This is a genomic window from Bacillus cereus group sp. MYBK15-3, from assembly GCF_051916765.1.
In the GTDB taxonomy this organism is placed as follows: Bacteria; Bacillota; Bacilli; order Bacillales; family Bacillaceae_G; genus Bacillus_A; species Bacillus_A cereus.
The window spans coordinates 115,344-346,029 of sequence record NZ_JBQAHG010000001.1 but is presented as its reverse complement, the minus strand read 5'-3'; the positions used below and the strand labels follow the sequence as shown (position 1 = coordinate 346,029).

The window sequence follows — 230,686 nt, the reverse complement described above, 5'->3', positions numbered from 1 at the left end:
AAGAAATCATCTTATTTAATAAAGTCGAAAGAGTTTTTTCCAATTGTAGTACATTACTAATATCAATCGTATTTACACGTTGCATTATATATCCCTCACTTTTTATTTATTCATAGAGATATTCTATTTATTAATTGTAATTCCCTTGTTAAGTGGGGAAAATGTGAAATAATGTTAAATTTAATAATTATAGAAGGTATTTATATGTCAAAGTAAAAAGTTTATCGTAAATGAAAATGTGTGGAGGGGTGCTACATGAGAAAGGGAACAAAGGTACTTGTATTTTTAATTCCATTTGCTTTATTATGTGCCTGTGAGAATGAGATTGAAGATGCTAAAAGTGAAGATTCTATAGTGATGGATATTGCTACAGTAGCGGTAAAGGAGGAATCTTTTTTTAGTGCTGCTATAAGAGATGAAAAAGCAAGAATAGTAGATTTAGAGATTGCTGATAGCGAAAATCCTAACGAAATAAAAAAAGAAATTAATAAAAGATTGCAAATTCAAGGTATTATGTCCTATAAAGTAAATATATCTCAAAGAAACAAGGAGATTGTAAATGCAGAACATAGATGGGGGTTAGTTTTTGGACAGATATTTGATGACGTATTCAGGAAGAATGGATATGAAGGGTTTGGGATTCAGCAAATAAATTATAAAAAGAATCAACCTGTTACCATTGATATAAAAACTAAGATTAGCGATGATGAAGTAGGGGCGAGAGAACTTGGACAGAAAATAGAAAAAGAAGTTGAAGGGGTACTTAAAACAGAAGCAGTAAAGAAATGGATTGAAAATGATTCATACGCTATTGGGATTTACGATATAGATGATCGGAAAATTAACTAATTGAGGAATGAATGCTATATGAATATAAAATCGATATAATTAAATAGAAAATTGCTGAAGGAGGTGTAATATGTATAAGTATTTACATATTTTAAACGACATAGAAAATATGATTCAAAATGGAGAAATAAATGAAGGAAAGAAATTACCGTCTATACGGTCACTCGTTACGCAATATGAATGTAATAAGGCGACAGTTATACGTGCGCTTCATGAATTAGAAAAGCGTCATATTATATATTCTGTCCCTCAAAGTGGATATTACGTTGTTAAGAAATCTGGGAGTACCATAGAAAATAACGAGATAATTGATTTCGCTTCTTCAGCACCAGATCCAGATGTTTTCCCATATTTAGATTTTCAGCATTGCATTAATAAGGCTATTGATACTTATAAAAATGATTTGTTCGTATACGGAACACCGAAAGGGTTACCATCTTTAATTCCAGTCATTCAAAAACAGTTGGCAAATTATCAAGTGTTCACGAAAGAAGACAATATTTTTATAACGTCAGGTGTTCAGCAGGCACTTGCTATATTAACTTCCATACCATTTCCGAATGGAAATGAAACTGTATTAATTGAACAGCCAACATATCATCTATATATTGATTATCTAGAAATAAATAAAGTTCCTGTAATCGGTATTAGACGTACGAATAAAGGTATTGATTTGAATGAATTGGAACAAATATTTCAAACTGAAAAAATAAAATTCTTTTATACGATACCGAGATATCATCATCCGCTTGGAACGTCTTATTCTAAAGATGAGAAAGAAAAAATCGTACTATTGGCTAAGAAATACAATGTATTTATAGTGGAAGATGATTACTTAGCAGATTTAGAAACGGATTCGAAAGCTGATCCGTTATATAGCTTGAATCATGATAATCATGTCATATATTTGAAAAGTTATTCGAAGATTATTTTTCCAGGTTTACGAGTTGGTGTAGCAGTTATTCCACCGATTATTGCGAATGCTTTTTATACATATAAAAAAATTTTAGATATTGATAGTCCAATGATATCTCAAGCTGCTTTAGAAATTTATATAAAGAGTGGCATGTTTGAACGTCATAAAAATAAAATTAAATCTTCCTATCACAATAGATCTAAAAAATTAGCAGAAACACTAGAAAGAACTCATAGTGAAAACCCACTTTTATTCACATATAAAAAGCATAATACAATTGGAATTCATACTTGTTTAAAATTACATAAAACGAGTATTTCAGAAATGTTTTTCAAAAGACTAAGTGAAAAACAAATAAGTATTGATACAATTGATAAAAATTATGTGAGAGGTTTTCCGAAAGAAAGACTATTAAAGTTAAACGTATCGAATGTAAAGGAAGATAGGATTGAAGAAGGAATTCGTAAAATAATAGAGGAAATCAAACAATTGGAACATATATCCTTCCAATTTAAAAAAGAAAAAAATGAATAAGTAGCTTTGTTGTGAGACGCAAAATAATTCTTTTGTTTGTGTGTATCGCTATAATAATTGAAGCTATTGTTGTAACTAAATATTATAATAAGGATGATAATTATAATCCTTCAAAGATACATGGCTCGATTTATTGGAAGATAATTCCTAAAACCAATGCTTAATTAAGGTTATGGCGGGTATAAACCAATTAGAACGTGATCTGATTCGTAGGTGGAAACATAAAGGTATTGAACTGAATAAGAAAGAAGGAAAATTTAAAGGTTGGTTAAAGAAATACTATAAAAATCATGCAGGAATGAATTATGCAGTAAAGCTTTATGAAGAGGTAGATATGAATGTAAATCAAATTTGTGAAATTACAAATGTGTCTAGGGCCTCATTATTTAGAAAGCTATCGGAAAGGAACAGTTGATGAGTTATACTAAAAATCAGAAATATATAATAAGGGATAAATTCCATAGAGAGGTGGAATTACATGCCTAAAATTGATAATATGTTAGCGATTCTATGGATGCTTCGCTCAGGTAAAAAAATTACTGCAAAACAAATTTCAGAAAAGTTAGAGATGAATATAAGGACTGTGTATCGTTATATTGATACAATTTCAACAAGTGGTGTACCTATAATTTCAGAACCAGGACATAACGGTGGATACACGTTATTAAACAATTTTATTGAGGCTCCTCTTTTTTTTGATTTTGAAGAGCAAACTTCACTATTTCACGCTGCTGTTTTTGCAGAAGAAGCCGGATATTATGGAGGTGAAGCATTAAATAGGGCCATTTCAAAACTAAGTAAATACTCAAATCAAGAGCAAGAAGCAAAGATAAACCGACATTTAAGTAGTCTAGAAGTAATAAGTCGATTTAGTTCATCCTCTATGGAACATTTTTTGAAGGAGTTGGAGGAGGCCGTAACTGATGGGTATTCAGTAAAAATTCTTTATTATAAAAGTGGGAAAAAGCAATTAAATTATAGATTGGTCGATCCGTACAGAATTATCTATTGGAATAATAGGTGGTATGTGATTGGATTTTGTCATCTTAGGAATGATATCCGTAGTTTTAGGGTAGATCGAATTGAAAATTTAATGCTAACCGAAAATAAGTTTAACCGGCCAGAAAATTTTTCAGCACGTGACTTTTTTATAAAAAATCTTCTTCCAACTATAGAAGATAAGGAAGGGATTATTTCTTTGGTTATTAGTGGGGATAAAAGTGTATTGGATGATATTTGCCAACATTGGTTTTTAGGACATTATTTACAAGTGCGAACTTCAAATCAAGCAGTTTTTCTTCTTGAAAAAGATATGATACATACATATGTACCTTATTTACTTTTACCGTACAATAAATCTATTAAAGTTATTGAGCCAATAAGTCTTAAGAAAAGACTTATTGAAGTTCTGTCGGAATTAATAAAATTTCATGAAGTATGATAACTTCCCTGACGTTAACTGTCAGGGAAGTTATATTATAATATCCATATCAATTGTGATTGGAGTGATATGGGATGCAAACAAAAAAAGTTTTTCTATATGTATTTAATACAATGTCGGACTGGGAATATGGATATTTAATTACCGAACTAAATTCAGGAAGATATTTTAAAAAAGATTTAGTACCTTTAAAAGTAATTACAGTAGGAGCTAATAAAGAAATGATTACTACTATGGGGGGACTGAGCATAAAACCAGATATTTCCCTTGATGAATGTACTTTTGAGAGTAAAGATCTTTTAATTTTACCAGGAGGGACTACTTGGAGTGAAGAGATTCATCAACCTATCTTGGAAAGAGTTGGCCAAGCTTTAAAGTTTGGTACTATTGTTGGTGCAATTTGTGGTGCAACTGAGGCCCTTGCAAATAGGGGATACTTAGATACTAGAAAGCATACAACTAATAATTTAGAATACACTAAAATGGTATGTCCTAACTATAAAGGAGAAAAATTCTATGAGTTGAGATCTGCGGTATCTGATGCGAACTTAGTTACTGCATCAGGAATAGCTCCTCTGGAATTTGCGATGGAAGTACTGAAAAAATTAGATGTATTTGCACCAGATACATTACATTCATGGTTTAACCTAAATAAAACTCACAAACCTGAATACTTCTTTCAGTTAATGAATTCAATAAATTGATGAACTAAAAAATCAACTAAGCAGATTTATATTTGTTTAAATAATAACCATGCTCTAGACAATGTCAAAGCATGGTTATTGAATATAACTTAAAAATGGTTATAAAGTAATGAAAATTCCTTAACTTTGTATATTCGTATTTTCCTGACGTTACCTCTATAAAAGGAAATATGATAACAATCATATACCCAAAGTGATAGAACTGAGTTATAAAAAGTAGAAGAAAAGTGTTATGTTAATAATTTTTAGAGCACCCAATTGTTGAGTGCTCTTTTTGTTTAGGACATAATTGTTTTAAATGGAAATAAACTACCAATAGATGATATCTTTAAAGTATAGCATTTATTTTGAATGGGAGGGTGATGGAGTCTATGGGGGTACGTATAGTCGATGATTTACAGCAATTATCATTATTACTTATGTTTTTAAGTACATTTATATTTTACAGATACTTAAAGAAAGTGAAACGAGAGAGAAAATTGACTGGTTTTGAATGGACAATGTATTTTGTCACTCAATTTGCGACATTAATTTGGGCATTCACTTATTTTATTAAACACTTAGCTGAATCGTAATTTCTACTCATTTAAATCTAGTGTATTGTTATCTATTAGGGATATAAATATAGTCTGTATCTAAATCAATGACAGCATCGCTTAGGACTTCTTCTTGTAGTAATTTTGAGGATTTTTCAAAGTGATACCGTACACAAAATAAGCTTAGAAGATCTTCGTTAGATAACTCTTCACTTTTAACATGTAAATACATTGTTCTTATTTCGTGTATAGAGCAGGTAAGGCCAATAACATACTCATTTATTTCATATCCATCAAATTCAATTATCATATTATCACTGTTGGTTGCTAGCCAACTTTATAGCTTAATTTTAGATGAATCTATTATACATTGTTTGAAATTTAGTGAGAATATATTTTATAAAATGTGAGGGGTATAAATGGAACAAAATAAATTAGTTTTAGAAGGACCAAAACGTCTTAAGTGGAAAACATGTAAAATTAAGTCTATACAGGATAATGAAATTATCGTTAAAACAATTGCAGGTGCAATAAGTATTGGAGCAGAGTTACCACAGTATAAAGAATCGGATGTTACAGATACAAATCCTATCTATCCAAAAAAAACTGGATATGAAAGTTATGGTGAAGTAATTCAAGTTGGTAATAAAGTAACAAATTTAAACGTAGGTGATAAAGTAGTTTCTTTTTATGGACATGAAACGATAGGAATAGTTAAGGGAGATAAAGTAATTCGAGTACCTAGTTATATAAAACCTAAAGTTGCTTTATTATCTATTCTTTCGTGTGATGCTGCTAAAGGGGTATTGAAGCAAGACCCGCGACAGGATGAAAAAGTACTTATTACTGGGAGTTATCGGTTTACTCGCTTGTTATTTCTTAAAATACTATGTAGGTGTTAAGCATGTGGATGTTGTTGAGCCTAATAAAAATAGAAGAGAATTTGCAAAGAAGTTTGGTGCGAAAAACCTCTTTGATTCAGAAAAACAAATAATAGAAACATATAATTACGGTTTGGAATGTTCTGCTACAAATAGAGGGTTTCACACATTACAAAAGGCCATTAATAGTAATAGAGCGATATGTATTCTTTCTGATGGTAATATAGAAGACTTAACATTAACCGCCGACTTTTATCGAAAAGAATTGAAAATCATTGGTTCAAGTGATGGATATGGTTACCAAAAACATGCAGATTGGTTTTTTAGTCAAATAGAACAGACGCCATGGATAGAAGAGATTTTTCAACATGAAATTCATTATACTGCACTTGAAAAATGTTTTGAGGAATTAAGTCAAGGAATAATTACTCCTTTAAAAGTATTTGTCTCATATGAATAAAATGACAACGTACTTGTCACTTAGCTCACATATATTTTGTCATTAATATGATAATAAAACGAGGAGTAGCATGTACGTGTTAATTTTTAATAGGCACAACGGGTTGTTGCTCATTCATTATGTACAAATCGTATATTATCTTTCTCAATGTACATATTAAGTAAAGTATTTAATATCACGTACATAAAAGGCGGGGTAATATGGATGGAAATAAGAAAAATGAAGAATTGAGTAAATTTAAGAAACAATGGTTTAATGAAGATAATCAACCAGTAGCTGGTATAGAGCTAGCCTTACCGCCTGATATAGGCAGCATGTTAGACTCGAAATCAGTTGATGATCAAAGTGGAGAAAGTAATAATGAATAAGTTTAATCTATACGCATCCATTTGGGTGCTTTTGTTTTTTTGACAATAGAAAATAGATCATCAAATTCTTATTGAAAAAAGATGGATCTAAATAGATCCATTTTCTATATATGTAAGTTTTAATTTTCACCAAAAAGTTTAAAGTGCATCTAGAATGCTAATAACATTTACCATTAAAGGATTGGGCTATTATGCATATTATTGTTGAAAGCATTATTTTAATTCTCACTGGGATTCTTGCATTAAAAATGACAGGTAGTAAATCTGTTAGCCAAATGACAAGAGCTGAAATCATCATAGTAGTATCAATTGCGCGTATTATTGTAGAGCCTGTATTAAGTAGGAATGTAGTCCCATCTATATTTGCAGCTGTAATATTTGCAAGCGTACTTCTTATCATTCATTTCTTTGAACTGAAATCAAGGGAGGCGGAACAATTCCTAAATGGCAGTAGCTTTGTAATTGTTGAAAATGGAGAGATTATTAAAGCGAACTTGATGAAGGCAAAAATGTCTGAACAACAACTTTATATGCAATTAAGAGAAAAAGGAATACATGATTTAAAGATTTTGCAGCAAGTTACAGCTGAGCCGAATGGACGTATTGGTTATCAATTAATAGAGAAAGCTCAACCGATAACTTTAGAAATGTTAGAAAAAACATTAGATCAGCACAAAATAAAAAGATAATTTCTTATGTGAAATGCCAATATACAATTGAATTATTGGCATTTTTTATTTTTTCTAAATGTAAAAGTTAATATTTAGAATAGATATTCAGCCAATCTTTAAATTAGATATAGGCTTATTAATATGCTATATTCAATGGAGCTATAGTGACTGTGGTGAAAAAAGCAGCGTTAAAATGAATAGGTCTTTCATGTGATATTAAACATGAGATAAGAATAAGGAGATAAAAATAAAATGGAATTTTGGGAATCAAGTTTTATTGAGAAACAAACAATGTGGGGATTTGAACCTACAGAATCTGCAATTTTGACAAAAGATTTTTTTCTAGAAAAGAACATTAAGGACATATTAGTTCCCGGTATTGGATATGGTAGAAACGCAAAGGTATTTATCGAAAATAGTATAAATGTAACGGGTATTGAAATTTCGAAAACAGCGATCGATTTAGCAAGAGAAAACGGACTAGAAGATGTTAGTATGTATCACGGTTCAGTAAACGAAATGCCTTTTGATAATAAACTGTATGATGGGATATTTAGTCATGCACTTCTTCATTTGTTGAATGGACAGGAAAGAGAGAAATTTATTGAAGATTGTTATAATCAGTTAAAACCAGGCGGATATATGGTTTTTACAACTGTTTCTAAAAAAGCTCCCATGTACGGAAAAGGAAAACAGTTGGATAAAGATTATTATGAGATAATGGAAGGTGTAAAAATGTTCTTCTATGATTCTCAATCTATAAAAAAAGATTTTAATCAATATGGATTAGTACAAGTTTCAGAAATTGATGAACCAAATAAGAACATAGTAAATAAACCTTCAATCAATTTCTTAATGATAAAATGTAAGAAAGAACGATAACTAAAAGTTATTAAGAATGATTAAAGATGTTTATATATTGATTATGCACAAATAAAAAGGACAAGCATATAATATAAATACCTTTTAACTTTAAGTAACCTTAACTTTCGTTAATAGGGTATCTCAAAATCCCCAAAAGAGTACTTGCGGAAACAAGTGCTCTTTTATTTTTTTGTTTCATAAATATTTATACTTGCAAATTTCGTGCAATAAAAATAAATCTGAGAGAAATAACCATATCTTTATTATACGATTATTTCTGAACTACAAACGTTATAGCATTTGTTTTTAATTGAATGTGTCTTTCATTACGAACTATATTATAAGCTAATTCTTTTATTTCAACTTTTACTTCTTTCCATCCTTTATAAATACTTTTTAATAGATGTATCATTTCATCAGTTGGGAGATTAATTTCAATTAAAGCTTCTAATTCTTCATTCGTTTTTAAATCAATTTCTTGTATGTTAGAGTTAATAATCAAACAATTAATACCGCCGTTTTTTGTCCCTTGTTTCATAGAATGGAGCACTTTTTTAAAATCTTCTTTTGATTTAACATGCTCTAAACTTGATACTGCAACGATATAATCATAAGCGTTAGAGTCAATATGATAGTTTTCAATTGCTGCTTGTTCTGTTTTTATAACCTCGAATACATCATGTTCTTTACTATAAGTTTGTAGCTTTGTTAAAGCGGAATTAAGTAAATCAACACATGTAACAGTGCCGCTAGTATTTCTTAATTTTTGTGCAATTGGAATGCTATTTCTACCGACGCCAGAGCCAAGATCAAGTACTTGCAAGTTGTTTTGTCCTTCAAAGTGATCCATCAAGTCCATAACTGTTTTAACCGGTTTGTACAGCCAAGAGCCAATTTCAAATAGTTTATATTGTTCATAGCAAAGGTCGTGATATTTCTTTTCTTCTTGTCTTATGTAATCGATACGGTTCATATTGTTTCAGCCCCAATATTTTTATTGCAAAATTCATATGTAGGACAACCTTTTATATTTGTTTGAATTCGAAAAATACCACCAGCATGTGGATACTCTTTTAATTCGTCATCTGTCATTCTTGTTCTGGCTGTTGTAACATATAAATCTTTTAAATTAGGCCCACCAAATGTACATGATGTAACATATAACGCAGGAATTGGAATGCTTAATATTTGTTCTCCAGTAGAGGGATGCCATCTAGTTATTTTTGAACCTCCCCAATGTGCAATCCATAAACAACCTTCTTCGTCAATTGTCATACCATCAGGTAGACCATCATTTTCAGAGAAAATGATTACATCAATTGGATTATGAATGTCTCCAGTACGTATATTATATTGATAGCGAACCACTTTTTTAGTAGGTGTATCTATAAAGTAAAAGTATGTATGATCAGGTGACCAAGCAATTCCATTTGATGTATTTACATGTGAAACTTTTTTCTCTACACTTAAATTATGATGTAAACAATACAAGGAACCTGCAGCATTCATACCGTATGTATCTGTAGAACCTGCCCAGAAACGACCAGCTGGATCACATTTTCCATCATTGAAACGATTTTCTATTAAATGTGGTTCAGGGTCAAAAATATGTGTCAGTTTTTCGGTATTTACATTAATAGAATAAAAGCCTTTTTCCATAGCTAAGAGTAGTACATCCTCTAAATATGGAACAACACAGCCAATTTGTTGATTGAGTGCAATTACTCGGTTCGTATTAGCGGTAGGATTGTAGATGCATAATTTTCTCTCCATAATATCAACCCAATATAAAAGTTGCTTTTTTTCATTCCAACATGGTCCTTCAGCTAAACTTGCTTTAGCATCTAAAACTAATTCTATATTACTGAACAAGATGTTCACCTCGCGTTATAAGATATTAATATAATTCGATAAGAATAGAGGTAAACCTTTTAGTCAAAGGATATTAAAATTTATTCTGTAGAAAAATGACCTTCTCACAAGTGATTAAAAAAGTGTATAAACAAGGAGAGGAAAATGCATATGATGTTTTATGAGATTGTTTGCTTTTCTTGTAAGAATATATTTCGTGTTTACGAAGGCAGTGAAAAATATAAGCGATTTAAAGAAAAACCAAACGGGGCATATTGTTGTGATGAGTGTAGTCATAAAATTCAATTAGAAGCGATAAAGAATTTTTTTAGGTAATTATATGTTTTTGATTCAGAAAAGTTTGACAATAAAATTGTTATAAATTATCATATTAAAAAACTAATATTTAAAATGGCATGGAAGAGAAGAGTAGTTAAGAAAGAATACGTACAGAGAGCTCTGGTAGCTGAGAAAGAGCGGTATACATCTTAACGAAAAAAGACTTGGAGCTGCGCAAGGAACTAATTTATTTAGGGATGGTGCGACGGGTTCTCCCGTTATAGAGATAGGGTATAAGCATATTTTGCCGTACCTGAAGAGGTTAATATGGTGACATATTAACAAACTGAGGTGGTACCGCGAAGCTAACAACTCTCGTCCTCAAGATGAATAATCTTGGGGGTGGGAGTTTTTTTATTGCATAAAACTGAGAATACGAAAACAAAAAATAATTGAGGTGAGCAATAAATGCATTGGGCGTATGAAGTAGCACATGAATTAATTAGGAAACATCCAAATAAAGAAACGTTTGTTTGTGCATCTGGAATTAGTCCTTCAGGTTCTGTTCATATTGGGAACTTTCGTGAAATCGTAACGACTTATTTCGTAGTAAGAGCACTTCAAGGTTTAGGGAAAAAGACTCGTTTTATATTTTCGTGGGATGATTATGATCGATTTAGAAAAGTTCCAAAAAATATTGATCCATCTTTTGCAAAGTATATTGGTATGCCATACTGTGATATTCCAGATCCGTCTGGATGTCATAACTCGTATGCGGAGCATTTTGAAAAAGAGTTTGAAACATCGCTTCAAGCATTTGGAATTGAAGTAGAATTTATTTATCAACATGATGAATATAGAAGTGGAAGGTATAACAAAAATATTTTAGAGGCTTTGTATAAACGAAAAGAAATATATGATATTTTAATGGATTTTAAAACTGGAGAGTGTAGTGAAGAAGAGCGAAACAATTTTTATCCAGCTACATTATATTGTGAGAGGTGTGGAAAAGATACAACAACTATTACACATTTTGATGAAGTATTAAAAACAGTCCGGTATGAATGTGAATGCGGAAATGAAAAAGAATTATCCGTATTAAATACAAATAAAATGAAACTAAACTGGAAAATCGATTGGCCGATGAGATGGATGATAGAGGATGTTATTTTTGAACCGGGTGGAAGAGATCATTCATCAGAAACGGGTAGTTATAATGTATCAAAAGAAATTGCAAGGAAAATATTCAATCGTGAAGCGCCTCATTACGTTGCTTACGATTTCATTGGTATTAAAGGGAATCATGAAAAAATGTCTAGTTCTTCAGGGAATAGCATTACACCAAGCGATTTATTGAAAGTGTATATACCAGAAGTAATTCTCTTTATGTTTGCCAAATACAAACCAGGCGCTGCTTTTCATATTGGGTTGGATGAAGATGTGATTCGTAATTATACAGAGTATGAACGATTGAAAGATAGCTATGAAAATAAAACGCTCAAAAATGAAGATTTATTTGATGCAATTAAACTCTCTAAAGTTGATAGGCAGTTTAAAGAATATCCGAGATTTAATCAAGTAGCAGGAACGTTACCGCTATTAAATTTTGATTCATCTATTTTACAAGATACATTAGAAAAAATAGATAGAAGTTATACATTAGATGCTATGATAGCGATATGTAACCGCGCAGAGTATTGGATAAAAAACTTTCAATCTGAAAAATTAATTGCGGTAAATCGAGAGAGAAATACAGAGTTTTACAACACATTAGATGAAAGACAGAAAGAATGGTTAGTAAAAGTTTGCAATATACTTCGTTCTAACAAAGATTACTCTAACTTAATGGAGCAATTGTATTCGATTTGCCATCATGACAATAAAAAAATAATGAAAGAAAATCAAAAACAATTATTTATTATTATTTATAAGCTCATTATGAATCAGTCTAGTGGCCCACGTATATCGTTATTAATACATGTGGTGGGCATCGAAAAATTCATCTCATTACTAGATTTCTAAAATAAAGCTAAAAGAAACGCAAGTACTTAGACATCTAAGTACTTGCGTTTCAAATTTTGCTAGCGTGAATACATTTTCGGACATTCATCACCACTTGGTTCATAAAAACAATGGCTTTTAAACTGTCCTACAAATGGCTGATTATACCATTCAGGTGGACAAGCTCCAACTGGACGGAAATACCAAAGAGCCCATCGTGCAGGCCAGTGCCATTCACCTTGTAAAACTTTTCGTGCGATTTCTTTTTCTGATTCACGAGCACGTTGATAAAAATATCCATATTGTACTGCTTCAAATCCGCCGGGGCTTTGATATACAGCGTCTCGTACGGTACGGAGTTGTTTAAAATCTAAGCAATCACAAAATACACGGTTTACTACAACGCATCCAACTAACTCCTCACCTTGGCGGCCTTCGCCTTCAGCTTCAGCACGAATTAAACGAGCTAGTAAATCAACATCACTTTCGTTGTATGGAATAAGGGGCATAGTGATACCACCTTTCTGTTATAGTAAAGAGTGTATGTTATAAAACAATCTGCGTGCTTTTTTACATAAAAATAACATTTAATTTTAAGAGGAGCTTGTATAAAAAGAGCTAATTAGTAATAGTAGATAAATATAAAAGGGAGAGGTATTATGTATCGAATTCATAAAGACCATATCATTTACTCAATGTCACCAGAAAATAAGCCTTGTATGGAAGTGGAAATTGGGAGCAGTCTTGTATTTGAAACATATGATTGCTTTGAAAATCAAATCGATTCTGAAGATGTTGTGTTTCAAGAATTAGATTGGAATCGAATTAATCCAGCGACTGGACCTGTATATGTTAAAGGAGCAGAACCTGGCGATATATTAGCCGTAACGATTGAAAAGATTAAAATTGCAGAGCAGGGCGTTTTAACTACAGGTGCAAACCTTGGTGTAATAGGGGATGAGTTAAATGAAAATACAGTGAAAATTGTCCCAATACATAATGAACATGTTTTGTTTTCAAGTGAACTACAAATCCCGATTAATCCAATGATTGGGGTAATTGGTACTGCACCGAAAGAAGAGAGCATTTCATGTGGCACACCGCATGATCACGGCGGGAATATGGACTGTAAAGAAATTAAAGAAGGAACAAAATTACTACTACCAGTTAATGTCCCAGGAGCACTATTAGCGTTAGGTGATTTACACGCAGCAATGGGTGATGGTGAAATTGGTGTTAGTGGTGTAGAGGTTGCTGGTGAGGTAACGGTAACAGTTCAAATTATAAAAGAAAAGAAATGGCCGTTACCAATGGCTATTCAAAAAGAAAAAATGATGACGATTGCTTCAGAGAAATTGTTAGATGATGCAGCAAGTCGTGCTGTACATAATATGGTGACATTTTTACATGAAGAATTAGCAATGTCTAAAGCTGATGCAACTCTTTTATTATCGGCAGCAGGTAATTTAAAAGTTTGCCAAGTTGTGGATCCGTTGAAAACGGCGCGTATGGAATTAGGGATGGATTATGTGGAGAAACTAGGATTTACTTTTAGTAAATTTCATATTAAATAGATAAGGGACGAAAAAGGATGCTTTTGTATAAAAGCATCCTTTTTTAATTTACGGATTTTGTGAAAAGAGGTAGTATTTATTTTATATAAGTATATTTGAGATTGTGGATTAAAAAGGAGTTCAATAATGGTCAAAATTATGATTGTAGAAGACGATATGAAAATTGCAGAACTATTATCAACACATGTTGCGAAATATGGTTATCAAGGAGTTATTGTATCGGACTTTCAAAATGTATTAGACATTTTTTTAGATGAACAACCAGAGTTAGTTTTATTAGATATTAATTTACCGAGTTTTGATGGGTACTTTTGGTGTCGTCAAATTCGCGGTGTTTCTACATGTCCGATATTATTCATTTCGGCTCGTGAAGGTACGATGGATCAAGTTATGGCGTTAGAAAATGGTGGCGATGATTTTATTCCGAAGCCTTTTCATTATGAAGTTGTAGTGGCGAAAATTCGTAGTCATTTAAGACGTGCATATGGAGATTATGCACCGAAACTAGAAGAGCGAATGATTGAGCAACAAGGCCTTTGTTTATATCCTGAAAGACTTGTATTGAAACTTAGAAACGAAGAGATTGATATAACGAGAAACGAAGCTATTTTATTAGAGACATTAATGAAAAATTATCCGCGTGTTGTGAGTAGAGAAGTGTTACTTAATAAATTATGGGATAGTGAATCTTATGTTGATGATAATACATTAAGTGTAAATACAACACGTGTGCGTAAAAAGTTACAAACGTTACATATAGAAGGTGCGATTGAAACGATTCGTAGTGTTGGATATAGATTGCATATTACTTGGGATACTGGTATAGAAAAATGATAAGATTGTTTATACGTGATCATATACCACTTATTTGCTTTACTATAATTCAACTACTAGCTATATTTCTCGTATATTGGTTTGATGGGCATAATCATATTACAACGGCGTTATATGCAATGTTTCTAGGTATTTTCTTTATGGGAAGTTATTTAGTGTTTCGTTATTTTACACATCGTTCTTTTTATGAGCGCTTAGCAAACCCGATGCAATCTTTGGATGAATCTGTTCAAAAATCTGATTTTGCAGCTGTATCGGCTGCTCTTCAAGAACTACTTGAGGTGCAATATCGACATTATCAAAATCAGCTGCAAATGCAAGAGAGAAAAAATAATGACCATTTAACCTTTATGAATCAGTGGATTCATCAAATGAAAACACCTTTATCTGTAATAGAATTAATTACACAGGATGAAGTAGATTCACGTTTTGAAAGTATAAATGAGGAAACTGATCGATTAAAAAAGGGATTAGAAATGGCTCTGTATGTCGCACGTTTAGAAGCATTTACACAAGATTTTTATGTAGAAAGAGTACAACTACATAAAATAGTGAATGATTCGGTACATGAGCATAAACGGTTCTTTATCCGGAATTTTGTATATCCAGAGCTTGAAATTGATAAGGACATTACTGTAGAAAGTGATGCGAAATGGTTACAATTTTTAATTGGGCAAATACTATCGAATGCGATTAAATATTCATCAGGTAGTAGAGAAAAGATTAAAGTGAAAGCTTGTAAGGAAGGTAATACCGTTATACTTGAAATTGCTGATAATGGCGTAGGTATACCGAAGCAAGATTTACCAAGAGTCTTCAAACCTTTCTTTACAGGAGAAAACGGTAGAGATTTTAAAGAATCAACAGGAATGGGGCTATATCTCGTATATGAAATTACGAAGCAATTAGGACATAGTGTAGAAATCCATTCAGAAGTTGATAAAGGTACGGTAGTACGAGTAATATTTTTTAATGTGTAAAAAGTGATCAAGGCTAAAGAACGTTGGAGATAAGTTTTTTAGCCTTGTTTTGTATTTTTTAAAAAGTTTTCATATGAATAAATGATACAAATTAGTAAAAATTAAAGATATGAGCACATGAAATTGTAAAAATAAACTTGAAGAAAAATAATTGCTTTTGAAGTACAAATAATAATATTTACGCATACAGTATTATCATGGTACAATATGGTTATTAATGACAGAAAGGAATGATGGGTGGACGATGATTAACTAATCTTATTTTTAAATGTTGAAATTCAATAAATTTCAATTTCTAAAAAATAGGATTAGTCTGCCCAATTTCCATAGAACGGTATTGCTATTTATGTTACGTAATAGCTTATTTGGGTGTAAATATTTTAACGACTAATCCTGCCAAATTTATTTGGGAGGATTTTTTAATTCTCCCTTAATGAAAGGGATCGGTATTATGAAAGAACTATTAAAATTAAATGATGTTTATGTTGAAATAAAAGAAAATATGTTGTTAGAGAAAATTAATGTGACAGTAAAACAAGGGGATGTTATCGGATTAATTGGTAAAAACGGTGCTGGTAAATCAACGTTACTTCAATTAATAAATGGAAAGATTGAGCCTTCAAAAGGGATTGTTGAATGGCAGCAAATGAATATGACAACCGCATATGTTGAGCAAGAAATAGAATCTTTTATTAATAATGATGTAATTGCAAAAGAAGCAGAACTTCTTGCGAAATGGGGCGTGCCAACGAACGATTTTCATACTTTAAGTGGTGGTGAAAAGCTGAAAATTCGATTAGCAAAAGGATTTGCTGAAAATCCTAATGTCTTAATATTAGACGAACCGACAAATCATTTAGATGAGATCAGTACGGGATTTCTCATTAAACAAATAAAAAACATGAAAGGTACAGTTATCGTTGTATCACATGATCGATATTTTTTAGATGTTGTCGCAACAAAAATATGGTCAATTGAGGACAAAAAATTAATTGAGCATAGTGGTAATTATACGAGCTACATGAAAGCACGTGAGCATAAAAGAAAGACGCAGCAGCGTGAATATGAAAAGCAGCAAAAAAAGATAGAACAAGTAGAAACACATATAAAAGAATTGAGTTCATGGTCACAAAAGGCACACGCGCAGTCTACAAAACAAGAAGGTGTGAAAGAATTCTATCGTGTAAAAGCGAAGCGAATGGATGCACAAGTGAAGTCAAAACGAAAACGACTCGAAAAAGAGCTGGAGAAAACGAAAGTAGAACGTGTGAAAGAAGAGTATTCAGTTGAGTTTTCTATTCAAGCGAACAAAAAAGTAGGAAAACGCTTTTTAGAAGTGAAGCAATTAAAAAAAGACTTTCATGGGAAAGTATTATTTGAAAACGTTAATTTTACAATTCAGCACGGTGAGAAAGTTGCGATTGTTGGACCAAACGGTAGTGGGAAAACAACATTACTGAAGATGATTATGGGAACGGAAACTGCTGAAGGAGAAATATGGATTTCACCATCTGCAAACATCGGCTATTTAACACAAGAAGTTTTTGATTTACCGCTTGATAAAACACCAGAAAATTTATTTTTTAAAGAGACGTTTGAAGAAAGAGGAAAAGTCCAAAATTTAATGAAACATTTAGGATTCCAAGCGTCTCAATGGAAAGAGCCGATTGAGCATATGAGTATGGGAGAAAGAGTAAAGTGTAAGCTAATGGCTTATATTTTAGATGAAAAAGATGTACTCATTTTAGACGAACCGACGAATCACTTGGATCTACCTTCACGTGAACAACTTGAAAATACATTAGCTGAGTATAACGGAACATTAGTAATTGTATCTCACGATCGATATTTTCTGGAGAAAACAACTAACACAAAACTCGTGTTTTCAAACAATACGATACAAAAGCAGCTAGAAGAACCTACTAAAACAAGAGATGATATTGAAGAGCTACGTTTAACGTTAGAAACAGAGAGACAAGAAGTATTAGGGAAATTAAGCTTTTTAACTTCTAAAGACAAAGAATATAAAGCACTGGATGAACGGTTTATGGAACTTACGAAGCAGATTAAAGAGCTATAACGTAAGTAAGGGGGATTAACATGGGAGAAGAGAGATTCACTAAGTTATTTAAAATAGATTGTGGAGATATATACTTGCAAGAATTTACGGTCAAAGATGCAGAGAGTATTTATAAAATAGCAAATCAACCGGAAATAGCAAAATTTTTACCAGACTGGAAATCAACGAAAGAACAAAGGGTGGATTGGATTGCAGATTATGAAATACCAGCAAACAAAGTATTTCTTGATGCAGTGAAAACTACGAATAACATAGATAATCATATGTTAAAGCTAGGAATATTTAAGAAAGCTACAAATGAACTCATTGGATGGTGCTGCACAGGTATGAAAGAAGAACTCCCTTCACCAAACAGAGAGATAATGTATGCTATCTCAAATGAACATCAAAATCATGGCTATGCTACAAAAGCGACTAAAGGTTTAATTGACTTTTTTTTAAAGAAACAAATTTAAATGTCCTTAACGCAATTGCTTTAATTAAAAATGTAGCATCAAATAAAGTTATTGAAAAATGCGGGTTTATTTATAAGAGCCAACAGAGGATAGAAAATCAAATATATAATCATTATATATTGAGAAAATCTGAGTGGATAAAAATATAACGTTTGGTAGTAAAAGACCGATAGCAATCGGTCTTTTCTCATTTATATAATAAAGATTTATTATACATTATATTTCCTACTACTATACAATTATTATAAGATAGTTATGCGTTAATTTTAGTTTGAAATAATTATGTTGTCAGTTTTTTCAGAAATCTTACAAGCGTGTAAGGTAAATGAAAGATGAATCAATATGAGCTGTAAGACAATTCATTTACACTTTATAGTGAGCAGTGGAAATGAAGGGAGAATATACATGGAAATTTTACATGCAAAAAGTATTAGTAAAGTATATAAAGGGAAAGTACCTTATAAAGCATTAGTAGATATTGATTTATCAATTCAAGAAGGTGAATTTGTAGGAATTATGGGTCCATCAGGTAGCGGAAAAACAACGTTATTGAATATGGTATCTACTATTGATTCTCCATCATCGGGAGAAATATTTATTAATGGCACAAATCCTTTTCAATTATCATCAGAAGAATTAGCGTTATTCCGCAGAAAACAATTAGGATTTGTTTTTCAATCATTTAATCTTCTTAGCACACTTACTGTAAAAGAAAACATCGTATTGCCGATGACTTTAGATGGTGTTTCCGTGCAAGAAATGAACAAGCGATTGGAAGAGATTGCAGAGAAGTTAAATATTACAGATATATTGAATAAAAGAACGTTTGAAATATCAGGGGGACAAGCTCAAAGAACAGCAATCGCTCGTGCGATCGTTCATAAGCCGCAATTATTACTTGCAGATGAACCAACAGGGAACTTGGACTCTAAATCTTCAAATGATGTAATGGAGATGCTTGATACTCTTAATAAAGAAGAAAAAGCAACGATGATGTTAGTTACACATGATCCGTATGCTGCGAGTTTTTGCAGTAGAGTAGTATTTATTAAAGATGGTCAACTATATAACGAAATTTATTGTGGTGAAAGCAGACAAGCCTTTTATCAAAAGATTATGGATGTTCTTTCTTTGTTAGGAGGGAAAAGGCATGACTTTTCGTCAGTTCGCATTTAATAATATTTTTCGTAATAAGCGTACATATGCTGCCCATTTTTTAAGTAGTACATTTTCTATTATGGTTTTCTTTACGTATGCTCTTTTATTATTTCATCCTGATTTACAAGGGGAATTAAAATCAACAAGTGCAACAATGAGTGCATATGGTACGATGGGATTTACAATTTCGCAAGGTTTGATTTTTGTATTTTCATTTTTCTTTATTCTATATTCAGTTAGTTCATTTTTAAAAACTCGTAAGAAAGAATTTGGCATATTAATGATGCAAGGTATGTCAATGAGACAGTTTAAGAAATTATTATTAATTGAAAATATGTTGATTGGACTTGGTTCAATTTGTATAGGGATTTTCATTGGACTCATATTTTCTAAACTAGTCTTATTGATAAGCGCAAGTGTATTAATGATTAATAATGGTTTGCCTTTTTATACACCAGTGAAGGCTGTATTATTAACAGTTATCACTTTTCTTTTCTTATTTTTCATTGTTTCACTATTTACATTTAAAATGGTAAAAATAACGGAACTTGTGGAACTTATTCGAGCAGAGGAAAAACCAAAACCTGAACCGAAATCTTCGATTTTATTATCACTGCTTTCTTTAATTAGTATAGGATATGGATATTTCTCAGTATTTCGCTTTATTTCAAGTTCCAGTTTTACTACGCTCGGAATGGGTGTCCTACTAGTAATTGTAGGAACGTACTTTTTATATACACAGTGTAGCGTTTATATATTACATCTTGCTAAAAGGAGAGAATCTTTCTTTTTAAAAAGAACAAATATATTAACGTTTTCTGAATTAATTTACCGTATGAAAGATAATGCAACGATGTTTTTTATTGTATCTATTATTTCAGCAGTTGCATTTACAGCTATTGGTACAACAGCTGCTATTGGTAATAGAAATTTAGTGTGGATGACAAACCCATATACATTTCTGTATGAAAGCTCTGAAAACAACAAATTGGTAGATAAACATCTCTCTATTATAAAAAAACACCTCTTGGATGCAAATATTCCGTATCGAATGGCTTCATCTTCAAGTAAATTTACAGAAAGTAACGTAAATGTATTGAAATTAAGTGAATATAACGAACTTACGAGAGCACTCGGGTACCAACATGAAACGATTGAAAAAGAAGATGAAATTTTACTAATCCCTGGGAGGGTGTCACAAAAGCAAGAATTTAAAAATGGTGACTATAAAAAAAATATTGAAGTCATTCAAGGAGATTGGACAAAGACATTTCGTGTGAAGAAAACTGTAGAGAATTTAGTTTTACCACATGATTCTAGTAGTATTTATATTGCTGTTCAAGATCATGTGTATGATGAAATTCCTCTGACGAGTAATCCAGAGGATAAAGATATTCAACATCGTACTTACGGATTTGTTGTAGATGATTGGATAAGAACGAAAGAGATTTCAAATCAATTAAAGAGTATATTCGATAAAGATCTTAGGGACAGTGATTTCTACTTTGGAGCTTTAACATTAAACTTGTTGGAGGCAAAGCAAAAAAATGGTTTATTACTTATGGCAAGTGTTTTAGTCGGAATCGTTTTCTTTACATTTGCTGCTAGTTTTATTTATTTCCGATTATACACTGATTTGGACCGTGATCAACAACAATATAAAATGATTTCGAAAATGGGATTAAGTAAACAAGAGTTAAAAAAAGTTGTAACGAGACAGTTATTATTAATGTTCTTCTTACCAATTGCTGTTGCGGTGATTCATACTGTAGTAGCGTATACGGCACTGCAACAATTAGTTAGTTTTTCTATTTTAAATAGCTCGATTTTTATTTTAATTTCATTTATATGTATACAAGTTTTATATTTCTTTATTACTCGTTGGCGTTACCTACAAAAGCTTTATAAGACTATGGAGCAATAAAGGATATCAACTAATAAAATTACAGAAAAGCATGTAAAAAATGATATGAATTATGAAAGGAACCGTGATGAAAAGAACTTTAACTATTTTTATGTTAACTATAATACTTTTAATAAGCTTTAGTTCATGCTCTAAAAAGGATAACTCATTTCCTGCAAACGGTGTATTAATTATTGGAGATGAAAATAATATTTCACCAATTATTAATCGTTATCAGGAAATTACGAAAGAAAATGAAGTGTTTTCTGTGAAAAAAGGTGAAGTCGGAAATGGACATGTATTAATTTTAAATGAATCTACAGCACTAGCACTGATTAAAGAAAAAATTTTTCATAAACGAGGTAATGGCTCCAATTATATTTTAGATACGTTACCAAAATTCCCAAAAGAAGGATCACTATTGTTTACAAATGAAGACGAAAAGACTATGAAAAGTATTAAAATAGAAGGAAATGAGATTCCTGTTACATACGATAGTGACACTTGGATAGGAAACACTCGTAAATATCCAACGCAATCGTATGTGATTGTAGCAAAAAATAGCGTATATAAGGAAATAAAAGCAAATGAAACGAAAATGCACCTTCTTCAATTAAAGAGATCTTTAGGCGATGAAAGACCTAAAATGTCGACAGATAATACAATGGTTAATGAAAATGTCAAAGTAAAAAAGCTAATTAAAGGTTTGGAAGGAGAAGTATCTTTTCAATTTGTAACGATTGGCGAAAAACCTTAAAAAAGAGTTCGGAGTTGATAAAAATTTCATCAGCTTCGAACTCTTTTTAGTCTATAGACAAATCAATTACTATGCTTTACATTACTTCATTTAATCGAGTCTCGTTTGTTTCCTCAATCCCATTTGAATTTTGAACTGAATTATTTTGGGCTTCTTTTTCTTTACGAGCCTTTTGTAGCATTTCAAGGATGATCCATAAGGGAACACCTTTATCCTTTAACATCTTCCATAAATCTAATTCATTAAATTTATGCTCAGGCTGTTTCATTTCTTTTTCAGATGAACGAATATCAAACTTGATAGGATCATTTATTTTCTTACTTTCAAGTTTAGTAGAAGAGATAGTATTATGCTCAAGAGTAGATGGAGTTATTTTAGTAGGTTGAGATAATGTATGAATATTTGATCCGATTTGCATGCTTTTTCCTCCTTTTCAAGCAATGAGATTAGTTTTCTTATGGTTTTTAAATCTTTTTAACATGAGGCAACTATATCTAATTATAAATTCAAATAAACAGATTTACAAGTTGTATTGTAAAAAGTAAATATTTACTTGAATTAATATTTATCAACATTTGTATATGTTTTCTATATATACAACGTATATAAAATACTTTACATTATGTTTAAGTTGTTAAAGTATTCTGTTATTTTTTAAAAAAGAAACATGTAAACGTTTTATTAGGGGGAGGAAGTATGGGGAAGTTATTTTTAAAAATATGTTTTTTCGCATTAGTGACCGTATGTTCATTCGCAGCAAAAATATCATACGCTGAAGAGAGGCAACAAAATAATTATCCTATCATATTGGTGAATGGATTTGCTGGATGGGGTAGAGAAGAAATGCTTGGCGTAAAATATTGGGGTGGTGTTCATGATATACAGGAAGATTTGAAACGCAATGGTTATACGGTACATACCGCAGCTGTTGGACCTGTTTCTAGTAACTGGGATCGTGCATGTGAATTGTATGCACAAATTAGCGGTGGGACAGTAGACTATGGTGCAGTACATGCCGAGAAACATGGACATAATCGTTTTGGCAGAACTTATAGTGGTTTTGCGCCGAATTGGAGTGAAACAAATAAAGTTCATTTAGTTGGACATAGCATGGGTGGACAAACGATTAGAACATTAGTACAGCTATTAAAAGAAGGTAGTTTTGAAGAAAAGAATTATGTGAAAAATCACCCAGACACCAAAATATCACCACTATTTGAAGGCGGAAAATCATATGTTCATAGTGTTACAACATTAGCAACCCCTCACAACGGTACAACACTTGCGGATGGTAGTCTTCTACTGCCGTTCGTTAAAGATTTACTCATTACAGCTGCAAGCTTTGGAGGAAACAATAATTTATCATTATATGATTTTAAATTGGATCAATGGGGTATAAAGAAAAATGCTGGAGAGTCCTTTTTCCAATATAGTAATCGTATTCTAAATAGTTCACTTTGGAAAAATACAAAAGATATAAGTCAATGGGATTTAAGTACAGATGGTGCAAAGGAGTTAAATAATTGGGTAAAGACGCAACCAGATGTGTATTATTTATCCTATAGTGGACATGCATCACAAGCAGCACCTATAACAGGTTTACATTTACCGCATATTACGATGAATAAAGTGTTGATGGGGAATGCATTTTTCTTAGGTTCTTATGCGAGATATGAAGAAAACCGTCCGTTAGTTGATACTTCTTGGTGGCAAAATGATGGTGTAGTAAATACGAATTCTATGATTGCACCATCTTCTAATGTTGCTGTAAATAATAATGAGTCATTACAGGTTGGAAAATGGAATCATATCGAAACGAAAGCGAATTGGGACCATCTCGACATGGTAGGGTTAAGTGTTTCAGACTCGTTAGGTTTTTCTAGCATTCAAGAGTTTTATAGAACAATTGCTGAAAAGCTATCACGTTTACCGAAATAGGTAATAATAAAGCGCTCTCGATGGAATTCGAGAGCGCTTTATATTATATTGAAAGAGGGATTTGGTAGAAAAATATGGGGGGATATTATGAAAATTCAAGTTGTATTATCAGGATACGGAACAGTAGGCAGAGAGTTTATAAAATTATTAAATGAAAAATATTCATATATATATGAAACATATGGGATTCAATTAGTTGTAAGTGGCGTATTAGGGAGAAATATTGCAATACATAATGAAGAAGGCTTATCTCTTCATCATTTATTGATGTATGGTGGCGGTACCGCTGCAATTGAAAAATATTTAGAGTATCATCCGAAGGAACGTGCAATAACTAGCATAAGTGGTACTGTATTGGTAGAATCAACGGTTACAAATCTTAAAGATGGAAATCCAGGGAAACAATATATGAAACAAGCGATTGAGAAACAGATGGATATAGTAGCAATTTCTAAAGGGGCGCTCGTTACAAACTGGAGAGAAATAAATGAAGCAGCAAGAGGCGCAAATGTACGAATTCGATATAGCGGTGCAACAGCCGCTGCACTACCGACACTAGATATTGGACAATTTAGTTTAGCCGGTTGCAGTATTGAAAAAATAGAAGGAATATTAAATGGAACAACTAATTATATTCTTACGAAAATGTATGAGGAAGATATGACATTTGAAGAAGCATTGAAAGAAGGACAAGATAAAGGAATTGCTGAGACAAACCCTATATTAGATATAAGTGGTTCAGATAGTGCGTGTAAATTGTTACTTTTGACAAACAGCTTAATGGAAACAGAGAAAACACTTACTGATATACATATAAAAGGAATCGAGCACGTTACAAAACAGCAAATTAGAAATGCTAAGGAACAACATAAAATTATTAAATTAATAGCATCAACATATAAGGATGAGGGTGGCAATGTCAATTTAAATGTTGAACCGTGCGAAATAGAAAAAGATCATCCGTTAGCAAAAGTAAATGGGACCGAAAAAGGAATTACGTTCTTTACAGATACGATGGGACAAGTTACTACAATTGGCGGGGCTTCTAATCCACGAGGCGCTGCAGCTGCAGCTTTAAAAGATGTAATTAACTTATATCGAAAAGATTTGTAAGACCGTACCGCCCTTTATAAAAAATACATATGTCGTGGACCTTTTGAGAATGAAATAAATATGCAAAAATGATTGCAGGGGGTAAGGAATTGTTTAAGGATTTTAAAGTTGTTAAAGATCGTCCCGTTTATATTCAATTAAAAGACTATTTGAAAAAGATGATTATGAAAGGGCATTTGCTCGGGGATCAAAAAATCCCATCAACAAGGGAACTAAGTGAATTACTAAGTGTGAGTAGAAACACTGTACTCGCTGCTTATGCAGATTTAGAGCAAGAAGGACTCATTTATGCAGTTAAAGGAAAAGGGAACTTTGTTGCGAAGGTGGATATATCTAACACTTCGTCTGTTGAAATAGATTGGAAAAATAAACTTAATACAGTGACCGCATTAGCGGACGAATTAGATTTAATGAAACATGGTGTTCGTTGGGAAAAGGGAATGATTGTTTTTAATAGTATAGCCCCAGATGAGAAGCTATTTGATGTTGAAAATTTCAAAAGAGCTTTTCTTACTCGTATGTCCATTGAAGGGGACATCGTATTGAACTACGGATATGCAAAGGGATATAGACCGTTAATGAATTATTTACTTCATTACATGGAAATGAAAGGTGTAGACATTTCGAATAAAGATATTCTAATTACAAATGGATTTACAGAAGGATTGGATATTGTACTCTCTTCTTTATCAAAAAAATCCGGTCGTGTCATTTGTGAGAATCCAACTCACCATGCTGCACTTAAGCTTTTCCGTTTACATGGACTTGAAGTTCATGGGATTGATATGCATGAGGATGGTATTGATACGAATGAAGTTGAAAAAAGTTTGCGTGAAAAAGATTTTGATTTTGCTTATTTAATTCCTTCTTATCATAATCCAACCGGTATTGTTACGAGTTCAGAGAAAAGAACGGAATTGATGAGGTTATTCTCAAAATACAACGTTCCTATTATAGAGGACGGATTTAATGAAGAATTACGTTATTCAGGTTCACATTTAGCTCCATTATTAACTTTTGCGGGAGCTGGCAATAATGTGATTTATATTAGTAGCTTTTCAAAGGTGCTTTTCCCTGGTTTACGTGTAGGCTGGATTATTGCAGATAAAGAGCTGATTCATTATTTAGAAAGCGTAAAAAGAGCAAGAACGATTCACACATCTACGCTAGATCAAGCTGTTCTGTTTCAATATTTACATGAGGGATATTTTGAAAAATATTTAAAAAAGGCAAGATCTGTTTATAAGAAAAAATATGAGTTAGCTGTCGGGGCATGTAACCAGTACATTCCTTTTAAAAGAATGACTGGAGATGGTGGACTTCATTTATTTATAGAGCTAGAAGAGCATATGAATGCCCGCACACTTTTACAAAAGTGTTATGAGAAAGGCGTTACGTTTTCACCTGGAGATGTTTTTTACTCTGATGGAGAAGGAGCAAACACTTTCCGATTAGGGTTTTCGCGCTTGAAAGAAGAAGAAATAGTTCGGGGAATTAAAATAATTGGTGATACATTAAAAAATGAAATTTGGAGTTGAGAAAATGAAAATCGGTGTTATTATGGGCGGGGTATCGTCTGAAAAACAAGTTTCAATTATGACGGGGAATGAAATGATTGCTCATTTAGATAAAAATAAATATGAAATTGTTCCAATTACATTAAATGAAAAAATGGATTTAATTGAAAAAGCGAAAGACATTGACTTTGCATTGCTCGCATTACACGGAAAATACGGAGAAGATGGGACAGTTCAAGGAACACTGGAGAGTTTAGGGATTCCTTATAGTGGAAGTAATATGTTATCTAGCAGTATATGTATGGATAAAAATATTTCGAAAAAGATTTTACGTTATGAAGGTGTAGAAACACCAGATTGGATTGAACTTACAAAAATGGAGGATCTAAATCTTGATGAGTTAGATAAGTTAGGATTTCCATTAGTGGTAAAACCAAACTCTGGCGGATCGAGTGTCGGGGTGAAAATCGTTTACAATAAAAATGAATTGATCTCAATGCTAGAAACTGTATTCGAATGGGATTCTGAAGTAGTAATTGAGAAGTATATAAAAGGTGATGAAATTACATGTTCCATTCTGGATGGAAAACAGTTACCTATAGTTTCAATTCGACATGCAGCCGAGTTCTTTGACTACAATGCAAAATATGATGATACTAGTACAGTTGAGGAAGTTATTGAACTTCCAGCAGAAATTAATGAACGTGTAAATAAAGCGTCACTCGCTTGTTATAAAGCATTAAAATGTAGTGTTTATGCAAGAGTTGATATGATGGTGAAGGACGGAGTTCCATATGTAATGGAAATTAATACATTACCAGGGATGACACAATCAAGTTTATTGCCAAAAAGTGCAGAAGCAGCGGGAATTAGTTATAGCAAACTATTAGATATGATTATTGAAACATCATTAAAAGTTAGAAAAGAAGAGGGGTTTTAAGGGAATTATATAACTAATTTTTTTGACAGTTTCACGAAGTATGCTATGATGAATACATTATAAAAACAAAATATTTATCCACTAGGGGGGCCTTTTATAGGCTGAGATCAAATGTGATTTTGAGACTCTTAGTACCTGATCTGGTTAATGCCAGCGTAGGGAAGTGGGAAAGACGTTGCTATTTAATGAGTAAATAAATACTGTCAATTTCACTTTCTTTACGCCTGTAAAGAAAGTTTTTTTATTTTAAAGCGTTAATAGCTGTGGATAAATATCTATATTTTATATATTATTGGAGGGATTTAAATGACTTTTTCACAATCGTTACGTAAAGAAGTAGATTCAATTTGGAAAGCGAGTTTTAACCATCCTTTTGTAAAAAAACTTGGTGAAGGAACGTTAGATTTAGCTAGTTTTCGCTATTATGTTCTTCAAGATTCATATTATTTGAGTCATTTTGCTAGAGTACAAACATTAGGAGCTGCAAAAGCTCTTGAATTAGAAACGACAGCTCGTATGGCACACCATGCCCAAAATACATATGAGGCGGAATTATCATTACATGAGAATTTTGCTAAAAAGCTAGGGATAACGAAAGAAGAAAAAGATAATTTTATTCCTGCGCCAACTGCATATGCGTATACTTCACATATGTATCGTGCTGCGTATGAAGGACATTTAGGAGATATTATTGCAGCAATCTTACCTTGCTATTGGTTGTATTATGAAATTGGCGAACGCTTAAAAGAGTGCCAGCCGGAAGAGCAAATTTATAACGAATGGATTTCTGCTTATGGATCTGATTGGTTCCGTACGCTAGTTGAAGAGCAAATTACACGTTTAGATACTATCGCTGAAAAAGTAACAGAGGCAGACCGCAAACGTATGAAACAGCATTTTATTATTAGCAGTCAATATGAATATTCATTTTGGGAAATGGCTTATACATTAGAAAAGTGGCCAGTGGATACAGACGTAAAAGACGTAATTGGATAAAGAATAGAAGTAATGTTATAGATAGGTATGGATCATACCTATCTATATATTTTTTCTTGTCAAATTTGCGTAAAGTCATTAGTGCTACGGATATGGCGAAATAGAATATCGATAATTTAGCTCATTTACTTGTCTACGCATTAACTGGATAAACTTCTGTCACATTTATTTTACAATCAAAGAACGTAAATGTTGGTGGTATGAAGTTAAATAAGAAAAGAAACCCGAGCTGTTAGCTGTAACGGAGTTGTTTTTTCTTTGCAGGAGTTTCTAAATTATCATGGAGTGTTGTTAATACGATATGCAAATATGCATATCGTATTTTTTTGAGTTCTTTATGTGTTAAAATTAGATATAGGGATATGGGAATATAAAGAAGCAAAAGCAGGAATATCCAATGAATTTTGAGAGGTGTTATATGTTTACAAATAAGAAATTAATTCGATTTGGTTTATCGTTGTTTGTATTTTTAGGGATAATTAATTTTACAATCAGCTATTTCCAAACATATCTTGAAACAGCAGCAGATATTAAATGGGTAATTCCAGAAATTTGGAAAACTATTTTGCTAGATGTTCCTCAAGGTATACTTGTTCTTTTAGGCGCAATTGCTTTATATGATTTCACAAAAGAGGCATCACAAAAAGACGCATCAATCTAAGTGTGTCTTTTTTAATTAACAATTTCATAGAGAGCTTTGCTGGAGAAATAGAATGAAAAGCCCTAATTAGGGCTTTTTTTGTTGGAATTTCTTAACCGTCATAGAAACTGGTCACTTGGAGGTGTTATAGCGAAAGCCATTTACAGTACAGAAAAATCTAAGCAGCAGACGGAAATATATAGGATATGGATCATAATTATTGAGAAATTAATTGAACTTAGTAAGTATGAAGATATGACGCTAGAATTCATATTTTTTAATTTTTATTTATCCCGCTATTTGCCGGGCAGTAAGCCCCCCACCTCAAAATTCAGCGGAAGCAAAGAAGTTAGGTAGGGGATGAACAAAACCCCACTGATTAAAGTTTCACTTTATAAAAATGAGCCCATAGTAAAAATAGGTATATGAACAAGGTGCATCATCTAGTGATAAGTCATACTTTGTTGGTGTACGTATTGAACTTAGTTTATAGTATCGTGTGCTACTTCTACTTAGATTTAACGAACAGAAATATAGGAAAGCGTCGAAAGGTTTAAAGTTAATAAACGGAGGTCATGAAAATGAATCAGTTTCAACAAGAACTACAAGCGTTAAGCCTTAATGATTACCAGTCTGGAAATGTTGTGTATTGGGACCAGCAAAACCAATATCCATATTACTATATTGAAGATGCTGCTCGCCGCTGTGGTGGTTGTGGTCGCTGTGGCGGTTGTGGTCGTTGTGGCGGTTGTGCAGGTCGCTGTGGTGGATTTCGTTGTTTTGGTTGCTTCGGTTGTTTTGGTTGTTTTAGTTGTGGCGGTTGTGGAAGCTGTGGTAGTTGCTCTAATTGTTTTAATGGTACTTCTGATGCTATTGTAATATATGAATATTGACTACGAATATTCATATAAAATATTAGCTTTATATATGTACATGTCGACAAAGAATATAGCACCATCGCTAGTGGATATATTCAATCATTCAAGTAAAAGAGTAACTCGTACCTTACTCTTTGTTCATATAGTATAGGATTGTTAGCGGAAATCCAAGGCTCTTTATATTGAGAAATCAAGAAGAATCATCTTAAAGAGTCTTATCTTTTTTTCATACATTAAAGAGAAGCTAGCAAAAGCTAACTACTCGACCCTGGGTATGAAGGGAATAAGAAACTGTACTTTTTTTATAGACAGAATATTTCGTTTTGTTGAAGAGGTGGATATTCGTATTTTTCAATAAACGAAACTGTCTATGTAATATACGTAATATTTAAAGTTTATAAGAGTGAAACGAGGTATAGGTGGTATGGATAAAAAGAATACTAGGGTTGTTAGGGTTTTTATAGCAAGTCCATTTTTTAATGATGAACAACTTAACAGGGTAAAAAGACTAGAAAATGCGCTTAGTAACAATCCTTTTGTTGCAGATATTTTTTCAGCCAGGTTTTATCAACATGAACATTTAACTTTTGGATCTATGGAGTGGAGAACTGCAGTTTTTCATAATGATTTAAAATATTTAAGAAGAGCGGATGTAGTAGTTGTAATTCATGACTTTGTGAATGGATGTGTAGATAGTGGTACGGCTTTTGAAATTGGTTATGCATATGTATTTCAAAAGCCTATTATTTTGATAAAAGAAAAAGAAAGCATACCTAATCTTATGTTAGTCGAAAGCTTACATGCCTATCTGACAAATGTAGAAGATATTGCCACGTATGATTTCATTAATATGCCACGTATTCCATATAAAGGGCCACTGGAGTAAATTGAAGCAGCATAACATTCCTTTTTGTATAGCGCTTTACCTCAACGAATTTCATTTCATTCCCTTTGTAAAGGATAATATCTTTTCCACCATCATTAGAACCAGAAGTAACCTGAACTTTATAACCAAGAGAGCAAAAGAAGTCGGCTACAAAGTATTGAAATTCTCTTGGATCCATTACTTCTAAATGACTTCGCAAAATATTCCTACCTCTTTATAAAAAAGTACTAGATTTTTCTGTTATTTTTTCGCTTGTATAGGCAAACTCCTTCTTTCTAGATTATATACCTTTATCAAGACCACGAGGAATACCGAGTGGAATCAAGGTCATCAAGAGGGAAGAGCGCGCGTATGCGTTGGCAATATTCACATTTGAATGAAACACCTTACCTGTATCCATCAAAAGAATTAAGAATTAAGTATAAGGGTTCTAGTGGAAAAAAGAAACAAATGCAATTGTGGATCACATGGAAAGACATGAGGTTTTCAATAATCGTGAGTATAAAGGTTATTACCGTTTATCAAACGATATAATGGATGATTTATATGAGGATGAAGTGTTTGATTGGGGAGATGTCATCAATGAGTATCAGCCGGTTATGACTTCTAAGGGGTTACAACTTATTCGAAAAGAGGGATTCAAATGACAATCGTAGGTGAAGCGGTAGTGGTATGGACGGCAACTAGCTTGTCAGTAATTACGATGAAGGTCGCAGAAAAAATAGAGAAGAGTGTTCCACGTTAGCTTCCACGTATGACTATGTACACAACGCTAACAGGCTCGTTCTTGTATATTCTACGTTATGTGCTTTTCGTGTTTCTATAAGGGAATACCGATATGGAATTGTAGGACATTTACTGGTATTTGATATAGAACATGTATGGGAGTCTTCCGAAAATAAGGGATATATACCCTTATAAAGGGTATATGGGGAGTTGAGAAAATGCTTGAATTACTACTCGTTCCAGCTGCAGGTTTAACAGTTGCCAGTGAAAACAGAAGCGAAAAAAATAATAGGATAGTGAAAAGAGGTATTGACCATACATATTATGTATGGTCAATACCTCTTTTATAATCTTTTGTAAAATTATTGTAAATCACAAATACAATACGTAACTAATATTGTATAATCTGAATGTAATACATTTATGATTTATAAGGGGGATATGTATGAAAATTTCTTTTAACTTTTATCAGAGTCATGTCATTAATATATAAGTCGGATAAGCGGTATTTGCTTCTCTTTTAAATAATTAAATTATGTGATGATACTTTAGTTTTTTGAGATCAAGAAAAATGAAGAAAGGAAGTAATCATTTTATGGAAAAATTAAAGTTGTTAACATTTGAAAATATAGTAGAGCCCCTTTTAAATGAAAAGGTATCATTTATATACTTTCCTATTGAATGGCTGGACATCGTAGAGATACATTATAAGACGTTTTTATTAACGAGTAAGTTGAAACGTTTGAATGAAAGATTATATGATATGTTTTCGGATATATTGTTTATTCAGCATAATCCGTACGTATTAAATGAAAATATACCATGGATTGTATCAAAAGAACCTATTAAACAAGAGCAACTCGATTATATTTTTCAAAGTTGGTATGAGATTATTCATGATTGGAAGCCAAATAGATTAGTAGAACCACCAAAATATGAATGGCAATCCGATTTGATTTCTAATTTGCCAGTACTACATGATAATGAAACGTATTCTAAGTGGGTACCCGCTTTAATCTCACATATTTTTTGTGAGCGTCCTATATATTTAGAAAATACAAATGAAGAAGAAATCTATTTTTCTCCTCTTAGATCACAAAATATTTGTGAGGCGATGTCAGAGCCGATAAAAGATGAAAAAACACAAGATTTTTTCTCCTATGTATATCGATTCCAATGCATAACCCGCGGTGGTGAGAACGCTCCATTATTAAATATTTCAATAGGGATTCGGAGATTTTATCAAGAATATAATCATCCAGATATTCCTTTACTTTTAAGACGGAAACGAGGCATGATATTGATTTCTACCTCAGAGTTTGCGTCAAATAATAAAAAAATACGGTTTGTAAAACTAAAAATACAACAAGCTACAACCGGTATGAAATGGATTAAAATATTTAGAAATTTAAAAGATGATTTTCAAATAGGGGGAGAGGTGGATTTAGACCATATTCTCCAATATTCGAAAGATTATATTGTAGGGGAAAATAAAAGGGTGTTATTTCCATACAATGAGAGAATTTATAAAGTTCAAGGTACTAAAATAGAACCGGGTATAAAAGTAAAGGAAAGAGAGTATTTATTTAAAGAATTTCAGCGTAAATTCTCTTATTTCACAATACTTCCAGAATGTAAAAAGGTAGCAACAAATAACAAAAATGAATTATTCCCTTTATTTGCACCAAAAGGATTAGAGACATTAACATTAGAGGTTTGGTCTGAAAATATAGTGCTGGAAATAGAACAAGCATTACTTGATAGTGAAATTATTTTGACTAAAGTTGGTGAAAATACTTACGTATTGAATACAGATTTTCCAGTGTTATTAAAGGTTGTGAGATACAATATTGAAAAGGTGTTACAAAATCCATATAAAATGCAATATTGCCAAAAATATAAAACAAATCTTGTAGATGATGTTACGAAAGCTGTCTATGCTACCGCGGGCGAGCGCAGTGATGCGACATTAGCATTAATCGCATTGAAAAATTGTGATGGACGAGAAAAAATTGATCCAAAACAAATCATTAGAGAGGGATTTGCACGAGCAAACCGTATTTCAACATTTATTAATTTATTTATAGGCCAAAGTGTATCGCGTAAAACAATTGTAAATAGTGTTTTTAGTTTATTAGAGCAAAAAGGATTTTTGAAGCGTAGTTGGAATAAGATAAATTTACCTTGTATATATGTTAATTTATCAATTGAACGAATATCGAAATTTGATTTCTTACCTATTCTTTCAAAAATAAAAGGAAAAGAAATTTTATATAAATTATATGGGAATACAGAATGGCAAACGATTGATTACGTATTATTAAATATAAATAAACATAATGCATTTTTACCACAACCATCAAAGAGAAATGATATGGGAGCTCTTTTTAAACAATATGTTTCCGAAACATTAATGGAAATTGTACAATATGCAAAAGAACAAAATGAACAAGTTTATTTCATTGTAGATGCAAATTTGAGAAGGTATTGGATAAAAGAGTTACAAAATAAAGAAATTAATACAGATATTTTACCTGATATTGTTCCAGAGGTGTTAAAGGTTCCAAATTTAAATATTATTAGAATAAATACAGGTTTTGATGTACCAAGTTACGGTTTAATAGAATGTGATGATGCTTTAGATAGCATTGGCTTATATGCAGATCAAAAAGGGATGTATTATAGCACTGGTGAATATTCCCTTAATTGTAGTGGGATTTTTCAGCGATATATACTTGAAATTCTACCATTAGGTGTAAAACCTGTAGAAAGGGATTATATCGCTAAAATGATACATTACATGTGCTGTAATTCTAGTATGCTTTCGAAAAAGAATGTACACATGACATATTCCATGCATATGGAAAAGGTAATAAAGAGTTATATTACTGACATAGATGCAAGAGAGTTTAAAGAATTTGATGATGAATTGGATGTAGATGTAGTAAAAGTAGAAAAGAAAGATTCAATTATTCTACTTTAAATACTAGTAAACAAATCCTGCTCGTTATATCGGTCAGGATTTGTCATTTTTTTATGTAAATAAGGATATCCTTTGTCAAGTATCTTTTCGTTTACATATTTACTTTATGTGCAGACAGGATTAATATGTTTTTTAGAAATACAAAAACTATTTCATATGGAAAAACAATTTTTATTAATTGAAAAAATTTGAAAGGAATGGGGAATTGTGAAGAAATTAGATGTGCTCTTAATGCTACTGAGCGGCCTCTTTCCAATTGCAGGACTTACAAAGCAAATCCCTCTAGAACAATCTATATATATTGGAGGGCTTTTATTTTTTACTAGTTTCGGTAGTTATTTTGCTAAAAAGATGTATTCACGTATATGCAGTTGGATAGCGTATGCGCCATTTATAACATTACTGTTAGTTATTTGGCATCAAGATATTTCAACAAGCTCAATCATAGCAAATGCGAAAATTGCTGCATGTGTCGCGTTAATTCCATGTTTATTCCGTTTTCGTACATATGGACTTACTTTGGGCTTATTCTCATTATGGGCCGCTTTACTATGGGATATAAAAGAAGTACAGTCGTTATTCATACTTGAACGCATAACGAGTTTAATGACAAGCCATTATGTATATATATTACTATTAATTGGAGGACTTGTAATAGGAGGATTACTTGCGATGTTCATTCACCGCAAAGAGAAAGATAATAATAAAGAAAATATAAATCTACTTGGACCAAAAAAGAAACGCAAAAGATTATCATTTAAGATTCGTCTTCCAAGATTACCGAAATTAAGGATGAAACTATTTAAGTTTGGTGGGAAAGAATCTAAAAGTAAAATGCCAGAAAAAATCCATGAATATAAGTACGAAGAACCAGTTGCAACATATGAAATGACAGAGAAAATAGATCCATACAAAGAAAATGCAGTTCAAGGTCAAACAAGGATGGAACGCCGAAGAAATAGGTATAATGCATAATGAAGTTTAATAACCCCGTAATGACTTATCTTAATATTGATAAATCATTACGGTTTTTTTATGTAATGAAATGAAGGTTGCTATTGCGGAGGGGAATAGCATATTTTATAGATAGGAACTAAAATAAGGGGAGGATAAAATGCTTATCATTACATATATATCTGCTTGCATATTATTCTTAGTTAGCTTTTTACATGTATATTGGGCTTTCGGAGGTAATTGGGGGACAAATAGTGTTATTCCAACTAAATCAGGGGAAAAGGCGTTTACACCTCGCGCCGGAATGACATTGTTCATTGCATTATTATTAAGTATGGCAGCAATAATTTTGTTGCAACAAGCAAATATTGTTCATTTTGCAGTTCCTAATGTTATTATTCAAGTCGGTTCCTGGATTTGTATGATTGTCTTTTCTATTAGAGTGATTGGTGAGTTTAACTATTTTGGTATCTTTAAACGACAAAAAGATACGCACTTTGCAAGAATGGATACTGGTTTATATATTCCACTTTGTGCATTTTTATCTTTATCTTTCTTATTAGCAATAATTTTGTGAGTGAATAATAGTAGTTTCTTTTCTCAACATATATGTAAACGTGAGAAATCTAAGAGTAAATAAAAAGGATGTAAGCGCCTTCTTGTCGAAATGTAAATTATTATGAAAGGCGGTGACACTATGAAGTATGTAAAAGTTAGTATGAATGGTGGAAGTGAACATAAATTCTCAATGAATTTAGATCGGTTTAAAGAACTTATTACTACAGAGAATGGGATATTAGAAAATAAATTAGTATGTATTGAAAATGTAATGATTAATCCTACTAATATATCTTCTGTAGTTGAAAAAATTGGTGTACCGGCTAAGTTTATGGAAGCTTAAAATGTTAGATAAAAAACATCCATTAGGGATGTTTTTTAATTTATAAATATGATAATCGTACAGTAAATATTTGAGTAGATTTTATAGCAATGACTATGCATATATTAAGTACCTGAACATGGTTCTTAATACATGCACGAAATAATAAGTACAAGCATATATTATATAGTAGGACAAGATCTTCGTGTCCTACTTAATACTCAGAAAAAACCTCTAATCACATAAGAGCATCCAATTGCAGGGTGCTCTTATTTTTTATGAAAATCTACTACGAGTCTTATTTTATAGTAGGATGCAATAATAAAGGGCTATTTTGAAATAGTGTTCTTTAGCCTTTAATGTTAAATTTATCTTTAACGTTAATAAATATTAAAAATAATATGATAGCAGAAATTAAGTTAGATAAGTAGAAATTTTGATGAAACAGTAGTTCGAAGATGACATAGAAAGTAACGAATAAGGCAATAGCAGGTAGTATGCAAATAAATATAAATCTCCAATTTTTTAAGTAATGTTTATAATTAGTAAGTACTTTCTCCATAAATATAGCTCCTATATTTTTGTTTTTATATAATTATACATTTAGATACAAAGATTTTCAAAGTAAAATATTTAGCAATTCAAAAATATAAGGAGAGCTTTTGTTGAAAATCCAGATTGCTGTAGCAATCTGAATTTGACTTTAAAGAACTATACTAAAATGATACACTATAATCTACGTTATTTTTGAAATGAATAGAGGGGTTTGTGTGATAGATAAAATTAAAAATGCTGTAGAGGATATGTACGAAGATGAGGCTAAAGATTTACTTCAAAGTATTCTCATACAGTTAAACTTATTAGAAGAAAACTACAGTGAAGATACAATTAAAAATTTGATGGATATTCCGAAACAATTAACGAGTAATCCTACTTATAAAAGGAATGTAAAAGAAAGTACGCACGTACATATTGCTTTTGATGATTCAACGGCTGGTTGCTTAAAATATATGTTAAGTCAAGAAGAATTATTTGAAGAGAGTGTTGTTGCTTTTTCGGAATTCTTTTCAATTGGACCGATATATAGGTTGCATACGAATGAGGGGCAACTAGCAAGACAGAAGTGGTTAATAAATAACTTAACTGCTTATGATAGTTATTTTGAAGAAGAATATTTATCAAGATTTATAGCAACTATAGAAGAACTACATACTATTCCTGTTGAAACGCCTATTACAATTTGGAAGGCTGATAATGCACATGAACATGTAGGCCTAAGTTTTGTAATGGTACAATTAAAGGATAAGAAAAATATTCGAGTTATTAATACGTCTGAAGCAAGTAGAGAAATATTAAAACAAGAGTATGATATTCGTGGAACGGGAGAATTACCACCTGAAAGTTTAGCTCTATTCCAAAAAAGTTTTATAAAGCTACCTTATTTAACTGAAGAGAAGCGCATGAAGTTTGAAAATGAGTGGGATAGATTATCGGAAAGCATAGAATGTTTAAGAGTTTGGAAAGAAAATGAAGTGCATTCTGTACAGGAAGATTATTTTGATCAATTTATAATTGAATGCGCGAAAAGTGTGGGTGCTGATCGAGAGTTCCTTAAAGCTCCTAGAGTAATTGGTGAAGCACTTGGTCTTGTTGAACAATTAGTTGGAGATACTTTCTTAGAATATCGCTTGAAACAATTAATTAAACAAGAAGTATTTGAATTTGAAGGTTCGTTAGATGAAATGCGTTTTTATAGTGTGAAGTTAAGGAAATAATAAACACGTTCTATTTTGAAAGGCTCGTATTTTTAATAATACGAGCTTTTTAAGTTGAATTTGGGCTATACATAAGCTTCCCAGAGAGGGCATATCACATATGAATGGTAAAGGTAATGAATGAAAAGAAGGTGATTTGTTAATATGTATAACCAACAAAATTATCCATATGATCAAGCGATGTATTATAATCCACAAAACTACGGGTATGAACCTACAAATGAAGTGAGAGATATTGAACAAGAAGATTACAGACCAGATGATGCAGAAGATGCTCCAACGTCACCACCTCCGTCACAAGCGCCGTCGTTACCGTCTACATTTGCTTCTCCAGCACAACCAGGTAATATGAAATCATGGATGTGTAACTGTCTAGGAAGATGGGGCTATTTACGCTTACATCGTCCTGGTCCTTTCGGAAGAGATTTATGGTTCTTCCCGACTGAAGTGAGAAGAAATGGAGTGTCAGGTTACACGTGGCAAGGTGGTCGTCGTCGTAAAGTAAGTTATCGCTATCAACAAATTAGTAATTTTATGTGCTTCGCATAAAGAGAAGTGGGAGAGTGAAACGATTTTACTCTCTCACTTTTTTATTTTTCAATATACGAAGTAAGATTTTGATTAAAAATTTACAATTTTCACGTTTTTATTAGAGTATAATGCATATGTTGGGTTGATTTTCAAAAACAAATGAGAGTGAGGGAATACAATGTCAATGAAAAACAAAGTTGGGTTAAGCATAGAGGATGGCATTAATTTAGCTTCAGCTCAGTTTAAAGAAGATGCGTATGAAATTTATAAAGAATCGCGAAAAAAACAACCTATATTATTTGTAAACCAAGTTGAAATCGGTAAAGAATGGCTCATTACTAGATATGAAGATGCTCTGCCACTTTTAAAAGATAATCGTTTAAAAAAAGATTGGACAAATGTGTTTTCTCAAGATATAAAGAACATGTATCTTTCCGTTGATAATAGTGACCACTTAACAACACATATGCTAAATTCAGATCCACCTAACCACAGTCGTTTACGATCTTTAGTTCAAAAAGCTTTTACACCGAAGATGATTGCACAATTAGACAAAAGAATTGAGAGAATAGCAGATGAGTTGATAAGTGATATAGAGCGAAAAGGTACATTAAATCTTGTGGATGATTATTCATTTCCATTACCGATTATTGTAATAAGTGAGATGCTCGGTATTCCAAAAGAAGATCAAGCGAAATTTAGAATTTGGTCTCATGCTGTTATTGCATCACCAGAAACACCTGAAGAAATAAAAGAGACCGAAAAACAACTATCTGAGTTTATTACATATCTTCAATATTTAGTTGATATTAAACGAAAAGAGCCAAAAGAAGACTTAGTGAGTGCTTTAATACTTGCAGAGAGTGAAGGGCATAAACTTAGCGCTCGGGAACTATATTCAATGATAATGCTATTAATTGTAGCAGGACACGAGACGACAGTGAATTTAATTACAAATACGGTATTAGCACTTCTTGAAAATCCAAATCAATTACAGTTATTAAAAGATAATCCAAAACTAATTGATTCGGCTATTGAGGAAGGATTGCGTTATTATTCTCCAGTTGAGGTTACAACTGCAAGATGGGCAGCGGAACCTTTTCAAATTCACGACAGAACAATCGAAAAAGGAGATATGGTTGTCATTGCCTTAGCTTCTGCAAATCGTGATGAAACTGTATTTGAAAACCCAGAAGTATTCGATATTACTCGGGAAAATAATCGTCATATTGCCTTTGGTCATGGTAGCCATTTCTGTTTAGGCGCTCCACTTGCGAGGTTAGAAGCAAAGATTGCTATTACTACTTTGTTTAATCGAATGCCTGAACTACAAATAAAAGGGAATCGTGAAGAAATTAAATGGCAAGGTAACTATTTAATGCGTTCTTTAGAGGAATTGCCTTTAACTTTCTAGAATAGTTAAAAGGAGACATGCATACATCGAAAATGATTTACATAGAGTATGTATGTGTTATTTAAATTCGAAACGGAAGGGTGAAAACATCCCAATGATCAACTAATTCTATTTGTAAGAGATCTTCGTTAAAAAACGAAATATTCTTCTGAATAGGGTTAGTCTGTACATTTATAGAAAAGGGATGTATTTCGCTCTGCGAATATATAGTCTTTTTATATGATTTGTGCTGCCTCCTGTTCAGAACATGAAATAGGAGGCTTTTTTATGTCGACAAATGTAGTAACGAAACAAAACAATGGGGTATCACAAGTATTAAAAAATCGGTTTGTTCAAGGGATTTTAGCATCAGCATTATTTTTACAAATAGGAATATGGGTTCGAAACTTTGCGGTATTACTATATGTAATGGAAATGACAAAAGGTGATGCTTTTGCTATTTCGATGATTTCAGTTGCTGAATTCGCTCCAATTTTTATTTTTTCATTTATTGGCGGTACTTTTGCTGATAGGTGGAAGCCAAAGAAGACAATGATATGGTGTGAAACGTTAAGTTCCATTTCAGTATTCGCTGTATTAATTACGCTTATGTTTGGAACGTGGAAAATTGTGTTTTTTGTGACACTCATCTCTGCAATCCTTTCACAGTTTTCACAACCATCTGGAATGAAGTTGTTTAAACAACATTTATCAACGGAACAAATTCAATTAGCAATGTCTATATATCAAACGATATTTGCAATATTTATGGTATTAGGACCAATACTAGGGACATTTATCTTTCATAGTTTTGGAATTTATATTTCAATCATCATAACAGGTATTTCGTTTTTACTTGCGGCAGTTGTATTGTTATTCCTTCCGAAAGATCTTGAAAACGCCGTAGAAAAGAAGGATATCACTCTGTTGCAGGAGATGAAGGATGGTATTAAGTATGTCAAAAAGAAAAAAGCATTAACTTTGCTAGGGCTTTGTTTTATGGCTGCAGGACTAGGTATAGGATTAATTCAGCCATTAGGTATATTTATTGTGACTGAGCAGTTAGGATTATCAAAAGAGAGTTTACAGTGGCTACTAACAGTAAATGGTGCGGGAATGATTGTTGGCGGAGCATTAGCAATGGTATTTGCGAAAAACGTTGCTCCGCAAAAGATGTTAATTATCGGTATGCTTGGTCAAGCAATTGGTATTGGCATTATAGGATATTCTACAAATTTATGGGTGACACTTACAGCGCAGCTTTTTAGTGGTTTAGCTCTTCCTTGTATCCAAATTGGTATTAATACGCTTATTATTCAAAATAGCGATACCGATTTTATAGGTCGTGTAAATGGTATTTTAAGTCCGCTTTTTACCGGTTCAATGGTAGTAACGATGAGTATAGCTGGCCCATTAAAAGAGATGTTTTCATTAAGTATGATGTATGAAGGGACGGCTTTACTTTTTATAATTGGATTATTGTTTATTTTACCTATATACAATTTAAAGCCAGTAATAGCGGTAGAAAGTGAAATAAGTGGTAAAGGAAGTGCTATACAAAATGAATCCTAATCCAAATGTTAAATACCCTATTGAAGGAAATCAAAACGTTCAATTTATAAAAAATATAATAACAAAACCTAATATACTTGTTGGTGACTATTCTTATTATGATGCGAAAGATGGAGAAACATTTGAAGATCGAGTATTACATCATTATGAATTTCTTGGAGATCGCCTTACTATTGGAAAGTTTTGTTGTATTGCATCTGGAGTTAACTTTATTATGAACGGAGCCAATCATCGGATGGATGGATTTTCGGCATATCCATTTAATATATTTAGAAATGGGTGGGAGAAGTATACACCTAGTTTGTCTGATTTACCTTATAAAGGTGATACAGTTATAGGAAATGACGTTTGGATTGGTATGGATACAACAATTATGCCCGGAATAAAAATAGGGGATGGTGCAATCATTGCAGCTAAATCTGTTGTGACTAGAGACGTCGCACCATATACAATTGTTGGTGGAAACCCTGCAAATAAAATAAAAGAGAGATTTTCAAATGAAATAATTCAAGAATTATTGCAAATTCAATGGTGGCATTTTGATATTGAAAAAATAACTGGAAATATTGATGCTATTGTACGCGGAGATATTGAACCATTAAGAAAGCTAAAAAGGGAATGAAAAATGGATGACAAATAGTATCATACCTCCGAATTTTGTTAATGATAATAGAACAAGGAGGTGTGATACTATGGCACAAGACGTTTTATGTGAAGTAAACAACTGTAAATTTTGGGCGAACGGTAATAAATGTAGTGCAGAGGCAATTTACGTAGTAAGTCATAAAGGTAAACATGCATCTACAACGGAAGAAACAGATTGCAAAACATTTGATCCAGAAGTGTAAATTCTTTAAGGGTAGCCAAATCGTGGTTGCCCTTTTATTAATGATAGTATTGATAATAAATATCATTTTCATTCATTAATTTTAGCTTTTTTTGTTATTTTTTCATATTTTCTTCATAAGTGATGTAATCCAACTCAATTCATGTTCAATTCGTGATTTACTAAATTCAATGACTTCAGTAATAAAGGCTGAGGTAACCTCTAGAGACTGAATAGCGGTAAGTTGACTATGTAGTACGTTTTGACGTACAGTCAAAATCTCTTTTCTAGCTTCATATTCAAGTTTTTCAAATAGCGCGATACGAACAAGAAATTCTGCATTATTTGTCGCAAGTTTTTCGGGAAACTCTCGTAACATTTCAGAAAAAATTTCTTCTCCTGTTTCTGTTATATCGTACATATTTCGGTTTGGTTTTCCAACTTGTTTATGTATTTTTTTCGTTATAGCACCCATATTTTCAAAGCGCCGAAGGGCAGGGTAAAGCATGTTGTGATTTAATTCAAAATTCTCACCTAAACGATTTTGAACATTTTTTTTGATTTCATATCCATGTTTTGGTCCGGTCGTTAATTCTGCTAGTAGTAAAATATCAACGTACATAAAAATCCCCCTTATATATTTCTCAAGTTCTTTAATGAAAAATCCCCTTTAGTATATGTTAAAATAACATATGATAGTTTATACAACTTTGAACTGCCGACCTATCACTTTTATTGTAAAAGAAAAGGGAGGAAAGAACTATGGCTTCACCTGAAAATGTTATTTTAGTTCATGAAATTTCAAAGCTGAAAACAAAAGAAGAATTATGGAATCCATATGAATGGTATCGTTTGATGAGGGATAATCACCCAGTTCATTATGATGAAGAGCAGGATGTATGGAATGTTTTTTTATATGATGATGTAAATCGTGTTTTATCAGATTATCGCTTATTTTCAAGTAGAAGGGAGCGCAGACAATTCTCAATCCCTCCTTTAGAAACTAGAATAAATATAAACTCTACAGATCCACCAGAACATCGCAATGTACGTTCCATTGTTTCTAAGGCATTTACTCCAAGAAGTTTAGAACAGTGGAAACCTCGAATACAGGCTATCGCAGATGAACTTGTACAACATATCGAAAAATGTAGTGAAGTTAATATCGTTGAACAGTTTGCTGCACCTTTACCTGTTACCGTTATTTCTGATTTATTAGGAGTCCCAACAACAGATCGTAAAAAAATTAAAGAATGGTCTGATATTTTATTTATGCCGTATAGTAAAGAAAAGTTTAATGATCTGGATGCTGAGAAAGGGATAGCATTAAATGAATTCAAAGCATACCTTCTACCGATTGTTCAGGAAAAGAGATATCATTTAACCGATGATATCATTTCTGATTTAATTCGAGCTGAATATGAAGGCGAAAGATTAACCGATGAAGAAATTGTAACCTTTTCATTAGGTTTACTAGCAGCTGGGAATGAAACCACTACAAATTTAATTATTAATAGCTTTTATTGCTTTTTAGTAGATTCACCTGGAATTTATGAAGAGTTAAGAAAAGAACCTAACTTAATTTCAAAAGCGATTGAGGAAGTATTACGCTATCGCTTTCCTGTTACATTAGCCCGGAGGATTACAGAGGATACAAATATATTTGGTTCTTTAATGAAAAAGGATCAGATGATTGTTGCGTGGGTTAGTGCAGCGAATTTAGACGAGAAAAAATTTTCACAAGCCTCTCAATTTAATGTACATCGAACAGGAAATGAAAAGCATTTAACCTTTGGGAAAGGTCCTCACTTTTGCTTAGGAGCACCACTTGCACGTTTAGAGGCTGAGATTGCATTAACTACCTTTATAAATGCTTTTGAAAAAATAGAGCTATCTCCATCTTTCTGTTTAGAAAAATGTATATTGGAAAATGAACAAACATTAAAATACTTACCTATTCGATTGAAAGCTAAATAAAAATCTTAACAAGGTGCATACATTTGCATCTTGTTTTTTGTTTCTCAATTGTGAGTTTTCGGTAATCACCTTAATATGGAATTGTATAAAACGTAGAGGAGGATTCTTATGTTGACTTGTAATGGAAGTAAATCATTTCAAAAGTTTATTAAAGGTGTTACAGATCTTATGGAAAACGGTTTATTTGAAGAAGAAATAGTGTGTGGCATTGAAAAGTTACTAGAAGAACTTTTAGAAAAGAAAACATGGCTTCCGTTAGATAAACAGAAGGCCAATTTGACTCAATATGCACGACATTTATTGTATGAAGATCCGCTCAAACGTTTTGAAGTACTAGCTCTCGTATGGAAAGATGGACAATCTACACCTTTACATGATCATGACGGCACATGGGGAGTAGAAGGCGTTTTTTCAGGAAGGATTATGGTGCAGAACTTTATACAAACGAAACAACTTGGAAATTCACTTGTTTATTTAACACATACAGGAAATCTTTATTTGGGAGAAGGAGAAACAGATAAAGTAATTCCACCAGCGGATTGTCATATTCTTGAAATTAGCAAAAATGAAAGCGTTATTACGATTCATGTCTATGGAAAACGGTTAGAAAAGTTTAAAGTATATATACCAACTGAAGAAAAAAATGTGTACATGTGTGAGACAAAATACATTAGTTATAATTCATAGTTTAAAATCCAAAGCTTTTTTAAAAAGAAAAGCTTTGGATTTTATTTTTAATTATTTCTTGACCTGAAACGCTTTTCATAAATTATAAATAAGAAGTACCTCACGAGGATTGTATGAAAACGATACCTAATAATTAATTAGAACTCGTGTATTTATAGAAAGTGGTGAAGAAATAATGAAATTAATCGCAATTGATTTAGATGGAACTCTTCTTTCGGGGAATAAAATGATAAGTAAAGAAAATGCAGAAGCAATTCGAACATGTCAAGAAGCTGGCCATGTTGTAGCAATTTGTACAGGACGTTCAATTGTTGACATTGAGCGATTATTGTTAGAAGTTGATTTAGAGTGTCCAATCATTGCGGAAAATGGTGCTCTTATATATAAAGATAAAAAAATGATGAAGAGATATCCAATTCAAAATATGCAGGCACTTGAAATTGTAGAATATCTTGAAGAGAATGGTTTATATTATCAGCTCTATACTGATAAAGGTGTGTATGTGCCGGATTATGGAGTAGAGAGTGTACGTAATGAAATTGAGCATGTGAAGAATTCAAAAGAAAATTTCGACTTGAAAGAGTTAGAAACAATCGCAGCATTATATCTTGAGCATACAGCGTTTCATAGTGCGGAAAGTTGTAAACCAATTGTAGAAACAGATATACATGTGCATAAACTATTACCATTTTCTTATGAAATTGAGAAATTAAAAAAACTCAAAGAAACATTTCTTCATAATACAGATTTAGCAATTACATCTTCATATTGGCACAATTTAGAGATTAATCATCGAGATGCTCAAAAAGGGAATGGATTATATACTTTAGCAGAACATCTTAATATTCCAGTTGAAAACACTGTAGCGATAGGTGATGGGCTAAACGATGTTTCTATGATGGAAAAAGCGAACATATCAATTGCAATGGGGAATGCAGTAGAAGAAATAAAAGCAATGTGTAAATACGAAACGTTATCAAATGAAGAACATGGTGTGGCACATGCTTTATATAAATATGTAATGTAATTAAAAAAGAAAAAAGAATCCAAATGGATTCTTTTTTCTTTTTTATTAGGGGTAAGGTATTCTATGAGATTCATAGAAGCCTTATTACATTTTATTATATAGAATATATTGGAATAAATGTTTATATTTTTCATAAAAATTGTGAATATTTTATGAACTTTATACTTATTGCATGTTTATACCGCTATTAGTGACGCGTATGACTCTCAAGTGAAAATTCAGTGAATGTAAGAAGGAATTCAAGTTACCTAGACAATAAGTGAGGAATCAACGAAATATATACTAATTAAAGGTATATTCAGTATATATATTCTTTTCTTATTTTAATTGAAAAATAAAATTTGTTCGAATAATTATTCTACAGCTATATACCTACACTAGCTTTCTTCGTATAATGGAGAAGTATGAATTTTAGATTTGTATTAATTTTACATATTGAGGTGAAAAAGGAATGAATTCGCGGCTAATGGAACTTATTGATGTGAGTACAATAGAAACCATGGCAGAACAATTTTATAAATTAACTAACATATCACATCAACTTCTTGATGCTGAAAAACAGTGTGTTTTTTCATTCGGAATGAATGAGATAAAAAAGAGTAAACTTCCAAAGATTGAAATCCCCATTTTCTTATACAATCAACATTTAGGATCTTTTGTTGTATGGTCCAAAAAAAGCGAAATTTTCAGTTGTCAAAAATACTTTGAAATGCTCTCAAGTTTAATTTTAGATGGCGCAATAAAAGTATTTCAAAGCAAAAATACAACATTGCTTTCTCGGAAAGAGGAGGAACTACATACGATTTTACAAAACATGCCTGTTATGGTCGATGCGCTTGATTATAATGGAGATTTTGTTTTGTGGAATCGAGAATGTGAAATTGTAACAGGTTATACCGCTGAAGAAATAATTGGAAATCCCAATGCACTGCAATTACTGTATCCTGATTATAATTATCGCCATCAAATACAAAAGAAATTTTTAACTTGTGGAAAAAATTTCAGAGATTGGGAAATGCACTTAACATGTAAAAATGGTGAAGTCAAAACAATAATGTGGTCGAATATATCAGAACAGTTTCCTGTAACAGGATATAGTTATTGGGCTGTTGGTGTAGATATTACACATTTAAAAGCGATAGAAGAGCAGTTAAAACAACAAACATCTGAACTGGAATTAATTTTTAAAGCTTTACCAGATTTATGTTTCTTAACAGAAGATGATGGCACAATTATAGATTACAAGGCAGGATCTCCTACAAAGTTTTACGTACCTGCAGAAGCTTTTATGGGAAAAAAGTTTTACGAAGTATTACCATCTTCAGTAGCACAGCAGTTTCAGGAAGCCATTAATCAAGTGAAGGAAAAAGGAACGAATGTAATTGTAGAATATCCACTCACACTTAATGGAAGTATTAATTTCTTTGAGGCTAGGTGCTTACCATTATTACATGATAAAATTATGATTATTGTACGCGACATTACAGAGAGAAAAAAGACAGAAGAATTGCTAAATAAATCAGATACGCTTGCAGCAATTGGTCAATTAGCAGCTGGCGTGGCTCATGAAGTAAGAAATCCTTTAACTGTAATTAAAGGATTTATACAGTTATTTCAAATTAATAAAGAAGATCAAGAAAAATATTTTGATCTTATGCTCTCTGAAATTGAAAGGATAGAAGCGATCCTGCAAGAATTTCTGGCAATTGCTAAAACAGATGAGATAAATACAGAAAAGAAAAATATTTATCAAATTTTTAAAAATGTCGTATCGTTAATGAATACAAAAGCAATTATGACAAATATTCAAGTTGAACTATTTACGGATGACAAAGATATAATTATTGAATGCTCAGAAAATCAATTGAAACAAGTATTTATTAATATTTTGCAAAATTCAATCGAAGCTATGCCAAATGGTGGGGAAATTTCAATTCACATAAAAGAAATAAATGATGATGGTGTCATCATTCATGTAATAGATGAAGGAATAGGAATACCTGAAGAAAGAATTAAGAGATTAGGTGAACCTTTTTATAGTACGAAAGAAAAAGGGACTGGTATTGGATTAATGTTAAGTTATAAAATTATTGAAAGTCATCAAGGGACAATTAGTATCATGAGCGAGGTTGGTATCGGGACAACAGTAACTATTTACTTACCGAAAGTACTAAGTAAACAATCTCTTTCTAATTGTGACGATAAATGTATAGCAATACGCACTAGTAGTAATTCTTAAATCAATTAATACCCAATAACAAAGCGATTAGTGAAAACTAAGCTTTTTGTTATTGGGTATTTTTTATATTTAATTTAGTAAACTTTACCTTTTCTTTACCTTTGTTTTAATTTCTATTAAGTTTTAAACATTATATTAATATTTGTACAAAGCAATGTATAGAAATTGTACATTACTTTTAATATAGAAATGTGATTATTATTTGAAATATTGTAAGGAGGAGATTATGACAAAGTGAAAAAGCAAGAGAAGAAAAGTGGTAGAGTAGTACCTCTCCGGTTAAATATTTTATTCCTTTGTGTATTTTTATTATTTTCTGGCATTATTATTCAATTAGGGAAAGTGCAAATTTTTGATGGAGAAACATATAAAAATGAATTAGAGAAGAGAGAAAATGCAACCGTGGGCCTTTCTGTACCACGTGGGAAAATATTTGATCGTGAAGGAAATCCAGTAGTTGATAATAAGTCTTTACGTACGATTACATATACAAAGGTGAAAGGTGTAAAACAAGAAGAAATATTAAAATCAGCAAGACAACTTGCAGATATTATTGAAATGCCACAAGAAGATATAGATAAGTTAACTGAGACTGATAAGAAAGACTTTTGGATGCAATTAAATCCAGAACTTGCTCAAGACTTAGTATCAAAAAAAGAAATAGATAAGTTCCGAGATAAGGATATTACCGGAAAAGAGCTAGACAAAAAAATAGAAGATTTAAAAAGGAAACGCGTTACAGATAAAAATCTTCAAGAACTAACGGCTAAAGATATAGAAGTGTTAGCTATTAAAAGTAAAATGACCTCAGGTTTTCAAATGGCACCTCAAATTATTAAAAAGGACGTTAGTGAACAGGAATATGCGGTGATTAGTGAAAATTTAGCGAACCTTCCAGGAGTAGACGCATCAGTTGATTGGGAGAGAATCTATGTAAATGATGGTCTATTCCGTTCTGTTCTTGGTAACGTTTCAAACGCTGATGAAGGATTGCCACGTGAACGATTAGATTATTATTTAGTGCGTGATTATAGCCGAAATGATAGGGTCGGTAAAAGTTATATCGAACAGCAATACGAAGATGTACTTCATGGTACAAAAAAAGAAGTAAGAAGCATTGCTGATAAACAAGGAAATACTATTAGAACGGAAACGGTTTCGGAAGGAAAAAGCGGTAAAAATTTAACTTTAACAATAGATATGGAATTGCAAAAAAAAGTAGAGGAGAGCATAGAAAAAATATTAAAACAATATAAAGGATCAGAATCAATGTTAGACCGTGCTTTCGTAGTGATGATGAATCCTAAAAATGGCCAAGTATTATCAATGGCTGGGAAAAGGCTTGTAGAAAAAGACGGGAAAATGGAAGTAGAAGATTATGCTTTAGGCACGCTGACAAGTTCATATGAGCTTGGATCAACGGTTAAAGGTGCGACAGTGTTAACAGGGTTTGAAACAAATGCAATAACTCCTGGAACACATTTTTATGATGCACCTATGAAGTTTAAAGGAACTAAGGAAAAGAAGTCTTGGAAAAATTTTGGTGATATAGACGATCTAAGAGCGTTACAAGTTTCTTCAAACGTTTATATGTTTAATATAGCATTAAAAATTGCTGGTGTGGATTATGTGAAAAATAGTTCACTAGATATTAAACAAGAATATTTTGATAAAATGAGATATTATTTCAGGCAATTTGGACTAGGTGTACAAACTGGTATTGATTTACCAAATGAAACTGCAGGGCAAATTGGAAAAAAAGATAATCAGCCTGGTTTCTTATTAGATTATTCTATTGGGCAATATGATACGTATACACCACTTCAGCTTGCACAATATATTTCGACTATCGCAAATGGAGGATATCGAATGAAACCACAAATTGTTCAAGAGATTAGAGAACAAACCGTTCAAAAAAATGAGGTTGGTAAAGTAGTACAATCAATAGAACCCGTTGTTTTAAATAGAATCGATATGAAACAAGAATATATTAATCAAGTAAAAGAAGGATTTAGAAAAGTATTTCAAGAAGGAGATGGAACAGGAGTAAGAGCGTTCCAAAAAGCACCATATAAACCAGCTGGTAAAACAGGGACCGCACAAACTGTATATGGTGGAGAAAATGCAATTGGGCGAAATGCGAAAGGCGATCGTAGAGAATGTTATAACTTAACATTAGCTGGATATGCGCCATATGATGATCCAGAAGTAGCATTTTCTGTTGTAGTACCGTGGGTTGAAAATGATAAATCGGGCATTAACTCCGATATTGGAAAAGAAGTTTTAGATGCTTATTTTGATTTGAAAAATAAGCGGTTAACTGGTGAAGCGCCAAAAACGGATGCCTCTAAAGAGAATTAAAATGTACGAAACGTCTCTAGCATTCCTGTAAACTAGAGGCGTTTTTATCTGGGGATAGATTAGAAATGAGGTATATATGAAGCTGTTTATTCTAAAATATTGGAGGAACATATGTAGCTACATATTAATTATAATAGGGGTTATTTTTATTAATAAGTTCTTTTTATTTTGTATGGTAGAAGGAATTTCGATGCAACCTACTTTGAATGAAAAAGATTATATACTTGTTAATAAGGTAAACGTCTGTTTATCGTCTTTTCATCATGGAGATGTTGTCATTATAAAAAAAGAAGACGAGCCTACTTACTATGTGAAACGAATTATTGGATTATCGGGGGATAACATACAACTAAAAAAGGATGAGGTATTTATTAACGGTAAAAAGCGTGATGAGTCGTATATACATTTAGATATGTCACAAGTATCCAATCGTTTTTCCAATTTTAGAGAAATAAAAGTTCCTATGCATAAATTATTTGTGTTAGGTGATAATCGTAATCATAGTAAAGATAGTAGGAATACACTTGGACTTATTGATGAATCAAATATAATAGGTAAAGTAGAAATGGTATTTTATCCATTTGACCATATAAAATGGATAAAATAATTCTATTAACGATTCACATTTTATAAAATAAATCATATATTGATAGCATAGGACAAGCAGAAACGCTTGTTTTAACCTCACAGAACACTCCTTATCACGGTTAGGCATCTACATAGGTAGATGCTTTTTTTATGTTGATGACTGAAAATTATTTATCAATATAATGTAGCAAGCATATTAGGACTATTAGGGGAAGATTACTTGTACAAATAACAGTATGCTTAATTAAAACAATGAAATGTAAGGAGTGAGGAATAAGTGCTAAATATTTTAGTGGTTAATTTTCCAGCAGAGGGACATGTAAACCCTACATTAAATTTAGTAAAAGCTTTTACTGAACGAGGGGATAACGTACATTATATTACAACGGCAAACTTTAAGGATAGAATTGAAGATTTAGGAGCTACTGTACATATTCATCCGGATTTATTAAAAGAGATTTCTATTGATGCTGAAACCTCATCTGGGTTAAATGCTTTCTTTCATGTGCATGTTCAAACTTCTTTATATATATTAGAAATTACGAAACAATTATGTGAAAGTATAAATTTTGATTTCGTAATTTATGATATATTTGGCGCAGGAGAGTTAGTAAAGGAGTATTTACAAGTTCCAGGTGTAGTGTCCTCACCTATATTTTTAATTCCGCCAGAATTTTTGAAGACATTACCTTTTCATCCAAATGCAGATATGCCATTCCAACCAGAGGAAATCTCTGAAAAATTACTAAATCAGATGGAACATAAATTTGGAGTAAAACCAAAGAATAATCTTCAATTTATGAATAATAAGGGTGATGTTTGTCTCGTATACACAAGTCGCTATTTCCAACCTAATAACGAATCGTTCGGAGAAAATAACATTTTTATTGGACCGAGTATTTCAAAGCGTAAAACAAATATAAAGTTTCCACTGGAATCACTTAAAGAAAAGAAAGTTATTTATATTTCAATGGGAACACTGCTTGAAGGACTCGAACCATTCTTTAATACTTGTATTGATACTTTTTCAGATTTTGATGGGATAGTTGTAATGGCAATTGGTGATAGAAATGATATTTCTAAAATTAAGAAAGCACCAGATAATTTTATAATTGCTCCATACGTACCTCAATCAGAAATATTAAATGAAGCAGATGTTTTTATTACACATGGTGGTATGAATAGCGTACACGATGCCATTCATTATAATGTCCCATTTGTAATAATACCGCATGATAAAGACCAGCCAATGATAGCGCAAAGATTAACTGAGCTTGAAGCGGCACATAGACTATTGAAAGAACATGTTAATGTGCACACTTTAAAAGAGGCCGTAACAGATGTTCTTTCAAATGAAAAGTATAAACATGGTATAAGAAAACTTAATGATAGCTTTTTAGAATGTGGTGGTTCAAAAGAAGCAATTGCAGTTATTGAATCTCTTTTAAATAAAGTAAAACTTTAATCGGTAGGGATTTTTTTACTACCCATAAATAGCGGGATAAATAGTCGTAACTGTATACAAGCATAGAGGTTCTCACCTTTATGCTTGTATATTCTTATCCAGCAAATTGCACAGCAGTATTTGCATGTAAAAAAGCAGTATCAAAAACGGGAACAGTAAGATCATTTTGGGAGATGAGTAAAGGTATTTCAGTGCAGCCTAATAATATACCTTCAGCGCCGTTTTGAATTAATGATTTTGTAATTTGTAATAACTTTTCTTTAGATGTTTCTGAAATGATCCCTCTACTTAATTCATCTAATATGACATGGTGGATAAAAGTTCTTTCCTCGTCATTTGGGATAATTGTCTCAATGTTATATTTCGCTAATCGTGATTTATAGAAATCTTGCTCCATCGTTTGTTTTGTTCCTAATAGTCCGATACGTTTTATATTCTGTTCTACCATTTCTTTAGCACTTACATCACCAATGTGAAGAAGCGGGATAGATATTGCTTGTTCTACTTCCTCGGCAAATAGATGTACGGTATTTGAACACATTAGTAAACATTCAGCCCCAGATTTTTCAACTTTCTTTGCAACTGTAACTAGTTCATTTTTCACTTCTTCATATTGATGGTTTTGTAATAAAGTAGTTACTTCACCAAAGTCCATACTATATAAAACTAACTTTGCATTTTGATCGTATTGAGAGAGTGTAAGTGTATTAATATGTTTATAGTATAATGATGTAGATTCCCAACTTAATCCTCCAATCAAACCAATAACTTTCATAATGCATTCCTCCCGAAACGATTTTGAATTTATTATTTCATAATTCCGATAAGAATACAATGATTTAAATGATCTATTTAACAAAAAATAAAAATAGTAAGAAAAGTGTTGAAATTAACATTCTTTAGTGCCATAATACGAATTACAAATTAATACTTATCCAGAGAGGTGGAGGGAACGGCCCTAAGAAACCTCAGCAACCCCTATGCAATTTTATAGGAAGGTGCTAATTCCGCAGAGGACACGATGTGTTTTTTGAAAGATAAGAGGATTCTTGAACGTGAAAGAAAATGACCTCTTATGTAAGAGGTCATTTTTTTGTTGTATAGAAAGGGAGTGTCGATGCATAATTCATTTTTAAATTAAATATAGAGTAATAAAAGTTGACTAATATGAGAGGGGAATTGTCATGAACAAATTATCAACAAAGTTAGTAGTAGCAATCGGTATTGGAGCAGCATTATACGGGATATTAGGACTTTGGGGATTTTCTATTGCACCGAATACATTTATTAAACCAGCATTAGCTATATTAACTGTTTTTGGAGCATTATTTGGTCCAGTGGCAGGACTGTTAATCGGACTTATCGGTCATACCGTAACAGATACGATTGCTGGATGGGGGATTTGGTGGGGATGGGTTATTAGTTCAGGTATTATTGGTTTTTCAATGGGGCTTATTCAAAAAAGAGTTGGTTTTAGTGTGAAAAACGGGTCATTTAAGAAGGGGGATATTTCTTATTTAGCAATTACTGGGCTAGTTGGTATTGTCATTGCTATTATATTTGCTGGGGCATTCGATATTATTGTGATGGGGGAACCATTTGACAAAATTGTTATACAAGTATTAGGAGCAACAATTTCCGATGTCATCGTTTTCTTAGTACTTGGATTGCCACTTACAATTGGTCTGGCGAAATCCAATAAGAAACATACACATTTAAAAATTGAAAAGTAGGGATGTCAACATGCAACCAATTATTTCGTTTGAACAATTCACCTTTCAATATGGGCATGCTGCGCAGCCTACTTTAAGTGATATTACCTTTCATATATACCCTGGGGAAAAAGTGCTAATTGCTGGACGAAGTGGTTCAGGAAAGTCGACATTAGCTCATTGTATAAATGGGCTAATCCCATTTTCTTACGAAGGGAATAGCACAGGTAACGTTTTAATTGCCGGTAAAGACCCGAGGGAAGGAAGTATTTTTGAACAAAGTAAACAGGTAGGAACAATTTTGCAAGATCAAGATGCTCAATTTATTGGTCTGACAGTAGAAGAAGATGTAGCTTTTTATTTAGAAAATGAATGTGTAAAGCAAGATGACATGAAAAAGATTGTTTCGGACTCATTAAGAAAGGTGAAGATGCATACGTTTCATAAACAAAGTCCACATGAATTATCAGGAGGTCAAAAGCAAACAGTTTCTCTTGCTGGTTTATTAACAACAAATGCGGATATATTATTGTTCGATGAACCGTTAGCTAATTTAGATCCACTAAGCGCCTTACATACGATAGAACTTATGAAAGATATACATGAACAATATAATAAAACGATTGTTATTATCGAACATAGAATAGAAGAAATTTTAAAACTGGATTTAGACAAAATTATATTAATTGATGAAGGTAAAGTCATTGCGATAGGAACACCAAAAGAAATCTTAGCGTCAAATATATTACCACGTATCGGCTTAAGAGAGCCTATTTACATCGAAGCATTAAAGAGATTACATTTTGATAGTAATAATGACGTAATATATCCAATGGAAAACCTTCAAAAAGAAAAGGTAAGCAACGTTATAAAAGAGTGGATGGAGAAACAAGTCATATTAAAAGGGAATACTAAAAACAAGGAATTACTTAAAGTGGAGAATTTATCATTTTCATACTCTAATAAACAAAAAGTATTAGAAAATGTAAACCTTTCAATATATGAAGGAGAAATTGTGGCACTGTTAGGACATAATGGAGCAGGGAAATCAACATTAGCTCATAGTCTTATAGGCATAAACAAAATGAAAAATGGGAAAATCTTGTTAAAAGGTGAAGATATTAGTTCTTGGTCTATTCGTAAACGTGGGGAAATCATATCTTACGTGATGCAAAATCCAAATCATATGATTACACAGCCTACTGTTTTTGAAGAAGTTTCATTTACATTAACATTACATAATTTTTCTAAGGAAGAAATTAAGAATAGAGTAGAAGGAACTTTAAAAATTTGTGGTTTATATCCATTTCGTAATTGGCCAATTCAAGCACTAAGCTATGGGCAAAAGAAGAGATTAACAATCGCATCTGTATTAACAACAAATCCTAAACTTATCATATTAGATGAACCGACAGCGGGACAAGATTATTATCACTATAAACAATTTATGTCTTTTATTAAAAACCTAGCTAAAAAGGGAATTTCATTTGTTTTTATCACTCACGATATGAATCTCGCGCTAGAATATACAGACCGTGCAGTAGTTCTACATGAAGGGAAAATTATTGCGGATAATACAGTGTTTGATGTATTAGGCGATCAAGAAACGTTACAAAGAGCCAACTTAAGAGAGAGTTCTTTAACCAAGCTTGTTAAATTTAGTGGGATTGCATGTCCAGAAAAATTTATGGAGCTTTATTTAGACAGTAATAGGAGGGAGGAAGGTGCATAGTACATATTTTCATCGTATGGATGGGATAGTGAAATTGTTTTTATTTATTTTTTGTATGACGCTTACTTTTTTGTTTTTTGATTTTCGGGTGTTGCTAATATTATTTATTATTGGGTGTATCGGGCTCAGCATTGCTAAAATTCCATTTCGTAAAATTTTAATTGTTTTTAGTGTCATATTTACATTTAGTTTATTAAACTCTGTCATGATTTTATTGATTACACCAACTCATGGATCTGAATTAACTGAATCATATACCGCGTTTTTACATGTTGGATATGCAACGATTACATATGAAACATTATTTTATGCAGCTACACTTTCATTAAAGTATTTTACGTTATTACCATTTACACTTCTTTTTATTTACACGACAGATCCAAGCGAATTTGTAAGTAACTTAAGTAAACTTGGTATTCATTATAAGATTACTTATGCAATAAATATTGCACTACGTTATATTCCTGACATCCAGTCTGAGTATAAAATTATTAAACACGCGCAAGAAGCGAGAGGGGTGGCTTTTGAAAAAGGAGAAGCAAGTTTATGGGTTCGTATGAAGAACCGTGTTTTAATTTTCTGGCCACTGATCATTCATTCTCTAGAAAGAATAGATACGGTTTCAAATGCAATGGATTTAAGAGGATTTGGAAAGAAGGATAAACGTACATGGTTTTATACAAGTAAGGCGAAACGTGAAGATTTCATAGCTTTATTTGCCGGTATTTTCATATTTATTTTTGCGGTATATTTAAAATTAAACGTATTTCAAAACTTTTGGTATCCATTTTAAAGCACTCTTTAAACGAGTGCTTTTACTTATTTTTATGTAGACATGCTCAAAAAAGGGATATATACATAATGTATAATACGAACCAGTTAAAATGATCAACTACCTATTAGTTTTCAAACCAAAAGGAGGAGAAAATATGAGTTACGGTGGTTCTTGTGGTTTTGGTGGAGGTTTCGCTTTATTAGTTGTGTTATTCATTCTATTAATAATTGTAGGATGCAGCTGCTGGGGCGGAGGATACTAATTTTTAATTAGTCTTCACAAATGTAAACTAAAAAAACATTGAAGATACTTATGTATCGAAACAAATAAAAAAGGAGCGACTATGCTCCTTTTTTATTTGTTTTAATGCGTATTCTTACTATATTTCGGGAACGTAATCGTTAAAGTCGTTCCTTTACTAACGATACTTCGGATTTTTAAACTTCCATGCATCGTCTCAATAATCTTAACAGCAACCATTGTACCTAAACCGGTTCCTTTTGTTTTTGTACTAAAATACGGTTCACCGAATCGATGTATTTGCTCCTGTGACATTCCAACTCCGCTATCTTCAATTCGTATTTCAACTTTACTATTATTGATAGATGAGGAAATATTTAAGGTACCACCATTAGGCATCGCTTCAATACTGTTCTTTATTAAGTTTAAAAAACATTGTTGAAAGTGCTGTTTATTACCAACAATGGTTGCCTCAGAAAAATCCTGTGTAATATGTATCGTATTCATATTACACAATGGCAATATCATATTAATAACCCGATTTAACTCTTGTTTTATTGAAATTTGATCTAATTTTTCTGGAGCAGGTTTGGCAAACGTTAAATAATCATCGATAATTTCTTGGGCACGATTTAACTCTTCAAGTATATGTTTAATATATTCGTCTCTTGACTCAGGAGTTAAATTCGGTGTTTTTAAAAGCTGTGTAAATCCTTTTACAACCGTTAAGGGATTCCTTACTTCGTGCGATATACTTGCAGCGAGTTGGCTAACAATCTCCATTTTTTCCATTTTAATTAATTTTGAGCGCATTAATACAGCATCTTTAATAACTTCATTTATATAAACAATAAATAACATTAAAGTAGTCGGTAATACCATGAAATAAATAATATACAAATTATTCACTTCAAAATCTGATAAGGTTAATACAATTAAAGTTGTAAATATTGCTAGGAAAAAGGTTAAAAACATGGAAAAAGCTACTTTAAGTTTTCTATTATATGTATTAAATTTTGAAGATGCGAGTGCTGTAACGATGAACATTATTCCGTAAACAACAACTGTCAGCATGTTAAAGCCATAAAATAAAAATCTCGTAATTAATAAAATTGTAAACAATATGATACCGACAGGGAATCCACCATAAAGCGTACCTATTATGACCGGAATTTGTCTTAAATCATGAATACAACTTTCATCCATATAGATAGGGTATCGCATACATAAAATAAGCGGGATACTAGAACAAAGGGTAATCAGTAGTATTTTATATTTCTTTAAATAGTGCCGGCTATCATATATGAAATAAAAAACAAATATACTACATAAAATGTATAGAAGATTATTTAATACGTTTTGATTAATATAAACAAAGTCCATAATATTTGCCTCGTTATTCTGAATTTACTTAACATATGTATTATACATAATAACATATGTTAAAGTGAATAAACCTTGTTAATACAAGATTAGTTTGGCTTTTTGTTATAAAATGCAAACATTTTTCAAACGTTAGCTATCCAAAGATACTTTTACTAAAATTTTTTACTCCTTCTTCCTGCATGTTCGGTAAAACATGAGAATAAATCCTAAGAGTTAATGAAATGTCTGTATGACCTAATCTCTCACTGATAATTTTAGGGTTAACTCCTTGTTTCAATAGTATAGTTGCGTGTGGATGTCTTAAATTACGAATTTTAATTTTTTTCACTGCTGCATTTTTTATTTCCTTATAAAACTTTTCCCTGAAAGCATTTCTGCATAACCCCCCACCTGATTTATTACAATTAATTAAATCTAAATCTTGATAAGCAGAACTGATTGGTAATAAGAAACGTTTACATGAGATTCTAAATAAATATAAAAATACTAAAGGAAAGTAAGGTATGAAAAAACAGGTGTTTCAAGAAAAGTGGACGAGCTAGGTCGTGTAGTAATTCCAGTAAGAGTTTATTTGGGAAGTGGCTTTTAAAACTGATGTTGTTGAGTACATGTGGTAGTAAAAGGTAGATGGACATATGAACAAAGTAGAAATTGATGTTAGTAGCAACAAACTTTTAATAGTTTAGGATGAAAATGTAACAGTAGTCAATCCACCAATGAGCGGATTTGGTGAGCAAGTTGCGGTTTAGATAAAGGGTAAGGTTGATTGTGTAGATACTAAGTTTACTGAAAAGATAAAATGATTATTTTTAGAAAGATACCCAGACGGATTTAGTCGAGAAGCTAGTCAAAATCGCGTAGATGTGAAGTGAAAATCGTAAAAAAAGAGTCATGAGTGGAAAGGCTCATAGCTCTTTGTATAAGGGTAATGGTTTTATAGGTAAATATTATTATTAAATTCTAAAAAATTCAATGTTAGTAAATTAATTGGTATGTGATTTGGGTTTTATAGAAAGAGAGCAGCTAACAACAGCTAGCTGCTCTGCAGGTTCTGTAAGACAAAACAGAAAAGAATATTAACAGAATATAAAGGTTTATCCTGGTTGTTTGAACGTAGTTAAAGAAAGAATATCACATACTATCAATGTTAATAAAAACTATCTGTGGCTTTCACTTCTTTATTTTATTCACAAATAGTTCCAGTAGCTATTCCGGTTGGAGCGACACCTACTGGGACATTAGTGATAACAGTATTCGTAGCAATATCAATAACGGAAACAGTATTACTAGCTTGATTTGTAACATATGCTCGAGTGCCATCAGGTATGATGGTTACTTGATCAGGGGATAAACCAACAGAAATTGTATCAATCACAGTATTTGTCGCAACATTTATTACCGATACATTATTGCTAACCTTATTTACAACGTAAATAAGGTTTCCACCCGGTGTAATATCTATACCAACAGGTTCGGTACCTACGTTAATTGTATTAATAACTGCATTGGTAGCGGTGTTAATAACAGAAACTGTATTGCTGTTTTGATTCGTGACATACGCACGAGTACCATCTAGTGTAAACACGATTATTCTAGGACGAATGCCAACAGGGATGGTAGCAATAACTGTGTTGGTAGCAGTATTAATGACAGAAATTGTGTTGCTTAATTCGTTTGCAACATATGCAAAGGCACCATTTGGGGAAACAGTAATCCCTTGTGGAGCGATGCCAACAGGAATAGTATTAATAACTGTGTTTGTTGCCGCATTAATGACAGAAACCGTATTATTACCATGATTTCCAACATAAACAGTTGTGTTATTTGGAGAAACAGCTACACCTATTGGATTAGTTCCAACAGGAATGGTAGCGATAACAGTATTCGTAGCAGTATCAATAACGGAAACGGTATTAGAAAAAATATTAGTAACATAAGCACGAGCTCCATTTGGTGAAACTGTTACTTCAAGTGGTGCATTACCTACAGTAATTGTATCAACTACTATATTTGTTCCGGTGTTAATTACAGATACTGTATCATTTGTAGGGTCATCTATGAGTCCTGCATTTGTAGCATATACTAGGAAATTACATGCAGGTCCGGTTGGCCCGGTCGGTCCGGTCGGTCCAGTAGGTCCCGGTGGACAATCACAATCTCCAGTAGGTCCTGGTGGTCCTTCCGGTCCTTGAATCCCTTGCACACCTTGAGGTCCAGTAGGTCCCGGTGGTCCTTCCGGCCCTTGAATTCCTGGCACACCCTGAAGTCCAGTGGCTCCTTCTGGTCCTTCCGGCCCTTGAATTCCTTGTATACCCTGAGGGCCAGTGGGCCCTTCCGGTCCTTCCGGTCCTTGAATCCCTTGGATACCCTGAGGCCCAGTAGGTCCCGGTGGTCCAGGAATTCCCATTCCGGTCCCTGAACCAGTCGGCCCCGGTGGTCCTGGTGGTCCTTGAATTCCTTGTACGCCTTGAGGTCCTTGAGGTCCTTCTGGTCCTTCCGGCCCCTGAATTCCTTCTACACCTTGAGGTCCTTGAGGCCCTTGAGGCCCTTCTGGTCCCTGAATCCCTGGTACACCTTGAGGTCCTTCTGGTCCTTCCGGCCCCTGAATTCCTTGCACACCTTGAGAACCCTGAGCGCCTCTAGGTCCAGGAAATCCTCTAGGTCCAGTGGCTCCAGTCGGCCCCGGTGTTCCGATGTTACTTAATAGCGAACTATTTAAGATTCCTTGTAGAATTAAATTGAATGTTTGCTGTAATAAGGGGTCCGATATATTTGAACAACTTATAAGTGAAGACAAGCTTTGGAATAGAAATTGGAATAATGCTGAGATTTGAGTGAGGGATGCAGTAGGTAAGGAATTAATTAATTGATTTATAGTTCTTATAACTAAATTTCTATTTGGTGTATTTGGTTGTACTGTTATTAATAAATCATTTAATGCCTGTAATGCTGATTGGAGTATTTGTATAGTTGTTGGATTTGGTGTTGTGAAAAAAGAAAGGATAGCTTGATTTAATTGATTTATTATTTGTAATAATTCTTGTTGTTGAGAATTCGAGAAAAAAACAGGTGTACAGCAATTACTTTGATCACAAGGGGATATAGAAATAAAGCAGGGTTGCTGAAATTTATCACACGAATTTTTGGAATTTGATTTTCGATTATATCTCATAAATACCTCCTTTTAAAAAATGAATATTAAGTAATTTTTGGCAAATTATTAGCAACTGAGTTTGTAGGTATATGTTTAATGTGAAATGTTTTTTCCTTCAAAGTATATGCCAATAAAATAGAGGTGTTCATATGGGATATATAATCAATACTTGGTTGTTAGGAGGATGTTGTAATCATAGGAAAGAAAATGAAGGTTACAAAGTTTATAGGCAAGCGATTGTATTTTAAAAAAGCGTTATTGTAATAAAATTTGAAGTTTATTAAAAAGAAGGAATGAAGGAAGATTTAAAAGATTTTGAAAGATCCATAAAAAATTCAGTAAAACTCTGAATTCTTCTACACGTATTTTTATTTGTTAATCCATTTAGAAATAATAGGAATTTGTTGTGCCTATTAAAATATGTACTGTTGGTAATTATAACATGAAAATGGATTGTAATAGACTAATGCATAAAAAAGAACAAGTAATAAATTAAACAAAAGCTTTATTTTATTATAGATAAATAGGTGACTCAGCAATTGTGCTAGCCGAGTCACCTAGTACTATGGAACCAAATAATGTTCTTTTTCTATATGTAGTTATGTGGAGTTCTTAGAGGCTAGCCCAATAGACAGTTAAGGGATAAATAAAATCATTTTAGAGAGTTTTACATTTTATTATGTTAATGCTACAACAGCAAGAGTTAAGCCCAATGTATTTAATGTATTAGAATATGGTCCTACATTAACAGTAAGAGTACTTGTTATACCTAAAGGTGTAGTGAAAATAGCGGGTGCTGATACAGAAGTGAATCCTGCAGTATATCCCAGAGAAGTACCAGAGCCAATGATTGGATTATTATTAAGATACATAGTGATACCTGCCGAATTACCTCCTGGTTGAATGATAACTTGCACTTCATAGATTGCCAAATAGGTTCTTCCACCTTCAAGTAAAACAGTTGTTGGTGGTGTGAATGAGATTGCCGTACCATTAGAATTTACCACGGTATCTAGTGGAATCGCAGAATTTACCGAGACTATTGATGGGGTAGTTTGAACAACATTTAAACTGTTAGCCGTGGGGGATGGACAAGTGCAAGGTTTGTGAATGTTAGAGTTATTATCATTTTGGTAATGCACAAATAATCAAGCTCCTTTGCGTAAGATAATTTTTTATCCTATATAAAACGTAGCTTTTTTGTATCTAAGTGATTTTTAATAAGTTTTTAAAGATAAGTCGAATATTGTTGGTCAGTTAACTTTTAAAAGTATTTGATACTCTGGAATTTAAAAGTGCATCTGATAAATATATATGAATGTTTTTTAAGGACATTACTGTAAGTTAGGAAACATAATAAAATAGTTATTTTGTTAAATAAAAAAACATGCACAAAAATTGTGCATGTTTAAAAAAGTTATGTCTTGTCTATGTAAATATATGCTTAACTAATATATACCGTGTGTATGTTTGAACAAAATGGTTATTTATTAACAAATATAAAGAGCGCTTTTTAAGATGCTCCATGACCAAGATGTGTATCGATAAGGATACCAAAAGATTAATAATAAGATGATCATGATTATTGTATGTACATTTCTAATGAATGTGAAATCTTTAAATGCAATCAAAAAGAGCACGCATATAAGCATGCTCTTGGACAAGAAAGGTAGATTTCTATGAGTGGATATCTCCATACAATACTATATGCTTGTCCAGTTAAAAGGTGAAAAGTTTTAATGAAATCTTTATTTTATTAATTTGTAGGTTGATACAGTTCCCCAAACGAAAAGAACCAAGTAAAAAAGTCTTTGTAGTAGACCTGCAGGTAAGGGGAAAAGAAAAACAAGTGAGATAATGATTGTTATTACTATTAAGTTTAGTAAGCAGAAATATGTCCATTTTCTAGTTTTTTTAAGATTCTTTGCAAAAATAAATAGTCCTGGAAATACAGTAAGCATACCTATCCAAACTAGAATAGAATGTCCAATTAGGTTTACATCTGCAGGAATTAATCCTGAGACTATAGTGGAAACTCCTATTATAATTATAAAAAATGTTGCTATTTTATTAATTTTTGTTTTTTCTAGATGTTGTGAAATATATAGTACTCCAATACAAAATGTTATTCCATTAAGAATAAAGAGTAAATTCATCCAAAAGTGATTAGGAGAGCATATTTCATAAGGAGCTATTTCGTAGGTGAATTCTCCACAGGTTGTTACACCTAGATCACTCATTGCATGATGCAAATAGTTATAAGATGCTGTAGAAGTGAAAATAAAGAAAGGTTCAATTAAAAAGTATAGGCAAGTTGCAATCCAACTAAATAAGCCAATCCTATTTGATATATACATTAGATGCCTCCTTTGAAAAAGGTATATTTCCGTTGTAGGTGGTTGCATTATCAAAAGTGAAAAATTTCAAGTTGAGAGTCGATAACCATTTTTAATAATATAGGGTTTTCTAGACAAATGTGTTTAGCGGAAAGACGTGTGAAAAATGGATGGGGTATAACTTAACAAAATCGTTATTTGAGAAAAAGGGATTAGTTTAGTTTTGATTCTGCTAATCCTCAACCAATTATAAAAAGCAGGCCGAATATGAGAGGGTAAAAAATACACGAAATTATTATACTAGTTATAACGACTTTTTTTGATGTACCTTTTGGAGCGAAAATAATTAAAACTAGTGATACAAATATTAAATAAATTAAATTACTATCACTATAAAAGGTAAAAAATACGATAATAGTTAACAAATTTGAAATGAAACCGAATTATTTTCTCATTACTTTAGCCTTTCTTGGAAAAATAAATAATCCAGATTATACCATGAATGAATAAGGTTTAAGTAAAATTTTAACAAAAACGTTATTTGAATAAAAAGAAGTTAGATAAGGATGAAGAATAGTCATCTCTTATGCTGGGGAGCTTAACGGATATCTAAATGAATTAAGGATGAGTATATGTTGAAAAGAAAAGTGGTTAGTTTGTTTTTGGGAATTACTATGGTAGTTTTATTTTTAAATCCGTTAGATACCAAAGCGTTTAATATTGATAATCAAGAGTTTTATGATTCTTATAATACTTTATTAGCACCATATGCAAGTCAAGTTATCAGAAGGAAGCTTGGACCAGATCATCAGTATAGTTTGACGGACACAAAAATTATAAAAATTGAACGTTTCCCAGAAGAAAACTTTAATTTTATTGTTACAGTTCAATATAAAACTTATATAGGAGCTCATAACCCTCCGAATGGCATAGAAACTATTACTTTTAATATAAATCCAAGTGGAGTAAAGGTTATAAATTTTGTTCATAAAGATGCTTAAAGAAGAAGTAATATTGTTCGTACATTGATGGAAAGGATATTTGAACTGAAAAATGTTATAAAAATTTCATTTTGTAGAAATAAAGAAACTAAAAAAAGAGCACCCTGCATCAGTGCCCTTTCAGATAGGAGGTAACACTTTGAGTTGGATACTTAAAAAGTATATGGTATAGAAGAGAAATACGACCTAAAATTTATTATCAACTCAATACAAAAGAGCAGTTAACGAAGGTTAACCGCTCAGTCCTCAGAGAAAGGAAAAAGAACATTACAGATGTCAATGTGAATTCAAGCTGTATCAGCCCATTTATAGTATCGGTGAAATATAGAATTTTATTCGTGTGAAACATAAAAAGAGCAGCTAGTAAAAACTAGCTACTCAGCCTTCGGGTATGAAGGGAAATCAGAAACTGTATATACATTATTAACGGAATATTGGGTTTTATTCAGGAGTTAGAGGGAAATGAATAAATTTAGACTGTTCCAACTTGGTTTTGGTCTGCAACATCAGAATCAAATGTGTTTGTTGCACTAACACCGTTAAATGTATTGAGAACAAAAGCAACGTTAGATGAACCTGAACCATTATAAGCTTTTGTATTTTCTTTTGGAGAAACGTTATAAAAATCACCTAAGTTGAAAGAACCGTTACTATTTTGCACAACCATATTTCCGACAATAGATGGCATAGCTTTCACCTTCTTTCCTAGGAAGCATTTAAATTAGTATATGGTGTATGCGTCTAGTGGTTCATCTGAAACTGAGAATTTTGAAATGAGGTTTGATTGAAAATCTAATAAAATAATCCTTTTGAAATTATATAGGTACAATTCACATTTGAGCCACTTTTTGAATGTAAGAAGGTATTAAATTAATGAAAACGCCTAAAATGGAAAAAACTGTTTTATAAGAAGGAGTGAGAGGATTGGATAATTTAAAGAAAAAGAAACTAAAAAAAGCAATTGCTCGTTGGACAAAGGTTATACAAAAATATGAGAAAGACAGAATAGATAAAGCTTGGAGGAATCTTTTTATACAGACAAGTATAATGAAATAAATATAGTCCGGCTAGAAAACTAGAGGACACCAATTCATTAAAGCAGCAATTCAAGTTGTTTTAATGAATTGGTGTCCTTTTTATTTTGGAAGGGGGAGATAGGAAAATATGAGGGCACTACAAGACTAATTACGTGAGTGGAAAAAGCAATTGAATCAAACAAGAAAGAAAAAAAGATATAGAGTTCAAGTAGTTGTGAGATAAATTGAAAATAGAAATTGATAAGTAAAAAGATAAATAATTAAACATGCGGATGTATTGAATGCAAATGAAATAAAAATTAAATAGGTATATTTTTAATTTTTAAGTTAAGTATAGAGAAGAAATGAATTATCTAGATATTAAGAAAGGATGGATTTTTACAATGAGTTCAAATGAATCAAATTTCAGTTTTACCAGTAACAAAGATATTGTAAAGTACCTTAATGTAAGAAAAGACCCTGTTGATTTAAGAGACAAAATGTTTCGGAGTTACTTGTTTAGTAATGAGGCGGATTTGCCAACGCAAGTCGATCTTCGTCCTAAAATGTCAGGTATAGTAAATCAATGGAATATAGGTTCTTGTACGGCAAATGCAATTGTTTCAGGATTACGAGAATATCTATTATTACAATCAGGTCGTCCATTTACTTGCTTATCTCGTTTGTTTTTATATTATCATGAACGAGAAATAGAAGGACATATTCAGGAAGATAGTGGAGCGAATGTTCGTGATGGTATGGGGGTTCTTAAAAATATTGGAGTATGCCCTGAAGAGGATTTTCCTTATACCGAGAATTTTAGAGATAAGCCATCACCAAAGGCTGAATCAGATGCTGCACTTTATAAAATTGGAACCTACCATCGTATTCAAGATTTATCGGGATTAAAGGCTGCACTTGCTCATGGATTAGTTGCTGTACTTGGATTTGCTGTACCAAAATCTTTTATGTCAGAAGAAGTGAAAAAGACTGGTATAGTTCCAGTATCAGGAACAGATGATGTAATTGTTGAAGATGGTCAACCAGCGGGACATGCTGTTTGTGCTGTTGGATATGACGATGATAAGCAAACGGTTATTATTCGCAACAGCTGGGGAGAAGACTGGGGAGATAAAGGATATTGTTATTTCCCATATGAATTATTTAAAAATGGAATTGTGCAAGATATGTGGACAGGTCGTTAATTAGAAAAGTGATGGAAGTATGGAAACTACAAAACACGTTATACGTGTTACGGGTAGCATAAAAGAGCGTGAAAAAGATGTAGAAATAAAAGGTGTAATGCATTATCATCTATTAATTAATGATATATCAGTTTTACATACAAGTGGTGCAGAGGTATCGTATAAAGGTTATGTACAAGCTATGAAGCAGCATGTGATTTCTTTTGGTAACTATGCATTCTGTCGTTTCTGAAAATGATGCACGCGTAGAAGCCCGTGATTTCTGAAAATGTGGTGACAAGAGTGCAACAGTTTGGGTGGCTGATGTAGAAGTGAAAACAATGGATGATATGCGAGCAGGTACACAGGCTTTTATCGATGAATTATGTCAATTAGGTGCTAAGAAAGTCGGTTTATATGTTGATCATCATATGTATGCACCTTTTGGGTGTGAAATATTTAAACAAAAAAGTGTTAGCAAGTTTGCAAACGAACTTGCTAACACTCATACAAAATAGACATAAATTATCGCTGATATGTCTTCCTTAATAATAGCCATAATCAATTAGAACACAATAATATGAAATGCTCATAAAATCATTCTTGCTATACATGATAATAGTATAAACTCTATATTTCTTTTAATAATTTAGGGTTATATCTTTTCTGCATCAGCCGCTTTTAACCACGCTTCGTAGAATTCTGTAACTGATGCATACCGTTCTGCCCGATTGTCATTTACAGCACGATACGCTACCTCATATAATTCCTTACTTGCTTCCCATTTTATAAAAGAACGATCTTTTTCACCGCCTAAGAGTGAGAAAGCTATTGCTCCCATATTAAATACATTTGTTCTTTCATCAATTATAGCGTTTAGTTCAAATTCCTCTGGTGACATAAAACGGGAGGAACCCCATAGCCGGCCCATTTTATTTATGTAAGGTTTCTTACTGTATAAATCTATATCACAAATTTTTGTTTCGTTTGTATTAAAATTATATAAAATACTACCGTCATAAAAATCTATCGCTACATAATTTTTCTTTTCTACATAAGTATGGAAAGAAAAAATGGAATGTAAAGAATGAATTCGTTCTATAACAGGTAAATGTCTAAATTTATAAAATGGAGAGTTTGGATTTTTATATTTCTCAGGAGGTGGGAAGCGCCAATGCGAATGAAGACATTCACCATCAAACCAATCGAAAATTAATACATATCCAGATTGAACTGGAAAATGATCAATTAATCTTATGAGCGATTCATGCTTTAAATCTTCATAAATAGTAACTGAATTTTTTAGCCTTTCAATAGCATCACCCGTTGTTCCTTCATATGCAATTGTTTGTGCTCCTGCGTATTTGATAAATTTCTTATGCCCATCTTTTTCTACACCAAAACTTATATTACCTGAATCTTGCTGGTCAAAAACTGCAAATACGGTCCCTAATTTAATAAGCCAATCAAAATTATGATATTCTTTTAATTGGAATGCTACACTATTTAACTGAATTTCGACGGAATTATCTTTCATAGATTACCTCACATTTAATATAATTAAGTTGTACATTCCACTATTCGACATATTTTATGGAAATCCTATGCTAACAATATAAAATTTTATAAATATAATGATAAACACTTATAAAGAGGTGAATACAATGGATCAACAAATTGTTATTAAACCGTATCAAAAAGACTGGGTTGAAGAGTATATAAAAGAAAAAGAGAAATTCTGTTCCTTGTTAGGACAAGAAATAATCGCTGTTGAACATATAGGAAGCACAGCAGTAGAAGGATTAGGAGCTAAACCTCTTATTGATATGATGATTGGCGTAACAGAATTGCAAATAACTGAAAAGTGGATTGAAGTTCTATCGGAAATTGGATATGAGTATGTTCCAAAAGATGCAACCAATTGGCGTTTTTTTAGAAAGGGAAAATGGAGAGCAGGTACTCATCATTTGCATGTTTATATTTATAATAGTGACGAATGGAGGAACAATATTTTATTTCGTGACTTTCTAATAAGCCATGAATGGGCACGTAAAGAATATAGAGAATTAAAAGAGATGCTTGCTATTACATATGCTTTTGATCGTGTTTCATATACAAAGGCAAAAGCACCGTTTATTCAAAACATAATAAAGTTAGCTGAAAAAAATCAATAATAATTGTCAGTGATATTGAAATTCTCATTTTATTTTAATCTTTCTCTCATGTTCTTTTCTTTTTTATTTGATAGACTGCTTGTTACAAAGCTTTTGTGAGTAAGGAGATTAAATAAAATGGAGAAGATATTAAGAAATAAATATTTTCGTGTGTGTGTTAAAATTATGGGCATTACTATTATTATTTGTAGTGTATTGATGCTATTTATTAATGTTATATACGGCAATGTTTTGAATGTAAAATGGTTAAATAAAAAATTAGGCTCTTTTGGTGAATATGGGGCTATTATCGCTGCTTCATTATGGTTTTTACGCCATATATGGGTGTTTTTAAAGAAGAAAAATATACAAGGATTTAAAAAAGTTAAAGAAGTGTATCTATTTGCAAAAAAGTTTCATGTATTAATTGGATACGCTATAATAGCTGTTGCAATTACTCATGGTGTTTACTTTTTTATAAAAGGGAGTCCTCATATTTTACTCATATACAGTGGCATATTTTCTCTATTAGCCTTAATCGCACTAGGGGTTGTTGGGTTTTATTTACAGAAAATGAATAAGAAAGAAAAATTTATGATGTATAGAAAAGTGCATCAAATCATTGTAATTATATTTGGAATAGGATTATTTATTCATTTAATTGTCTAGGAGGAACTACCGTTGCAACACATTTTAATTATTGAGGATGAGGAAAGTTTAGCAGATTTTCTAGAATTAGAACTAAAATATGAAGGGTATAAAGTAGATATACAACTAGATGGAAGAAAAGGGTTAAGCGCAGCACTTGAAAAGAATTACGATCTCATTTTGCTTGATTTAATGCTGCCTGGATTAAATGGACTAGAGGTATGTCGTCGACTAAGAGCGACTAAAAATACACCTATTATTATGCTGACTGCTCGTGATAGTATTATGGACCGTGTGACAGGTTTAGATAGTGGAGCGGATGATTATCTTCCGAAACCATTTGCAATTGAAGAACTGTTAGCACGTATGAGAGTGATATTTAGAAGAGAAGAACATATTGAAAACAAGCAGGTTTCATTTCTTACATTCAAAGATTTGCAGCTTCAGATTGAATCTCGAACTATAACGAAAGGAAATGAAGAAATTGAACTTACAAATAAAGAATTCGAGTTATTGCTTATGTTTATGAAAAATATTAATCGCGTACTTACTCGTGATGTTTTACTGGACCAAGTATGGGGATATGATGCAATTGTTGAGACAAATATCGTTGATGTATATGTTCGTTATTTGCGAAACAAGTTACATAGTGTAGATAAGGAGGAGTATATCCAAACAGTCCGTGGTGCGGGATATATAATGAAATGATAAAAAATATTATGTTTCGAATTCGAAATCTACCTATAAAGTGGAAACTAACACTTTGGTCCACTACACTAGTATTTATTTTATTCATCTTATATAGTGCTTTGCAGTTTATTGTAATCAATAAGTGGACTATAGATTATGAACAGAAACAAATAAATAGGCAAGTGACGGAAATAGCGGCATATTTCCAAGATAAAAATGATACCCTTTCGAGTAAAACATTTGAAAACAGTAAAGATTTTCTAAACAATATGATTGATAAGCATCAAATGATTCGTATTATTGACATGGATGGGGGGCCGATTATTACTGTTTCACGAGATTTTAATGAAACGTGGATAAAGCCGAAACAGGTTATAAAAGATGAGTCATTTATAAAAAGGCATTTAGAAGATCGAATATTAGTTAAGCGCATACCAATTAAAACGAAAGAGTTTACTGGCACTATTGAACTTACGAAAAACCTAGAGACATTTGATTATTTATTAAAAGTTATTTTAGTGGTAATGCTTATTGCTGGAATATTTGGATTGATATTTAGTTTTTTAGGTGGGATTCTTATAACGAAGAAACTATTATCAAGTGTTCAAAATATAACAGATACGATGAAACGTATTAAAAAGAATGGACTAAACGAACGGGTTCCAGTACGAGAAAATAATGATGAGCTTGCAAAATTATCATTTCTCTTTAACGAGATGATGGATGAAGTAGAAACTTCTTTTGCACAACAGAAACAGTTTGTCGAAGACGCATCTCATGAACTAAGAACACCGTTAACAATTATTCATGGTCACTTAGCGATGTTAAACCGATGGGGGAAAAATGATCCAGCAGTATTAGATAAATCTCTTCAATCTAGTTTAAAGGAAGTAGATCGTTTAAATAAATTAGTTTCAGAATTGCTTGAACTATCAAGAGCTGAATCTGAACAAATGTATCCAATAGTAGCTGAGCCAGTCCATGTAAATAGCGTATTAAAACATGTTACACAAAACTTTATAGTAATTCAAAGTGATTTTCAATTTGATATGAAATTCGGGGATGACGAGGCTTATGTTTCAATGCCATCATCTTACTTAGAACAAATTATTATTATCATAATGGATAATGCAGTTAAGTATACAAAAGAGGTTAATAAATATATTTGCATAGAATCCAGTTTACAATCAGGGAAAGTTACAATTCGTGTAATAGATCATGGAACGGGAATACCTGAAACCGATTTACCATTTGTTCTTAATCGGTTTTACCGAGTTGACAAAGCGAGAAGTCGAAAACAAGGTGGAAACGGACTAGGTTTGTCTATTGCAAAACGACTTGTAGAAAAATATAAAGGAGCTATTAAAATAGAGAGTAAAGAAAATGAAGAAACAATCGTTACGATTACATTACCATGTATAATAAAATAAGCCTTCAAAGAAGGGGTGCGTTTTGCATTCCTTCTTTTTTTACGATCAAATCATTTTGTTTATTTCGAAATTTCTAGTACATTAAAATTATTAAGGGGGAATAATAATGAAAGCTATCGTACATCAATATAAAACTGGGTTTGACGGTGTAGAATATAAAATATCACCTGAGAGAGCACTTAATGATGGGGAAGTTAAAGTGAAATTAAAATCAGCAGGCTTAAATCATCGGGATTTATTTATTATAAATAATAGAAAAGAAATGGATCTACCATTAGTAATAGGATCAGATGGTGCAGGTATTGTTACGGAAATTGGAAACGGTGTTTCTGATAACATATTACATACAGAAGTTATTATTAATCCTAGTATTGGATGGGAACATGCTACTGAAGTACCGGAGTTACCGGAAGTGCTAGGTGGGCCGAAAGATGGAACGTTTGCTGAATATGTAATTGTACCAGTTGAAAATGTTGTAGAAAAGCCGTCATATCTTACTTGGGAAGAATCAGGTGTTTTATCTTTATCCGCATTAACTGCATATAGAGCGCTTTTTACTAAAGGTAGATTGAAGCGCGGCGAACACGTTTTAATTCCGGGAATAGGCGGTGGTGTTGCTACATTTGCCATGTTATTCGCGAAAGCAATTGGCGCAAAAGTGAGTGTTACTTCAAGGGTAGAGAATAAAATGGAACTTGCTGCAAAATATGGTGCAGATATTTCTTTTCATAGTGCCGGAAATTGGGAAGAGAGCTTACAAGGTGAAAAAGTAGATTTAATAATAGATAGTATAGGTCCAGCAACTTTTTTGAAATATTTTGATGTATTAAAACCAAACGGAAGAATCGTGAATTTTGGTGCAAGCTCAGGAGATAAAATTGAATTACCATTACGCGCGCTATTTTACAATCAAATTGATATTATGGGAACATCCATGGGTAGCCGTGAGGAATTTAATGAGATGATAAAGTTTATAGAAAAACATCAAATTAAACCAATTATTGATAAAGTTTACTCGTTAGAAGAAGCAATTCGAGCACTAAGCCGTATGGAACATGGAGAACAATTTGGAAATATTGTACTTCAAATGAATTAAAAAATATGATTTTACAATTAGTATATTTAAATGAACATGTTATGTATTCCAAACATGAAAAAAATACGAATCGCCTTATTATAAAGGTTTACGAACTTTATACATAAATAGCGTATAAAATTTGTTTTATAATTGTCACATGAGTAATAGTAAAATGAGAATTAGATGAGAAAAGTTTAAGCCCATTTTCATAATGGTATTGTATACTGTGTAAATCAAGAACACTTGTAAGTAGGGAGAGAGTATTATGAATTACACAGTATTTCAGTGGTTTAATAATTTTGCTGATTCATCCAAACTATTAGATACGATAATGGTTGCAATTACAAATAGCGCTGCATACGTAGCCATTTTATTTATGCTTATCTTATGGTTTAATAATGGAAAGAAAGAGAATGCAATTAGAAAACAATATACAGTTTTATATACGACGCTTTCGGTTATTATTGCATTAGTAGTAAATGTTCTTATACATGCGGTATATTACCATCCGCGTCCGTTCGTATCACATGATGTACATCAATTAGTACCACATGCAGCAGATTCATCATTTGTTAGTGATCATTCTGTACTTGTATTTTCAATCGCCTTCGTATTTATTCTTAGAGGAGAAAAACTGAAATATATCGCGCTATTATGGGCAGTGTTAGTCGGTATATCACGTATGTATGTAGGTGTTCATTATCCTTTAGATATACTTGGTGCAGCTTTCATAACACTTGTTACGAGCGGTTTAGTAATGCAAAGTACACGTATGTTTGAACCAATAGCGAAATTCGTATTCAAAATGTATGCATTAGTAGCGAGACGAATTCCTTTCTTAGCAAAATATAACCATATCGCATAATTTTCTTATAAAAAGTTCCCCTTTGGAAATCCAGAGGGGAACTTTTTATAGTAAATAAGAAAAGAGTTTAGAGTGATATGCAATCAAGTTTTGGTGGAGTTAATATTCAGAAATTTCACGCACCGTACTTTAATTAAATAAAACAAAAACAAAAAATAACAATAGTTAGTTTCGTATTGTTTTAAAGGAATTAAAAAGAAAACTTCGAAACATATAGTATTGTAAACAAAAACTACAAATTATAAAACGCATCTTCGTACGAATCCATTCCAAAAGAGAGGAGATAAGTATGCAAAAACTTCAAACGAATAAAGGCGCTCGATATATGATGATTGCTTTTATTGTTTTGTTTCTTATTATGATTTTGCGTATAGTCTATATTCAGGCAGTAGGAGTCGTGCATAATGTAAATGTAAAGGACCTCGCGGATGAACAACATAATAAAAAAGGTGTTTTAGAAGCGAATCGTGGCACTATCTATGACCAAACGGGAAAGGTGTTAGTACAAGATTCTACAACATATCGAGTTGTTGTGAATTTAAAAGGAAAAGATAAAGTGAAAAATAAAGATGAAACCGCACAACAATTAGCCGATGTGCTTGAAATTGATAAAGAAGAAGTATTAAAAAACTTTCATGAAGGGCGTACGCAAGTTGAAATTGGGAAAATTGGTCGGAACTTATCTAGGGAAACGAAGGAAAAAATTAACGATTTAAAAATACCAGGTGTATCTTTTATGTCGGAAAAAGCAAGAGTGTATCCGAATGAAGATTTTGCATCCTATATACTGGGTTTTGCTAGACCAGATGATAAAGGGAATACGGAAGGAAAGTTTGGGGTTGAAAAGAGTTTGGATAAATATTTGCGCTCTACAAACGGGAATATAGAATATGTGGGTACACGAAGGGGGATTCCGCTTACAAATGATATAGGTAAAGTAGAACCTGCTAAAAATGGGAATAACGTGTATTTAACGCTTGATAAACAAATTAATAGCTTTTTAGAAGAAGCGATGAACAAAGCACAAGAGCATTATGATCCTTCTATGTTAATTGGAATTATTGCTGATCCAAAAACAGGAAAGGTTTTAGCGATGTCTAGTAAACCTAGTTACAATCCTAATGTAGGTGATATCGAATACTTTTTAAATGATCCGATTGCAAATGCATATGAACCAGGTTCAACTATGAAAGTTTTTACGTTAGCAGCTGCCATTAATGAAGGTGTATATAACGGAAAAGAATATTTTCAATCTGGAAAATATTCCGTTGGTTCCTCTGATATAAAAGATCATAATGGTGGATTTGGATGGGGGTCAATTACATTTGATGAAGGTTTTGAAAGATCATCAAACGTAGCTTTTTCTATTTTAGAAGATCAGTTACTGAAACCAAATAAATTTAAGCAATATATGAATAAATTTGGATTCAATCAAAAAACAGGAATAGATTTACCTGGAGAAAGTAAAAATACTTTATTATTAAATACGCAAATTCAACAGGTTACAACTTCTTTCGGTCAAGGTTCTACAGTAACTCCGATTCAATTAATCCAAGCAGCTACTGCTATAGCAAATGACGGGAAAATGATGCAACCATATATCGTTGATAAAGTTGTAAATCCAACAAATAAAGAAGTTATTATGGAAAATCAACCGAAAGAAATTGGGAATCCGATAAAAAAAGAAACAGCGGACAAGGTTAGAAGCTTAATGGAGCGTGTTATAACATCTTCAAAAGGAACTGGTACAATGTATAAAGTAGATGGTTATCCAATTGGAGGTAAGACAGGAACAGCACAAATCCCGAATCCTGAAAACGGCCGATATATGGAAGGGAAAGAGAATTACATTTTCTCCTTTTTAGGAATGGCTCCAATTGATGATCCGGAGTTAATCGTATACTTAGCTATTAAGCAGCCAAAGTTAAAAGGAGATGAGTATGGAGCTCAGCCTCTTGCTGAAATATTTAAACCTGTTATAAAAAACAGCCTTGAATATTTAAAGGTGAAACCGTATACAGAAAAACAAATAGCTGATGCAACGAAGCAATCTCAATTAAAAGTACAAAATTATGTAAATCAATCGATGGGTACAGCAGAGAAAAGTGTAGAAAAAGAGAAGCTACAGCCGGTAATTTTAGGAGAAGGAAAAATAATAAAACAATATCCACAGTCTGGCGAGGTAATGAGTGAAGGTGATCGTATATTTTTATTAGGGAATAACGCACAAATGCCAAATGTAAAAGGTTGGTCCATGCGTGATGTTATGTATTTCTCTAAGCTTTTGAAATTAGATTTGAAAACTTCTGGTACAGGTTATGTAACGAGCCAAAGTATTGAAAAAGGACAAGATTTACATGAAGGAGATACACTAGAACTAGAATTAGAACCGCCGTTACAACCGTTAACAGAGGCGAATACGAATTAATTCAGGTATTTGGAAGGAGCTAGATGCAAATGGCTCTTTCTTTAGAGCTGTAAGTAATTTCACGCACCGTAATTTTCAGAAAAAACAATAAATAAATGAATTAATAGAGACACGTTATTAAATATCTGATTATTTTTTATTTACAGTTAAAAATAATTGTGATAATATGGAAAAAATCAAATGCAGTGAAGAGAAGAGTAAATAAAATGAATTTTTTACAGAGAGCTCCATTTAGCTGAAAAGGAGTAAAAATTCTTTATTGAACCAAGCCTCTGAGCAGCGCATCGGAACCTATTATTAGGGGATGGTGTGACGGGAGCTCCCGTTATATAGCTATGGTATAAGCATGAGTTAGAATGCAGTACCTGATAAGGTTAATATGGTGACATATTAACAAACTAGGGTGGCACCGCGATGATAAATCTCGTCCCTAAGATTAAAAGTCTTGGGGGTGGGATTTTTTTATTGTTTTAAAACAATTTTGAAAGCGGGGGCCAAAAATGAAAAACTTTCTTAAAGATTGGAAATATCCTTTATTACTACTGTCCGGTGTTGGTATTGCGAATTTAGGGGCATGGATTTACTTAATAGCACTGAATGTACTTGTCTATAATATGGGTGGCTCAGCCTTAGCTGTTGCTGCTTTATATGTAATAAAACCATTAGCCACTTTATTTACAAACGCTTGGTCTGGGAGTATGATTGATCGTTTAAATAAACGGAAGTTAATGATTCACCTCGATATATATCGTGCGTTATTTATCGCTATTTTACCTTTACTTCCGTCAATTTGGATTGTTTATGTATTTGTATTCTTTATAAGTATGGCCAGTGCAATTTATGAGCCAACTGCTATGACGTATATGACGAAATTAATTCCAGTAGAACAAAGACAACGTTTCAACTCATTACGTAGTTTAATAGGATCTGGTGCATTTTTAATTGGTCCAGCGATAGCAGGGGTTTTATTAATTGCGAGTACACCAGAGATTGCTATATATATAAATGCTATAGCATTTCTCTTATCAGGATTCATTACATTACTTTTACCTAATCTTGATAAGAAAGAAGCTTCGGATACAACAAGTAATACATTATCTCTTACAGTATTAAAAAAAGATTGGAACACTGTTATAAATTTTAGTAGAAAACATGTGTATGTCGTATGCGTGTACTTCTTATTTCAAAGTATGTTCGCATTAGCAACCGCTACTGATTCACTTGAACTATCGTTTGCGAAAGAGGTATTACTACTAACAGATAGTGAATATGGTTTTCTAGTTAGTATAGCTGGTGCAGGATTTATTTTAGGTGCCATAACAAATACAATTTTGTCAAAGAAATTAGCACCTTCACTTCTAATTGGAATAGGATCATTATTCATTACAATTGGTTATTTAATTTATGCTTTTTCAAATGTATTTTTAATAGCTGCTATTGGATTCTGTATTTTATCTTTTTCAATGGCATATGCAAATACAGGATTTTATACATTTTACCAAAATAATATCCCTGTTCATATGATGGGACGGATTGGGAGTATATATGGACTTGTTATTGCGATAGTAACAATCTTTATTACAATATTATCTGGTGTTGCGACTCAGTTCATTTCTATACAACTTGTAGTTATTGTAGGTTCATTGGTCATGTTATTTATTACTATCGTCTTATGTGTGTTTACTTTATTCCCAGCACAATCTAAGTTGTATTCTACTGAATCAATAAAGTGAAACTTTAATCAGGGGGCATCCCCCACTGATTATCAGCCCTCACCAATCGGGCTTTTACGGGCAGCAGGGTCCCCACTTAACTTCTTTGCTTTCGCTGAATTTTGAGATGGGGGTCTTACTGCCCACAAATAGCGGGATAAATTCGAAATGAACTTTGTGTTCTCATTAACAATTTATCGTATTTAATAAAAGGGTTCTTTCCCCTTTATATGGAAAAATTAATAAGGGGAAAGAACAATACCGAAAGATAAGGGTGGTTGTCGTGATAAAAACAAAAGATGAAATTGATAAAATTGTAAAAGAAATACAAAAGAAAATAGATTTCTCTGGAGTAGTTTTAGTAAAAAAAGAAAAAGACTTAGTCTATGAAAAAGCTTTGGGTTACGCAAACCAAAGTGAATGTATAAACAATACGATACAAACAAGATTTGGCATTGCCTCAGGATGTAAAATTTTCACTGCAATTGGGATCTGTCAACTTGTTGAAAAAGGTTTTATTTCTTTTCATACAAAATTAAAAGATTGTCTAGAGATAAAATTTCCAAACTTCGATGAAGATATTACAATACATCAACTACTAACACATAGCGCTGGTATACCAGATTATTTTGATGAAAGTATTATGGATAACTTCGAAGATCTTTGGAAACAAACACCTATGTATCTATTAAAGAGCTTAAAAGACTTTTTATCATTATTCCAAAAAAGTAATATGATGTTTGCACCTGGAACTAAGTTTCACTACAACAATGCAGGTTTTATCATACTTGGATTAATAATAGAAGAACAGACGGGACTTAAATTTACGGAGTATATAGAAAAGAACATTTTTAATCCGATTGGCATGAATGATTCTGGCTATTTTTCGTTAGATAGATTACCAAGACATACAGCTCTAGGATATATAAAGGACGAAACCAACCAAAATTGGAGAACAAACGCCTACTCTATACCGATAAAAGGAGGAGCTGATGGAGGTGCATATGTTACTGCACCAGACATGCTGAAATTTTGGGCGGCCCTATTTAATAATGAAATTTTAGGAAAGGAATATACAAAATTACTTTTAACTCCTCACATTCAAGTAAATGATAAACAGTCCTACGGCTATGGAATATGGATTGAAACACGAGAAAACAAGGTATTCAAATATCATGTAATGGGATATGATCCAGGCGTCAGTTTTCGCTCGGCTATATATCCAGAATTAGGAATCACTTTAGTTATTCCATCGAATAAAGGGGCAGGACCTGAAAAATTAATGACAGAAATAGAAAGAGCTTTTTAATTATATGGATTTAAAAGAAGAGATACGAAAATAATTTAAACGGGTTCATGATTGTTTCCGTTTTGAAAAATATTTTAGTTAACGAGGAACCCTTTATTTATTAAATAAGGGGTTTTTGTAATTCTGTACAATTATATATAATTATATGGATTTTTAAATTAGAAAACATTACTATATAATTGTAAATTTTTATTATTAATGCCTTTAGGATTTTTAGCACCTATCCTATGGGATAAATATAAGAAATTCAAAAGTACAGTTTTATTAGGATTTTCTATATCAGCTAGTATTGAATTGCTACAATTAATTGAGTCTTTATTTAGTGGAGTGGGACGTATTACTGATATTGATGATATGATCTGTAATGTTATAGGTTCTATTGTTGGATATTGTATTTATAATATTTTTTTAAAAGCCATTAATAAATTTAACATTCGAGTGTTGGGTAAAGCTAATTCTAAAGGTGTGGAATTAGTTGATAAATAGGAGTTTAAACGAGTTATTAAAGGCGTACGAGTAAAAAGTACGTCTTTTTATTTTTATAAATAATGCTTAAGGCTGATGAGAAATCACATTTTCCGTCTTACACTTGAAAGTAGCTATCGTATTTCAAGTATGGAATGAAAAGAGGAGAATATAATCTTTAAAGATAAACAAGTTTATAGGAGGATTTTAAATGGATATTTTACTTGTTGTTCTTATTATTGTTTTGATGCAAAGTAAAGAACGAAAAGTGAAAATAAACCGTATTTGGCTCATTCCGGCTTTGTTGTGCTTTGTAACAATCCAGTCCATTATTCATATGGGACAAATAACTTTGCTGCAAGGACTACTGTTTGTTGTAATGCTTGGAATTGGCTTAGGTCTAGGAATTATACGGGGAAGAGCTTTAACATTTCGATTTGATAGTAAAACAGGTCATGTACTACGAAAAGGAAATTGGGTAAGTACAATAATCCTTCTTGTTATTTTAGGAGCAAAAATTATGATTAAACAAAGTATGTTTTCTGATAGTACGCACCAGACATTAATGGTTGTAACAAATGCCTTTTTATGTATTACATTAGGCACTGTGATTAGTAGACGTTATTATATTTGGGAAAAATATAATGAATTAACACAAAAAACGTAAATACATTCACCCCTTGTTTAACATTGCTAAGAACGGTAATACTAATTAACATTGAACTTTTACAACAAGGGATGATAATATGATATACATTTATACAGATTTTGGTGGAACACATACTACCTCACTAGCTGCAGCGTATCATTTAAATAAACTACCAACGGATCGTAAGTTAACGAAAGAAGAAATTTTGAATGTAGATTACTTTAATAAATTGAAAACAGAAGATATGGGAAAAATTATTTTTCATGGAATCGATGAACATGGTCATCCTGTATATACGATTGGATGTGGCGCATCAAAAGTTGTTGTACCAGCGATGAAGCATTTAGGAGAAATCTTGCAAAAACATTATCAAAGTCATGAAAAGATTATTTTTTCTAATACATCACCAACCGTACCTTTACCAATGACTTTCGGTGGGCTGTTTTCTAGAAGGTTCCATATCGATTTTATTGGTGTACCGTTACTCGTATGGGGAGCAAAAATTTGCTGTGATAATATACAAAGGCTTGTTAGTTATACAAAAGAAGCTGGCCGATTAACGAATGATTATGTTGTAATTTTAGATAATGAAACTTTTAAATAGTATATGATAACAAGAAAATCGAGCAAATTCCTTGATTTTCTTTTTTATTTGTGAAATAGACAAGAAATAGTCACATTTAATATGCATCTACTATAGCCAAAACAATAAAGTCCTGTTACTATTACAGGGATATTCTCTTTTCGTAACATAAATATATAGAAAAGTCAGAAAAGAGGAATTGAATTAAGGGAGGAACAACATGAAGCGTGTTGCTTGGATTACTGATAGTACAACTGCGAGTTTTAAAACAGAAGGAGATAACTTTGTTATCCCAATTGAAGTTATTATTGATGGTGTGTCGTACAAAGATTGTGAAGAAGGTGTGCGTGAGCGCGTTTATAATGCTTTGAACGAAGGTAAAACTGTCACTACATCACAGCCTAACATAGGGGAAATGGTAGAGTTATTTTCGAAATGCAAAGAAGAATATGAAGAGGGATTTGCAGTTGCTATTAGCGGAAAAGTAAGTGGAACCTATCAAAATATGAAGTTAGCTGCAGAAATGGCAGGTTTTCCATTAACGGTATTAGACAGTGAAACAACAAGTTATCCAATGGATGAACTAATTAGAAAAGCGAAATCGTTATACAATGATGGTATGACTTTACAAGATATACACAAAACATTAGTAGAGGAAAAAAGAAGACCTTTTCATGTATTTCCAAAGAGTTTAAAAGGTCTATATGCAAGTGGCCGTGTAAAGGGTATTCAATTTTTACTTGGAAGTTTATTAAGTGTCAACTTAATATTAGAAGTAAAAGGTGGAGAGCTTTTACTTGAAAAGAAAGTTCGTAAAATCCAAAAATGTCGAGAATATATTAAAAATGAACTTGAAAAAGAATTACCCAAAGTACTTCATATGTTCCATGCTAATGATAAAGATGGAGCCGAAGAATGGATTGCAGATATTAGACAAGCATTCCCTGAAATGGATTTCAAATTATATCCATTACCAATTTCATTTGCGGTTCATGCAGGTGAAGGTACAATAGCAATTAGTTATTAAAGTAAAACCCGTGAATTATTCACGGGTTTTTTATTTAATTAAAATGAAATGTGATCTCGACATATCTCCATCGAGGTTAGAAATCGATGGTCGAGTTACCTTCTCATATATAACTGTGGAATGCCTTTTTTATGACTTATCCAATTATTTCTTACAAGGTTTAAGGAGGATTGAGTTGAAAATGAATTGATTAAAGTGTAAAATTACACTAAATAACACATTAGTTACTTTTGAGGGGGGAGTAAAGTGAATAAGGAGCATGCAATTGAACTTATTTCAATGAAAATAAAGTTAATACGCACTGAAAAAAGATATACACAAGATAAAATGGCTGAAGTTCTCGGCATATCAAAAAAAACGCTTGTTCAAATTGAGAAAGGGAGAACGAATGCAGGTTGGACCAACACTGTTGCTATTTGTGCATTGTTTAGAGATAGTGAAGTTTTACAGAATACTCTTGGGGATGATCCATTAGTAGTAATCGAAACAATGGCCCACAATAGCACTAACAACTTCAAAGAAAAAACATTGGGAGGAAAAGTCTGGTGGAAGCAGATTCAAGAAAAAGGGAACTTTCGCTTACAACAAAATCTAATTAGTCAGCATTATCGTATTCTAGACAGACAGGATTATCGCTGGTTCAATTCGTTTGATTTAGAAGAAACGCTAAATCAACTTAATAAATTAGCAACGAATTCAGAACATCAAATAACCAGAACTACAATGAGCGAAAATAAATAGGAGGAAATTACATATGATCATCTTGCATTTTCTTTGGATTTACTTTATGCCAATTTACTGGTTATGTGGATTTATAGGTGGAATCTATTTAATTATTGCAGGTATCAAATATCTTAAATTACTTGTAAGTGTAATGGGATTACTTTGTCTTACCCTTGTCGTGTTACCTATTGTTTGTTGGGGGACAGGGATTAATGCGGAATTTCTTCTTACACCCGTTTCCAACTTTTCACTATTCTCTTTAAGTGGGTTAATAGCAGGATTTATTGGATTGTGGTCAAAAATTAAAGGCATAAGAAATATGGGATTTACTATTTTTACTTGTGGAGTAATAGGTGCCCTATTCTATTATTTAATGTCTATACCCGATTCATACTATATAGGATAGTTTTTCAAAACTCAGTTCATTTACAAACAAAAGGATAGTGAAACAGGAAAAACATTATTTCTATTCTTTCTGTCTAACTTATTAAATAAAAAGGAGGTGCTATAGAACTGGTAGCGTTTCCTTTTTCACATGAATCATTCACCTATCAGATAGGTTGCGCTCCAGTACGTAGTAGGTAGCATATCAATAGCTAGCTATAATTTCTACATTCTCTGACTTTAAATGATAAAGGAGATGTTATCACAGTTGTTCCTGCAAAGAAAAAATGAATAGTTGTAGTAAAAACATTCTAGAATACAGAAGCTTAGGAATATTGGATATAAAATATGATAAATACGAGGCATAAGCCAGTTTACAATTTTTATGTCAACACTACAAACTTGACATGTGTGTATTTCGTTTTGCACTGTAAATCATTCATATTGAGTAATAGAATTGTAGAAATATATAATAGAATATTCGCACTAATATTTATACAGCTACAATCTATTTACATATAAGGTTATTAGGATTATATTGAAAATGAAAGAGAAAACAATAGATGGAAGGGGATGTTTTTTATGTTTAAAAAAGCAGCACTAGGGATTTCATCGTTAGCAATTACAGCGTTCGTCGGATTAGGAATGGCAACAGAAGCTTCAGCTGGACCAGCAGCACCACTTACTTCACTAAACGTCGTACAAGTAGAGTCTGAGCTAGGCGGGGTAGAAACAATTAATCAGAACAGCTTCAGCACATCGCGTAACCACGGGGGAAAATATTTATATATTACAACGAAAGAAATGGGCTATGGCCAAAACCCATTTGCTAAAATGAATGGTTCTAATGTAAAAAGTATTGATTCCACTATAATTGGCGGAAGACCAATCGTTGGCTGGTATTATAAATGGGATGCTTCTGGACACCAACAAGGAACGTTTGAGTACCAAAAGACATCTATAAATTCACCATTTAATACAATGCGTACATCAATTTATATCCAATAATCTTGAAAGCGTTCGCACATATAGAATAGTAAAAAAGGTACTTCTAGGAGTACCTTTTTTTGATTTGAATCACGTTCATCTATATTTACAATCCTGATTTCACAGCAAAAATACTTACCATAAAACAAAATCCTTAAACGTCTATAAAATTAATATGAACGCGTAGTACAAGTCCGCCACAGTTAAAGTACGTAACTTTACATATTTCAACTCAATGAAGAAGGAAGAAACTGTAGTACTTACGCCGCAGTTTTTAATTTATCCATGAACTCATAGTTTAATTTTAAGTTTTTTAGATATATAGACATAACCGTACTACCTGCTACTCTTTTTTAAAATTCAAGATTAAAAAGAGTAGCTAAATTTAAATAAGCTTAGCTTGATGGATATGTGGCGGAACTCTAAAATTAATTACATCTTTTTCATAATATAAACAATTTTATATAGGGAGATGAAAGGATTTTTTAAAATAATAAAGAAGTATGTATAAACAAATATATAAATGGTAGTGATTAGGATGAAAATCAGTAAGTTTGCAGAAGTAAATAATGTAAGTGTAGATACGATTAGACATTATATGGATCTCGGACTCGTTATTCCTGAGAAAAAAGGAAGTCACTATTTTTTTGACGAGTATTGTCAAAAGGATATAGAACTTATATTAGAGTACAAATGGATAGGGTTTAGCTTGAATGAAATTAAAGAACTGTTTCTTTATAAAAATTTAGGGAAATCCTTAGACTATGAAAAGGATATTTTTTATCAATCTTTATTTAAAGTAAAATATGAAAAGATTGAACAAGAGATAAAAACCTTAAAGGAACGAAAAGATAAATTAAAGAAAACGTTAAATAATTTATCTATAGAAACTGAAATTTCGAGTTCAATTTTAGGGGTAGATTTAAAAGTACTTCATTTATTTAAATGTGTTAAGTGTAACGGAAATTTAATTCTTGAAGATGGCATTATTAATAAAAATCAAATTGTTGAGGGGAAATTAATTTGTAATTGTGGTGAAGAATACGCGATTACTTCCGGAGTTTTAACAGCTGGAAAATTATTTGAGGTGTATAAGAGGAAATCACTTGAAGATTCTATTTCAGATTATATCCATGAAACGGATACTGCTTTTTTGGAAAATGTTCAAAGAGGAGGAGAATGGGCGAAAAAGAAACTAATGCAATTAGATTTAAATGAAAAAATACTACTTGATTTAGGGTCTGGTATTGGGTTCTTTTTACGAAATATTTATGAAGAACTACCGGAAGAGTGTTTATATATTGCTGTTGATCGAGATTTGAATAAACTTTTACTTTTAAAAGATGTAATTGAGAGAAGAAATGTGAAAAGAAATATTGTATTTATCTGTGCCGACTTTCTAAACATACCTATTCAGAATAATTCTGTTGATATTGTAATCGATCAATCAGGTACAAGTAATTATAGTTTTGAATATGAGGAGTTCTTATTGTGTGAATTAAATTCCCTTTTTAAACACAATTGTTATTTATTAAGTTCATTTATTTTATTTAATAAATTCAGCATAAATAGCCAAATTGCACCTAGACTCAGAGAGAATTTTACATCTGCAAAAGTAACAAAAGAAATCGAAAATTTACAGTTTCAATCTATTGATGAAAGTACTTCAAATTATTTGATACGAGGGGGAAGGTACGAGGATTTCTTTGTTCAAGGAGAAGAAATTTATACATATTCATTTTTCGGAAAAAGATGGGGTTAACCCCATCTTTTATTTATTTCCCCTTAAAACTTTTCAAATAGTACATATTGCTATTGGGTTGACCCAAGAACTTACAATGTACGTAACACAAAGTTAGGTAGGGGGAAAAGTGATGGGAAGTTTACGATTACATATAGAAAATAAAAAAAGAAACCAAGAACTAAGAAATATGTGTCTCTATTCATTCGGGAAAACAGTATCAATATTTGGTAGCTCTATTTATAGTTTTGCATTAGGATTATATGTTTTACATATAACCGGATCAGCATTAAATTTTGCCATTACGCTTATTTTAGGAACTATTCCGATGATTGTTATGAATCCATTTGCTGGTGTAATTGCAGATAAAGTTGATAAAAAGAAATTGGTCATTTGTATGGATTTACTAAGTGGAAGCTTATTAATTACTGTTTATATATTTAGCAGTAATTATGGATTAGACTTATTCACCATTTATGCTACTACCTTTCTTATAACGGTATTTACAACATTTTTTGGAATAGGATTAGAAGCTGCAAAACCAAATATCGTCTCCAAAGAGAGGCTAATGAGTATTAACTCTATAAGTAAAATTATCGATTCTATATCTTTAATTCTAGGTCCTATGTTAGGTGGTATTGTTTTTGCAGTCTTTGATATTAAAATTTTTATAATTATAAACGGTATTTCATTTATCCTTTCGGCTATTTCCATATTATTTATTAACTTTAAATTGTTTGAGCAAAACATAAATGAGGAATGTTCAATTAGAAAAATTAATTTTATTGAAGATATAAAGGAGGGATACTCTTACTTATTGGAGCGGAAAAGCTTAAAAAATACTTTTAGTATTTTAATTTCCCTTAATTTCTTTTTAGGCTTTGCTGTAACTGTTCCATTGCCATACATTATTAACACAGTTCTCAATCTTAGTTCTAAGCAATTTGGTATGATTCAAGGGACTTTTCCGATAGGTATGATAGTTGGTGCAATATTAGTAAAAAAGATAACTAATTGTTTTTCTTATTCTTATCTATTGAAGAAAATAAGTTTTATGTTGGCAATTTTTATGATAGTTTCAGGAATACCTGTTTTATTTAAATCTATTGTAGTAAATAATTTGGTATATGTTACTACGTATTGCATGATTATGTTCTTTTTAGGATTTATGATAGCACAAATTGATATTCCTTTAATGTATTTCATGCAAAATGAGATTCCTGAAGAATATAGAGGAAGAGTTCTTAGTATTGGATTAAGCTTAGGTAAAATAATGCAGCCAATAGCACTTGCAATATCAGGACTATTATTAAATTTCATTCCAGCCTATACGCTTCCCATTGCAGGGGGGATTGTATTTTTTATTTTGAATAAAATTTTAGCAAATAAGTTAAATTTAGAAATTCATTCAAAAGATTATAGTGTTTAACGTAACTTAAAAAGCGCAGGATTCTAATCCTGCGCTTTTCTATCGTAATTCAGCTGTTTTTCTAATAACAATCTTATCAATTTCATCTTCTTCATCACCAATAAATAATCCTCGTTCTTTTAAATATGCTTCAAAATATAAATCTGCTTCAGCGCGTTCGTCATATGGCTTTACAGAGAGAACGAAACCTAATTTGTTTTGTTCTTCTAAATGAGAAGTGGAGATGTAAGCCGGTACATTATGGCGTAAAAAGAGTTCTTTAACCGGAATAATCATATCTTTCATTAATTTCGTTAGCATACCCATTTCAAACTCGAAATTAAAGCGATCTATACTAGATAAATCAGCAAATACTACACCGATAAAACCTGTATTAAATACTTCTTGATATTCTACATCTTCGTCATGGCCGCCGTAAAAATTCTTTTCGATTAAATAATTGACAAAATAAGCAACGCCATCACTTTGTTCAAATGGTTTCGTTGAAAGAACAAAGCCAATTTTCTTTTGTTTATGTAAATACACACATGACATGTATGCTGAAATGTTATGTTCTTTAAATAAAGCACTTGTTGCTCCAGAGAGACCATCTAATACGTGATGAACAATTTGAAGTTTTTTACGAGCGAAATAATAGGATTTCTTTTGTAACTCCAATGTATCAATAAAGACAGAGCCGATAAAGCCTGTATTTGAAATAATAGGTGCTTGCTTTTTTCTTCCTCTGCGCTTTAATGGAGCCATTGTTAAAATCATCCCTTCATGTACGTTTAAAATAAAAAGAACATTTGTTCGTATGTTTATATTTTACTATTAAAACGCTATAAAGTAAAGGGTTTTTGATGAAAATATAACAAAAAAGACACCTTATAAAAGGTGCCTTAAACGCTGTAGGGAATAGGGTTTACCCTAACTATTTATATTATGATACAGAAACAATCTCTTCTGTATCTTCTACATCTAAATGACAGTCCATAGTACGAACATCTTGATCTTCATGACTTCCGAAATAAATAGTAATTTTCATATGTATCGCTCCTTTATTCTAGGAATACCTAAAATAATTACTAGTAATGTTAATATTTATTATATACCACTTTTTTCATTCCGACAACGTTATATCATTTTTAATTATTTTAAACTATAGAGCACAATTTAAAGAGGTACTTTTTATAGAAAAAGGTAAATTTCTAATATGTTATATTTAATATAGAAGAATTCGAGGAGTACTTTTTATGAAAAGGAGAACTATTGATGAATTATAAACAACTACTAATAGATAACTTTGCATTTAAAACTTCATATGTTGCGCAATTTGTGCCCGGAATGAGTATAAAAGAAACGCAAGATTATATTGCTGTTGATTGCGGATTACCTGCCGATACATTCAATATCATCACTCTACTAAACAATAATTTAACGGTAGGGATAGAGAAATTATATAAGGAGGTAGAATACTATAATCAAAAGAAATTTCCAATGAGTGTTTGGTTATGGGATGAAGAGCAAGAGTGGGATATAAAAAGTGAGTTAATTAAAATTGGTTTAAAAGAAGCGGAACAGAATATTGCGATGGTAGCAGACTTAAAAACAATTTCTCCAACAATAAACATGCCAGTAAGTTTTACAATTCAACAGGCATCATCACCTGCACAAATAAAAAAATTTGGAGAAATGTTAGCTAATCTATTCGGCACATCAGAAGAAGGTATACATGTACAAGCATTCTATAATCAAATTTCTAATCTTGATTTATGGAACAGTGAAAATATGAAACTATTTTTAGGATTTTATGAAGGGGAAGTCGTAACTGTTGGTTCATTGATATGTTCAAAAGATAGTATTGGTATTTATGACATCGCAACTAAAGAGGAAATGAGAGGACGAGGATTCGGATCTACTATGTTCAATTTCCTTCTGCAAGAAGCACAAAAATTAAAAAATATGTATTGTGTGTTACAAGCTTCACCCGATGGAATCAACATTTATAAAAGATCGGGATTTCAAGCTATTGGCAAAATGACTGTATTGGAAAATCGACATTTAATTGAGTAAATCATTCAAGTTAAATCGTCTTTATATAGGAGCTTATAAATCGTTATGAAAAAGATATATCTCGTTACAATAATTTGTGCCTTTATAGTAATAAGTATCTTTGTTTTTCAGAAAATAAATAAACATAAGTATACTAAAGCTATTAATCAATCAAATCATATAAAAAATATCGCACATAGAGGTGCTTCTGCGTATGCACCTGAACATACAATAGCAGCATATCAATTAGGCCAACAAATGAATGGAGATTATATAGAAATTGATCTTCAAATGACAAAAGATGGACATTTAGTGGCTATGCATGATGAAATATTAAACCGTACAACGAATGGTACTGGGCTGGTAAAAGAGCATACATTAGAAGAAATAAAGCAACTAAATGCTGGCTCTCTTTTCAATGAAAAATATCCGAACTTAGCAAAGAAAGAATTTGAAAATGCAAAAGTCCCAACATTAACAGAAATTATTGAAACGTTTGGGCATAACGCGAACTATTATATTGAAACAAAAACACCTGATGAATATCCAGGAATGGAAGAAAAATTATTAGAAATTATTAATCACTACGAAATACAGGATAAAGTTATTATTCAATCGTTTAGTGAAGAAAGTCTACAAAAGATTCATAGCTTAAATAGTAATATATCCATAGTACAATTATTACCTTATAAAAAAGCAGTTCAATTAACAAAATTAGAGATAGAAAAGTATAAAATGTACTGCATAGGTCTTGGCATGAATTACAAATATATTGATTCAGATTATGTAAATAAAATAAAGAAAAACGGATTAGAAGTTCATCCATTTACAGTAGATAATGAAAAAGATATGAAAAAGTTACTTTCATGGGGAGTCGATGGGATGTTTACTAATGATCCGGATCGTTTACATTCAATATTATTGGATTTGAAAAGTCATGAATAAGAAGTGTTATTCATAAAGGAAAAATTTATACAACCTGTATATTAGGATTATCAATGCAAGAAGGCATGTGGCATATAAAAAGAAAATACCAAAAACCGCAACTGGAAGACTTAAGTTGTGGTTTTTTTATTGCTTCGATTTCAACTTACAAAGTTTGAAGCTAGAAGTGAAAACCTTTTTAGCTGAATTGGCTTCCTATGTATTTGTACTTCGTATCGTTGTAGGTATATGTACAACCCGTGAGAAGAGTTTTGCATAGGATAATAGAAAAGGAGATGTTGCATATTGAAATACCACAATAGAAATGTAAGTAATCTGAATAAATTAGCGGATAATACGAAAGCTGCAGCTTTTAAGTGGTATCAGTACTGTATCGACAATGGAATTGAAGTATTAATTTATGAAACAATCCGAACGGTCGAGCAACAACGGGAATATGTTCGTAAAGGAGCATCACAAACGATGCGCTCATATCACTTAGTAGGACAGGCATTAGATTTTGTTCCAATTCAGTCGAATGGTACAGAAGATTGGAATGGCTATAATAAAGAACCGTGGGCATCAGCAATTCGTTATGCTAAACAAATTGGTTTTGAATGGGGCGGTGACTGGAAAGGATTTGTGGATAGCCCGCATTTGCAATATAACTACAAAGGATATGGAACGGATACTTTTGGAAAAGGTGCTCAAAACGTAGTGACTCCTTCCACGTCGAATGATAGTGTAGGGATTGCTTATATTAACGGTAGTAATGTAAATTTACGAAAAGGACCTGGTACTGGATATGGCGTTATTCGTCAATTAGGGAAAGGAGAGTCCTACAAAGTATTTGGGCAATCAAATGGCTGGTTAAATCTCGGTGGCGATCAGTGGATTTTTAACGATCCATCATATATTCGTTATACGGGAGGAAATGTACCAACACCTTCACAATCATCAAACGGGGGTATAGGTGTAGTTACTATAATCGCTGATGTATTACGTGTTCGTACCGGCCCAGGAACAAATTACGGCATTGTGAAAAACGTGTATCAAGGTGAAAAATATCAATCATTTGGATATAAAGATGGTTGGTATAATGTTGGTGGAAATCAATGGGTTTCTGGTGAATATGTTACGTTTGTAAAGTAAAAATAAGAGCCGTCCTGTTGGGCGGCATTGTATTTTAAATATTCATAGGGCGAGCACTCATGATATCATTCGTGATACATAGATTATAATTTTTCATTCTAATAATCAGAAAGTAATCAAAATGTAATTAATTTCAACTACGCTTTTTATATTTTTTTGATACACTGGCTACGAGGGGGATACCAATTAAGGTGGGTAAAAACCAAAACCATATTGGCGGAAGTAAATTTATAATGGGAATATGGATGCCGACATTTACTAAAAGTGCGGTGACTGCACCTATATAAGAACCTAACATACCTCTAATGTGGTGATGGAGCCAATTTTTCCAACGTTTTTTTCGTGCAAGGTATCCATAAATCGCAAATGAATAAGAGAAGATTGCTACATAAAATAAATATGCGATTTTATCCCAGTTTATAATGGATAATATAATGGCAGTAACGGTGATAACGACATAGGATGCGTGATATATTTCACCCCATTCCGTATGTTTACCTTTCTTCTTTTGAGCAACCATCGCTATTATCCCAGTTATTAAACATATCGTTCCAAATAATATGTGGATGGTTAAAAGAATGTTGAAAATGCTCATCATAATTCCTCCCTTTTTATTTTTATAGTATTGCAGCATAGGAGAAAAGTTGAAACATATTGTTTATTCACTTTAATATATTGAAGTAAAGGTACTTCAAGAACAAGTTTAAACGGACAAATTTTTCTTGAGTTTAGTGAGACACGTATTACGTGAAATGAAGGAGAGACTTCCATGTTTACATCTATTACATATTTACAATCAGGGAATGACAAGCAACAAAAAGTATATGATGTTTTGAACAAACTAAATATTATGGAGGGTTTAGCTTTATATAATCCCGTTCTTTGCGGGACAATCCCGATAAGAATTGATACTTCTCAATCTGACTTAGATATTGTAATGGAAGTATATAATTTTGATGTTTTTGAGCAGGAAATGAGATCTTTATATGGTTCTTATAGAGGGTTCAATATAAAAAAGAAAAAAATGAAAGGTACTGAATCGATAAAGGTGAATTTTGAATTCGAAGGTTTTGAATTTGAATTATTTGCTCAACCTAAGCCAGTGCGTAATCAAAATGCATATAGACATATGATAGTGGAACACATGTTATTAATGCAGCATCCCCATATAAGGGAAGAAGTTATTCACTTAAAGGAACAAGGTTTAAAAACAGAACCTGCTTTTGCTCAAGTATTAAATATTGACGGAGATCCTTATGAAGAACTTATTTTATTAGGGCAGGAAATGAAATTGTGGTAAATAAGATACATAAAAAAATCCTCCAAAAACAAAAGAGGATTTTTTTATGCTGTTAACTTCCGAATTAATTCACTGAGCAATTTAACCCCGTAAGTCATTTGTTCTGGAGAAGCATATCCATATGATAAACGAATGTACTGATCTGATTCTTCTTCATAAATACGTCCCGGGTTTAAAAGAATTCCTTTTGATAGTGCCTCTGAAAATAGTTTTTTCATCGGAATGTTATGTACAACCTTTAGCCATATAAAAACTCCACCACTAGGAATATCCCACGATGCAATATCTGCACAATATTTATTTAAAGCTCGTATCATTATTTGTCTTCGTTCTTTCAGGTGCATTCTTACGTTTGCTACATGCGCTTCATAAAAACCTTCATTTATCCATTCAGCAGCTACTCTTTGAGATAAAGAACTCGATCCATAGTCTGTTTGCATTTTTATATCTGACAACCTATCAATAACAGGCTCAGGTCCAATTATCCATCCAATTCTAACTCCAGGGCTAAGTGTTTTAGAGAGGCTACCAATATATAATACATGTCCATGTTTATCCATCGACTTTAAAGGAGCTGGAGGTGATTCATCAAGCCATAACTCTCGGTAAATATCATCCTCGATGATAGGCAATTGCTCTTTTTCACATATTTTTAATATTTCTTTTCTTCGCTCTTTGGACATCAATATCCCCGTTGGATTTTGAAAACAAGGGATTGAATATAAAATATTATTCTTTTGACTATATTTAATTCGTTTTAATAAGTCGTTAGGTAAAATACCGTGATAATCCATTGATATACCGGATAAATTTATATTTGCTGATTGAAAAACATGAAGTGAATATAAGTAAGAAGGTTGTTCAAGTAAAACAGTTGATTTTCTATGTAAAAGACCAATTGATATTAAATGTAATGCTTGGAGTGCACCAGACACTATTAATATAGAACCCGGTGATGCATGTATTCCAAATGATCTTACATATTTGCTTATTGCTTCACGTAACAGATAAAAACCTTTTTGTTCTTCGTATCCGAAATAATCTAATTCCTCACTGACGTTTTTTATTATAGATTGCATAGTTTCGAGCGGGAAGAGATGAGGTGCAAGTTCACCTTTACTAAGATGGATAAGCGTTTTATTTGCTTCTGCTTCATTTATTTCTCGCACCATTAACTTACTTGGTTTATGAATACCGGCCTTTACATATTCACTCCAATCAGGCGGGGGATTAGTTGCTAATAATGACCATGTATTATTTGTTACAATTGTTCCTGCTCCGATTTGTCCTTGAATTAAACCATCTGCCATAAGTTCATCTAGCGCAGTTATTACAGTACTTCGATTTACATGAAATAATTTTGCTAACTGCCGCTGACTAGGGATTTTACTTCCAATTGGCCATTCTCCGTTTTCAATTTTTTCTTTCATATAGTCTATTATCTGCCGATATTTGGGCACTTTTTTATCGTTTGTCATATAAAAAAACTCCCTCGTTTATTTAAAAGATTCAAAGTGGTTGGTTTTTCCGATAAATAACTGGTTGAAGACATTGTATCAACTATTAAATATGATGAAAAGAAATAATTGGTAATTTAAAAATGGTTGGTTTATTAGGGAGGGAGAGAAAACATGCATAATAAAAAATGGGATTTACGCATTATATGTGCTCACGCTTTTACAATTCTTATATGGGGAACTGCTTTTCCAGCAATTCGTATGGGGCTTGAATCTTATACGCCTGAACACCTTACTTTACTACGCTTATTAATCGCTTCATTTATACTTTTGTTATTTTCATTTATATACAAACTGCGACTACCGGATTTAAAGGATATCCCAGCATTTTTTATATTTGGTGCTTTAGGGTTTACTATTTATCACATCGCATTAAACTACGGCGAAAAAACAGTAAATGCTGGATCTGCAAGTTTAATAATTTCAGTCACTCCAATAGTGACGGCAATTCTTTCTTTTGTTTTTTTGAATGAAAAAATGAAATTAAATGGCTGGATCGGTGGTGTAATGAGTTTTGCAGGAATTGCCTTAATTTCATTTAGCCAAGGCGACGCTATTCAATTAAATAGCGGGGGATTATTTATATTATTAGCGGCGATTTCAGAAAGTCTATTTTTCGTTTTCCAAACATCTTACTTAAAAAAATACGACTTCTTACCATTTACCATATATACAATTTTGTCTAGTACTATATGTATGCTTATTTTCTTACCCGGAGTTTATCAAGAAATACTAGCAGCTCCTCTTGAAGTTAACTTGAGCGTTATATATTTAGGTGTCTTTCCAACAGTACTCCCGTATATTGCATTGGCCTATATTATATCTCGTGCTGGTGCTTCTGAAGCAACAAGTTCTCTATATTTAACGCCAATAACTGCGTGTTTCATTGCTTGGATATGGTTAGGAGAAGTGCCAACTTTAGTTTCGATAATTGGCGGAGTGATTACTATACTTGGAATTGTGATTGCTCATATACCAGTATTAAGAAAAGAAAAACATGGGAATTTAGCAAATAATCAATCCGTATAATGTAATTCAATAATGACTTTAAGATACTTTTTTATATAGTTTCTTTCTTATGTTGATAAATATAATATTTTGTATTTCAGTTAAATATTGTATGTTACATTTTATGTAGTAAGCATTTTAAAAGGAGCTGACAACATAATGAATGGAAAAAGAAAAATTTTCACATGTATTTCTATTGTAGGAATCGGACTAGCTAGTTTTTCTAATTCTAGTTTCGCAGCAAGTGTAACGGACAATTCAGTACAAAATTCTATTCCCGTAGTTAATCAACAAGTAGCTGCTGCAAAGGAAATGAAACCATTTCCGCAGCAAGTTAATTATGCAGGTGTTATAAAACCGAATCATGTTACACAGGAAAGTTTAAATGCTTCTGTAAGAAGTTACTACGATAATTGGAAAAAGAAATATTTGAAAAATGATTTATCTTCTTTACCTGGTGGTTATTATGTAAAAGGAGAGATTACAGGTGATGCTGATGGGTTTAAGCCACTTGGAACTTCAGAAGGTCAAGGGTATGGGATGATAATTACAGTATTAATGGCTGGTTATGATTCGAATGCTCAAAAAATCTATGACGGTTTATTTAAAACAGCAAGAACTTTTAAAAGTTCTCAAAATCCTAATTTAATGGGATGGGTTGTCGCAGATAGTAAAAAAGCACAAGGTCATTTTGATTCTGCTACTGATGGAGATTTAGATATTGCGTATTCTCTTCTTCTTGCTCATAAGCAGTGGGGATCTAATGGAACAGTGAATTATTTGAAAGAAGCAAAAGACATGATTACAAAAGGTATTAAAGCTAGTAATGTTACAAATAATAACCGACTAAATTTAGGAGATTGGGATTCTAAAAGTTCACTTGATACGAGACCATCTGATTGGATGATGTCACACCTTAGAGCATTTTATGAATTTACAGGTGATAAAACTTGGCTTACTGTTATTAATAATTTGTACGATGTTTATACGCAATTTAGTAATAAGTACTCTCCAAATACAGGACTTATTTCAGATTTCGTTGTAAAAAACCCACCACAACCCGCACCTAAAGACTTCTTAGAGGAGTCAGAATATACAAATGCATATTATTACAATGCTAGTCGGGTACCATTGAGAATTGTAATGGACTATGCGATGTACGGCGAGAAAAGAAGTAAAGTCATTTCTGATAAAGTTTCTTCGTGGATTCAAAATAAAACGAATGGAAATCCTTCTAAAATTGTGGATGGTTATCAATTAAATGGATCTAATATTGGTAGTTATTCAACTGCTGTATTTGTTTCACCGTTTATTGCTGCAAGTATAACAAGTAGCAATAATCAAAAGTGGGTAAATAGCGGTTGGGATTGGATGAAGAATAAGAGAGAAAGTTATTTTAGTGATAGTTATAATTTATTAACTATGTTATTCATTACAGGAAATTGGTGGAAACCTGTACCTGATGATACAAAAATACAAAATCAAATAAATGATGCAATTTATGAAGGATACGATAATTAATTAAATTTGAGAATGGTTACTCAAGAAAGGAATTAGCATACGCTAGTTCCTTTTTAATATTTTGTAAAACATTATCCATTCTAAAATTTGCATAGATATACTTGCTTTTTTCATATACATAGTTACTAATGACTCGTTTTTTTCGTGAGAGGAGCGTATTTCTTGGAAAAAGTATTATTTTTCGGAGACCCAGGTATTGATGACTCATTTGCCATTATGTATGGCTTACTGCATCCCGAAATTGAAATTGTCGGTATTGTAACTGGATACGGAAATGTTGAGCATATACATGCTGCACATAATGCAGCGTATATTTTACAGTTAGCAAATAGACAAGACATTCCTGTCATTAGTGGTGCAACAAAACCACTTACAGAAGAAATTACTACGTACTACCCTGAAATTCACGGAGCAGAAGGATTAGGTACCATCCATGTTCCAGAAAGCGTATTATCTATTCCAATATACAATTTTGGCAGTATTGCTACGATTCTTATAAAGTACGGAAAAGATTTAACGATTGTTGATGTAGGAAGATCTACCTCGTTAGCAATTGCTTTTAATTTGTGGAATGATTTAATGCTAAATGTAAAAGGAATCTATTTCATGGGTGGTGTTTTTTTAGAAGTAGGAAACGTTACGCCGTTAGCAGAGGCAAATGTGTATGGAGATCCTATAGCAAGTAAAATTGTTTTCCATCAAGCAAAGAATTTATTAATATTCCCTTTAAATGTAACAAACAAAGCTGTGTTAACACCAAATGTGTTTGACTATATTCAAGCTAATTCAAAGAATCCATTCCATACGATAATGAAACCAATGTATGATTACTATTTTTCTGCATACCAAAAACTTAATCCATCTATCGAAGGGCCATTGCTTCATGATGTGGTTGCTATAAGTGGATTAGTAAATCCAAACTTTTTTGAATTTGTACATCGTACAGTGAATGTTGATACATACGGAGATACGAAAGGACAAACATTTGCTGATTTTCGCCTTAGCTCTATATCTGAAGGAGCCCGTATAGCTTTAGAAATAGATGCAGAAAAATTCATTCAAGATTTTATAAAAATTATGTTATAAGTTGTTGTCGAAAAAGGGAATTATTTCAATGCGTTGAATATAAACATACATCCTCTATATAAGGGAGCTTACAATATTGAATATCCAGTTAAAGGTTGTTACGAGAGAAAATTGGGAAGAAGCATTAAAACTACAAGTTAAAGAAAATCAGTTGAAATTTGTTCCATCCGTAGCAGTTTCGCTTGCTAAAGTATATATAAAACCAGATGGTGACAATGTAGAGTACATACCATTCGCTATATACCATGGTGACCTTATGGTTGGTTTTGTTATGCATGCTGTTGTAAGAGAGACATCGGATATGTATTGGATTAACGGATTTATTATTGATCAATCGCAGCAAGGTAATGGTTATGGAAAAGCAGCATTACAAGAAAGTATTAATATAATAAAAAATACTTTTAAATCGTGTAAAGAAATTAGATTAACAGTACATAAAGATAATCTCTCTGCAAAGAAATTATATGAACGATATGGTTTCATATCATTAGGACAAGAGTATGATGGTGAGCAAGTATATCGTTTATTTGTTTAACTATTAGGAAGTAAAGGTGTAAATGAAATATGCAATTTACTGAAGTGAAAATTGAAGTGTTCATTCCTGAAGAATATATTGAAACATTAAGGGATGAATTAAATAAAATTGGAGCATGTAAAACGGGCGAATATGCGAAGGGCAAGAATGTAAAGTTGAAATAAAGTGTAAACGAGAACTTGTAAAAGATGCTCTTGAAGTTATTAATGATATTCATCCGTATGAAACACCTATGATTTATATTATACCAATACTAAATGACTATTTTGAGCAACTATACATTGAATAACTAGGAGGGATTTCAATTGAAAAGTAAATTCCATCATATTGTACGAGCAGTCATGATAAAAGATGGGAAATTATTAGTTGCTGAATATATCGGCCATCATTATTTTTTACCTGGTGGCCATGTTGAAATTGGAGAATCAGTAGAGAATGCATTAATAAGAGAGTTAAGAGAAGAACTTGGAGTAAACTGTAGTATACAACAATTTTTAGGAGTCATAGAAAATCAATGGCAAGATAAAGAAGTGCTCCATCATGAAATTAATCACATTTTTGAAGTAGAGTCACAAGATTTACATACGGACTTAACACCGAAATCGAGCGAGTCTCATTTAGCATTTCACTGGATAGATTATAATAAAGAAGCCTTAAATCATTATGAAATCATGCCAATGCCTTTAGTGAAGGAATTACTAGAAAGAAAGTTAAGTGATGAACTACTAAATTGTTGGATTAGTAATTTTTAAATCACTTTATTTATAGTAAATACGTCCATCGAATAAATATAAAGAAAATAGGCTGAAAAACAAGGTACATCACCTAGTGTAAGTTCATATTTTGTTGATGTACGCATTTAGTCTATAGTCTTGTTTCTATTTTGTTTACAAAAATATATAAACTTTAACGTTTGGGCGAAATTTATATTTATAAATGGAGGGGTTCGTAATGAATCAGTTTCAACATGAATTACAAACATTAAACCTTAATGATTATCAAACTGGTAATGTTGTGTATTGGGATCAACAACAAAGCCAATATCCATATTATTACATCCAAGGCGATGCACGTCGTTGTGGCGGATGCGGAGGTTGTGGTGGACGCTGTGGCGGTTGCGGCGGTGGCAGATGTGGTGGTTGCGTAGGTTGTGCCGGATGTTTTGGTTGCTTTAATTGCTGGAACTGGTGGATTATTTAAATATAGTACATCATTAATATTTTATATGAAAGAAAGGTGTAAATACTGTTTATACTTTTCTTTCATGCTGTAATTTTGATGTGTATTAAGGGGGATTTATTTGTATACATATGATAAGTTGATTTCTTGGGTAGAGAATATAAAAGAAAAAAATCATAGTTCTGCTACAGCAATTTGTATTATAAAAAATAATAAAGTCGTATTAGAGCATTATAGCGGTTATCACTCAAATACATCGACTAATAAAAAAGTAACCGCATCTTCGCAGTTCAACGTTGCTTCTGCTAGAAAAAGTTATTTAGGATTAATGATAGCGTATGCGCTTTACGAGGGGAAAATAAACTCTATTGATGATGAAGCGATAAAATATTTTAAAGACTTTAATCCTGCATTGCTTGGTAAAACAACGATAAGACATTTAGTAACACATTCGCACGGATTAGAGGAAATGAATGACGGGACAATTTTTCGTGAATTTGAACCGGGACAAGCATGGGCATATAGAGATATTAATGTAAGAATGATGACACGTCTTATTTATCAGCTATATAACAAAAGTTTTCCTGAATTGTTAAAGGAGCGTGTTTTTAAGCCTGCTAATTTTCAAGAAACAGGTTGGAGAGTTCAGCGAGATGAAAATTTAGTTGACGTTGTTAATAATCCAAATGAAGACGCGACTAGTGAAATTGGTACGGTAGATGACGGTACTGAAAAAAATCTGTTTGTCTCAGCTAGAGAATTTGCTTATTGGGGCAATCTTCATTTAAATCAAGGTGTGATAAACGGTAAGCAAATTGTTCCAAAAGAAGTTATAAAAATCGCTACGAGTTTGCAGAGTCCAACATATGTAAATAAAGAACTACCACAAAATGGCTTGTTTTGGTTCGTTCAAAATGAACCTGCACAATTAAGCGAACTTGGTGAACGTGTTCCAAAAGGGTCATATCAAATATTAGGGATTACTGGACCGACTATTTTAGTAATACCTGAATATAATGTAGTTGTTGCAAAAATGTATAACAAAAGATATAACTACGGCGGTGATAATTACTTATATTATTTACGTGAATTTAGTAATTTAGTCGCTGATACATTTAGTAACGGTAATAGGGCATAATTACTCCTATAACAAAAAGGAGTGATTGTAAGTGAAAGATAAAGTGAACAAAAATAAAAAACAAAATATAAAAGGTGTAAATACAGAGCAAAATGCAATTTATAGCGATCCTAAAGATGCAGCTAATATGCAAACTGTACCGCAGCCGAAGGATTTTGATGAAATCGAATATTAATTTTTCATCCGACTATATGATGAATGAAAAATACGTCTTAAGTCTCATCACATATAAGAAATTATTTGATAACATATATACATAAGCATTCGAAAATGGCTTATCTTAACAAAGCTTTCTTTAGAAACATCTGATATAACCTGCAAAAGACACTTCTTTATGAAGTGTCTTTTTGTGTATATGAACTTAATTACCATTTTCCGTACAGTATCTTGCAATTTACGATGGATATACTAACTGTGAAAATCTATGTCAAGATAAAAGAAGGGGACAGTTAGTATGAAACAAACTTCTATAAATCCGTTACTAATTGTTCTAGGTACAATCATTGTTCAAATTGGCCTTGGAACAATTTATACATGGAGTTTATTTAATCAACCCCTTGTAAGTAAGTTTGGATGGAATCTTAATTCAGTAGCGATAACTTTCTCTATAACAAGTTTTTCTTTATCATTCTCAACTTTATTTGCAGCAAAATTGCAGAAAAAATTAGGACTTCGGAAACTTATTGCTACTGCAGGAATTGTTTTAGGACTCGGCTTAATACTTAGTTCACAAGTTTCTTCCTTACCACTATTATATTTATTAGCTGGTGTTGTTGTTGGTTATGCGGATGGAACAGCTTATATTACATCACTATCTAATTTAATTAAATGGTTTCCAAATCGGAAAGGGCTTATTTCAGGTATATCTGTATCAGCGTATGGAATGGGCAGCTTAATCTTTAGATATATAAACGGAAATCTTATCGATAACCTTGGTGTATCACAAGCATTCTTATATTGGGGTATTATCGTGTTACTTTTAGTGTTAATCGGATCGTTCTTCTTACGTGAGGCAATTGTAAGTAATGCTGTAACTGAAACATTGCACAATGACTATACTCCGCGTGAAATGATGCGAACGAAACAAGTATATCTGCTATTTTTTATGTTATTCACCTCGTGTATGGGTGGTTTGTATTTAATCAGTATGGTAAAAGATATCGGTGTACAACTCGTTGGCCTTAGCGCAGCAACCGCTGCAAACGCCGTTGCTATGATTGCAATTTTTAATACAGTAGGTAGAATTATTCTTGGGACGTTATCAGATAAAATCGGCCGAATGAAAATTGTCTCTGCAACGTTTATTATTATAGGATTGTCAGTCTTTACTTTAAGTTTTATTCCGCTAAATTACGGAATCTATTTTGCTTGTGTAGCAAGTGTCGCCTTTTGCTTCGGCGGTAATATAACTATATTCCCAGCTATTGTCGGAGATTTCTTTGGATTAAAAAACCATAGTACAAATTACGGGATTGTCTACCAAGGTTTCGGATTTGGTGCGCTTGCAGGATCATTTATTGGAGCGATACTCGGGGGATTTCAACCAACTTTCATTATAATCGGTGTTTTAAGTGTTATTTCCTTCATTATTTCAATATTAATCCGCCCACCAAATGTAGAAAAGAAAAAGGAACTAAAACATTTACATCGGAAAGTAGCTTAATTTTAAAAAGAGTCCTCATGTTAGGGCTCTTTTTTATTCCATTAACTTTGCTTCTTTACGAACTTATTAAAGACAGGACAATTTCATTATAAAATTGAATAGATAAGTAAAAAGGAGCGTGACACTTAAAATGAAAATAGTACAGCAGTGGGTACAAGAAGATAGTGATTACATAAGAGAGAAAGTAATTGAATACAATCAAAAATATCTTGCAGATGAAGAAAAAACACCTTCAGAAAAGGTTAGTTTCATAGTAAGAAATGAAAAAGAAGAAATAGTAGGTGGGGTAACAGCAATAACTTTTTGGCACCATGTACACGTTGACTTTCTATGGGTTTCTGAAGAATATAGGCATGAAGGTTACGGAAGCAAGTTAATAAAGCTTATTGAAGAATTTGCAATTGAAAAAGGGTGTAGGTTAATTAATTTAGATACTTTTAGTTTCCAAGCACCTGATTTTTATAAGAAACATGGATATAAAGTAATTGGAGTAAGTGAAGATCATCCGAAAGGACATAATCATTATTATTTAGAAAAACGGTTAAAAAGTATATAGAATTTGTTAACGTTAGTATTTGAAATACAAATGCAATAAGGGCGAGGTTATTATTAATTTCAGTATTAATTGAATCAATTTTTATACTAAAACTGCAAGAACGTACTTTGGATAATCTTCCTAAGGTACGTTCTTTTTTTATATCAGTAGCCTATTCTTATTAACTCCAACAATAGCGGTAAAGGCAAGACTTAACTAACTTATATATATTAAAAGGAGTTAATGGTAGAATGAATAGAAGGCAGAAAATTCCTTTTATTTAAAATAGAGGAGGTATATATGAAAAAAGTTAATGTTACATACGCGATTTTGTACGATAAAACTAATGAAAAGATCTTAATGGTAAAAAACAAAGGGGAAAATGGTTCTTATTATACATTACCAGGTGGCGCAGTTAAACTAGGAGAAACATTAGAAGAAGCAGTAATTCGAGAAGTAAAAGAAGAAACAGGGTTACATATAAACGTAAACGGGATTTGTTCTATCAGTGAAGCCTTTTTCGAGGAAAGAGATCATCATGCAATTTTCTTTAATTTTCTAGGCGAAATAATCGGCGGGGAGACATATATATCAAGGCCAAAAGAAATCGAAGAGATTACTTGGATGGAATTACATATAGCAGCACCGTATTTACGCATACCAGAACATTTACTATATTTATTACAAAAGAAAGAAACAGTACCTTATTTTTTTAACGGAACAATCGTTCATCAATCTTCATAAAAATATTATTTCATGTAAGGCGGGGGAAACATGGAGTTTATCGTTAATCACAAACAATTCACTCAAGCACTTTCAGAAGTCAACAAAGCAATATCAACAAAATCTTTAATTCCTATATTATCTGGTATAAAAATAACTGCAGATCAATCTGGAATTACTTTAATTGCAAGTAACTCAAATATTTTTATTGAAAAATTCATTCCTGTTTCAATTGAAGACGAAAAGATTGCAACTATTTTAAAGGTAGGAACTATTGTTGTACCTGCAAAGTATTTCATTGAAATAATAAAGAAAATGCCAAGTGATATAGCAATAAAAAGTAAGAATGAGCAAATTATTAAGATACAATCAGAAGAAATCACATTAAGTTTAAATGGATTTCCTGCAGATGAGTTTCCGAATGTACCGCTTATAGACAATCATGCAGAAATCAAGGTAGAAACAGAGCAATTGATTGAAGTATTTAAACAAACAGTCTTTGCGGTAGCAAAAAATGAGTCTAGACCTGTTCTTACTGGGGTGCATATAGAGTTATCTAATAATAAGTTAATTTGCGCTGCAACTGACTCACATAGACTAGCGATACGCGAAACATTACTTTCCTCAGATGTAAAAGCAAATTGTATTGTACCAAGCGCAACCATTAGTGAACTTCTAAAATTAATGAACAGCAATTCGGAATTCGTATATATCTACCTTTCAGAGAGTCATATTATATTTACGATCGGAACAACTACATTATATTCAAGACTAATTGAAGGGAAATATCCTAATATTTCTAACCTTATTCCAAATGATTTTAAAACGATTATTAACGTAGATAGAAAAAAGATATTACAAGGTGTAGACCGATCAAGTTTATTAGCAAGTGAATGGGCTAATAACAATGTTAACTTAGAAATCATAAACGAATCCACAATTAAAATTTCTTCAAACGCTTCTCAAATTGGGAAAATATCTGAAACGCAACAAATAGATGCGATTCAAGGTGAAAAACAATTAAATATATCTTTCGATGGGCGTTTTATGGTTGATGCTTTAAGAGCAATAAAAGAAGAAACGATTACTTTAAGTTTTGGAGGTTCTATGCGACCGATATTGATTGAAGCAGGAGAGCAATCTGCAGCAGTACATCTTATATCGCCAGTAAGAGCTTATTAGGAATAGAGAAAGGGATTTCATTATGTGCAAGCAGACTGTTGTTTTATGAAATCATAAATTAATACATTATAAGAATGATGTATTAGTAAAGCAAACAGTTTACTAATTCCTACATAATATAATTCATAGACAAAGCAGAAATGGTAATCTGAAATACAAAGCAAAATAATAATAACCTGAATATAAAAGCCATAGATTAATAGATATGGGGTGAGTACGATGAAGAAAATAATTGTTTTACTCATGGGTATAGTTTTAATTATTTTTGCTTTTTATCAATACAACAAAAAAGACTATGCAGCTAAAAGTACTAACTTGTATGTAGAAAACTTTAAAGGGGAAAATGATTCAATAAAAATACAATCTGCTATTAATAAAGCAGAGTCTAGTAAAATTAAAACTGTATTGCTTGATGATAAAAAGTATAAAATTACGTCACCAATCATTGTTAAAAAAGGTGTGAAATTATTATTTGGTTACGGATCCCAATTTGTAGTTGAGGGAAACTTTAGAGTTTTAGAACTAGAGAAAAACGCATCCATTGAAGGAGCGTATATAGCTATTGACGATCCTAAATTTAACTCTGAAGTTATTTATTTAGACGGTAAAAATAAATATTATAACACTTGGAACAAAACACAAATAAAAGATATAAATATTATCAATTGGACGGAAACGAATAAAGGTACCGGAATTTCTTTATACTCTGCTGGAAAAGAAAATGAAATTTCGTTTGTTAACTTCGAAAATATTAAAGTTGTAGGAATGGAAACTGGACTGAAATTAGTAGCGAAAAAACCGAGCACCGGACAAGCTTGGATAAATGCCAATCGTTTTATGAACTTTTCTTTAGAAGACTGTGTAAATATGATTTATATGGATAGTCAAGTAACTACACCAAATGAAATTAGTGGGAATCAATTTACAAACCTTCAAATACAGCCTTCAAATAAAACAAAAAGCATTATACAGGTAAGTGGTCAACATAATGAATTTCATGGGATGGTGTGGGATTTAAATAAAATAAAACATGAAAACGAACTCATTGAACTGACTGATAAGAGTATGAATACAGTGGTTGAAATGTCCAGTGTACCAGCAAATAGAGTATTAGATAGTGGGAGATCCAATATAGTGAAATAAGTTTAAATACAGAAAAAAGAGCGAATTCTTTATAAGAGGATTCGTTCTTTTTATATTTTAAAATTAAATTTCCTTCCACCAAGCGGATAAAGGATAGTCTGTAGATTTTAACGTAATAGATTCGCCAATTTGTGGCGTTGTAATTTTAACTCCTAAACGGTTAGCTTCTTTCGTAACACGTTCTATCGGGTCACTCCATTCATGTAATGCTAACGTAAAAGCACCCCAATGAATCGGAAGAAGTAATTCTCCTTTAACATCAATATGAGCTTGTACCGTTTCTTCAGGCAACATATGAATAGCAGACCACCTCGGATCATATTGCCCGCATTCCATTAATGTAAGATCGAATGGACCGTATTTATCACCAATTTCCTTAAAGTGAGGGGCATAACCGCTATCACCACTAAAGAAAATTTTAGTCTCTTGACCAAGAATAAGCCATGAACACCAAAATGAACGATCTCTATCTGTCATACCACGTCCAGAGAAATGCCTTGCAGGCGCACATACTAACTTAATATTATCAAACGTAATTTCGTCCCACCAATTATGCTCACTAATTTTACTAGGTGAAACACCCCATTTAATAAGATATTGTGCAACTCCAGTTGGAACATAAAAGTGTTTTGCGCGATTTTTTAACTGCATAATACTTTTGTAATTCAAATGATCATAGTGATTATGAGAAATGATAATCGCATCAATTTCTTGAAGGTCATCACGTTCTAAAGAAAAAGCACCACTATAACGCTTACTATTAAACAAGGGAAATGGGGAAGAGGCATCTCCAAACATCGGGTCTAATAACAGTTTTTTACCTTCTATTTTCAAAAGAGAAGCAGAATGGCCAAACCATGTAACACTCTCTAACGCTTCATTATCTTTATTTGATAAAACAACAGGCAAATCCTTTATAGGACGCAGCTTTGATTTTATTTTAAAGTAATCCGTCATTAAACTTATAATATCTTTCGGTTTAAAACTCATATCAGTATGAATTTGATTTGTATATTTCTTATTCATTCGTTCTCCTTTTTACGATTAACAATTTACGTATGTTGTTATTGTAGCTATTTGTAGTTTAAACTATATTATTTTACCTTTCATCTAAAATGCCTTCTATTTCATAAATCCGTCAAATTCATTATTTGTATCTATAAAGTACAAATCGCATAGCAGCAGCTAAGACAAATATTAAGTACATGTAAATTGTTTTTATTTAGTAAATTCCTTCTTATACGCAACAAAGAACATATGTTTCATTGTATGTTATAGAAGAAAATATGTCTCTAATAAAAGAAAGGAAGGAGAGGATGTAAGTGCACATAGAGCGAAAAAAGAAATCAAAATGTAAACTATCAAAATCTGAAATCATGCATTTGTATACTGAAGGGAAGAGCACCTCAGAAATCGCTATGCTTGCTAATGTGTCTGCAAGGTATATTCGTATGGTTTTATCAGACAGCAACGTCCCAAGGCGCGCTATAGGGAGTTGGAAGAGAAAGTATGACATAAAAGAAAATTATTTTAAAACTTGGTCAAATAATATGGCTTATATTTTAGGATTTATAGCAGCTGACGGCGTTATACAAAAAGAAAATCAATGCGTCAGTATATCACAAAAAGAAAGTTATATTTTAGAAGATATAAAAAAAGAATTAAACACCAACCAGCCACTTTATCAAAACAAAAAAACAGACGTATATATGCTAAACATTAATAGCAAAACAATAAAAGACGACCTTATGAACATACATGGAATCATGCCATGTAAATCATTAAATATTAAATTTCCATTCGTGCCTGAAGAATATTTACATCATTTTGTTCGTGGATATTTTGATGGGGATGGTTACGTCAAGTATGAAACGTATACAGTAAGCTTTGTAGGAGGATCATATAGCTTTATGAATTCTTTAAATCAGGTACTACAAAATCACAATTTACCAGCCGATTTACTAAATCAAAATAAACATTATCGCGTCATTTTAACCGGGAGAAAATCAATACAACTATTTTCAAATTGGATTTATAAAGACAAAGATATTTATTTGCATAGAAAATATGAAGAATTTCAGAAAGAAAGTCTAAGTCTAGATCAATTAAAAGATCGAAACCTAAAAAGAACCCAATCTGCTGTTAAGCAGAGAAAACAAAATTTCCTTAAGGAATATATGAAAAATAAATGTATCGCTAAAACTTGTTCAATTTTAGAAATAAAGGAACCAACTTTTAAAAGTTGGTTAAAAAATGATAATCAATTTAAAAAAGACTATGAAAGAATTCATTCATTATAAAAATACAAAAAACCTTAGTATATCTATGCTAAGGTTTTTAATTTGAGATTATTAGAGGATACTTATTTTCGTTTATAGAAGTTAGTAAATACATAAATCTTACAATGAATTTACTAGTAAGGGAGGGGTTATGAAGTGTTTACTAATAATATTCCGGAGAATATATTACATACAGCTTATGAAGCTAAAATGATTTTCTCTGGAGATAATTCGCCATCTATAAAAATAAAAGGAACGAAACTTCAATATTTACTTGTAATGCTTCATCTTGGATCAGTAAAGATTTAGTCTTATTGTTTAATGAAAACGATAAATCTTTAAAAGAATACTTTGCCAGCAGCAGATACTCAAAAGAAATTACTTATGAAGAGTTTTTTATCTGGTGGTATCACTTTTTCTATACAAAAGTAACTGAAGAATTAATAAAACAAGGTGTAATTATAACAAGCACAAAAAAATCAAACGTACATAATCCATTAATAACTTTAAATTAAAGTGCTAATACACTTTTACAAATGTAGCAGCTAAATCGATAAATAATTATTAGTAAATAGAGGATAATCTGAAATCAAAACCTAACATTAAGAAAATGAAATGTTTAAAGGGGAGAAGAGCCTTGCAAAAGAAATTTATCAATCCAGAAACGATGCAACCAACTTTTGGATACTCGCATGTAGTCGAAGTTACAAACGCTAAACGAACAATTTACATATCTGGACAAGTAGCGATTAACACTGACGGTCAAATAGTTGGAATTGACGATTTAGCTACACAAAAGCGACAAGTATTCGAAAATATTAAAAGTGCATTGGAAACTTCGGAATTAAAATTTAATGATGTAGTCAAATTAACATTTTTCTTAACAGATATTTCTCAAATGGCCATTGTGAGAAATATTCGAGATCAATACATTGACACTAATAATCCACCAGCAAGTTCAGCTGTAGAAGTTAGAAAGTTAATTAACGATAACTTATTAATTGAAATCGAAGCAATCGCTGTAGCAAACTAGTTATAAAAAAATATTCGTCATCATAATACAATTCGTTTAAAATGAACAGATTAAACGAATTGTATTTTTATTATTTAAAATCTAATTTATATCCGAAAATATTATTATCAATAGCTAATAAAGCGAATAAATACATAACCAATCACACATTACTAATTCGGTGGAAAAGGGGATCATAATAAACACAACTGAAACTTAGTAAGTTTATTACTTTTTTACAGTTAACATAATATATATTATAGGCAGTTATAGAAACAAAGCAATATCAGGTATCAAAACCCAAGTAAACTATACTTAATGAGACGAAACAGAGATTTTTAGTGAGATTCACATGAAATCTTATCTAAACAAATTTCTTCAGTTTTTATCGTTTTTATTTGTTATAAATTCATCATAGCAAATCTTAATCAATAATCACTTAAGATTTAACGAATTAAAAACATTTTTGATTGGTAAGAAATTTTTATACAGAAAAATTATTTCTATACAAAATATAAATTAGTAATTTTATTTTATGTTTTACTTAATGAATTTATTGCTATTTGCACATGTTTTACAACTTTACATTATTTGTTGTTATTTCTGTTATTTAGGCTTGACTTTCATTACACTCATTGTTTTTATTCTAGTTAACATAACGCTTATTTTTAACATAAAAAAATCCTCCTCGCCTTCAGGAAGATTTTTTGTTTGCTATTATTTTATTTATATCCTCTAGTAACAATCCCAATTGTAAATGACATTGGAAAAATCTAGATTTAACAGCTCTTCCTTACGTATAAAGAAATTAGCAACCCCAGAATCGCCCCACATAATATTTAACGAATCGTCTGTATCGATTTGCAGCAATAATATGTCATGTTGCTGGTATTTTTCTTCCCATTCTCTCGGATCTGTCTGTGTGAAAAATGGATATCCACCAATTTTATGTCCTTGATCTTTACATAAATCATCATACAGTTCGCCTAATTCTGTATTATTTTCTTCATCAACAATTTCTTCCCAATCAATGTTATCACTAAAAATCATTTCAAATCGATAATCTCTTGGTGTTACTGGTTGATGTGCCAATTCAAACTTTAGTTTTGCTGCTTCGGGTATGATAAAATTCTCTAAATCTAAAGTGTTTAAAAAACTAAAATCAGTAATCACCTTAGTTAAATCCGCTGTGATTGTAGAATGATAAACAATTCGAAAGTCTTTTTGGCTTGTGGGATGATCAAAATCTGCTCCAAAAAGATCTTCTTCAGCACTTATGAAAAACTGTAACATTCCATGTTGAGGCATATGTTCAACGTTAGGTATTTCTTCAAGGTTTAACTGCGCAAGTAGCATCATAGGTTGTCCGTTTGAGTCTTTAGGATGCTCTTGATCTATAGGTAAATACGGATAACCACCAAACTTACTTTCAAAAAGCGTTGTTTCAGCTAATGTTCCAGACACTTTAACATACGGTTTCACACTTTCTTCTAAAATACTACGATACTGTTCTAGTTCTTTCGGAATTTGAAGTTGATACATATTCTTCACTACATTTGCCTCCCTTTAGTAATGAATTGAAAATGCCTAACTTAATTATACAGTAAGCGATAGCTTAATTGAAAATCGTTAAAAATCCATTTTCACCCTCATTTTTTGCGCGCTTGGTGGACAAAGTAAATTATGTTCTAAAACCTTTTTATTAATAGTTCGAATTAAGTCCGCTGCTTCTGCAGTATTTGTATTTTCTTTTAGTTTTTCTTTTAAATCATCAATTTCTTTTGAAAGCTCAATCCACCTAGGTAAAACATGATTATTTGCTAAAGTTCTATAAAGTTGCTTTTCAGGATTGTAAGAAAGATCTTTATCAAGATTAAGAGGTTTCCCTTTACCAGGTAAATTATCAAAAGCTCCTTTCTGTTCTGCTTGTTTAACGATAGAACTAATATGATCCTCATACGTATAAGACCAAACTTTCTCATCTTTTACTAAAATCTCTTGTTTTTTTAGTTTTTTATCTAGTTCTTCTTGATTCATAGATTCCCTCTCCTTTTTATTTTCTAATGTCGTTTTTGTAAATTCTAATGCCCTTAATCCATCGAATAGCTTTTCTCGCCACCATACGCTATCATGTCCGCCTTGAAACTCTTCGTAAGTGGGTTTGGCGTTTCATTTCTTCTAAAGCTTTATATAGCCGTCTATTAGCCGTTAAAAGAGGTTCGTTTTCGAGTTCACCTACTGCTATGTAAGAATGTAGATGAGTCGCATTAGAATATATTAATGAAATTTGATTTTCAATCCAAGGAATTGTATTTTCATAATTATCCTTTTTCCAATGTACGGATCCAGACAGTGACAACACATTTCCGAAAATATGTGGATTTTGAAGTGCTGCATAAAAAGCTGCTAAGCCACCAAGACTGAAACCAGCAATTGTTGTATGATTCTTTTCTTGATAAACGTGATACTTAGCTTGAATCCACGGAAGTAATTCCTTCGTTAAAAATGCATTCATTTTATCGTTATAAGTTAGCTCTTCTAATCGATCGACAGGATCTATAGCAACAGCAATACACGATGGGATTTCTTTTTCGTAAATTAAATAATTAAGTGTTTTTGTGATTGAAAGGTCATTAATGAATGAATTCCCATCAAATACAATGAGAAGTTCTTGAAGATGTGAAGTGTGAGAATAATCATGAGGCGTATAAATATGAATTTTGCGTGTGTTATTTAAAATCGAACTATAAAAAGAATATGTTTCAATCTTTCCGGATGGATAATCATTTGAAGGAAAACGACTGCTATATTGGTCTATTTCGTACTGTTCACTACGCTTTATCCAATCATTTTCGAAAACATCGTTTACTGAAAAATAGTACGTTGAAATAAAACTCTTATCCGTCCTAAACGTTACATACCAAATATCTGTCTGTAACAATCGTTGTAATTGATTTACAGACAAATCCCAACCAGGAAAACTACCGAATACATAAACGTTTTCAGTGTTTTGATCCCCTAACCATATATACGTTATAAGCTTATACTGATTATCTGCAGGGCATTGTTCTATTAGTGGCGTGTGATTTGACTTTATTTCATGCAAAAAAGTATAAAGAGCTTTTTCGTTTCCATTCTTTAATTGATTTTTAAGCTTCTCTAACTTAGGACTGATTATTGTAGTCACCTCTCTTCATCCTTTGTAGTATTCTATATGTAGTTTTTTTCATTAGAATCCCTATATAAAAGTAGTCGTAAGTTATTTGTTTAGCGAAGTTATTTATTAGAAAAATAATCAATTGCCTGAATAGAAAGTTCTAATGATTTTATTCTTCTTTCTAAAAGCGTTCTTTGAGGACTCCCAAGCTTTGACTTAACGTAAATCTTTTCAATTGATGGAAGCAAACCAATTAGAACATTACGAGCTTCTGCTAAATCTTCCTGAGTATAATGATGAGTTTCTTGCTTCCAAACACTTTCTAACATAGCTAAGCCGACACTAGCTGCTTTGAGTCTTTTTTTCACTAATGTAGTATTTGCACCTTTTTGAGTCATCTGAGATAGCGCATTTTCAAGTTTACGGATTGTTGACTGTAAAGACTGTATAGATTCTACTTTATCTACATTTGATACGTTTTCCATATTAAACCTGTCCCTTCTTCGTTTCTAAATTAGTTTTCTTGATATTTGATAATACCATTTAGAAGCGAATTTTACTTGAAATATTTGAGTTGGACATGAATTGAAAGGAAAACAGCTAACAAGCTTCTATCTCCTCCCTCTTACATATTCTATATGTACTTCTTTTTTCTCGTTAAAATACCTACATGGACAAGGTGTTAATATTGTATATTTTATGAACAAAAAACGTACAAGCAGCATCACTTGTACGTTTTTTGTTCAGTAAGATAATAAAGTAATAGCTTACGGGTCTTTTCATAATTCATGAAATCTCTATATAAAATGGGATAATTCATAATCTCTGTTTCTAGAAAACGATATTGCGGAAACCACTCAAAAAACGATTTTCTTAGCCACTTAATTTGATTAAACACAATCTCCTGTTCATTATTATTAAGCACGTAACTTAAAGTACCTGCTGTATGCATCCAATAATAATTTAAATCAGCGCTTATACAATCATCTTCTGTAAACGTATTATTAAAATCTTTTCTTATTTTTCGAATGTCACAATTCGGAAACGGTTTATACAGTGGACTAGGCGTGTTCTGCAATTCATTAAAAATAACCTTTTTACCTACCACCCCTTTATTTCTCTAGCCAATTTAATAAGTTTTCATAATGATATTGAGCATCGATATACCCAAGATTATATAAATTAACGAGCTTTTCCTTATTTCTTTCTATTCCGCTTATAGGAAGCTGTACACTTGGTTGAATTACATAAAAATTATCTTTTTGTTCTTCTTGATTCATATAAGATATCGTCTCGTTATAAAAACGATAATGGTCTACTAAATTCTCTGCGATTTTCGGATATTTTCTATATAGAATTTTAGCTAGACCAGAAAATTTATTTCGCTGCTTCTCGTATCCTTCTGGCTTTGTCATAATTACAACGTTCTTTTCATAACCATCAGTTTGAGCTTTTAAAACTGGTATAGGATCTATAATTCCTCCATCTAGTAATTTTCGATTATCATATTCTACAGCAGGTGCTATAAACGGCACAGAGCTGGATGCACGGATGATTTTTAAAATATCATTTCCATGTTCTGTTTTATTATAATAAACAGCTTGTCCTGATTCGCAATCAGTCGTCCCTATAACAAATTGTTCATTACAGTTTAAGAAAGTTTGAAAATCAAATGGAACAATTTTATTAGGTACTTCATCAAATAAAAAGTCCATTCCAAATAATTCACGTTTTCGAATTAAATTTCGATAAGATATATACCTGTAATCTGATACTAGCTCTGTATTTACTTTCTTATTTCTCCCTTGTTGACGCGACAAATAGGTTGCTCCCATACAGGCTCCAGCTGATACGCCGACTACATATGGAAAGAATAAGTTCTTTTCCATGAAATATTCGAGTACACCTGCAGTATATAAACCTTTCATTCCTCCGCCCTCTAATACTAAACCGATATTCTTCATTCTATATCCCTCTGCTTCTTTTTTCTTAATTTCATATTAGCATAAGATTTTAAGATGAGGTTATATAAACTAATTACAACAATAACCAGAAACTACTAAAGTAATGTGATAATATCTTTGTGAGTAACATGTTACAATATAAGTAATTCATTCCACATATATTAAAGGAGGAATTTAATATGGGTTTATTTAGCGGTATTTTAGGAAATGCATCAAATACGAGTTCTGAAAGTGTAGAACGTGATTTAGAGAAGATTATGCTAGACGATGAAAAAGTAGAGCATGCTTATAAATTAATTCGTGATCTAATCGTATTTACAAATCGTCGTCTTATATTAGTAGATAAACAAGGAGTAACTGGCAAAAAAACAGAATACCATTCTATTCCTTATAAAAGTATTACACAATATAGCATCGAAACGGCTGGGCATTTTGATTTAGATGCAGAACTTAAAATTTGGGTGTCTAGTATGGAGGAACCAATTATGAAAGAATTTAAAGGTGACGATAGTATTTTAAGCATTCAAAAAGCGCTAGTAACCTTTACGACAAAGTAGTGGTTTTTGTATCTTTATTCATTTTCAAAATTACTAACCCGAGTATTTTGGAAGAACATACATTATTTTTGTATATTTAATCTAAAATAACATAAAAAGGTAAAGCGTATTTTAAATGCTTTACCTTTCTTTTTTGTAATAAACAAGTGTAGTTTTATCATTTAATTTCTTTATTACTTCTGTTCTTTTATAACCCATTTTCTCGTATAGAAAACAATTTCTTTCTTCTTCTAAAATCGTAGCAAGTTCAAAACTTCGTGCTTCTGGAAACATTTCTTCAATTAAAATAAGTACCTTCTGAGCAATTCCTTTCCCTTGATAGATTGGATGAATAAACATTGGACTAATCCAAAATTTATAAGGTAGTTCTTTTACGGATATACATATCGCTCCAACAAGTTTCGAATCTATTATCACCTTATAAAAATTACTGCTGGGATTATTTATTCTAAAAATAGTTTTTTCAATAGTTTCATTTGCTGGATTTGTTTCATAGTCTTTATATTTATGTAATAAAGAGCTAAATGAGTCTATTTGCATTTGAAATATAACTTCTGCATCAGTTTCTGTCACCTTTTCTAATATAATCTCCATGTTACCAATTTAGACGCTTTCTTAAAGAAGTAATATGAGCGGTATGGTGACGACCATGCCATGCATATAGTCCTATTGCAACAGCAAGTTTTGTTTCACCAGTTTCAGGATGGTTAAATGTCTTTTCTAAATCTTCAATTTCTAGAGAATATAAAAGATTAACCCATCTTTTATGTAATGAATCTAGCATTACTAGTGAAACATCTACCGGTAATTTTGAATCGGGTAACTCTGCCCACTTCTCTTCTTTATACGGCTTAATAGTTGGATTCTTTTCTGTCAGTGCTAATTTAAAACGTATGTAGCTATTCATATGGCTATCAACGACGTGATGAACTACTTGACGTACAGTCCAACCTCCAACGCGATATGGTGTATCTAACTGCTTCTGATCTAAATCTTTAATTGCCTTTGTTAGTTCATTAGGTAAATCTTCAATTTCTTGAATCCATGTATCAATCATTTCTTCAGTTATAGGACGTTTGTATGTAAATTGGCCAATTGGATAACGTAAATCATTCATGAATAAGTCCTCCTTATTATAAGTGTGAAGTATTTCTCCAAATATAGTGTACAAACTTCACATGTTCTCCATTTAATTCTACAGATGTTATATCTGATTCGTTTTGATAAGAAGAAAATCCGCTTTTTTCTAGTACAATTTGTGATGCGAGATTATTAGTCGTTGTTTTAGCATAAACTTCAGTAATTTCATTATTTTTCGCTACATCTAAAATTAATTTTACGGCTGCTGTTGCAACTCCTTTTTTAGTAAATTTTTCTCCGACACGATACCCGAGCGAACTAATTCGAGTTTCCGTATCTATATCTACTAAATTGATTCGCCCTACAATTTCTTTTTCTTCATTACGAATTAAATAAAAATAAGAATCTCCATCTGCCTGTTCTATTAATAAATCGTCTAGTAGTTTTTGGAAATATTCAAATTCAAAATATTTCGAGCCACGATTTGGTACCATTGTTTCAAAAAAAGATTTATTTGTAAGTTCAAACGTAAATAAATCCTTAGCATCTTGTTTCTTTAGTTGCTCTATGTATATTTCCATTCCGTATTCTCCTTCTTGATTTACTAACTGTTATACATTCTTTTTTAATCAATTATATTCCTGCTATTTCTTTCGATTAAGTAATACAGATAGTAGCACTTTCGGATGAAAGAGATGAAATGGACTACGAATTAAATTCATCACTCGTACTAACCGAATATAAACATCAGAATTACTTGCGGATAGTCGATATATTTGCTTCGTATACCATAGTTGAAATTTTTGTTTTGTAGTTAATTCTCTCTTTAGTTGCGGGTGACGTGATATTTCTGTTGTTGTCATATCCCAAGGGGTTTCTATTATAGTAGCTGCCTTTTTATAAAATTGTTGTGTAAATGTTTTATCAAGTTGTTTTCTATCTTGCAAAAGTAATTGCAATTGGTGAGCCTCCATAGCAGCAACTGATACGCCTTGGCCGAAAACGGGATCAAAACGACATTGCGCATCTCCAACAACTAATAATCCTTCTGGTACATTATTCACTAAATCAAATCGCCGGCGTACTTGATAAGGGATTTTGTATGTCTTTATATCAGTAATTCCCTCAGCCTTATTTAAGAAGTCTGTAACATTAGAAATTGATAGATTTTCAGCAAAATCATAAAACTCATCATCTGTTTGTGGTGCTTTCTCATTTGCGTATCCACTAAAAGTAACAAAATAACGATTATCTTCTATCGTTTGAATAAGAACGCCATAAGGGTTATCAGGGAAACTAGGAGACATTAGCATATTACAACAGTCTAACTCCTCATTTTCTTTAAGTTTGAACATTTTCGTTGCGTAAAATAAATCAATACGAACTTTCTCTTCTTGTACTTTAATTTCGTATTCTCGTAGCCACTCTATACTTTTTGAGCCAAATCCACTCGCATCAACTACAAGATCCGCATGAACTTCTTCTTGTGTGTTTGTCTCTAAATATTTAACTTTTACTCCACACACCTTGTTAAGCTTTGCATCTACCAATAACCCTTTAACCAATGTTTCATATTTAATAGTAATATTTGAAATTTGATGTATTCGTTTTTGAATATGCCATTCTAGCAAAGGACGACTTTGTTGAATCATATGTACTTCCCCTATGAACGGTTGTTTCCATAGACCGAATTGATGCCATTTCAAATCACGCGTAAAGTTGTTTATAATACTACCCGCTTCTATTAATTCGTTCGTAATATTAGGAAACAATTCTTCAATTGCGTTTTCTCCACCTTTTAATAACACGTGAGGATGATTACTTTGTGGAACTCTTTTTCTCGAAGACTTTCCATCCCATCTTTCACCAGCTTCTATAATGATTACTTCTTTAAAAGAAGTTGATAATGCTTTTGCTGCAAACTTTCCTGCCATACTTCCACCAATAACGATAGCCTTATTAAACATATTTTCCCCCTTAATAAAAAGAGATCCTGCCTTGTATGAATGAAACAGGATCTTAAACTAATTAACTTCTTTACCATTATACTTAAAATACATCAGTAAATTGCAACATTAAAATTAAAATACCTAATCCCCATACGTAATACGCGAATACTTTTAAGGAGTGACGTTTTAAATATTGAATCATCCATGAAACGGCTATGTATCCAAAAAAGGCTGCTGATAACGTTCCGACAATTAAAGATGTACTAGAAATAGATTCTGCTTTCCCTTGAAAAACGTCTACAAATTGCAAAACGATAGCTCCAACGATGGCTGGTGTCGATAGTAAAAAAGAAAAGTAAGCAGCAGTTTCACGGTCTAATTTTCTCCATAATGCAGCGACAATTGTCATTCCAGAACGGGAAATGGCTGGAAAAATAGCAGCAGCTTGAAATGAACCGATAATTAATGCGTCTTTATATGTTATGTCATCCATTTTTTTACGACCATTCTTTTGTTTATCTGCCATGTAGAGAAAGAATCCGGTCACTAAAAACTCCCAACCGATCGTGATTCCTGTTTTTGAAATATCTTCAAAGAAATCTTTAAACAATAAACCAATTACAACTGCGGGTATTGTCCCAACGATAAGTAATAACATGAGCTTTGAAAATGGGTTTTTAATTAAATATATAAATTCTTTTTTGTAATAAATAAAAACCGCAAGTAAAGTCCCAATATGCAGCATCGTATCTAAAAATAAGCCAGCCTCATCTAATCGGAACAAATGCCTTCCTAAATAAAGATGTCCGGTACTACTGATTGGTAAAAATTCTGTTAAACCTTGAATTATACCTAGTATGAAAGCTTCTAACCAATTCATGATGGTCTCCTTTCTCTTTTGCTTGTACCAATATATGAGGGTTAAATTTTCGATATGAAAAAAACTATATTTCTCTATGAATTTACTTTTTATTTATGGATATATATGTAAAGAGGGTTAAGGAGGGTTATTATGTGGAAGCACACAAAATTCGGTAATGTATTACTTTGGGTGGGCCCTATCCTTGTATTTTTAGGACTATGTATGACAAATGTTATTTCAGATATTCCTTTCTTTGAGGGAAAACATAAAACGGTTGGTATTGTACTTATATTTATAGGTGTAATCTGTTTTGTTGCTGCTAATCATTTGAAAAAAGGAGAAAGATATGAAGAATAAATCTAAATAAAAAACAATCCTTGCATATTAGCTAGGATTGTTTTTTATTAATGTTGATTATTTGTAGAATACTTTATCAACGTTATATTTCGCTTTGTATTCATTAATGATATATGTTTCGTAAATTTCTCTTTCTGTTGGATCTTCTACGATACATGCATCAATGCGGTATACTTCATCACGGTGATTTTTAATTGGTGAAACATTATCTTCAAAATGCTTCTTAATACGTTGTCTAATTTTACGAGCTTTACCTACGAAAAGAAGTTCGTCATTAATATTGTAAAACATAAAAATGCCGCCTTTATCTCTAGGGAACAAGTGGAAATCGATAAATCCATTAATTGGAGTAATGATTGGCTCGTCTCCTTTAATAACTTGTTTACGTTCAGTAATTGAAACATCAGCTTCAGGAATATTAATTTTAATCAAGTTCATTCACGTCCTCTTTTATTATAAAGATAAATAATAGCATACATAAGTAAGAAAAGCTATGTTCAGAGGCATATTTCATTTTATAATTCAAATATTATAGGTGTATCATGTAAACTTTTCTTCCAAATCATATGATCACTGGATTCTCCCCAGTAATCTTTCAATACATAGTTAGGTTTTCCAAACTTTTTCGTCCATATACTTTGTGCATTTTTATATCCACTATCTAAACAATATTCTGTTATCCCTCTGCTAAGTAATGTAAGAAACATTGTATGTAGTAATAAACTCCCTATTCCCTTTCTTTGATACTCCGGAAGTATGAATACAGTTCCTATTTCATACAAATTTTTAAGCACACCACCTGTACAACTATTAATCAATGTACTTGCTGGACCGATTTCGATTGTTCCAATGATTTTATTGTTACTTGTATCAATTGCTAATAAAAAGTAACGACTTTCTCCGTTACTATCAAAATCACTTTTCAAATACTGCTTTTTTGAGTTAATTTCATTTTCTATGTCATCCAATAATTGTGACAATCCTTCATTTTTGTATGTATTCGTAATAACTATACGGAAAAATAAATATAGTTCATCTACATCATTCAAATTCGGTCGTCTAACTGCAACGTTAGTCATGAATTCAATCTCCAATCCTCATTATGCCATTGTCAATACAACACTTTATATAATCTATTCATCATTATTCTGCAAAAACCTGCATAAATCCAACAGTATAGAAAGCTCATTATAAATATTGATAAAATAATTTTTATATCCATAGTTGTATGAACAGCAGGACCAAGTACCGGAAAGTGGAAAACATCGAGAACGATCATAATACCTATAAGTAGACAAGTTGCTGAAAAAGAAACAATCCAAATTCTCCTCTTTAATTTTAAAAAGGATACTCCTAAGGCTAGACCTAATAAGCCTGTAGTAAAAGGAAAGACAATTAGTTCACTGGGCTCAATAATAAATAATAGAAAAATAGTAAGAATATAAGAAAGTATTCCCTCACGAATAGAATAAAAAATAGCAAAAAAAATCGGTAATGTCGAAAATGGACTAATGAGCAAACCTATACCAGGAACTAAGTTCCCAGCTGCTTGAAACATGGTGGCTAATGCACTCATCAAAGCTGTAAGTACTAACTTATTCGCAAGGGACAATTTTCTTTTATGAACAAAGCTCGTATCATGTTCTATCATCAGTTGATACCAATAACGTACAAACCAATTCATTAAAATACCCCCTAAAGATACCACATTCATTACTTTCTATATTATTCATACACTTATGGTTTATGAGTTGCTTTCTACTAGTTATAAATCACTATATAAAATAGATACTTATAGATTGAAGATTTTTAGGGGGACAAGTCAAGTTGTGCGTTTTGGAAGCAGAATAAACTCTTTATGTTTTTAAACTGAGAATTTATATCGTATCAAGGAATAATTTCAAAAATGGTACCTTTGTTAAAATCAGTTACTTTCATAGAACTGTAAACTCCTAAATATAACTTAGTTTGATTCGAATTTGTTCCTAAACTCATATAATAAGCTGCTTGCGTACCAAAATCATAATTGGTTTCAATAGCATAAAAGTCAGCATGTTTACCGTCTGTACCTGCTCTAGTATAGGCTAAAACACCCTTAATTGGAGACTGGGATTCTCCTTTCTTCGCAAGGTCAGTAAAAACAACGCTACCTGTTAAATTTGGAATTGCATTTCCCATATATGGCTGAACTCCTGTAAGTGAAGTTCCTCCAAACTTATCCGTTCTAGAATCTTTATGAAAATAACTAAGTAGAGGCAGAATACGCTTCACTGAAGTTTGTATTGTTTCATCATAATAAACCATCGTTCTCTCATCCAAAGTCTGATTCTCAGAACAATGTCGTATAAAAGAAGTAGGTAAATCCCCTTCCCATCCTCGCCACCCAAAATTGATAAACCCATCTTGATTGGGAGTTAACCTCATAAAATGCATTTGAACAAGTTCTGTTACCGGTATAGGTTTATATTGAACAAATGAAAAAATAGACTCTACAATATCTTGTCCGACATTTCCGGCGTATTTGATATATTGATTATAAAACCTTTGAAATGAAATGCCGGTTATATTACGTACTCCTTTTGCAATTACTGTAAGTGTTTCTTGTATAGATAAAGGAAGTTCATTAAAGCGTGTAACTACAGGAGGGTTATTTATAAATGTATTTTTACTTACATCGATTTCAATTATTTTTCCTGCTATTTCTAAATCATCTTGGCTTAAATTAAATGGATCATAACCTGATCCACCATCTCCATTTGTAAAAACAAGTTTTCCAGTCTCAGGTGAAAAGTTTAAACTATTGACTCCGTTATGATTAAAAAATGGTCTTCTTACATTCAGTAATGTTCGTCGCTTTTGAGCTTGACCATTAGATTGTAAAGTCCATTCTTCCACTGTATCAATGTGATCATATTGCGTATTTCTATTAACCCACTTCAAATTTAACATTTTAGGGTCACAAGGATTCGGTTTAAATTGTTCAGAAAGTGCACCTGGTCCTTGAGTTCCGGCTACTGAATAATGAAGATAAAATAACCCATTTTGATAAAATTGTGGATGGAACGCAAGTCCTAGCAATCCGCGTTCATCATAACCGCTACTAGAAACACCTTCTTCAAATTTACCTAATTTAATAATTAGGTGACGAATATCTAAAAATGTCTTTATAACTCCGTCCCCTATGTAAAAAATCTCTCCTAATTGAGTTGCGATAAATAGTCTTTCGGTCGATTCACCTGGAAGTATCGTTGTTTTCAATACAGTTGGTAAATTTACGTTATGAACAATGGGTCGTAAACTAACTTTAACTTTTGTCAATTAACTGTACACCCCTTTTTCTTCTTTTTTATAGAAGAATATGATTAGAGTAGTTCTGTTAGTATCAAATAAGTTTTCTTCCTTTTTATTACAATTTTGTATATAATATAATTATAAATAATCTGGGGGACGAACTATGATAATCGTACTACAAATCATCTTACCACTAATTTTCGCAGTCTATTTATTTACCCTCTATCGTAAAGGGATGTATGGATCAGCTTCATTCCTTTTAGCAGTCATGATAGGAATTTTCGGTTTAGAGAATATTTTTCAGCATGCTAGTCTAACTGATCATGCTATTTATCCATATTGGGGCAGTTTGAAGGCTGTTGTTATCGTTTTATCAGTCGTATTTCTATTTAAAAAAGGTGGTTTAACAGGAAAATATTGATTTTTAATGCGTTACATATTTTCTTGTTAAATTGCTTTTATTTTATAAAAGAAGCAATATTTATGTGAAAACAAGAAGGGATGTGTTACATATGTCTATAAATATTATTTCAATAGTTTCTATCATAATATGGATTGTGTTAATTACAGAACTTATAAAACCTTCAAAAGAACAGAATGGACGAAAAATAGTAACTTTAGTAACTGCTGGTTCCGCATCAACACTTATTTTGACGGTTTCATTTATTCAAAATATCCCGTTTTGGAATTGATAGTGATATATATAACTAACAAAAATATGTATAAATAAAAAGATTAGGGTTCACTCCTAATCTTTTTATATTTTGAGGTAGCATCACATGCTCAGCAAGCTAAGGTCTTGAAATAGCCCCTAAACAAAATTTGAAATTTTTCTAAAGTTATTTATGTGAATTTAACTCGTTTTCAGGAACATATATGGTCCTTTTATAATTTGAAGTTCTTTTTAAGCTTCTTATATTTTCTATACGAACGTCTAACAATGTTTAACATAAAATACGGTATTTTAACAGAGAAAGGCAATTTATAAATGAAAGGAAAATAAAAGGTGAAATATGCCTTTTCTAGATCCCTCCACTTACTATCTTCTTTTGTTTTTAAGAAATCAGATACATCGACTACATATCCCCTTCCTTTTTCCATCATCACATTTTTCCCGTGAACATCACAAGGAGTTAATCCTTGTTCCCTCGCATACTCTAAAGCTTTATTTATATCAAGGATCACCTGCTTAGGAATTTTAATCCCCTTATGAAGGGCATCGTATAAGGTAATTTCTTTTAAACGTTTCAATACTATGAAATTTTTCCCTTTATATATAAGCTTTGAATAAGAAGGATGATCTCCAATTCTTCGGTATACTTCTGACTCTTTTTCAATTCCTTCTCCTTCTCGCACGTAAACTTTCACTACCCAATCTTTGTATTCTTTGTGCATGAATACTGCGGCATAATTACCTGTTCCTAAACACTTCCAAAGTCTAGGAATATCTTTAACTACTACAGGCTCGAATTCATCCTCACTTCTTATACTTACCTCTTTTAATAATTCGTCATTTATCAATCCCACAAAACTATTTATACTCATCATTCCCACTCCGGTTTTGCTAAAAGGGGGCCTACCCACATTTTAACGAAAATATACACTAAGCGAATTTTAGCATAAAACGAGTCAGCTTTCTTCCTAAAATAAAAAGCTGACTCGTTTTATTTGAACTGTTGAATACTTAATATTTATTCCGTTATTCATAGCCAAAAACCGTACGATATAAAAATATTTCTAACTATTTTCATTTTTTCAGAGGCAACTGTATAGGGCTTTTCTTAGTGCAAGTTCTCTTCGTTCATTACCCATGCCAAATCTATAAAATATTGTTTAGAAGTGTAGCAAGGGTTTGTTAATGGTTCAATTCTTCTTCCACAACTATTTTTGTTAGCAAAAACTTTTATTGTTTTAATAGTCTTTTGTTTAATTCCCACAATGCTGTTTTGTTGCTATCCCATTTCAAAAGCGTTACTGCTTCCTCAAAGCATAACCATTTATAATTAAAGTGTTCTTTAGATAATGATATGTTTTTTGTAGGGACTTTAACTCCAAAAGAAAATTCTTTTATTACATAAACCTCTTCTCCCCAAAGGAATCCTCTAACTACATCCTCTACTGGTAGTGAAGACACAGAATCTAATTGTATATATGGACATTCTCTTGTAATACCAGCCTCTTCAAACGCTTCCCGTTTTGCTGATTCAATAGGAATCTCACCGTCTTCTCCGCCACCAGCTATTCCTTGCCAATAACCATAATCACTTCGGTTGAAAATAGCATATTGAATAGAATCGGCAGTTTTTATATAAGGAAATATCAATACTTGATATGGCGCTCTCATTGCTTAAGCTCCTCTCAAAAATAAGTTTTAAATAAATATAAATAAAGAGCCGACATCACAATTCTACATTATTAATGCAGGTTTATAATGTCGGCCTTCTATGTTTAAAGAATTTTATTTTTCATAAACAGGCTTACTCTTAACAGAGGGAAAACTGCTTATTCCTTGTCGAATTTGTTTAGCATGGTTTTTCCTAAATGTTAGCAGTACCCTATATTATTCAATTGCGCCAGCAACATCATAATCATTTAAATCTAATTCAATCGTTTGTCCGAGCGCTAGTTTAGCAAGTTCCGCTCCTAGGTATGGACCAGCTGTTAAACCCGAAGCCCCTAATCCATTCGCAACGAGAATTCCTTCAAAGTTAGGTAGTGGTCCGATAACAGGTAAGAATCCTGGTGTGAATGGTCTGAATCCAACTCTCGTTTCAAGCATTGTAGCATTTTCTAAGCCAGGTGCAACTGCTAATGCCTTATGGAATACTTCATGTAAACCACCTGCTGTTACACGATGATCGAAACCAGTATCATTCTCATGTGTTGCACCAATTACGACATGCCCATTGTCAAACGTTAAAATATATTGATCGTTCGGTGGCATAACAACTGGCATATTTTCTGTTGCTGTATTCTCGATTTGCAGATGAACAATTTGTCCTTTTTGGAATGTAACTAAGAAATTAATTCCTAATGGATTCAAGATTTCATTCGCCCATGCGCCTGCAGTTACAATAACCTTTTCCGCTAAGATTGTTTCATCGTTTACTGTAACTCCCGTAATATGATTTCCTTCACGGACTAATATGGCATCGCCTTTTATTAAAGTTGCACCATGTTTTTTCGCAGCACTTATTAATGCATTGCGTAATAATCTTCCATTTACTCGTGCAGCACCACTAATATGAACAGAACTATATTCGTCTGATAATGCTGGGAATAATTTTTTTGTTTCTTCAGCTGATAAGCGAGTGATTTCACCAATCTCTGGGGCATCTTCACGTCGTTTATAAGCTCGCTCTTCCATTTGATCTAACTTTTTCTCGTCAGTATGTACACTAATTGCACCTACACGATTATATCCTGTGTCAGTTTCACCGTCTTCTTCTAATTGCTGAATTAACGAAGAATAGTAACGTGCACCGCCTTTAACAATTTTATACCATGCTTTATTACGACGCTGCGATAGCCATGGACATACAATACCTGCTCCTGCATCAGTTGCTTGTCCTAATTGTTGGCGATCCACGATAGTAACATTCGCACCTGCCTTAGCAAGATGATAAGCAGTAGACGCTCCTAAAATTCCAGATCCAACTACAATATACGATTTCATTTCAAACACCTTTTCTCTTTTACTAATTATATAACTATAAGAACATTCCTTAGTATAATGGAAGGAATGCTTTTTTCAATGTACTCATCACAATTAATTGTTGCAGCATTGTGACTTTCTTAATCATTATTTTTTCTTCTTACGGAATAATTCAATTGTTTTATAGCCTTGTGAAAGGATCTCTATCATTTTCTCTAGACGTTTTTCACGTGTTTTTTCTTGTTTTACAGAAAAAAGATTACGTGCCCAATCTTTCTGATATCCAGGCGTTAAACTTTGATAAAACTTAAGTTCATTCGGATGATTAGCTAATAATGCTTCAACATCTTTAATTCGATCTGCATAATCGGCAACACATTGACTCATAGCAGATGTTTTCGTTGTTTTTTTCTTCTCGCGTTTTAAACCTACAACAGTAAAGACTTCATCCATACTTACCATTCGTGCAAATTTAATGTCGCTTTCTCCCACATAACCATCTTCTCCAACGTTTAATGCCGGAAACATCTCATCACGGTGAATAAACGTACTATAACGAGCATTACCTTTTTTCGGATATGCGAAGAATACGTAACCTTTTTCAATTAGTAATTCTTCATTACTAATAATAAAATTCGTTTGTTTCACCATTTCATCAAGCGTTTCTACAAATATAAAGATAGCATCGTGTTCTTTTGAGAATGCAGTTTCTTTACCTGTAAAAATGTCATAATCACTTGGTTCGTTAATAACGACCATATTTGTATACTTATTAAGTTTCAATTTATCAATAACTGACATATTAATCTTCCTTTACATTCAAAATTCATTGTACATACTTTTGCGTACTGTTCTAGTGTATTATATGTATTAAGAAAATCAACTTTAAATCGTATTATTCTGCTGCAAAAGAATATAATTCTTTACTAGATGGGGTGGTTTTATGCCAAAGGAAACATTAAAAACATTAACTATACCGCAGTTTCCGAAACATATTAGAAGAAAACCATTTACACCAAAAATAATAAAGATAGCCGCTTCTGAATAAGAACCGGCTATCTTTATTATTCATAACTTAATAGCAAATAAAGTATATAAAAACTCTTTATATTGATCTTCTGTAATTTCACGCTTAGTTTTTTCCCCATGAACAACTTCAGTTAAACTTGTATTCGTTAATGAAATATGACCAGAGTTCGTCAACTTTACTGCAATTGGTCCTTTATTAAAAATAGACTTCTCATCTTCTATCACTCTTCTTTGAACATCGTTTATTACTATCTCATCAATATTAGGTTTATAAAAAGCATGACAAATTTTCCATTCTCCATCAGTATCTATTCTTTCTAAAACATAATTTCCTTTACTTGTATCTTTTCGTCTCACTCGGTACGAACCATTTTTTGAAGAAACAGACTCGCCAGTAAAAGGTACAGGAACAAGAGGTACTAACGAAGCTATACCTACATCAATTAAATACTGTAGATTATCATAAGTTAAAATAATTGTTATATGGCCATCCTCCAGTGCCCATGCATTTATATCATTTTTATACACCGTACCTAATGCCAGTTGTACATCATAGCCACAGTCTTTTAAGAAATAGTAAAAAAGAGTATTTAATTCGTAGCAAAGTCCACCACGGGAACTAGTTAAAATTTTCTCTCGTAAGTTTTCCAGAGAGATTTGATTCGTATTTCGTGCTATAACATCTAAATTCTCAAATGGTATAGTGTGTGCAAATGTAAAGAGAATTGTATTCAATTCTTCAAACTTCACTTCAGTACGCTTTGCAAGATTCAATCTTGTAAAAAGCTTATGTTGTAGACTTGTCATAGTCAGCACCCCTTAAAATGTATAAGTTAAAATATTATATGCTGATTGTAAATTTTAAGAGGCACTGTAACAACGTACATTTCATTTAACTGTACCGGTACAAAAATTACGATTCACGGGGTAAATTAATAGAAGGCGTCATTACAAATGCCTTTTCTGTAATTACTTCTTTTTGGAGTAGATCAAAAGCTACGAATATAAATTTAATAGTTTATCTATAGGCAAATTATTACTATCACTTAAATCAACAAAATACTGAAGTTGCCACATTTGACTCTTTTTAGCTTGATTGCTAACAGTGGTATCCCAAACAGGATAAATTCTCATTGCCATTTTCCCTGTTTGATTTTGTGTTCTCAATATTTTTTCTTTAAGAAGAATCTCTTTAGGAAAAATAAATTGTCCTAGTTTATTATCAGCAATACAAGTGATTACTAATAAATCAGGAGCAGCTTTATAAGAGAACGCTCTATTTCGCATATTTTCATCTTTCTCCCAAAAAGAAACAAATTGACCAGTTTTATTAGGTGTAACTTTTGATTTTCTAAAACGAATGGTTTTGTTATTTAAGTGGAATAAACATCCTGCATATTCTGCGTTTTGCTTTTCTTCTTTTAGATTCGTAATCATTAAATTGTTAGGTTTGTAAACTATATTATTTAAATTTTGGATTATATTATTAAAATTGTTCAAGAAAACTCCCCCTTTATTCATCTCTTAGTTTACCACAAACATCAGTTCTTCTATATCGTATATAATTATAAACTAAGTGCAATGGGGGAATTTAGCAGGATATAATTATTACTTTAATGTACTTAGTTTTTCAATTTACACAGTACGAGTAAAATTGTTTTACAAAACTTCGTATTAATCATAGATTAAATTAGCCACAGCTATAAAAAATTGCCTCTATTTTTATTGTAAATATATATTTTTCATTACTAATACGGTCAATGAAATTAATGATAGTTTCTCTTTTTTGTATTTTTGAATATGTATATACAGAATTACTTTTACTTGTTATAAAAATATTGTGGAGTAATATAACTTAACAAACTATCCAAAGTGTTAATCTCGGCATATGGTTGTATTTTGGTAGTATTCTTGATTTTCTGAGGGTTAAACCACACACCTTTTATATTTGCATTTTGAGGACCAGCAATATCCTTTTCTAAGTCATCTCCAATAAATAATACATCTTCTGATTGCACATTAAGCTTATTTAATGCTAGTTCGAATATACGTTTATCAGGTTTACTCAATCCTACTTCTTCAGAAATAATAATCGTATCAAAGTAATTGTTTAAATTCGTGTTAATTATTTTAGCTTTTTGTCTATGCGTTGAGCCATTTGTTATAATTCCAACTTTAAAGTGCTTCTTTATTTGATTTAAGAAATGAATAGTATTTTGGTCTATTGAAAAACATTTAGGTAAATTTTCATTCCAAAAATCTTGGATATAATTGTGTGGCAATCTATATTTCGGCGCGAATTCATCAAATAATGATTCTAAAACTATCGTTTTATCACTAATGCCGTATTCCCTTTTATCGTATTCTTTGAATTTCTGTAACATATTGTTTTTGACTGTATCACTAACATCCTCATAACATTTTTCTAAAACTAATAAAAACAAGTTATCTACTGCCTTATCCCTATCAATTAACGTATCATCTAAATCAAACAGCATCGCTTTATAACCCATCAAATAATTTCACAACCTTTCTCACATGATTTAAATAATCCCTTGTTTGCACCTTAGGCCTTTACTAAATTAGCAAAAAAACTAAAAAATTTGTGGCGTAAGCTCTAAAATTTCGCTGGCTTCTTTTATATTTAAATTCATCTCCCTTTCCCCTTCTAGTAAAGTATCAAAAGTATATGTTCAAACAGTTTAAAAAACTACATGCAATTTACATTATTATACATTAGTTTTTTGTAAATATTAATTGTTTAGCTTTTTATATAATAAGTTTTTTCAAGCGCACAAATATTTCTCTATAAAAAAGGAATATGGGTAATAATACTTTTTTATGGAGAATACACAATCTTGAAAATGGAGCTACTACGTTAAACGTCCTATGAAGTTCCTATTGTATCTCCACATAAACTCCAGATAGTACGGCTATAATGACTACCAGAGGTGATATTATGAAAAACTATCATATTCTCGTGGTAGAGGACGATCAAGAAATTCAGGAATTAATTAAACAATTTTTAATGACACAGCATTATACAGTGGTAGTCGCTTCAGATGGACTAGAGGGTATGACACAATTTAATAAGCAATCATTTGATTTAATTCTTCTAGATGTCATGATGCCCAATCTTAATGGGTTTGAAGTTTCTAAAATGATCCGAAGTCAGTCAAATGTACCAATTATTATGCTAACTGCGTTGGAAGAAGAGGAAGATCAAATGAAAGGATTCGACCTTGGGATCGATGACTATATAACAAAGCCCTTTTCATTTCATGTTTTGATTAGACGAGTCGAAGCTGTACTTAGAAGAAGTTATGATAAAAATGTAAATAATCATTTGATATTTAAAGAAGTGCGTATTGATGTGGATGCATATAGAGTATATGTAAATGACGTTGAAATTATATTAACGACAAAAGAGTTTGAAATTCTACAACTACTATTTCAAAATGAGAGAAAAGTACTCACAAGAGAAAATATCGTTGAAAAGGTTTGGGGTTACGATTATTTTGGAGAAACACGAATAATTGATACACATATTAAAAACCTACGCAAAAAATTAGCTATCCCTTATATTAAAACAATAAAGGGTATTGGATATAAAATTGATGAATAGTATTGTGAAACTCATGAAAATGAAGCAAATTACTTATAAACTCTTTATGACTACATCTCTCATTTTATTATCCTTTGCAGTATTGATTTATTTAACTTTATACTTCTTTCTTCCGACGTTTTATGAGCAATATAAAACAGATCAACTTCAAACAGGGATAAACGAAATCATTGATAAATCTAAAAATCTTATGTTTCAAGATGCGATACCACTTTTTGATGAATACGCCAAAAAAAATAATGCGATGCTTTATCTTCAAAATAAAGAAGGAGTAATTATTTACTCTCCTTCATTTTCTTTTATTCAAAGTGGTACGCAAAAAACAGTAGTTACTAAAGCAACACGATTCGAGAATGCAAGTACCCTTAGCAATTCATATAACGTTACGAAACCAATTCAATTTCAAGATGGTAGTTTAACGCTTATAGTGTTTGCTACATTTCAACCGATTGATGAAGCTTCACAGGTTTTAGTACGCTTTCTCCCCTATATTAGTATCATTGTGCTCGTTATTGGTATAGGAAGTGCTTATTTTTATTCCAGGTTTATTACAAAGCCACTTATTTATATTAATGAAGGTGCACAAAAGATGGCAAATTTAGATTTCTCCGAAAAAATTGAGGTTCGCTCTACAGATGAGTTAGGAGAATTATCTAATAGTTTGAATGACATGTCTATTAACTTGCAACAAGCTATGTTTGATTTGAAAAAAGCAAATGAACAATTAAAAAATGATATTGAAAAAGAAAGAGAAATAGAAACAAAACGCAGAGAGTTTTTTGCGATTGTAGCACATGAATTAAAGTCCCCTCTTACTGTAATGAAAGGATACTTAGAAGGAATGATATACAATATTGGCCCTTATCAAAATCGCGATCAATATTTAAAGAAAAATCATCAAATTATTGAAAGTATGGAACAATTAGTTCGTGAAATTTTAAGCGTATCGAAATTAGAACAACACACCTTCAAACTAAAAGTAGAGGAAGTTAATCCTTCAAAGTTAATAGGTGCAATCACAAAAGATCTTGAATTTTTTGCTTCTCAAAAAAGCATCGAAATAATAAAAGAAATTAATTCTGACCTTTTTATTTATACCGATTGTGCTCTTTTAGAAAAAGCATGTAAAAATATTATTCACAATGCGGTTATGTATTCACCAAATAATGAAAAAGTCTATATAAAGTTAAGTGAGGATTCGAAACAAGGTCAAATCGAAATGCAAATTATAAATACAGGTGTCAATATTAAAGATGAAGATTTACAACAAATTTTCAAACCATTTTATCGAATTGAAAAATCAAGAAATCGAAATACTGGAGGAAATGGTTTAGGGCTATATATTGTTAAGCAAATTCTTGAAACGCTAGATATAAAGTATTCAATAAAAAATATGGAACATAGTGTGCAATTTTACATGAGTATTCCATTATCTAAACATAAAAACAAACAAACTCTCCTTTAAATAGGACGAGTTTGTTTGTTTTTGTAGTAAGTATAAATTTATTAACAGGTTTTTCATTTGATGATATGTATGTTCTTAGAGCTGGTTTTGATAAGCAATCTATGCAAAATCTTCTTGAGAATTTAATAGTTGTTCGCCAATCTACCTTGTATTTACTTAGAAGCTTAGATAAAGAAGCTTGGTCACAAAGAGGAAATGCGAATAATTCTGAAGTTACAGTTCGTGCATTAGCATACATCATTGCTGGTCATGAGCTTCATCACCTTCAAATTATAAAAGAACGTTACCTTGGTTCTGATTTATATCCAGCAACTTAATATTTGAAGAAAAAGAGTCCTATTTATGTAGTGCTCTTTTTCAGTATTTATAACGGATTAGCGCTTAGAACCATGGCAATTAAATGCATTTATTTATAAAATTCACCACATAATATTTATGCTATCCCCTCTTATTCTGTACATAATTTTCTTTAGGCTGATATACTATAAACGCAATAGTTCTGGAAAGGTGATGATATTATGTATGAACAACAAAATAATAGAGATAGAGATCAAAAAATGATGTTTTCTATGCAGGGAGTTCCCTCAAATAAAATTAACATGAATCAATTACCTAAATGGATTAGAATTTTTGGCTATTGTGCGTTTGGTTGGATAATAGTATTTAGTTTAATTATGATTGTAGGTTTAATTCTGCAATAACTATACAGATACACAGTTAAACGGGACAGCATTTAGATTATATATCTAGGTACTGTCTCGTTTTTCATATGTGATTATCCCATGATATAGGTAACCAATTATAATAAAAAGAACTTGTAGAATATCCTACAAGTTCTTTTTCAAATATTATTAAAACGGGAACGACAAACTATTTTAACATTCAGTACAGGGAGACCATTTTGATTATGGCTTGATATTATTATAAATCAAATATAAACTTTTGAAAGGTGTAGATTTCGAAAATTATGTGAATTAAATAACTACGATGTTTATATTAGATTTCATTTACGACCAACTTCTTCTTACTTAAATACACTGCACGATCTGATTTTTTAGCAACCGCCTGTGAGTGCGTCACAACAATAATGCATTTATTCTCTTTATGTGCAAGTTCTTGAAATAGTTCTATTATATCCATTGCGGTTTCCTCGTCGAGGTTTCCTGTCGGCTCATCTGCAATCAGTAAATCAACATTACAAGATAGTGCTCGAGCAATTGCTACACGCTGTTGTTGTCCACCGCTTAGTTGCAGGACGTTTCGTTTCGCTTCAACTTCTGTGAGTCCTACCCTTTCTAACAATTCTAATGCTCTTGCTGTTTTATTTTGCACTTTAACACCCGTAATTTCCATTGCTGTTAAGACATTTTGAAGAGCTGTCATATAGGTTATCAAATTATAAGATTGGAAAATTACAGATACATTTTGATTACGGTATCGATCCAAACCAATTTTTCTAATATCTTTGCCATTATACAGTACATAACCATTTTTAGGGACATCTAGTCCACAACCTAAGCTTAGAGTTGTGGTTTTACCAGATCCAGATGGTCCTAAAATCGTGTAGAAATGTCCTTTTTGAAAAGAAAAGTTAACATTTTCTAGTATCGCTACATTTTTTCCATTACTTTCATAATAATAATCCAAATTTTTAAACTGTAAAATCGTCTCCATAGTAAGCCTCCTCATTCATCTTTTAAAAGAATTTGTTTTGGGTTTAAACGTAGAATAGATAATGCCGGAAGAAGCGTTGCTATTATAGCAATAGCTAGTCCAATTCCACCCATTTTCCCTACATCTTCTCCTGTTACACTTACATCAATTTTATCAATTGGTTCTTCTTTTTGATTTTGTAGAGTACCACCAGATCCAGCCATCATTACAGTACCATGTTGCGAAGTATCTGTTTCTTCGCTTGCAGTAGCAATTTCATTCGAAAGTAAATTATCTCCGATATATTGAGAAACTTTAGCTCCTGTTGTTATGGATAATCCAAATGCTAAAATAGCGACACACACTACTTCTACTACGAATTGCGCTATCAATTTCCACTTTTTCTCTCCAATAGACAATAGAATTCCCATTTCTTTACGACGTCCTTTAATTGATAGCATAATGATTAATCCTAAAATAATTGCACCTGCAATCGATACAATATAAATAATCATTTGAGAAGTCGAAGAGATATTTTCGATAGGACCAATCATTTGCTTGTACAATGAATCATGCGCATCTAATTTATAATAATTAAAATCAATGTTAGATTTTTTTGCTTCTTTTTTAAATGCATCAATATATTGTGGATCATTCAAGAAATACACGACTTGACCACTACTTATACCTTGGTCTACTTCTAATTTTTTCATAGTTGAATGCGGCATATATAGTTTATTAGCTGGATCCATAATAGGAGGAGCCTGTTGACCCATTGCTTGCTCATTTGTTTCGTAAATGCCGATAATTTCAACCTCAAGAGTTTCCTTCTTATCCCCTGATTGTACTTTAACTTTGTCTCCTGCTTTCAAATTGTTTAATTCCGCTAATCGTTTTTCCATTAAAGCTACATTCTGATCTTTCATTTGCTCTGTTATTGGTTTTCCATCAATGATTTTACTTTTTCCGTTTTTAAAGCTTTCTTGTAATGCAGTCTTGCGAACTCCCTCAATCATAAAAGAAGCATTCATATCTATTTCTGTACCAGAGCTTGAACCGCCTCGCGCAGCCGTCATTCCCACTTTACCTTTTCCTTCTTCTTCTCCTTCTGAAGCTCCTACTAGTTTAAGCCCATCAGAAATACCGAAAGTGTTAGCTATGTAATTATAATCTTTTACATACTTGGACTTCGCTAATTGATCTGTTTCTTTTGCATCGAGCTGCGGCGGATTTGGCATTTCTCCAGTTTCCTTAGCTTTTTGACCTATTTTGTCGAAATCAAGACCTAAAGTAACATCTGCACCAAGTTTTTTTCTTGCAGCATCCGCTGCTTTTTTTGATGCACTTTGGATTGTGAAACCTGAAAGAACCAAATTTGTAACAATCAGAAAAACTGCCATCAAAATTAATGATGTTCCTATCCTTTTTTTCATACTGAGAATTGCTCGTTTCATAAAATTCATTTTTCTTACCTCCTTGATAACTTGTATTCTATATAGGTTATCTAGAGTTTATATGGAGCTAATCGGTAGTTTAACTAGAGATATAAGGAGTTTATGTGTAGTTATTCATTTACCTGTTCAAGAAAAACTAGAACACAAATTCAAAAATGCAGTCGTTTTTGAATATTGGTAAGGAGTTAGTCAATTTAAGAGACTTATAGAAAAGAGAGGTTAAGCTTAATTTAATGTATATAATATAAAAAATATATTTATTGTATAATTTCTATACAATAAATATAGAGAAGCTATTTGTGAATATCTAGATGGGAATTTAAGTTCCTCATAGAAATTACATCTTTTAATAAGAAAAGAAACAAGTTAACATTCTTCTTAAATTTTAATATAAATTATTTATAGTTTTATTTTATTGCACGATTTATAATATAATATACAAATTTATCACCTATTTTTATAATTCAAGCACCTACTATTAGGAAAAGAGAATATTTCCTAATTAATTTAAAACATAAATTTTGTCTATGTTTTAAACAATATGTATTTTGGAGGAGGTTAATTTGATTTTTTCAAAACTCATTGATCGGTACGCCTTATATGATTTACACAAAAAAAGAAGTGTAGCATTTCAGTTTACTTCCCTTTCTAACACTTCATTAAATATAAAGAACATAGAATCTTTTTATAAAGTAAAACCATCACATTTTCATTTTGACATTAAGCATTCAAAGCAGGAAAATGAATACATGGTTGGGCAATTCAACTATAAAAGTTCGGTTCAATCCGGTGATTCACGCAACGACTCTGTAACTGGGGAATTATTCTTACATAAAAATGAAAATGCACCTCATGTTATCTTTGTTCACGGTTGGAGAATGGATTCTAACGAACGTGTGAAAAAAATATTCCACGATCATATGACCAGCCTGAAGTGGAATATGTATTATTTCACTCTACCCTATCATTTTGAAAGAAAACCCGATCAATCCTTATTCAGTGGAGAGTATATGGTAAGTGCAAATATTGAACGAACATTACAAGCAACTAGACAAGCGGTAGCTGATTTACGAGCTTTGATTAAATGGATTAAAGCAAATAAAAAGGGGCCCCTGATTCTAATAGGAATTAGTTTAGGCGGATTTATTACTAACTTAACCTCTCTTGTTGAAGAAGAAATTGATGTGTTAGCATCCATTTTCTATGCAAATCGACTTTCTTATTCTATTTGGAATACAACTCCAGGTAAATTTATTAGAGAAGACTTGGAACATCATGGTGTTACGTATGATGATTTAATAGATTATTGGAAAATCACTGAACCGAGTCAAGCATTGCCAAAAGTAAAAAAAGAAAATATTTTATTAATTTCAGGTAAGCATGATCTATATGTGCATTCTGAGGATACAGACTACTTGTGGGAAGCTTGGGAAAAACCTACACGATATATTTATACATGCGGGCATGCCGGGATCGTTCTTAAACGTAAAAAAATTGCAACTGATACTATTGATTTTATTCAAAATCGATTGAACTCCTCACACTTATCCAATGTCATGCCTTAAATTGTGAGATTACTAAGTACAAAATCTTATACTTATATTGTTATATTTTTTACTAGTCACCTTTGTAAACCTTAGCCCCAAGCCTTACACGATTGAAAATGAAATAAAATAAATAAGGAACTAATTTACCATATGGAAAAACATTGCTCAGCATTTTCACCAGTGGTCCCTGTATATGCAATATTACATACAAAAATCTTTATGTATTACGTTATTAATTTAAAAATAAATTATTCATCCATAAATCTATACCATCCGTATTTACAGTTATGGATACCCTAATTACATATGAAAAAGAGAGAAGAACATTGGTTAGTTCTTCTCTTTTTGTTTATTTTTAAGGTAACTATCTATAAAATTTTGCTTTTCATAATTCTTCATGAGTCTAGAAAAGAATCTAATCCTTTTCTAGACTCAAAAATAAATTTTTCTAATGTACATAATTACAACGACATTAAACCACTTTGCTCTTAAATCCACTACTTGTATTATTGATTGCATGAAACTCCTTCTTGAGAAAGGTTTTAATTTCCGAATATTCTGTTGACCGTTATAACATATCCAATTTACAATTTAATTGTGGTGTTCTTTCACAATTAAACTACTTAGAATACACTTCATTTATTTGAAAACAATTACAAATAGAGGTGCTAAAATGAAAACTAGAGTAAATCCAGAGTTATTACAAGGGTTAGAGATGTTTCCGGATCTCGATTTACGCCCAGAAAATTTGCAATCAATCAGAGAAGGAATAGCTCAAATGAGACCACCTACCGTTGTTGATGACTCTCTTTCTTTAACAGATAAAGTCATTGTTGGGCCTGATGATAATCCGTTACCATTACGAATTTATCGTCCAAAATCAAATCATGAATCTTTACCTGTCTTATTATGGATACATGGTGGAGGTTATATCTTAGGGTCGATAGATGATAACGATGATACTTGTATGAGGTTTGCAAAAGAAGCTAGCTGTGTGATTGTGTCTGTAGACTACCGCTTAGCACCTGAACACCCTTACCCAGCACCAATTGAGGATTGTTATTCAGCTTTAAAATGGATTGCTGATAATGCAAAGTCATTAAACATTGATTCGAATCGAATTGGGGTTGCAGGAGTAAGCGCTGGCGGTGGACTAACAGCAGCATTATCATTATTAGCACGAGATCGAAAATATCCTTCAATTTGTTTACAAATGCCACTATATCCAATGATTGATGACAGAAATGATACACCTTCAGCGAATGAAATTAAAGAGGGATTTGTTTGGAACCAAAAGGCAAATGAAGCTGGCTGGAAAATGTATTTAGGAGAAATGTATGGAACGGATCAAATCCCTGCCTATGCAGCACCTTCTCGAGCTGAGGATTATAGTGACTTACCGTATACTTACACATTTGTTGGTCAATTAGATCCATTCCGCAGCGAAACATTAACCTATGTAAGCAAACTAGCACAAGCTGGTGTTGATGTGGAGTTTCATTTATATCCAAATGCCTATCACTGGTTTGAAGGGTTAAATCCAAATGCCGATGTATCTATTTATGCTGTGAACGAAATAGTACAAGCAATAAAGACTGGTTTCAAACGAGTATCCAAGGTTGAGGCTTAATCCCATTACAAGAGAAACACTTATAAATAGTATATATGTATTTATCATTTAAATATAATAGCCGATTCTAAATAAGAATCGGCTATTAATATGTAAAATCCGCCTAATATATCAAGGTTGAGAAACAGATATAAGATGTTTAGGCGATGTGTTTATTTCCTCTGCTAATGCTTTTATGTTCATCATGATTTGAAGTATTTCTTCTTTTGTTGTTCTTGGGTTAATAGAGCAAAGTCGAATTACTACTTTTTCTTTTAATTTAGTCGTACTTAGCATAGCAAATCCTCTTTGATTAATTTCTTCCACCAATTTTTTGTTTATTTCATGAATTGTATCTGTAGATGTTAGCTCACATGGAATATAACGAAAAGTAACAATTCCTAATTGGGCAGGTGTTACTACTTCCCAATCTTTTTCTTTCCTTAAAAACTCTTCAACTTGTTCAGCTAGCATAATGCCATGATCAATTGCCTCACGAAAAGCTGTAACTCCGAATGCTTTAAAAGAAAGCCATACCTTTAATGCTCTAAATCTACGAGAAAGTTCAATTCCACGCTCCCCAAAATTCACTTTTTCTTCTATATTAGTTTCTGTATCCTTAATATACTCTGGGATCATACGGAATGTTTCACTTAAATATTGGCTATTTCGAATAAGTACACAACCAACATCATAAGGCTGAAAAAGCCATTTATGCGGGTCTAACGTTAAAGAATCGGCACGATGAATTCCACTTAATAACTCCCTTCCTTTTTCACTGAGAATTGCTGCAGCCCCATAAGCCCCATCCACGTGTAGCCATATATCTTCATCACCACATACATCAGCCAATTCATCGAGGGAGTCCACCGCTCCGCAATTCGTTGTCCCTGCATTAGCAATAACACAGAATGGTTTTTTCCCTTTTAATCGATCTTCTTTTATTTGTTTTCTTAAAGTACTAACTAAAATTTTTAAGTCTTCATCTGTCTCAATTCGGCAAATTTGATGCTGTTTAAAACCTAATACTTTAAGTGCTCGATCTACAGAAAAATGAGTTTGGTTAGAAAAATAAACAATCGCATTTTCTATGTCATTATTCAGCTTGACCTGTCTCGCTACAGTAAGTGCAGTCAAATTAGCCATGGAACCACCACTGACAAATAGTCCTTCAGCTGAATCAGGGAATCCTAGCATTGATTTTAACCAGTTAATTGTCGTTAATTCAATTTGTTCGGCACCTGCACCTACTATCCAAGCTGTAGGAAATACATTAAACCCACTTGCTAAAAAATCTGCTAATACACCAACATAATTATTAGGACCTGGCACAAAAGCCATAAAATGAGGATGATCCACATGAGTAATTTGATTAAACACATTGTTATTAAGAAAATGAAGTAATTCTTTTGGATTAGATCCGTTTTCCGGAATCGTTTCAATTAGCTTGTCTCTAAAAATATTACTATCAATCGTTTCTGAAACTGGTTTACTTTTTAAATGATTCATATGATCAACAATCAAGTCAACCGCTTGATATCCTAACTGACGCATTTCTTCGGCTGATAACTCTAATTTTTTTGTCATTTGATTTACTCCTATTCTATTTAAAAAGGCGAGTTCTTGCTCGCCTTTTCATTTTTTATAATTTGTAATCACAAATTGTTTGTATTGGATTTTGAAGAATCGTGTTGATTAACCCATGGATGTGATTTAATATTTCCTGTATTTTCTCTGCTTCATATACCGTTTGATCATATCCAAACTTTATTGTAAGTCTTTCTTCAGGGAAGCACATAATTCCATACTTTACATGTGGCTCATCAACAACTTCGTAATCCGTGATAGCAAAATGTCTGTTTTCATTTGAAGAAAAGATTGCTGGATTAGTTGGATAGTTTTCAAAAACCCAAAGATGGTCAGTCAACTCAGTTTTTAATTCACTTTGCTTTTGTATATCAACAAATGAATAGTATGCATACTCATTACATTTCAATGTCTCTAGTTGTACCTTTTGCAGGAAGTCCACAAAAGATTGCGTTTCTGTCCATGCTAATCGGATAGGCAAAACATTTGTGAACAGACCGAACATATTTTCAATTCCTTCTACTTCGGGAGGTCTGACTGATACTAGATTAGGCAATACTACTTCTCTCGTTCCGTTAAATTTGCCAAGTAATATTCCCCATACAGCTAGTAGTGCTGTATTCATAGTTATATTGTTTTTAGTTACAAATGTCTGTAACTGATTAGTCAAATCCTTTTCTAATGTTAAATCCATAAAAGTGAAGTTTAACCCTTCACTTTTAGATGGAACTTTCTTTTTAGGAATACTAATTTTCTGATTGTATCCTGATAAATAATCCTGCCAAAAATGACGTGCTTTCTCATGATCTTGTGCCAAAGTCCAGTCTATGAATGTTTCAAAAGGTTTTACCATAGGTAACTCCGCCGTAGTTCCCGCATTTGTAGTTTCGTAGAGCTGGAATAATTCGTCTATCAAAATGCTGACGCTCCAACCATCACATAATAGATGATGGGAACTCCAAATTACCTTATGCTCGTTATTACCTAGTTGGAATATACAGAGACGGGTCATAAGTTCACCATTTTTAAATCCTTGACTTAAATTTTCATTCATCCACTGATCTAGGAATTCTTGCTGTTCTTGTTTCGTCATCACAATTAAGTTTTTTATTTCTGAATTTATTTGAACATCATATAGAACAGCTTGCCAAGGTTTTGCTTGTTCATCTTGCACAATTATTGTTCTTAAAGAATCATGACGATCAACTAATTGTTGGAAACACTGAATAAAGAGTTTAATATCCAGCTCCCCCTCAAGTGCCCAAATTGTTTGTTCAAAATATGCATTTGTATCAGGTTCATTCGTAGCGTACTCATAAATAACTTCCTGGAAAGGTGCTAACGGATAAATACGTTCTATTTTTATATCCGGCATTTTTTCTTGTATTTTGGTAAGTGTATGTTGATTAAGTTGTTTATCTTTAACATTTAGTAATATAGCTTTATTATCGTTCATTATATTTACATCATTTGTTTGTGAACTTGAAAACTGGTCTAGCTTTTTAACAAATTGAACCATGTCCCTTAATATAGGAAATGAAAATAGATTTTTTGGTTCAAGCTCGAATCCTTGTCGATACAGTCTAACGGACACTTGAATCGCTTTTATCGAATCTCCACCTAAGGCGAAGAAATGATCATTTACTCCAACTTGATCTATTTTGAGTACTTCTTGCCAAATACTAGTTAATATTTTTTCCATTTCAGTTTTTGGGGCAATAAATACTTCATTTTTTTGTTTCTCCGGAGTAGGAAGCGCTTTTCTATCTAATTTCCCGTTTGGAGTCAGGGGTAATTGGTCTAAATAAACAAAATAAGAAGGAATCATATAATCTGGCAAGTGATCTCGCAAATGCTTTCGTAGTTCTGTTGTACTAATATTTTGCTCAGTTACCACATATGCAACTAAAAATTTTATTCCGTTCTCATCTGTTTGATCAATTACGACAGCATGTTCGACTTGTTTATAAGTTAGAAGACAATGAGAGATTTCTTCTAACTCTACTCGATATCCCTGAATTTTCACTTGGTAATCTTGGCGGCCTAAAAATTCAATATATCCCTCAGAATGCATTTTTCCACAATCTCCTGTTTTATATATAAGACCAAAATCAGGATGTGACACAAACGCTTCATTTGTTTTCTTTTCATCATTTAAATATCCTTTAGCAAGGCCCACTCCCCCGATATATAAATCTCCAATTACACCAACAGGGCACATTTTCTTTTCATAGTTCAACACATAATACGTTTGGTTTGCCAAGGGCATCCCGTATGGAATACTATTCCAATGTGATTCCACCTGTTTGACCGGATAATAAATTGACCAAATCGATGCTTCTGTTGCCCCTCCTAGTGAAACTACTTCTGCAATTGGAAAATGTCTTTTTATTTTTTCTGGTAAAGAAAGCGGAATCCAATCTCCACTATGTAAAACTAAACGTAAAGAAGGATATTCAAAATGAGAACCTACTTGATCCAATGCCAAATCCATGATTGCAGGCACTGTATTCCAAATTGTAATCCCTCTACGTTCGACAGTGCGGATTAATTCTTGCATGTCTCTTGGATCACGAATCATTATTAACATTGCACCTGTGCTTAAAGCTCCGAAAATATCGTATACAGATAGGTCAAAACACATGGAAGAGATACCAATAATACGATCATTTTCATTCACCTCATATTTTTGATTTATGTCTTGAATAGTATTTGTAACCGCTTGGTGAGTAATAATTACTCCTTTTGGTTTTCCTGTACTTCCTGAAGTGTATATAATATAGGCAATATCTTCTGGACCAGCAATAGCGGGCATATCTTCTGTTGTATAAAATGACAAATGATTTTCTTCATAAAGACTAGGTTCTAATAAAAGCTTGCATGAGCTATTTTTTAAAATATATGTTTGGCGATCTAAAGGATGATCGGGATCAATCGGAACATAAGCGGCACCTGATTTTAAAATACCTAACATATTAACAATTGTGTCAACTCGCCTTTTTGCTAAAAGACCCACTTTGTCACCTAGACCAATACCTTGCTCTTTTAAGAAGTGGGCAATTTGATTAGAACGTTTATGAAGTTCTGAGTATGTTAACCATTCTTGTTCAAATACCACTGCTACTTCATCGGGTGTACGTTTTACTTGGTCTGTAAATAATTGATACAGAGTAGTTGAAGGTATTTTTTCTGTTGTTTCATTGTATTGCTTAATTAAAGTTTGATCCGATTCTTTCATCTGCAAAGATGTTATATCGCTTTGTTTCACCAATTGTTCCAATAAGTCAACAAATTGGGAAAACATTGCTTCTATTACATCAACATCAAACAACTCTTCAACATAGTTCCAGCTAATTAATAACTCTCCATTTTTTTCAATTACTACATTATCCAAATACACTTGTGGAGTCCGAGCATGAATATAGCGAAGAGAACCAAGTTGTTCCCAAGAAAAAGCACCTGCACCTGCTAACATCGAGGTGAAAACGATTGGCATAACTGCTTTTGGCGTCATTTGATGATATCGAGTAAAATCTCGAATAAAGTTAACTCCATCGTAATGACGATGTTCAAGGCCATCTAATAAAGTAGCTTGCGTTTCTTTTACTCTAGTAAAGAAAGTTTGCTCTGGTTTTACATCAACATCCAATAAAATAAGTGATGTGAAATCTCCAACAATCTGTTCTACTTCATCATGAACAGGATAACGGTTAAATACAGTCAAGTTAATTGCTAATCGACGTTGATTACTCCAATATGCCAACACATCACCATATATTGTACAAAGTAGAGCGGAAGGCGTTACCTCTTTCTCTTGTGCTAACTTTCGTAGCTTTGTCCATTTTTTATTATCCAGGATTTTTGTAAGTGATTGGAAGTTAGGAGTAGCAATCTCTGCTGGATCCTTTTTTAACAGCAAAGAAGGTGCAAAAGGAAAGTCAGGAAGCTTACTTGTCCAATAATCTTTTGCTGTTTTATATTCTTCGCTTTGTTCCATTTCATCATAGATAAACATATAATCTTGAAAATCAAAAGATAAAGATTCTAATTTTTGATTTGGTTTATAATAATAATGCAACAAATCCTGTCCAACAATGTTCATGCTTGCTCCGTCCATTAATAAAGCATCGTATCGAAAACATAATAAATACGTGTCTTCTTTTAAAAGAAAAGCTTTCAATTCAAACAAAGGCCATTGCCCCAAAGGGAATACATGGTTAGTCATTCGAGAACGCTCTTCTTGTAAGCGAGCATGTTGATTCCTATCATCTAAATCTATGAGACTCACTATTTCAATCTCGTAATCAGGAACGCTTTGTAATATTTGCTGTTTTCCCTCTGGTAAAATTACAGCTCGCAACATTGGATGACGATGAATTACCTTTTGAAAACTTTTTGAAAGACGATTGATATCCAATGCTGTTTCATATTCAAAATATGTTTGAGGGGAAATACCACTTAATTCAAACTGTGAATTCCGTCCTATCATATACGCTGTCTGAACTTCTGTTAAGGAAAATGGCTTATACAAATCTTTAACATGAGTTGGTCTACTTTCAAGGTTTTTCTCTTTACGCTCTAGCTTTACACAAGAACTCAGTTGAGCAATTGTGGGGTGCTTAAAAAAATCTGTTGTACTTATTTTTAAGCCGTCTTTTCTTAATAAATTAATTACCTGAAGTGCTTTAATAGATTCTCCTTTTAATGCAAAAAAATTATCATGAATACCGATTCCCTCGATCTCCATAACTTTTTCCCATGCACGCACTAATTTTTGTTCAATTTCATTGCGCGGAGCAACGTATGGAATTGATACATAATCCGTTTGTGTTATATCCAACAATCTTTTTCTATCCACTTTTCCATTTGGATTCAATGGAATCTCTTCTACCTGAATCATTTTTTCAGGAATCATAAACTCAGGTAATTTATCACTTAAATATTTTCTGATTTCACCAAAAGACACCTTGTTATCCGATACATAGTAGGAAGCTAATAATTTCCTATTTCCATACACTTGATCAACAACGATAGCCTGGTTTATTTCTGGATATTCCCTTAATTGAGTTTCGATTTCTCTTAATTCAATCCGATACCCCCGAATTTTCACTTGATGATCCATTCGACCTAAATACTCAAGTTCTCCATTAGGCAACCAACGAACGAGATCACCTGTATGATACATCATTTCCCCTGCCGCAAAAGGACTCTGTACAAACTTTTCATCTGTCAGTTTATTTTTACCAAGATACCCTCGTGCTACCGCTACGCCAGCAATGCAGAGTTCACCGGGAATTCCAAATGGTTTTAATTGGCCATACTTATTCAATATATAGGAATGATAATTCGGGTTAGGTTTGCCAATCGTAACTTCTTTGGAAGTGCTCAAGTCTTTTACTGTTGCGCAAATGGTTGTTTCTGTGGGACCATAAATATTTAAAATTGTTGCTTCACTGATACAACGAATTTTTTCAACCAAATCAATGGAAAATGATTCTCCTGCTAATAAAATAGATTTTAAATCTTTTAGAAAAATCGCCCCTTCTGGATCACTCAAAATCACTTCCATTCGCGATGGCGTTGATTCCCATAAATCCACCTTATGTTTTTTGACCAAATGAGCCAATTCTTTTGTTGCAAACTGGTCCTCTGTAGCAATTACTACTTTTGAACCTTGCGTTAAAGGAAGACATATTTCTAACAAGGAAATATCAAAAGATACACTAGCAAGAAACAAGAATGATTGATTAGCCTTTACTTTTTCTCTCATTACATTTAAAAAATGAACTAGCGATTTTTGTTCGATCATTACCCCTTTTGGATTTCCTGTCGATCCTGATGTGTAAATAACATAAGCCAAATCATTAGGATTATGTTCTCGTACTAAATTACTTTCTTCACCTTGGAAAAGATATTCTTTATCAAGATACAGTACTTCACCCGCAAATTGCGGCAATACTTCCTCTGTTCGCTTACTAAGTAAATATTTTGCTTGACTATCTTGTAACATATATTCAATTCGTTCAGTTGGGTAGTTAGGGTCGATTGGTAAATACGCTGCTCCTGCTTTTAAAATCCCCATCATACCAATAATCATTTCTAATGACCGATCTACCATAACGCCAATAATACTTTCTTTTGAAACACCTTTACTTTGAAGAATAGAAGCCAATTGATTCGCTTTCTTATTCAATTCTCTATATGTCAAAGATTGTTCATTACAAACAACAGCAATTTGATCTGGAGTTTTTAATACTTGCGCTTCAAACAAATCTTGAAATGATTGAAACAAGTCTATACCCGTTTGAAAAGTATTCAATCCTTCTAACAACTCTTTTTCTTCTTCTGCAATAATACAAATATCTTTCAATGCCAAATTCGGATTTTGTGAAACTTGCTTTAAAACATAACAATACGAATTGGCAAACTGTTGCAAAGAAGAGAATGAACGGGACTTGCAAGAAATTTGAAATTCAAATTCATTATGTATTTCATTCCATTTTCTTCGTATCCATAGGGCTAAATTATTCTCTGCGTATTCTTCTAGCGAATTTTCATTATGTAATCCTTCCATCCCGATTACAATTTGAAAAGGAGTTAAATTGTGTTTAACTAATAATTCAGAGAGCGGATACTCCTGATTTTCATACCCGAATAAAGTCGTTTGTTCAATCTCATTTACTAATTGTTTAAAGGTGTGATGCGGCTGGATTTCACTTCCTAAAGGAATCAACTTATTAAGATTCTCACTTTGTTCAAGATTCTTTTCAATTATAGGAATACCAATAGTAATTCTTTCTTGATCTGTATAATGTGCCAAACAAACCCTTAAAGCGGCTTGAAACCAGCTAAATAATAATAAATCTTGAGACTTACTTATTTTTTGTATACTTTTACTAAATTCTACATTCACTATGACTTGAACGTACTCACAAGGTGTTTCTTTATTTAGTTGGTAATCGCTATTAAATTTAAATACAGAAAAATCGAGAATCTCGGAAGATAATTGCTCCTTCCAAAACGCTTCTACTTCTTTATTTTCATGAATCGAACTTCGATCTTTAATGTGCATTTTTATCTTTATCCCCCTAATATTCATTTCTTCTACTCGTTAATTTTTAAGCCAACTTCAAGCCCATGGAGAAACACTTGATGATTATCCAAACATAAAAATTGCTGAATATCTTCAAATTTCATATGACCAACTGAACAAACCCCTAAATTTAATGTCTCAGCAACCATATTTAAGGTAGCAGTGATAATGCCTGACTCAATACAAGCAAATAAATATCCATCTGAACCGTATTTCGGGATGGAAGCGTTCGCATTATAAACCAAATAAACTGAGAAGGCAGATTGAGTAAATAAATCCTGATTAATTAACTCATGATCACTTTTGATTACTTGATCAATGTTGTTTACAATCACAAGACTATTTTTTGATGGGTTATAATAATAAAATCCAGCTTTCATACCCTCTATACGTTTTGGTTTTACATAAACAAAGATATCAATGGGATAGAGCCCGCCTGCACTTGCGTAATGATAGTATATTTTTTCTTCCCTAACCTGTTTTAGAGTTGATAAGAATCGGGAAAATTCCGAAAAATTAATATGTTTTTCCATATCAAATTGACGACAAGATCTACGTTCCTTGATTATAGTAGGTAGCTCATTTGTTGTTTCAAGTTGAATTTCGGTCGACCGTGCAGCAACGTGCGTGCGATTTAATTGTTCACTCATATATTTATCTAACTTTTCTTTAGAAAAGCGAATCTGGTTGCTATATGGATTTGAAAAAATCTTTTCTTGTGAAGAAAATACTTCTCTTGGGTGTAATATGTTACTTACTAACACACGATTTTTTATCATGAGCTCTATGTTTTTTTGTGTCTCTTCTACATTTCCTAACGAAAAGCGCTCTACTAGTTCACTAATTTTCACACCTTTTTGAGCCATAAAATAAAAATCTGGAAACCACTCAGACAGAATACCTGTAAATCTCATTTCCCCTATCAAAACTTCATTATGCAACTTCTCCCAATGCTTAATCGGAGACCAGTAATAAATTTTCTCGCTCATATAACCCTCCATAAACGTTTAACTTATTTTTGAAATGCAATTTTCTAATTTACAAAAATTTTTTCGGATTCTGCTCCTTGTCTCATATTGATTATAAATACATGCACTTTAACGAAACTTGAAAATAATGAAATAACTTTTTCTTCATTAAAATTTTTTATTTCATCATAAAAAATGATTTCTTTTTGGATATTTCACATCCTTTCCCATAGTAATCCTATAAGGTATAAACCATTTATAACATTGAGAATATTCATGTATTTCCAATGTGAAATTATTGTAATGGATTGGAGAGCGGTTGAATATAGTTATTAAATCAAATAATGTTGAGAAAGTTTTATTTATTATATTGATAAAATTTTATGATGTAATTTATTACAAATAGATTAAGAAAAGAGTTTTAAATTTTTCTTAATCAGTTAGTGTGAAAATATCACATACTATTACATACAATCGAGTTACTTACATTTCATATTCAAAATAGAGAAAAGACACCTTGAATGGTGTCTTTTCTCTATTTTAATTCCATATACTTTTTACGCCTTTGTTATTTTTAAACGATTTGTAGGAATTAATACAACTTGAACATCTAGTTCGTTATATGTTCGAATATACAATAAACATTATATGAATTACGAATGTATTTCAGGTAATTTTATAAATAAACTCAAAGATATCTTCTCCTCCTACTGTCACAAAAGAAATAAGCTATTGCTTATTTCTTTTATTAAATTGTAATATAATTACAGTATGTGAAATTATATTACATTAACTTTAAAAACGAAGTGAGAATAATCTTCACTTCGCTTTTTTTATTTGCAATCCTTGTTAAATTTGCTCAATGCAGTATTTATTTCCACATTCTTCGCTTTTATTTAATCGGTTTCTCTGTTTTTAAGACAAATGAACTTAATGCAGGAACTTTAATTTTATTGTCATGGACAACATAAAGTGGTTTACTTCCCGCCTGCTTGCTGTCTACTAGTACTTTCCAAGGCCCTTTCGATGGAAGTGTTATTTCAACAGCTTCTCTATTTGCATTGTGAGCCACTGTAAAGTATTCATTTTTATTCCCCTCTATTGTATAAGCTACAGTATTTTTCGGAGCATCAATAAATGATACGTGTGTTTTTATTTGCTCTGCAGATGTCATTCGAAAAGCTGAGTACTTTTTGCGTAATTCTATTAAACCCTTCATATAATTTACTTCATTATTAAACGTTGCACGGCGCAGCCAATCCATCTGGTTAATTGAATCTGGAGATTTGTAACTATTATGATCACCGTATTTCGTCCGCATAAACTCTTGCCCTGCATGTAAAAATGGAATCCCTTGTGATGTTAATAAAATTGAAGAAGACAATTTGTGCATTTGTTTTCGCATTTCTTCACTGTCACCTGGATTAGTTAACTCAAGTTTATCCCATAATGTATGATTGTCATGTGCTTCCACATAAGTTAATACCTGTTCCGGATCTTGATAGGTAGACGAATTTGTATCGTAGTCAATACCTGCCGTAATACCTTTTTTAATACGATCTTCCATGTTTTCCTTTCCATTTATAAAACCATTTTCCTTTTCCTCAAATACACTACCTTTCAACCCATCACGTATATTATCGTTAAAATGAGCAATCCCTTTCATTTTCTCTGCATTTTTTTGATTTGCTTTCAGCTCAGCTGCAAGAGGTGTATTTAAATCCCATCCTTCTCCGTGTAGTATAATAGAAGGGTCAATTTGATTAACAGCTTTACGTATTTCATTCATCGTTTCATAATCATGAATACCCATTAAATCAAAACGGAATCCATCTAAATTGTATTCTTTTGCCCAATATGTGACGGAATCTATCATAAATTTCCTCATCATTTTTCTTTCTGAAGCAGTATCATTTCCTACTCCAGTTCCATTTGCAAATGTTCCATCTTCATTGTAACGATAATAATAACCTGGAACTAACTTATGGAAATTAGATTCAGCAGCGTTATACATATGGTTATATACTACATCCATCACTACTCGAAGATTATTATCATGTAGTGTTTGAACCATTTGCTTCAATTCAGTTATTCGAACAGTTGGCTCATAAGGATTTGTAGAATAGGAGCCTTCTGGAACGTTGAAATTTTTAGGATCATATCCCCAGTTATATTGCGGTTCATTTAAAGTCTCTTCATTTACTGAAGCATAATCAAATATCGGTAAAAACTGAACGTGAGTAACACCAAGGTCCTTTATATGATCAAGTCCTGTTTTTACACCTCCTGGCCCTTTTGTTCCTTTTTCTGTTACACCTAAATACTTCCCTTTCTGTTTAATACCACTTTCAGGTTGAATGGAAAGATCGCGTACATGTAACTCATAAATAATAGCATCTTCCGGATTTTTAAATTTTGGCTTTTTGTTTGCTTTCCATTTTTTCGGATTTGTTTCTTCTAAATTAACGACTGCACCTTTATCCCCATTTACAGAAGCAGCACGCACATATGGATCAACCGCTTCAGTCCACTTATCACCAATTTTGACCTTATACGTATAAAAGAGCCCTTTTTGGTTCCCCTTTAGTTCTGCTGTCCAAGTTCCCTTTTCACCTTGTTGCATGTTTATTTCAGCACCTATTTTATCGTTCCAGTTTTTATATGTAACTAACTTCGCTTCGCTTGCAGTAGGAGCCCATAAACGGAACTTTGTATGTTGCGGAGTATATGTATTTCCTAAATCGTTGCCACCATAATAAAATAAATTATCAAATTCTTCGCTACGAATGACTTTACCAATTTCAGTATTCGTATCAGCTAAGTTTTCAATTTTAACTTTGTATGTTTGTTTTAAATCAATTTTCTGTTCCGTAATTATTTTAACCTTATTAGTAATATCTCCACTGTTTGTATCATAAGGAGTAATATTTTTAATTTTAATGCCTTCAATTTCAATTTTCTTTTCCTTAATATGAAACGGGACATTAGTCGTTACAGTAATTTCATTGAAACTATCAATAGTTGCTTTTTGAATTGAGAGATCCGATGAAGGCTTAGAGTTATATACTTTTTCATCACCCGAAAGAATCCATACTTCAGCACGACCGTCCTTTATATTTTCAATCCAACGATCCCCACCATCTTTTTCCCATTCATTTGTTCGAACTATAAATCCTACACGATTATAGTCACCGTCTATTTTTATCTTAGCGTATTTTCCAAATTCATCTTCACCAGTAAATTCATAAGATGTACCATTTGCATTTTCTCCCCATAACCAAAGATTCCAGTCTTTTGTATTTCCAAGCTTTTCTTTGTAATGAATGATAATTTCAGTTGTTTTCGAATTTGAAACTGCCTTCACACTCTGAAAAGAGAAAACAGATGATAACATAATGATTAAAGTAAGTAATAAAACTGTTTTATTAATTAATCTTTTTGTAATTTGCACCACATACACCCTTTCTTCAAATATTACTAGCGATTTATTATGCTTACACTGAATAACACTGCTTAAATTAATCTAGAAATCTCTTTTAATTCACCTCCATATTGGCTATTTTCACGTATGTATTTCAATGACCTTTTAATACGAAAGCGTTTGCATTAATGCTTAAAAAAATAGATTTGTGTATGCCCTCATATATTTGTAAATGCTAAAAGGTCAGGGAAATCATTTTAAAGCAATCGTTTGTTATCGCTTTCATTTTATAGACTTTCTATCAAGAGGTCAATATATTATTAATTTTCTGTTTTTACACACTTTAAACCTTATTTATCGCAACTTCTTACAGATAACGCACCTAATTATTGCTTAGTCAGTTTATTTCCAACAATACATTACGAAAAAAACAGCTAATATCCTTAAAATGATATTAGCTGTTTTTTCATAATGTATTAATATATGAATGATAACTATATTTCTAAATTACTTAATTTTTGCTGCATCAAATGCTTTTTGAACTGCTTGAACTTCAGCTGTATTCGCACCATATTTATTAGTTGCCACTCGAATACATGCTGATTTCAATTCTTTGAAATTAGAAGTCATGTTTAACTCATCTGTATTTGCATAATAGAAAATATCAAACATTTTATCTTCACCAATTCCTTTAACAGTTACTCCGTTATGAGTTCCACCTTTCGCAATGAGATACGCAACTTTATTAATAATACTTGAATTAAAATGAACACCGCCTTGATCCCATCCATTAAAATCGTTAAATTCACTGTAATCATCTGGATAAGGTACTCCTAGTGAAGATGGAACAGAAGCTGGGTTTTCCATATCACGGAAAACAGATCCTGTTTGTTCTCCCATTGTCCAGTTAAAGTTTCCATTATTTACGTATTTCTCAATAGATGTTCCCATAATATCAGATAATGCCTCATTAATCGCACCGGATTCTCCGTAATATTCAAGATTAGATTCGCTAGAAGTAACAGCATGTGTAAATTCATGTCCAGCTACGTCATATGCTTTAACGATAGGATCGCCATATACAAGCATACTTCCATTATTAGCACTTAATGCATTCTGCCAATTTTTCGGATCATTCGTCTCTTCAGAATCCCAAGCGTGTACAACTGAAACTACTTTTTGTCCTTTATTATCAAAGCTATTACGCTTGTATTTATCTTTATAAAAATCAAATACTTTTGTTGCTAAGTAATGAGCACTTACTGCTTTTGAATCGTTAAATGTTGCCGAAGTACTAGTCGCTAATGTACCAGGATAATAGCTTTCTTCTTTAGTAATATCTCTGTAATTCACATCATATGTTTCAATTCCTTGCCCTCTTGTATAATCAGCAAGAGCATATTTGCCATTACTTTGTTTAGAGATACCAAATGAACGAGAAATACCTAAATCATCTTTTCCTGTTCCAGTTAATGATGTAAGACTGCTTTGTTTACTTTTCTTTAAAGCTCCAACTAGTTTGTCACTGGCTTTTAAGTTAGATTCTTGTACCATATTTTTTAACATATCACCATTTTGTGCATTTATTAAATAAGTACCAGAAACATAGGTTGGTGTTGCAGCTTCAAAGGTAACTTGGTATGCATTTTTAGCTTGTCCATTATTTTCATCAACAAAAATAACCTCTTTAACTTCTGGCTCAGAAATAAACTTGATATCGTTCCCGTACTTCGTATAAATAAATTGCTTTGCTTCATCTTTTGATAGATTAATAGGTTTTTTCAATTCTTCTTGTTTTAAATTTTGCGCGCTATCACCTGAAACACTTTTAATAACACCCTTATTATCTACGTGTGCAGTTAATTGATGGCCATATACTTCTTTTCCTTCGTATGTTTGCTGCATACGCACAAGTGTAGTTCCATCATACGAACCACGTTTTTGAAGGACTTTATAATCTACCCCTGCTTCTCCATTGACTTGTTTTTGGGACAGAGCTTGCTCTGTTTTCTCCTTAAGTGCATCCTTTACTACATTTTCTGGTGCCTTTTGTGACGGCTGTGTAAGTTCACCCGAACGGAACGATTCCTCTTGAATTTGAACTTGTAGTTGATCTGTTTCCTCTGCATGACCTACGCCATATGGTGCCACAGCTGTTAAAGCTAATCCTGTTGTTAATGCTACCTTAGTTAATGTCTTTTTGTTTTTCATTATTTCACCTCGTATAATTTTTGAAATAGAAAGCTTGTACAAAGTATACTGTCTATTCCTGTCGGAAAAAAGAGAAAATACGAAATTTATGTAACATTATGCAAAATTACATAAATTGTGGTCAATATTATAAATAATGAACGGAACACATATGTACATTATTTTGAATAAAAGAGAATCCTTATAGACACTCATCCAATTGGTTAGTTATTAATTATCTATATTCATTCTAATAAAAGTATACTTACATCTAAATAACAACATAAAAACCCACTCTTTACTATTGTAAGAGTGGGTTTCATACTATTAAAATAACAATTACTATAAGAAACCTTATAATTTATATTTTTTTAGTAATCCTATTAAGTTTTTTATAAAATTCACCTTTTGTCTTTGCATGATTAAACTCATTTGGATTAATATTTGCTTTTTGTGCGAGTGCTACAATTTCTTCTTTTGAAATTGAGTCTTTCGTATTTATAGATGCTATATTTGTGTATTTTCCGTCTTCTGTTTTTGGAATTTCTAAAATCCCTTTATTCACAAGATCAACTACAGCCTTATGCTCTGAAGAATGTAAATCTACACCAGTAATTTTCCAATTACGCATAACTTTTGGTGTGTATACACCGTTCTTTACCTCTTTTAAATATGTAATAGCAAGGTTACGAATGGTTCCACCAGTTTCTCCAAATGCATTCTCTTGTTTAGATGACCAAATTTGTTCAAACTTACGCCCCTCTAAAGCTCCCCCTTTTGCCTGAAGAGCCTCCATTCTATATGCATTCATTCCCAGCGTCATAACATCGCTCGTTTTGATTGGTTTGTTTGTACGAATAGAGCGTAAATTTGTAATTCTACTTCCATATGGTTTTGTTAAGTCAATTTCGTATTTTACGCCTCCAAAGAAATCGTTCGTACTGTATTTAGATGCACGGCGGGTTTTATCAAAGCTAACGGTTACATCTCCGGCACGAGATGAGTTAAAATATCCTGCTGCCCATTCCATATAGTCTTTTAAATCTTTTCCAGAAATCTTATATACTGTAATTTCTCCCAAGGCATATTGGTAATTGTACGCAATATCTTTTTTCTTAATAGGACCTATATCCAAACGGGCATAATCATTATCAATTTGATGGGCTACTACATCCGCTTTACTGTAGTAGAGCATGACTTCATGAAAGAAATCTGATAAAGGTGTTTCTTGAATCTGAACACTTGGAATACCTTTTATTTCATTTTCAGGAACAAGATTTCTCCCCTTTAATTGAGCGACTACAACATTTGCATCTCCTCTCGCATATTCGTGAAAAGGTGTTAATGTTTCTTCAAGTGTAGGATCAGATAATATCGTTGTTCCATCAGCATTTTTTACAGGTATAGCGGTAGCAGTTTTATCTTTTAAAACCAATTTCCCATCTTGCTTTGTAAAAGTAAGGTCAATACGTGAAATATGTGTTCCATATTTATCTGGTTCTGTAATAATTACGCCATTTACAACTTCTTTTTTTACAAGTTTATGCATATGAGCCGCAAAAATAGCGCTTAGTTCCGGACAAGCATTTGCAATATCTTGAACACCAGTACCAGGGATACCATTCTCATTTTCTAATCCCATATGCATAACTCCTACCATTACATCTACTTTACCTTCTAATTCCTTAATTGCCTTTTTCGTCTCTTCTACCGGATTTTTCACCACTAAACCATCTAAGTGATCTGTCCCTTTTTCAAAATCACTAATCATTGGTGTATTCATACCAATAATCCCAACTTTAATTCCACCTTTTTCTACAATTGTATATGCAGGAAGAAAGCGCTCTCCATTTTCCTTATAAATATTTCCTGCTAACGTTTTTCCCTTATATTGCTCACTAACTTTTTTCAATGTATCTAATCCAAAATTGAATTCATGATTTCCAAATGCCCAGGCGTCATATCCCATTGTATTCATCGCTACCATCATTGGCGATTGTGGTTTATCGTTGAATAATTCTACTGAGTTTCCTTGAATTGTATCCCCAGCATCTACTAATATGGTATTGGGATTTTCTTGACGGACCTTCTTTATAACCGTATAAAGCTGCGTCAAACTTCCACTCATATTTGCTCCATCAAGCGCATAATCCCAAGGCATAAATCTACCATGAATATCTGCAGTACCTAACAATGTGATATTAACTTCAGATTCCTCAGCCTTAGAGATAGGTGGTTTGACTATTACTGCTGTTCCAAGCAGTAATAGAATTACAAAGTAACATACATAGTTCTTCCATTTCATTTTTTGCATAATAATAATATTTCTCCCCTTTTTGTACTTTCATAAAGTTGCTTGAACTTTAAAAATGTAACTTATTATTCAGGAAACTTCAACTACAAAAGATAATTTTGAAGGTGGTTCTGTTGCAAAATAAAGAGAATAAATTGCATACATCCCCTAACAGAATTGTATTTTATCGTTTCCTGACAGAATACCCCTTCCTTAAGCGTGTGAAGAGTACTTTCAAAATAAGGACATATCATTCATCATCATAAAATCATTATTTCAATTTACTAAAATTCGCATATAAAATATGTTATGATGATTATTTTTTTGAATTTCATTGTCGAAGTATTTCCTTCTCAATGAAAATACTTCCAAAAAAATAACCCCGCTCTTCATTTAAGACGGGGTTACACTTATACAGAAAATCGGATAGTTTTATATTTTCTTAAGCTTATTGGTTACTTTCAACTAATTTCATTCTATTTTTGTTTTCTTCTGAGTCAATATGAATCAACCGTTTTCCCTGTTTATAATACGCATCAATAAATAGGGAATGATTTTTACTTTTCAATTTCACAAAGCAATTTTATCTCTTTTATTTGTGAAATATGACGCTGTTCATGTAAATAAATCAGTTCTATCCACTGATCAAGGGATAATTCTCCAAGAGCTGGATGCATCACTGCTTTTTTCGCTAATATAGACTCATCTTCTATTGTACTCAGGAAACGCATCAATTCTTTTCTTGATTCGTTTAGCATATTGAGCATTTGCTCCACTTCAAATGGTTCTATACTTGGTTCAATCATTTCTGGAGCTATAAACTTTTTCGTTCTATCTAATAAAATAGTGTGAATTTCTTTACGCTCATTTTGGGTACTATCTAACTTTTTTAATCCTGATGAAATAACTGTTATAACTCTCTCATCTAATAAAACTAAATGATGACAAACTTGTGCAATACTCCATTTATCCTTATCTGGTTTCCTATTAAATTGAGCATCACTCAACAAATTAATTTCCTCAACTAATTGATCTCTCGTTTCATAAAACTTGTCATTTACAAATGTATCCATGTGGATTCTCCTTTCATTGCAACCTACATACTTAAATTCCTACGCTAGAAATATTATCTTCAAAAAAAGTTTTTCTTTCACTACTATTCCAATTTCATTTTAAAGCTACAAATGAAATTATTTGTTTTTTTATATCTTTTTAATTGGCACAAATAAATTAACCTTTAACTTTCCGTCTAGATCTTCAGCAACATTATTTAAGCAAAACTCTAAATTATCTCTATCATAATCTGCATCATACTCACTATTTGGTAGCCACTCTGCATACATGTATTGATACGCTTCACTTAATTTATGAGGTTCATCATAGAACTGGTATAGACCATATGTACCTCCATCTAATCTTTTAAATTGCACATCATGATGCTTTTCTTTATCGAAGTTTTCAGGAATCGTAACACATGCATCATGCCGGCACTTATGACTTGCAACAAGTTCAGGATTATCTAATGATATTCCGATAAATGATTGCTCTGGTGGATAAAGTTTATTTTCAATTGACCAATTCAGTAACTTTCCCCAGTGATCTTGTGGTTCAAAGTAGCTACCAGTTCGTCTTATATATGCTACTTCTAATGGTGGAAATTTTTTTATAAAAACTTTCATTTACATCTTCTCCCCTATAAATATGTACACTGTTTATTTAGCTTTCTTTAAATATTTATTCCTTCTTAAATAAAAAGAATCCTCTAATCACATGAATTTTAATTGAAATACAATTGATTACTATTACTACTACTAAAGTAGTATGTACTTTCATACTTTTATTTGATTTTAAATTCTTTTTAAATCGATATATTAATTGTAAGAAAATAAAAAGGTAGAGGATTTTAATTGATTAAAGGAATATACGAAGCGCATTTACCAGTATAATGTCCTATCAATTTATCATTAAATAAATGTAAAAAATGACCCTATTTATTCATTTTTAATGCGTATGTATGTACATTTGTTAATTTATTCGATATATTATGGGTATTGAATGATTACGTGAAGTGTATAGGTCGCTTATATAACACCTTATATTTTTATATCCGTGAAAACTACAAAGTGTATGAAAATCCATTTGTCAAATGAATTTAGTGCGGAAGGAGGTTTGTGGTTACTTCATAGGGTATAATAATCAGTTTTTTACTGATAAAAATATAGGAGGCGACATAATGTTTCGTACGATTTCAAATTTCATGAGAGTAGCTGAGATAAGAAGGAAAATCCTTTTTACACTAGCGATGTTAATCGTTTTTCGAATTGGCACGTTTATTCCAGTTCCTCATACTAACGCAGAGGTATTAAAAGTACAAGATCAAGCTAACGTTCTAGGTATGTTAAACGTATTTGGCGGAGGAGCATTGCAACACTTCTCAATCTTTGCTGTAGGTATTACACCATATATTACAGCTTCCATCATAGTACAGTTACTACAAATGGATGTTATACCTAAATTTTCGGAATGGGCAAAGCAAGGAGAAATGGGCCGTAAGAAATCAGCTCAATTCACTCGATACTTTACAATCATTCTCGCATTCATACAGGCCATCGGAATGTCTTATGGCTTTAATAATATAGCAGGTGGACAATTAATAACAGATCAAAGCTGGACTACATACTTATTTATTGCGACAGTTTTAACTGCAGGTACTGCATTTTTACTTTGGTTAGGCGAACAAATTACCGCTAACGGAGTTGGTAATGGTATTTCGATGATTATCTTCGCAGGTCTCGTTGCCGCCATTCCAAATGTTGCAAATCAAATTTATTTACAACAATTCCAAAATGCTGGCGATCAGCTATTTATGCACATAATAAAAATTGTTTTAATTGGACTCGTAATTTTAGCGATAGTTGTTGGTGTTATTTACATTCAACAAGCTGTACGTAAAATACCGATCCAATATGCAAAAGCTGTTTCAGGAAACAATCAATATCAAGGAGCAAAAAACACTCATTTACCGCTTAAAGTAAATAGTGCTGGTGTTATACCAGTTATCTTTGCTTCTGCATTTTTAATGACGCCGCGTACAATTGCGCAGCTCTTCCCTGATTCAAGCGTATCAAAATGGTTAGTTGCAAATCTTGATTTCGCACATCCAATTGGAATGACACTTTATGTCGGTCTTATTGTTGCTTTCACATACTTCTACGCATTTATTCAAGTAAATCCTGAACAAATGGCTGAGAATTTGAAAAAGCAAAATGGATATGTTCCTGGTATTCGTCCTGGTAAAGCAACTGAACAATATGTAACTAAAATTCTATACCGTTTAACATTTATCGGTGCAATTTTCTTAGGTGCTATTTCTATATTACCGCTCATATTCACGAAAATTGCTACGTTACCACCTTCTGCTCAAATTGGTGGTACAAGCTTACTTATCATTGTCGGTGTAGCACTAGAAACTATGAAGACGTTAGAAAGCCAGCTTGTAAAACGTCATTATAAAGGCTTTATTAAAAAAGTGAATTAATTATCAAAAACACAGTTGGTTATTTTTCCAACTGTGTTTTTGATTTTGTCAGTCCTGTAATATACAGGGCTATTGCTTTATTAAACTACATCTCCTTCTCTAATAACCGCCCTTTTTTGAAATAAGTCCGTAGTGTTGAACGATTGGCCAAAAATACACCAATCAATATAAGACAAGCCCCCATTCCCATTGTAGGATTTAAAGGTTCTCCTAAAATGATATATCCCACAATTATTGCAATTAATGGTGATACATATAACCACGTCGATGGAAATACTGGATTTGTTTTTGATAAGAGCCAGTAATATAATCCGTGTCCACCAATCGATCCGATAAATATGAGATATAAAATAGGCCATTGCACACTCCATGAAGTTAATACGGTTACATTTGGTTGTTCTACAATAATAGATGCGATTAGTAGTAAAATCCCTCCATAAAACATTTGAATACCGTTAATAAGAAATGGTGATACATTTGATAAATCTGACAGTATTTCTTTCGAACGAATAGAGCCTATTCCGTAAAATAACTCCCCTATAACTAACACAATACAAGCAATACTCCATATGAAACTTACTTGTTGATGCATTCCTGGTAAAGAAACAAATATAACACCTGCTAGTGCAATAACTAAAGCAACGAGTTGTTCCTTTTGTAATTTCTCCCTATTCCTCTTTGCTTGTATTAATAAAATCATCATTGGTCCCGTAGCAGAAAGAACAGCAGCTAATCCCGAAGAAATATATTGTTCTGACCAATATAAACTTGCGAATGTCATAAATGTTAAACAAAATCCAGCATACATAATGCGTTTTGAAAATATATGTGGCATAATTTCTTTTCGCTTTAATTTAAAAATAATCATAAGGATTATGCCCGCTAAAAAGAAGCGAATTCCTGCTGAAAACAACGGTGGCGCCCCTGCTTCAATTCCAATTTTTATCGTTAAAAATGTTGTCCCGAAAATAATACATACTAAAATGTAATTAAAAATGACCATTTTGCTTCCTCCTTTTTACTCTTAGAATGAGTATAGAGGCTATGGTGTATAACAGTGTATCGGTACATATAACAGTTACTTCAAGTTGTAGTTGATTCCCTATATATTTTTCGCTTTAATTAAGTTAAAAAGAAAAATAGGTGAACCTATGAAAATTGTATTGCGTAAAGAAACAAACATACCGTATTACAAGCAAATATATATGCAAATTGTTGACAGAATACAAAGTGGTATGCTTTCACATGGTGAATCTCTTCCTTCTTTACGTTGTATGGCCACAGATTTACAAATCAATGTATTAACAGTTCGTAAAGCGTATAAACAGTTAGAAACGAAAGGGTATATACGCATCGAACAAGGAAAAGGTGCTTACATATATAAACGGGTAAAGAAAGATTTCAAACCAATTCCGTATAAATGGCAACAAATGAAAACGATTAATGTTATGCGTTCTCAATATGCAATGAATAAGCACCGTAAATATTATAATTTTTCACAAGCAATTCTGTATCCTCGTCTGTTACCAAATCCATTTTTGGCAGATGAAATGCATAAATTGCTGGATAAAAATCCGATGTTGTTAGCAACTTATGGGCCAGTTCAAGGCGATTATGAATTGCGAGTTGAAATAGCAAATTACTTAAATGAACACCAGAAATTAGTGACAGACCCATCTCAATTATTAATTACAAGCGGCGCACAACAAGGAATTGATTTAATTGCTCAAACATTATTAAAACCTGGAGATATTGTATTAGTAGAAAGTCCATGTTACAGTGCTGCGCTTGATATTTTCATCAATAAAGGTGTTCAAATCATTCCCGTTTCTCTTGATAATCATGGAGTTCGCTCCGACTTAATTGATGATATTTGTCAAAGTAAAAATCCCGTTTTATTGTATACGAATCCCACCTTCCAGAATCCGACAGGTACAGTAATGAGTAAAGAACGAAGAATGGAACTTATAGAACTATCGGAGTTATATCAATTTTTTATTATTGAAGATGATTCTTTCGGAGAAATATATTTTGAGGATGCTATAATCCCGCCCCCAATCAAAAGTTTTGATAAGGATGGCCACGTAATATATATAAAAGGATTTAGTAAAACGTTAGCACCAGGACTGCGTATCGCGGCACTTATTGCCGATGGTCCTATTTTTGAATGGCTATATGCAGTAAAAGGTTCAATGGATATCGGTAGTCCTTTATTAACACAGAAGGCACTTCTACCGTTTTTACGTGCAGAACGTATGAAAAACCATTTAGAAAAATTACGTACAGCTTTACAAATGAGACGTGATTTAACAATCGATATATTATCGCCATTAAAAGAACTACACTTTGAAATACCAAATGGAGGTTTTAATTTATGGGTGACACTACCTGATTCGATAGATCCCTTTACCTTATTACAAAAAGCAAATGAAGTAGATGTCTCTTTTTTACCAGGAACAGCTTGTCTATTAAATTACGAAACAAATGATAACCAATTAAGAATTAGCTATTCAATGTTAAACGAGAAAGATATGGAAATTGGATTAGAAAAATTACACGATACAATACGAAACAGTATTTGTTAGAAGTAATATCACAATAGCTAACAATAAATAATACTCGAAAATGAAAATGTATAGTATGGGATATTATTTATTGTTGAGCTTTTTCGTTATTCTGAACAACCGGTTTTAAAACTTGTCTTTCTTTTAATTCTTCAACAAGACCATATTGATCAATAATAATTGCTTTCATTTCCTCTCCTCCTTGCTGTTTATTTTAATAACATACAATTATTTCTCAAAATTTTTTGCCTTGAATTAACATATAATTATTTTTGGGGGTAATTATGCAAGAAGCATTATAAAGTGAAACTTTAATCAACCCTCGCCAATCGGGCTTTTTCGGGAAGTTGGTCCCCTCCCAACTTCTTTACTTTCCCTGAATTTTAAGATGGGACTCTTACTGCCCAGCAAATAGCGGGATGAATTCTACCACGAATCTTACACACATCTTAGAATCATCCAAAACTGTTTTATTGATCAAATTCAAAAGAAATGGGGCTAACTATATGAGTGAAAAGATGTTTAAAATAAACGGAATTGATATATGTACAGAAAGCTTTGGAAACCCTAAGAACCCTGCTATTTTATTAATTATGGGCGCTACATGTTCCATGGTTTATTGGGATGAAGAGTTTTGTGAGCTGTTGGCTAGTACGGGGAAGTTTGTTATTCGCTTTGATAACCGTGATGTTGGACGCTCTGTTGCCTATGAACCTAGAACTTCCAATTACACAGTAACAGATATGGCTGAAGATGCAATTGGAGTACTAGATGCTTATCATATTGATAAAGCTCACCTATTTGGCATGTCATTAGGTGGTATGATTGCTCAAATTGCCGCTGTAAAACATCCCGAAAGAATTTTGACGCTAACTTTACTAGCGACTAGTGTAATAGGATCTGATGACAATACTCGCGATTTACCTCCAATGGACGAAAGGATTTTAACACATCATGTAAATGGCACAAGTATAGATTGGGCAAATAAAAATGATGTGGCAGAGTATTTAGTTTCAGGATCTCGTCTATTATGTGGATCAGAACGAATATTTGATGAAAATAGAGTTTATAAACAAGTAAAACAAGAAATAGAACGCGCAAACAATTTATTAAGTATGTTTAATCACGCTTTACTTCAAGGTGATGATGCATATGAAGGTGTACTTCAATCCATACAAGCACCTACATTAGTTATTCACGGAACAGACGATACAGCACTACCATTTGAACATGGCCTCGCACTAATTGATGAAATTCCAAACTCAGTACTATTAACCCTTAAAGGGGCAGGCCATGAAAACCATCCAGATGACTGGGAAAGCATAATTAATGCTGTTTCTAAACATACATCTAAAATTTAGATAAATAACTAATGGAAGGGTCACAAATTGTATTGTGCCCCTTTCATTTACAAACAAAACCCCATCACTGTATTCGTATGTATAGTGATGGGGACTTCTTATATTTTTCTATGTTTAAAAAAATGGACAATCTAATTGATCAACAGATTCCCATAATTTTTTTTTTGCATTTTCAGTGGATGTATTTGTGTCTAGTGTCATGTTTTTAAAAGGGTTTACTTCGACTTTTAATAAGGATGAAGGCTCCACATATAATGAGAAAACATGGCTGCTTGGTAAAGCTTTAGAAACGTCAATATCTCCTACTTGTTTGAATAGTTGCTGCGCAGCAAAGAAGAAGAAATTAGTTGGATTTGATTGTTTATTCAGCCACGCAAGCATTTCAGGTGATACCGATTTATGAATATTGATTTTTACTCGATCACCACGTTTATATCGCCTAGATCGCATACTTCCACCAACTAACTTATCGTTAAGTTTGTAAATCCTAACTCTTTTTGCTTATGCTCTCTATATTTTGGCGAACAAGTATAGACTAATAATCCTCGTGCATTTGTAAATAACGGATTATCTACAAAGATTACATTTTTGAGTCGTCCTTTTTGCTTTAAAATCATTTTTAAACTGTTTTTAATAATTACTGCACCCCCGCCATAAATAAACACGTATGGATCGTCTTTCATATCATCAATTTTATTTATAATATCTGTTGCAACACGCGCTGCTAAACCTAATAGCGCTGGCTGTGATTCCTCAACTAATAATGTATTTCTCGGATGCTTATCATTTAAATAAATTTGATTGAATTCTGTAATGCTATCAATCGTTTTAGTTGGATACTTCCGGTTCCATCTCGTAATGATTTGTAGTAACGTCTCTTTTACACCATAAGATAAACCTTTACTTAGTTGCGGACGGAAATTCACCCCTAATGAAACGACTTCTTCTGTCGTCCCTGCGCCAATATCAAAAGAGAGTAGAGTTTTATCTACAAAATCAATTTCAGAAACTTGATTTTGCTCACATTCTATTTTATGTTTCACAACATTTCCTTCTTCATCGTATACAATGCCCCACGTCCCAGAAGCACCCTCAGGCAGGCATTTACAATACTCAATTGAAACATTAATTGTCACATCGCGTCCGTTCGGATAATGGAAAATAACCTTATGATTTCCCATATAACGTTTTGCATTTTCAGCAGCTATTTCTTGTGTAATAAGCTGCATAGGAAGAGCGACAGATAAATCATAACGAATATTAATATGGCTAGAAGTTGGACTTTGACGCATAGCGCTTACCGCCAAACCTGATAGTATTGTAATAACCATTAACTCATCCGTTGACTTATTTGATTTCTTCTCTACCTCAGTACCTTTTAATTGATCTTGAATGACTTTTTCTCCAACGATGTATCGTACATTATTTAGCATTAACGATGGCGAACTTATAGTCACATCAATGTGGTTTTCTAATTCAGATAATGAAACATCTACCTCATCTAAGAGTCCTGTAGGCTCACCTATATATAAAGAATAAATACTCGGAATAAAAATAGGGTCTTGCCCTTTCACCATTAACTTCAAACCGTTGTTTCCTGCATCTGCACCAGCTTTTAAAAGTATAGACATAACTACCCCCTAAATTAATCTGACATCCCTTCCAAATATATGCGAGCCCATTCTTTTACATTCAAATGTATTGTAATTTTTTATTTATCATAGAACTAAAATATTACATACTTACATATTTCGTGTAAAAAGTATTTGACATGATACTTTTCCAATTTTATACTTATATTTGTAAAGAGTTTTTTACAATCAAGGGGGCAATTATTTATTGAATACTAAAAAAACTATTTTTATAATCATTGTTTTAGCATTAATTGCAATACTAGTACATGGCACATATAAATACATAACTGAAGGTTCTATTTTGGGCGGTACGATTTTTGCTATTTCGTTAATACTTAGTAATTTAATTAATTACATTACTTGGGGAGATCCCCACGGTGTATCAGAAGAAAGTCAAGATGAAATGGGACAACAAATTACATATAAAAGCTTTAAAATTGCATATTTTGTGCTTGTAATTGTAATGTTCCTTATATTAATCTTCTCTGAAGGATTTTCTATGGGGGCTAATTTAGATGGAGTAAAAAACCTCCCTCTGTTCATCGCAATTTGCTCTTCCTTCTTTATTTATCCTATTGTCGAACTCGTAGTTGCAAAACAATATAAGTAAAAAGATGAGGTTTTCTACATGTAGAAAACCTCATCTTTTTATATTTACATACTCTCTACAATTGCTTTTAATTTATTCACAGTCCGCCAATTCCTAACTGTAGCTGGTGTATGTAACTTCTGAAACTGGTTCATTAATTTAGAATTTCGAATGCTATTTTTAAAAAATAAATAAACGACCTTCTCATCTATATAGCAATCTTCAAGTTCACTTTTAAATATAAGCAATTGACTACTCTCTTCTTCAGAAAGTACATTAGCTAAAAAAGCAACATGAACACTTTCTCCTTCTAACAATGAATGAACTTCATACGGACATTGCTTAATAATATTTATAAATTCATCATGTGTTCTTAGCATGACTGGAACATCGAAATCAAATTCATTTTTTATTTCCGTTTGTATTCGGTCTTTTAGAAAGTTTATATCTTCCTCAGATTCGAACACGATATTACCACTTTGTATATACGTTTTCACTTGTTTTAACCCTATTGATTCAAACACTCGTTTTAACTCAGCCATTTTGATTACTTTATGTCCACCGACATTGATTCCTCTTAGTAATGCAATATAAAGTGTCATACTATTCCCCCCACAATAAAATGAACTTATCAATTGAATCGATTTCCCCACTCATATTTCTCGGATATTTGTTTTAATTCTTCTAACATATCATGAATAGATAATACCTCAAATAAAATAATATACTCACTTGAAAAATGGTGATGATAATGATTTGGTTTATAATCTTTTAAATCATTTTTATAACTCCAAGTTGAGATATTAAAAAATTCACAAACTAACACTGTAAGAAAAACTGCAATCCCAGTTTTAATCACTCTTCCCCCAACGATATTCCATTTTCTATCTTGATTTATTTTTTATATCCTTCATTTCTATTTCATTTCATATACATATATTGTATATTATTAAAATAAAAAAACCTACTACATGAATATTCAAGAGTAAGTTTTCTATCTCATTATTTCATTATAGACAAATGCATTATTATTTGTTGGCCTATTGGTCCCATTCTTCTAAAACCTTTATCTTGGAAGCCGACTTTTGCATATAAATTTTGTGCAGGAATATTTCTTTCATTCACAGCAAGTACAACTTCATTTTTTATTGGAAAATAACGTTTTACAAACTCTTCTAATAATAACAATGACTTTTTAGTGAATCCTTTTCTTTGTCTATTGTGATTTATAGAAAATGATGTTAAAAGTAAAGCATCCTCATTATCTGTGAACTCCTTTACTCTATCTCCCGTTTCCAATGCGAAAAGACCCACCGGTACCCCATTGTAATCTAAAATAACAATCACATTTTTTGTACGATCACTTTTTGCTTTCTCCAGTAATGCGCTTGGATCTGATGTAAACTGAACTTGTTCACTTGGTAAAGTAAATGTTTGTATAACTTCTTTATATTTCTCCTTATACGGAACTAATTGAATTTCCCCTGTGTGTATGTTCATGCTAAACTCTCCCATTTTTTAGCTTATTAACTTATACCTTGCTGTGCTTTTGAATGCACTCTTCCATCTAAAAAGGTAATTTCAACAAATGAATTTGGATTGTTTCCTTTCCAAGCAAAAATTTGTTTAATTTGTGTAGAATGTTCTATCCCTTCTTCTATAAGTAAATCTCCTTCAAAACCAATTAAATCTTTCACTTCTGTATAAGTCATCCCTTCATTTATACTCGAAAAATGATTTATATTGATAGACTCTTTCTGTTGCCTTTCCATCACAGTAGAAGAAGTTGCTGTTTGATTTTTCACTTCTTTTCTCTGTTCACACGCTTTCATACTGAAACCTAAGCATAAACTAAACAATATACATGCGCTTTTTTTCATCATAACAGTTGTCCCTCCCATCATAATTAAACCATATTTTTCCTTAAAAATAAACTGAATATTTAATATTGTATTTAAAAACCTCGTACAATTAAGTACGAGGCTAATTTCATTTATTCAAATGATTATTTGATTGATCATCCTGTTCTTTTCTTAACTCTTGTTCTTCATCTTTTGGTAATTGTTTATCATTATCTTTAATTGGATTCGTTTCTCTATTTTCTATCATATCATTTGGAACTTGTGGCATTACTCGGCCCACAATAGCGGCTAATTCATCTAGTATACCTTCACCTGTTTTTCCTTTTTTAATTTGCTTTCCGATTTGTTTGAGCCGTTCATACGTATCAACATCTGCTACAACGACTGCATTAGCACCGTCAGGGTCATTTTTTAAACTTTCTGCAACAGAGTATTTAATTGATTCAACTCGAGTTCGATCAAGTTTTGCTTTTACATCAATACCTACAATAGCATATTTTCCCACAACGACCGCCGTTGCATCATTCACACCTGGCACACTTGCTGCTAAAGATGCTAAATGATCTGCTGCTTTTTCATTTGGCTTATTTGATTTATTCGTATAATTAACATTTTTCATTGAAACATTTTTTTGTTCCGGCTTTTCGTTTGGATTGTCTTTTTTTCCAATACTGCATCCAGTTATAACGAAGCAAAGCATCAATATATATATTAGAGTTTTCATTATTTTCACCACTTCACTATTAAGGTTTAATCATAAATTTTTTCAACAGCTTGCATTTTCTTTACCTTTTCCTCGGCCCCGCTATTAGCATTAATGAATATTTGGTACGTATCTTTTCCTAAAGTGCCTACAAATTCATAGCAAAGCACTTCATTATGCAAATCATTGACTACTAAAGCTTTACGTTCTTCCATGACTTTTACATCCGGATTGATTTTCTTTCTTGCTTCTGCTGCAGTTAGCTTTGCCGATGGAACTGTTCGCTTTTGATGTGACGCTAAATATTCTTTTGCGGAGAACCCAACGATAGAACCATCATCTAAAGCAATTTTCATTTGGATTGCTTCTGGATAAATTCGTACTCCATTTTCATTTACTACATACGTAAATACACCAACATTATCATATTGAGAGCTATCATAAAGCTCCATATTATTAAACTTATGGTCCTTTAAAAATTTCAAACCTTTACTACCTGCATCGTTTAAACTAACTTTCTGTTCTTTAATTTCGCGGTTATTCATAACCCAAATTGGATATCCGCCTTTTCCGGTAATATCCATATAGAACTCATTATTCGTTGCTTCATCTTTAATTTTCACACTATAGAAGGATTCTTTCGCACCTTTTCCGCTTTTCTCAACATCTACTTTTTCATTTCCTTTTAAATTCAGAAACGATTTTGCGATTTTCGCCGCTTCATCTTTAGAAATTGCCTTTCCTTCCGCTTCAAATCCGCCTTTTTTATTTTTTTGCGCACTTGTAAAGATCGGTCCGAAGTTTGTAGAAGAATATGATGTTACGTTTTTCTCTACAGTTTTCAATCCATCAATAATTGTGTTATCTGCTGGATCGCGATTTGATGCAAGTGCCATTTCTACATCCATCCAGCGTAAATTATTTTTCAAAACAAGATGTTGTACTTTTCTTAGTTCATCTTGTATATTTCCTGCATTTGAATATAAAGTTTGTAGCGTTTTATATTCTTGCTCATTTAACGGCTCTTTTTCTAAATCACGAATGGCTGCACGGTAACTGAAATCACCGATATTCGCTAAAAATTCTTCCGTTTTATTAAATGGCATTAATGTTAAAGGAAGTTGCCCTACATCCGAGCGAGCTTCAGATGTTAAACGCCATACATCAGCTAATGCAGGTGATAAAGATGATCGTGAATTCATCGCAAGTGTTGTGCCAATTTTATCGTGTAATAAATCGACTTCGTATGCTAAATCATGGAATGCACGTTGATAGCTATTTTCCGCTCGAATTAAAACTGCATTTTTCTCTTGGTGCTCTTTATAGCCCCAATAGCCTGTTCCTACTACACCGACTGTTAATAATACAATGATAATACCTCGTAACATTGTCCCACCTCCGCTCTATTTACAGAAAATATGTTTACCGATTTTTTTAATTTGTGGACGAGTCCAAATCCATTTACTAGTCGCAGTATCTGGATTGAAATAATATAAAGCATTTCCTGTTGGATCCCATCCGTTAATCGCATCTAAAACTGCTTTTTTTGCTGTTTCATTTGGCGTTAAATATATTTGTCCATCGGCTACCGCTGTAAATGCTCTAGGTTCAAAGATTACACCTGAAACAGTATTTGGGAATGACGCACTTGTAACACGATTCAAAATAACGGCAGCTACTGCAACTTGTCCTAAATACGGTTCACCACGCGATTCTCCGTATACTGCGTTTGCCATAAGCTGAATATCATTTTGAGAATAACCGTTCGGAACATTTGTCCCTTTATTTTGAGGTGGTTTATTCTCTTGTGCAGTGCCACCGCTATTTCCTTTATTCGTTGTCGTCCCTTTATTAGCAGTTGACTTGTCATACTTCGTTGCCTTCACGAGCATTTGCTTCGTTTTAGCTCCAGCTAAACCATCAACGGGTAATCCGAATTTCTCTTGAAAATTCCGAAGTGCCCAATATGTACCCCATCCGAAAACACCATCCACTTTTCCCGTATAAAACCCGTTATATTTCAAACGAGATTGCAGTTCAATGACATCTTCGCCAGATGCTCCTCTTTGAATAACTTGATTAGAAAAAGCTTCTACATTCTTTAATTGTATACTACTGACCATTAAAGACAGTCCTATGAACGCAAGTAAAACTGCTATTTTAAAAATAGCTTTTTGGCGCATAATTTTCCCTCCTTAATTACGGAAATGATTTCTTGGTTATGTTTTGTAAAAGCCTCGCTTTTATGTAAAGAAGACAAAAAAATCCAAACTAATATCGTTGAAAAAATATGTAAACAATATAAAAAAGGATAAAAGGAGTTCATCATGAAAAAATTGTTAAAACGTGTCGCACTTGTCATTCTGTTCCTAACAACATGTTCAAATATATATACAGGCTTATCAATTGTTCATGCGCAGCCGCCGTATGCCAAATGGGGTAAACTTGCCGTAGAAAAGACGAAAGAACAATACCCAAAAGCAGAAATTATTGACTATCTTCATATAGGTAGAAAACCAAAAACAGTTCAAATAACTGTTGAAAAATTTAAATTGTGGTTACGTGAGAACGGAAAAGAATACGGTGTTTTTGTTGATGTAGAATTTGAAACGAAGACGGAGAAATTTATAAAGTTGTCGTTTCAGAAGACGAGTAGATAAAGTGAAACCTTAATCAGTGGGGGTTTTGTTCATCTCCCACTAATCATCAGCCCTCACCAATCGGACTTTTACGGGCAGCCCGACAAATAGCTGGATAAAGTGAAACCCCCACTGTTAAAAACAGACACAGTGGGGTTCTTGCATTTCTAAAATTCTTTTCTAAAGTTTCGATTCCCTAAAAATCTTACCAATATACAAATAGAGCCAATTACAACTGCTATCCCTATACTGTATAAAAGTACTTTACCATATCCACCTATTCTCGGATCTAAAAACGGATATGGATACCAATTCACGATTGGACCACGTATTAAGCTATATACAACGTAAAAAAACGGGAATAAAAGCCAACTTGCAGCTTGTTTCCAAGTGATTTTCTTAATAGGTGGATTTAAAATCCAATCTAAAAGCATTGTAATCGGCATGATATAATGTAGCACAGTATTTACCCATGGTATTGCCGTTTGAAGTGACTCTTCTAACCCTCTTAGTAACAAAAAATAAACGAGTCCTGTCGTAAGTATATATACCGTCGCCGCACCACGAAGTATACTAAACTGCTCTGAGCGACCAAATGTAGCTGTTCCGATACTACTTAAAAGGAGAATACATGCAACTAAAATGTTACTTTCGATAGTAAAGAAACTAAAAAAGTTAACTGGATTGAACGGTTTCACTTGTGCCCTGATTATGAATTGCGTAATAATGGCGCTACATACTAGAAGACTTAAACAGAATCTAAATAAAGATAAAATTTTTTCATCCTTCATACATTCCCTCCTTTTCTTATATATAATTAGAATTTCCCTGTACATGCTCAATAAATAGTTTTAATGGAACGAGCCCACGTTTTGGCATATGACTACTTATAATAGCTACTACTTCTAACTGAGGAATGATAACGATGTATTGTCCGCCGTATCCCATAGCGAAATATATACAATACGGTATGTGAAATCTTTCGGTATGTAATACCCACCAGTGATATCCATATGCGCCGACATGTTCATATGTTTCAAAATGCGCCCTACTTGACTCTTCTAACCATTTCGCTGATACAATTTCTTTTTCATCCCAATATCCATTTTGCAAACATAATTTTCCTAATTTTAATAAATCGGTAGATTTCATTTTCATACCGAAGCCGCCGACATATATACCCTGCGGATCTTGTTGCCACTCGTATTCGTTAATTTCTAATGGATTAAATAAATATTTCTTTGCAAACCGCTCTGTCGACATTCCAGTAGCTTCTTGAATAATATAGCTCAGTAAATGAGAAGAACCTGAATTATAATTCATTTTTGTAGCAGGTTCTTCAATTATTGGCTTTTCTAATATGTACTGTACCCAGTTCTCTGATTCTACAAAGTCATTTGGGAATACTACTCCATTCCCAAACTCTTTCCAGTCCTCACCAGTAGTCATTGTTAATAAGTGATATAGTGTTAAATTATGTTTTCCCCTAGGTACATTTTCAATCCACTCTGTGATCGGTGTATGTATATCATTTATATAGCCCTTATCAACTGCAATACCAATTAATAAAGATACGATACTTTTTGTAATCGAATTTATTTTATATAAGTTATTTGCACATTCGGGTGTTTTATAATACTCAGTTGTTAATTGTCCTTTTTGATAAACAAGAAATGTATTCACTTTTTTCTTTTCGAATTTATTTTCTAGTTGCTTGAAATCCAAAAACTTTACCTCCATTTAAATAGTTAATCCATTTATTATATCTTGTTCCTTCATTTTAAACATAATTGTGCTCAAATAAAAATAAACCTGTCAGCCATAATGAACTGACAGGTTTATTTTTATAATTTCGTACGAACATTCCAAAGCTCTGGGAAGAATTGTTGATCAAGTACTCGCTTTAAATAAGAAACACCGGAGGATCCACCTGTCCCCATTTTATGTCCAATAATTCTTTCTACTGTTTTCATATGACGGAAACGCCATTGTTGTAGCCAGTCTTCAATATCAATCAATTTTTCAGCAAGCTGATATAAATTCCAATATTTTTTCACATCCGCATACACTTCTAACCATGCTGCTTCTACTGTTGCATCTTCTTCATAAGGCTGCGTAATATCACGGTTTAACACATCTTTATGAATAGGGAATCCTTCTTTTACTAATGCTTGAATCGCGACATCATATAGACTTGGTGCATGTAGCGCTTTATGAAGTCGTGCATGTAATTCTGGATCCTTTTCATAAATTTTTAATGCATGTGGCGTTTTATAGCCAAGTGCATACTCAATCATACGATATTGATACGATTGAAAACCTGAAGCTTGACCGAGTGAATCACGAAACTCAATATATTCTGATGGTGTTAATGTCGCAAGAATATCCCAAGATTGAATAATTTGAGACTGAATTTTTGATACACGTGCTAACATTTTAAAAGCTGGTTGTAATTTATCTTGTTTAATAGATTCAATCGCCGCATTTAGCTCATGTAAAATGAGCTTCATCCAAAGCTCACTTGCTTGGTGAATAACGATAAATAACATTTCATCATGATGGTCTGATAATCTTTTTTGAGAAGATAGTAAACTATCTAATTGTAAATATTCCCCATACGTCATATTCTCTTTAAAATCCGTATGAATCCCTTTTTCCATAATTACTTTTTCATTTTCTTTCATATTAGCCAAACGCCCCTTTTATATGATTCTACTTATATTGGTCTAATAACGGCTCGAACTGGACTTCCATCCGCATCAGTTAATGCAAGTGGTAATGCAATCAATTCATAATCACCGTCTGCTACATGATCTAGTACGACATTTTCTAAAATATGAATTCCATGTTTAAATAATTGATGATGCGCTGCTAATTCTTTATCATCTAGCGGATCAACTGATGGGACATCTACTCCGATTAAACGAATACCTTTCTCCGAAAGAAAAGGTGCTATGTCTGCACGTAAATGAGGGATCACATCTGGAAATTCTTCAGCTTTTCCATGTGAAGATGTACGTAATAATAATCGTTCTACACCTTCTAAATGAAAGCTTTCTAATTCCTTTTTCCCGATGCTTTCAAGATTAGAAACGTCAATAATCCGTGCTGGGCCAACATAAACTTGAACATCTAAATCCAATACTTTCTTTCCATCATTATCAAAATGAAATGGTGCATCAATATGAGTGCCTGTATGAATACTCATCGTTAACTTTCCAACATTTACCGAGCCACTTTCTTCTTTTGACCATGAAACTTCATATGAGAACGGTGTGTCTCCTGGCCACGTTGCAATATCATTATTTAGCGGTTGTGAAATATCAATCCACTCTGATGTTTTCATGCTTATGCCACAACCTCTCGCTTATTTTCAAACTGTTTATACTCTTCTTCTTTCATAATTTTCTTTAATATTTGTACAGATTTCCACACTTCTTCATATGTGTTATATAAAGCGACCGGCGCCAGTCTTACTCCATTAGGTGCTCGGAAATCAGGGATAACTCCATTTGCTTTTAGCGCTTTACAAATACGTGCTGCTTCTGCATGTTCTAAATATATGTGCCCGCCACGTTTTTCATCCTCTAATGGATTTCCAATTGTAAATCCGAAATCTTTTAATTCGTGATCAATTAAATTCAGCATATATCTTGTAATATGTAAAGATTTTTCGCGTAAACGTTCAATACCAGCATCTTTAAACATTTCAAGAGAACCAATTAAAGGTGCTGTACTTAATACGTGCGGTGTACCAATTTGATAAGCACCTGCATGATCGGCAGCTGTTAATATATGCTCCATATCAAACTGTTTATCTTTTCTAGAACTAAACCATCCAGACAATCCTGGCAGTCTATTAAAATGTTTACTATTTACATAAAGGCCTGCAACACTACCCGGTCCTGCATTTAAATATTTATAATTGCACCAAACAGCAAAATCGACATCCCAATCTTTGAAATGATGCGGAATAGATCCTATTGAATGGCATAAATCAAATCCAATGTGAATGCCGCGTTTATGAGCTTCCGTTGTTAAACTTTTCATATCAAGAATTTGACCACTTCTATATAAAACAGAAGGTAATAAAATTAAAGCGATATCATCTTCCATCGCATGGATAATATCTTCTTCAGAAAGTGTTCTACCATCTCGGCTTTTCACTCTTACTAAATGCTCCTCTGGATCTAATCCTTTTAAACGAATTTGACTTTGAAGTGCATAAATATCTGATGGGAAAGTCAATTCATCCGCAAGTATTTTTGTACGTATTCCTTTCGGCTCATAAAACGTCGCAATAACTTGGTGTATATTCGCAGTTGTGGAACCGGTTACAATAGTTTCTTCCGGTAAAGCTCCAATAAGAGGGGCTGTAAGTTTACCTAATTTCTCTGAAAGGAAAAACCACGGATGCTCACCTTCTGTCCAGCCGTCAATACCATACTCTTTCCACGAATCTAGCAACGTAAGTAATGATTTCTCTGCTCTTTTTGAAAGTAGCCCTAATGAGTTTCCATCTAAATATATAGTACCTTCTTTTTTATAGAATTCAGTTTGAAAATCTTTCAGTTCATCATGTTTATCACATTCAAGCGCATACTCATAAGTTGGTTGAAATGGTTCTTTATACATGGTGTCACCTTCTCTTAATTTTCTTTTTATTCTAACTAATTGAAATATATCACCTTAATTGATACAACGTCAATGATATTATGTCAGTTGACTTTATATATGAACTTCTTTTACAATACAATTATATTTTCAGATATTTCAGTATAAAGAGGTGATTCTTTGAAAAACAGTACCCTTTCATCAAGAAAACACCGCTCCTTAGAAACGAAGAAGAAACTATTACACTCTGGTTACACTATTTTTATACGTAACGGATTTCAAAAAACGACAATTACACAAATTATTAAACATGCAGAAACCGGATATGGTACAGCATATGTATACTTCAAAAACAAAGATAATCTCCTAATTAGTTTAATGGAAGATGTTATGAATCAATTTTATGATATTGCTGAGCGCTCCTTTTCGCCTCAAACAAAAGAGGAAGCACATAAAATGATTCAAAATCAAGTTAGAGCATTTCTACAACTAGCAAAGAAAGAACGAGCTATTTTACAAGTAGTACAAGAAGCGATTGGATTATCAAAAGAAATACGTCAAAAATGGGACGAGATACGGGAACGCTTTATAAACAATATTACGCAGGATATTACATACTCTCAAGAAAGTGGATTAGCACAGCCTGAATTAAATAAAGAAATTGTAGCACGTGCTTGGTTTGCGATGAATGAGATGTTTCTTTGGACGATTGTGAAAAATGATAACAATCTAGAGTTGGAAGAGATAATATATACATTGACAGAAATGTATACCACTGGGTTATATAAATAGCACATCTTCAATAAATAAGGTGTGCTATTTTACATCTATAAAAATATATTATCCGGGTATGGTAGTGCTAAAGGAGGCTTTTCAGAAAATGAGAAATATTGTAGTTTTAAAGATTCACCATCTATCGATTTCAGTTTTCCACTAGTAATTTCACATTCAAACACAACAACAATATATTCTACTTGATCGCCATTCGGATATATATGACGGAACCTTTCCCCTCCAAATACCCCTTTTTGTTTTTTTACTTGTACTTTCAATCCTGTTTCTTCCCATACTTCCCGAATTACTGCTTCTTCTGGAGTTTCTCCAGGTTCAATTGCTCCAGCTGGCAAACTCCAGTATTCTCCACCAGGATATTGAAATAAGATTTTCCCTTGCTCATTTTTAATAACAGCAGCTATACTCGGTATTAGAATTAGTTCACAGCCTAATTGCTCACGGATTTTTTTATAATATAGCGACATCGACATATAATTCTCTCCCACTCCAATAATAAACAACTGTATTTTCTGACACCTATTGTATAATAATACCAATAGCAATTTCTATATAGAAAGGATAAGAAAATGACCCAAGTACAACTAGTAAATAGCTTCCTATCATTTTTAGGTACGACAAAACAGCCTACTAGCTTAAAGTTTTTAAATGAGCTTATTAAAGCTCATCAAGAAAAAGTAAAGTGGGAAACTCTTACTAAAATAATCGACTGGGAAAAAGGTAAGAAAACAGAGGATTATTTTCCTTCCATTGAGACATACATAAACTGTATTACAACAAAAGGTCTCAGGGGTACTTGTTGGACGCACTCAATTAGATTTCATTGGTTATTATCAAATCTTGGTTTTAATGTTCATTATATGTATATGGATCCCGGACATTTATGCTTACGGGTTAACTTAGACCAACCTTATTATGTTGATGTTGGTTATTGTGCACCTTTATTCCAATCTTACCCACTTTATGAATCATTTCAAGTAAGTAATGTAAGAGAAACTTTCACTTATGAAGTCTCAAATAATAGGATTAAAATTGCTAGAAATCCAGGTCCAGCAAAAATCTTACATGCAGAGCCAATACATTTATCAAGTATGAAAGAACTCATTACAAAGTCTAACGATTGGCATACATCTCCTGTATTAAAGAAAATTCAGATTTTCGGTTATATCGATGGTATTCCAACTTCTATTAATGATAATGTTTTAAAACGATATTTCCAAGGTAAGAAAAGAGAACATAACCTTACCTCTTTTGAACTTACTTATTGGATAACAGAAAGATTTCGTATTGATCAAGAAATATTTGAACGAGCTATTAAAATTTTCAATGAAAAATCTTCAAATAATAAAAACGTTACTCAATCCTTTGAGTAACGTTTTTCTCTTAATATGTCTTTAATATTAATTTTCTTTATTATAAGCAGTTTCTACACACTCTGCTAGACGCTCTATTTGTTCTATAGTTAAACCTCGTGAAATCCAGCCTGTTAACTTATACATCATTTTATAATAAAAATTACTAGGTTCATATTCTGAAATTACTGTTAGTGCTGTACCTTCCTCATCTTCTTCTAACATATAAGTCATTGCTGAATATCCTTGCTTCATTTCACTACCAAGTGAAATAATATGCGGTGCATCGTATTCAAGGATTTCTACTTCAGCCTCGAATATTTTCTTACCGACTTTTTGAACAGTAATATATTTATCTCCTACACGTGGATTCTCTTTATCCATATTTGAAGGATAGCGATTTTCTATTATAAACGTATTCCATTCTTTTATTTTTTCATCTTCTATTATGTAGTCACATACAACATCCAATGGTGCTTTTATTACTATTTCAATTGCAAAACTCATTATAATGCCCCTCTCAAATACCCTATCCATTTCTATTTTAACTAAATCATTATGCCATATTTTATATAGTGAAATACAAGTAGAATTTCAACTTTTTATTGTGAGGGGGATTCAATAAATAATCATTTTTTATTAATTTAAAAACTTATTCATATAAAATATTTTATTAAAGATACAACAATTAAAAACAAAGCCACGAGTAGTAAAGCAATTCCTATACTTCTATTTTCTTTTCCGTTATTTTTTAAATTTTGCACACCTAAGCTAACTAACATAAACCCTAAAAGCGTTTGTAAAATTAGCATACTCAGTTCCGAAGTATCATTCCAACTATAAATGGAATACCCCATTATAATAATTGCAAGTAAAACAGTTACGATCCTATTCATACGCAAACCCTCCCTTTTTAAAAAGAAACCGCTAAGTTTTCTTAGCGGTTTTATTAACAATTTATATTTAGTAAATGTGCTTTTCATGAATTTGATATAAGTCAAAAGAATTTCCTGTCCAATATAACTACGCATGTTAGCCCACTTTTTCTTTATTCAGTCTACTTACAATTCCAACAATAAATTTATATTCAACCCTTCTCTTCTTATCTTTCTTAAAACCCTCTTTCGTATCAAAAATAAAACAAGTTTTCCGAAACCAAATACGTACGTATAATGACTCAAAATAAATAGGTTTTATAATACCTCGTTCTTCAAATTCAGTCCCATCTTTATTTTCAGTTTCCGTTCGAACAAACCACCTATTCCCGATTCCAATTTCAATGTACTTCACACACTAACCTCCATTAGGAAATTTCCCTTCTAACAATTCTATTATTTCCCCGGTAAGCGCACATTCCGACAGAACATGAGCCCACAAAGAAAAAGTAGATTGCAAAAATCTACTTTATAACTTATATTTTTGCATTCGTTTATAAAATGTACTACGGGGTACATTTAATAGTTTTGCAGCTAACGAAACATTTCCATTTGTCTTTTGTAATGCTTCAATCATGCTATCACGCTGTATTTTTTCGCGAAAATGTAATGTATGTTCTGTTTTATTTTCAGCTTGCAACTCAAGTTGTTCTTGATTTCCCATCATTGTTTGTATCAAAAAAACGACTTGTTTTTCGCATATTTCCCGTCCTTGCGACAAAATGTAAATACGTTCTAATACATTTACTAGTTCCCGAATATTTCCGGGCCATGTATGTTGTAAAAATTGATTGTATATACTCTTTGGAAATACAACATTCCAATTCTTCCGTTCGCAAAAGTGTTGTATAAAATATGGGATATCCTCTTTTCTTTCTATTAACGATGGAACATATAACGGATAAACGTGCAAACGATAATATAAATCTTGACGGAATTTCCCTTCTTCTACTAACCGTAGTAAATCTTTATGTGTGGCAGTAATAATACGAATATTTACTGGTACCAATTTTGAACTCCCAATTGGAGTTATTGTGCGTTCTTGTAAAACACGCAATAATGCTACTTGCATCTCTGGTGGTACTTCACCAATTTCATCTAAAAATAATGTTCCTCCGTTTGCTTGTTCAAATTTCCCTTTATATCCTTGACGTCGCGCACCTGTAAATGCACCTTCAGCATAACCGAACAATTCACTTTCCATTAATTCTTTAGGCAAAGAACCGCAGTTAACAGCTATAAAGGGCCCGTCTTTTCTTGGACTATTTTCATGAATCGCTCTCGCGACATATTCCTTTCCTACTCCTGTCTCACCACATACATACACACTAGCATCAGTCGGTGAAACAAGCTTAATTTCTTCTAGTGTGTGTTGAAATGCTCTGCTTGTCCCGGTAACTCCTGGAAAAGTAATTCCTTTTATAAATGTGAAAGTAGAATATGTATTCATTTGTTTGTTTTCCTTTAAATACATACATTTCCCAATCATTCTTTCATTACTATATACCGGTATCTCTAATTTAGTTTCCAATCCATGGTGCATTAACTCTTCAACTTTCATTCTTGACCAATTATTTATTCGTTCACGAACGCTCTTACTCGCAGAAACGATAACATCACGATGATTACAAATAACTACTTGTTCATCACTATCAATAACATCTAAAAAACGATGAATTAAGTGTAATTCATTTTGATGAACTCTTATGCTACATTCACGTTCTATCGCATGTGCAATTGAAGTTACCATACCGAGCATATATGGATGCGAAAATTCAATTGGACACGAGAAATCTAGAACACCAATTAATTTCCCATCATCATTATGAATGGGAGCAGCCGCACAACTCCAGCTATGAGATGCCACGGTATAATGTTCAGTACCACTTATCATAATAGCTTCTTCAATTTCTAGCGCTGTTCCAATTGCATTTGTGCCAACAGCTGCTTCCGTCCATTTTACACCTTCAATAAAATTAATATGTTTCGCTCGCTTTAACGTTTGTTTATTTCCACTTAACGATAGAACATAACCATCTGGATCGATTAATAATGCCATCATTTGTAGTTCATCAATGGTTTTTCTCATATTTTGTATTTGAGGTAATGCTATATCAAGGAAAATTTCACTCTTTTTCTTTTGTTCTTGAAAAAAAACAGAAGACAAAATTTTCTGACCTTTACTCATATGAGGATTCACATTTGCTTGTTTACATCGGTACCATGATTCTGAAATTCTTTCGTTTATACGGTTCGAATCAAGGACTCCTTCATCAATAAACTTTTTCCATGTATGTAAGTAAAACGGTGAAGCTAACATTGTATCATCTCCCTTTTAATTGTTTTGGAGATTTATAAAACATACTTTTATTATAAAACTGTATAAAAGCGTTTTCAATAAAACTAGCAAGACGACACAAATATGTTAATAATTTGAATATCCTAATGCATTTCTTTATTCTTTTTTAGTAGCACTATATTTTGTATAATGGACGCAAAGAAAATACATAACCAAAACCACTTTTGTGGATTACCATTTATAAAGAAAACAATCACGGCTATTGCAAATAAAATAGTGGATGCTAAACTAAAATATAATTTTGTTCTAATTTCTATTATCCCTCACCCCTCTGTTACTTTACGGTACATACTAACTCTTCATTTTTCATCTCTACTATGTACTCCTGTAAAACATATTCTTTCCCGCCATGGTTTTCATACCATTCATGTATTCTTTTAATATGCCTCTCGTCACTTCTAATTTTCGATTCTATTTCATTATACTGTTCATAACTATCATATTCCCATATGGCAAATACTTCAGACGTACCATTCTTATTATCTTTCATCCAGCGTCCTATTAGCCTAGAACCATGCTTTAATTGATTAGGTAAGTTCGTATTATTGAAATGATCATTAAATACTTCTATGAATTCATTTTTCACTACATAGTACTTCCTTCTGTAAAACATACCTCTTCCCCTCTTTTATGAAAAGTATTAGTAAATCTTCCCATCACTACCGTATTATAATACTTTCCATCCGATAGTCTTTTGTCATTTTTCAAAATGCCTTCTACTTCAAAACCTATTTTTTTATAAAGATGAATAGCTTTCTCGTTTGTCTCTAATACTTGTAAAGATATTTTATTTACTGCATTTTCGTCAGCCCATTTAATAGATTGTTGTAATAGGCTCTTACCCATTTTATATCCCCAAAACTCTTTTAAAATGCAAACACCAAACTCCACTTTATGAGATAATCTCTTAAAATTTGATCCTTCACACCTTGAAAATCCAACGATTCGATTGTGCACTTCTGCAACTAAAAAGAGATTCTTCGTTTCTTCACTATCTGTTTTTATTATTTTTTGAAACCCTAGGTCATCTATAAATCCCTCTCCAGCATCTCTATCCATATTTTCAGTTTCTCCATCAATCTGAACTCTAATTTTCGATAACTGCTCAGCATCTTTCTCAGCTGCAGAACGAATTGTATAAGTTAATCCATTTATATGAAACTCTTGCTCTTTTACAATCATGTCAAACTCCTTTCAAATGAATATAATGGCGCTATTACAACTTGTTTACCTTGTTTCTCAAATTCCTGAACAGTTTCTTTACTAGCCTCTTCGTCAGTTATAATAAGGTCAATTTCTTTTAGAGACTCTCCTCTTATAAAACAATCTATTCCAAGTTTATTATGCGGAGCTAAACAAATATTTCTTCTAGCAATTTCACTTACTCTTTTACTAAAATAAGCAACTTCAGGTGTTGCAGTACTAATACCTTGTAATGAAATGCCTCCACCTGTAGAGAAATAAAAATCAATAGAAAATCTACTTATCAATTCAGAGGCAAATGTATCAGTAATATTTCCTGAAGGCTTTACTTTTCCACCAATTAAATATGTATCGATGTTCTTATATTCTCTTAGATGACCAGCTATTTCTATAGAATTCGTAATAACCGTAAATGATACTTCCGGTAAATATTTCAGCATCGCATTATGAATGGAAGCCCCGCCAATAAAAATAGAATCATCTTCTTGTATATAAGATGCCGCAACTTTTGCAATTGTGTCCTCATATATTGAGCTATCACTATAACGTTTAGCTGGTTCCGCAGCTAAGTTCCTCACTCGCGTAAGTTCAATTGCACCTCCGTGCGTTCTTTTTAATAAACCATCCTTTTCCATAATAGACAAATCTCTTCTTATAGAATCAATAGACATATCAAATCTTTCCGCAAGTTCCTTTGCGATTACTCTTCCATCTGTATTAAGTAGTTCTAAGATTCTCTCTCGACGTTCTTCAGTAAACATGTTATCACCACCGTTATTGAAGATTCAGAAACTTAAACTTTATTTTAATTATATGTATGCCTCTTCTGTTTTACAATATTTTCAGTTCTTATTTATTCCGTTTTATACAGCCTTCTCCCTCTTTCTATCCCAATAATTTGCCAACCAAATAAATGTATATCTGTATATTACGCAAAAATACTTCCATTTACCTTCCTGTTGATGTAAAATTATTCCTATGTTTTACTTTTTAATACAGAAAGGGATTACTATGAAATCATTAATCAAAACGACATGTACAGCATTATTATTTACTGGAATATTAACAGGATGTAATAGCAATACTACATCAAAACAAGAAAAGAGCGCTCTCGAAAAGAATGCAATGCACTATGGAGAAATAGTTAAAAACGAATACTATAGAGCAACAGTTGAAAATGCAAAGTTTGAAAAAATAGACAAAGAGCGGCGCCTTACTACTCGTGTTATGATTAATAATGTTCGGGACGATGGACAAACTATTGATCTTTCGGAAATAAAATATTTCATACAAGATGAAAAAACTGGTCAGAAATATGAAGGTGAAGCTCATCCGATAGATGACGAGCACTATAAAAATGTTCCACACGAATTCTCTTTAACTACTGACGTTGTGTTTGAACTGAAAACTTCACCAAAAGATTTAAATAATATGTATTTATACATAGATAGCAAAGCTGCGCCGTTAACAAATACATATTGGAAGCTTGATAATTTAGTATCTAAATAGAAAGACCAGTCTTACATGACTGGTCTTTTTACATTCATACATTTACCTTTCATTAACACTTATATTCATTTTCTAATAACAACTTGAATAACATCAGCTAAACCAGTGTGCCCTTTCCCTTCAACTCGCTCTTGTTCTCCATTAAAGAAATGAATTACCTTATGTTCTTCACACCAAGTAAGAATATCAATTGGATCATACAGCATATCAACATCTTTTGGTCCACCAGTACCATAGTTTATTTGTTTTTTTGAGTAAACTTCAAACATAATTAAACCACCAGGCTTTATCGTTTGTATCATTTTACCTAATATCATTTTTTTATAATCATCATGAAAATGTCCAAATACCATAATTGCTGCATCATATTCATTTTCTGGCAAACTATCAGCTAATAAATCTACTTTTTTTGTATGCACGTTTACATTATGCTTCTCTGCCAATTTTTTTGTCTTCTCTAATCCATCTTCCGAATAATCAATAGCTGTTACTTCGTTCCCTTGTCTTGCTAGAAATACAGCATTTCTACCTTCTCCCTCCGCAAATGCTATTACTTTATTGTGATTTGCTAAACGAAATGCTTGTTCTTTAATAAATGTATTAGGTTCTTCCCCGTAAAAATATTCATCTGATTTATATCGATCATTCCAAAATTTAGTCATCATCTTCTCTCCTTCTTCATATCATTTTCTAACTACAATTAAAGATATCAAAGAGTCTTTTTATCCTTAATTAATTTAAAAATAAAAGCAGATTAAAAATCCACTTTTATTTTTTTCGCAAGATCTACGATTTTTTGATTTCGTAACTCTTCTTCCATTTTCTCTTCTGCTGCGAGCATTACTTCATTAATTAAACATCCAGGTTTGTCATGTAAACAACATTCAAACAATGATGTTTTACCTTCAATTGCATGTATAATATCTAAAAATGAAATATCTTCCCAATTCTTACTAAGCGAGTAACCGCCCTTTGGACCAGATGATGAATGTATCATCCCTTCCTTCGTCAACTTAGTTAGTATTTTAGACAAGTACGTTGGTGAAACATTTTGCATTTCTGCTAATTGGTGAACACTAACTAACTTATTTGGTGTAGCCTTTGCCAGAAAAAGCATTGTATGAAGAGCATAATTTGTAGCTTTAGAATATTTCATAATACAGCTCCTATTGTAGACTTCATGTATCTACAATAACTTTATTTTTTTATTATGTCAAACGTTTGTAATACTCCATACAACATTATTTCTTCACAAGTAATACATCTGCCGCGAAAATCGTCACTTCTCTAAATGGAGAGTCAAATAAAACACCTAGTTCAAAACCATCTTCAGTAAGAGCTATTTCATGATATAACCATCAAGCATTTTCAAAGTTTTCCGGCATAGAACACTTTGTTACTCCTATAAAGGTTACTTCAAGTTTATCAAATTCACTAAAAGTACCACTGCAATCTAATACGATAGACAAAGTATCTTCTGATTCTCTCTTTACTACTTTAATTACACTATCGTGTAGTGATGTCTTGTGTAACTGAGCGACATTTGACGGAAGTTTTTTCTCAATGGAATTAAAATATTCTACGTATGATTGATCTAATTGTGCCACTCTTTTCTCATAATCTGTTGACCACTCTCGCATACGTTTTTTCAGTTCACCAGATGGGTATTTTGAATTAGTTGTGATGTTTTGTATAATTGAGTATATCGATTCAGGAAGGAATTTTAATAAATCTATTTTCCTTTCCTCTATTTCTTCCTTTAAACTTTGTATATCCATTTCTGACCATTCTTTTATAGACTCTATAAAACTTACAAATTCTAAAACTTGCATTTTTTTTATACCAATCTCTTGTAAAATATTTCAATGATACCTCTCCTAAAACATTTTTAAATCTGGTAAAAACAATATATCCACTTATTATATCATTCCAATAACTATTTTTTCTAAAGAAAAAATGTAAAACTGTAAATATTCCGCCTATTATTTCTAAAACTTCAGAATATTTACAAAAGTATAAAATTAGAATACATTTTAGCTGTACAAGATTCACCTGTACAAAAATTCAAACAAAAAGGGATGGTTATATGTTGAAGAAATTAGTAGCAGGAACATTAGTAGCGGGTTTTGCATTAACTGGAGGACTAGGTGCGGTAAGTGCTGAAGAAAAAAGCAACACAATTAAGTCATTTGATTATTTAAAAGTGGATGAACAAAATGTTAATTCATTTGCAAAATTAAATGATCAAGATAAGAAAAAAATCCAAATTACTATGGTATTACCAGAGCAAAATGAAAATGGGGATTGGCTAGCTTACGGTTTTACTAGTCGTGAAACATTAGATGCGTATATTGAAAAGGATAAAAAAGCAATTAAAAATAAAATTAATCCTTTAGGTAGCGGTGCTGGTAGTACTGATTTTTATGAACATAAAGATAAAGGTGGCCAATATATTTACTGGAGCAGCGGATTTAAAAACTTACCGTCTAGCTGGAATGACAGAATTTCTTCTGTAAGTACGGCGTCACCTTCTGCAAGTTATTCAACGACACTTTGGGAGCACACTTCAACACAAGGATATGGAAAAGGCGTTTTATTTAAACACGCTGATTGGTACGGTAAAACTGCTAATTTAGCTGCTGATTGGAACGATATTACTTCAGCGATTGAAATTAAATAGTAATAAGACATTTAATTTCTTCTATAAAAATTCAAACCACTATTCTCTCTTTCATTTAGAGAATAGTGGTTTATCATATTTCTATTTAAGCATGTACAGCATGTCCTACTGCTTGCATTAACGCTTCATGAATAGCCTCAGATAAAGTTGGATGTGCTGCAATATAATCTCTCATTATATCAGCGGTAACTTCTGTATGAATCATTACGGTTCCTTGACCAATAAGTTCAGTTGCATAAGGACCGATAATAGAAATCCCTACAATTTCTTGGTATTTAGGTTCCACAATGACTTTTACTTTCCCTACTTGTTCTCCTAAAATAAGAGCTTTTCCGTTCGCTGTAAAAGGAAATTCTCCGATGAGAATATCACCATATTGTTCTCTTGCACCTTTTTCACTTAACCCGACACTAGCTATTTCTGGAGCTGTGTATATACATCGAGGCACAGCGTGATAATTTAATTTCACGTCTTCTCCACTTGCGTGTAATGCTGCTGTCGTTCCTTCATGGAAGGCAACGTGAGCAAGCTGAATTCCACCGATCACATCACCAGCTGCGTAAATATGTGATACGTTCGTTTGCATATGTTCGTTCACAGCAATCCCTTTATTTGAAAACTGAACCCCTGCTTTTTCTAAATCTAATTGTTGTACACGTGGTTTTCGGCCGACAGAAATGAGAACATATTCCGGGTTAGCTTCTTGGATACTACCTTCATATTCAAATGAAGCTTGCTTCTTATAATTATTTAATCCTTTTAAAGCAGCTCCTGTAAATATTTCTACGCCATCACTTTCTAATTTCTCTCTTAAAATATGTGCGATATCTTCATCTTCACCTGGTAATAATTGCGGTGCCATTTCAACAATCGTAACTTTTGTCCCAAGGCGACTATAAATACTTGCAAACTCACATCCTATTACACCACCGCCAACGATTAACAATGAAGATGGTACACTCTCAAGAGACATCGCATGGCTACTATTTAAAATCCATTTTCCATCAAACGGAGCGAATGGTAATTCTGTAGGTTCGGAACCAGCTGCGATAATAAAGCTCTCTCCATCAACTACTTCTTCTTTATTTCCTTGTACAACTCGCACACGATGATCCGTTTCGAATTTCGCTTTTCCTTTTATAACTTTAATTTTATTTTTCTTCATTAAATATTGTATTCCTTGGACGAGTTGCATTACGATTTGTGATTTCCTCGCCTGTATTTGATCCCAATCAATTGATATACTTCCTGTATTAAGCGTAACCCCATAATCATTCGCTTTTCTCACAATGTCATGCACTTCTGCACTTTCTAACAATGATTTCGTCGGCATACACCCAACATTTAAACACGTTCCGCCAAGGTCAGCTTCATCAATAAGAGTGACCTCTTTTCCATTTTGAGCCGCGGTAATTGCCGCTACATATCCAGCTGGTCCGCCTCCAATTACAACTAATTTACTCATTCTCTCACCTTCTCTTTATAAAAGAATTGTTATAGGTTCTTCTAAATAATATTTAATTGTGCGTAAAAATGCAGCTGCTGGTGCACCGTCTAGTACACGATGATCGAATGTTAAACTTAAAGGTAACATACTACCTTTTTTTAATTTTTTCCCTTTATATACAGGAACATGTTCAATTGCGCCAATACCTAAAATACCAGTCTCAGGTGTATTTAATACAGGTGTGAAATATTCAATACCAAAGCTACCTAAATTACTAATTGTAAATGTCGTTCCGTGCATATCATCACTACTTAAGCTACCTGCTCGCGCCTTTTGTGCCATATCCTTAATCTCTTTAGACAACTCTACTAAAGATAAATTATTTACAAAGCGAATAGCTGGAACGACTAATCCTTTTTCTAATGCGACTGCTATGCCTAAATGCACATGTTCAAATTGATGAATTGCATCATCTATATAAGCGCTGTTCATTTCTTTATGCTCTCTAAGCGCTAATACAACAGCACGAGAAACGAAATCCGTAATGGTTAGTTTGTTTTCGTATCGTTTTTGTACAACTTCCGCTATGTCTTTATGTAATGCAACTAAATCTGTAACATCTACTTTCATCGTTAATGTTAATTGCGCACTATTTTGTAAGCTTGCATGCATACGACTCGCAATTGCTTTTCTCATACCAGTAACAGGAACGACTGTACTTTCTTCTTGTTCAGGTACTTCTGGATTTGCTACTCTTTCTTCTAGCGCCTTTAATACATCTGCCTTTGTAATCCTTCCGCCAGGACCTGTACCAACTAATGCCTTGATATCCAGATTTTCAGACTTTGCAATTTTCTTCGCTACAGGTGAAATTTTAATTCTTTGCTTCGATACTTCTTTCCCATTTGGTTCTTGATTTTGTATATTTTGTACTTCTATATTAGATGTTTTTTCTTCTATAACATGTGTGCTTTCCTGCATTTCTACTTTTTCATTCGGTTTACCGATGTAGCAAATTACAGTACCAGGCGGCACTCCTTCATCTTCACTTACAGCTATATCAAGTACCGTACCATCAGCTGGCGCTTCAATTTCCGTTTCAATTTTTTCTGAATTAATACTAGCAATCAGTTCTCCTTTTGCTACATTATCGCCTGCTTTAATATTCCAGCTCGTAATAATACCTTCTTTCATCGCCATACCTAACTTCGGCATTACAACTTCTACAGCCATGTGTCTCTCTCCCTTCTCATCGTTTTATTACACATGTAATAAAGATTGGTCTCCAATCATTTCTGATACAGTTTCAATTACTTTTTCTGGCGTTGGCAAATACAACTTTTCAAGTGGTGGTGAGAACGGAACAGGTGTATGTGGTGCTGTAATTCGTTTAATAGGTGCATCTAACAAATCAAAACCTTTATCCGCTACAATTGCCGCAATATCTGTTGCGATACTACATCTTGGATTCGCTTCGTCAATAACGATAAGACGATTTGTTTTTTCAACAGATGATAAAATAGTATCTTCATCAAGCGGTGATAAAGATCGTGGATCAATTACTTCTACTTCAAGCCCCTTTTTCGATAATTGCTTTGCAGCTGCAAGTGCTGTATGAACTTGTTTTCCGATTGCGACAATTGTTACATCAGAACCTTCTCGTTTAATATCTGCTTTTCCTAAAGGAATTGTATAATACCCTTCCGGCACTTCACCTTTCATATTGTAAAGTGTTTTATCTTCAAAGAAGATTACTGGATCATCATCTTCAATTGCTGCTAATAATAAGCCTTTTGCATCATACGGCGTGGAAGGAACAACAACTTTAATACCTGGTATGCTCGTAAATAATGCGTACAAACTTTGTGAATGCTGAGCTGCTGCACTAAAACCAGCACCATGCATCGTACGTACTGTAACGGGTACTTTTGCTTTACCTCCAAACATATAACGGAATTTCGCACCTTGGTTTAATACTTGGTCAAGACAACTACCGATAAAATCATTAAACATTAACTCAGCTATCGGACGTAACCCAGTTGCAGCAGCTGCCATCGCAGCTCCCATATAACCCGCTTCAGAAATTGGTGTATCCAATATACGATTTCGGCCAAACTCTTGTACAAGTCCTTTCGTAACACCAAGAACACCACCCCAAGCTTCATCATCTTGCAGATGATCAACTTGTGCACCGCCTGCAACATCTTCACCTATTAAAATTACATTTTCATCACGACGCATTGAGATTTTCATCGCTTCATTAATTGCAGTTGACATACTGACTGTTCTAGTCATAATTTTTCACCCTCCTCTTATTTGTAAGAAACGTATACATCTTTTAATAATTCTTCATCGTCTGGGTATGGACTATTTTCACTAAATTCAATGGATCTTTGTACTGCATCATCTACTGCTTTTTCCATATCAACAAGTTCAGATTCCGTTAATAAACCTTCATGAATTAAATGCTTACGGAAATTCACAATCGCATCTTTTTCATTTAAATGTTCTTCTTTTTCTTCTGATGTTTTATATGTTTGCGCTTCACCTTCAAAATGACCGTAATTACGATATGTCATACATTCAATAATTGTTGGACCATCACCATTACGCGCACGTTCCACTGCTTCTGCAGCAGCTTTATATACAGCTAGAAGATCTTTTCCATCTACTTGAACGCCTGGAATATTATAAGCTTTTGCACGATCCGCAATAGAATCACAACTTGAAGCATATTCAAAGGTAGTTGCTTCACCGTAACCGTTATTTTCTGCAATAAAAATAACTGGTAACTTCCAAATCGCCGCTAAATTAACCCCTTCATGGAATGTTCCTTCATTATTTGCTCCGTCACCGAAGAAACAAACACTTACATCTTTTGTTCCTTTATATTTAGCTGTCAATGCTGAACCGCAAGCAAGTGGGAAACCCCCGCCTACAATGCCATTAGCACCAAGCATTCCTTTATCTAAATCCGCAATATGCATGGAACCGCCTTTACCTTTACATAATCCTGTCGCTTTCCCGAAAAGTTCAGCCATCATACCATTTAAATCACAACCTTTTGCGATACAATGTCCATGACCTCTATGTGTACTTGTAATACTGTCACTATCCGTTAAGTGGGCACATACACCAACTGCTACCGCTTCTTCACCTGCGTATAAATGAACGAAACCTGGCAAAACGCCTTGTGCGAACAATTCATGCACCTTATCTTCAAACTTACGAATCTCTAACATTTTTTCGTACATCCAACGAGCTTGTTCTTTCGTAATTTCATTCCCTTTACTTTCAGTTGTTTTTAACATGTCCAGCCCTCCTATTTTCTTGTTCGTCTGTTATATTGCAAGTACCGTGCCAAATTCTAATCCTTGATTTAATAGGTTTTCTCTTTTCTTTCATAATAAAAAAGTGGACAAAATGAGACATCTGTCTCGTTTTGTCCACTTTTGTTCACCTAATTTGAGAACTATTATTTTATTCATTATCAAAGCTCCGCTGTAATTTTCGGATGTAAATAATTTGGCCAATATGATATGCATTATGAGTTGTTACATTCGCTAACACTTCCCACCACTTTGCAGAAACAGGAAATCCTACTACATCACTTTCAACCTTTTCTTCATTTATAAGATTTTTCCATTGTAACAGTTTTTTTAGTAGTTTTTCCCGTAATTCATCGAAAGTTTGATTATCTGAAAGCATAAAACTTTTGTTATTATCTCCAATAGCGGGTACTGCATTCACATTTGATTCTTTATACCTAGTTTGCCACGTAGAGTTCCAATACAGTAAATGTTGTACGATTTCGGCTATACTATTACTCTCTTCATTCGGTTTCCAGAAAGCTTCCCTCTCAGACAAACCCTTAACTGCATCTGAAAATGGAATATACCAACTGGGATCGTTTGCATTCGCCAACAATTGATCTGCTAATACATCCTTCACATGGACCATTTTTCTTCCCTCATTTCATTATCATATTAATATACACTACTCTATATACGCTCATTCCCTATAATCCCCTTTTTTACATACAAATTGATTTCATACTGAATGTAAGAATAATAGATTTTCTTATCATAACTCGTTATGATAAAAGAAAAAGAAAGCTGGCGGAAAATGAATAAAAAAATCGCAATAATTACAGGAGCCTCAAGTGGATTTGGACTATTAACTACACTCGAACTCGCAAAAAAAGATTATTTAGTTATTGCTACAATGCGGAACCTTGAAAAACAAGTAAACTTACTATCTCAAGCTACTCAACTCAACTTACAACAAAAAATAAAAATTCAACAATTAGATGTAACCGATCAAAACTCTATACATAACTTCCAATTATTTTTAAAAGAAATACAAAAAGTAGACCTACTTGTTAATAATGCAGGATATGCAAATGGCGGCTTTGTAGAAGAAATTCCAGTAGAGGAATACCGTAAACAATTTGAAACGAACCTATTTGGAGCTATATCAATTACCCGACTTGTCTTACCGTATATGAGAAAACAAAGAATTGGAAAAATCATCAATATAAGCAGCATTAGCGGCCAAGTTGGATTCCCTGGTTTATCTCCTTATGTATCTTCAAAATATGCATTAGAAGGCTGGAGTGAATCGCTTCGCTTAGAAGTAAAACCTTTCGGAATAGATGTTGCTTTAATTGAACCAGGTTCTTATAACACAAACATATGGGAGGTTGGGAAACAACTAGCTGAAAACCAATCTGATACAACATCTCCTTACAAAGAGTATATGGATAAAATACAAAAACATATTAATAGCGGTAGTGATACATTCGGTAATCCGATAGATGTTGCTAATAAAATTGTAGAAATTGCTGAATCTAAGCGTACAAATTTACGATATCCAATTGGTAAAGGTGTGAAATTTATGATCTTTGCGAAGAAGATTCTTCCTTGGAGATTGTGGGAATATCTTGTTTTGAGGAGCTTTAAGAAAATGTAATAAACTTTTTGAAAACCATTTTGAAAGAGGTGCAATTAAATGTTAGGTTTACCATATGGACAAGTATTTTTAGTTCCGTGGACTGAACAATGGCAAATTGAGTTTATGAAAGAAAAACAACTCATCGAGGAACAAATTGGCGAGCATATTTTAGCGATACACCATATAGGTAGTACTTCTATTCCACATTTAAGCGCAAAGCCAATTGTTGACATTGCAATTGAATTAGAAGATTATGAGGACGGCTTAAAATGCATTAAAAAGTTAGAACTACTTAACTATAAATATAGAAAAGATGTATTACCCGAAAGATACTATTTTAATAAAGGTGAACCAAGAACTCATCAAATTCATATGTATGAACAAGGGAATACATATTTAATAGAACAATTACAATTTCGTGATTACTTAATAGACAATAAAACTGCACGCATGCAGTATGAACAGTTAAAGATTCAACTTTCACAAGCTAATCCTACTGATAAACATAAGTATGCAGAGGATAAAACTAATTTCATTACATCTATATTAACTAAAATAAATGCTTAAATAAACAAGAAACCATTTAGTAGTAAATGGTTTCTTGTTTATTAGTTATTTCATTTAATTACTTGAAATAAATTGGACTATATTACGGTTATCCCCTTCTAAATAACTTATGATGCCTTCAGGATATGTCGGCTTCTCCTGTAATTCCTCTAGACTTTTCCAAATTAATATAATATCCTCATGCTCTTTATGCCTTATTTCATTTGTAATGATTTTTTCAACAGTCCCCCAATGTATCAATGTACAATGATGACCTTTTTCGTTGTCCCACTCAAAAATGTGTTCATTTACAATTGCTAACTCTTGAACATCAACTTTCAAATCGTATTCTTCTATTAACTCTCGAATTATTGCTTCTTTTGACGTTTCACCAAATTCAATAGAGCCACCTGGAAAACGATAAAATGATCCATTTTCATCGCATTGTACAAGTACTTTAGAATGATCTTCATTTAAAATCATTGCTTCAGCACGTAATTTAGGATTTTTCATTTTGTCTCCCCATTCATTCCACATATGATTAAATCCAATAGGTATAAAAGAAAAAATTAAGAATAATTCCTGTTATTACTAATAGCGGAACCGTTCCTAAAGAAATGACATATTCCCTCGATTCTTTATCAAATTTCCACTCCATAAATGATTGAAAGCAGTATAAAGTTATTAAAAATAAAATGGGTAAATTACTAATATAAACGGGATTTAAAGTAGCACATATCATCGTAAAAATTATATAAGAAATAATAAGAGCCCTAGTGCCCCATTTATGAAAGTTGTTTACATATTTACTATTCCAGTCTGTTTGTTTCGGTATATTTAGTTTTTTCCTCACTACTTTTTCAAAAACAACTAAGGATATAATCCATACTATTAATAAAATTCCTTTAAACCAAAACAGTGATGTTTCCTCCTTTACCTTTTCTCCGGCTGATCACTCGGATACGTAGCATTCCTTTTATTTTCTACGTCCCAACTAATAATTGTCGCACTATCACGTCCCAACTGATGATGCACGTGTTCTAAAACATTGTGAATATTTTCTTTAAGTGTTTTATCATTTCTATTCATAGCATTATACAAATTTACAGGTATTTCATATCGGCGTTCCCCGCATTCTAATACTCCATCTGTCACCATTACAATTCGGTTCTTTCCAGTACGTAATTCACGAATACCTGATGAATAGCAAGGAACAGGTAAATCAAATGTGTTTACATTTCCAATCCATTCGTAAAAATGACGTTGATTTAATGCATATTGTCCTAACTTATGTAACTCTTCATGAAATACATACACTAAACAATCACCGATAGAAAGCCACCATATATAATTTTCTTTCCTTACACATAGTAAGCAAGCTGTTTCACCTTTAATTTTTTTGCACTTTTCCTTAAATGAAGATGACTGAAAAATTGTAAGTATATGATTTTCAACAGACTGAAATACTGAATTAATTGGTTCATTCAAAATTACTTTTATATTTTCATATTCTTTTTCGATTGTATTTACTACTAAATCAACACTTTCTACACTATTATGTCCATCTAATATAGCTGCAAATTCCCATTCACCATTTGACCAAACTAATGCACCATCTTCATTCTTTTTCGCTCCAGCACTTTTATTCCCGCCATATTTACCAAGTACAATATCACCATATTGTTTAACTGAAATTTCTCCTAAACACATTTCTATATTTCCAACCCATGAATATTGTGTATTATTTGTTGTATGCATACTCATTTACCATATACTTTCGTATTCTTTCACATAGTTTTTTTATTTTCTCTTCGTCACCATATGGTGCGCCAGTCCATTTCGCTATCTCGGTTGGTGACCAAAACTCTTTTGGTGTATTCGGATAACGCGGAATAATGTGCATATGCATATGTGGTACACCATTTCCTGAAACAAAAGTGTAAATATGCTCTGCACCTTCGCTTTCTTTTAGCGCTTTACTTACTCTACTTGTTATAAGTCCGAACGCTTTCGCTTCTTCATCTGTTAGTTCAGCAAGGCCAGGTACATGTCTTTTTATATCTATCATTACATAACCCAGGTATGTTTCTTCACTATCCCAGTGGACATGTCCAACGTAAACGAGTTCATCTTCGAAAATAGCTCCACCTGGAACTATAATATTTCCTATATGTTTTTTGCAAATGAAACAGTTTTGTTCTATTTGATTGTTTGTTGACATATCCATCACCTTCCTTTTCATATATAATATCACAAAAAAAGGAAAAATAGGTTTCGTATTCCGAATTTTCATTCTTTTAATACAACAATTTTTGAAATGAATTTACATCTCATTATTTCTTCAAAAACGCAATCCCAATTATAATCCCAATCACAATTCCGATTACTAAATTATTTGTAAAGTGCCCTTGAAATACACCAATTACAACTCCTATACCGACACCTATTGCCAAAGCATCATTTCTTTTTTTATTTTTAGCCAAAATTACATCTCCTCCCATCATTTCTCCCTAAATAACATACATTTACTTGAATGTATTAATATACGGACTATCTCGCTTAAATATTTCCAAAAAATGTACTGTAACTTCACATATAATATTTTCCATTTTCTGTACATACTCCTTTTATATTGGAAAATTTTCAAGTAACTATTAATTATACATAGGCATTTACTATAAGAAAGCTTCGTAATTTATTGAAGGAGGAACGATTCAAATGTATCCTCATTGGAATCCAAATATAAATCAACAGTATGTTTATTCCCCTCATCCCGCAAGGAATACATTGCATCATGATTCACAATATATGATGCAGCGTATTGCAAGTCTTGAAAATCAATTAACTAAATTAATCTCATTAATCGAGGAAAATAATCAATTAATTAAATCAATGGAACAACAAAAAAACCAAGTTTGTGCACCAGCTGGAGGTTCTGTTATCGTTCGTATGTGATCTGGATGCAATAAAAAACACACTTTGTATTATAAAAGTGTGTTTTTTATTCATTATTTTCTTTTCGTATGGAACCCTTGTGTAATTCGATCTAATATAATTGCGATTACTACGATAGCTAATCCAGCTTCAAATCCCATTCCGATATTAACTTGTGTTACAGAGCGATATACATCAACTCCAAGTCCTGGAGCTCCTACAAGTGATGCTGTTACTACCATCGATAAAGAAAGCATAATGCTTTGATTCACACCAGCCATGATTGTGCCAGTTGCGAGTGGTAATTGTACTTTAAATAATTTTTGTGATGCGGTAGAGCCAAACGCATTTGCTGCTTCTATTAAATCTTCTGGAACTTGTCTAATTCCTAAGTCAGTAAAACGAATTGTCGGCGGCATTGCAAAGATTACTGATGCAATAATCCCAGGTACTACACCTACTCCGAAAAATGTAATCGCGGGGATAAGATATACGAACGCCGGCATTGTTTGCATAAAATCTAATGTCGGTTTTAAAAATTTTGAGAAACGTTCATTTTGAGATGCTAAAATACCAATTGGAATCCCTACAATAATTGAAATAATCACAGACGTAAGTACGAGTGCTAATGTTTGCATCGTTTGTGCCCAGTAGTTAATATTCAAAATAAATAATAATCCGATCAATGTAAAAATAACTAAAGATACTTTTCTCGTTGTGTACCAAATGAGGAAACAAAGAATAATAATCATCAATATGGCTGGTATTATTGTTAAAAAATTAGTGAGTAAATCAACGAACCCACCAATAATATAAGAGAATCCTCGGAATAAGCCTTCAAGGTGCTCATATAAACTTGCAACAAATGAGTCGACCCATTCCCCTAAAGGAATACGTGGTATATTATTCATCGTCTTTCACCTCTTCCTCAATATTACCTGCAAGAGCTTGAATGACACTTTCACGTTTAATAATTCCTCTTAGCCTTTTCTTCTCATCGATTACTGGTAACGGATATTTCATCTCTGCCATTTTTGCATATGTCTCTTCCAGTAAAGTATCCAAATACACATGCGGAATATCATTAAGTAATAAATCAGCAATCGGCCACTGTTTTTGTACTGCTTTACTCGCATCATCCGCAGTTAATATACCTAAAAACTCATACTTTTTGTTTACAACATATACAGTTGAAACACCTGCATTCCTCATAATTTGAAGGGCTACACGAGGTCCACGATCAATTAATAAAGTTTCTGGTCGTTTTAAAATAGACTCCGCCGTAATTACTTTTCCTAAATTCACATCCGCAACAAACTTTTCTACAAATTCATTAGCGGGGCTCATCATAATTTCTTCTGGTGTTCCAATTTGGACGATTTCTCCATCTTTCATTAATGCGATACGATCTCCAATTCGAAGCGCTTCATCTAAATCATGCGTAATAAATATAATCGTTTTTTCCATTTTATCTTGTAACTCTAACAATTCATCTTGCATTTCTTTTCGAATAAGTGGATCTAATGCACTGAATGACTCGTCCATTAGTAATACATCTGGATTATTCGTTAGTGCCCTTGCGATTCCAACGCGCTGTTGCATACCACCACTAAGTTGACTTGGGTAATTATCTTTATGATGATCGAGTCCTACTAACTGTAGCGATTCTAACGCTTTTTTCTCTCGCTCTTCAACCGGAACTCCTTGTATTTCTAAACCATATGCAACATTTTGTATAACTGTACGATGCGGAAATAGAGCGAATTTCTGAAATACCATACTCATTTTCGTTCTTCTTACTCTCCGTAACTCTTCTTTTCCCATCGTTGCGATGTCTTCACCATCTATGTATATATGACCTGCAGTTGGTTTAATCAATTGATTTAACATACGAACTAGCGTAGATTTCCCGCTACCAGACAAACCCATAATAACGAAAATCTCTCCAGAGTAAACTTCAAACGTTGCTTTTTTCACCCCAACGTTCATTCCTGTCTCTTTTAAAATTTCCGATTTACTTTTTCCTTCTTTTAATAAGGAAAGGGCCCTTTGCGGATGTTTCCCGAATACTTTTGTTACGTTTTCAACACGCACCTTTGTATTATCCATGTCACTACTCCTTTTCTACCCATCTATTCACATAGTGTTGCGATTTTACAAAGAAATATTACATAAAAATGACATTCATAAGATTTCTTTAAAATTCTCGTTTCCGTTCATAATAAGAATGCTTACTTATACATTTATTTTATAAGGCAAACGTTACTTAGGAGGTTTTCGATGCGAAAGAAAATTTGGTTTATATGCCTTGCATTATTTATTACTATGATTTTCACTTCATGTAATGCAACAAATGCAAATTCGAAAGGAAAAATTAAACTTGGTGTAACAAGTTGGAAAGAAAATATTGCAACCGCAAACATGTGGAAAGTTTTATTAGAAGAAAAAGGCTACAAAGTTGAACTTATGTATTTAGAAAAAGCCGCAATTTGGACTGGTGTCGCTCGTGGTGATGTTGATGCGAATTTAGAAGTATGGCTACCAGTTACAGATAAACCGCTAAACGATCGTTATAAAGATGATATTGTCTTAAAATCAAAATGGTACGAAGGTACTGGACTAGGTTTAGTCGTCCCTTCTTATATGAAAAACATAAACAGTATCGAAGATTTAAATGCTCATAAAGATGAACTAGAGAATAAAATTGTCGGTATCGAACCCGGTAGTAGTCTTATGAATTTAACGAATAAAGCAATGAAAGAATATGATATAAAACTAAAACTTGTCCAATCTTCTGAAGCTGCGATGATGAGTGAACTAAAGAAAGCATATACGAAAAAGAAACCAATCACTGTTACGCTTTGGAATCCGCATTGGGGCTTTTCAGAATTTGACTTAAAATATTTAAAAGACCCTAAGAAAGTATATGGTGAAAAAGATGACATTTATTACTCCGTTCGTAAAGGTTTCGAAAAAGACCATCCGGATATCATAAAATACTTTGACAAATGGAAGATGAACGATGAACAGCTTGGTACGTTAATGGTCGAGTTAAATAAAACGAAAGATCCCGAAGAAGCGGCGCGAAAATGGATTAAGAAGAATCAAGCGCTAGTTGATGAATGGGTAAAAGATTAATAAAAATAGGCTAGAGGGTTAGCATATCCTCTAGCCTGTTTTTAACTTATTTTTTCGTAACAACGTCATCTACAATCCCATATGCCTTCGCTTCTTCTGCAGTCATAAAATAATCTCTTTCTGTATCATGTGCTACTCTTTCAATCGGTTGGCCTGTTTTTTCTGCAATCATTTTATTAATATCATGCTTTAACTTTAATATTCTTTTCGCAGTTATTTCAATTTCTGTTGCTTGCCCTTGTGCACCACCAAGCGGCTGATGAATCATAATTTCACTGTTAGGGAGCGCAAACCGTTTTCCTTTTGCTCCTGATAATAATAACAATGCACCGAATGATGCCGCAAAGCCCATGCATAGCGTTTGCACATCTGGTTTAATTAAATTCATCGTATCTAATATTGCAAAACCTGCTGTCGTTGAACCGCCAGGGCTATTGATGTATAAGAATATATCTTTTTCTGCATCTTCTGCTTCTAAAAATAATAATTGCGCTACGACACTACTCGCTACTTGATCATTAATTTCTGAGCCGATAATAATAATGCGGTCTTTCAATAACCTTGAATATATATCATAGGAACGTTCTCCTAATTTTGTTTGTTCTACTACATATGGAATTGCATTCATTTTAAATCCCTCCAATACTTGTTATGCTGCGTAAAGCATATAACTGTAGGAAGAAGGGTTTTTTACATTAAATAATAAGACTGGCTGTTTAGATGGTAATTTAGTAAAATCTATTGTCGGAAGAAGCTTCGTTAATAATTCTGGTCTTTCCTCACGAATAGATGTTACAACAACTTCAATATCCTCTGTGAATTCGACTATCTCAATCCCTTCTTCACTTACAGTTTTCAGCCTATTTCTACTCCGAAATAAAGAAGCTTTCACTGCACCTTCTGATACAGAACACACTTTAGCAATATCAGCGATACTATATTGAAAAACATCTTTTAATAATAAAATTGCGGATTGCTGTACATTTAATGAAGACAATACTTTCCCTACCATTTCATGCAAATCTGCAATGTTCTCATGTGGTTCTTCAAAAGTGATTTGTCCTCTTATTTTTTCATGAACAGACTTATACTTCATCTGATCTAACCAACGATTTCTTGCTATTTTATAGACGAGTTTCATACAAATATCTTTATTTCTATATTTTTGAAGCACTTTACACACTGTTTCTTGGGCGAGATCTTCCCCATCCCATTTGTTTTTCGTTAAAAAAGTACAGTATCTTTTTAACTCTCCATATTGTTCAATTAAAAAGTTTATATTTGAATGATTCATATCGATATGGTTCTTTGAAACATGAGTTACTTTTGTGCACAAAATAACCACTCCTTTTCAGCGCTTACTTAATAAACGATTCAACATTAAAAAAAGTTACGGGGATATAAAAAAATAATGTTTATGTTCAATAATTCGCGGTCATAAATATGTTATGTACAATTTTACGTGAGGAGGAATAAATTTGCCAAAATTAACAATTGAAGGTGCGGGAACTTTTGATGTGAAAGAAGGAACAAAGTTAGTATTAGCAATTGAAGATAGCGGTGTCAACATTCTTCATCGTTGCGGCGGGAATGCACGTTGCACAACTTGTAGAGTAGAAATACTAGCAGGTGATTTCTGTGAAGCGAGTGCGAATGAGAAACATGCAATGACGGAAAAAGGAATTGAAGATCATTTACGATTATCTTGTCAAATGCGTGTACATAAAGATATAGTCGTTCGTCCGGTACTTACAGTTGAAAATTCAGGTCTTGATGCCGGGCCACGCCCGGCGGAGTAAAGTGATGAATTTAAAACAGCTCGCTGGCGAATATGCTGCTAACTTTGTAAATGATGGCATGAAAATTGGGCTTGGTACAGGTTCTACTGTATATTGGACAATACAAAAATTAGGTGAACGTGTAAAAGAAGGATTATCATTTCAAGCTGTACCGACATCAAAGGAAACTGAAGCATTAGCACAGCAACTAAATATCCCCCTAATTTCGTTAAACGACGTACAAAGCCTTGATCTTACAATTGATGGAGCGGATGAAATTGATTCAAATTTACAACTTATAAAAGGCGGTGGTGGTGCATTACTTCGTGAAAAAATCGTTGCCTCTTCCTCTAAAAAACTAATTATCATTGCTGATGAATCGAAATTTGTAACACATTTAGGTAATTTTCCATTACCTGTTGAAATCATCCCTTTTTCATGGAAACAAACCGAAAATAAAATTCAGTCTTTAGGGTGTCAAACCACATTACGTTTGAAAAATGATGAAACTTATATAACCGATAACAATAACATGATTATCGATTGTATATTCCCTAATCATATTTCTAATCCTGCCCATTTACACACCCAATTAAAAATGATTACTGGTGTAGTTGAAACAGGGTTGTTTATAAGTATGACGAGTACAGCAATTATTGGTACTAAAAATGGGATAAAGAAATTGTAATAAAAGCTAACTTTTTAAAGTTGGCTTTTTAGTATGTTCTTCTTCTCTTAATAGTGCTTTATTATGATATACTAGGAAAACGCAAACTGATTACACTAGAAAGGACTGAACATTTTGCAATCCAAACTTATAACAGAACTTGCTGATTTAGAAACTGCCTTTCATATTCGAAAAGAAGTATTTGTAAAAGAACAAGGTGTCCCTCTTGCAGATGAATTCGATACATTCGATGAAATCGGAGAGCAATGTAAACATATTTTAGTTTATTATCATGAACTTCCTGTAGGCACAGGTCGTATACGATTTGTTGATGGTGTCGGAAAATTAGAACGTATTTGTATTTTAAAAGATTATCGTACATACGGATTAGGTAAAGTCATCATTCAAACGTTAGAAGAAATTGCTCGTAACGAACAAGCTACAAAAGTGAAGCTACACGGTCAAACACAAGCTGAAGGATTTTATAAAAAATTAGACTATCAAACTTCTTCTGATATATTTATGGAAGATGGCATTCCGCACATACTTATGACGAAAGTGTTATCATAATAAAAAGGGTAGTATATGAATCTTATGTATTCATACACTACCCTGTTTTATTAATAGAAAAGTGAATTCTCAAAATTACCTTTTGCATCAAAGCCCATCATCTTTTAGTTCATACCTAGGTAAAACTTACACTGTTTTCCATAATGATAATGCATAAATCCAGTTTGGATCACCATTTCCTTGATAACTCTGGACTGCTTCATATACTTTTCCTTCGTGTAGAACTCTATCTCCCTTTTTATATGCTTTTTTTGCATCCCACGCTTCATGTGAAGCGCTTTCAGTTTTTGTAGTAATTGTGAATATATCACTCTGTACGGATTCATTTCCAGCTACATCAACAGCTTTCACTACATATTTATAAGTAGTATTAGCGAGCAGATTTTTATCCAAATAAGAAGTTGTATTGGATGTTGCAATCTTTTTCATTGACCCTTCTGTTTCTCTATAAATATCATAATGGTCTACACCAATATTATCGTCAGATGGACTCCACATTAAATCCACACTTGACGCTGTCGTTCCCATACTATGTAATCCTTTTGGTTGTGTTGGTGCTTCTGTATCAGGAGTCTCAGCTGTCGTTTTTACTGTAAGCGCTGTACTTTCTGTCGATACATTGCCAGCTGCGTCAATTGCTTTTACAGTATAAGAGTATTCTGTACTTGGTTGTAACTTCTTATCAATAAAATGAGTCCCTGGTACTGTATCAATCATCTCTCCGTTACGGAAGATTTGATATCCTTTTACCCCTACATTATCCGTAGAAGCGTTCCATGTTAGTTCTACACTATTCGCTGTTACTTTTTGCGTCTGAAGTCCATTTGGAATACTTGGTGCTTCTATGTCTGGTTTCACATCATTAATAAGATTAACATCAATTACATTATAGAATGCATTTGCTGTATCAGCTACATCCCATACTGCTAAAATCACATGATATCCACTACGATCAGTAGGTACATTGATTTTATGAGTTAAATTATTTGAAGCTGCAGAACCATCATGTTGTACAGTTCCAATTGGTTCGAAATCTGCTCTTGTTAGCGCTTTATTTGGATTCCATCCTTTTTTAGTAATATAGTAATGCCACTTACTCGTTAAGTGAGGCGCAGTATACTTCCAAGTAAATGTATTTTCCCCACCAGTGATTGTATTTTTAAACCAACGATTTGCTGTTTGTTGATCTAAAATACCACCAAATTTTCCGCCTGCTGAAGCAATTTGTCCATCTACTGGACCACCTTGTGGGAACCCTTTTGGAGCTTCTAAACTTTGTGGTTCATACATAACACTTCCACAGTTTACATTTAGCGCACCATAAGTTGGACTACATAAAGCGGATCGGCTACCGGGCTTTTCAACAAAACCGTGCGCATAAGCATTTTGAGGAATAAGTGTCGTACTAATAATTCCAGCTGTTAATGCTACAATTCCTAAACTTTTTTTGTTCATTTTCATATTTTGTAGTTGTTTTAAAAATCGATTATTCATGTTCATGTCCCCTTCTTGTTATACTTTGTAGTGGAATGTGGGCTTTGATGTAAAAGAATAACAAGAGACAAACTTGTACCGATGTATGTGTTAATTATGCATACACCGCAGTGAAAATATATTTTTTCCTTGTGAAATATTTCACTTTATGAATATATCATGACATAGAACTCGCCTAAGCATGTGCAGAAGTTGTGCAGAAACAGTGAAATTATTACTAACATATAAAACCACATCCTGAAATCATAAAGTAAAACTTTAATTAGTTGGGGTTTTACGGTCGGTTAATACGGGATAAAATAAAAGTGTGCAGCAGAAATTGTAGACTTAGTTCTCAAAATTCACATTTAGTATTTTCATTTTTTCCATTTAAACAATTCTTCTCTTCTTACAACAGAAAAGTGTCTATATCATTTAATATAGACACTTTTTTCATGTATAACTTTATATTTATTACTGACCTACAAATGTAAAGATTTCATCAACAGCTTCTTTATATCCACCCGATGTTCGGAATGATTCCTTCAAATTCAAAGCAGCCTCTTTATATGAAGGGTTATTTAAAACTAACTCCACACTTTCACGCAATTTCTCCACGGTTAATTCATTCATATGTAATTGAACTCCTGCTCCAAGACTCTCCACTTGCTTTGCGATTGCTGGCTGATCTGCACTTTGCGGTATTACAACGAGCGGAATCCCGTTATACAGTCCTTCATGCACACTGTTCATCCCGCCGTGTGTAATAAATAGTTTCGTATAAGTAAGCAGTTCGGTTTGAGGCACATAGTTTTTCACAATGAAGTTTTTAGGGATTTCGCCTAGATCACTTATTTTTGTTTTATTACCAATAGACATGACAATTGTATGCTCGCTATTCTCAAAGGCCTTCATACACAGTTTATAAAAATCAATCGCTTCATTAAAAACAGTACCTAATGAAATATAAATCGGACTTTTTTCTTCAATTGAAGTAAAATCAACGTCTCTGTTTTTTACTTGTGCAGAGATAGATGGTCCTACAAATTTATATGTTTCATCAAACGTATCACCAAAAGGCTGGAACTCCTTAATTGTATACACAATAGTAAGGGGTGCAGGATTACAGAAAACTTCATACGGTGATTTTATTTCAACACCATATTTTTCAGCAATTCCCTTCGTTAAGTTTTGAAAATCATTCTGTATTTTATCATGAATTTCTACTGGGATATTTTTTGACAGATGACCTAACATTTGCTCAAAAGATTTTTCATCCTGCGCAAAAGATGTACATGAATTTATAGATGGCAATTTAAGAATTTGAGCAATTAAGTGCCCACAGCCAAACATAGAATCATGAATTATGTAATCAAAATGTTCACCTTCAATTTGTTCTAGAACACTAGGTATAACAACATCTGCTGTATGTAGAAGACCGTTTATTCTTTCCTGCAAATAATTTCTGCCTCCAGATAGAAACGCTTTTATAAATTTTTGATCATCAATCGTTCGTACAGTAGCACCTGTCTTCTCAATCCGATCCCTGAAAGCTTCTATTGAAAAATAAACGACCTCTTCACCACGAGAAATCAATTCTTCCACAACTTGTAAAGTTGGATTTATATGTCCTTCTGATCCAGCGTTAATAAATAAAACACGCGCCATAATAAACACTCCTTACGTTAAATCGTTTCTATGTTGGAAAAGTACGGATTCTCTCCATACTCTTTTCTTAGTTGTTCGTATCATGTTCCTACTAAATTGATCTAGCAAGTCTAAAACCGAGATCATCTATATGAAATGTAGGATGGCTTCGACGACGACAAGTAGCGCCGCACCCTCTCGCTGTTTCAGCCCAACTACCACCACGAAAAATGCGGTATGATCCGTACACTGTTTCATCATACAAATCATAACACCATTCCCAAACGTTCCCTAGCATATCATAAAGTCCCCATGCATTCGGTTCTTTTTGGCCAACGTCATGAATCTCTCCATTTGAATTTTCATTATACCACGCTATATCATGAAGTTTCCCGTATGTATATCCGGTTGTACTTGCTTTACATGCATATTGCCACTCTGCCTCACATGGTAATCGGTAGCCATTCGAATCTAAATTACATTTCACAATTTGACCACCATCACTAATAGAATAATATTCTTTTAATCCCGCTATTTTTGAAAGTACATTACAAAACGCAATGGCATCGTTCCATGAAATATTTACAACTGGTTTATGATTTTTTTCAAAATTATTTAATGTACTATTTGTAATAGCATCATATAGTTCGATTGTTACAGCATACTTTGCAAGAAGAAATGGTTGAATTTGTACTAGCCATTCTTTTTTTATTCGATCATCTCTTAATACTACCTCTCCAGCTGGAATATTTACCATTAATGAATCGATTGTTTGAATTAAATCATTAGTCATTTTCTATTCCTCCAAACGTTCATTTTATATGAATTTATAGTCATATACTCATTACAAAATACAATTTTCAAAAAGCGTTAAATTTTTCATAATAAAAAACGATTAGTTTAATTAAACTAATCGGTAAGATCCAAAAAGAATTGTTGTGTCACATTGTATTATTATATGTGTTCTAAAAATTTCCGAACCTCATTTGGAGATTTTAAAACAATAACCTTTTTCTCTTCGGACAATTGCTCTAACCCTTTTAAAATTGTAGGTCGTTTAGCATTAGGATATTTCCATATCCATTTAAAAAATTGCAAATCAAATCTTTCTTCGCATCCCGCGCCCATATCTGGTCTTGTTTTATTCCGGTATTTTACAATTCTTTTAAACGCACGATAAATACAAATTGTTCTATGAATATCAAGGAAGATAATTGTATCAGCTGCATTCAGTCTGTTATCCATCGTCCCGCCATAATTCCCATCAATAATCCACTTCTCATCTTTAATTAAGTTATTTTGAACTGCTATTTGTTCTTCTCTCGGAACACCTTCCCAATTCGGTTTCCAAAATAATGCATCAAGATGATGCACCTTAATATTTAATTTATTTCCTAACTGCCTTGCTAATGTAGATTTTCCTGAACCACCAGAACCAATTAATATTATTTTTTTCATACCTTTACGATACCTTCTATAACTTCTTCAATAGCTTCCTTATTAGCAAAAATCCAGAAGAACATTTCTTCATTTAACTTTAATAAATCTGGTAACTGGACAAAATAAGCAATAAAGATAATTTGAATTGAAAGCATAACATACCAAATAGCTTTTAGTTCTTCTTTCGTTAAATCATTTTGTTTATAATAACCTTCAAAGACTTTGCTAACGATATGTAACCATTTCCCTCTTAATCTTTCATCACTAAATAGCTCGCTTAATACACTTGTACAGCAATAACATAAATCAAATATTTTTACATTATTTTCTAAAATCTCAAAATCTATAAACCCTTCCAGTTTATCATCTTTAAAGATTAAATTTGATAGATGCATATCACGATGAATAATTTGTCTCGGTAATGGATGGACCGTTTCCTTGAAAGCTGCGTGCATTCGCTCCATCTTTTGAATTACCTCTCGATGAACATGCTCATTCTTTTCTAAAATCGGTATAGCCCATTCAAATACCATCTTATATAAATCTCTTTTTATTAACTCATGGTCACTATTCACCGAATGTAATGCTTTGTGCAGATTAGCTATTTCTTCTCCAATTGTACTTGCTAGCCTTTCCAGCTTATCCGTATCTTTTATTTCTAAAACACTTCCGACAACATACTCATATAAGCAATAATATTTTTCTTTATATAATACATATTGTTCATCATTTTCTGTCTTTACTACTCTCTGTACTTTAATTCCCTTTTCATACAGTTGCTTCAAAACATCAAATTCTACTAGAAATTGCTTTATCGATCCCGTTCTCTTTAAAATATACTCTTTATTCTTGCATAAAACCTTCGCTACTTTTGGTTGCATTACAGTAGCTGTGACATGTTCATTTCGAAACCAAAGCTTTGCAATTTCCAGTGCTTGTTCCATTTACAAATACCCCTTTTACAATTCTTATTTCTTCCGAAAAATAACCTCACACAGTATTCCCACTCCAACACCAATTGTATAAGCCACTACATCACTCCACAAAAAACCGTATCCCAACACGAGTCCCCCCAAAGTCGTTGCACGAATGCTATTTATCCATTCCGCATGATACAATTGGCTCGCTTCAATCCCGTAGCAAAACATTAAACTAATAAAAGCCAACTTCTTCGTCTCTGTTTTAGGAAACAAAAATCCAAAGCCAGTGAAAATCATTAATGCCCATAATGCATCACCTAAATAATCATTTAATAGATGTGGTAGTGCAAAAGCAAACTTTCTTGAGCTAAGACCTAAAATAATAACAACTATAGTAAATAGTGCATATACTACTCTATTTCGTTTCGTATTCATTTTAAAGTCTCCTAATATGTAATGTAAAACTGTAAATAGCTAGTAAAACAAAGTTATTTTACTAGCTATTTATTGATTGCTTTTATGATAAGAAAATGTGGATTCATATTTAAATAATGATATGATTTTTCGCTTACTTCTTTCATTTTTTCAATTGCCTTCGGTTCCACTATCTCTTCTAATACAAAATAATTTGTAGTTTCATTTAGTATGTCTTGTAATGATCTTCTAAAAAACTTGACTTCAATAGTAATATTCGGTTTAACCCAAGTATCTATTAATAACTGTTTTTCAAAATAATTTTCACATGGAAACTTTGTGAAATCCATAAAAGGATGATGAATAGAATAAATAAGTTCTCCACCTGGCTTCAATACACGACGAAATTCTTGAAATACTTGATTCCAATTTTCTATATAATGAAGAGTTAATGAACTTACAATCACATCATACGTATTATCTTCAAATGGCAATGTTTCTTGCAGATCATGACAAAGGAACGTCGCTTCTTCTCCTATATTTTCTTTTGCTGCTTTTACCATTTCAGGACTTACATCAATTGCTGTAACATTTGCTCCTCTTCCTATGAATTGAGAAGTATACCATCCAGCTGCACATCCAGCATCTAATATCTTTTTTCCTTCTAGTTCCTTTGGAATAAGCTCCATCATCGCCGGTCTTTCATAATAACTGTTATATGGATTTGCGAAATCTAGATTTTCTTTATATGTACTCGCTAATTTATCATACGTATCTTTAATCGAATCTTTCATTACACACACTCCTAATACATATTAATCCATTAACTCCTGCTGCTTTTTCTTTGAAAATGATTGTAGTACTAAATCATACGACCAATCAATCATTTTATTAATTTGCCCCTGCTCTATACCCTTATGAATATAAACGGTATTCCAATGTTTTTTATTCATATGATACCCTGGAATAATTGTTTCTGGATAATCTTCTCTTATTCTTAATGCGACTTCTGGATTACACTTCAATGTAATCGCAGCCTTTTCACCTTCTTCATGATTTACTATCGCAAATATTTTATTATTAAGCCTCATACATGTTGCACTCCAGCCATCTGGAGAATCTTCTGTCGCTTTTCTTTTCGATAAACAGTACACTCTTGTTGCATTCATTTTAATTGGCACCTCTTATTCTTTCCCTGTTTGATTACGATGCATCACAATTTGCTTCGTTGCTTGAAATTGCTGCTCACCGTAAAACTTTATTAGCTTCTCTCCGCAAAATAGACTAACAATATCAATATGAGATATTTCTCGAAGTAATATTGTAAGCATTTTCTCTCCAATACCTTTATTTCTTACATTCTCATGTACGACAACATCTTCAATGTATGCTCGAAAAACACCATCAGAAACGACTCTAGCAAATCCAACTAATTCATTTTCTTCCCATACTCCAATGGCTATACTATTCTTTAACATTTTTTCAATATCGACTTCTTTTCTTTCTGGCCACCAACCGACAGAATCATAAAGCTTCTTAATTTTTTCTGCACAGATTGGTTGTTCTTGTTGCAATTTATACGTGTACATATGCTTTCTCCTATCAATCAGTATACATAATATTATTATAATCTCTTTTCAAAAAAGTGCTGACTATGACCTTTTGGATGATCTTCAACGATACCATACTCTCGGTAACCGTGCTTTTTATAAAATTCTGGTGCTTGAAAACTAAATGAATCTAGCAATATTAATCTGCACCCTTTTTCCTTCGCAATTTCTTCAATTTTATGTAAAAGTTGGCTCCCCCAACCGTCATGACGAACTGATTTATCAACCCATAAAAAGTCGATATGAAGATGATAAAAATACATCGTACCTGTTACACCACCAAATATTTTTCCTTCTTCATTTTTTACTACGAGACTTACTTCTTCCATCGGCTGTTTTACTTCATCTGTTAAGATGGACATATTATATTGAATGACTTTATTTTTAATGTATTCTCCTTCAATACGTGTACCGTTCTCTATATGTTTCATATACATTGCTTCCTTTCAACTTAGTAAGCTACATTTTATTTTTCCCCTTTAAAATACTAATCAAAACGAATCCACCATATGTAACAAAGCATGAAAAGCCAATTATCCCTGGTACAGAGACATAGCCTACCCTTATGTAACTTATAACTGCAAAACAAGCGATAGACAATAAAATAGATGACCAAAATATAACAGCTATTTTTCTTCGCCCTCGTTTCGATGTACTTTCTTTCTCTTCAGAAACACGTGTGCCAAAAAGCAATACAATACAAATAAGAATTGCTGCAAAGTAAATTGTATCTAATGACAAATTGTGATCATATAGTGCGATTCCAACTTCAAGAGCAATAATCGTTAAAATTAAAATAATGATTGTTGAAGTCTTTAAGTTTCTTTTCAATCGCTCACTTCTAGCATGCTTTCACTATATTCTTTGTATATGTACTTTAAAACTACTGCAAAAGCTTCATCTACCTCTTTATTTCCACGGCGATTCGGTAAATCTTTTCCCCCAATCACATAAAGAAGTGGAAATTCGTTAAACATTCCTATAATACCAATATTTATTGTAGCTGTGAGTAATCCACCTGTCATGTGAGCTATATGATAATATGGAATTTCTTCATACTCTCCTTGCTGTCTTACCATGCCGCTAATAATTGGTTCCCATAATTCTGGTTCTGATTTATAACCTTGAAAGGTTTGTATGAAAAGGGCAAGAACTTCACTTAATTCTCCAACATTTTTCTCATCTCTAGCATTCTCTTGTATATGAATTTTTGAAAAGTACGTTTGTGCGTACATTTTCACAGCATCCCATCCACCACAGTGCATTACAACTGACTGTGCAACGTAACTATCATGACAAGCAATCATTACCTCTACCGCTTGACTAAGTGTTAAAGAAGTTCTTCCTTGTAAATGCGGATATAACTGCGCACTATCTTCATGTGGATTAAATTTAATGTAATGAAGTATATCATTCCAATTATGTTTATTTTCCTTCACCATTTGCGTTACTACAAATCCAATGACTAATTTTGCTGCTGATGCTAACGGAATATTTAATTCACTATTATACGAAGCAACTATACGATTATTTTTTGTAGAATAAATTGCCATTCCCACATAATTAGATTGTACCTCTTTTATTTTATTTATAACAGTTTCCATTTCTATCCCTCTTTTTATATCGTTATATTAACTTCTAATATTTCAACATTGAATGTAAAAAACCTTTTCATTAGCTATTAAAATAAGAAAAAGGTAGCATGAATTTTTTCTTGCTACCGAAAAATATTTATTCTTCTATAGAATTTTCAGGACCGTTAAGTTCCAGCTGATAAAAAGCTAAATCTAGCCATTTATTAAACTTATAACCAGCTTTTTTTATTGTTCCTGCATGAACAAATCCATAGTTTTGATGCAAGGCAATACTTTTCTCATTCTCTGCATCAATTCCAGCAATTAAGGTCATATACTCTCTTTCCTTTGCAATTTTGATTAATTCCTTCATTAATGAAGACCCAATGCCATTTTTTCTATATGCCTTATCTACATACACAGAATGTTCAACTGAATATTTATAAGCAGGCCACGTTCTAAATGGGCCGAATGTCGCAAATCCTACTACTTTATTATCTAATTCATATACGAAAATTGGATACCCTTCAGCCTTTTTTTGTTCATACCAATCTATTCTATTTTCAAGGGTTACAGGTTTATACGCATATACAGCTGTTGTATAAAGTATCGCATCGTTATAAATATCTAAAATGTATGCTAAATCTTTTTTCGTTGCTTCCCTTATCATTGTTTTCTTCCTTTCATCATGTTCACCTTATATCACTATCTTTTCAATAGTTTTATTTTATCGAAATTTCCGATTTTTATCTACATACGAATACTAGCTTTTCGGAAACCGTCAAATATATTTATTGCAGCAGATAATGTGTAAATTACAATTCCACCGCCAACTAACCACGTTTTAAATCCCTCTGGGGAAATAGTAAATGCATTTGCCAAATACGTAATAAACCCTGCGTTAAATACATGTGGATTTACTACAATTACAATGAATACTATCGTCCCAGCTACTTGAAGAATAGCATTCCCAATCGCCAATCTTTGCGTCCATTGTCCCTGCACTAATTTATAAAGGGATATACATATTTCAAAAACGATCATAATTACAACGATTGGCCAGTACTGCAATAAAACATCTTGATTAAAAGTTGGCGAGACAAACTTCAGTCCATTTGCCGTACCGTTATATACGCCAACAAGATGATTCGCATAAAAGTAAAGTGTAGCCCAAACTGCTGTCCACATTAAACCTCCAAAAACTTCAAACTTCGAGATTGCTTTTTTCTTTGGGATATACGAGATGTTTTTCAAATCATCTGGTGTCCATTTTTTTAAACTTGTCGTCAACGGCTCGATACCTTTGTCTGTATCTGTTCTTTCTAAAATAACAAACACAAGTGTCAACCAGAAAAATACATGGAGGCCCACTTCAAAAATTTCCCCAATGCCTTTACCTATCAATTGAAAAATAACATTTAATACTGCTTGATCACCACTATAGCCTATAAAATTTTCTGCAATCATTGATATGAGTGCAATGACAGCTGCGATTGGTATAATCATTTTTAACAACGTTGTATATACATCAAAATAACGTGGTCCAATTAAATGCATCGGTCTATCCAAATAACCATTAGCCAATGAAACCGGACTCCCCAATTTTTCGAGAACGCTCTTTACATCTTTCTCATTATAATCTTCAGGTAACATATCATCTATAATTGACCTTAGTTCAAGTGTAATATCTTCACGATTTTTTTCAGGTAATCTCTTCGCAACCTCTTGGATATAGAGATCAATTAAATTCATTCTCTTCCTCCTTTAATAAGTTATAAAGTTCTTTCGAATCCTTTATCCATTCTTTTTTCAACTGCAAAAATATTTCTAATCCATAATCACTTAAAACATAATACTTACGAGGTCTACTCTCCGTTTTATCCCAATTACTCGTCACTAATTCCTGCTTTTCTAATCGGCGAAGTAGTGGATATAAAGTACTTTGATCAATTGTAACCCCTGATTGCTCCAATAACTGGACAAGTGAATATCCGTACTGAGGCGTTCTTAATTGACTTAAAACAGCTAACGTTAATGTCCCTCTTCTTAACTCAGTAATTAACGAATTTAATAAAGTATCCATTCACTCACCTCATTTCCATTACTATATGTCATACAGTATGTGTTTTATACTATGTATCGTACAGTATTAATGTGACAAAAACTATAATTTTTTACCAAAAACAGATAATGAACAGCGCAAATTATATGATTTGTGCTTTTTTAGCTAAGTTATATATAACACTCTATAAGATAACAACCTTAACTACTAATTTTGAAGTTGCAGTAATGCTATATTAAGTTACAAATATCGTATACATATGATGTGAACATAACATCTCACTATAGGAAGCTATAAAAACAGTGAATTACCATGCTTGAATGATTCCCGTTTTCAGCACCTAATCAACGTTATTTCCTTCATAAACTTCATCTTGTTCAAAATCTCTATTTTTGTTTGGTTTATTAGAGAAAAATAAAAAAACAATTAAATTAGGTTAATTGTTTTTCAAATACAAAATCTTTATTTTTTTAAATAACCTATGATATTCGAAAAGACAAATTCTCCAAATGCAAGTGGTATATAAATAAACCATAACTTTAATATTGCCTTTGTTTCTTTGTGATCAGAATCCCCCATTAAAACCAACCCTATCCTTTATTTTCAAATATTTTGATTTTAATTCCAATAATAAGAAGATTATACCATTTACAAGTTTAATAGTCTATGTTTTCTAAAAATTAAATAAACATATCCCCTCAATATTCAGATAAACATAATAACTTTTTTACGTTTCATCTTCAAATTCAATAATGAGTCCTGTTAGAACCGCTACATTACCAATCGATTGGATCCCGTGACCAATAAAATCCATCTTAAATTCTTCCCACTTTAATTTATGTAATGATATAATAACACTAAATTTTCAACACGTGCTTAATAGATTGGGGACTTATAATGGATAAACCTCTCACTGCATTACAAACTATTATTATACATATGAATACAACTGAGCATTGGCATAATTTTATTTGTTACTGTCAGCATCGCGAAGCGGGACTTCGAAAATTAGCTTTTAAACATTTAGAGACATTTATTACAAATGCAAAGAAATGGGAATCAAAAGATCAAGAAGAGTTTGCCATTTCGCTGTTTACTATTTTAGATGTATTAAACGAAAAAGATGAGGTCTTAACTTTCTCGCTAAATAGTTTTCTAATTGACATTCTATATAGATGGACAGAAAACAACCCATTTGATTCAAGACCTTTTAGATGGATAGGAATTTATATGGACTCTAGCAATAAAGAAGACGATTTAGAAAAATCCCTTCGAAAAGCGATTGAATTAGGTGGTGATACCGAACAAGAAGCCATGATATACCTAGTTTCTAATTACATCAATACTTTAGAATTTGGTACACATGAATTCCCTTCAGATTATTGCGGAGATTTAAGTGAATGTATAGAAAAACTTCTCTATATGCTTCAATTAATTGATAGAATTCAGAATAAGAACATAAAGGAGCAAAACATTGGGCAAATACAAGAACAACTACACCTTATTCTAGATTGGTTAAAACATACACAAATTCCAGTAGATGCCGTTCGTGTACGGGAAAAAGAACAAACTAAGGAATTAGAAAAGGTCATTGTATATTATTTACACAACAGCTCAAGTCGTTAATTCATCGTGTACAGAGATAATAAAGTTGTTTAAAAAACGCCAGTCATGTTATTCAACAATCGGGCTATATAACGGAATAAATCCTTGTAAAAATTAAAAATATTTGAAATAATCGTCATTAAGTTGAAGTAGAGCGATTGCAGAAAAAGGTGATACGACTTTTTCTTACTTAATAATTGCACGATAGTTAAAAAATTCAACTAATTATATTCCGAAAGGGTGTGTGTAGTATCTTATCAACTAATGTTTTTACTTATAAATCTAAGGATGGAAAAACAATAATAATTAGAGAAGCTAAAGAACGGGATGCAGAAAGAATACTAGATTCTGCTTCAAAAGCTTTAATAAACGCTCCATACATGCTAAGTACGGTTGAGGATGTAAAAAAGGTGCGTATCGATGCTATTCAAAAAACGTTAAAAGCTTATCATGAAAATCCAAATTATGTACAGTTTATTGCTGAAGTTGATGGTAAGTTAGTCGGTGCAATAGATTTTAAGAACGGAAACAAAGAAAAAATTAGTCATCAAGGGGCTTTTGCGATGACCATACTACCCGAATATCGAAATTATGGTATTGGAAGAGCTCTTCTAGAAACGTTAATCAATTGGGCTAAAAATAACAGTAAGATTGAAAAAGTTTGTCTTGAGGTAATGGAAGATAATCTAGGTGCAATCCAGTTATATAAGAATCTAGGCTTCTTTGAAGAGGGTAGAAAAGCAAAGGGTGTAAAATTGGATGGTAGCTATCAAGATTTAATATTAATGGCTTTATTCGTTTAAAATTGAACATTAATTTCAATATAAAAAGAGGGTCTTCATAGTCATCTCCCTGTTAAGTAGACAGTAATAGAAACCCTCTTTTTATATTTATCCCACATTAGCTTGCAGTAAAACTCCCCACTGATTATAGTTTCACTTTATTTTAATCCTTTAATTAAAGGTGACGCTTCCCCACTATGGAAAATCCATAGGTCATGAAGTGATCTCGTACATCCAACATATAGTAACTTTGCATCATGTTTTGTGTCTTTGTAATGTTCTTCATCCACATCAATTAAAAGCACCGCATCAAATTCTAAACCTTTCGCTAAATAGACAGGTACTACTGATATACCACCTTCATATTTACTTTGGTTTGCTTCAATTACGTTTACCGTTAATCCTGCATTTGTTAATTCCACATATATATCACGGCATTCATCTTCTGTTCTTCCGATTACCGCAATTGTTTTCACATCTGCATTTTGCAAATGTTTTACCGTCTTCACAATTTCAGTAAATTGATTTTCCGCATGAATTACTTTCACATCTTCTCCACTGCGGAAGACTGGTGTTGCGAGTCCTACTGGGATTTCTGCATTTTTAATTATTTCATTTGCAAATTCAATAATTTCTTTTGTAGAACGATAACTTCTTGTCAATTCATAATAACCGGTTTCTTGGAATACTTCCTTAAAAGCATTCCAATCTTCAATTCCTTGGTAATCATAAATCGCTTGCGATAAATCACCTAATATAGTGAAAGAATTACCTAATGTAATTTCTTTTAATACATAAACTTGGAAAGGCGAAAAATCTTGCGCTTCATCAATAACAACGTGATGAAACTTCTGCCCGATTTCAATCCCTGTTATACGATGATGTATGTATATTAAAGCTGGTAAATCTTCTACATACACTTCTTTTTTACGACAACTCTTTTCTGTTTCTTTAACAAGTTCTTCAGGTAATACCTCGAGTATTTCTTTACTTTTTACTATTGAACTATACAGTGAAAGAGCACTCATTTTCGGCCAAAACTTCATATATGCGTTCAGTCTCTTAGTCGCTTCTTTTTTAAGTAATTTTTTCTCGTTTGTTTCCCCGAATTTTTTAAGTTCAATTTCAATCCAGCGCTTCATTCGTCCTACTAATCGTTCTCTTCTTTTCTGTAAAGGATAATGTTTATATTCAACTTGCATCCATTTTTTAATATCTTCTACTGGAATAATCGCTCTATCCCACGCCTCAAAATCTTTTGTCGGAACTAACTCATTTTCAAATTGGATCATTCTCTCTTCAATAAACGTCTTAAATTCCAACGTACCCTTTAATTTACCTAGCATTATCTTCTTTTCATCACGATTAATTGAAAATGCTTCTTTCAATTTTTCTTCTGTCTGCTTTAGTTTCACTGAATCATCTAACGTACGTAATGCCCAATCCAGAAACGTTGTTTGACTAATATTCCCTACACCTAATTCAGGAAGTACACTCGAAATGTAGTCTAAAAACAGACTATTCGGCGCAAATACGATCATTCTTTCTGCTTCTAGTTGTTCACGATATTCATAAATTAAAAAAGCAAGGCGATGTAAAGCAATTGTTGTCTTTCCGCTCCCTGCAACCCCTTGAATAAGTAATGGTAAATTTCTTTCCGCTCGAATAATATCATTTTGTTCCGATTGAATCGTTGAAACAATATCCTTTAGCTTATTATCTTTATTCTCACCTAATCGATATAGAAGAAAATCATCGGCATGCGATACATCTTCATTTCCTTTTACATATGTATCAACAACACGTTCAAGTTCTCTTTTTCGAATGGAAATGTTTCGTTTTAAATACACATCACCTTCTACTAAGCCATCTGGTGATTGATAAAATGCTAATTCTTCTCCACCGGTAAATGAATAAAACATACTTGCGACAGGCGCCCGCCAATCAATAATGATTGGCTTCATCGTGTCCATATCCGAAACCCCTACTTTTCCGATATAAATCGGCATAACTTCTTCTTTTCCATCTTCCTGAAAATCTAACCTTCCAAAGTACGGCTCTTGCACACCAATACGTAAGTTTTGTCTATTAGACTCCCTCATACTTTCAAGAATTTGCTCTTTAAAATCTTCTCCATAATAAACCGGGGTTTTTTCAAGCTTATCCAATTGCTCATCCATCGTATGTAAAGTATCCTTCATTTTTTGTAACTCATCTTCAAATATGTTGCTCATTTCGACGATTCCCTCCTGTCCGTTCTAATTTTTCAGTCGAAGTATCATTGTATTAAAAACCCAATCATAAAGTCAATAGTTTTCGTTTAAATTTTCCGAAAAAACTTACTTTTCATCTTTCTAATTTAAAAAGAATATGCAACATCAAAATCACACAAATACACATATAGTATAGTGATGCATACAAAAGATACTACTTTCTATTTGTCTCCTATTTAATTTATCTATTAACAAATATTGTAAAAATCAAAGACTTTAATCAATGGGCGTTTTACTGCCCACAAATAGTAGAATAAATAAAAGTAAAGGAGGCTCTTCGAATGAATATTTTTAACATTTTGAATCCATCTCAAGATTAAATATGCTTTTATCTGGCTGTATCCTTATGGTTTGTTGGTCAATTATGTATGTTGAAATATATAGACTTACAAAATCCGTCTGGCCATGTGTTATCATGCATGCGATCGAGGATGCTGTTTCTACTGTTTTAGTTACAATAACAGGGATTATTACTCTTACAAACAGTAGTGATTTTTGGTTAAATCCTACTAGCGGGGTCGCTGCTACTGTTTTATTTCTCGGAATTGGAATCGTACTAAGAACTATAAGAATAGAAAGAGAACGACAATTATTCACACAATAAAAAGCAGATAATGAATTCGTCATTATCTGCTTTCCAATTTTTAAAACTACCTTATTATATTTTTTGATACATAAGCCAGTCACCAGAGTCTATCACTTTCTTTAACATCTTTTTATTCTGAGCGATATACACATATGCCTCAATTTCCCTATCAGCAACATATACTGTTTGCGTGATTCGATCATATAAATCAGTCTCCGCATTACCTATATATTCTTCTAGTTCATCTAACTTACACAATATCTCATCATTTACTACATAAACTTCTCCATACACCTGTTCTTCAATCGAATAAGTCATGGCCGGATATCCTTCGTTCGTATCAAATAATTTTCCATATGTCCAAGCTCTGTCTGCGATGCATGTTGCACCTAGCATATAATGAGCATTCGTTTGTCCTCTTCTTAACGTGCCATAAACGAAAACATGATACATAAATTCTTATCCCCTTTATATGCCTCTACTTTCTTATTTGTAAATAAGCACGAATCATAAAGTAACTCACTTCATTCGGAAGCTGTTCTTTAATAGATTTCAGACCACCATCTGCATTTTGAACGGCAGTTTCAATAAGAGATTCATACTCTGCTGGAACAAAGCTTTGCCAATCTACTTCCATTCCATCCTCATAGCAGCGAATTAAATGGTTTTCGATTGTTTGTCTTGATAAGTTACGTTCTTTTGCAATCTCATTCAAATCAATACCTTGTTTATACATTTCATACGTTTCTAAATGAGAATTTGCGGACGCTTTTCCTGACTTTTTACGCTCTGAAACTACTTCTGTCTTAATCGTTTCAGCATAATTTGGATTTTCCTCAATAAAATGCTGAACTGCTTGTAAAAAGCGCGAGCCATATTTCACAAGTTTGTGTTCTCCGATACCTTTTACCGTCAACAATTCGGAATCACTTTGCGGCATTTTCACACACATATCTTTTAATGTTTGGTCAGAAAAAATAACGAACGGAGGTACACCTTCTCCTTGTGCAATTTCTTTACGTACTTCACGAAGCACTTCAAATAAAGGATGGTCTTGAACAATTTGTCTTGTCTCTACTCGTTCTTTTCGTAAAACATTCTCTTTACCAAGTAATACTTCTTTCCCTTTTTCAGTTACTTTTAACGTCGGATAAGTGCCATGTTCAACTGCAATTAACTCGTCTGAAATTAAAAACTCAATAAACTCACTGACCTCTTTTACACTACGGTTCGATAAAAGCCCATACGTTGGTAAAGTATGAAAATTAAATTCAATAACTTTCTTATTTTTCGACCCAGTTAATACTTGCGCTATCATTTGCTTTCCAAAGCGTTGGTTGGTTCTAATCATGCATGATAAAACCATTTGTGATTCCCTTGTCACATCGATGCTCTCGCGATTGTCTGTACAATTACCACAGCGTCCACAATCTTCTTTCGGTTCTTCTCCAAAGTATTGCAAAATGAATGATTGTAAACATTGTTCTGTATGACAGTAATCGGTCATATTTTGCAATTTTTCAAGTTCATTTGAAAAACGTGATTCTCCAGTTGATTGATCAATTAAAAAACGCTGTACTTGTACATCTTGAGAAGAATATAACAATATACATGTACTATCTAATCCGTCACGACCAGCACGTCCTGCTTCTTGATAGTAACTTTCCATATTTTTTGGAAGCTGATAATGAATTACGTAACGAATATTCGATTTATCAATCCCCATCCCGAATGCAGATGTTGCTACCATTACACTTACTTCATCTCGTAAAAAGAGTTCTTGTTGCTCATTTCTATCACTATCACTCATACCAGCATGATATTTTGATACAGAAACACCTGCCTTCATCAAATCTTCATATAACTGATCGACTACTTTTCTAGTAGCTGCATATATAATCCCAGATTCCTTTTGATTTTGACGAATATAATCCGCCAAATATGCATTTCGATCTTGCCCTTTAATGACAGAAAACGATAAATTCTCACGCTCAAACGTTGTCATAATTGTATTTTCTTGATTAATTTCAAGTGTGTTACAAATATCATCACGTACTTGCGGTGTTGCTGTTGCTGTTAATGCTAATATGAGCGGTTTTTCTGGAAGATAATCTAATATGCGATGTATATGTAAATAACTTGGACGGAAATCATGTCCCCACTGTGAAATACAATGTGCTTCATCAATCGCAATCATAGGGATTTTCATATCGATAAGTTGGTCAACAAACTCCATCGAATCAAGACGCTCAGGCGCCACATAAAGTAACTTGTAATGTCCTTGTTTCGCTAATTGAATTCGCTGATTTGCTTCTGCAATAGATATAGAACTATTAATATATGTAGCTGAAATGCCATTCTGTACCAATGTATCTACTTGATCCTTCATAAGTGATATTAAAGGTGATATAACCAACGTCGTTCCTTCAAATACTAATGCCGGAATTTGATAACAAATCGACTTACCGCCACCCGTTGGCATAATACAAACCGTATCTTTCCCATCTAGTACATTTTTAATTGTTTCATCTTGTCCTCTTCGAAACGAAGAATAACCAAAGTAGGACGCTAAAAGTTCTTGTGCTTTAGTAAACAAAAAAGAGTCACCCGCTTTTCTTTATCTTTCATCTACTTCTATTATATCAATCACTTATGCGACTTGAAAGGGATGATTAGATGCTTATTGTTTTTTCATTATTCTATGTTTCTTCACTTATTTAATATGAATTAGCATCATTATTTTATATGTTTTACAACATTTATAACGTAAATCCAGTACACAAGAAGAAAGAGTTTCAATTTAAATGTTCATTTTATTTCCCTTTCTTGAATACTACTAATCGTATACATATAAATTCAGGAGGTTACTATATGAAACATCGTAATACGAGGTCCATCACGGCAAAAACGAAAACAAAACAACTCCAATTCTCTAATAATGATGCGTGGAAATATGAATCATACTATAAGTATCAGCCATTATTCTCTTATAAAAAGCTTTTTAATTTTCTTTCTCAACTTTTTAAACGTTAATATATGCGCAAAAAATATATTATTCACAGAAGTTTTCTCAATATTAAACATATAGACTTACTACAATTGAGTTGTTAACATATATAATAATCTGTTGGATAAACCCCTTAAGTTGACCTGCTTATATTAGCAGGTCTTTTTCATAATTACATACTTCTATGCACCTCAATCTCACTTCCAAATCTTTTCTCCATTTTATAACCATATTTAACTCCCAACAATTAATGATAATCATAAATTGTTAGGAGTTAAATTGTTCACATATAATTATGCAATTCTTCTTTCTCAATACACAAAACACATTTTACTTGTTACTATAAAAGTACTCCAGATGAGTTTTTTGCTCATCGACATTATCTAGTTATTGGGGCCTGCCGCGGGAAGCAGGTCCCTTTGACTGTATGAAGGTCCCAATTTTATTTGGACACATTTACCAGGTTTTTTCAAAAGAATTTTATGATAACATTACGTAGTCGAGTCCGACATCTCGGCAATACCCTTTTGAGGGTCTGTAACTTCCCTTGCAGACCCTCTTTTGCTTTATATTCAAATTATTCATATATATCACAACATCATTCATTGAATTTCTCCATTTCAAATTCCCTAAAAATAATCTAGGACACGGAACTAAAAATAAATCTTCATCATACTTTGAGTTATACATGTTCAAAGGAGTGTTACTATTTATGTATTCTTATTGGCAATCGTATTACTCCCCCTACCATAACCCTTATGTAAACTATGATTTATCCGTACGGAACTACCGAATTAGTAAAAATGAGAATTTTTTAAAAGGATATATGCGTTCTTTATGGGAACAACACGTCGCTTGGACGAGATTGGCTATTATAAGTATAGTATTTAATTTACCAGATGTTAACGTTACTGTTGGACGACTTCTACAAAACGCAACACATATGGGACTATCACTTGAACCATTTTACGGTGAAGATGCAGTAAAAAAATATAGTGCATTAATTAAAGATCACTTAGTAATTGCAGCGGATCTTGTTAAAGCCGCAAAAGCTGGTAATCAAAATGCAGCGGCCGCTATAGAGAAAAAATGGTACGCTAATGGTGACGCAATTATTGAATTTCTTAACAGTATCAACCCATATATAGATAAAGAAGAATTTAGAAAAATGTTTTATGAACATTTAGCACTAACGAAAGCAGAAGCACTTGCCTTCCTAAATAAAGATTATGAAGCAGGAGTAAAACTTTACGATAAAATTGAAAAAGAAGCATTAGAAATGGCTGACATGATAACAAACGCAATCGTAAAACAATTCCCGCAAGTATTTCAATAAAGTGAAACTTTAATCAGTGAGGGGTTTGTTCATCCCCCACTGATTATCACCTCTCACCAATCGGCTTATTTAGTTTTCTCTCCATGATATTTCACCTCTCCTCTTTACATTTAGCTTATATCGATATATTTTATTAATATCCGTTTTTTATAGGAGGAAATAGTTTGATTAACGCGATTGGTCTCGTTTTTATACTTACAAATAAACACGAGAAAAAAAAGAAAGTTTACTTAAATGAAAAATTTGCACTAATAGATATTATTGATTCTAAAGAAGTATTTGATGATGAAGGGAATCCTTTAGTAGAACTAACATGTAAATACAGTATATATTTAGATGAAAAATATTACTGTAAATCTCTCGATGATTATACCGGACAAGTCTTTCCTTTCTTAAGTGCAAAAATAGGAAAAGGTCTTCTAAGAAACTTAAACTACTACTTTTCTTACGTTGATGCCTATGATAAGAAACCACCAGTTAAAGAAATAAGACCACTTATGAAACAAGTAACTAACAGATAGCCAAAAATACCAAAAAAAGAAAGCATCTAACCCTGGATGTTTTCTTTTTTATTAAAAACTCATTAACTTTCATCCTCTTCTAAAAGTATGTATCCAAGCATATTTTAAATTAAAAACATTGGAGGATTAGAGTGAATGAAATACTCAGAAACAATTATAAGCAAACGACTTCGAATACTTAAAATGACGGGTATGTTTTTCATGCTAGTGTTAATAGCATGGATTGGCTATACAAAATTACTTTATGAAAACGGCTTTCTTCAAGAAAAAAAGAATTCAGTAGAAGTAATGAACACTAGCATTACAGGAGAAATAGAGCAGCTTTTTCATATAAACTTGCAAGGCTATCGAAAAACAAGCCTTGATGCTGTTATAGAAGCCAGTAAAACCGATCCAAGTGAACTATCCTTAATTGAACTAGTCAACAAATCCTGCTCGCGAGATTGCATAGGTGAACCAGTTACATATGTAAACTCAAACAATGGATATATCTTTTATAAGGAATCTAATGGAACTAATGTAGCTATAACGGTTAAAAAGAAAGACACATGGGTAATTGTAAAGAAATCTGTTCAAGATGGAATATAATCACCCCAAAAAAGAGTACGCATCGTACTCTTTTTTATTATTAATACCCTTCCTCTTCATGCCTACAATGGCATTTCGCTTTTGTTTTACAATGACATTTTTCACACTCACACTTCGGTTTCTCTTTGCAACAACACTCGTGAAAATCATTGCGCTTACATCTACATCTCCCAAACATTAAATCATCCCAAAATTTATTACAATCTTGAAAATGTCCACAATGACAAGTATTTCTCATAAATATGCTTCCTCCTTGATAGAATTCATCATATTCTATGTTTGAAAGTATACAAAGGCTTGTTTATTAGTCTATTTTCTCCATATTATAAGTAGAGTTAAAAGATTAAATAAAAATAAAAACCGTCACATGACGGCTCTTATTTTTATTTAGCAAACTACTTTTATCTCACGTACTCATAGTACCATTTACGTGCATCTAACCAAGCTGTAAATTTATCGATATTCCCGGACGGATAGCCATTCGTTATAGCATAACCAATGCCATCTTTTTGAACGACAATTTGTCCATCAATACCCGCATCAACCATAGCTTGAGCCAAAGCTTGTAAATTACTAAATGCTACACCACCAGTTTTTACTTTGAGCAAATCCGCTGCACCTCCTCCAGTTTGTCCTGTAAGAGCAAATACAATAGAATTAGCGATTTTATCAACATTCCATTTTGCCATGTCGGATTCATTATCAATAAACCCTAATTCAATAAGAATAGCCGGTGCCTTCGTTCCATTTAATACTGCTAAATCTGTACGTTGTTTCGCACCTCGATCACGCCATCCAATATCTTTTGCTAGTTGAGCTGAGATTTTAGCCGCCAAATCTTTCTGATCATAATATAAAACCTCAACACCCTGTCCATTTCCATCACTTGCATTAAGATGAAAAGAAATAACTAAATCCACAGCATGGGAATTGCTATTCCGAATGATATTATTTAAATTTTGTGATTGAGTTGCCCCTACCTCGTCCGTATCGTCATAAACCGTGTGTCCTAGGGCTCTTAACTTAGCCGCCACGGCATCTTTAACTTGCCTATCTAGAACGTGTTCTTTCCGATTCCCGAAATTAGCACCTTGAACAATACTATTGTGTCCTCCGTGCAAACTATATCTAGCCATTATTCATCAACATCTCCTTTCTTAATATCTTATTCAAAACTTGTCTTATTGCTATTCCCACTTACAATCTTAACTGTGCCCATACGTCCTATATTTTCTAAAAGTGATGCAATTTGTTTTCGATATAAAAAAGCTATCGCTTCATAAATCGAATGATTTATTCTCTAAATTACTTTTACATGAATGACGACACGAACAAAAAAGCATCACCCTTTCGGCGATGCCTAAAAACTCTATTTTACTTTTCAGCTCCCTAAATAAATAGAGTTTAAAATCACTGAAACTACACCTATATTTCCTCCCTTTCCTTCACAGCTTCTTTCAACCTCTGCAACATATACCCAATTCCTTTACACCCCTCTAGCGGATATGTAATCATTTCTTCTGGATATAACTTTGTCACTACTTTTTTATGCTTCTTCCCTGCTAGTAAGACGATTTCGTCAAACTGTAGTAAACTTTTATCTACCATCTGTTTTTGTAATTGCTCTATACTTATTACCTCATCGCTTTTTGAATCAAATGCAAGATCATAGTTTTCTAATACAATATCACTTGGTCTTAAAAATCCATGTTTCGCTGATAATATAACCCAGTTTTCGAAAAACATAGTTGCGTACGCCTGACATGCTTTTCCGAACGGACTAATATATACATCTTTTGCTTCCATCGGTCCGTAGTCTGAATGTTTATCCCAAATTTTCTTTTTTCCGCATGGAATTATACATAGCCTTTTCATATATATTTCTACTCCCTTTACTTTGGTAAATAAAATTCGTTATTTTGTACATTTTTTTCTCGAGATACTATATAATAATTCTGAAAGTTAAAATTACACATTTTACCATATGCGTACTATAGATTACTCTCATTGCAAATATTATAATACCATAAAAAATTTTTCATTTTTTCTTCAAAATAATGAAACTAAATTATAATGCAAGTATGTATTAATAAAACAATAAAGGAGGTTCATAAAAATGAAAAATATTATTCCTGCACTATTAGTCTATTTTATCGTTTGCGTTATTTCCGTTATCATCCCAGCATCTGAAGGCTATAATTATGTCGGCTGGAAGTTATTTGTTGGGCAAGTGTATGCGATACCTATTTTCTTCATTACTACGATAATCACATTTTATATAAACAAGAAAAAATATTACGAATAAACGATTATAAGGATAGCTAACGCTATCCTTATTTTAATTCGTTAATCAAAACTTTATATCCTTTCTTCTAAAAAGTTAAACGCAACATCTGTATTTCAGCGTTTAAACGCAGTTCCTCCGAAATCCAGCTCTCTAATTTTGAAACAGATACAATATTTTTTCAAAAAGCCCCTGTAATTTACTTTTCAATACTTCCATATCATTAAGCATACACAATGCGACTGTTTAAAAGTTAAAAATTTCTGCTTATTATAAATAAAAAAGGACAAATAGCCAATCTGACTACTTGTCCTTACTGTTCATCTGTACGCAATACGATTAAGCTTGGAATGCTTCTGTTAATACTGGTACGATTTGTTTTTTACGAGATACAACACCTTTTAAAGTAGCTGTATTGTTTTCTAGTGATACGTTGTATGCTTTCTCAACAACGTTTGCTGCTTTACCGATCGCAAGACCGACAGAATCGTTAGTTAAGATATCAGTTACAACGAATAAGAATAGGTCTAAACCTTTTTCTTCTACTACTGCAGAAATTACTTTTTCAAGTTCCGCTTGGTGTACAAGAACGTCGTTTGTATCAACAGCGTTTACTTGTGCGATTTCAACTTTCGCATTACCCATTTGGAATTCTTTAGCATCAAGAGAGATTAATTGCTCCATTGTTTTTCCGCTTAAGTCAGCACCAGCTTTTAACATTTCTAAGCCGTAGTTATCTGCATCTACACCAGCGATTTCCGCTAATTCACGAGCAGCTGCTACATCTTGTTCTGTGCAAGTTGGAGATTTGAATAGTAAAGAATCTGAAATGATTGCAGATAACATTAAACCTGCAACTTCTTTACGAATTGTTACGCCATTTTCTTTGTACATTTTGTTTAAGATTGTAGCTGTACAGCCAACTGGCTCACAACGATAGTATATAGGATCGCTTGTTTCAAAGTTAGCAATACGGTGATGGTCAATAACTTCTAACACACGAACTGATTCGATATCGTTAGCACTTTGTTGACGCTCGTTATGGTCAACTAAAATAACGTTGTCCACTTCGCTTGCTACTGTCTCAACAAAACGCGGTCCTTCTACTTTAAAATAGTCTAACGCAAATTGAGTTTCACCGCTGATTTCGCCTAAACGTACAGGCTCAGCATTCATTCCTAATTCTTTTTTCAATTCTGCATAAGCAATTGCAGAACAAATTGCATCTGTATCTGGGTTTTTATGCCCGAAAACTAGTACTTTTTCCATGTTTTCCACCTCTTCATGAAAAGGATATCTTAAAGAAGCAAATATGACAATATTTAAAGCATATTTTTTTATAAATAATTGCACTTTCTTCTATATTTTTCATCATTTTCATAAAAAAAATCATCTAAAATGAATTAGATGATCGAAATGTATGTTTCAATTAAAATAGTGTAGGAGCTTGCACTACATTGTTAAAAGCGAAATTTGAGGATAAGCCATTATTCAAAAGGTTTACATCTATAACTTGATAAAACGCATTTCCAGTGTCTGCAATTTCCCAAACAGCTAAAATAAGATGGTATCCACTACGGTCAGTTGGTACATTCGCTTCGTGCGTTACTGTTGTCCCTGGTCTAGCTCCACCGTCATTTTTCACATAGAATGGCACTAAATCTAAATCTGATCGCGTCAAAGGTTTATTGGGATTCCAACCTTTTTTCGTAATATAGTATTTCCACTCTTTCGTACTATGAGGAGCCGTTAGTTTCCACTTGAATGTATTCGTCCCGCCATTTAACGTAACTTTCTTCCACCTATCTACAGTTTGAACATCTAAAGCGGGAAAATGACCAGCCCCTGCAATTTGTCCATCAGAAGGTCCTAGTTGCGGAAATCCACCTATTCCTTCTACGCTTTGAGGTTCATATTGAATTGGTCCACAATTTACATTTACCCCTTGCTTACATAAATAAGATCGGCTCGCTGGTGATTCTACATATCCATGAGCTGAAGCCTTTTCTGAAAATCCAAATGTTAATAATCCCGTAAGTAATACGCCACCACTTAAAATAACTTTCTTCATCTTTTGTAAACTATTCTTTTTCATACTTTCATCCCCTTCCCATAATAAAGCGAAAATAACTATAGTTGGCTAGTCATCTTCTCTACATTTATTATAAGACGAGAATCATTACTAAAAGAACCCTCTAAAAACTTTCTCAAATTCATTTAGTGCGTTAATTAGATTATAATTAACTATTTTAACATCGCCAGAAAAATATAGACGGTGTTAAAAATAGTCGTTTATTATTCACTTACTAATAATCAAGCACTCTCCCCGTTTGATTATAACTTAAATGTTTTTATAATAAAGAACCGTAGCATCTAACTTTCCATTCGGAGAAATTGCATACCCTGGTATTGTTCCAACTTCTTGGTAGTCTAGTGATTTGTACAATTTATTGGAAGGATCTCCTTCTCTAGTATCTAATACTAAAAGAGACCTGTTTTCTTGCTTTGCTCGTTCCTCTGCTTTTTGCATAAGCGATCGTCCAATACCGTTTCGTCTAAAGTTTGGATGAGTCATTAATTTGCAAATCTCAGCTCTATGAATTCCGTTAGGCTTAGTAACTAATTGTAATTGAATACTCCCTGCTACTTCGTTGTTTATTTTAGCCACATACAATATCACTTCTGGCGCTAATACTGTTTGCCAATACTTTGTTGCATCTTTTTGTTCCAGTGGAGGCAAAAAACCAATTGATGCCCCATCATTTACAACCATTTTCAAAAGTTTCGAAAGTTCTTCTATATCATTTTCTAGTTTCTTAATTTCTTCAATTACTAAATTTCGCATTACTTTTCCCCCTTTTGTTTCATTGTAACAATTTTTAAAGAAGGAATAATGAAATAATAAGAGGAATTTATAGTTAAGATATGATTTTTTGTGAAAGGATAACGATATGAAATATATATTAGATAGAACGTACGCAAAAGAATTACTCGAATGGGCATATGAACAAAACCCGGGCCCTTGGTTTGAACATTCACTACATGTTGCTCATGCAACTGAAAACATAATTATAGAACTTATAAAAAAAGGGTACAAGCTAGATGCTGACATAGCATATAACGCTGCCCTTTTGCATGATATCGGAAGATACAAAGGTTTTACCAAATCGGTCATTCATTCCTATGATGGTTATATGTATATGAATGATTTAGGGTATACAGGAAACGCTGTTATTTGTGTGACACACTCATTCCCATGCAAAAATGAACATATAGATATCGCAGCAGAATGGAGTCTCGTTCCTGACCATATGAGAAGCCGATTAGTTGAAATATTAAATGAACATTGTAACTACGACTTATACAATAAAGTAATTACTCTTTGTGACGCTCTTGCTGATGCGGATGGCTTTACTACGCTGGAAAGAAGATTAATTTCTGTTGGTTTGCGTCATGGTACAACATCTCATACATCTTTACATTGGAAAGGGTTTTATGCGATTAAGAAAGAATTAGAAGCTTTAATCGGTAAGAGTATATACACAGTTCTTCCTGATGTAGAAAAATCTATTTATGAAGATATAGAATATTAAAGTAAATACAAATTGAAAACGATAAAATTTGTATTTATGTTT

The 230,686-nt window shown here is 32.5% G+C and carries 233 protein-coding genes, 16 pseudogenes, 2 riboswitches and 2 other annotated features (1 of these 253 running past the window's edge); of the genes and pseudogenes, 132 read left to right on the top strand and 117 right to left on the bottom strand.

The features are described from left to right. Positions 1 to 85, bottom strand: partial view of a M3 family oligoendopeptidase gene (locus ACTFR8_RS01890; protein WP_252209996.1) — the beginning only. It extends 1,607 nt beyond the left edge of the window; only the first 85 of its 1,692 coding nucleotides appear in the window; its start codon is at positions 83 to 85; its stop codon lies beyond the left edge, outside the window. Between the two features lie 170 nt (positions 86 to 255). Here ACTFR8_RS01890 and ACTFR8_RS01885 point away from each other — a divergent pair, with 170 nt between their 5' ends. The 6 genes and pseudogenes from ACTFR8_RS01885 (at position 256) to ACTFR8_RS01860 (ending at position 5,019) form a co-directional block, all read left to right on the top strand. Next, on the top strand, positions 256 to 849 hold the full coding sequence (locus ACTFR8_RS01885; protein WP_001225462.1) for a DUF4030 domain-containing protein: 594 nt from the start codon (positions 256 to 258) through the stop codon (positions 847 to 849). Between the two features lie 70 nt (positions 850 to 919). Next, a complete protein-coding gene (locus ACTFR8_RS01880; RefSeq protein ID WP_000280115.1) occupies positions 920 to 2,299 on the top strand; it encodes an aminotransferase-like domain-containing protein in 1,380 nt (459 codons plus the stop codon). A gap of 106 nt (positions 2,300 to 2,405) precedes the next feature. After that, a pseudogene (locus ACTFR8_RS01875) lies at positions 2,406 to 2,714 on the top strand (helix-turn-helix domain-containing protein); the annotation flags it as partial. Between the two features lie 63 nt (positions 2,715 to 2,777). After that, complete coding sequence (locus ACTFR8_RS01870; RefSeq protein WP_001124137.1) at positions 2,778 to 3,740, top strand: helix-turn-helix transcriptional regulator; 963 nt, start codon at positions 2,778 to 2,780, stop codon at positions 3,738 to 3,740. Between the two features lie 74 nt (positions 3,741 to 3,814). Beyond that, entirely contained in the window at positions 3,815 to 4,444 is a 630-nt protein-coding gene (locus ACTFR8_RS01865) for a type 1 glutamine amidotransferase family protein (protein WP_001193607.1), read from the top strand. Positions 4,445 to 4,815: 371 nt separating this feature from the next. Next, on the top strand, positions 4,816 to 5,019 hold the full coding sequence (locus tag ACTFR8_RS01860) for a hypothetical protein (protein ID WP_000538966.1): 204 nt from the start codon (positions 4,816 to 4,818) through the stop codon (positions 5,017 to 5,019). A 28-nt stretch (positions 5,020 to 5,047) separates the two neighbouring features. Here the strand turns inward: ACTFR8_RS01860 and ACTFR8_RS01855 are convergent, their stop codons facing one another. Then, positions 5,048 to 5,290, bottom strand: a complete 243-nt coding sequence (locus ACTFR8_RS01855) for a hypothetical protein (RefSeq protein ID WP_009326972.1) — start codon at positions 5,288 to 5,290, stop codon at positions 5,048 to 5,050. A 109-nt stretch (positions 5,291 to 5,399) separates the two neighbouring features. Here ACTFR8_RS01855 and ACTFR8_RS01850 point away from each other — a divergent pair. The 4 genes and pseudogenes from ACTFR8_RS01850 (at position 5,400) to ACTFR8_RS01835 (ending at position 8,242) form a co-directional block, all read left to right on the top strand. Beyond that, positions 5,400 to 6,321 (top strand): annotated as a pseudogene (locus tag ACTFR8_RS01850) (alcohol dehydrogenase catalytic domain-containing protein). Between the two features lie 200 nt (positions 6,322 to 6,521). Continuing rightward, positions 6,522 to 6,689 carry a hypothetical protein gene (locus tag ACTFR8_RS01845; protein ID WP_000348947.1) on the top strand — a complete coding sequence of 56 codons (168 nt, stop codon included), beginning with the start codon at positions 6,522 to 6,524 and terminating at the stop codon, positions 6,687 to 6,689. 191 nt (positions 6,690 to 6,880) lie between these two features. Continuing rightward, complete coding sequence (locus ACTFR8_RS01840) at positions 6,881 to 7,378, top strand: DUF421 domain-containing protein (RefSeq protein WP_000547584.1); 498 nt, start codon at positions 6,881 to 6,883, stop codon at positions 7,376 to 7,378. 234 nt (positions 7,379 to 7,612) lie between these two features. Further along, on the top strand, positions 7,613 to 8,242 hold the full coding sequence (locus tag ACTFR8_RS01835) for a class I SAM-dependent methyltransferase (protein WP_252209998.1): 630 nt from the start codon (positions 7,613 to 7,615) through the stop codon (positions 8,240 to 8,242). A gap of 253 nt (positions 8,243 to 8,495) precedes the next feature. Here the strand turns inward: ACTFR8_RS01835 and ACTFR8_RS01830 are convergent, their stop codons facing one another. Both ACTFR8_RS01830 and ACTFR8_RS01825 read right to left on the bottom strand, forming a co-directional pair. Further along, positions 8,496 to 9,197, bottom strand: a complete 702-nt coding sequence (locus ACTFR8_RS01830; protein WP_001079460.1) for a class I SAM-dependent methyltransferase — start codon at positions 9,195 to 9,197, stop codon at positions 8,496 to 8,498. After that, complete coding sequence (locus tag ACTFR8_RS01825; RefSeq protein ID WP_000492421.1) at positions 9,194 to 10,096, bottom strand: SMP-30/gluconolactonase/LRE family protein; 903 nt, start codon at positions 10,094 to 10,096, stop codon at positions 9,194 to 9,196. The genes ACTFR8_RS01830 and ACTFR8_RS01825 overlap by 4 nt, the downstream gene beginning before the upstream one ends. A gap of 144 nt (positions 10,097 to 10,240) precedes the next feature. Here ACTFR8_RS01825 and ACTFR8_RS01820 point away from each other — a divergent pair, with 144 nt between their 5' ends. Next, positions 10,241 to 10,411 (top strand): DUF2197 domain-containing protein, encoded by a 171-nt coding sequence (locus ACTFR8_RS01820; RefSeq protein ID WP_000551047.1) that lies wholly within the window; start codon positions 10,241 to 10,243, stop codon positions 10,409 to 10,411. Between the two features lie 72 nt (positions 10,412 to 10,483). Beyond that, positions 10,484 to 10,740 (top strand) — a binding site (T-box leader). 82 nt (positions 10,741 to 10,822) lie between these two features. Then, the gene (lysS, locus tag ACTFR8_RS01815) at positions 10,823 to 12,376 is read left to right on the top strand and encodes a lysine--tRNA ligase (RefSeq protein ID WP_047386161.1); all 1,554 of its coding nucleotides are present in this window, start codon (positions 10,823 to 10,825) and stop codon (positions 12,374 to 12,376) included. 59 nt (positions 12,377 to 12,435) lie between these two features. On the opposite strand, the gene ACTFR8_RS01810 is transcribed toward lysS, so the two are convergent. Beyond that, positions 12,436 to 12,864, bottom strand: a complete 429-nt coding sequence (locus tag ACTFR8_RS01810; RefSeq protein WP_252209999.1) for a cell wall hydrolase — start codon at positions 12,862 to 12,864, stop codon at positions 12,436 to 12,438. Positions 12,865 to 13,014: 150 nt separating this feature from the next. Here ACTFR8_RS01810 and ACTFR8_RS01805 point away from each other — a divergent pair, with 150 nt between their 5' ends. The 8 genes and pseudogenes from ACTFR8_RS01805 to ACTFR8_RS01770 all read left to right on the top strand — a co-directional run bounded on the left by ACTFR8_RS01805 (position 13,015) and on the right by ACTFR8_RS01770 (position 22,096). Then, on the top strand, positions 13,015 to 13,929 hold the full coding sequence (locus ACTFR8_RS01805) for an acetamidase/formamidase family protein (RefSeq protein WP_252210000.1): 915 nt from the start codon (positions 13,015 to 13,017) through the stop codon (positions 13,927 to 13,929). Between the two features lie 126 nt (positions 13,930 to 14,055). Continuing rightward, positions 14,056 to 14,763, top strand: coding sequence for a response regulator transcription factor (locus ACTFR8_RS01800; protein ID WP_000238990.1), 708 nt, complete (start codon positions 14,056 to 14,058; stop codon positions 14,761 to 14,763). Beyond that, the gene (locus tag ACTFR8_RS01795) at positions 14,760 to 15,743 is read left to right on the top strand and encodes a sensor histidine kinase (protein WP_030025701.1); all 984 of its coding nucleotides are present in this window, start codon (positions 14,760 to 14,762) and stop codon (positions 15,741 to 15,743) included. The genes ACTFR8_RS01800 and ACTFR8_RS01795 overlap by 4 nt, the downstream gene beginning before the upstream one ends. Before the next feature lie 451 nt (positions 15,744 to 16,194). Continuing rightward, complete coding sequence (abc-f, locus tag ACTFR8_RS01790; protein WP_252210002.1) at positions 16,195 to 17,823, top strand: ribosomal protection-like ABC-F family protein; 1,629 nt, start codon at positions 16,195 to 16,197, stop codon at positions 17,821 to 17,823. 20 nt (positions 17,824 to 17,843) lie between these two features. Continuing rightward, a pseudogene (locus tag ACTFR8_RS01785) lies at positions 17,844 to 18,427 on the top strand (GNAT family N-acetyltransferase). A gap of 256 nt (positions 18,428 to 18,683) precedes the next feature. Continuing rightward, positions 18,684 to 19,454 (top strand): ABC transporter ATP-binding protein, encoded by a 771-nt coding sequence (locus tag ACTFR8_RS01780; protein WP_000404277.1) that lies wholly within the window; start codon positions 18,684 to 18,686, stop codon positions 19,452 to 19,454. After that, the gene (locus ACTFR8_RS01775) at positions 19,429 to 21,360 is read left to right on the top strand and encodes an ABC transporter permease (RefSeq protein ID WP_000144183.1); all 1,932 of its coding nucleotides are present in this window, start codon (positions 19,429 to 19,431) and stop codon (positions 21,358 to 21,360) included. Before ACTFR8_RS01780 ends, ACTFR8_RS01775 begins: the two co-directional genes overlap by 26 nt. Before the next feature lie 67 nt (positions 21,361 to 21,427). After that, positions 21,428 to 22,096, top strand: coding sequence for a lipoprotein BA_5634 family protein (locus ACTFR8_RS01770; protein ID WP_000831684.1), 669 nt, complete (start codon positions 21,428 to 21,430; stop codon positions 22,094 to 22,096). A gap of 76 nt (positions 22,097 to 22,172) precedes the next feature. Here the strand turns inward: ACTFR8_RS01770 and ACTFR8_RS01765 are convergent, their stop codons facing one another. After that, on the bottom strand, positions 22,173 to 22,514 hold the full coding sequence (locus tag ACTFR8_RS01765; protein WP_001165516.1) for a DUF3914 domain-containing protein: 342 nt from the start codon (positions 22,512 to 22,514) through the stop codon (positions 22,173 to 22,175). 278 nt (positions 22,515 to 22,792) lie between these two features. On the opposite strand from ACTFR8_RS01765, the gene ACTFR8_RS01760 reads away from it, so the two are divergent. From ACTFR8_RS01760 to ACTFR8_RS01725, 8 genes are all read left to right on the top strand, one after another. After that, positions 22,793 to 24,034, top strand: a complete 1,242-nt coding sequence (locus tag ACTFR8_RS01760; protein WP_017656678.1) for an esterase/lipase family protein — start codon at positions 22,793 to 22,795, stop codon at positions 24,032 to 24,034. Between the two features lie 87 nt (positions 24,035 to 24,121). Continuing rightward, positions 24,122 to 25,147: a homoserine dehydrogenase gene (locus ACTFR8_RS01755; RefSeq protein ID WP_044584494.1), complete on the top strand. Its 1,026-nt coding sequence runs from the start codon at positions 24,122 to 24,124 to the stop codon at positions 25,145 to 25,147. A gap of 89 nt (positions 25,148 to 25,236) precedes the next feature. After that, positions 25,237 to 26,685, top strand: a complete 1,449-nt coding sequence (gene pdxR / locus ACTFR8_RS01750; protein ID WP_030025706.1) for a MocR-like pyridoxine biosynthesis transcription factor PdxR — start codon at positions 25,237 to 25,239, stop codon at positions 26,683 to 26,685. A 4-nt stretch (positions 26,686 to 26,689) separates the two neighbouring features. Further along, positions 26,690 to 27,604, top strand: coding sequence for a D-alanine--D-alanine ligase (locus tag ACTFR8_RS01745; protein WP_030025707.1), 915 nt, complete (start codon positions 26,690 to 26,692; stop codon positions 27,602 to 27,604). Positions 27,605 to 27,677: 73 nt separating this feature from the next. Continuing rightward, positions 27,678 to 27,783, top strand: a riboswitch (TPP riboswitch). A 127-nt stretch (positions 27,784 to 27,910) separates the two neighbouring features. After that, the gene (gene tenA, locus ACTFR8_RS01740) at positions 27,911 to 28,600 is read left to right on the top strand and encodes a thiaminase II (protein WP_252210003.1); all 690 of its coding nucleotides are present in this window, start codon (positions 27,911 to 27,913) and stop codon (positions 28,598 to 28,600) included. A gap of 397 nt (positions 28,601 to 28,997) precedes the next feature. Further along, positions 28,998 to 29,261: a DUF3937 domain-containing protein gene (locus ACTFR8_RS01735; RefSeq protein ID WP_002082716.1), complete on the top strand. Its 264-nt coding sequence runs from the start codon at positions 28,998 to 29,000 to the stop codon at positions 29,259 to 29,261. A 554-nt stretch (positions 29,262 to 29,815) separates the two neighbouring features. Then, positions 29,816 to 30,133 carry a heterocycloanthracin/sonorensin family bacteriocin gene (locus ACTFR8_RS01730; protein ID WP_002006106.1) on the top strand — a complete coding sequence of 106 codons (318 nt, stop codon included), beginning with the start codon at positions 29,816 to 29,818 and terminating at the stop codon, positions 30,131 to 30,133. 409 nt (positions 30,134 to 30,542) lie between these two features. Beyond that, positions 30,543 to 31,004: a nucleoside 2-deoxyribosyltransferase gene (locus ACTFR8_RS01725; RefSeq protein ID WP_000358744.1), complete on the top strand. Its 462-nt coding sequence runs from the start codon at positions 30,543 to 30,545 to the stop codon at positions 31,002 to 31,004. A gap of 13 nt (positions 31,005 to 31,017) precedes the next feature. Here the strand turns inward: ACTFR8_RS01725 and ACTFR8_RS01720 are convergent. Continuing rightward, positions 31,018 to 31,200, bottom strand: a pseudogene (locus tag ACTFR8_RS01720) (restriction endonuclease); the annotation flags it as partial. Positions 31,201 to 31,355: 155 nt separating this feature from the next. Here ACTFR8_RS01720 and ACTFR8_RS01715 point away from each other — a divergent pair. From ACTFR8_RS01715 to ACTFR8_RS01685, 7 genes and pseudogenes are all read left to right on the top strand, one after another. Further along, positions 31,356 to 31,651 (top strand): annotated as a pseudogene (locus ACTFR8_RS01715) (hypothetical protein). Then, positions 31,648 to 31,830: pseudogene (locus ACTFR8_RS01710) on the top strand (hypothetical protein). The pseudogenes ACTFR8_RS01715 and ACTFR8_RS01710 overlap by 4 nt, the downstream one beginning before the upstream one ends. 118 nt (positions 31,831 to 31,948) lie before the next feature. Continuing rightward, positions 31,949 to 32,080, top strand: a complete 132-nt coding sequence (locus ACTFR8_RS01705; RefSeq protein ID WP_000891530.1) for a hypothetical protein — start codon at positions 31,949 to 31,951, stop codon at positions 32,078 to 32,080. A gap of 245 nt (positions 32,081 to 32,325) precedes the next feature. Continuing rightward, positions 32,326 to 34,713 carry an RNaseH domain-containing protein gene (locus ACTFR8_RS01700; RefSeq protein WP_100617016.1) on the top strand — a complete coding sequence of 796 codons (2,388 nt, stop codon included), beginning with the start codon at positions 32,326 to 32,328 and terminating at the stop codon, positions 34,711 to 34,713. Positions 34,714 to 34,920: 207 nt separating this feature from the next. Next, entirely contained in the window at positions 34,921 to 35,688 is a 768-nt protein-coding gene (locus ACTFR8_RS01695; protein WP_000732182.1) for a DUF3959 family protein, read from the top strand. Between the two features lie 139 nt (positions 35,689 to 35,827). Beyond that, on the top strand, positions 35,828 to 36,244 hold the full coding sequence (locus ACTFR8_RS01690) for a DUF3995 domain-containing protein (RefSeq protein ID WP_000905571.1): 417 nt from the start codon (positions 35,828 to 35,830) through the stop codon (positions 36,242 to 36,244). A gap of 120 nt (positions 36,245 to 36,364) precedes the next feature. After that, on the top strand, positions 36,365 to 36,568 hold the full coding sequence (locus ACTFR8_RS01685) for a hypothetical protein (protein ID WP_086408467.1): 204 nt from the start codon (positions 36,365 to 36,367) through the stop codon (positions 36,566 to 36,568). Between the two features lie 328 nt (positions 36,569 to 36,896). Here ACTFR8_RS01685 and ACTFR8_RS01680 read toward each other — a convergent pair whose 3' ends face one another. Next, on the bottom strand, positions 36,897 to 37,109 hold the full coding sequence (locus ACTFR8_RS01680; protein WP_000416828.1) for a hypothetical protein: 213 nt from the start codon (positions 37,107 to 37,109) through the stop codon (positions 36,897 to 36,899). Between the two features lie 208 nt (positions 37,110 to 37,317). On the opposite strand from ACTFR8_RS01680, the gene ACTFR8_RS01675 reads away from it, so the two are divergent. The 6 genes from ACTFR8_RS01675 (at position 37,318) to ACTFR8_RS01650 (ending at position 42,666) form a co-directional block, all read left to right on the top strand. Further along, positions 37,318 to 38,322, top strand: a complete 1,005-nt coding sequence (locus tag ACTFR8_RS01675) for a DUF1835 domain-containing protein (RefSeq protein ID WP_074595349.1) — start codon at positions 37,318 to 37,320, stop codon at positions 38,320 to 38,322. A gap of 144 nt (positions 38,323 to 38,466) precedes the next feature. Then, the gene (locus ACTFR8_RS01670) at positions 38,467 to 38,871 is read left to right on the top strand and encodes a hypothetical protein (protein WP_000282687.1); all 405 of its coding nucleotides are present in this window, start codon (positions 38,467 to 38,469) and stop codon (positions 38,869 to 38,871) included. A gap of 160 nt (positions 38,872 to 39,031) precedes the next feature. Then, a complete protein-coding gene (locus ACTFR8_RS01665; RefSeq protein ID WP_000062129.1) occupies positions 39,032 to 40,267 on the top strand; it encodes a cytochrome P450 family protein in 1,236 nt (411 codons plus the stop codon). Positions 40,268 to 40,534: 267 nt separating this feature from the next. Continuing rightward, on the top strand, positions 40,535 to 41,818 hold the full coding sequence (locus ACTFR8_RS01660; RefSeq protein WP_000106392.1) for an MFS transporter: 1,284 nt from the start codon (positions 40,535 to 40,537) through the stop codon (positions 41,816 to 41,818). Beyond that, positions 41,808 to 42,440, top strand: coding sequence for a Vat family streptogramin A O-acetyltransferase (locus ACTFR8_RS01655; protein ID WP_044584499.1), 633 nt, complete (start codon positions 41,808 to 41,810; stop codon positions 42,438 to 42,440). Before ACTFR8_RS01660 ends, ACTFR8_RS01655 begins: the two co-directional genes overlap by 11 nt. A 70-nt stretch (positions 42,441 to 42,510) precedes the next feature. Beyond that, positions 42,511 to 42,666 carry a DUF1540 domain-containing protein gene (locus ACTFR8_RS01650; protein ID WP_000046095.1) on the top strand — a complete coding sequence of 52 codons (156 nt, stop codon included), beginning with the start codon at positions 42,511 to 42,513 and terminating at the stop codon, positions 42,664 to 42,666. 102 nt (positions 42,667 to 42,768) lie between these two features. On the opposite strand, the gene ACTFR8_RS01645 is transcribed toward ACTFR8_RS01650, so the two are convergent. Then, positions 42,769 to 43,266: a PadR family transcriptional regulator gene (locus ACTFR8_RS01645; protein ID WP_000289122.1), complete on the bottom strand. Its 498-nt coding sequence runs from the start codon at positions 43,264 to 43,266 to the stop codon at positions 42,769 to 42,771. A gap of 140 nt (positions 43,267 to 43,406) precedes the next feature. On the opposite strand from ACTFR8_RS01645, the gene ACTFR8_RS01640 reads away from it, so the two are divergent. From ACTFR8_RS01640 to ACTFR8_RS01610, 7 genes are all read left to right on the top strand, one after another. Further along, a complete protein-coding gene (locus tag ACTFR8_RS01640; RefSeq protein WP_000168014.1) occupies positions 43,407 to 44,621 on the top strand; it encodes a cytochrome P450 in 1,215 nt (404 codons plus the stop codon). A gap of 108 nt (positions 44,622 to 44,729) precedes the next feature. After that, positions 44,730 to 45,308, top strand: a complete 579-nt coding sequence (locus ACTFR8_RS01635; protein WP_000954437.1) for a cysteine dioxygenase family protein — start codon at positions 44,730 to 44,732, stop codon at positions 45,306 to 45,308. Positions 45,309 to 45,483: 175 nt separating this feature from the next. Beyond that, entirely contained in the window at positions 45,484 to 46,335 is an 852-nt protein-coding gene (locus ACTFR8_RS01630; RefSeq protein ID WP_000766385.1) for a Cof-type HAD-IIB family hydrolase, read from the top strand. A 451-nt stretch (positions 46,336 to 46,786) separates the two neighbouring features. Then, on the top strand, positions 46,787 to 48,574 hold the full coding sequence (locus tag ACTFR8_RS01625; protein WP_001088567.1) for a PAS domain-containing sensor histidine kinase: 1,788 nt from the start codon (positions 46,787 to 46,789) through the stop codon (positions 48,572 to 48,574). 234 nt (positions 48,575 to 48,808) lie between these two features. Continuing rightward, positions 48,809 to 50,935 (top strand): peptidoglycan D,D-transpeptidase FtsI family protein, encoded by a 2,127-nt coding sequence (locus ACTFR8_RS01620; protein ID WP_000743768.1) that lies wholly within the window; start codon positions 48,809 to 48,811, stop codon positions 50,933 to 50,935. A 76-nt stretch (positions 50,936 to 51,011) separates the two neighbouring features. Then, positions 51,012 to 51,542, top strand: coding sequence for a signal peptidase I (lepB, locus tag ACTFR8_RS01615; protein ID WP_000765191.1), 531 nt, complete (start codon positions 51,012 to 51,014; stop codon positions 51,540 to 51,542). A gap of 258 nt (positions 51,543 to 51,800) precedes the next feature. Next, positions 51,801 to 52,988, top strand: coding sequence for a macrolide family glycosyltransferase (locus ACTFR8_RS01610; RefSeq protein ID WP_000932142.1), 1,188 nt, complete (start codon positions 51,801 to 51,803; stop codon positions 52,986 to 52,988). Between the two features lie 94 nt (positions 52,989 to 53,082). Here the strand turns inward: ACTFR8_RS01610 and ACTFR8_RS01605 are convergent, their stop codons facing one another. Further along, positions 53,083 to 53,763: an aspartate/glutamate racemase family protein gene (locus ACTFR8_RS01605; RefSeq protein ID WP_000864394.1), complete on the bottom strand. Its 681-nt coding sequence runs from the start codon at positions 53,761 to 53,763 to the stop codon at positions 53,083 to 53,085. Between the two features lie 153 nt (positions 53,764 to 53,916). Further along, a riboswitch (SAM riboswitch) is annotated at positions 53,917 to 54,032 on the top strand. Between the two features lie 140 nt (positions 54,033 to 54,172). On the opposite strand from ACTFR8_RS01605, the gene ACTFR8_RS01600 reads away from it, so the two are divergent. The 4 genes from ACTFR8_RS01600 (at position 54,173) to ACTFR8_RS01585 (ending at position 57,469) form a co-directional block, all read left to right on the top strand. Continuing rightward, a complete protein-coding gene (locus tag ACTFR8_RS01600; RefSeq protein ID WP_001038208.1) occupies positions 54,173 to 54,721 on the top strand; it encodes an ECF-type riboflavin transporter substrate-binding protein in 549 nt (182 codons plus the stop codon). 10 nt (positions 54,722 to 54,731) lie between these two features. After that, positions 54,732 to 56,432, top strand: a complete 1,701-nt coding sequence (locus ACTFR8_RS01595) for an ABC transporter ATP-binding protein (protein WP_001182506.1) — start codon at positions 54,732 to 54,734, stop codon at positions 56,430 to 56,432. Next, the gene (locus ACTFR8_RS01590; RefSeq protein WP_070184108.1) at positions 56,425 to 57,225 is read left to right on the top strand and encodes an energy-coupling factor transporter transmembrane component T family protein; all 801 of its coding nucleotides are present in this window, start codon (positions 56,425 to 56,427) and stop codon (positions 57,223 to 57,225) included. Before ACTFR8_RS01595 ends, ACTFR8_RS01590 begins: the two co-directional genes overlap by 8 nt. A 136-nt stretch (positions 57,226 to 57,361) precedes the next feature. Further along, positions 57,362 to 57,469, top strand: a complete 108-nt coding sequence (locus ACTFR8_RS01585; protein ID WP_000120182.1) for a YjcZ family sporulation protein — start codon at positions 57,362 to 57,364, stop codon at positions 57,467 to 57,469. 101 nt (positions 57,470 to 57,570) lie between these two features. Here the strand turns inward: ACTFR8_RS01585 and ACTFR8_RS01580 are convergent, their stop codons facing one another. Further along, entirely contained in the window at positions 57,571 to 58,830 is a 1,260-nt protein-coding gene (locus ACTFR8_RS01580) for a sensor histidine kinase (protein ID WP_001987738.1), read from the bottom strand. Between the two features lie 136 nt (positions 58,831 to 58,966). Beyond that, a pseudogene (locus tag ACTFR8_RS01575) lies at positions 58,967 to 59,272 on the bottom strand (tyrosine-type recombinase/integrase); the annotation flags it as partial. Between the two features lie 196 nt (positions 59,273 to 59,468). Between ACTFR8_RS01575 and ACTFR8_RS01570 the strand changes: the two are divergent. Then, positions 59,469 to 59,582, top strand: a pseudogene (locus ACTFR8_RS01570) (DUF3954 domain-containing protein). A 434-nt stretch (positions 59,583 to 60,016) separates the two neighbouring features. Here ACTFR8_RS01570 and ACTFR8_RS01565 read toward each other — a convergent pair. From ACTFR8_RS01565 to ACTFR8_RS01555, 3 genes are all read right to left on the bottom strand, one after another. After that, the gene (locus tag ACTFR8_RS01565) at positions 60,017 to 62,005 is read right to left on the bottom strand and encodes a YVTN family beta-propeller repeat protein (protein WP_252210005.1); all 1,989 of its coding nucleotides are present in this window, start codon (positions 62,003 to 62,005) and stop codon (positions 60,017 to 60,019) included. Between the two features lie 659 nt (positions 62,006 to 62,664). Next, positions 62,665 to 63,129, bottom strand: a complete 465-nt coding sequence (locus ACTFR8_RS01560; protein WP_033667150.1) for a hypothetical protein — start codon at positions 63,127 to 63,129, stop codon at positions 62,665 to 62,667. Positions 63,130 to 63,735: 606 nt separating this feature from the next. After that, positions 63,736 to 64,344, bottom strand: a complete 609-nt coding sequence (locus tag ACTFR8_RS01555; protein ID WP_000275962.1) for a DUF998 domain-containing protein — start codon at positions 64,342 to 64,344, stop codon at positions 63,736 to 63,738. A gap of 611 nt (positions 64,345 to 64,955) precedes the next feature. Here ACTFR8_RS01555 and ACTFR8_RS01550 point away from each other — a divergent pair. Then, entirely contained in the window at positions 64,956 to 65,324 is a 369-nt protein-coding gene (locus ACTFR8_RS01550; RefSeq protein ID WP_000919725.1) for a DUF3888 domain-containing protein, read from the top strand. 472 nt (positions 65,325 to 65,796) lie between these two features. Here the strand turns inward: ACTFR8_RS01550 and ACTFR8_RS01545 are convergent, their stop codons facing one another. Then, positions 65,797 to 66,012: a spore germination protein gene (locus ACTFR8_RS01545; protein ID WP_001139345.1), complete on the bottom strand. Its 216-nt coding sequence runs from the start codon at positions 66,010 to 66,012 to the stop codon at positions 65,797 to 65,799. 236 nt (positions 66,013 to 66,248) lie between these two features. Here ACTFR8_RS01545 and ACTFR8_RS01540 point away from each other — a divergent pair, with 236 nt between their 5' ends. The 3 genes and pseudogenes from ACTFR8_RS01540 to ACTFR8_RS01530 form a co-directional block, all read left to right on the top strand. Beyond that, on the top strand, positions 66,249 to 66,380 hold the full coding sequence (locus ACTFR8_RS01540; protein ID WP_114556335.1) for a DUF3983 domain-containing protein: 132 nt from the start codon (positions 66,249 to 66,251) through the stop codon (positions 66,378 to 66,380). A 364-nt stretch (positions 66,381 to 66,744) separates the two neighbouring features. Then, positions 66,745 to 67,545 (top strand): C1 family peptidase, encoded by an 801-nt coding sequence (locus tag ACTFR8_RS01535; protein ID WP_000097509.1) that lies wholly within the window; start codon positions 66,745 to 66,747, stop codon positions 67,543 to 67,545. Between the two features lie 160 nt (positions 67,546 to 67,705). Then, positions 67,706 to 67,973 (top strand): annotated as a pseudogene (locus ACTFR8_RS01530) (GH25 family lysozyme); the annotation flags it as partial. Between the two features lie 206 nt (positions 67,974 to 68,179). Here the strand turns inward: ACTFR8_RS01530 and ACTFR8_RS01525 are convergent. After that, positions 68,180 to 69,061 (bottom strand): protein kinase domain-containing protein, encoded by an 882-nt coding sequence (locus ACTFR8_RS01525; protein WP_119781489.1) that lies wholly within the window; start codon positions 69,059 to 69,061, stop codon positions 68,180 to 68,182. A gap of 127 nt (positions 69,062 to 69,188) precedes the next feature. Between ACTFR8_RS01525 and ACTFR8_RS01520 the strand changes: the two genes are divergently transcribed. From ACTFR8_RS01520 to ACTFR8_RS01435, 18 genes and pseudogenes are all read left to right on the top strand, one after another. After that, complete coding sequence (locus ACTFR8_RS01520) at positions 69,189 to 69,698, top strand: GrpB family protein (protein WP_000372690.1); 510 nt, start codon at positions 69,189 to 69,191, stop codon at positions 69,696 to 69,698. Between the two features lie 117 nt (positions 69,699 to 69,815). Then, entirely contained in the window at positions 69,816 to 70,346 is a 531-nt protein-coding gene (locus tag ACTFR8_RS01515) for a hypothetical protein (RefSeq protein WP_000411454.1), read from the top strand. Between the two features lie 12 nt (positions 70,347 to 70,358). Beyond that, positions 70,359 to 71,033, top strand: coding sequence for a response regulator transcription factor (locus ACTFR8_RS01510; RefSeq protein WP_001163828.1), 675 nt, complete (start codon positions 70,359 to 70,361; stop codon positions 71,031 to 71,033). Next, positions 71,030 to 72,445, top strand: coding sequence for a HAMP domain-containing sensor histidine kinase (locus ACTFR8_RS01505; RefSeq protein WP_252210006.1), 1,416 nt, complete (start codon positions 71,030 to 71,032; stop codon positions 72,443 to 72,445). Before ACTFR8_RS01510 ends, ACTFR8_RS01505 begins: the two co-directional genes overlap by 4 nt. 106 nt (positions 72,446 to 72,551) lie before the next feature. Next, entirely contained in the window at positions 72,552 to 73,541 is a 990-nt protein-coding gene (locus ACTFR8_RS01500; RefSeq protein ID WP_000644547.1) for a zinc-binding dehydrogenase, read from the top strand. A 247-nt stretch (positions 73,542 to 73,788) separates the two neighbouring features. Next, a complete protein-coding gene (locus ACTFR8_RS01495) occupies positions 73,789 to 74,388 on the top strand; it encodes an undecaprenyl-diphosphatase (protein ID WP_001110118.1) in 600 nt (199 codons plus the stop codon). A gap of 289 nt (positions 74,389 to 74,677) precedes the next feature. Further along, positions 74,678 to 76,816, top strand: a complete 2,139-nt coding sequence (locus ACTFR8_RS01490) for a penicillin-binding protein (RefSeq protein ID WP_252210008.1) — start codon at positions 74,678 to 74,680, stop codon at positions 76,814 to 76,816. A 176-nt stretch (positions 76,817 to 76,992) separates the two neighbouring features. Beyond that, positions 76,993 to 77,251 (top strand) — a binding site (T-box leader). A gap of 65 nt (positions 77,252 to 77,316) precedes the next feature. Continuing rightward, a complete protein-coding gene (locus ACTFR8_RS01485) occupies positions 77,317 to 78,549 on the top strand; it encodes an MFS transporter (RefSeq protein ID WP_252210009.1) in 1,233 nt (410 codons plus the stop codon). Positions 78,550 to 78,811: 262 nt separating this feature from the next. Further along, positions 78,812 to 79,837, top strand: a complete 1,026-nt coding sequence (locus ACTFR8_RS01480; RefSeq protein ID WP_044584507.1) for a serine hydrolase domain-containing protein — start codon at positions 78,812 to 78,814, stop codon at positions 79,835 to 79,837. 189 nt (positions 79,838 to 80,026) lie between these two features. Continuing rightward, positions 80,027 to 80,323 (top strand): annotated as a pseudogene (locus ACTFR8_RS01475) (VanZ family protein); the annotation flags it as partial. 190 nt (positions 80,324 to 80,513) lie between these two features. Beyond that, positions 80,514 to 80,969 carry a DUF1453 family protein gene (locus ACTFR8_RS01470; RefSeq protein WP_000353708.1) on the top strand — a complete coding sequence of 152 codons (456 nt, stop codon included), beginning with the start codon at positions 80,514 to 80,516 and terminating at the stop codon, positions 80,967 to 80,969. 79 nt (positions 80,970 to 81,048) lie between these two features. Further along, positions 81,049 to 81,555 carry a DUF3189 family protein gene (locus ACTFR8_RS01465; RefSeq protein ID WP_000639421.1) on the top strand — a complete coding sequence of 169 codons (507 nt, stop codon included), beginning with the start codon at positions 81,049 to 81,051 and terminating at the stop codon, positions 81,553 to 81,555. Positions 81,556 to 81,754: 199 nt separating this feature from the next. Next, positions 81,755 to 82,561, top strand: coding sequence for a DegV family protein (locus tag ACTFR8_RS01460; protein ID WP_252210011.1), 807 nt, complete (start codon positions 81,755 to 81,757; stop codon positions 82,559 to 82,561). 246 nt (positions 82,562 to 82,807) lie between these two features. Beyond that, complete coding sequence (locus tag ACTFR8_RS01455; protein WP_001031006.1) at positions 82,808 to 83,302, top strand: helix-turn-helix transcriptional regulator; 495 nt, start codon at positions 82,808 to 82,810, stop codon at positions 83,300 to 83,302. Positions 83,303 to 83,315: 13 nt separating this feature from the next. After that, positions 83,316 to 83,690: a hypothetical protein gene (locus ACTFR8_RS01450; protein WP_000584709.1), complete on the top strand. Its 375-nt coding sequence runs from the start codon at positions 83,316 to 83,318 to the stop codon at positions 83,688 to 83,690. Positions 83,691 to 84,250: 560 nt separating this feature from the next. Continuing rightward, a complete protein-coding gene (locus ACTFR8_RS01445; protein ID WP_000472917.1) occupies positions 84,251 to 84,676 on the top strand; it encodes a DUF4879 domain-containing protein in 426 nt (141 codons plus the stop codon). A gap of 517 nt (positions 84,677 to 85,193) precedes the next feature. Further along, positions 85,194 to 86,417 carry a MerR family transcriptional regulator gene (locus ACTFR8_RS01440; protein WP_000703280.1) on the top strand — a complete coding sequence of 408 codons (1,224 nt, stop codon included), beginning with the start codon at positions 85,194 to 85,196 and terminating at the stop codon, positions 86,415 to 86,417. A 112-nt stretch (positions 86,418 to 86,529) separates the two neighbouring features. After that, positions 86,530 to 87,825 carry an MFS transporter gene (locus ACTFR8_RS01435; RefSeq protein WP_252210012.1) on the top strand — a complete coding sequence of 432 codons (1,296 nt, stop codon included), beginning with the start codon at positions 86,530 to 86,532 and terminating at the stop codon, positions 87,823 to 87,825. A 39-nt stretch (positions 87,826 to 87,864) separates the two neighbouring features. On the opposite strand, the gene ACTFR8_RS01430 is transcribed toward ACTFR8_RS01435, so the two are convergent. Next, positions 87,865 to 88,569, bottom strand: a complete 705-nt coding sequence (locus tag ACTFR8_RS01430; protein WP_000035356.1) for a hypothetical protein — start codon at positions 88,567 to 88,569, stop codon at positions 87,865 to 87,867. 510 nt (positions 88,570 to 89,079) lie between these two features. On the opposite strand from ACTFR8_RS01430, the gene ACTFR8_RS01425 reads away from it, so the two are divergent. The 3 genes from ACTFR8_RS01425 (at position 89,080) to ACTFR8_RS01415 (ending at position 91,935) form a co-directional block, all read left to right on the top strand. Further along, positions 89,080 to 89,880 carry a GNAT family N-acetyltransferase gene (locus ACTFR8_RS01425; protein WP_001107066.1) on the top strand — a complete coding sequence of 267 codons (801 nt, stop codon included), beginning with the start codon at positions 89,080 to 89,082 and terminating at the stop codon, positions 89,878 to 89,880. 45 nt (positions 89,881 to 89,925) lie between these two features. After that, complete coding sequence (locus tag ACTFR8_RS01420) at positions 89,926 to 90,804, top strand: glycerophosphodiester phosphodiesterase (protein WP_000725661.1); 879 nt, start codon at positions 89,926 to 89,928, stop codon at positions 90,802 to 90,804. A gap of 285 nt (positions 90,805 to 91,089) precedes the next feature. Next, positions 91,090 to 91,935, top strand: a complete 846-nt coding sequence (locus tag ACTFR8_RS01415) for an SH3 domain-containing protein (protein WP_000873743.1) — start codon at positions 91,090 to 91,092, stop codon at positions 91,933 to 91,935. A 133-nt stretch (positions 91,936 to 92,068) separates the two neighbouring features. On the opposite strand, the gene ACTFR8_RS01410 is transcribed toward ACTFR8_RS01415, so the two are convergent. Next, complete coding sequence (locus tag ACTFR8_RS01410; protein ID WP_000021727.1) at positions 92,069 to 92,530, bottom strand: DUF2306 domain-containing protein; 462 nt, start codon at positions 92,528 to 92,530, stop codon at positions 92,069 to 92,071. A 174-nt stretch (positions 92,531 to 92,704) separates the two neighbouring features. On the opposite strand from ACTFR8_RS01410, the gene ACTFR8_RS01405 reads away from it, so the two are divergent. Continuing rightward, entirely contained in the window at positions 92,705 to 93,235 is a 531-nt protein-coding gene (locus ACTFR8_RS01405) for a DUF4269 domain-containing protein (RefSeq protein ID WP_000495193.1), read from the top strand. A gap of 44 nt (positions 93,236 to 93,279) precedes the next feature. Here the strand turns inward: ACTFR8_RS01405 and norG are convergent, their stop codons facing one another. Next, positions 93,280 to 94,713 carry an efflux pump transcription regulator NorG gene (gene norG, locus ACTFR8_RS01400; RefSeq protein WP_144608031.1) on the bottom strand — a complete coding sequence of 478 codons (1,434 nt, stop codon included), beginning with the start codon at positions 94,711 to 94,713 and terminating at the stop codon, positions 93,280 to 93,282. 153 nt (positions 94,714 to 94,866) lie between these two features. Here norG and ACTFR8_RS01395 point away from each other — a divergent pair, with 153 nt between their 5' ends. The 14 genes and pseudogenes from ACTFR8_RS01395 (at position 94,867) to ACTFR8_RS01330 (ending at position 106,465) form a co-directional block, all read left to right on the top strand. Then, positions 94,867 to 95,781 carry a DMT family transporter gene (locus ACTFR8_RS01395; RefSeq protein ID WP_144608029.1) on the top strand — a complete coding sequence of 305 codons (915 nt, stop codon included), beginning with the start codon at positions 94,867 to 94,869 and terminating at the stop codon, positions 95,779 to 95,781. 138 nt (positions 95,782 to 95,919) lie between these two features. Beyond that, a complete protein-coding gene (locus ACTFR8_RS01390; RefSeq protein ID WP_001013596.1) occupies positions 95,920 to 97,281 on the top strand; it encodes a glycosyl hydrolase family 8 in 1,362 nt (453 codons plus the stop codon). A 162-nt stretch (positions 97,282 to 97,443) separates the two neighbouring features. Beyond that, a complete protein-coding gene (locus ACTFR8_RS01385; protein ID WP_098299784.1) occupies positions 97,444 to 98,367 on the top strand; it encodes a nucleoside hydrolase in 924 nt (307 codons plus the stop codon). A 76-nt stretch (positions 98,368 to 98,443) separates the two neighbouring features. Beyond that, positions 98,444 to 98,902, top strand: a complete 459-nt coding sequence (locus ACTFR8_RS01380; RefSeq protein WP_001025614.1) for a GNAT family N-acetyltransferase — start codon at positions 98,444 to 98,446, stop codon at positions 98,900 to 98,902. 29 nt (positions 98,903 to 98,931) lie between these two features. Beyond that, positions 98,932 to 99,191, top strand: a pseudogene (gene cutA, locus ACTFR8_RS01375) (divalent cation tolerance protein CutA). A 16-nt stretch (positions 99,192 to 99,207) separates the two neighbouring features. Continuing rightward, positions 99,208 to 99,654, top strand: a complete 447-nt coding sequence (locus ACTFR8_RS01370) for an NUDIX domain-containing protein (protein ID WP_000836837.1) — start codon at positions 99,208 to 99,210, stop codon at positions 99,652 to 99,654. 199 nt (positions 99,655 to 99,853) lie between these two features. Beyond that, on the top strand, positions 99,854 to 100,102 hold the full coding sequence (locus tag ACTFR8_RS01365; RefSeq protein WP_001071345.1) for a heterocycloanthracin/sonorensin family bacteriocin: 249 nt from the start codon (positions 99,854 to 99,856) through the stop codon (positions 100,100 to 100,102). 100 nt (positions 100,103 to 100,202) lie between these two features. Then, positions 100,203 to 101,219 carry a serine hydrolase domain-containing protein gene (locus ACTFR8_RS01360; protein WP_000288900.1) on the top strand — a complete coding sequence of 339 codons (1,017 nt, stop codon included), beginning with the start codon at positions 100,203 to 100,205 and terminating at the stop codon, positions 101,217 to 101,219. A gap of 31 nt (positions 101,220 to 101,250) precedes the next feature. Then, entirely contained in the window at positions 101,251 to 101,394 is a 144-nt protein-coding gene (locus ACTFR8_RS01355; protein WP_070172649.1) for a hypothetical protein, read from the top strand. Positions 101,395 to 101,673: 279 nt separating this feature from the next. Beyond that, a complete protein-coding gene (locus tag ACTFR8_RS01350) occupies positions 101,674 to 102,882 on the top strand; it encodes an L-lactate MFS transporter (protein WP_000815136.1) in 1,209 nt (402 codons plus the stop codon). 130 nt (positions 102,883 to 103,012) lie between these two features. Further along, entirely contained in the window at positions 103,013 to 103,438 is a 426-nt protein-coding gene (locus tag ACTFR8_RS01345) for a GNAT family N-acetyltransferase (RefSeq protein WP_000706906.1), read from the top strand. Positions 103,439 to 103,717: 279 nt separating this feature from the next. Continuing rightward, positions 103,718 to 104,161 (top strand): NUDIX hydrolase, encoded by a 444-nt coding sequence (locus tag ACTFR8_RS01340; protein WP_000757608.1) that lies wholly within the window; start codon positions 103,718 to 103,720, stop codon positions 104,159 to 104,161. A gap of 30 nt (positions 104,162 to 104,191) precedes the next feature. After that, on the top strand, positions 104,192 to 105,322 hold the full coding sequence (dnaN, locus tag ACTFR8_RS01335) for a DNA polymerase III subunit beta (protein WP_000394480.1): 1,131 nt from the start codon (positions 104,192 to 104,194) through the stop codon (positions 105,320 to 105,322). A gap of 219 nt (positions 105,323 to 105,541) precedes the next feature. Then, complete coding sequence (locus tag ACTFR8_RS01330; RefSeq protein ID WP_000721087.1) at positions 105,542 to 106,465, top strand: hypothetical protein; 924 nt, start codon at positions 105,542 to 105,544, stop codon at positions 106,463 to 106,465. A gap of 63 nt (positions 106,466 to 106,528) precedes the next feature. Here ACTFR8_RS01330 and ACTFR8_RS01325 read toward each other — a convergent pair whose 3' ends face one another. Beyond that, on the bottom strand, positions 106,529 to 107,491 hold the full coding sequence (locus ACTFR8_RS01325) for an MBL fold metallo-hydrolase (RefSeq protein ID WP_252210014.1): 963 nt from the start codon (positions 107,489 to 107,491) through the stop codon (positions 106,529 to 106,531). A 296-nt stretch (positions 107,492 to 107,787) separates the two neighbouring features. Here ACTFR8_RS01325 and ACTFR8_RS01320 point away from each other — a divergent pair, with 296 nt between their 5' ends. The 4 genes and pseudogenes from ACTFR8_RS01320 (at position 107,788) to ACTFR8_RS01305 (ending at position 109,777) form a co-directional block, all read left to right on the top strand. Then, the gene (locus ACTFR8_RS01320; protein WP_000546832.1) at positions 107,788 to 108,765 is read left to right on the top strand and encodes an LAGLIDADG family homing endonuclease; all 978 of its coding nucleotides are present in this window, start codon (positions 107,788 to 107,790) and stop codon (positions 108,763 to 108,765) included. Positions 108,766 to 108,900: 135 nt separating this feature from the next. Further along, positions 108,901 to 109,053 (top strand): hypothetical protein, encoded by a 153-nt coding sequence (locus tag ACTFR8_RS01315; protein WP_002005131.1) that lies wholly within the window; start codon positions 108,901 to 108,903, stop codon positions 109,051 to 109,053. Beyond that, positions 109,038 to 109,245: pseudogene (locus tag ACTFR8_RS01310) on the top strand (hypothetical protein); the annotation flags it as partial. The gene ACTFR8_RS01315 and the pseudogene ACTFR8_RS01310, both read left to right, overlap by 16 nt. 136 nt (positions 109,246 to 109,381) lie before the next feature. Next, positions 109,382 to 109,777 (top strand): RidA family protein, encoded by a 396-nt coding sequence (locus tag ACTFR8_RS01305; protein ID WP_119781745.1) that lies wholly within the window; start codon positions 109,382 to 109,384, stop codon positions 109,775 to 109,777. Between the two features lie 714 nt (positions 109,778 to 110,491). Here the strand turns inward: ACTFR8_RS01305 and ACTFR8_RS01300 are convergent. From ACTFR8_RS01300 to ACTFR8_RS01275, 6 genes are all read right to left on the bottom strand, one after another. Further along, positions 110,492 to 111,307 (bottom strand): YwqG family protein, encoded by an 816-nt coding sequence (locus ACTFR8_RS01300; protein WP_144608022.1) that lies wholly within the window; start codon positions 111,305 to 111,307, stop codon positions 110,492 to 110,494. Between the two features lie 78 nt (positions 111,308 to 111,385). Then, entirely contained in the window at positions 111,386 to 111,793 is a 408-nt protein-coding gene (locus tag ACTFR8_RS01295; protein ID WP_001987779.1) for a J-domain-containing protein, read from the bottom strand. Positions 111,794 to 111,884: 91 nt separating this feature from the next. Further along, on the bottom strand, positions 111,885 to 112,862 hold the full coding sequence (locus tag ACTFR8_RS01290; RefSeq protein WP_081338728.1) for an alpha/beta hydrolase-fold protein: 978 nt from the start codon (positions 112,860 to 112,862) through the stop codon (positions 111,885 to 111,887). A gap of 170 nt (positions 112,863 to 113,032) precedes the next feature. Next, on the bottom strand, positions 113,033 to 113,398 hold the full coding sequence (locus ACTFR8_RS01285) for a hypothetical protein (RefSeq protein WP_144608020.1): 366 nt from the start codon (positions 113,396 to 113,398) through the stop codon (positions 113,033 to 113,035). Positions 113,399 to 113,637: 239 nt separating this feature from the next. Then, positions 113,638 to 114,021, bottom strand: coding sequence for a YxiJ-like family protein (locus ACTFR8_RS01280; RefSeq protein WP_098382447.1), 384 nt, complete (start codon positions 114,019 to 114,021; stop codon positions 113,638 to 113,640). A 4-nt stretch (positions 114,022 to 114,025) separates the two neighbouring features. Beyond that, positions 114,026 to 114,877 (bottom strand): patatin-like phospholipase family protein, encoded by an 852-nt coding sequence (locus ACTFR8_RS01275; protein WP_000789291.1) that lies wholly within the window; start codon positions 114,875 to 114,877, stop codon positions 114,026 to 114,028. A gap of 179 nt (positions 114,878 to 115,056) precedes the next feature. Between ACTFR8_RS01275 and ACTFR8_RS01270 the strand changes: the two genes are divergently transcribed. After that, positions 115,057 to 115,434: a PH domain-containing protein gene (locus ACTFR8_RS01270; RefSeq protein WP_100619954.1), complete on the top strand. Its 378-nt coding sequence runs from the start codon at positions 115,057 to 115,059 to the stop codon at positions 115,432 to 115,434. 120 nt (positions 115,435 to 115,554) lie between these two features. Here the strand turns inward: ACTFR8_RS01270 and ACTFR8_RS01265 are convergent, their stop codons facing one another. From ACTFR8_RS01265 to ACTFR8_RS01245, 5 genes are all read right to left on the bottom strand, one after another. Then, positions 115,555 to 116,028, bottom strand: a complete 474-nt coding sequence (locus tag ACTFR8_RS01265) for a GNAT family N-acetyltransferase (RefSeq protein WP_100619955.1) — start codon at positions 116,026 to 116,028, stop codon at positions 115,555 to 115,557. Between the two features lies 1 nt (position 116,029). Continuing rightward, positions 116,030 to 116,551: a YfiT family bacillithiol transferase gene (locus ACTFR8_RS01260; RefSeq protein WP_000999070.1), complete on the bottom strand. Its 522-nt coding sequence runs from the start codon at positions 116,549 to 116,551 to the stop codon at positions 116,030 to 116,032. 16 nt (positions 116,552 to 116,567) lie between these two features. Beyond that, positions 116,568 to 117,095: a GNAT family N-acetyltransferase gene (locus tag ACTFR8_RS01255; RefSeq protein ID WP_000409244.1), complete on the bottom strand. Its 528-nt coding sequence runs from the start codon at positions 117,093 to 117,095 to the stop codon at positions 116,568 to 116,570. Between the two features lie 63 nt (positions 117,096 to 117,158). Beyond that, positions 117,159 to 118,481 (bottom strand): FAD-dependent oxidoreductase, encoded by a 1,323-nt coding sequence (locus ACTFR8_RS01250; RefSeq protein WP_000482051.1) that lies wholly within the window; start codon positions 118,479 to 118,481, stop codon positions 117,159 to 117,161. An 82-nt stretch (positions 118,482 to 118,563) separates the two neighbouring features. Then, positions 118,564 to 119,343 (bottom strand): undecaprenyl-diphosphate phosphatase, encoded by a 780-nt coding sequence (locus tag ACTFR8_RS01245; RefSeq protein WP_030025776.1) that lies wholly within the window; start codon positions 119,341 to 119,343, stop codon positions 118,564 to 118,566. Between the two features lie 132 nt (positions 119,344 to 119,475). Here ACTFR8_RS01245 and ACTFR8_RS01240 point away from each other — a divergent pair, with 132 nt between their 5' ends. Beyond that, entirely contained in the window at positions 119,476 to 119,682 is a 207-nt protein-coding gene (locus tag ACTFR8_RS01240; RefSeq protein WP_000265477.1) for a hypothetical protein, read from the top strand. A 57-nt stretch (positions 119,683 to 119,739) separates the two neighbouring features. Here the strand turns inward: ACTFR8_RS01240 and ACTFR8_RS01235 are convergent, their stop codons facing one another. The 4 genes from ACTFR8_RS01235 to ACTFR8_RS01220 form a co-directional block, all read right to left on the bottom strand. Further along, positions 119,740 to 120,120: a nucleotide excision repair endonuclease gene (locus ACTFR8_RS01235; RefSeq protein WP_001048941.1), complete on the bottom strand. Its 381-nt coding sequence runs from the start codon at positions 120,118 to 120,120 to the stop codon at positions 119,740 to 119,742. Positions 120,121 to 120,197: 77 nt separating this feature from the next. Beyond that, positions 120,198 to 120,761, bottom strand: a complete 564-nt coding sequence (locus ACTFR8_RS01230) for a GNAT family N-acetyltransferase (RefSeq protein ID WP_000185963.1) — start codon at positions 120,759 to 120,761, stop codon at positions 120,198 to 120,200. Between the two features lie 32 nt (positions 120,762 to 120,793). Then, positions 120,794 to 121,366, bottom strand: coding sequence for a hypothetical protein (locus ACTFR8_RS01225; protein WP_001103993.1), 573 nt, complete (start codon positions 121,364 to 121,366; stop codon positions 120,794 to 120,796). A gap of 203 nt (positions 121,367 to 121,569) precedes the next feature. Next, positions 121,570 to 123,000, bottom strand: coding sequence for a PQQ-dependent sugar dehydrogenase (locus tag ACTFR8_RS01220; protein WP_044584519.1), 1,431 nt, complete (start codon positions 122,998 to 123,000; stop codon positions 121,570 to 121,572). A gap of 136 nt (positions 123,001 to 123,136) precedes the next feature. Here ACTFR8_RS01220 and ACTFR8_RS01215 point away from each other — a divergent pair, with 136 nt between their 5' ends. Beyond that, the gene (locus ACTFR8_RS01215; RefSeq protein WP_000587701.1) at positions 123,137 to 123,394 is read left to right on the top strand and encodes a hypothetical protein; all 258 of its coding nucleotides are present in this window, start codon (positions 123,137 to 123,139) and stop codon (positions 123,392 to 123,394) included. A 91-nt stretch (positions 123,395 to 123,485) separates the two neighbouring features. Continuing rightward, the gene (locus ACTFR8_RS01210) at positions 123,486 to 123,665 is read left to right on the top strand and encodes a hypothetical protein (protein WP_000026325.1); all 180 of its coding nucleotides are present in this window, start codon (positions 123,486 to 123,488) and stop codon (positions 123,663 to 123,665) included. A gap of 193 nt (positions 123,666 to 123,858) precedes the next feature. Here ACTFR8_RS01210 and ACTFR8_RS01205 read toward each other — a convergent pair whose 3' ends face one another. The 7 genes from ACTFR8_RS01205 to ACTFR8_RS01175 form a co-directional block, all read right to left on the bottom strand. Further along, complete coding sequence (locus ACTFR8_RS01205) at positions 123,859 to 124,518, bottom strand: serine/threonine protein kinase (protein ID WP_144608018.1); 660 nt, start codon at positions 124,516 to 124,518, stop codon at positions 123,859 to 123,861. A gap of 358 nt (positions 124,519 to 124,876) precedes the next feature. Beyond that, positions 124,877 to 125,317 (bottom strand): NUDIX hydrolase, encoded by a 441-nt coding sequence (locus ACTFR8_RS01200; protein WP_001202587.1) that lies wholly within the window; start codon positions 125,315 to 125,317, stop codon positions 124,877 to 124,879. Positions 125,318 to 125,533: 216 nt separating this feature from the next. Beyond that, entirely contained in the window at positions 125,534 to 126,649 is a 1,116-nt protein-coding gene (locus tag ACTFR8_RS01195) for an NAD(P)/FAD-dependent oxidoreductase (RefSeq protein WP_098396073.1), read from the bottom strand. Positions 126,650 to 126,775: 126 nt separating this feature from the next. Further along, the gene (locus ACTFR8_RS01190) at positions 126,776 to 127,429 is read right to left on the bottom strand and encodes a YdeI/OmpD-associated family protein (protein WP_000110844.1); all 654 of its coding nucleotides are present in this window, start codon (positions 127,427 to 127,429) and stop codon (positions 126,776 to 126,778) included. Positions 127,430 to 127,696: 267 nt separating this feature from the next. Beyond that, positions 127,697 to 128,464 carry an arylamine N-acetyltransferase family protein gene (locus ACTFR8_RS01185; protein ID WP_000202771.1) on the bottom strand — a complete coding sequence of 256 codons (768 nt, stop codon included), beginning with the start codon at positions 128,462 to 128,464 and terminating at the stop codon, positions 127,697 to 127,699. Between the two features lie 189 nt (positions 128,465 to 128,653). Continuing rightward, positions 128,654 to 129,157, bottom strand: a complete 504-nt coding sequence (locus ACTFR8_RS01180; RefSeq protein ID WP_001058867.1) for a MepB family protein — start codon at positions 129,155 to 129,157, stop codon at positions 128,654 to 128,656. Between the two features lie 320 nt (positions 129,158 to 129,477). Next, the gene (locus ACTFR8_RS01175) at positions 129,478 to 130,170 is read right to left on the bottom strand and encodes an HAD family hydrolase (protein WP_044584521.1); all 693 of its coding nucleotides are present in this window, start codon (positions 130,168 to 130,170) and stop codon (positions 129,478 to 129,480) included. Between the two features lie 446 nt (positions 130,171 to 130,616). Between ACTFR8_RS01175 and ACTFR8_RS01170 the strand changes: the two genes are divergently transcribed. The 4 genes and pseudogenes from ACTFR8_RS01170 to ACTFR8_RS01155 all read left to right on the top strand — a co-directional run bounded on the left by ACTFR8_RS01170 (position 130,617) and on the right by ACTFR8_RS01155 (position 133,448). Beyond that, positions 130,617 to 131,282 (top strand): response regulator transcription factor, encoded by a 666-nt coding sequence (locus ACTFR8_RS01170; RefSeq protein WP_000800727.1) that lies wholly within the window; start codon positions 130,617 to 130,619, stop codon positions 131,280 to 131,282. Further along, positions 131,275 to 132,747, top strand: a complete 1,473-nt coding sequence (locus ACTFR8_RS01165) for a sensor histidine kinase (RefSeq protein ID WP_001084888.1) — start codon at positions 131,275 to 131,277, stop codon at positions 132,745 to 132,747. The genes ACTFR8_RS01170 and ACTFR8_RS01165 overlap by 8 nt, the downstream gene beginning before the upstream one ends. Before the next feature lie 41 nt (positions 132,748 to 132,788). Further along, positions 132,789 to 133,064: pseudogene (locus tag ACTFR8_RS01160) on the top strand (DinB family protein); the annotation flags it as partial. Between the two features lie 201 nt (positions 133,065 to 133,265). After that, complete coding sequence (locus ACTFR8_RS01155; protein WP_000273229.1) at positions 133,266 to 133,448, top strand: hypothetical protein; 183 nt, start codon at positions 133,266 to 133,268, stop codon at positions 133,446 to 133,448. Positions 133,449 to 133,743: 295 nt separating this feature from the next. On the opposite strand, the gene ACTFR8_RS01150 is transcribed toward ACTFR8_RS01155, so the two are convergent. Beyond that, positions 133,744 to 134,421 (bottom strand): ABC transporter ATP-binding protein, encoded by a 678-nt coding sequence (locus ACTFR8_RS01150; RefSeq protein WP_000447862.1) that lies wholly within the window; start codon positions 134,419 to 134,421, stop codon positions 133,744 to 133,746. 11 nt (positions 134,422 to 134,432) lie between these two features. Then, entirely contained in the window at positions 134,433 to 135,863 is a 1,431-nt protein-coding gene (locus ACTFR8_RS01145) for an ABC transporter permease (protein ID WP_100619959.1), read from the bottom strand. Positions 135,864 to 136,417: 554 nt separating this feature from the next. On the opposite strand from ACTFR8_RS01145, the gene ACTFR8_RS01140 reads away from it, so the two are divergent. After that, positions 136,418 to 137,419 (top strand): alpha/beta hydrolase, encoded by a 1,002-nt coding sequence (locus tag ACTFR8_RS01140; protein ID WP_098378657.1) that lies wholly within the window; start codon positions 136,418 to 136,420, stop codon positions 137,417 to 137,419. A gap of 655 nt (positions 137,420 to 138,074) precedes the next feature. Further along, positions 138,075 to 139,031, top strand: a complete 957-nt coding sequence (locus ACTFR8_RS01135; RefSeq protein WP_000857941.1) for an alpha/beta hydrolase — start codon at positions 138,075 to 138,077, stop codon at positions 139,029 to 139,031. Between the two features lie 111 nt (positions 139,032 to 139,142). Here ACTFR8_RS01135 and ACTFR8_RS01130 read toward each other — a convergent pair whose 3' ends face one another. The 8 genes from ACTFR8_RS01130 to ACTFR8_RS01095 all read right to left on the bottom strand — a co-directional run bounded on the left by ACTFR8_RS01130 (position 139,143) and on the right by ACTFR8_RS01095 (position 158,241). Continuing rightward, positions 139,143 to 140,597, bottom strand: a complete 1,455-nt coding sequence (locus ACTFR8_RS01130; RefSeq protein WP_100618885.1) for a pyridoxal phosphate-dependent decarboxylase family protein — start codon at positions 140,595 to 140,597, stop codon at positions 139,143 to 139,145. A 55-nt stretch (positions 140,598 to 140,652) separates the two neighbouring features. Then, entirely contained in the window at positions 140,653 to 147,669 is a 7,017-nt protein-coding gene (locus ACTFR8_RS01125) for a non-ribosomal peptide synthetase (protein WP_252210016.1), read from the bottom strand. Between the two features lie 32 nt (positions 147,670 to 147,701). Then, positions 147,702 to 148,679: a SagB/ThcOx family dehydrogenase gene (locus ACTFR8_RS01120; RefSeq protein ID WP_030025811.1), complete on the bottom strand. Its 978-nt coding sequence runs from the start codon at positions 148,677 to 148,679 to the stop codon at positions 147,702 to 147,704. 871 nt (positions 148,680 to 149,550) lie between these two features. Next, complete coding sequence (pulA, locus tag ACTFR8_RS01115; protein ID WP_098378653.1) at positions 149,551 to 152,109, bottom strand: type I pullulanase; 2,559 nt, start codon at positions 152,107 to 152,109, stop codon at positions 149,551 to 149,553. A 477-nt stretch (positions 152,110 to 152,586) separates the two neighbouring features. Further along, positions 152,587 to 154,290, bottom strand: a complete 1,704-nt coding sequence (locus tag ACTFR8_RS01110) for a M4 family metallopeptidase (protein ID WP_000791445.1) — start codon at positions 154,288 to 154,290, stop codon at positions 152,587 to 152,589. A 340-nt stretch (positions 154,291 to 154,630) separates the two neighbouring features. Further along, complete coding sequence (locus ACTFR8_RS01105; RefSeq protein ID WP_001171078.1) at positions 154,631 to 156,583, bottom strand: bifunctional metallophosphatase/5'-nucleotidase; 1,953 nt, start codon at positions 156,581 to 156,583, stop codon at positions 154,631 to 154,633. A gap of 536 nt (positions 156,584 to 157,119) precedes the next feature. Further along, a complete protein-coding gene (locus ACTFR8_RS01100) occupies positions 157,120 to 157,635 on the bottom strand; it encodes a DinB family protein (RefSeq protein WP_000379370.1) in 516 nt (171 codons plus the stop codon). A gap of 129 nt (positions 157,636 to 157,764) precedes the next feature. Further along, positions 157,765 to 158,241, bottom strand: a complete 477-nt coding sequence (locus ACTFR8_RS01095) for an AraC family transcriptional regulator (protein WP_000862353.1) — start codon at positions 158,239 to 158,241, stop codon at positions 157,765 to 157,767. Positions 158,242 to 158,795: 554 nt separating this feature from the next. Here ACTFR8_RS01095 and secY point away from each other — a divergent pair. After that, positions 158,796 to 160,100, top strand: coding sequence for a preprotein translocase subunit SecY (secY, locus tag ACTFR8_RS01090; RefSeq protein ID WP_000490133.1), 1,305 nt, complete (start codon positions 158,796 to 158,798; stop codon positions 160,098 to 160,100). Between the two features lie 85 nt (positions 160,101 to 160,185). Here secY and ACTFR8_RS01085 read toward each other — a convergent pair whose 3' ends face one another. Continuing rightward, a complete protein-coding gene (locus ACTFR8_RS01085; protein WP_000234333.1) occupies positions 160,186 to 161,103 on the bottom strand; it encodes a DMT family transporter in 918 nt (305 codons plus the stop codon). 148 nt (positions 161,104 to 161,251) lie between these two features. Here ACTFR8_RS01085 and pdxR (ACTFR8_RS01080) point away from each other — a divergent pair, with 148 nt between their 5' ends. Further along, on the top strand, positions 161,252 to 162,685 hold the full coding sequence (gene pdxR, locus ACTFR8_RS01080; protein WP_000706791.1) for a MocR-like pyridoxine biosynthesis transcription factor PdxR: 1,434 nt from the start codon (positions 161,252 to 161,254) through the stop codon (positions 162,683 to 162,685). A gap of 485 nt (positions 162,686 to 163,170) precedes the next feature. Further along, positions 163,171 to 164,025 carry an alpha/beta fold hydrolase gene (locus ACTFR8_RS01075; protein ID WP_001291319.1) on the top strand — a complete coding sequence of 285 codons (855 nt, stop codon included), beginning with the start codon at positions 163,171 to 163,173 and terminating at the stop codon, positions 164,023 to 164,025. Between the two features lie 114 nt (positions 164,026 to 164,139). On the opposite strand, the gene ACTFR8_RS01070 is transcribed toward ACTFR8_RS01075, so the two are convergent. After that, entirely contained in the window at positions 164,140 to 164,475 is a 336-nt protein-coding gene (locus ACTFR8_RS01070; protein WP_001257760.1) for a hypothetical protein, read from the bottom strand. Positions 164,476 to 164,486: 11 nt separating this feature from the next. Beyond that, the gene (locus ACTFR8_RS01065; protein ID WP_000025622.1) at positions 164,487 to 165,656 is read right to left on the bottom strand and encodes a ParM/StbA family protein; all 1,170 of its coding nucleotides are present in this window, start codon (positions 165,654 to 165,656) and stop codon (positions 164,487 to 164,489) included. A 208-nt stretch (positions 165,657 to 165,864) separates the two neighbouring features. Here ACTFR8_RS01065 and ACTFR8_RS01060 point away from each other — a divergent pair, with 208 nt between their 5' ends. Continuing rightward, positions 165,865 to 166,269 carry a hypothetical protein gene (locus ACTFR8_RS01060; protein ID WP_001093143.1) on the top strand — a complete coding sequence of 135 codons (405 nt, stop codon included), beginning with the start codon at positions 165,865 to 165,867 and terminating at the stop codon, positions 166,267 to 166,269. A gap of 44 nt (positions 166,270 to 166,313) precedes the next feature. Here ACTFR8_RS01060 and ACTFR8_RS01055 read toward each other — a convergent pair whose 3' ends face one another. The 6 genes from ACTFR8_RS01055 to sleB all read right to left on the bottom strand — a co-directional run bounded on the left by ACTFR8_RS01055 (position 166,314) and on the right by sleB (position 170,996). Then, on the bottom strand, positions 166,314 to 166,850 hold the full coding sequence (locus ACTFR8_RS01055; protein WP_000177396.1) for a DUF1697 domain-containing protein: 537 nt from the start codon (positions 166,848 to 166,850) through the stop codon (positions 166,314 to 166,316). A gap of 400 nt (positions 166,851 to 167,250) precedes the next feature. Further along, positions 167,251 to 167,763: a GNAT family N-acetyltransferase gene (locus ACTFR8_RS01050; protein ID WP_252210018.1), complete on the bottom strand. Its 513-nt coding sequence runs from the start codon at positions 167,761 to 167,763 to the stop codon at positions 167,251 to 167,253. Positions 167,764 to 167,774: 11 nt separating this feature from the next. After that, entirely contained in the window at positions 167,775 to 168,131 is a 357-nt protein-coding gene (locus tag ACTFR8_RS01045; RefSeq protein WP_252210019.1) for a hypothetical protein, read from the bottom strand. 106 nt (positions 168,132 to 168,237) lie between these two features. Continuing rightward, positions 168,238 to 168,834 carry a YhcN/YlaJ family sporulation lipoprotein gene (locus ACTFR8_RS01040; RefSeq protein ID WP_000854053.1) on the bottom strand — a complete coding sequence of 199 codons (597 nt, stop codon included), beginning with the start codon at positions 168,832 to 168,834 and terminating at the stop codon, positions 168,238 to 168,240. A gap of 26 nt (positions 168,835 to 168,860) precedes the next feature. Further along, entirely contained in the window at positions 168,861 to 170,201 is a 1,341-nt protein-coding gene (gene ypeB, locus ACTFR8_RS01035; protein ID WP_252210020.1) for a germination protein YpeB, read from the bottom strand. A 15-nt stretch (positions 170,202 to 170,216) separates the two neighbouring features. Continuing rightward, complete coding sequence (sleB, locus tag ACTFR8_RS01030; protein ID WP_001249053.1) at positions 170,217 to 170,996, bottom strand: spore cortex-lytic enzyme; 780 nt, start codon at positions 170,994 to 170,996, stop codon at positions 170,217 to 170,219. Between the two features lie 144 nt (positions 170,997 to 171,140). Here sleB and ACTFR8_RS01025 point away from each other — a divergent pair, with 144 nt between their 5' ends. Next, positions 171,141 to 171,473: a DUF3889 domain-containing protein gene (locus ACTFR8_RS01025; protein ID WP_000734900.1), complete on the top strand. Its 333-nt coding sequence runs from the start codon at positions 171,141 to 171,143 to the stop codon at positions 171,471 to 171,473. A 146-nt stretch (positions 171,474 to 171,619) separates the two neighbouring features. On the opposite strand, the gene ACTFR8_RS01020 is transcribed toward ACTFR8_RS01025, so the two are convergent. The 5 genes from ACTFR8_RS01020 to kynU all read right to left on the bottom strand — a co-directional run bounded on the left by ACTFR8_RS01020 (position 171,620) and on the right by kynU (position 176,087). Next, positions 171,620 to 172,243 carry a Pr6Pr family membrane protein gene (locus tag ACTFR8_RS01020; protein ID WP_000650953.1) on the bottom strand — a complete coding sequence of 208 codons (624 nt, stop codon included), beginning with the start codon at positions 172,241 to 172,243 and terminating at the stop codon, positions 171,620 to 171,622. Between the two features lie 16 nt (positions 172,244 to 172,259). Next, positions 172,260 to 173,177, bottom strand: a complete 918-nt coding sequence (locus tag ACTFR8_RS01015) for a serine hydrolase domain-containing protein (protein WP_000346263.1) — start codon at positions 173,175 to 173,177, stop codon at positions 172,260 to 172,262. Positions 173,178 to 173,296: 119 nt separating this feature from the next. Next, positions 173,297 to 174,136, bottom strand: a complete 840-nt coding sequence (gene kynA, locus ACTFR8_RS01010) for a tryptophan 2,3-dioxygenase (RefSeq protein WP_000661957.1) — start codon at positions 174,134 to 174,136, stop codon at positions 173,297 to 173,299. 32 nt (positions 174,137 to 174,168) lie between these two features. Further along, the gene (kynB, locus tag ACTFR8_RS01005; protein WP_000858061.1) at positions 174,169 to 174,798 is read right to left on the bottom strand and encodes an arylformamidase; all 630 of its coding nucleotides are present in this window, start codon (positions 174,796 to 174,798) and stop codon (positions 174,169 to 174,171) included. A 2-nt stretch (positions 174,799 to 174,800) separates the two neighbouring features. After that, positions 174,801 to 176,087 carry a kynureninase gene (gene kynU, locus ACTFR8_RS01000; protein ID WP_098292947.1) on the bottom strand — a complete coding sequence of 429 codons (1,287 nt, stop codon included), beginning with the start codon at positions 176,085 to 176,087 and terminating at the stop codon, positions 174,801 to 174,803. Between the two features lie 159 nt (positions 176,088 to 176,246). Here kynU and ACTFR8_RS00995 point away from each other — a divergent pair, with 159 nt between their 5' ends. Continuing rightward, positions 176,247 to 176,858, top strand: coding sequence for a TetR/AcrR family transcriptional regulator (locus ACTFR8_RS00995; protein WP_000798555.1), 612 nt, complete (start codon positions 176,247 to 176,249; stop codon positions 176,856 to 176,858). A gap of 35 nt (positions 176,859 to 176,893) precedes the next feature. Here ACTFR8_RS00995 and ACTFR8_RS00990 read toward each other — a convergent pair whose 3' ends face one another. Next, positions 176,894 to 177,331 (bottom strand): NUDIX hydrolase, encoded by a 438-nt coding sequence (locus ACTFR8_RS00990; protein ID WP_000062913.1) that lies wholly within the window; start codon positions 177,329 to 177,331, stop codon positions 176,894 to 176,896. Between the two features lie 96 nt (positions 177,332 to 177,427). Between ACTFR8_RS00990 and ACTFR8_RS00985 the strand changes: the two genes are divergently transcribed. Continuing rightward, positions 177,428 to 178,231 (top strand): hypothetical protein, encoded by an 804-nt coding sequence (locus tag ACTFR8_RS00985; RefSeq protein ID WP_044584531.1) that lies wholly within the window; start codon positions 177,428 to 177,430, stop codon positions 178,229 to 178,231. A gap of 27 nt (positions 178,232 to 178,258) precedes the next feature. On the opposite strand, the gene ACTFR8_RS00980 is transcribed toward ACTFR8_RS00985, so the two are convergent. The 7 genes from ACTFR8_RS00980 to ACTFR8_RS00950 all read right to left on the bottom strand — a co-directional run bounded on the left by ACTFR8_RS00980 (position 178,259) and on the right by ACTFR8_RS00950 (position 183,468). Continuing rightward, a complete protein-coding gene (locus ACTFR8_RS00980; protein ID WP_000006410.1) occupies positions 178,259 to 178,717 on the bottom strand; it encodes an SRPBCC family protein in 459 nt (152 codons plus the stop codon). 149 nt (positions 178,718 to 178,866) lie between these two features. Then, on the bottom strand, positions 178,867 to 179,106 hold the full coding sequence (locus ACTFR8_RS00975; protein ID WP_001080075.1) for a DUF3953 domain-containing protein: 240 nt from the start codon (positions 179,104 to 179,106) through the stop codon (positions 178,867 to 178,869). Between the two features lie 136 nt (positions 179,107 to 179,242). Further along, entirely contained in the window at positions 179,243 to 179,500 is a 258-nt protein-coding gene (locus ACTFR8_RS00970; RefSeq protein WP_000873842.1) for a DUF3977 family protein, read from the bottom strand. A 114-nt stretch (positions 179,501 to 179,614) separates the two neighbouring features. Continuing rightward, on the bottom strand, positions 179,615 to 181,465 hold the full coding sequence (locus ACTFR8_RS00965) for a sigma-54-dependent Fis family transcriptional regulator (RefSeq protein WP_000881384.1): 1,851 nt from the start codon (positions 181,463 to 181,465) through the stop codon (positions 179,615 to 179,617). Between the two features lie 313 nt (positions 181,466 to 181,778). Beyond that, positions 181,779 to 182,117: an NIPSNAP family protein gene (locus ACTFR8_RS00960; protein WP_000499993.1), complete on the bottom strand. Its 339-nt coding sequence runs from the start codon at positions 182,115 to 182,117 to the stop codon at positions 181,779 to 181,781. Beyond that, the gene (locus ACTFR8_RS00955; RefSeq protein ID WP_000635674.1) at positions 182,090 to 182,686 is read right to left on the bottom strand and encodes a GNAT family N-acetyltransferase; all 597 of its coding nucleotides are present in this window, start codon (positions 182,684 to 182,686) and stop codon (positions 182,090 to 182,092) included. Before ACTFR8_RS00955 ends, ACTFR8_RS00960 begins: the two co-directional genes overlap by 28 nt. Continuing rightward, positions 182,683 to 183,468 carry a DeoR/GlpR family DNA-binding transcription regulator gene (locus ACTFR8_RS00950; protein WP_000493656.1) on the bottom strand — a complete coding sequence of 262 codons (786 nt, stop codon included), beginning with the start codon at positions 183,466 to 183,468 and terminating at the stop codon, positions 182,683 to 182,685. The genes ACTFR8_RS00955 and ACTFR8_RS00950 overlap by 4 nt, the downstream gene beginning before the upstream one ends. A gap of 250 nt (positions 183,469 to 183,718) precedes the next feature. Here ACTFR8_RS00950 and ACTFR8_RS00945 point away from each other — a divergent pair, with 250 nt between their 5' ends. Continuing rightward, on the top strand, positions 183,719 to 184,216 hold the full coding sequence (locus tag ACTFR8_RS00945) for a hypothetical protein (protein WP_000838470.1): 498 nt from the start codon (positions 183,719 to 183,721) through the stop codon (positions 184,214 to 184,216). A gap of 65 nt (positions 184,217 to 184,281) precedes the next feature. Here the strand turns inward: ACTFR8_RS00945 and ACTFR8_RS00940 are convergent, their stop codons facing one another. The 3 genes and pseudogenes from ACTFR8_RS00940 to ACTFR8_RS00930 all read right to left on the bottom strand — a co-directional run bounded on the left by ACTFR8_RS00940 (position 184,282) and on the right by ACTFR8_RS00930 (position 186,082). After that, positions 184,282 to 184,881 carry a class I SAM-dependent methyltransferase gene (locus ACTFR8_RS00940; RefSeq protein WP_001987438.1) on the bottom strand — a complete coding sequence of 200 codons (600 nt, stop codon included), beginning with the start codon at positions 184,879 to 184,881 and terminating at the stop codon, positions 184,282 to 184,284. Positions 184,882 to 184,970: 89 nt separating this feature from the next. After that, positions 184,971 to 185,372 (bottom strand): Rrf2 family transcriptional regulator, encoded by a 402-nt coding sequence (locus ACTFR8_RS00935; RefSeq protein ID WP_000877650.1) that lies wholly within the window; start codon positions 185,370 to 185,372, stop codon positions 184,971 to 184,973. A gap of 85 nt (positions 185,373 to 185,457) precedes the next feature. Next, positions 185,458 to 186,082: pseudogene (locus ACTFR8_RS00930) on the bottom strand (DUF4085 domain-containing protein). A 220-nt stretch (positions 186,083 to 186,302) separates the two neighbouring features. Between ACTFR8_RS00930 and ACTFR8_RS00925 the strand changes: the two are divergent. Next, positions 186,303 to 186,896, top strand: a complete 594-nt coding sequence (locus ACTFR8_RS00925; RefSeq protein WP_252209578.1) for a hypothetical protein — start codon at positions 186,303 to 186,305, stop codon at positions 186,894 to 186,896. Between the two features lie 85 nt (positions 186,897 to 186,981). On the opposite strand, the gene lpdA is transcribed toward ACTFR8_RS00925, so the two are convergent. From lpdA to ACTFR8_RS00900, 5 genes are all read right to left on the bottom strand, one after another. Further along, complete coding sequence (lpdA, locus tag ACTFR8_RS00920; protein ID WP_044584533.1) at positions 186,982 to 188,361, bottom strand: dihydrolipoyl dehydrogenase; 1,380 nt, start codon at positions 188,359 to 188,361, stop codon at positions 186,982 to 186,984. Between the two features lie 15 nt (positions 188,362 to 188,376). After that, entirely contained in the window at positions 188,377 to 189,576 is a 1,200-nt protein-coding gene (locus ACTFR8_RS00915) for a dihydrolipoamide acetyltransferase family protein (protein ID WP_000257763.1), read from the bottom strand. Between the two features lie 27 nt (positions 189,577 to 189,603). After that, positions 189,604 to 190,638 carry an acetoin:2,6-dichlorophenolindophenol oxidoreductase subunit beta gene (acoB, locus tag ACTFR8_RS00910; RefSeq protein WP_000198898.1) on the bottom strand — a complete coding sequence of 345 codons (1,035 nt, stop codon included), beginning with the start codon at positions 190,636 to 190,638 and terminating at the stop codon, positions 189,604 to 189,606. A 17-nt stretch (positions 190,639 to 190,655) separates the two neighbouring features. Then, positions 190,656 to 191,654, bottom strand: coding sequence for an acetoin:2,6-dichlorophenolindophenol oxidoreductase subunit alpha (acoA, locus tag ACTFR8_RS00905; RefSeq protein ID WP_000921275.1), 999 nt, complete (start codon positions 191,652 to 191,654; stop codon positions 190,656 to 190,658). A 169-nt stretch (positions 191,655 to 191,823) separates the two neighbouring features. After that, a complete protein-coding gene (locus ACTFR8_RS00900; protein ID WP_000233786.1) occupies positions 191,824 to 192,303 on the bottom strand; it encodes a DinB family protein in 480 nt (159 codons plus the stop codon). 165 nt (positions 192,304 to 192,468) lie between these two features. Between ACTFR8_RS00900 and ACTFR8_RS00895 the strand changes: the two genes are divergently transcribed. Next, a complete protein-coding gene (locus ACTFR8_RS00895) occupies positions 192,469 to 193,314 on the top strand; it encodes an oxidoreductase (protein ID WP_001034803.1) in 846 nt (281 codons plus the stop codon). A 39-nt stretch (positions 193,315 to 193,353) separates the two neighbouring features. After that, positions 193,354 to 193,863 (top strand): GrpB family protein, encoded by a 510-nt coding sequence (locus tag ACTFR8_RS00890; protein ID WP_000901216.1) that lies wholly within the window; start codon positions 193,354 to 193,356, stop codon positions 193,861 to 193,863. Between the two features lie 54 nt (positions 193,864 to 193,917). Here the strand turns inward: ACTFR8_RS00890 and ACTFR8_RS00885 are convergent, their stop codons facing one another. The 5 genes from ACTFR8_RS00885 to ACTFR8_RS00865 all read right to left on the bottom strand — a co-directional run bounded on the left by ACTFR8_RS00885 (position 193,918) and on the right by ACTFR8_RS00865 (position 196,343). Continuing rightward, positions 193,918 to 194,355, bottom strand: coding sequence for an NUDIX domain-containing protein (locus ACTFR8_RS00885; RefSeq protein WP_000795352.1), 438 nt, complete (start codon positions 194,353 to 194,355; stop codon positions 193,918 to 193,920). Positions 194,356 to 194,383: 28 nt separating this feature from the next. Beyond that, positions 194,384 to 194,722 carry a DUF4181 domain-containing protein gene (locus ACTFR8_RS00880; RefSeq protein WP_074628857.1) on the bottom strand — a complete coding sequence of 113 codons (339 nt, stop codon included), beginning with the start codon at positions 194,720 to 194,722 and terminating at the stop codon, positions 194,384 to 194,386. A gap of 53 nt (positions 194,723 to 194,775) precedes the next feature. After that, positions 194,776 to 195,600: a PP2C family serine/threonine-protein phosphatase gene (locus tag ACTFR8_RS00875; protein WP_000557605.1), complete on the bottom strand. Its 825-nt coding sequence runs from the start codon at positions 195,598 to 195,600 to the stop codon at positions 194,776 to 194,778. Beyond that, complete coding sequence (locus tag ACTFR8_RS00870; RefSeq protein ID WP_170317880.1) at positions 195,584 to 196,084, bottom strand: HIT family protein; 501 nt, start codon at positions 196,082 to 196,084, stop codon at positions 195,584 to 195,586. Before ACTFR8_RS00870 ends, ACTFR8_RS00875 begins: the two co-directional genes overlap by 17 nt. Before the next feature lie 91 nt (positions 196,085 to 196,175). Further along, positions 196,176 to 196,343 (bottom strand): hypothetical protein, encoded by a 168-nt coding sequence (locus ACTFR8_RS00865; protein ID WP_000508470.1) that lies wholly within the window; start codon positions 196,341 to 196,343, stop codon positions 196,176 to 196,178. 217 nt (positions 196,344 to 196,560) lie between these two features. On the opposite strand from ACTFR8_RS00865, the gene ACTFR8_RS00860 reads away from it, so the two are divergent. Further along, positions 196,561 to 196,797 carry a hypothetical protein gene (locus tag ACTFR8_RS00860; protein WP_000283222.1) on the top strand — a complete coding sequence of 79 codons (237 nt, stop codon included), beginning with the start codon at positions 196,561 to 196,563 and terminating at the stop codon, positions 196,795 to 196,797. A gap of 53 nt (positions 196,798 to 196,850) precedes the next feature. Here ACTFR8_RS00860 and ACTFR8_RS00855 read toward each other — a convergent pair whose 3' ends face one another. Beyond that, positions 196,851 to 197,687 carry an ABC transporter permease gene (locus tag ACTFR8_RS00855; protein ID WP_098537216.1) on the bottom strand — a complete coding sequence of 279 codons (837 nt, stop codon included), beginning with the start codon at positions 197,685 to 197,687 and terminating at the stop codon, positions 196,851 to 196,853. Next, the gene (locus tag ACTFR8_RS00850; RefSeq protein ID WP_000370606.1) at positions 197,680 to 198,885 is read right to left on the bottom strand and encodes a quaternary amine ABC transporter ATP-binding protein; all 1,206 of its coding nucleotides are present in this window, start codon (positions 198,883 to 198,885) and stop codon (positions 197,680 to 197,682) included. Before ACTFR8_RS00850 ends, ACTFR8_RS00855 begins: the two co-directional genes overlap by 8 nt. Positions 198,886 to 199,056: 171 nt before the next feature. Between ACTFR8_RS00850 and ACTFR8_RS00845 the strand changes: the two genes are divergently transcribed. Then, complete coding sequence (locus ACTFR8_RS00845) at positions 199,057 to 199,914, top strand: glycine betaine ABC transporter substrate-binding protein (RefSeq protein ID WP_001227622.1); 858 nt, start codon at positions 199,057 to 199,059, stop codon at positions 199,912 to 199,914. A gap of 46 nt (positions 199,915 to 199,960) precedes the next feature. Here ACTFR8_RS00845 and clpP read toward each other — a convergent pair whose 3' ends face one another. Further along, positions 199,961 to 200,542, bottom strand: a complete 582-nt coding sequence (clpP, locus tag ACTFR8_RS00840; RefSeq protein ID WP_000991610.1) for an ATP-dependent Clp endopeptidase proteolytic subunit ClpP — start codon at positions 200,540 to 200,542, stop codon at positions 199,961 to 199,963. Between the two features lie 21 nt (positions 200,543 to 200,563). Beyond that, positions 200,564 to 201,250, bottom strand: coding sequence for an RNA polymerase subunit sigma-70 (locus tag ACTFR8_RS00835; protein ID WP_100618873.1), 687 nt, complete (start codon positions 201,248 to 201,250; stop codon positions 200,564 to 200,566). 142 nt (positions 201,251 to 201,392) lie between these two features. Here ACTFR8_RS00835 and ACTFR8_RS00830 point away from each other — a divergent pair, with 142 nt between their 5' ends. The 3 genes from ACTFR8_RS00830 to ACTFR8_RS00820 all read left to right on the top strand — a co-directional run bounded on the left by ACTFR8_RS00830 (position 201,393) and on the right by ACTFR8_RS00820 (position 202,929). Continuing rightward, complete coding sequence (locus tag ACTFR8_RS00830; protein WP_001125388.1) at positions 201,393 to 201,713, top strand: 2Fe-2S iron-sulfur cluster-binding protein; 321 nt, start codon at positions 201,393 to 201,395, stop codon at positions 201,711 to 201,713. A 4-nt stretch (positions 201,714 to 201,717) separates the two neighbouring features. After that, the gene (gene rpiA, locus ACTFR8_RS00825; protein WP_065845370.1) at positions 201,718 to 202,380 is read left to right on the top strand and encodes a ribose 5-phosphate isomerase A; all 663 of its coding nucleotides are present in this window, start codon (positions 201,718 to 201,720) and stop codon (positions 202,378 to 202,380) included. A 114-nt stretch (positions 202,381 to 202,494) separates the two neighbouring features. Next, complete coding sequence (locus ACTFR8_RS00820) at positions 202,495 to 202,929, top strand: GNAT family N-acetyltransferase (protein WP_070184077.1); 435 nt, start codon at positions 202,495 to 202,497, stop codon at positions 202,927 to 202,929. A gap of 126 nt (positions 202,930 to 203,055) precedes the next feature. Here the strand turns inward: ACTFR8_RS00820 and ACTFR8_RS00815 are convergent, their stop codons facing one another. The 16 genes and pseudogenes from ACTFR8_RS00815 to ACTFR8_RS00740 form a co-directional block, all read right to left on the bottom strand. Then, entirely contained in the window at positions 203,056 to 204,423 is a 1,368-nt protein-coding gene (locus ACTFR8_RS00815) for a lytic polysaccharide monooxygenase (RefSeq protein ID WP_001065162.1), read from the bottom strand. Between the two features lie 453 nt (positions 204,424 to 204,876). Continuing rightward, positions 204,877 to 206,070, bottom strand: a complete 1,194-nt coding sequence (locus ACTFR8_RS00810) for a macrolide family glycosyltransferase (RefSeq protein ID WP_000124888.1) — start codon at positions 206,068 to 206,070, stop codon at positions 204,877 to 204,879. A gap of 91 nt (positions 206,071 to 206,161) precedes the next feature. Continuing rightward, positions 206,162 to 206,842 (bottom strand): formylglycine-generating enzyme family protein, encoded by a 681-nt coding sequence (locus ACTFR8_RS00805; RefSeq protein ID WP_044584535.1) that lies wholly within the window; start codon positions 206,840 to 206,842, stop codon positions 206,162 to 206,164. 161 nt (positions 206,843 to 207,003) lie between these two features. Continuing rightward, positions 207,004 to 207,507, bottom strand: a complete 504-nt coding sequence (locus ACTFR8_RS00800; RefSeq protein WP_252209579.1) for a DNA topology modulation protein — start codon at positions 207,505 to 207,507, stop codon at positions 207,004 to 207,006. Beyond that, complete coding sequence (locus ACTFR8_RS00795; RefSeq protein WP_000434094.1) at positions 207,504 to 208,433, bottom strand: phosphotransferase enzyme family protein; 930 nt, start codon at positions 208,431 to 208,433, stop codon at positions 207,504 to 207,506. The genes ACTFR8_RS00800 and ACTFR8_RS00795 overlap by 4 nt, the downstream gene beginning before the upstream one ends. Before the next feature lie 24 nt (positions 208,434 to 208,457). Further along, on the bottom strand, positions 208,458 to 208,844 hold the full coding sequence (locus tag ACTFR8_RS00790; RefSeq protein WP_044584536.1) for a DUF2809 domain-containing protein: 387 nt from the start codon (positions 208,842 to 208,844) through the stop codon (positions 208,458 to 208,460). A 65-nt stretch (positions 208,845 to 208,909) separates the two neighbouring features. Continuing rightward, positions 208,910 to 209,617: a class I SAM-dependent methyltransferase gene (locus ACTFR8_RS00785; protein ID WP_000655256.1), complete on the bottom strand. Its 708-nt coding sequence runs from the start codon at positions 209,615 to 209,617 to the stop codon at positions 208,910 to 208,912. A 21-nt stretch (positions 209,618 to 209,638) separates the two neighbouring features. After that, positions 209,639 to 209,992 carry an MmcQ/YjbR family DNA-binding protein gene (locus ACTFR8_RS00780; RefSeq protein WP_044584537.1) on the bottom strand — a complete coding sequence of 118 codons (354 nt, stop codon included), beginning with the start codon at positions 209,990 to 209,992 and terminating at the stop codon, positions 209,639 to 209,641. A gap of 15 nt (positions 209,993 to 210,007) precedes the next feature. After that, complete coding sequence (locus ACTFR8_RS00775; RefSeq protein WP_000288969.1) at positions 210,008 to 210,412, bottom strand: GNAT family N-acetyltransferase; 405 nt, start codon at positions 210,410 to 210,412, stop codon at positions 210,008 to 210,010. Positions 210,413 to 210,447: 35 nt separating this feature from the next. Then, positions 210,448 to 210,864 carry a GNAT family N-acetyltransferase gene (locus ACTFR8_RS00770; RefSeq protein WP_000680413.1) on the bottom strand — a complete coding sequence of 139 codons (417 nt, stop codon included), beginning with the start codon at positions 210,862 to 210,864 and terminating at the stop codon, positions 210,448 to 210,450. Between the two features lie 28 nt (positions 210,865 to 210,892). Further along, positions 210,893 to 211,264, bottom strand: a complete 372-nt coding sequence (locus ACTFR8_RS00765) for a hypothetical protein (protein WP_000827994.1) — start codon at positions 211,262 to 211,264, stop codon at positions 210,893 to 210,895. Next, a complete protein-coding gene (locus tag ACTFR8_RS00760; RefSeq protein WP_252209580.1) occupies positions 211,261 to 212,037 on the bottom strand; it encodes a serine hydrolase in 777 nt (258 codons plus the stop codon). The genes ACTFR8_RS00765 and ACTFR8_RS00760 overlap by 4 nt, the downstream gene beginning before the upstream one ends. A 127-nt stretch (positions 212,038 to 212,164) precedes the next feature. Next, entirely contained in the window at positions 212,165 to 212,677 is a 513-nt protein-coding gene (locus ACTFR8_RS00755; protein ID WP_044584538.1) for a GNAT family N-acetyltransferase, read from the bottom strand. An 80-nt stretch (positions 212,678 to 212,757) separates the two neighbouring features. Then, positions 212,758 to 213,759, bottom strand: a complete 1,002-nt coding sequence (locus tag ACTFR8_RS00750) for an HAAS signaling domain-containing protein (protein WP_044584539.1) — start codon at positions 213,757 to 213,759, stop codon at positions 212,758 to 212,760. Beyond that, positions 213,746 to 214,090 (bottom strand): PadR family transcriptional regulator, encoded by a 345-nt coding sequence (locus ACTFR8_RS00745; protein ID WP_000380300.1) that lies wholly within the window; start codon positions 214,088 to 214,090, stop codon positions 213,746 to 213,748. Before ACTFR8_RS00745 ends, ACTFR8_RS00750 begins: the two co-directional genes overlap by 14 nt. Positions 214,091 to 214,799: 709 nt before the next feature. Next, positions 214,800 to 214,874, bottom strand: a pseudogene (locus ACTFR8_RS00740) (DUF6944 family repetitive protein); the annotation flags it as partial. A 92-nt stretch (positions 214,875 to 214,966) separates the two neighbouring features. On the opposite strand from ACTFR8_RS00740, the gene ACTFR8_RS00735 reads away from it, so the two are divergent. Then, positions 214,967 to 215,695 carry a hypothetical protein gene (locus ACTFR8_RS00735; RefSeq protein ID WP_252209581.1) on the top strand — a complete coding sequence of 243 codons (729 nt, stop codon included), beginning with the start codon at positions 214,967 to 214,969 and terminating at the stop codon, positions 215,693 to 215,695. A gap of 221 nt (positions 215,696 to 215,916) precedes the next feature. Beyond that, positions 215,917 to 216,477, top strand: coding sequence for a GNAT family N-acetyltransferase (locus tag ACTFR8_RS00730; RefSeq protein ID WP_000337114.1), 561 nt, complete (start codon positions 215,917 to 215,919; stop codon positions 216,475 to 216,477). A gap of 137 nt (positions 216,478 to 216,614) precedes the next feature. Here ACTFR8_RS00730 and ACTFR8_RS00725 read toward each other — a convergent pair whose 3' ends face one another. Continuing rightward, the gene (locus ACTFR8_RS00725; RefSeq protein WP_000065177.1) at positions 216,615 to 218,690 is read right to left on the bottom strand and encodes a HelD family protein; all 2,076 of its coding nucleotides are present in this window, start codon (positions 218,688 to 218,690) and stop codon (positions 216,615 to 216,617) included. Between the two features lie 334 nt (positions 218,691 to 219,024). Here ACTFR8_RS00725 and ACTFR8_RS00720 point away from each other — a divergent pair. Continuing rightward, positions 219,025 to 219,333: pseudogene (locus ACTFR8_RS00720) on the top strand (CPBP family intramembrane glutamate endopeptidase); the annotation flags it as partial. A gap of 54 nt (positions 219,334 to 219,387) precedes the next feature. Here the strand turns inward: ACTFR8_RS00720 and ACTFR8_RS00715 are convergent. Together ACTFR8_RS00715 and recQ are read right to left on the bottom strand one after the other, a co-directional pair. Beyond that, positions 219,388 to 219,768 (bottom strand): gamma-glutamylcyclotransferase family protein, encoded by a 381-nt coding sequence (locus ACTFR8_RS00715; RefSeq protein ID WP_044584541.1) that lies wholly within the window; start codon positions 219,766 to 219,768, stop codon positions 219,388 to 219,390. 25 nt (positions 219,769 to 219,793) lie between these two features. Beyond that, complete coding sequence (gene recQ, locus ACTFR8_RS00710) at positions 219,794 to 221,911, bottom strand: DNA helicase RecQ (protein ID WP_044584542.1); 2,118 nt, start codon at positions 221,909 to 221,911, stop codon at positions 219,794 to 219,796. A 275-nt stretch (positions 221,912 to 222,186) separates the two neighbouring features. Here recQ and ACTFR8_RS00705 point away from each other — a divergent pair, with 275 nt between their 5' ends. The 4 genes from ACTFR8_RS00705 to ACTFR8_RS00690 all read left to right on the top strand — a co-directional run bounded on the left by ACTFR8_RS00705 (position 222,187) and on the right by ACTFR8_RS00690 (position 224,767). Beyond that, positions 222,187 to 222,348, top strand: coding sequence for a hypothetical protein (locus ACTFR8_RS00705; protein ID WP_000682746.1), 162 nt, complete (start codon positions 222,187 to 222,189; stop codon positions 222,346 to 222,348). 686 nt (positions 222,349 to 223,034) lie between these two features. Next, positions 223,035 to 223,658 (top strand): hypothetical protein, encoded by a 624-nt coding sequence (locus ACTFR8_RS00700; RefSeq protein WP_000287727.1) that lies wholly within the window; start codon positions 223,035 to 223,037, stop codon positions 223,656 to 223,658. Between the two features lie 164 nt (positions 223,659 to 223,822). Further along, positions 223,823 to 224,179 (top strand): hypothetical protein, encoded by a 357-nt coding sequence (locus ACTFR8_RS00695; RefSeq protein ID WP_000606231.1) that lies wholly within the window; start codon positions 223,823 to 223,825, stop codon positions 224,177 to 224,179. Positions 224,180 to 224,314: 135 nt separating this feature from the next. Next, positions 224,315 to 224,767: a hypothetical protein gene (locus ACTFR8_RS00690; protein WP_000877572.1), complete on the top strand. Its 453-nt coding sequence runs from the start codon at positions 224,315 to 224,317 to the stop codon at positions 224,765 to 224,767. On the opposite strand, the gene ACTFR8_RS00685 is transcribed toward ACTFR8_RS00690, so the two are convergent. The 3 genes from ACTFR8_RS00685 to ACTFR8_RS00675 all read right to left on the bottom strand — a co-directional run bounded on the left by ACTFR8_RS00685 (position 224,768) and on the right by ACTFR8_RS00675 (position 226,642). Further along, entirely contained in the window at positions 224,768 to 224,941 is a 174-nt protein-coding gene (locus ACTFR8_RS00685) for a hypothetical protein (RefSeq protein WP_000503012.1), read from the bottom strand. Positions 224,942 to 225,168: 227 nt separating this feature from the next. Then, positions 225,169 to 225,903 carry an N-acetylmuramoyl-L-alanine amidase gene (locus ACTFR8_RS00680; RefSeq protein ID WP_044584544.1) on the bottom strand — a complete coding sequence of 245 codons (735 nt, stop codon included), beginning with the start codon at positions 225,901 to 225,903 and terminating at the stop codon, positions 225,169 to 225,171. Between the two features lie 289 nt (positions 225,904 to 226,192). Next, a complete protein-coding gene (locus ACTFR8_RS00675; protein ID WP_000824873.1) occupies positions 226,193 to 226,642 on the bottom strand; it encodes a DUF6884 domain-containing protein in 450 nt (149 codons plus the stop codon). Between the two features lie 241 nt (positions 226,643 to 226,883). On the opposite strand from ACTFR8_RS00675, the gene ACTFR8_RS00670 reads away from it, so the two are divergent. Then, positions 226,884 to 227,072, top strand: a complete 189-nt coding sequence (locus tag ACTFR8_RS00670) for a DUF4017 family protein (protein ID WP_000789487.1) — start codon at positions 226,884 to 226,886, stop codon at positions 227,070 to 227,072. Positions 227,073 to 227,390: 318 nt separating this feature from the next. On the opposite strand, the gene ppaC is transcribed toward ACTFR8_RS00670, so the two are convergent. The 3 genes from ppaC to ACTFR8_RS00655 all read right to left on the bottom strand — a co-directional run bounded on the left by ppaC (position 227,391) and on the right by ACTFR8_RS00655 (position 229,896). Continuing rightward, on the bottom strand, positions 227,391 to 228,320 hold the full coding sequence (gene ppaC, locus ACTFR8_RS00665; RefSeq protein WP_000416865.1) for a manganese-dependent inorganic pyrophosphatase: 930 nt from the start codon (positions 228,318 to 228,320) through the stop codon (positions 227,391 to 227,393). A 160-nt stretch (positions 228,321 to 228,480) separates the two neighbouring features. Further along, the gene (locus tag ACTFR8_RS00660; RefSeq protein WP_000742279.1) at positions 228,481 to 229,146 is read right to left on the bottom strand and encodes a lytic polysaccharide monooxygenase; all 666 of its coding nucleotides are present in this window, start codon (positions 229,144 to 229,146) and stop codon (positions 228,481 to 228,483) included. A 246-nt stretch (positions 229,147 to 229,392) separates the two neighbouring features. Beyond that, positions 229,393 to 229,896: a GNAT family N-acetyltransferase gene (locus ACTFR8_RS00655; RefSeq protein ID WP_001245250.1), complete on the bottom strand. Its 504-nt coding sequence runs from the start codon at positions 229,894 to 229,896 to the stop codon at positions 229,393 to 229,395. A 106-nt stretch (positions 229,897 to 230,002) separates the two neighbouring features. On the opposite strand from ACTFR8_RS00655, the gene ACTFR8_RS00650 reads away from it, so the two are divergent. Continuing rightward, positions 230,003 to 230,644, top strand: a complete 642-nt coding sequence (locus tag ACTFR8_RS00650; RefSeq protein WP_000874109.1) for an HD domain-containing protein — start codon at positions 230,003 to 230,005, stop codon at positions 230,642 to 230,644. Positions 230,645 to 230,686: the final 42 nt, after the last annotated feature.

Bases quoted from the DNA above. Each gene is read 5' to 3' on its own strand.
- ACTFR8_RS01565 (WP_252210005.1), bottom strand. From the start codon at position 62,005: ATGAGATATAATCGAAAATCAAATTCCAAAAATTCGTGTGATAAATTT.
- ACTFR8_RS01535 (WP_000097509.1), top strand. From the start codon at position 66,745: ATGAGTTCAAATGAATCAAATTTCAGTTTTACCAGTAACAAAGATATT.
- ACTFR8_RS01195 (WP_098396073.1), bottom strand. From the start codon at position 126,649: ATGAAATCGTATATTGTAGTTGGATCTGGAATTTTAGGAGCGTCTACT.
- ACTFR8_RS00875 (WP_000557605.1), bottom strand. From the start codon at position 195,600: ATGCATACAACAAATAATACACAATATTCATGGGTTGGAAATATAGAA.
- ACTFR8_RS01650 (WP_000046095.1), top strand. From the start codon at position 42,511: ATGGCACAAGACGTTTTATGTGAAGTAAACAACTGTAAATTTTGGGCG.
- ACTFR8_RS00865 (WP_000508470.1), bottom strand. From the start codon at position 196,343: ATGGGAGGAGATGTAATTTTGGCTAAAAATAAAAAAAGAAATGATGCT.
- ACTFR8_RS01390 (WP_001013596.1), top strand. From the start codon at position 95,920: ATGAATGGAAAAAGAAAAATTTTCACATGTATTTCTATTGTAGGAATC.
- ACTFR8_RS01595 (WP_001182506.1), top strand. From the start codon at position 54,732: ATGCAACCAATTATTTCGTTTGAACAATTCACCTTTCAATATGGGCAT.
- ACTFR8_RS00990 (WP_000062913.1), bottom strand. From the start codon at position 177,331: ATGTCGATGTCGCTATATTATAAAAAAATCCGTGAGCAATTAGGCTGT.
- ACTFR8_RS00715 (WP_044584541.1), bottom strand. From the start codon at position 219,768: ATGTATCATGTTTTCGTTTATGGCACGTTAAGAAGAGGACAAACGAAT.
- ACTFR8_RS01840 (WP_000547584.1), top strand. From the start codon at position 6,881: ATGCATATTATTGTTGAAAGCATTATTTTAATTCTCACTGGGATTCTT.
- ACTFR8_RS01130 (WP_100618885.1), bottom strand. From the start codon at position 140,597: ATGACAAAAAAATTAGAGTTATCAGCCGAAGAAATGCGTCAGTTAGGA.
- norG (WP_144608031.1), bottom strand. From the start codon at position 94,713: ATGACAAACGATAAAAAAGTGCCCAAATATCGGCAGATAATAGACTAT.
- ACTFR8_RS01075 (WP_001291319.1), top strand. From the start codon at position 163,171: ATGAGTGAAAAGATGTTTAAAATAAACGGAATTGATATATGTACAGAA.
- ACTFR8_RS01135 (WP_000857941.1), top strand. From the start codon at position 138,075: ATGAAAACTAGAGTAAATCCAGAGTTATTACAAGGGTTAGAGATGTTT.
- ACTFR8_RS01765 (WP_001165516.1), bottom strand. From the start codon at position 22,514: ATGCAAATCGGATCAAATATTCATACATTATCTCAACCTACTAAAATA.
- ACTFR8_RS00780 (WP_044584537.1), bottom strand. From the start codon at position 209,992: ATGAATGCAACAAGAGTGTACTGTTTATCGAAAAGAAAAGCGACAGAA.
- ACTFR8_RS01780 (WP_000404277.1), top strand. From the start codon at position 18,684: ATGGAAATTTTACATGCAAAAAGTATTAGTAAAGTATATAAAGGGAAA.
- ACTFR8_RS00950 (WP_000493656.1), bottom strand. From the start codon at position 183,468: ATGTTTACTGAAGAACGTCGAGAGAGAATCTTAGAACTACTTAATACA.
- ACTFR8_RS00785 (WP_000655256.1), bottom strand. From the start codon at position 209,617: ATGAAAGATTCGATTAAAGATACGTATGATAAATTAGCGAGTACATAT.
- kynA (WP_000661957.1), bottom strand. From the start codon at position 174,136: ATGAAAGAAAATGAAAAAGTAATTATGGAAAAAGGGATTCATACGGAT.
- pdxR (WP_000706791.1), top strand. From the start codon at position 161,252: ATGAAAATTGTATTGCGTAAAGAAACAAACATACCGTATTACAAGCAA.
- ACTFR8_RS01460 (WP_252210011.1), top strand. From the start codon at position 81,755: ATGAAGCGTGTTGCTTGGATTACTGATAGTACAACTGCGAGTTTTAAA.
- ACTFR8_RS01190 (WP_000110844.1), bottom strand. From the start codon at position 127,429: ATGTCAGTTATTGATAAATTGAAACTTAATAAGTATACAAATATGGTC.
- ACTFR8_RS00735 (WP_252209581.1), top strand. From the start codon at position 214,967: ATGGATAAACCTCTCACTGCATTACAAACTATTATTATACATATGAAT.
- ACTFR8_RS01365 (WP_001071345.1), top strand. From the start codon at position 99,854: ATGAATCAGTTTCAACATGAATTACAAACATTAAACCTTAATGATTAT.
- ACTFR8_RS01680 (WP_000416828.1), bottom strand. From the start codon at position 37,109: ATGGAGAAAGTACTTACTAATTATAAACATTACTTAAAAAATTGGAGA.
- ACTFR8_RS01200 (WP_001202587.1), bottom strand. From the start codon at position 125,317: ATGAGAGCGCCATATCAAGTATTGATATTTCCTTATATAAAAACTGCC.
- ACTFR8_RS01670 (WP_000282687.1), top strand. From the start codon at position 38,467: ATGTATAACCAACAAAATTATCCATATGATCAAGCGATGTATTATAAT.
- ACTFR8_RS00980 (WP_000006410.1), bottom strand. From the start codon at position 178,717: ATGAGTTTTGCAATTGAAATAGTAATAAAAGCACCATTGGATGTTGTA.
- ACTFR8_RS01325 (WP_252210014.1), bottom strand. From the start codon at position 107,491: ATGAATAAGAAATATACAAATCAAATTCATACTGATATGAGTTTTAAA.
- ACTFR8_RS00815 (WP_001065162.1), bottom strand. From the start codon at position 204,423: ATGAATAATCGATTTTTAAAACAACTACAAAATATGAAAATGAACAAA.
- ACTFR8_RS00655 (WP_001245250.1), bottom strand. From the start codon at position 229,896: ATGCGAAATTTAGTAATTGAAGAAATTAAGAAACTAGAAAATGATATA.
- ACTFR8_RS01065 (WP_000025622.1), bottom strand. From the start codon at position 165,656: ATGTCTATACTTTTAAAAGCTGGTGCAGATGCAGGAAACAACGGTTTG.
- ppaC (WP_000416865.1), bottom strand. From the start codon at position 228,320: ATGGAAAAAGTACTAGTTTTCGGGCATAAAAACCCAGATACAGATGCA.
- ACTFR8_RS00795 (WP_000434094.1), bottom strand. From the start codon at position 208,433: ATGGAACAAGCACTGGAAATTGCAAAGCTTTGGTTTCGAAATGAACAT.
- clpP (WP_000991610.1), bottom strand. From the start codon at position 200,542: ATGAATGCAATTCCATATGTAGTAGAACAAACAAAATTAGGAGAACGT.
- ACTFR8_RS01490 (WP_252210008.1), top strand. From the start codon at position 74,678: ATGCAAAAACTTCAAACGAATAAAGGCGCTCGATATATGATGATTGCT.
- ACTFR8_RS00965 (WP_000881384.1), bottom strand. From the start codon at position 181,465: ATGTTAGCTTCACCGTTTTACTTACATACATGGAAAAAGTTTATTGAT.
- ACTFR8_RS01425 (WP_001107066.1), top strand. From the start codon at position 89,080: ATGAATTATAAACAACTACTAATAGATAACTTTGCATTTAAAACTTCA.
- ACTFR8_RS00890 (WP_000901216.1), top strand. From the start codon at position 193,354: ATGTTAGGTTTACCATATGGACAAGTATTTTTAGTTCCGTGGACTGAA.
- ACTFR8_RS01555 (WP_000275962.1), bottom strand. From the start codon at position 64,344: ATGTATATATCAAATAGGATTGGCTTATTTAGTTGGATTGCAACTTGC.
- ACTFR8_RS01775 (WP_000144183.1), top strand. From the start codon at position 19,429: ATGACTTTTCGTCAGTTCGCATTTAATAATATTTTTCGTAATAAGCGT.
- ACTFR8_RS00775 (WP_000288969.1), bottom strand. From the start codon at position 210,412: ATGTACACGTATAAATTGCAACAAGAACAACCAATCTGTGCAGAAAAA.
- ACTFR8_RS00900 (WP_000233786.1), bottom strand. From the start codon at position 192,303: ATGGTCCATGTGAAGGATGTATTAGCAGATCAATTGTTGGCGAATGCA.
- ACTFR8_RS00860 (WP_000283222.1), top strand. From the start codon at position 196,561: ATGTATCCTCATTGGAATCCAAATATAAATCAACAGTATGTTTATTCC.
- ACTFR8_RS01645 (WP_000289122.1), bottom strand. From the start codon at position 43,266: ATGTACGTTGATATTTTACTACTAGCAGAATTAACGACCGGACCAAAA.
- ACTFR8_RS01275 (WP_000789291.1), bottom strand. From the start codon at position 114,877: ATGAAGAATATCGGTTTAGTATTAGAGGGCGGAGGAATGAAAGGTTTA.
- ACTFR8_RS00760 (WP_252209580.1), bottom strand. From the start codon at position 212,037: ATGGAAACTGTTATAAATAAAATAAAAGAGGTACAATCTAATTATGTG.
- ACTFR8_RS01245 (WP_030025776.1), bottom strand. From the start codon at position 119,343: ATGAATTGGTTAGAAGCTTTCATACTAGGTATAATTCAAGGTTTAACA.
- ACTFR8_RS00945 (WP_000838470.1), top strand. From the start codon at position 183,719: ATGAAATCATTAATCAAAACGACATGTACAGCATTATTATTTACTGGA.
- lepB (WP_000765191.1), top strand. From the start codon at position 51,012: ATGAAGCTGTTTATTCTAAAATATTGGAGGAACATATGTAGCTACATA.
- ACTFR8_RS00895 (WP_001034803.1), top strand. From the start codon at position 192,469: ATGAATAAAAAAATCGCAATAATTACAGGAGCCTCAAGTGGATTTGGA.
- ACTFR8_RS01070 (WP_001257760.1), bottom strand. From the start codon at position 164,475: ATGCGATCTAGGCGATATAAACGTGGTGATCGAGTAAAAATCAATATT.
- tenA (WP_252210003.1), top strand. From the start codon at position 27,911: ATGACTTTTTCACAATCGTTACGTAAAGAAGTAGATTCAATTTGGAAA.
- ACTFR8_RS01625 (WP_001088567.1), top strand. From the start codon at position 46,787: ATGAATTCGCGGCTAATGGAACTTATTGATGTGAGTACAATAGAAACC.
- lysS (WP_047386161.1), top strand. From the start codon at position 10,823: ATGCATTGGGCGTATGAAGTAGCACATGAATTAATTAGGAAACATCCA.
- ACTFR8_RS00960 (WP_000499993.1), bottom strand. From the start codon at position 182,117: ATGTTTTACAGAAGGAAGTACTATGTAGTGAAAAATGAATTCATAGAA.
- ACTFR8_RS01705 (WP_000891530.1), top strand. From the start codon at position 31,949: ATGCTTGAATTACTACTCGTTCCAGCTGCAGGTTTAACAGTTGCCAGT.
- ACTFR8_RS01110 (WP_000791445.1), bottom strand. From the start codon at position 154,290: ATGAAAAACAAAAAGACATTAACTAAGGTAGCATTAACAACAGGATTA.
- secY (WP_000490133.1), top strand. From the start codon at position 158,796: ATGTTTCGTACGATTTCAAATTTCATGAGAGTAGCTGAGATAAGAAGG.
- ACTFR8_RS01730 (WP_002006106.1), top strand. From the start codon at position 29,816: ATGAAAATGAATCAGTTTCAACAAGAACTACAAGCGTTAAGCCTTAAT.
- ACTFR8_RS00975 (WP_001080075.1), bottom strand. From the start codon at position 179,106: ATGAATAGGATCGTAACTGTTTTACTTGCAATTATTATAATGGGGTAT.
- rpiA (WP_065845370.1), top strand. From the start codon at position 201,718: ATGAATTTAAAACAGCTCGCTGGCGAATATGCTGCTAACTTTGTAAAT.
- ACTFR8_RS01770 (WP_000831684.1), top strand. From the start codon at position 21,428: ATGAAAAGAACTTTAACTATTTTTATGTTAACTATAATACTTTTAATA.
- ACTFR8_RS01725 (WP_000358744.1), top strand. From the start codon at position 30,543: ATGGATAAAAAGAATACTAGGGTTGTTAGGGTTTTTATAGCAAGTCCA.
- ACTFR8_RS00885 (WP_000795352.1), bottom strand. From the start codon at position 194,355: ATGAAAAATCCTAAATTACGTGCTGAAGCAATGATTTTAAATGAAGAT.
- ACTFR8_RS01225 (WP_001103993.1), bottom strand. From the start codon at position 121,366: ATGAATTGGTTTGTACGTTATTGGTATCAACTGATGATAGAACATGAT.
- abc-f (WP_252210002.1), top strand. From the start codon at position 16,195: ATGAAAGAACTATTAAAATTAAATGATGTTTATGTTGAAATAAAAGAA.
- ACTFR8_RS00725 (WP_000065177.1), bottom strand. From the start codon at position 218,690: ATGAGCAACATATTTGAAGATGAGTTACAAAAAATGAAGGATACTTTA.
- ACTFR8_RS01700 (WP_100617016.1), top strand. From the start codon at position 32,326: ATGGAAAAATTAAAGTTGTTAACATTTGAAAATATAGTAGAGCCCCTT.
- ACTFR8_RS01605 (WP_000864394.1), bottom strand. From the start codon at position 53,763: ATGAAAGTTATTGGTTTGATTGGAGGATTAAGTTGGGAATCTACATCA.
- sleB (WP_001249053.1), bottom strand. From the start codon at position 170,996: ATGCGCCAAAAAGCTATTTTTAAAATAGCAGTTTTACTTGCGTTCATA.
- ACTFR8_RS01800 (WP_000238990.1), top strand. From the start codon at position 14,056: ATGGTCAAAATTATGATTGTAGAAGACGATATGAAAATTGCAGAACTA.
- ACTFR8_RS00770 (WP_000680413.1), bottom strand. From the start codon at position 210,864: ATGAAACATATAGAGAACGGTACACGTATTGAAGGAGAATACATTAAA.
- ACTFR8_RS00985 (WP_044584531.1), top strand. From the start codon at position 177,428: ATGACCCAAGTACAACTAGTAAATAGCTTCCTATCATTTTTAGGTACG.
- ACTFR8_RS01805 (WP_252210000.1), top strand. From the start codon at position 13,015: ATGTATCGAATTCATAAAGACCATATCATTTACTCAATGTCACCAGAA.
- ACTFR8_RS01120 (WP_030025811.1), bottom strand. From the start codon at position 148,679: ATGAGCGAGAAAATTTATTACTGGTCTCCGATTAAGCATTGGGAGAAG.
- ACTFR8_RS01660 (WP_000106392.1), top strand. From the start codon at position 40,535: ATGTCGACAAATGTAGTAACGAAACAAAACAATGGGGTATCACAAGTA.
- ACTFR8_RS01105 (WP_001171078.1), bottom strand. From the start codon at position 156,583: ATGCAAAAAATGAAATGGAAGAACTATGTATGTTACTTTGTAATTCTA.
- ACTFR8_RS01095 (WP_000862353.1), bottom strand. From the start codon at position 158,241: ATGAAAGTTTTTATAAAAAAATTTCCACCATTAGAAGTAGCATATATA.
- ACTFR8_RS01445 (WP_000472917.1), top strand. From the start codon at position 84,251: ATGTTTAAAAAAGCAGCACTAGGGATTTCATCGTTAGCAATTACAGCG.
- ACTFR8_RS01240 (WP_000265477.1), top strand. From the start codon at position 119,476: ATGTGGAAGCACACAAAATTCGGTAATGTATTACTTTGGGTGGGCCCT.
- ACTFR8_RS01145 (WP_100619959.1), bottom strand. From the start codon at position 135,863: ATGAATTTTATGAAACGAGCAATTCTCAGTATGAAAAAAAGGATAGGA.
- ACTFR8_RS01845 (WP_000348947.1), top strand. From the start codon at position 6,522: ATGGATGGAAATAAGAAAAATGAAGAATTGAGTAAATTTAAGAAACAA.
- ACTFR8_RS01810 (WP_252209999.1), bottom strand. From the start codon at position 12,864: ATGCCCCTTATTCCATACAACGAAAGTGATGTTGATTTACTAGCTCGT.
- ACTFR8_RS00810 (WP_000124888.1), bottom strand. From the start codon at position 206,070: ATGGCGCGTGTTTTATTTATTAACGCTGGATCAGAAGGACATATAAAT.
- ypeB (WP_252210020.1), bottom strand. From the start codon at position 170,201: ATGTTACGAGGTATTATCATTGTATTATTAACAGTCGGTGTAGTAGGA.
- lpdA (WP_044584533.1), bottom strand. From the start codon at position 188,361: ATGAGTAAATTAGTTGTAATTGGAGGCGGACCAGCTGGATATGTAGCG.
- ACTFR8_RS01250 (WP_000482051.1), bottom strand. From the start codon at position 118,481: ATGTTTAATAAGGCTATCGTTATTGGTGGAAGTATGGCAGGAAAGTTT.
- ACTFR8_RS00855 (WP_098537216.1), bottom strand. From the start codon at position 197,687: ATGAATAATATACCACGTATTCCTTTAGGGGAATGGGTCGACTCATTT.
- ACTFR8_RS00755 (WP_044584538.1), bottom strand. From the start codon at position 212,677: ATGATAAGGGAAGCAACGAAAAAAGATTTAGCATACATTTTAGATATT.
- ACTFR8_RS01525 (WP_119781489.1), bottom strand. From the start codon at position 69,061: ATGAAAGATAATTCCGTCGAAATTCAGTTAAATAGTGTAGCATTCCAA.
- ACTFR8_RS01155 (WP_000273229.1), top strand. From the start codon at position 133,266: ATGTATGAACAACAAAATAATAGAGATAGAGATCAAAAAATGATGTTT.
- ACTFR8_RS01235 (WP_001048941.1), bottom strand. From the start codon at position 120,120: ATGAACTTGATTAAAATTAATATTCCTGAAGCTGATGTTTCAATTACT.
- ACTFR8_RS01745 (WP_030025707.1), top strand. From the start codon at position 26,690: ATGAAAATCGGTGTTATTATGGGCGGGGTATCGTCTGAAAAACAAGTT.
- ACTFR8_RS01500 (WP_000644547.1), top strand. From the start codon at position 72,552: ATGAAAGCTATCGTACATCAATATAAAACTGGGTTTGACGGTGTAGAA.
- ACTFR8_RS01260 (WP_000999070.1), bottom strand. From the start codon at position 116,551: ATGAATGATTTACGTTATCCAATTGGCCAATTTACATACAAACGTCCT.
- ACTFR8_RS01340 (WP_000757608.1), top strand. From the start codon at position 103,718: ATGAAAAAAGTTAATGTTACATACGCGATTTTGTACGATAAAACTAAT.
- ACTFR8_RS01405 (WP_000495193.1), top strand. From the start codon at position 92,705: ATGTTTACATCTATTACATATTTACAATCAGGGAATGACAAGCAACAA.
- ACTFR8_RS00700 (WP_000287727.1), top strand. From the start codon at position 223,035: ATGTATTCTTATTGGCAATCGTATTACTCCCCCTACCATAACCCTTAT.
- ACTFR8_RS00670 (WP_000789487.1), top strand. From the start codon at position 226,884: ATGAAAAATATTATTCCTGCACTATTAGTCTATTTTATCGTTTGCGTT.
- ACTFR8_RS00805 (WP_044584535.1), bottom strand. From the start codon at position 206,842: ATGACTAATGATTTAATTCAAACAATCGATTCATTAATGGTAAATATT.
- acoB (WP_000198898.1), bottom strand. From the start codon at position 190,638: ATGACTAGAACAGTCAGTATGTCAACTGCAATTAATGAAGCGATGAAA.
- ACTFR8_RS00955 (WP_000635674.1), bottom strand. From the start codon at position 182,686: ATGATTGTAAAAGAGCAAGAGTTTCATATAAATGGATTAACTTATACA.
- ACTFR8_RS01665 (WP_000062129.1), top strand. From the start codon at position 39,032: ATGTCAATGAAAAACAAAGTTGGGTTAAGCATAGAGGATGGCATTAAT.
- ACTFR8_RS01495 (WP_001110118.1), top strand. From the start codon at position 73,789: ATGAATTACACAGTATTTCAGTGGTTTAATAATTTTGCTGATTCATCC.
- ACTFR8_RS01515 (WP_000411454.1), top strand. From the start codon at position 69,816: ATGGAGAAGATATTAAGAAATAAATATTTTCGTGTGTGTGTTAAAATT.
- ACTFR8_RS01170 (WP_000800727.1), top strand. From the start codon at position 130,617: ATGAAAAACTATCATATTCTCGTGGTAGAGGACGATCAAGAAATTCAG.
- ACTFR8_RS01100 (WP_000379370.1), bottom strand. From the start codon at position 157,635: ATGGATACATTTGTAAATGACAAGTTTTATGAAACGAGAGATCAATTA.
- ACTFR8_RS00845 (WP_001227622.1), top strand. From the start codon at position 199,057: ATGCGAAAGAAAATTTGGTTTATATGCCTTGCATTATTTATTACTATG.
- ACTFR8_RS00745 (WP_000380300.1), bottom strand. From the start codon at position 214,090: ATGGATACTTTATTAAATTCGTTAATTACTGAGTTAAGAAGAGGGACA.
- ACTFR8_RS01020 (WP_000650953.1), bottom strand. From the start codon at position 172,243: ATGAAGGATGAAAAAATTTTATCTTTATTTAGATTCTGTTTAAGTCTT.
- ACTFR8_RS01470 (WP_000353708.1), top strand. From the start codon at position 80,514: ATGGATATTTTACTTGTTGTTCTTATTATTGTTTTGATGCAAAGTAAA.
- ACTFR8_RS01865 (WP_001193607.1), top strand. From the start codon at position 3,815: ATGCAAACAAAAAAAGTTTTTCTATATGTATTTAATACAATGTCGGAC.
- ACTFR8_RS01685 (WP_086408467.1), top strand. From the start codon at position 36,365: ATGAAGTATGTAAAAGTTAGTATGAATGGTGGAAGTGAACATAAATTC.
- ACTFR8_RS00915 (WP_000257763.1), bottom strand. From the start codon at position 189,576: ATGGCTGTAGAAGTTGTAATGCCGAAGTTAGGTATGGCGATGAAAGAA.
- ACTFR8_RS01795 (WP_030025701.1), top strand. From the start codon at position 14,760: ATGATAAGATTGTTTATACGTGATCATATACCACTTATTTGCTTTACT.
- ACTFR8_RS00850 (WP_000370606.1), bottom strand. From the start codon at position 198,885: ATGGATAATACAAAGGTGCGTGTTGAAAACGTAACAAAAGTATTCGGG.
- ACTFR8_RS01045 (WP_252210019.1), bottom strand. From the start codon at position 168,131: ATGATGAAAAAAAGCGCATGTATATTGTTTAGTTTATGCTTAGGTTTC.
- ACTFR8_RS01085 (WP_000234333.1), bottom strand. From the start codon at position 161,103: ATGGTCATTTTTAATTACATTTTAGTATGTATTATTTTCGGGACAACA.
- ACTFR8_RS01505 (WP_252210006.1), top strand. From the start codon at position 71,030: ATGATAAAAAATATTATGTTTCGAATTCGAAATCTACCTATAAAGTGG.
- ACTFR8_RS01050 (WP_252210018.1), bottom strand. From the start codon at position 167,763: ATGGGAGAGTTTAGCATGAACATACACACAGGGGAAATTCAATTAGTT.
- ACTFR8_RS01855 (WP_009326972.1), bottom strand. From the start codon at position 5,290: ATGATAATTGAATTTGATGGATATGAAATAAATGAGTATGTTATTGGC.
- ACTFR8_RS01585 (WP_000120182.1), top strand. From the start codon at position 57,362: ATGAGTTACGGTGGTTCTTGTGGTTTTGGTGGAGGTTTCGCTTTATTA.
- ACTFR8_RS01410 (WP_000021727.1), bottom strand. From the start codon at position 92,530: ATGAGCATTTTCAACATTCTTTTAACCATCCACATATTATTTGGAACG.
- ACTFR8_RS00650 (WP_000874109.1), top strand. From the start codon at position 230,003: ATGAAATATATATTAGATAGAACGTACGCAAAAGAATTACTCGAATGG.
- ACTFR8_RS01265 (WP_100619955.1), bottom strand. From the start codon at position 116,028: ATGGAGATTATATTAGAAAAGGTGACAGAAACTGATGCAGAAGTTATA.
- ACTFR8_RS01330 (WP_000721087.1), top strand. From the start codon at position 105,542: ATGAAGAAAATAATTGTTTTACTCATGGGTATAGTTTTAATTATTTTT.
- ACTFR8_RS00690 (WP_000877572.1), top strand. From the start codon at position 224,315: ATGAAATACTCAGAAACAATTATAAGCAAACGACTTCGAATACTTAAA.
- ACTFR8_RS01125 (WP_252210016.1), bottom strand. From the start codon at position 147,669: ATGCACATTAAAGATCGAAGTTCGATTCATGAAAATAAAGAAGTAGAA.
- acoA (WP_000921275.1), bottom strand. From the start codon at position 191,654: ATGTTAAAAACAACTGAAAGTAAAGGGAATGAAATTACGAAAGAACAA.
- ACTFR8_RS01230 (WP_000185963.1), bottom strand. From the start codon at position 120,761: ATGACTAACGTTGCAGTTAGACGACCGAATTTGAATGATGTAGATGAA.
- ACTFR8_RS01635 (WP_000954437.1), top strand. From the start codon at position 44,730: ATGTTGACTTGTAATGGAAGTAAATCATTTCAAAAGTTTATTAAAGGT.
- ACTFR8_RS01655 (WP_044584499.1), top strand. From the start codon at position 41,808: ATGAATCCTAATCCAAATGTTAAATACCCTATTGAAGGAAATCAAAAC.
- ACTFR8_RS01830 (WP_001079460.1), bottom strand. From the start codon at position 9,197: ATGAACCGTATCGATTACATAAGACAAGAAGAAAAGAAATATCACGAC.
- ACTFR8_RS01520 (WP_000372690.1), top strand. From the start codon at position 69,189: ATGGATCAACAAATTGTTATTAAACCGTATCAAAAAGACTGGGTTGAA.
- ACTFR8_RS01215 (WP_000587701.1), top strand. From the start codon at position 123,137: ATGATAATCGTACTACAAATCATCTTACCACTAATTTTCGCAGTCTAT.
- ACTFR8_RS01205 (WP_144608018.1), bottom strand. From the start codon at position 124,518: ATGAGTATAAATAGTTTTGTGGGATTGATAAATGACGAATTATTAAAA.
- ACTFR8_RS01255 (WP_000409244.1), bottom strand. From the start codon at position 117,095: ATGGAAATATACATAGAGCAACTAAAGAAACAAGATGCTAAGGATTTA.
- ACTFR8_RS01430 (WP_000035356.1), bottom strand. From the start codon at position 88,569: ATGGCTCCATTAAAGCGCAGAGGAAGAAAAAAGCAAGCACCTATTATT.
- ACTFR8_RS01175 (WP_044584521.1), bottom strand. From the start codon at position 130,170: ATGGGTTATAAAGCGATGCTGTTTGATTTAGATGATACGTTAATTGAT.
- ACTFR8_RS01755 (WP_044584494.1), top strand. From the start codon at position 24,122: ATGAAAATTCAAGTTGTATTATCAGGATACGGAACAGTAGGCAGAGAG.
- ACTFR8_RS01545 (WP_001139345.1), bottom strand. From the start codon at position 66,012: ATGCCATCTATTGTCGGAAATATGGTTGTGCAAAATAGTAACGGTTCT.
- ACTFR8_RS01880 (WP_000280115.1), top strand. From the start codon at position 920: ATGTATAAGTATTTACATATTTTAAACGACATAGAAAATATGATTCAA.
- ACTFR8_RS00940 (WP_001987438.1), bottom strand. From the start codon at position 184,881: ATGATGACTAAATTTTGGAATGATCGATATAAATCAGATGAATATTTT.
- ACTFR8_RS01350 (WP_000815136.1), top strand. From the start codon at position 101,674: ATGAAACAAACTTCTATAAATCCGTTACTAATTGTTCTAGGTACAATC.
- ACTFR8_RS01760 (WP_017656678.1), top strand. From the start codon at position 22,793: ATGGGGAAGTTATTTTTAAAAATATGTTTTTTCGCATTAGTGACCGTA.
- ACTFR8_RS01295 (WP_001987779.1), bottom strand. From the start codon at position 111,793: ATGAATCAAGAAGAACTAGATAAAAAACTAAAAAAACAAGAGATTTTA.
- ACTFR8_RS01690 (WP_000905571.1), top strand. From the start codon at position 35,828: ATGCTTATCATTACATATATATCTGCTTGCATATTATTCTTAGTTAGC.
- ACTFR8_RS01440 (WP_000703280.1), top strand. From the start codon at position 85,194: ATGAAAATCAGTAAGTTTGCAGAAGTAAATAATGTAAGTGTAGATACG.
- ACTFR8_RS01285 (WP_144608020.1), bottom strand. From the start codon at position 113,398: ATGGAAAACGTATCAAATGTAGATAAAGTAGAATCTATACAGTCTTTA.
- ACTFR8_RS01485 (WP_252210009.1), top strand. From the start codon at position 77,317: ATGAAAAACTTTCTTAAAGATTGGAAATATCCTTTATTACTACTGTCC.
- ACTFR8_RS01870 (WP_001124137.1), top strand. From the start codon at position 2,778: ATGCCTAAAATTGATAATATGTTAGCGATTCTATGGATGCTTCGCTCA.
- ACTFR8_RS01885 (WP_001225462.1), top strand. From the start codon at position 256: ATGAGAAAGGGAACAAAGGTACTTGTATTTTTAATTCCATTTGCTTTA.
- ACTFR8_RS01420 (WP_000725661.1), top strand. From the start codon at position 89,926: ATGAAAAAGATATATCTCGTTACAATAATTTGTGCCTTTATAGTAATA.
- ACTFR8_RS01345 (WP_000706906.1), top strand. From the start codon at position 103,013: ATGAAAATAGTACAGCAGTGGGTACAAGAAGATAGTGATTACATAAGA.
- ACTFR8_RS01270 (WP_100619954.1), top strand. From the start codon at position 115,057: ATGGGTTTATTTAGCGGTATTTTAGGAAATGCATCAAATACGAGTTCT.
- ACTFR8_RS01040 (WP_000854053.1), bottom strand. From the start codon at position 168,834: ATGAAAACTCTAATATATATATTGATGCTTTGCTTCGTTATAACTGGA.
- ACTFR8_RS00750 (WP_044584539.1), bottom strand. From the start codon at position 213,759: ATGAATTTAATTGATCTCTATATCCAAGAGGTTGCGAAGAGATTACCT.
- ACTFR8_RS01735 (WP_002082716.1), top strand. From the start codon at position 28,998: ATGAATTTTGAGAGGTGTTATATGTTTACAAATAAGAAATTAATTCGA.
- dnaN (WP_000394480.1), top strand. From the start codon at position 104,192: ATGGAGTTTATCGTTAATCACAAACAATTCACTCAAGCACTTTCAGAA.
- kynU (WP_098292947.1), bottom strand. From the start codon at position 176,087: ATGTATAAAGAACCATTTCAACCAACTTATGAGTATGCGCTTGAATGT.
- ACTFR8_RS00935 (WP_000877650.1), bottom strand. From the start codon at position 185,372: ATGAAATATTCTAAAGCTACAAATTATGCTCTTCATACAATGCTTTTT.
- ACTFR8_RS01450 (WP_000584709.1), top strand. From the start codon at position 83,316: ATGATCATCTTGCATTTTCTTTGGATTTACTTTATGCCAATTTACTGG.
- kynB (WP_000858061.1), bottom strand. From the start codon at position 174,798: ATGAAAACATCAGAGTGGATTGATATTTCACAACCGCTAAATAATGAT.
- ACTFR8_RS00800 (WP_252209579.1), bottom strand. From the start codon at position 207,507: ATGAAAAAAATAATATTAATTGGTTCTGGTGGTTCAGGAAAATCTACA.
- ACTFR8_RS01860 (WP_000538966.1), top strand. From the start codon at position 4,816: ATGGGGGTACGTATAGTCGATGATTTACAGCAATTATCATTATTACTT.
- ACTFR8_RS00660 (WP_000742279.1), bottom strand. From the start codon at position 229,146: ATGAAAAAGAATAGTTTACAAAAGATGAAGAAAGTTATTTTAAGTGGT.
- ACTFR8_RS01820 (WP_000551047.1), top strand. From the start codon at position 10,241: ATGCATATGATGTTTTATGAGATTGTTTGCTTTTCTTGTAAGAATATA.
- ACTFR8_RS01210 (WP_000026325.1), top strand. From the start codon at position 123,486: ATGTCTATAAATATTATTTCAATAGTTTCTATCATAATATGGATTGTG.
- ACTFR8_RS00870 (WP_170317880.1), bottom strand. From the start codon at position 196,084: ATGAAAAGGAAGGTGATGGATATGTCAACAAACAATCAAATAGAACAA.
- ACTFR8_RS00790 (WP_044584536.1), bottom strand. From the start codon at position 208,844: ATGAATACGAAACGAAATAGAGTAGTATATGCACTATTTACTATAGTT.
- ACTFR8_RS01580 (WP_001987738.1), bottom strand. From the start codon at position 58,830: ATGGACTTTGTTTATATTAATCAAAACGTATTAAATAATCTTCTATAC.
- ACTFR8_RS00705 (WP_000682746.1), top strand. From the start codon at position 222,187: ATGAAACATCGTAATACGAGGTCCATCACGGCAAAAACGAAAACAAAA.
- ACTFR8_RS00925 (WP_252209578.1), top strand. From the start codon at position 186,303: ATGTTGAAGAAATTAGTAGCAGGAACATTAGTAGCGGGTTTTGCATTA.
- ACTFR8_RS01435 (WP_252210012.1), top strand. From the start codon at position 86,530: ATGGGAAGTTTACGATTACATATAGAAAATAAAAAAAGAAACCAAGAA.
- ACTFR8_RS01465 (WP_000639421.1), top strand. From the start codon at position 81,049: ATGATATACATTTATACAGATTTTGGTGGAACACATACTACCTCACTA.
- ACTFR8_RS01630 (WP_000766385.1), top strand. From the start codon at position 45,484: ATGAAATTAATCGCAATTGATTTAGATGGAACTCTTCTTTCGGGGAAT.
- ACTFR8_RS01640 (WP_000168014.1), top strand. From the start codon at position 43,407: ATGGCTTCACCTGAAAATGTTATTTTAGTTCATGAAATTTCAAAGCTG.
- ACTFR8_RS01025 (WP_000734900.1), top strand. From the start codon at position 171,141: ATGAAAAAATTGTTAAAACGTGTCGCACTTGTCATTCTGTTCCTAACA.
- ACTFR8_RS00675 (WP_000824873.1), bottom strand. From the start codon at position 226,642: ATGAAAAGGCTATGTATAATTCCATGCGGAAAAAAGAAAATTTGGGAT.
- ACTFR8_RS00680 (WP_044584544.1), bottom strand. From the start codon at position 225,903: ATGGCTAGATATAGTTTGCACGGAGGACACAATAGTATTGTTCAAGGT.
- ACTFR8_RS01185 (WP_000202771.1), bottom strand. From the start codon at position 128,464: ATGACAAGTCTACAACATAAGCTTTTTACAAGATTGAATCTTGCAAAG.
- ACTFR8_RS01055 (WP_000177396.1), bottom strand. From the start codon at position 166,850: ATGACACTTTATATTGCATTACTAAGAGGAATCAATGTCGGTGGACAT.
- ACTFR8_RS01600 (WP_001038208.1), top strand. From the start codon at position 54,173: ATGAACAAATTATCAACAAAGTTAGTAGTAGCAATCGGTATTGGAGCA.
- ACTFR8_RS01835 (WP_252209998.1), top strand. From the start codon at position 7,613: ATGGAATTTTGGGAATCAAGTTTTATTGAGAAACAAACAATGTGGGGA.
- ACTFR8_RS01395 (WP_144608029.1), top strand. From the start codon at position 94,867: ATGCATAATAAAAAATGGGATTTACGCATTATATGTGCTCACGCTTTT.
- ACTFR8_RS01150 (WP_000447862.1), bottom strand. From the start codon at position 134,421: ATGGAGACGATTTTACAGTTTAAAAATTTGGATTATTATTATGAAAGT.
- ACTFR8_RS01550 (WP_000919725.1), top strand. From the start codon at position 64,956: ATGTTGAAAAGAAAAGTGGTTAGTTTGTTTTTGGGAATTACTATGGTA.
- ACTFR8_RS01165 (WP_001084888.1), top strand. From the start codon at position 131,275: ATGAATAGTATTGTGAAACTCATGAAAATGAAGCAAATTACTTATAAA.